This window comes from Desulfovibrio faecalis (assembly GCF_053570625.1).
This window is the reverse complement of the sequence record NZ_JBRBQR010000001.1, coordinates 1,147,569-1,378,254: the sequence shown is the minus strand read 5'-3', so window position 1 is coordinate 1,378,254 and position 230,686 is coordinate 1,147,569. Positions and strand designations below refer to the sequence as shown.

The following is a 230,686-nucleotide window of genomic DNA, read 5'->3' as shown; positions in this document are numbered from 1 at the left end:
CTGAAACGCAAAGCCTCACCATCTGCATGGAGGAGGCGGATCACGCCGACGGCCCCTGGTCTGCCGTTCCCGGCGCTTCGGTGACGGTGCACAACCCGACGGAAGCTCCCGGCCTCGGCCTTGGCGCGCGCCCTTACCTGCGATTTTTGCCCCAGGGCGTGCGCAAGAGCTGGCTGCGTCTGACCTTCGCCGTCACGCCCGTTGACGGTAAAACAGTAAGCAAGGGACGCATCTTTGCCGCCCTCACGCGGGAGGAAGACCTGCCCTACGAATCTGCCATCATGGCTGGCTAAAACACAGCCCGTCAGTCTACAGCCTCCGGCCCCCTGCGGGGCAGGCTGGAGGCTTTTTCTCCACTTCATCACAGGAACTGCCATGACCATCAGCCAGATAAGCGTGTGGAACCGCGCGTTGGGCTTTCTGGGGACGCGCAGTGTTGCCTCGGAGCAGGAAAATACGCCAGAGGCCCTGCAATGCCGCCTGTATTGGGATTCCGCCCGGCGACAGGTGCTGCGCGATTTTCCCTGGAGTTTTGCCCAGCGCAGAACATGGATGGCCCTTGTGCCGCTGCCCGAAGGCTATGCGCCGGAATTCCGTTTTGCCTACGCCCTGCCCGATGACTGCCTCAAGGTGCACGAGGTGCGCCACGAGGGCATTACGGCCCGCCCCTTCTGCCTTGCGCAGAATGCTGCGGGCGATGGCTCGCTGCTGCTCACCGATGCAGCGCGCGCCCTTGCCCTGTACACGGAAGATGTGCGCAACAGTCGCCTTTTTGATGACCTCTTCGCGCACATGCTGGCCCGCAAGCTGGCAGCTCTCATAGCAGCCCCATTGCTTAAAGGCAGCAGCCAGAAGGCAGCCGAGCTGGAGCAACTCTACGCCGCAAGCCTGCCCCCGGCCCGCAGCGCCGCCGCGTCTGAACGCAGTGACCGCCCTGTGGAAGACCCCTGGCTTGCCGTGCGCTGAACGCGCCCAGCAATCACAGCAAAACCCGCAAGGAGCGAGGTATGACCCTGCCATACAGCCCCAGCCGCGCCGTGTATGAAGGCAATGGCGCAGCAACATCCTTTCCCTTTGCCTTCAAGGTCTGGAGCACAGACCAGCTTAACATCAGCATCACATCGCCCAAAGCGGAAACCTCCCCTGCCCAGGGCTGGACAGCCAGCATCGGCGAGAGCGGCGGCACCGTGACCTATCTGCACAATGGAGCGCCCCTGCCCGCAGGCTGGCGGCTTGCCATAGTACGCAACATGCCCTTTGCGCAGGGCATAGACCTCATATCTGCCTCACGCTTTGATCCGCAAGTCATAGAAGACGGGCTGGATCAGGCCACGGCGGAACTTCAGCAACTGAACGAAAAACTCGCACGCGCTGTCATTATGCCTGCCACCAGCGGCAAATCGCCGGAAGAAGTGGTTGCATCCATCTATGCCAGCCGTGATGCAGCAGCCCAAAATGCCACCACCGCCGAGCACTTTGCCGCTGACGCAGCGGCGAGCGCAGCCACAGCCGCTCAAACGGTGGCCGAAGCGGCAGAAGCAAGCGTGAGCGCCGCCACTGCACAGGCTGATATTGCAGCGGCAAGCGCCCAGACTGCCCAAACTGCCGCATATGCGGCGCAACAGGCCGTGCCGGACAACTTGCTCAGCCGCATGGCAGACGCGGAAGCAAAAAACACCCGGCAGGATGCGCGGCTGGATGCTGCGGAGCAAGGCATCACCGCCATCAGCACAATCCTGATCGGCAGCATTATGAGCGTGATGGCGGCAGAGGGCTACGTGCCCAACGGCACTGTTCCGGCCGATGGCTGCGAGTACACGCGTGAGCAGTTCAGGGAGTTTTACGACACGTATCTTGCTGGCGGCAAACTGCTCACCTGCACATATGCCGCCTTCGCCGCCCAGGTGGCTTTGACGGGCAACTGCGCCAAATTCGCATTGGACACCACAGCCCAAAAGTTCAAGGTGCCGCTGCTGAAAAACGGCGATTCCATCACGCATGCCGCCAGTTCCACAGAGCTGGGTAAGAGCGTCAAGGCCGGGTTGCCTAACGCAACGGGTACCTTGGGTTATATCTTTGGGCGTGATTCCGGCACAAACTATAGTGTTCATTCTGGAATTTTTGCGCAGGCAAGCGAAACTACCAGATTTGCAGGTGGGGGTGGGGAGGCCTCTGTAGTGTCCGTGGACTTGTCACGAAGTAGTGCTATCTACGGCAACTCCACCACAGTCACCGATGAACAGGTACGCCTGCGGCATTTTGTCGTTCTGGCATCCGCGCAGAACAGCGCCAGCGTGTTCGACTGGTCGAATTACATGGCAGGCCTGGCGGGCAAGGCCAACCTGGATATGGATAACCTTACGGCAGCAGGCTCCGGCAAGGTGGCGAACTACGCTAAGCTTAGCCAGCGTGCAATTTCAATTGTATTTCCCGGTTATGGTCAGTGGACAGCAGCAGCACCTGCTAGTGGTTGTATAAAACTTGTGGGAATATCCACTGCAGCTGGACAATATTTACGCGGGTCACGAGCCTCATATACGTTTGACCATATAGTGTGGGCATCTGGCGCGTCGCAGACTTGCATTATTGAGGTTCCGGTTCGTAAAAATGATCCAGTCTTTGTTGAAGGGAATATGCCAAACGGTCTGGCGGCACAGTTCACTTACGATGAGGGGGCATTTTGATGTCTACATACGTAATTAAAAATGCCGCTGGTGATATTGAGATGTGGGACGCGCAGCCATTCCCCGGCAGCACGTTGGTGGATTATGAGGTGGCGCGCGGATGGGACGGCAAGCCGTATAAGGCCGGGGAAGAACCGCCACGGCCTGCGGAAGCTATCTTTGAATCCCTGCGCGCCGCTCGTGATGTGCGGCTTGCAGCTACGGACAAGTATCTGCTGGCCGACTACCCTATCCGCGCGGACAATCTGGCGCTTGTCAAGACATACCGGGCCGCCCTGCGCGCCCTGCCCGAACAGCCGGGCGCGCCGTGGGATGGCGGCGGCGAGGCTACCCCCTGGCCGGATACTCCTGACATTTTGCAGACGGAACAGTCATGCGCATAGCCCTGCAAAACTTTACCGGCGGCGAAATATCGCCCACGCTCTCGGCCCGGTATGACCTTTCCCGATACCGCAACTGCGTTGCCTGCATGGAAAACATGCTCCCCGGCCTGCACGGTGACGTGGCCAGACGGCCCGGCACCCGCTTTCTGGCTGAGCTTGGGGCGTATTCCGTGTTGCTCCCCTTCACCTTCAGCGCGCATCCAAGCCAGAATTTTCTTCTGGTTTTTGGCGAAAAAACCCTGCGCATTGCTACAGTTGCCGGATTCTCCACGGCACCTGTCATGGCGACCCCCTATGCGGCGGAAGATCTGCTTTCGCTCTGCCACGCGCAGGTGGGTGATGTGGTCTATCTGGCCCACCAGAAATATCCGCTGCACAAAATAGTGCGGCGCGACGCACCGGGTGGAAACTATACCTGGAGCCTGGAACAGGTAAAACTGAACACATCCCTGCCCGTCCCCGCCGCACCCACGCTGGCCTTTACTGGCAGCGGCGGTTCATACACCCTGCGGTACAATGTGGCGGCGGTGGATGGCAACGGCAGGCAGTCCCTCGCCTCGCCAGCAGGTGAATGCAAAGGGGCGCGGCACCCCTCCGACTGGGTGGTGGGCAACAGCACAACCATAAGCTGGCCTGCCGTTCAAGGCGCTGCGGAATATAACGTTTACCGCGAGGAAGCGGGCTACTTCGGATTTATCGGCGTTGCCTCCGGCACCAGTTTCAGCGACCAGAACTACAAGGCCGACACCACAGACACGCCTCGCGAAGACTGGAATCCTTTTGCCGACAACAACAATCCCGGCGTGGTGGCCTTTCACCAGCAGCGCATGGTGCTTGCCGCCACCCCCGGCACGCCGCAGGCATTTTACATGTCTCGCACTGGAGATTTTGAATCCTTCCGCAAGTCGCGCCCCTTGCAGGATGATGATCCGGTGGAATACCTCATCGCCTCCGGCTCCATAGACTCTGTAACCTGGGTTGCCAGCTTCGGCGATCTTCTGGTGGGCACCTCCGGTAGCGAATACAAGGCCAGCGGCGGCGATGGATCGGCCATCACGCCCCAGAAGGTCAGCATCACCGCCCAGTCGTACTGGGGCAGCGCGGGGCTTGCACCCATCATCATCGGCAACTCGGTGCTGCATGTGCAGCGCCACGGCTCGCGAGTGCGCGATCTTTTCTATTCGCTGGAAAAAGACGGCTATTCTGGCAACGATCTTTCCATTCTTGCGCCTCACCTGTTTGAGGGGCACACCATCAAACAGTGGGCCTATCAGCAGACCCCCGGCTCAACCATCTGGTGCGTGCGCGATGACGGCCTGCTGCTGGGTTTTACCTACATGAAGGAGCACGACATCTGGGGATGGTCGCGCCATGTGACAGACGGCGAGGTTATTTCTGCCGCAACAGTGGCGGATCAGGACGGCGACGCGCTGGCCCTTGTGGTGCGCCGCACCATTGCAGGCCGGACGCGCTATTTTCTCGAGCGGCTGGCCCCGGTCTGGGCCGACAGCCAGCCCATTGCCGAAGCCTATTTTGTGGATTGCGGCCTTGGCATCCGCACAGATACGCCAGCTTCAACCGTGAAAGGCCTGGAGCATCTGGAAGGCTGCGCGCTTTCCGTACTGGCGGACGGCAGCCCTGTGGAGGGCTGCGTGGTGCGTAATGGCCGCATAGAGCTGCCCTACGCGGCCTCCGTGGTGCAGGCAGGCCTGCCGTATGTATCAGTGCTCTCCCCTCTGCCTGTTGAGGGTGACTTCAATTCCGGCACAACACTGGCGCAGGGGCGGGCCTACGGTTCCTGCTCTCTACGCCTGTATCGCAGCGTAGGCGGGCAATACGGCCCCAGCCGCAACGAACTGTACGACCTGCCTTTCATGCCGGAGCACTGGGGCGAGGCCGTGCAACCCTTCTCTGGCGACATGGCATGCGCTCCCAGCGGCGGTTGGGACAATCAGACAAGCATCTGGCTGGTGCAGCGGCGGCCCCTGCCCTTTCGCATTCTTGCGCTCACGCTGGACATAACCTTTGCCTGATGCGGCAAGAGGAGCAATCCATGCTGACCATAACAACAGAAATATTTTCGCAGGTAGCCGCAGAAGCGGAACAACTCGCCGCCGCCCACTGGGATGAGGTGGAAGCCGCCCTGCACGGCGCACAGCGTTACCGACTTGATCATGAACGCTATGCCAGCCTTGAACGGCTGGGCATGCTGCACATAAGCGCCGCACGCGGACTGCCCGATACCGATCAGGGCGCAACCTCCAATACTTCCGGCGCTCCACTGGCAGGCTATGCCGCCTTTACTCTGGTGTCTTGCCCGCACTGCCCGCAAACTCTGCTGGCGGCTCTGGACGGGCTGTATCTTGCCCCTGGCGCACGCGGCGGCCTGTTTGCCCTGCGGCTGCTGCGCCACGCGGAGTCGGCCCTTGCCGCGCGCGGCGTGAGCCTTGTGCAGTACAGTTCGCCAGCGTCCCGCCCCTGCCATGCGCTCTACCGCCGCCTTGGAGCGCAGCCCACGGAGACCATCTGGCACAAAACCCTGCCGCCAGCGCCAGCCAAGGCCGCAGGAACAATTGAGGAGGACAGCTAATGGCCATTGCAACCAGCACCGCCGCCATGATCAGCGCAGCCGTGGCCCTCGCCGGGGCAGCAGCCGGAACCGTGAGCGCCGTGCAGCAGGCAGAAACCCGCCGCCAGCAGACGGAATACCAGTCCGACCTTGCGGCCCGCAACGCCCAGCAAGCGGAACTGAGCGCACAGGCGGCAGACGAGGCCGCCCGGCAGGAACGCCGCGCAGGATACGAAGCCGCGCAGGCCAAGCGGCAGGAGGCGGCTCGCATCATCGGCGCGCAACGCGCTCAGGCCGGGGCATCAGGAGCGCAAACCGGTGTAGGCTCCACACTGGATAAAGCCCTGGACACCGCCGAAAAAGGCGAACTGGACGCTCTCTCTGCCGAGCAGCAGGGGCAAAGCAGAGCACACGCCCAAGACATGCAGGCCTGGAGCCTGCGCAACCAGTCGGCTGTGTCGGCATCCAACGCCGACTTTGCCGGCTCGCGCGCCGAAACGGACTATCTGGGGCTGAGCAGCACCCTGCTCAACGGAGCCTCCCGCGTGGGCCGCAACTTTTACACCATCGGTTCACGCGGCCCGCTGCTGCCGTAGGGCACCTATCACTGCCATGCCTATAAGCCCCTGCCGTTCCCTTTCGGGCGGCAGGGGCCTTTTGTTGCTGTTTATGGAAAGCCCCTCGTAATGCCAGACAAAAACACGGCATTTGCCTATTGACGATGCGCGGCCCGATATTACTTTTTATGGGCAGGCGTTGTGAACAGGTGTATTCTGGACGCACGTCAAGGAAACGACCCGACGGGGAGCACGCATCATGGCAGTATCGTACAAGGATTATTACAAACTTCTGGGAGTTGAGCGCGCAGCGAAAGCCGAGGAGGTCTCCAAGGCTTACAAAAAGCTGGCCCGCAAATACCACCCCGACCTCAATCCCGGCGACAAGCAGGCAGAGGAGAAGTTTAAGGAAATCAACGAAGCCTATGAAGTGCTCAAAGACCCGGAAAAGCGCAAACTGTACGACCAGCTTGGCCCCAACTGGCAACACGGCCAGCAGTTTCAGGGCGAACCGGGCTTTGAGAATGTGCATTTCACGTTCAACGGCAAAAATTTTGACGGTTCGGGCTTTTCAGACTTTTTTGAAACCCTGTTTGGCGGCGGTGGCCAGTATGGCGGCGGCGCTCAGTTCGGCGGCCCCTTCGGCGGGCAAGCTGGCGGGCGCGGGGCCAATTTTGGCCCTGATCCCTTTGGCGGATTTTCGTCCCGTCAGCGGCGTGGCCGCGATGTGGAGGCGGAGCTGGCCCTGAGCCTTGAAGAAGTGCTACGCGGCGGCCCGCGCTCCGTGTCCATCAACATGCCCGCAGGTTCAAAGACCCTTGAGGTCAATGTGCCCGCCGGCATCCGCGAGGGGGCAAAACTGCGCCTCGCCGGGCAGGGCGACCCTGCGCCGGGCGGCACGCCGGGCGACCTCTTTTTGCGGGTGCGCTATCTGCCCCACCATGTTTTCAAGGTGGACGGAGACAACCTGCAATGCGATCTGACCCTGGCCCCGTGGGAAGCAGCCCTGGGCGCGCGGGTTGAAGTGCCTACCCTTGAAGGCAGCGTAGAAATGCAGATTCCCGCAGGCTCCAGCTCCGGGCGCAAGTTCCGCCTGCGCGGCAAGGGCCTGGGCGCTGGCGACAAGCGGGGCGACCTGCTGGCAAAGATCATGATTCGGGTTCCCGCCCAGATCACGGACGAAGAACGCGATCTGTGGAACAAGCTGGCCGAGATATCAACATTCAAGGCCCGCGCGTAGGGAACAATCAGGCAGCAGCCAGCGGACACCCCCGGCGGCTGCGCAGGGTTTGCATGCATATTCCAGCGGCGCCGCCGCAGGCGGCAACCGATACGGTTACTGGTGGAGGACACAAATGAGCATGACCCCGAAAAAACCTTCACTGCCCGTGCCTTCAACGGTCATGGCCTGGCAGGAATTCATTGAAGCCACAGGCATAGCGCCGGAGCGGCTTCAGGAACTGATGGGCCTTGGCTGGATTGAAGCCCGCACCAGCGCGGCGCAGGATTTCCTTTTTCGCGATGTAGACATCTACCGTGTACGCAAGCTTGAGCGCATCTGTTGCGACTTTGAGCTGCCCGTGCTTGGCGGCACTATTATTGTGGATCTTCTGGAGCGCATAGATTCTCTGGAACGCAGGGTGCAACGCCTGCAGCATTTTGAAGACGAATAGCCGGTTTGAGAGCATGCAGCCTCCCGGCCAGAAATAACAAAATTTTGCCCGCCGCAGCGCGGGCGCGTGTGGAGGAAGCTTATGGACATCAACAAATTTACGGATAAAGCCCGCGAGGCTGTGGGTCAGGCCCAGAGCATTGCCGCAGGTATGGGCCATCAGGAGACGGATGCCGAGCATCTGGCCCTGGCCCTCGTGCAGCAGGAAAACGGCATCGTGCCGCGCATTCTGGAACAGATGGGCGTGCAGCCCAAGGCCCTCAGCGTTGCCATCGAGGGCGCGCTGCGCAAGCGGCCTTCTGTTTCCGGCGGCGGCATGGACCCCAACAAGATCATGATTACCCAACGGCTGGCAAAAATTCTGGGCGATGCGCAGAACGAAGCCAACCGCATGAAGGACGAATACGTAAGCGTTGACCATCTGTTTGCCGCGCTTACCGATGTTGCGCCCTCCTCGCCCCTTGGCGAAGTTTTCAAGGAATACAAGATCGCCCGCGCCCGGTTTGTGGCAGCCATGGAAGAGCTGCGCGGCGGCGCGCGAGTGACCAGCGCCACCCCCGAAGACACCTTTGAAGCGCTGACCAAGTACGCCCGCGATCTCGTGGAGGCAGCCCGTCAGGGCAAGATGGACCCGGTCATTGGCCGCGATTCCGAAATCCGCCGCGTTATCCGCATTCTCTCGCGCCGCACCAAAAACAACCCGGTGCTCATAGGCGAGGCGGGCGTGGGCAAAACCGCCATCGTGGAAGGTCTGGCCTTCCGCATCGTCAAGGGAGACGTGCCTGAGGGCCTCAAGGGCCGCAAGCTCTTTGCTCTTGATATGGGCGCGCTCATTGCAGGCGCAAAATACCGTGGCGAGTTCGAGGAACGCCTCAAGGCCGTGCTCAACGAGGTGGAAAAAAGCGAGGGGCAGATCATTCTGTTCATCGACGAACTGCATACCATCGTGGGCGCGGGCAAGACAGAAGGCGCAATGGACGCGGGCAATCTGCTCAAGCCCATGCTGGCGCGCGGCGAGCTGCACTGCATCGGCGCGACCACGGTGGACGAGTACCGCAAATATATTGAAAAAGACCCGGCTCTGGAACGCCGCTTCCAGCCCGTCATGGTTGAAGAACCCACGGTGGAAGACGCCATCTCCATCCTGCGCGGGTTGAAGGAACGCTTCGAGGTGCACCACGGCGTGCGCATCAGCGACTCGGCAATTGTTGAAGCGGTGGTGCTTTCGCACCGCTATATCACCGACCGCCAGTTGCCGGACAAGGCCATTGACCTCATTGACGAGGCCGCAGCCATGATCCGCACAGAGATCGACTCGTTGCCCGCTGATCTGGACGAAGTGAACCGTAAGGTCATGCAGCTCGAAATCGAGCGCGAAGCCCTGCGCCGCGAAACAGACGCCGCCTCGCGCGAGCGCCTTGAAAAGCTTGAGAACGAACTGGCTGACCTGCGCGCCCAGCAGGCCAACATGCGCAAACAGTGGGAGAGCGAAAAAGGCTCCATCGACCATGTACGCGAAATCAAGGAGCAGATCGAGCAGACCAAACTTGCCATTGAGCAGGCCGAGCGCGCCTACGACCTCAACAAGGCCGCAGAACTCAAGTACTCCAAACTGCTTGAACTGGAAAAGAAGCTGGCCTCCGCTTCCGGCGCTGGTTCGGAACACGAAGGCCCGCGTCTGCTTAAGGAAGAAGTGCGCCCCGACGATGTGGCCGAAATTGTGGGCAAGTGGACGGGCATTCCGGTAACGCGCCTGCTTGAATCCGAACGCGAAAAACTTCTGCGCCTGGGCGACCAGCTGCACGAGCGAGTGGTGGGTCAGGACGAAGCCGTTACAGCAGTGGCCGATGCCGTGCTGCGCGCCCGCGCGGGGCTTTCCGATCCGGCGCGGCCCACAGGCTCGTTCATCTTCCTTGGCCCCACGGGCGTTGGCAAGACCGAGCTTTCCAAGGCTTTGGCCGAGGCGCTCTTTGATACGGAAGACAACATGGTGCGGCTCGACATGAGCGAATACATGGAGAAGCACTCCGTGTCGCGGCTCATCGGCGCGCCTCCAGGATACGTGGGCTATGACGAAGGCGGTCAGCTTACCGAAGCCGTGCGCCGCAAGCCCTACTCCGTCATCCTGTTTGACGAGATTGAAAAGGCGCACCCCGATGTGTTCAACACCCTGCTGCAACTGCTGGACGATGGACGCCTTACGGACAGCCAGGGACGCACGGTGGACTTTCGCAACTGCATAGTCATCATGACCTCCAACATCGGCTCCATGCACCTGCTGGACGGCATCTCCGCCGACGGCTCGCTGAAAGAAGGCGCGAGGGAAAGGGTCATGGAGGATCTGCGGGCGCACTTCCGCCCCGAGTTCCTCAACCGTGTGGACGAAACTGTGGTCTTTCTGCCCCTGCGGCGCGACCAGATTGCCCGCATTGTGGATCTTCAGGTCAATCGGCTGCGCAAGCGGCTTGAAGACCGCAAGATCAGGCTTGAGCTTACGGATGCGGCCCGCAAGTTTATTGGCGATGCTGGTTATGACCCTGTGTACGGGGCGCGGCCACTCAAGCGCTACGTGCAGCAGGCTGTGGAAACCCCGCTCGCCAAGGAACTGGTGGGCGGCAAAATCCGAGACGGCCAGTGCGTCACGGTGGACGCCACGGACGACAAACTCACCTTCAAGGCCGAGTAAGCGCCCACTGGTCGCAGTATAGAGGCTAAAATCATGAGGCCCACACGAACCATTTCGTGTGGGCCTCACTTATTGAGGGGTAGGGATGTGGGACAGGTTGCGCGGGATATCTGGCGGAATATCCTGCTGAATGTCAGATCACGGCGTCAGGCGGCAAAACCGCCAGCGCGCTTCGGCTACTGAATTTCTTCGGGCTTGACCACAAGCCAGTTCTTGTCGGCGGTGACGGGCTGGCCCAGTTCCTTCTGGCGGGCAGCGGCCTTGGTCCACATGCCTTCCATCTTCTTCATGGCGCTGTCTTTGCGGTTGATCCACACGCGCGCGCCGCCCTTTTCCACGTCCACACCGTTCAGCAGCATGTAACCGTCAGAAATGGGCGTGTCGCCGCCCACGATGATGGGCTTTTTCCACTGGTCGATGTAGCCAAGGATGGTGCCCATCTTGCCTTCGTACCAGGTCATGGGATTCATGAGGTAGGTGGTGAGCAGCATGTCGAGGTTCTTTTTCTGGTCGTACTGGCCCTTTTCGATCTGGAGGCGCGAGGTGGTCAGAGCGCCGCTGGCGGGATCCTTGAGCAGCATGGTGACGCCAATGACGTTTTCAGGCTTGACGTTGTAGCCGTACTTGGGGTCGCTGGCCACCATGCGCACCAGCTCTTCACTGGCGGCGGTCATAACGTACACGTTGATGCCGTTTTCCATCAGCTTGGCGTACAGTTCCTGCATGCCGGTGAAAGGCTTGGGCGGGTTGATGCTGGCTTCTTTCACGGTATCGCCGCTGTAATACTTGGCCTTGAGGGGCTTTTTGTACTCCATCAGGCCGTCCACATGGCCCTTGAGTTCCTTAAGCGTAAAACCAGCAAAAACCTGCGCAACCCAGGGGTAGCAGATGAGGTCTTCGGTCTCGCACAGGCGGTAGTAGTAGCTGACCAGACCTTCCTTGAAGTCCTTGGTATCCTTGAAGGGAATGAGGCGCAGTTCCTGGGGCAGCTTTTCGCGTGAGAGCGCGCCCTTCATTTCCATGTAGGCCAGCAGGGATTCTTCCAGATCATAGCGGTAGCTCGTGTTGTCCATGTCAAAAACGGCAAAGTTGCCCTGATTGGCATTTTTTTCAATCACCTTGTCGAGCTGTTCTTTCACAGGAGCAGGCCAGTGCTTCAGCTCTGTAGCGGCGTTGGCCGACTGGCTGAGCGTAAATGCAAAGACAAAGCAACTGACAAACAATGCAAGGCAAATTTTTTTCATCACACGACTCCAAGCGTTAAACGTAAACAATCCCCACAAAATACATATCGGCCCACAAACCCTTTCAAATGTATTCTCAGCACCAGATAGATGCTCAAATGATTATTTCAGACCAGCGTAACCTTCCAGTGCAGGGGAAAGTCAATGGGGGTTTTCATATCTTGTTAAGCAATAAAGGAACCCCCACTCGCAAACCGCAAAACGGCAAAATGCGCCCCAACCGGGAATAACTGGAGATCAGACTTCTCAGCGTTGCCCTGCAAATACGCAGAAAGGGGATTCCCGTGCAGGAATCCCCTTTCTATTGCTGACAATTTCAGCCCTGACGGCTTGCGCCGCAGGATAGTTTTAGCTTCTGAATGCGTTGCCCAGAGCGTCCGCCGCCATAATGGCCGCAGCTACGCTCTCTTCTGTAATGGGAAAGGGCATGGCATGGATGGATTCTTCGGGCAGGCAGGCTTTGCGGGCCACCTTGCGCAGGGCTTCCGGGCTGATATCCGTAATGCCTATGTCGCTCAGGCACACGGGCAGGCCCACCGAGGTGCAAAAGCCCAGCACTTCGTCCAGTTCTTCCGTGGGAGCGTTTTCCAGCACCAGTTGCACCAGCGTACCAAAGGCAACCTTTTCGCCGTGCAGGTAGGTGTGGGTTTCTTCCAGCGCGGTCAGGCCATCGTGAACGGCATGGGCTGCCGCCAGACCGCCGCTCTCAAAGCCCAGACCAGAAAGCAGTGAGTTGGCTTCAATGATGTTTTCCAGCGCAGGCGTCGCCATCTTGGCCTGACAGGCAAGCACAGCCTTGTAGCCGTCATCCAGCAGGGTGCGGTAGCAGGTGGCGGCAAGGGCTTGCGCTGCAAGGGTGCCTCTGGCCGGGGGGCAGTCGCCCGTACGCGCGCCGCAGGGCAGGCCCGCGTTGACGGGAGCGCACGAACGCACGTTGGCCCGCGCCTCAAAATAGGTGGAAAGGGCATCGCCCATGCCCGACACCAGATAGCGCACCGGCGAGGCGGCAATGATGGAAACGTCCATCAGCACCACATCGGGATTGCGAGGAAAATAGGCGTAGTCTTCCATTTCGCCGTCTGGCGTGTAGATCACCGCAGAATGGCTTGTGGGCGCGTCCGTAGCCGCTGTGGTGGGCACCACAATGACCCCCTGCCCCGCCGCCACGCAGCGCGCCGTGTCCAACGCTTTGCCTCCGCCAAGCCCCACGGTGCAGTGGCAGGAGTGCTGACGCGCCAGCTCGCCAAGGCGGGCGATTTCAACGCGTGAGCATTCGCCCTGAAATTCCGTTTCCACAAAGGTCACACCAAATTTGGCCGCTGTGGCTTCCAACGTCTGGCGCACCCTGTTCACGCTGCTTTCCGTGGCTACAAGCAAGGCCTTTGTGCCGTATTGCCGCACAAAATACCCAAGGTTGAGCAGTTCGTTCTCGCCCTGCACATACTTGGACGGACAGATAAACGCTCTTCTCATGGCATGCTCCGCTTCCGGCAATCACGCCGGCATTGCAGGTTTGAATCCTGAAGGGGCCTACGCGTCTTCCTTCACGCCCAGCAGGGCGCGGGCATAATCCTCGCCGCTGAAGGGGCGCAGGTCTTCCATTTTTTCGCCAAGGCCCACATAGGTGATGGGCAGGTGGTGCTGCATGGCAACGGCTATGGCTACGCCGCCCTTGGCCGTGCCGTCGAGCTTGGTGATGATGAGTTCATCAATGCCCGCAGCTTCCTTGAACAGTTTGGTTTGCGAAAGGGCGTTCTGCCCGGTGGTGGCGTCAATCACCAGAATGGTACGGTGCGGCGCGCCCGCATGCTTTTTGCCCAGCACCTGACGGATCTTGCTCAGCTCTTCCATCAGGTTGACCTTTGTCTGCAAGCGACCTGCCGTATCCACATAGAGCACGTCCACGCCTTCCTGAAGCGCGCGGTCCATGGCCTCGTAAGCCACGGCGGCAGGGTCGGAACCAGCGGTGCGCGCATGGAACAGCGCGCCCACGCGCCCGGCCCAAACCTGCAACTGCTCAATGGCGGCAGCGCGGAAGGTATCTGCGGCGGCAATCATGACCTTTTTGCCCTGCATGCGGTCGCGGTGGGCCAGCTTGGCAATGGTGGTGGTTTTGCCCACGCCGTTGACGCCGATCATCAGCACAACTTCGGGCTGGTTAACGGCTGCAATGCGGCGCGGCGCGCGAAAGATTTCTTCCACTTCAGCCATGAGCAACTGGCGCACCATGGCGGATTCCGTCACCTTTTCCTTGCGGGCGCGCTCTTTCAGGCGTTCCACCAGTTCAATGGAGGGTTCGTAGCCAAGATCGGCCATGATAAACAGTTCTTCCAGTTCTTCCCAGAAGGCGTCGTCCAGTTCGCCATGCCCGGCAAAGAGAGCGTCCAGCCCCTTGGAAAACTGCTCGCGGGTACGCGAAAGGCCCTGACTGATCTTGAGAAACAGGCGATTGCGCTCGTCCTCTTCGTCTTCCATATCAAGGGCAAGAGCCAGACGGTACTGCAATTCAGATCGGAATTCCTCCACCTGCCGATAATCCATGCGGGCGAGCCATTCCTGAAAATCGCGCACAAAGTTCTGCGCTTCGGCCTCCGGGGCATCAAGGGCGCGCAGCAAGAAGAACAGACGCTGCCACAGCAGGTCACCCGCTTCATCCACGCCCTCAAGCACAATGCCAAGCCATACGGAAAGCCGTGGCTCGGCCTCGCGCAGACGCAGGGTAAGAGCCTCATCAGCGGCAGATGCCGCAAAGGGCTGGGCAGCGGATTCTGCCGCCGGTTTCGCAGCAGGTTCTGCAAGGGATTCAGGTGCGGCTGCGCCAGCTTCTGCGTCAATTTCTGCGGGCACTTCCTGCGCCGCATTGGCCGCATCTTCCGCGCCGCCGAACATCTTTTTTATGGCAGAGAAAAAACCCATATGATCTCCTTATCTTCCGCCCTCTTGCACCGAGGGCTTGCTTTCCTTGCGGGCCGTTTGCCCTTCCAGCGCACCCAGCACTTCGCGCAGTGCCAGCACGCATTCTTCCACGGCCTGAGCCGCAGAAGCGGCGTTCGAATCAGTCACGGCCCACTGCATTGCATGCGCGGCAGAGGCCAGCCGCTCCGCGCCCACGCAGGGCGCTGCTTTTTCAAGAATCCGCCCCAGGCGGCACAGGTTGTCCGCGTCTTCCAGCGAGTAGAGGCGCAGCAGCAGATCAGGGGCAGGGGCAAACGTTCTGCCGAACATGCCAGCCGTAACGCGCCATGCTTCCGGACGGCGCAGCAAAAAGGCCCGCCCAAGCTCGGGGCTCACAACAGCCCCGGCTGCGATATCTTCGCTCAGGGGCGCGCCGCTCCCGCCCTGCGCCTCATGACTGCGGGCGGCGCTGTCGCAAGAGGAGTCAGATTCAAAAATACCTGCAGGGCCGGGTTCCGGCGATGGCGCAGGGACCGAATCAGCAGCAGGATCGCCAGACGCCGCAGCGCCGCGCGGCGTGGTACGCTCCAGCAGCAATGCTCTCAGCCGGGCCAGATCGCCCCAGTGCCAGAGCAGTGCCAGCAAGACCAGGGTTGCAAACAGGGCGGAAAGGCAAAAACGCGCCACTTCCCGGCGGGCCTTCTGGGCCAGATCTTCATCAGTAATGCGGGGCGAAAGGTACACTTCCACCGACCCCACGGGGCGGCCTTCCATCTTGAGCGGATTCATGCCCTGCACGCTGTTTTCCGCTATTTCATCGTCCCAGGGAATGGGCTCCCACTGGTAGTTGCGCCGCTGCCCTTCCAGCATGCCACGCGGCGTCTGCACCTTGATGGCGTAAATGGATTCATCGGTCATGGCAGCCATGACAATGGTGCGCGCGGTCAGTTCGTCGAGCTCCCAGGCGGGCAGGGAAAGCAGGGCCGCCAGTTGCGCTGCGGTACGTCCGGCCTCGCTGCCAAGACGGTTTTCCGCCTCCTGCCTGTCCTCATTGACGTTCCAGACGCCAAGCAGCAGGAACAGCAGCAAGGCCGCCCCCCATACAGCCAGGGCAAGCCTGCGGCGCAGAACGTGAGAGATGTTGGGCATATGCTTTGCCGCGAGAGCCACGCTCCGCGCTCCTTACTGTTGGTGTGGTCTGCCATGCAGACGGTGCGCCAGTGCGCGGGCAGCCGCAAGGGCATCAGCATCGCGCAAAACAAACAGACAAACAGCCCAGGCTGTTGCGCCGCCAGTAATGGCAAGGGCAAGCCCCAGCCAGATGCCGCGCCCGTGCAACAGCTCCAGCATTTGCCACGCGGCAAGGGCCGTGGCCGCAGCAGCGGCACATTGACGCAGTACAGCACCCGCCGAAGGCAGACATGCGCTGGCGGATGCCGCGCCAGCGGAACTTCTTTTCAGCGCCCTGCCCAGAATACACAACAAAAAGCCGCACTGCAGCCACAAGCCAAGGCTTACGGCCAGTGCCGGAGCCATGACGCCAAGGCTGCCCGAAAGACTATGGACCAGTGCGGCCCCGACCGCAAGCGTAGCAACCACGGCCCATACAGCGCTGACCGCCGTGCGCCGCACCTCGCCCAGCGCGTTGCAGGCCGCCAGCAGGGAGCGGTTGACGGCAAAGGCGGGCAGGCCCGGCAAATAGGCCCACAGGGCAAGACCCGTTTCATAGGCTGCGTTGTCGCCAAAGGCTCCGTGCCGCAGCAGACCTTCCACCAAGCGCGGCCCCACGGCCCACAATCCTGTGGCGGCTGGCAGGCTCAACAGCAGGGTCAAACGCAGGGCCGTACGTAGCTGATCCGAAAAAAGCGAAAATTCTCTGGCAACGGCAAGGCGGCTCAAAGTGGGCAGACTTGCCATGCCCAGGCACACGCCCACCAGTCCAAGGGGCAGTTCAAGCAGCCGTTCGGCATAGTAGAGAGCAGCCACCTGCCCCCGGCCAAGGCTGGATGCCAGAGACATGGCGGCCAGCATGGCAAGCTGCGGTGCGGAGGCCCCAAGCAGGCCCGCAGGCAGACGGCCAATGCAGTTCCAGGCGAGAGATGCCGCGCGCCTGCGCAGTGTGGATGCATCCCTGCTCTCGCTATCCTGCGCGGTATCCGGCCCTTGGGCAGGCCCGGCATTATGCAGCGGCAACAAACGCCGCACGGCCAGCCACTGCGCCAGCCACTGTGCGACACCGCCGCAAAGCATGCCCACGGCCAGAGCCGGGGCCGCAGGCAGCAGGCCCAGAGCAGCCGCCCCTGCAAAACACAGAATAACAATATTGAACAGGGCAGGAGAAACAGCGGGCAACCAGAACACGCCAAGGCTGTGCAAAAGGGCCATGCCCAGAGCCGCCATGCCCGCTGCCAGCGTATAGGGCAGGCAGATACGCAGCAGGTATATGGCCTCCTGCCGTTCCGGCCCATAAAAACCGGGAGCCAGAATATCAGTAAGCCATGGGGTGGCCACCAGCCCAAACACTGTGAGCAGGGTCAGCACAAGGCCAAGCCTCACGGCCAGAGCGCGGGCCAGCAGGCGCATGCTGCGGCTGCGCTCCCCCTCCAATCCATTGTCGAGCGATGCGCCCCTGCGCTCCAGATGCACAAGGCTTGCCGTCAGGGTCATGGAAAGCGAGCCTTCGCCCAGCATGCGGCGCAGCACATGGGGCAGTCGCATGGCAGCCACCAGTGCATCAGCGGCAGCGCCGCCGCCCACAAGCCAGGCCATGCTCATATCGCGCAAAAGGCCAAGCACTCGTGAAACAAGGGCAAAGCCGCCCAAAAGGGCCGCCGTGCGTGCAATGCCGCCAGAATGCCCGGGGCCGTGCTCGGCAGGGCCGGAAGCGCAAGACGAGGAGGATTTACCACCGTTGCCATGCGCGCAGCCGCTTTCAGAAGCGATCATTATTCCTCGTTTCAGCCATGCAAAAAAAATCAGGGCAGCGCGCCGGTCAAAACACGTGAACAGCAAACTGCCTGCACCAAAAATTTTCCACTCCCGGCGACTTTGCCTTGCTAACAAAACAAAGCCGCCGGGAGCAAACAAGCCACAACTACGGGCGGTGCGGATCGGGTTCAGACTTCCACGCAGCCACAGCTTCGCGCACAAGGCGGTTCTGCTCTTCGGGCATGGTGTCCTTGAAAGTTTCGGCAAACACGTGGATGCGCGTGCCGCCGCGCGGCGCAAACAGGCCCTTGACCCGGCACCAGCAGGGATTGAGCAGAGTGCGCAGGTCTTCCAGCACATTGTTGGTGATGGTTTCCATAAACGACTGGTGATTGCGGAAGGCGAACATATAGAGCTTGAAGCTCTTGGATTCCACGCACAGCTCATCGGGAATGTACTCCACCGTGATGGTGCCGCAGTCGGGCTGGCCGGTCACGGGGCAGAGCGAGGTAAATTCGGGAAAGCTGATGCTGATCACATACGGGCGCTGGGGAAAGCAGTTGGGAAAGGCCTCCAGCAGGGCTACGCTGGGGCCGCCCTCCGGGGACTGAAGGCGGCCTGTGCCTAGAACCTTCAGGTCCTGGGTCTGATCCTGGCTGCGGGTACTCATGGGGATACTCCTTAAAATACACGGAAATGACGCTGCCGTGCAGCGTTGGGGGGCCGCCTGAGCGGCGGACGCGGCATGCGCAGACGAAAGGCCTCGCTGGCTGCGCATGCGCAGGCGCGTATCGGACTTGTAACCCATTGCGCTTGCGGCTACAATAATCTATTGCCCACTCCAATCCGATACCATCCATCGGCCAGTTCCCCGGAGCAACGTATGAACATCCTGCTGCACGTACACGCCTGCAAGCGGGGCCAATGTCTGCCCCTGCTGCCTGTTGCCGCCACGGATACCGATTTTTGCCGCAGTCACGGCCTCATGACGCCCGAGCCGTGGGCAATGCCCCACCTCCGGGTGGGCACATGCTTTTGCGGGGCCTGCGGCACAGCCCTGCTCAAAGTCACGGGGCGCGCATGGATGCCCCTGCCGCCAAACGTGGCAAACCCGGGCGGCAACGGAGAGGAACCGTGGCAGGCAAGCCACGCGGTGCAATGCCTGCTGTTGACTGCCCTGACGGATCTGCCCGAAGGCCCGCTGGAAGTAACCGCCAGAAAAACCGGCTACAGCCTTGCCTGGATAACCCTGTCGGACAAAGGCGCGCGGGGCCAGCGGCTGGATTTGAGCGGCCCCGCCATTGCCGAAATGGTCGGCTCCGCCATGCCGCTGAGTCACAGCCAGGGATTTTTGCTGCCGGATGAAGCCACGCAACTGCGCGCCCTGCTGACGGAGCTTGCCCTGAGCCAGGGTTTTGACCTTATATGCACCACCGGCGGCACCGGGCTTTCGGCGCGTGATATTACGCCGCAAACCACTGCCGCCCTGCTCGATATGCCCTTGCCGGGCTTTACTCAGGCCATGCTGGCCGCCAGCCTTGCCAAAACGCCCCACGCGGTTATTTCGCGCGCGGCTGCGGGCGCGCTGGGGCAAAGCATCATCATCAACCTGCCGGGCAGCCGCAAGGCCGTTGTGGAAAACCTTGCCGCCGTACTGCCCGCCCTGCCCCACGCCCTTGCCAAATTGCAGGGCGACCCCGCCGATTGCGGCGGTTAAGGAGAACACATGGGCTTTTTTCCGCATTCCGGCATGAGGCTTTCCACGCCTTTTGGCCAGTTTGGCGACATTTGCCGGATGATCAAGATTGAGCATTCCATTTTTGCGCTGCCCTACGCCTGGGCAGGAGCGGTATTGGCAGCACGCGGCTTGCCCTCTGCGCGCAGCCTGATTTTTCTGACCATCGGCATGATCGCGGCGCGCTCATTCGCCATGGCCTTCAACCGGCTGGCCGATCTGCCCTTTGACCGCGACAACCCGCGCACACAGGGCCGCCCCCTGGTCACGGGCGTTATCAGCAAGGGGCAGACATGGGCCTTCTGCGCGCTCATGGCAATTATCTTTATTGCCTCCTGCGCGGCGCTGAACACTGTCTGCCTGTGGCTTTCCGTGCCTGCGTTGCTGTTTGCGGCCATCTACAGCATGCTCAAGCGCTTTACGGCCCTGTGCCACTTCTGGCTGGGCGCGACCCTGGGTCTTGCCCCGCTTGCTGGCTGGCTCTCGGTCAATCCCGCGAGCCTTGGCCTTGCGCCTGTGCTGCTGTTCTGGGCTGTCACATTCTGGGTAGCTGCGTTTGACATCTATTATGCGTTTCAGGACATGGATTTTGACGTGGCCTTTGAGCTGCATTCCGTGCCTGCTTCTTTTGGGCCGGACACTGCCCTGACGCTGGCCGCGTTCTCGCATGCCATGACGTCCATCTTTCTGTTGCTGGCGGGTTTTGCCGCCGGGCTTTCCTGGCCATGGTACGTGGTGTGGTTCGGCATCAGCGTTATGCTGCTTGTGGAGCACAGACTCATGAAGCCGCAGGATCTGCGCCATGTGAACACGGCCTTTTTTACCATCAATGGCATCATTTCGCCGGTCGTGCTGGCTGGCGTGTTGCTGGGCATCTATATCTGACGGAGAGGCAATGCCGCGCAAAAAACAGTACCAATGGAAATCCAGCGATGAGGCGGAAGGCTTTGACTTGCCGCCCAGCCGCTCTGAAAAAAAACGCCAGAGCCTTGCCCTGCAAAACATGGGCGAAGAACTGACGCGCCTTGGCCCGCAGGAAGTCAAAAACCTTGACCTGCCCACAGACCTCAGGGAAGCGCTGCAACTATACGCGCGCATAGGCGACCACGAAGGTCGCCGCCGCCAGATGCAGTTTATTGGCCGCGTCATGCGCGAGATCGACCCCGCGCCCATCCGCGCCATGCTGGATGCCCGACGCGAGGTTTCAGCGGCAGCCACCGCAGCCCTTCATCAGGCAGAGCAGTGGCGCGACCGCCTGCTGAGCGCTGACCAAGGCGAACTTGCGGGCCTGGTGGAAACCCTGCTGACCGCAAGGGCACTGCCGGAGCAGGACACAGAAGTGCCGGAGGGCGCAGGCAAGGCCGCTCTGCCAAGTCAGGAGGAGCTCCTGACCATGACCCTTGCCGCCCGCAAGGAAGCTGCGGAGAACACCTCCCCGCAGGCCCGGCGCGCGCTTTTTCGCGCCATCCACGGCATGCTGAAAGCGTAATCCCGGTGATTTTGGCCTCCTAACATTGTGCTTTTTCATAAAAATAAAAAAATTGCGCAAGAATGCTTGACGATCACCTACGGTTAGGATAGAAGCTTTCTTCGTTGCTACGCCCTTGTAGCTCAGTCGGTAGAGTGCATCCTTGGTAAGGATGAGGTCAGCAGTTCAATCCTGCTCAAGGGCTCCAGAAATTACAGAGGCTTACGGATACTATCCGTAAGCCTCTTTTCATTGCTACGATTTTAGCCCCGCAATAGCCCCGCTTTTTTTCGGTTTGGAGTCGTGATACACGAATACGTACTATTACCCCAAAAATGAGGCGGCCATGAAAAGTCTCCGAAAAAAGTCAAAGCTCAAAAAAAGTACAAGGAAACATCCTCATCTTTTTAAGCCTTCGGCTTCAGATCAAATTGAACTGCGAAAATCTCCACAAGGAATATCAAACACAAAAAGAGGCGAACCTCTTAGCACCGAAGGGATCGCCCCATCCAGCGACCATTCCTCGCCCAGCGACGGGCAAAAACGGGAGAAATTGAAAGAACTAATTGGCCGCGCAAGCTCCCTAGGGAAAAACTCGTGCTACACTTTTGACGAAGCCATAGAAAAAATTGCAAAAAAACTTGATGACGCTGAAGAGTCTTCCATTTTTTGGTTCTTCCGGGTTTTCCGTGGGTAACCCCTGTCAGGAACTGGCCGGGTAGAGGTTTAGACCGCCACAGAAGAAGTAGATGGCTGTCTTGAAATGCTCCCGGTTCCTATAACCGCAAGCCTTCCTCTTGATGGCCATGATCTTGCTGTTGAGGCCCTCGGCCACGCCGTTGGTGATCCTGTGGCGGCAGAAGGTCAGGATGTTCTCAAGATGTCTCTGAATCAGTCCGCCCACTTTGCGCATTGGGGCAAGATCTGACCTGTTCACCCAGACCAGCCATCGCTTCACAAAACGTCTGGCCCATCCCGTGCTCAGGTACTTCCAGACGTCGTTCAGGCTTTCCTTCATGGCCCAGGCCTTGGCCACCTTGAGGTTCGCTGTCTTCAAGGCCTCCAGGGCTGGCCGGTGTTTGTCCGGCAGATTCTCCTCCCGGTATAGCCAGAGGAATTTCGTGCCCTTGAGTCGATGGTCATCCTGACTTGTGAGTTCGCGGTGCTCTTGCTTGCGTACCCGGTCCACAGCCTCGCCTACGTGTTTCATGACGTGGAACCGATCGTGAACGATTTTCCCCGCCGCGTCCGGCACATGTTTGAGCGTAGCTTTAAAATAGGGCTCCCACATGTCCATGGCCACGGCCTTGATCCGCTCCAACTGCGCCTTGGTGAACTGAAGGTAGTACCCCTCAAGGCTTTCGGCCTTACGCTCGTCGGCCACATACTCCACCGTGCTGCCGATCAGATCACAAACCACGGTCACATAGTCGTGCCCCTTGCGGAATGCCTTCTCGTCAACGCCAAGATACCGCGAGGGATTCGATTGCTTGCGCTCCCGGCCCCGGCGCACCGCCCTTTCCATGACACCCCATGCTTCGTCCCAGGTGATGCGCAGGATGCGCCGCGCTCCTGTTACGGTGGCGCACTCGGTCAGCACGTCGATGATCAATCGCTCCATCAATATGGTGAAACGTGCCTTGGACTCGGCCCAAGGCACGTTGACCTGAAGGACGCCATGCTCGGGGCAGTCCACTCGGGGAATCCGAGCATGCAGGAACGTCTTGAACTGGCACGTGTCCAGATGGCGCCAGACACGAGGCTCGGCATGGTCGCGGCAAGCCAGCTCTCGACCACAAGTAGGGCAAAACCAGCGAACACCAGGACCATGCTCCACGCGGATGTCTACCCGACCTTCCGCCGTGTCCAGTTCAACAGCCTCAACAAACCAGGGCTCGGTCAGCCCGAGAATCCGAAAATATAGGTCCGTATCCTTCATTGGTGCCCTCCGGGAAGGACATTAGCAGATCAGCTACCCACGGAAAACCCGGAAGAGCCCATTTTTTCAAAAAAACTTAAATACAGCCCAGCTCTTGCAATTTTTTTCAAATTATTCATTTGCAAATTGTTTTTTCAGGGAAAAGTTGATTGTGGAATAATTAATAGTGAAGGCGTGATATCTCCATTATGGGATATGAATATTTGCTATGAAAATTTTCATAAAAGAATAAACAACATTGCTAATACCCCTCTTGAAGCGATATCAATTTTTCATAAAAGGAATGATGAACATGAAGACATTGAAGATATATTTAAAGAATTTTTACAACATTTGAGTATCAATAAAAAAAACGATCATGGAATTCTTTTTTCCCTTACTGGCAAAGACAATCCTGTCACTCTGGGAGAACGCATGTCGGTTGTCAGTGGAGAAAATTGCGTTACCCATCCCGTTCGAATTGCCGAGCATGGTCCAGATAGGCATGCACAACTCACCGTGTTATCTGGGGAAAAAACATTATTTTACTGTAAAAATTGTAAAAATAAAATCATTGAACTTCCCCTATCAATGGATTTTTGTATATCGTTCAGTCCTCTTTTGGACACCCATGACCCCAGCATACTTAACCTCAACGAAACGTTACCTAAAAATTTTTCTACATTAATTGGAATGGCTGGTGGGATTTTTTTGCTTTTTTTGGCATCGCATGGCATAGTTGAAACCAAACTTTTTTCTATAGAGAAACGAAGGACAGTGTTCGAATGCTATGATGATTTTGTTGTCGCGAAGTATCGTGACACACTGCAATACTTTAACAGATTTTTATTGTTACAAAAAAAGTCATTTGATTTATTTTTAGATAGTTTCAACATCGATCATATTGAAAATTATTATACAAATCCTTCATGTCCGTTTATATTTAAATCTAAAACTAATCCTAAAACAAGTAAGACATCTATAGTTAATTATAAAATTGATATTTTGCAAAAAATTTTTTCCTCTGACGATATAAACAAAAACGATGATGACCGTGCCATAATTGAAGCAGAACTTCGCAGGGTACGCGAAAATCTCAGCATGATACATTTCTATAAAGAGTATTCAGAAACAATTCTTAAAAAGGACAATGATACACCTGCTAAATTTTGGGAACGCTTTAAATATAGAATAAAAATCATTATGAAGAAAAAAGAAATTCATGATTATAAAGTTGAAAAATTTTCCCATGACAAATCAAAAGATGAATAACATTCTTTATGAAAAAATATTATTTACAAAATCCATGTAACAATAATCTTGATGTGTACTTGCGATTCTACTGAATGCAACTATTGAACAAATAGTGTCTTGAATACTAATACTGTAACCATCAATGACTCTTTATATCGTCTTCCAATTGACAGATATTGCACCTTGGAAAATGCATCAGGCGACAACAACTAACAATTATCCATCGGAAATAGTCTCTGTTCTGCTGTTCTCTTTTCCAATAACATGATTACAGGAGGTAGAAATTCTCCTACCCCCTACCTATTCAGCCGCAGTACGAATTAATCATCCCAGTTATCTTTTATGGCCTGAAGTACAGCGATAACAACAGGTATCCAGTTCAGGTAATTCATTTACCCTCCCTTCATTTAGCAGCGCTGGATGCGCCGCTTTTTGTTAAGTAAGAAGAACCGAAATATTCCCGTTCGACTCCAAGGGCTGAAATCAAGGGGAACCATCATACGGCACCACCTTTAAGCAAGGCTACCTGCAGCAGGGCAAACATGGCAGGCACTATATCTGGCAGATCGTTGACCACCCGGCTTGTGTGTGGCAGCAGGTGCGTGATGTGTTCATCCCGTATGCCAAGGCCATAAATTTCAAAACCAAGTTTCTGCGCCACCCCTATGGCATTGTTTGCAGCGAACGGGTTGTCCGGCATGCCGTCAGTGATAACCAGAATCATCTTGCGTTGTTCGTTGAGAGGCAGCATGGTTTGCAAAACCCACCACAAAGCCCCAGCCAAGGGTGTCCCGCCAGAAGCCCGAATGTCGAACAGATCTGACACCGCTTGCCCATGCCGCATGATGGGGAATACAGAGTTTGTGACCGTCGTAGCGGGGAAAACCGTAACCGCCGGGTTCACGCCACGAATATGGCTCAGCGCTGTTGCCACGGCATAGCAGGCCCGATTTGCAAGATTAATCGGTGCGCCAGCCATGCTGCCGCTTACATCCAGCAGGATATGAACAGCGGTGTTAACGCCTTGATGCTCTGACTCTTTTTGGAAAACACGAACATTGCCAACCTGCAGACGGTGTAGCGAATTGGCATGCAGATTCCCTCTACGCCCGATGCTGCAACGCCTTTGCGTTTGCGCCTGCAGAAAGCCCTGTAGGCGAGTACGCAGCGCAATGCTGGCCTAAAGGGCTTGCCGCTTCTGCTCTGCTGGCAAGGGGGTTGCATGTCGGGTGCCTTCCACGGCCACGGTCAGTGCGTCACCAGCGGATTCTGCGCTGCTATTGGCAAGTTCAATCGACATGATTTCGCCGAGTTGTTGGGGGAGATCCTGCGCCTCTGCATGAAACAAGGCCTTGAGCGGTAAAGCACTCAGCAGTTGGACCGGTCCAGATTGCTGGTTGATTTGTATGGCAGAATCGTTGGCTTCCCCTGTTGCCCTTGGTGTGGCTCCCTGACCATTATTATTCGTGCCTTCGCTGGTTGCAGTTGGCTGAGGTGGTTCCCACTGCCTGACGCATATGGCAATTTGTCGAGCATATTCGACTGCTGCCGCTGTATCCGGGCAATGGATGTAAACCTTGACCAAAATGGCATCCAAAGCATCTTTCAAGCTGGGGAAGTGCTGCTCCATGATGCTTGCCGCGTGTTGGCGTGCCGGGGTCACCTCATCCACATCCCAGGCTCGCACGGTCAACAGCACATAGTCCAAAACAGCAAGGGCCGGGGAATCATCCCCGGCCCTTGGCTGTGCCTGCTCTACAAAGAATCGTCGTATCAGCCAGTTCAGGTTTCTCCGGCAGCCCGGGAAAATGCCAGACAGCTCCTTTTCAACACGCCAATCTTCAAGACAGTTGAACAAATTGAAGGTCACTGGATCAAGGTTTGCAGCTTTCAGCACGCCAAAATCTGTGTGCCGTATATGGGCAGCCTCATGGTCTGTGAACCCCTTGGCCAGAGCCAATAATTCCGGCACACAATCAATGGGCAACGATGGCAGATGGATAACTTTACCGTTGGTGCAGGCTTCCTTGCCGCCAATACGTACCTGCACACCATAGCGGTCGCCAAGGATGGACGCCAGCAGGGGCAGACAGTTGAGAACGTCTTTTGTGCGTATCATGGCATCACCACAGGCCCAGACTGGGTATGGCAGGATGCGGTAATGCGCTGTCTGCCACAGGAATTTCAGGTAGAATGGGTTCGTCGTCATCCCCTTCAATTGCACCGTTTACATGCATACCGTTGCCATCCGGTACTGGCATAGTGCACGGACCGGCCAGCAGCGCATCCAGCACAAAGGCCGGGCCGTAGCCCTCAATAACTTTCTGAGCATGTCCCACAAGAGCCGTATTGTCCTTGAGCAGGCAGACCAGCCCTTGCAACAGCAGCAGGTCTGTACCGGTGATGTTTCCCTTCTTGGGCATACGCAGCAGTGCAGCCTGCACAATGTCAGCCACCGGGGCCACATGCGGCTCTACGAAAGACAAGCCCGTGAGCTTGGCATGCAGGGTACGCAGCGGAGAGAGCGCCTTGTGGGTTACCTCCGTCTTGCCGTGATAAACCCTGCGCCATATATCGTCTGCAGACTTGGCCACCTCATCAAACAGGGTGCCGCCCAGGCCCTGCACCTCTTCCGCCAGCCCGGCTTCCAGCACCGCGGTGTTGTCTGTGTGCTGTTCAAGCGGGGCCACCTTGTACAGCTGCCAGCGAAAATCCATACGGGCGCGTACATAGTCAGGCCCCACAAGGGAGTTACGAATGATTTCGCCCCACTGATGATGTTTTTCAATCCAGGCTTGCACATTCTGGTCGTAACCAGCCAGGAAAGATTCCTTTTCCTTCTGGAAGTCGTTGCGGATGCTGCAAAGCTCCTGCACGATTTCGCCGGCCTTTTCTTCGGGGATGGCCCAGCCGGACATAAACCGTACACCTTGCCGGTCAAGGTAGTTGAAGGCGCGGGCCTTGAGTGTACCGAATATTTTGAGGTTTTCCGGGTCGGCAATGCGCTTGGAACCAAGGGATGCCAGGTCTTCAGGCGGCAGTTCTGCACCCCCTAGGTCTTCCTGGCTCATTTTGCGCCGGGCTGACCACAAGCTGACGTTGAGGTTGAGGGCCAGCAAATTGTCCAAAATGCGGATGTCAGAAACAAGTTGTGTCATAGTAGCCTCCTAGATCGAACTTTTTGTTGTATTGAGGGAGTAGCCTTCAGTGAGTTTCTTTGCTGCGCGGGCTTCAAGTTCCATCACGGTATTCTTGCCTTCACAGTTTTCGGCGGGAATAAAATGCTGCTGGCCAACGGTGTCCGGCTTGCCCCACTTCAGCGTGAGCCCAACAGGGCTGGCCTCGCCGATCCAGAATTTGCCGTCCTGCTTTTTGCCAGACTGGTTGTGGAATACCTGAAGGTGTACGCAGGGTTTGGCTACGCTAGATGTGTGATGCAGATGGCCGCGCATGAAGCGTAGGGCTTGCTCACCGTGCAGGATTTCCGCTTCAGACGTTTTTGTTTTGGGGGTCTCATCTTCCATCTGCTGCGGGAACATACGTTGAGCCAGCTCGTGCAACATGGCGCGGGTTTCACGGCTGGCTCGGAAGCCCAGCGCCCGGTCGAGGGCGTAGGTGACAGGCTGTACGCCCTGATGGGCCAGCGGCTGAAAGCGAACGGTCAGATCACCCCATCGCAGCAAACTGCGAGTGGAGAATGTAACTTCAATGGCGTTGGTCAGATTGCTGGTGGAAGCCTCGCCCATGAACAGCTTGCGGACCTCATTGGCATAGTCCACCATGGTGGCGCACAGCGATTGGGGCAGCGAAGGGAAGCGCCGGGCAAGCAGGCTTTTTTCCACATCGGTAGATGGGTAGCCAACTTCGCAGATTGTGAAGCGGTCCAGCCATGCAAGGTTCTGCCGTTGGGTGCCCTGATAAAGGCCGGTGTCATCGCCACCGCCATTGGTGTTGGCCGTGGCAACCAGACGGAACATGGGGTGTGGCGCAATCAGCTCGCCGCCGTTTTCCGCTATGCACAGGGGGGAGCCGTCCAATACGCTATTCAGGCCTGCTGCTATTTCTGGCGAGGTTAGGTCGATTTCGTTCAGCAAAATTATCGCCCCATAACGCATGGCAAGCGCAAGCGGGCCGTACTCGAAGGTCATGTTGTTATTTTTGACTGTCAGGTGACCAACCAGGTCGGCAAATTCCAGCCGCCCGTGTCCGGTAACCTCAAAGATGGGATAGTTAAGTCTAGCAGCCAGCTGCTTGATGCAGCTGGTTTTGCCGCAACCAGTGGGGCCGAAGACGTACAACGGTTCCTGTGGGTTAAGAAACCAGACCACAACATCGCGGCTGGACTCATGGAAAATATAGTCGTGGTCAATGGCCGGGGTGTAGGCCGAAGGAACGGTGTAGCCCCTGACCTGAGTGCCAGAAGGCTTGCCACTGAAAACCTGCCCGGCATCAAGGTCGGTGGATTTCAGGTTACTAAGTCCTTCGATCAAATTTGTGTTCATAATTGCTGCTCCTTAGATGCAGAAAAAGCCCGGCTCCTTTTAAGGGAACCGGGCTCTTCGAAATATGTTATCAGTCTGGCTAGGATATCTTTCTGTAATTGCAGAAGGAATTGTCCAGAATTGTCACTTTGTCCGCCAAAGCCATCGCCTTGGGCAAATTCTCAAGGCTGCGTTTGAAACGGCGAACAACATCCTGGGCTGGAACGCTATGCCCGCCACGTGATGCACGGGCTGCAACTCGATTCAGCGCAAGTACTTCTGACGCGAGGCGTATGTATACAAGCTCAACTTCATAACCCCGCTGTTTTGCCTCCTCCATCAGAGTGAAGTCAAACTTGGCCGTAAGGGTAGACTCCCGCGCAAATGAAACTCCCTCCTCCAGAAAAAGGCGAGCCATGCGAGCAGCAGCCTTGCCAGCGGCAATCGGGGACAACCCTTCCGCAGCCAGTTTATCAGGGTCAATAACCAGCAGATTTTCCCGCATGGCAATTGTCCTTGAGAAGGTACTCTTGCCTGCCCCATTTGGGCCACAGATGCACAAAAGCTTGGGCATTACTCTACCTGATGGGCTTCGGTGAGTGACGTTGTTTCAGTATGTCCGTCTGGATAGCGAAGGGTATACTGCCCGTTTTCGTCCAGGTAGTTCAGCGGAACTCCTTTTTTTAGCTCAAGCTCAAGGATTATACGCTGATTTTCTATGGCCGTTTCGACCAGTTCTTCGAGTGTGAGCGACATAATGCCTCCGTTTTCACAGATTACGGGTAAGCCTGCGGACGGTCAACGGTCTCTACCTGTGGCAAACATTTGGAAGGGGATGAAGGTCGGCTGCTAACCTGCTATAATTTTTCGTTCTACGGAAATGTTGAACGGGATGCCACAAAAGCTGCCGCGAATTTCAATGTCGTCATAATCTTCGCCAAGACGGATGAACAGGAAGTCTTCATGCGACAAGTTGTCCATGAATTCTTCAACAAATGCTATTTCATCAAATTCATCGTACCACCGTTCCCCCTCCCACAGAAAGACAACAGCCCCGGTGCTTTCATCGGTTCTGCTGGGTTCATCACCAATAAGGATTTTGATTGCTGCAAGACTGTCAGGCTTGTCCCTTTCTGCCTCTGCAAGAGCTATTTTTAGCTGATCCATTCCATTTTTTGTTAGGCACAGGGCCACGTCGGAATAATACCCCATGATTATCTCCCGAAGTTCAGTTTATGGGCGAAATACTCAATTTTTCGAAAGGTGAGCCTGTGCGCTCGCAACGGGTTAGCAATGTGTCTACGTCGATGCCGCCCATGTGCTCAGCGTTAAGAATCTCGGTCAACTCCTCCCGCAGGGCATCTTTGTCCAAAGTGGTGCGACCAGCTGCCACTGACATGCGGAATCGGTAGTTTCCCGTGTCTACCCAATCCCGTGTGCCAGCATGGCGGTGAACAAGCTTGAGCACAGTCTCCACTTCTTTGATTTCATTATCTAAGGCCGTGCGCTGCTCCTTGAGGGCCGCCAGCTTTTCAAGTGCTGGCTGCCATTGCGGCATTTGCACTCCCTGTGGGAATTTGGGGCAGCCGTCGTTATGTTCGCAGTACGAGCACAAGGGGTAAAAGCCTTGCGCGCAATCCACTTGTGCCAGAGTTATGTGCCCGGCGCGGAATGCTGTAAGCTCACCCCACAGCTGCGCCGCATGATCAAGGGCCGTATTGAGCATGGCCTGATTGAAGCCATAGGGGCCGAATGCTTTGACCTCTTTCATGGAAAGGCAGAGCAACCATGCCTCCATGCTTGCCTCGGCAGCAGTTGCGGGCAACTGAAGGCCAAATTGGACAAGGCAAAGTTGCGGGAAGGTCATTTTGTCATGCAGAAGCGTACCGTCCCCAGCACGAAGGCTGAAAACGGGCTTACTCCATGCTTTTGTTAGCAGGCCGATCTGTCCGTGCAGTTGCAGCAGATGGGAATCGTGCGGGGTGCCGGGCAGCTTGTCAGTGCTCTTCACTTCCAGAATTCGTATGGCATTGACGGGCGCACCCCAGACCAGCACAAAATCAAGATGAGCCTTGATAGGTATGCCCTGATGCTGCCAGTTGATCTCAAGCTGGGGCAAAATATGCAGGCCCAACGATGTCAGTGCCTGCCCAACCCCAGATTCAAACCAGTGCCCTCGCTGCAGCGTAAGCAGGCGCTCCAGGCTGTTTGTGGTGGGCAGCACTTTTCTAGCCAGTGCAGCCCGTGGGCATTCCCAGTGCTGGCCAATGTCGCTCATTCCCACATAGCGGGAGCGGTCGCCTAGGTGTGCAAGTGTGTCTTTGTGGGCAACGGCTTGCAGGCCTTGTCTGATTAACGCCCGTAATCCTTCTGAACGGTCCTTCTGTTCCATGGGGTAGTCTCCATAAAAGCGAAAGGGCCGCCATCAGGCAGCCCTCTCACTCGGTATTTTGATTTTTGCTATGCGGCATCAACATATTTCCACCACAATTTTCTCTGCGGGTTCCAACGGAAGCCCGAACCGGTCAGTAATTCCTTTTTGGCCTGTGTGTTGCCTGTGGCAATGATACAAGGACGCCCATCCTGAGCTGTCACCTGTTGATAAGTAATCCCTTCCAGCGGAGGAAGATTTTCAAGCGCTGCTGACGAGCGATTTGAGGTGGCTGAAGAATTATTTTTGGCATTGGTGCCGGGCAAATGCGCTTTTTTCATTTCATGACTGTTTACGGGCAATTTCGGGCGAGATGCCGATTTCCGACCAGTTCTTGCCCCTTCGCCATCGTCATCTTCAGTTACCATTCCCAACATGGCGGTTAGAGCGTAGCGGCGAGCGTATGTTATTGCCGATCCCATTCCCTGTGGGTCGGCCTTGGGCAGAGGCACCACGGCCAAGGAACTTTGCCATTGACCCGACTCAACATGTGTCAGCTTGGTAACCAGCCCGAGCGAGTTGGGCTGCTCCACAGGCACAGGATACTGACACAGCCAGATGCCGTTTTCGATGAGCGCATCACGACAGGCATCCATGACGCTGTTGAGGCTGGCGTACCAGCTTTTGGTAAAAGGATTTTCAGCGTCCTTGGCTATGGGGCGCACGGTTCGCTGTACGCTGAGCAAGGCCTTGGCCAATTCGGTGATGTTTTCTGATTGATATTGGTTCATGAAATACCTCCAGAAATGAGAAATCCCTGTCCAGCATGACGCTGGGCAGGGATTTCTTGGTTGTTTTAAAGAGTAATTTCTGTCTTCTTACTGAAATAATATATCGTTAAAAAATTATTGAGATACAAATCTTTTTAGCTCTGGGAAAAGTATTTATCCCAATATAAAAATCAACTCTCATAATGGCCTTTGCATTGAATTATCTGACAGACATCGCCAACAATGCGGTAGACGAGTCTGTGCTCAGCATCAATGCGGCGACTCCACCAACCCTGGAGGTTAGCTTTCAAAGGTTCCGGCTTGCCTATGCCGACATATCCGTTTCGCTGAATGTCTTTAATCAGCATGTGGATGCGCTTGACGGCCTGTTTGTCGTGCGTATGCCAATATAAATAATCATCCCACGCCACATCATGCCATAGGAGCTTCATGCGCGTCCTCAATCAGTTGGCGGTAAGTGCTGTTTGTACTGGCATCCATTTCTTGAGCCAGTCGCGCAAGATGCGCCTGGTTCTGCTGGCTGTAAAAAGGATCAAGACTTGGGGTAAAAGGCAAAGCCTTTTCCCGCACCATCTGCGCGAGAAATATCCGTACCGCAGTTGCCACATCCATGCCCAAATCGGCAGTAATGGCTTGGGCCTGGGACTTAAGGGCATCATCAATGCGTATTTGCAGGTTGGCCATGACAGACTCCTTGTAATGTTTTGCGTTACAATGGTAATGACACATTGGGATCGTGTCAATGGCCTGCCGGAACGCAATTGCGCACAATTGCCAGGTGAAACTGCAAAAGAGTTAAATATTTTCAAACCATGCTGTATTCACGTCAACCTCTTCAACCATGCGAACCTCAACGCCAAGACGAAGCTGTTTGAGCATATCCACAAGGTCTTCCCCATCAATTAGATCAATAGGTGAGGCACCATCACGGGTGGCTTCCTTGATTGCATCACGGGTGAACGCACCTGTGGTGATGAACAGCCCCTCGCGCCCCTTGCTTTTTTGCGGGTGGGCATCCTCTGACAAGAAAGCCTTGAGGCAGGCCTTTTGCCGCAGGCAGGCTAGTTTCCGGTAACGTGCGGAGGGCTGGCAAAAAGGTCTTGCAGCATGTTTTGCCCTGCGGCCAGTGCGTAGCTCTCAAATACTTCAACCGGCTGCGGCGGGCTGAACAGATAGCCCTGAAACATATGGCAGCCAAGGTTTTGCAAGAATTCCATCTGTTCCTTGGTTTCCACCCCTTCAGCGATGGCCTCAAGCCCAAGGCTGCTGGCCAGCGTCATGATCGTGCCTGCTATGGCGGCATCGTTGGGGTCGTCCAGCAGATCCATAACAAAGGACTTGTCTATTTTGACCTGATCGAGTGGCAGGCGTTTTAAAAAAGCCAGAGATGAGTAACCTGTGCCGAAATCATCGAGCGAAAACGTAATGCCGATTTTTTTCAGCTCGTTCATCTTGCCGATAATTTCGTCAACATTGGCTGTAAGCTGGCTTTCGGTGATTTCTATCTTGAGCTTGCCGGGGGCAATATCATATTGCTGCACAATTTCGGTTACCGACTGCACAAAATTAAGCTCGCAAAACTGGCGCGCGCTCACATTTACTGCAATGCTCAGGTGCGCCAGGTGCGGGTTTTCTGCCCACACGGCAAGCTGGGCGCAGGCCATCTGCAAAACCCAGTCGCCAATAACCACAATCATGCCATTGCCTTCTGCCATGGGTATAAAGTCGCCGGGCATCACAAGACCACGGCGCGGGTGATTCCAGCGCAACAGGGCTTCTGTTCCCACTATTTTTCCCTCGGAAGTTACCTGTGGCTGATGGTACAGTGTGAACTGTGAAAGGTTCAGCACGGCATCTTTAAGGTCATATTCTATGGCATTGCGTTCCATCATGGCTGTTTGCAGCAGAGGATCAAAGAAAACAGCAGTGTTTTTTCCGCGTTCCTTGGCCATATACATGGCGATATCGGCCTGTTTGAGCAGTTCTTCAACTGAAACAGGCTTGTTGCCAAAAAGAGTAAGGCCAATACTGCCAGAGCAGCGGTAGTGTACGGTGTCCAGTTGAAGTGGCATGCGCATGGCGCTGAGAATCTTTTTGCCAATAGTTTCTGCCTGGGCCGCCGCTGTGGTCATGTCATCCGAAAGATTGAGCAGCAGCAGAACAAATTCGTCGCCGCCAAACCGGGCAACAGTGTCGCCCTCGCGTACAACAGAGCGAAGCCGTGCTGCTATGAGCTGCAACAGCCTGTCGCCCTGGTCGTGCCCTTGCGTGTCGTTAATGGTCTTGAAGTCGTCAACATCCACAAAAAACAGGGCATGCAGGCTTGCGCTGCGCTGGCTGGCCGCAATGGCCTGTTTGACATGGTCAACCATCAGCGAGCGGTTGGCCAGCCCCGTGAGCTGGTCGTAAAATGCCAGCTTGTTGATCTCCTGTTCCTTGAGCACCAGCGAGGTCACATCCTCGGCAACCACAACATAGCCCATGTTCTGACCATGGCAGTCATGGAGCATTTCGCTTACCGGCTGGATAAAGTGCGGCTTTCCGTCTGTGCTGATGTCAATGATGCTGGTTCTTGTTGAACGGGGATCAACATTGAGCTGGTTGATGGGGCAATCACCCGTTCCGCAGGCGCTTGTGCAAAAACAGTCGTGGCAGAATTGACCAAGCAGTTGCTCGAACGGTTTTTTAAGCAGCAGTTCCGTTGCCTTGTTGGCAATAGTTATCTGCCTGTTTTTATCTATGCCAAAAATGGGGTCTGGCACAGCATTGATAAGGTTTTTATAGCCTTCAACCTTGGTCATTACAGCTTCTATGCTGTCCATGAGCCTGTTAAACATTTTTGCCAGATGGCCTATTTCATCCTTTGCGGTGTCTTTAAGTCGGTGCGCAAGTATTGCGCCGTCTTCGGCAATGCTGTTCAGTGCGCGCATCATTTCTTGCACCGGCGAAAGCACCGCAAGCCCCAGCACAAAATAGGTAGCAACAATGGGCACAATCAGCAGAAAGAGAAACGAAGCCAAAAGTGTGAGGCCCGCTGTTGTGATGATGCCCTGTTGTTCGTTGAGGTCTATGGAAAACACAAAGGTTCCGATCTGCTCGCCCTTGTAGTCGTTGACCGGAATGCCCGCAATAAGCAGGCCCTCTGCTGTGTGCCATGTGGAACCAGCGGTTACGGAATCCAGAAAATCATTGCTGATGAGCTTTTCAATCTTGCCAGCTGTGGTGCCCCGCACAAGCACATAATGGTCGTGAACCGTTGGGTATGCACCAGTATCCAGTAACTGTGTTGCAATGGAGCGTTTGTTGGGGTTCATGTAGAGGAGGGTGTTTTCGCCCTTGCCAGCGCCCAGGCTGTCCAGCAGCGGATTGAACGGAACGAGAGTTTCCACAGAGCCAAGGTGCTCGCCGTTGCTGGCCACCACCGGGGCCAGCCCGCGTATAACCAGCCCGCCACTGCCAACCTCTACTCCCCATACCGCCGTTTTGGTGGTGTTGATGTCCTTGACGCTTTGCCGAAAAAGCGAGAGATCGTCTGAAATATCAACCCATTTGCCGTCACGCATGGTTTGCTTTTCGCGCCACAGCCGCACAAAGCTGCGTGAAGAGGCAAAGTGGAAGTGCAGTTGGGGTTTTGCCCCCATTACTGCTTCATACCCCTCGATCATGGGGGCAAAGCTGGCACGCAGCATCTCACGCCCCTGCTGTGATTGCGGGCTGGCTTCGTCATCAATGTTGCCGGTAAAGGCCACACGGTAGGCTTCTTCAACTTGTGGTAACCGGCTGACCAGTGCCGCCAGTTCCATGGCGTGGAGGCCGTTGGTTTTGACCATCAGCTCTATCTGGGAGAGCTTTGAATCTACAAGAGTCTGCATGCTTGTTTCACTGAGCTGGCTTCCCTGTCGTGCCACAACCAGCATGCATAACAGCGCCACAGCCAATGTAATGATCACCAATGGCAAGCATACTTTTGTACGTATATTCATAAGTCTATCCAGTTATGGCATGATATAACGCTTAAAGCGTTTAGTGGGCATGCTTGCGCAGTGCCTGAAGCATACATCATTTTTCTTATACTAGGGGCAACCATCATCATATTCAATTGAAAATATTATCGGGTAGCAGCTGGATTGAAGGCTGAAAATCAACTTCTTGCCCGCTCCTCTTTGTGGGGCAGAAATATGGCTGAAGCGTAAATGCCAAACGGGAGGCCAGGGCTGCTTTGTTTCTGCATTGATTGGCATAATGCCGGGTAATATTTCGCGGTTTCAAGTTCAAAGTGCAACACCCAGTCCTTGGGTATTGGCGTCTTCTAAAAAAACTTCATAGGGTGTCTTAAACCCAAGGCATTTTCTAGGCCGCCAGTTCAAGCGGCACATTGCCGCTATGATCTCATCTTGCGTGACCGATGCCAAGCTTACCCCCTTGGGGAAGTATTGGCGTAGAAGGCCATTGGAGTTCTCGTTCAAGCCACGCTCCCACGAATGGTAGGGGTGCGCAAAAAATCCCTGAGCCTCGAGTGTAGCTGACACATCGGCATGGTAGCTGAACTCCTTGCCGTTATCATAGGTAATAGTCTGAACAAAGTCCTTAATGGGTGTCAAGAGTCCTTCAATGACCCGCCTTACTTCGCTGGCGCTTTTGTTGGGAGCCTTGCCAAACAGGAAAAGACGACTTTTACGCTCTGCAAGTGTCACCAAAACGGGGCCTCCTTTACTGCCTTCAACGGTATCAGCCTCCCAATCACCAAGGCGTGAGCGCTCGGCAACAATGGACGGGCGTATGTCTATGCTGATACGCCCCTTGATTTGACCTCGTCTGTCGGGTTTGCCATATCGTCGTTTGCGTTTGCGCTGGCAGCGCAAATGGCTGTGCAGCGTTCCTCCTCGTTTTTTGTCCGCCAGAATGTACTGGTAAATCCATTCATGACTGAGGGCAAAACCTTTGCGTTTGAGAACTCCAGAGATTTGCTCCGGACTGAAGTCCTGGTGCAGACACTGTTCAACATACGTCCATACCTCAAGGCCAATGCGCTTCTTCCCTTTACTGGTCTGCCTTTTCTGACTGCGCTTGTGTGCCTGCCTGTAGCGGTAGCCACGCGCCCCGGTATTTCGCGCAAGTTCGCGGCTTACAGTTGAGACGCTACGGCCTATCGCTTTGGCTATGGCCCTCAGTGACGTTCCACTTTTCACTGCCTGGCAGATGTAGTACCGTTCTTCCCTGGCAAGGTGTGCATAGCCCATACGCCCCTCAATCTTTGGTTGGATGGAGAGGCTAAAGGGCTATACCACCTTGCCTTTTCATTCAACTTTGAGGGTGTTGCACTTGCAAGTTGAATCCGCCTTTTACTTAAAAAATAATGTGTGTTGACCTAAATTTTAAAAAAAATTATTCGATATACATTCAACACAAAACACTCAATACGTCACTTTTTAAGAGGAAAAGTCATGAAACTATCTACAAAAATTTCTACAAGCATGGGACTACTGACCATACTCATAGCCGGACTAACTTCCTATTTTATCATACAATTATCAAAATTAAATGATGTATCTCGCGAAATAAGTGAGAGGCAAGTCCCGCTTATGAGACTGAGGGGAGAAATCAACAATGCAGCCTCTGAATACCGATTAACTGAAACACTGCATGTTTATTCCTCGAATGATCAGCAGATGAAGGAATATGAAAAAATTGCGAAAAATTGGGCCGATATGGCTGCAAAAGATATAAAAGAGATAAACTCACTACTTATCACTCCCGCAGGCAAGGAGGCATTCCAAAAGTATCTGACTTATCGCGCTAGCTACCGTGAAAGTTCGTCAAATACCCTCACCTTGTCACGTGAGCATAAAACCGAGCAGGCCATGGCTTTGCTACTAGGCGAATCTGCAACAGCTTATGACAACATGAGTACTGCAATGAGCGAGCTTACAAAGCTGATTGAACAGCGAGCGGATCATTTGAGTGAAAACGCTTCAACCGCCTATGAAACATCACGATTGATTGGAATCATCCTTGCGGCGGCTTCACTTTCTCTATCTATCGTTTTGACACTGTTAATGGTTCGCAACGTCTTAAATCAGCTAGGCAAAGATCCCGGCGAGTTAGACGCCATTGCCCAGCGAGTTGTTGATGGGGATTACAACATAGATGATGGCAGCAAAAAAATTGGTGTCTTCGGGGCAATCGTAAATATGGTTTCTGCTCTTAAAGGACACATCGAAAATGCGCAGCGCGAGTCCGAAAACGCAAAAGAACAATCGGCCAAGGCCCAGGCTGCGATGCTCCAAGCTGAAGCTGCAGGCCAGGAGGCGCAAAGAAAGACTCAAGCAATGTTAATTGCTGCGGACAAACTTGAGCAGGCTGGGAATGTAATTTCTTCTGCTTCAACTGAGCTTGCGGCCCAAATTGAACAATCTGACAGAGGATCTGCGGAATCGGCGCAGCGATTGTCTGAAGCCGCAACAGCCATGCAGGAAATGAATGCCACGGTACAAGAAGTTGCTCGCAATGCCAGCACTGCCTCCAATGAATCCATGGAGACACGGAACAAAGCCCAGCATGGTGCAAGCATTGTTGAGCAGTCACTTCAAAGCATTGAAGGTGTTCGGCAGATTTCGATTGAGCTCAAGGGTGACATGGAACAGCTTAACGAACATGCCCAAAACATCACCCGTATTATGGGCGTTATTTCAGACATAGCTGACCAGACCAACCTGCTGGCGCTCAATGCCGCCATCGAAGCAGCGCGTGCAGGCGAGGCCGGGCGCGGTTTTGCCGTTGTGGCTGATGAGGTCAGAAAGCTTGCAGAAAAAACCATGTCGTCCACGGCAGATGTTAGCAGCGCGATTGAAGCCATACAGGAAAGCACGCAAAAGAGTATGGCTAGCGTTGATAACGCAGTTGAACAGGTCAATAGCGCCACAGAGCTGGCTGGCTTGTCGGGCCAAGCTCTTCAGGAAATTGTCACGACTGTGGATACTACAGCGGATCAAGTTCACGCTATTGCTACGGCCAGCGAAGAGCAGTCTGCAGCCAGTGAAGAAATCAACCAATCCATTGCCCACGTTGACAATATGGTCAGACAAACCGCTGAAGCCATGTCCGAAGCTGCCAGAGCTGTCTCTGATCTCGCAGCCCAAGCACAAGGCCTTACAGATCTGATTCTTGATCTGAAAAATGCATAAGTACGCTTGAGACAAAAGGCCGCCCAGAGATGGGCGGCCTTTGACAGTGCATTGACCAGATCCAAATAATTCTAGCCCACAGCCTGCTTCACCGTATCCGCAATGAAAGCATTCAAGGACTTTCCCTGCGCAGCTGCTGCAACGCTTGCGCGATGATAAACGTCAGGCTCAAGGCGCAAGGCAAAATTTCCACGATTGGGTTTGCGAGGCTCAATGCCATGCTTTGCGCATTCCTCAAGGAAAATGCGTAGCGATTCGCTCCCCTCCCGGCGTAATCCGGCAAGGTCAGAAGCGTAAAAATCTGCGCCACCGTTCAGCCCCACAAATTCACCGCGGAACATTTCCATTTCAGGATCATAGGCAATAGCAGCTTGGTATCCGTCAAAATCCATTACATTTTTCATGGCTTCACTCCATGCTCTTCAAGCCATCTTCGCACACTTGCAACCGCCCCTTTGTCTGTAGTCGGTTCTGGATGCGGGCGATGAAAAATCTTTATTTCCCCAAAGAGGAACACGCATACTCTTGAGCCTTCTCGCTCGCTTATTTCTGCCCCAAGAGCAATGAATAACGCCTCAATATCCGCCCACCTAATACCACCAGGGACAGGCCTTGCAAAAATCTGCGTGAGGGTGGCGGCATGTTTGCGCTTCATGGTGTAATGATATTACTTAATGATATCATGTCAAGATATACCAATGCAAAGAGTACGTCCATCAAGATGAAAAAGGCCGAGGTGTCCCCCGGCCTTCATTCTTGCGCTTTCCCCGCTCTACATATCAAGCATCTTGGCCAAACAAATATTGGTGTTCAGCGCCCGCAGCGCCACAGCTCGAAACTCTTCGCCAAGCTGGTCAATTCGGTGACGTGAATCGCCCAGAGTATCCATAAGCGGATCGGAGAAAGTCCTGTTGGTATTCACCCGTTTGACCATCGCGCTGTGGATATCGCCAGACAACCGAGCCAGATCAGCAGACAAAGACATCCCTAGGCGGCACACATCGGCAATAGCTGACGCATAACGAGCTTTCAGGATGATGCACTCAAGCGTGCGCGGGCCAACTTCCCCGGCCTCATCAAGCATCTGCTTTATCTTGCTGCCCATGTGGAGCTTTTCGTAGGGCGAAAGGTGGAGACGGTCAAAGAGATGGATGGGCTTTTCGTTGGAGGCGGACAGCGCCTTAATGCCACGGCCAAGAGCCTTCTTGCCGGGCTTCGCCTCATACTTTCCCGTCTTGCGGATAGCCGGAAGGACTTCTGACGCAACCCAGTTGGTGAATGCGTCGGCTTCCGGCTTGTTGGAGCGGAAGGCAAGCTTGTAAACGGCGGGTTCGGATATAACGCGCAATCCTTGACCAGCCCCGTTTTTTTGTACCAGGTTAAATGTTAGTGGTAGATTCTTTGTGGTTCTGTTTCTGTCGCCTGTATAGCTGATAATTCTGGCGGAGGCGAGATTGGTCCCATTTCTCCTCTTTGGGGAGGGGTAAAAACTGTCAATGGCGCAGGAGGTCTACCGTTAAGGGAGCGATGCGGCCTACGGTGGTTGTAGTGCTGGCGCCAGTTTTCGATAACTACTTCGGCTTCCTGTAACGTCATAAACACCTCGCCGTCCAGCAGCTTGTCCCGAAGCTTGCCGTTAAAACTTTCGCAGTAACCATTTTCCCAAGGGCTGCCCGGTTCAATGTACTGCGTCTGCACAGACAGATTTGCCAACCATTCTTTTAAAGCTAACGCTACGAATTCTGGACCGTTGTCCGAGCGAATGTTATCAGGTCTGCCATGCGTCAGAAATAAATCTGCCAAAACGTGCATTACTTGCTCTGCACGAATTGTGCGGGCCACATGTAGTGCCAAGCATTCACGGCTATATTCATCAATGACTACCAGCACACGAAAAGATTTGCCATTGGCCGTGCGGCAATGCACAAAATCATAAGCCCAGACGTGATTTTTCCACTCAGGCCGGAGCCGAATGCAGGAACCATCATTCAGCCACAAGCGCTTTCTTGGGCGCTGCTTTGCTGGGACTTTTAAGCCTTCCTGTTTCCAAATCCGTTCTACGCGATTATAGCTGATACCCCACCCGTCTGTCCGCAAGAGGTCGGTCACCGCTCTGTAGCCGTACCGGCCATACTCCGAGGCATAGTTGATCACCGCCTGGCGCACGAGCACTGAAAACTCACAAACAGAGGACGTATACCGTTGAGTAGTCCGATGTTGCCCCAGAACAGCGCATACCTTGCGCTCACTGCTCCCGGTCTGCTCACGGACATACTCCGCACATTGACGACGGCGGGTGGGGCTCAGAAGTTTCCCTTTGCCGCCTCCGCAAGAATAATTTTTTCAAGGCTTAAATCAGCGACGGCTCGTCGCAGCCTAGCGTTTTCCTTTTCTAGTTCTTTCAATCGCTTGAGCTGCTCAGTCCCCATGCCTCCATATTCCTTGCGCCATCGATAATACGTTTGCTCGGTTACAGCAATTTTGCGGCAAGCCAGGGCAATACTTTCGCCTTGTCCCACAAGAACTTCAACCTCGCGAAGCTTGAAAATGATTTGCTCTGGAGTAAATGCTTTGCGACCCATTTGATGCCCTCCATGGCTCCACCTTATACTAACTTTTTAGGCGGACCAGTTTTTTGGGGGCAGGTCAGGTAGTCTCCATAAAAGCGAAAGGGCCGCCATTAGGCAGCCCTTTCACTCGGTGTTTCGATTTTTTCTATGCGGCATCAACATACTTCCACCACAATTTTCTCTGCGGGTTCCAGCGGAAGCCCGAACCGGTAAGCAATTCCTTTTTGGCCTGCGTATTGCCAGTAGCAATGATGCAAGGCCTTCCGTCCTGGGCTGCAACCTGCTGGTAGGTGACACCTTCAAGCGTTGGAAGGCTCTCAAGGTTCGCTGACGGACGATTTGAGGGAGTTGAAATGTTGTTTGTGGTGGATGGTTCGCGTTGTCGCGCTTTTTGCGATTCAGGGGTAATTACGGGCAGTCTGGGACGTGTGGGCGATTTTTTGCCATTTTTAGCCCCTTCGCCATCGTCATCTTCCGTGACCATGCCCAGCATGGCGGTCAGAGCGTAGCGGCGAGCATAAGTAATTGCCGATCCCATGCCCTGCGGGTCGGCTTTGGGTAGCGGCACCACCGCAAGAGAACTTTGCCACTGCCCCGACTCTGCATGTGTCAACTTGGTAACCAACCCAATGGAGTTAGGCTGCTCCACTGGTACAGGATACTGGCACAGCCAGATGCCGTTTTCGATAAGAGCATCACGGCAGGCGTCCATAACGCTGTTGAGGCTGGCGTACCAGCTTTTGGTGAAGGGATTTTCAGCGTCTTTTGCGATAGGTTGCACGGTTCGCTGCACATTAAGCAGAGATTTGGCTAGATCTGTGATGTTTTCTGATTGGTATTGGTTCATATGGGCATCCTCCTTTGATAGCAAAATGACAAAACCCCGCCCAGCTTAGTGCTGGACAGGGCATACAGGTTGATTTGAAGCATTATTCTGGTGCTCTTGAAAGAGTAATATATTCTTAAAGATAAATGAATAACAATCGTAGTCGCTTGGATGCGTTCTCGTTGATGCATCTACTTCATGCCATTTTGGGGTGCATATGTCAGGAGCACTAATTTTCAATGGCATGCTTGGCGAGAATGAGTATTTTAAATAAAGGTTCTTCGTCGTTTGATGTGGAATTCATGAAGCCACTACGACCTGAATCGGGGCCGCAATCAGGTAGACCATGGTGATGAAGTTCTCCACGTTCCGGTATCCTCGGGCCCTGGCCCTTGCCGCCTGGAACAGGCCATTGAAGCCTTCGAGCCTCGCATTGGTGTGCAAGGAATGCCAACGATGAAGGATTCGCGGCAAATGCCTCTCAAAGCTGGCCAATGCTCCGCGCACGGGTTCCAATAGCGGGCAGTCGGCCGCGTACTCGGCGGCATGCTTGAGAAAATGGGTTATGCGCCACTTGGCGGCCTGCTTCGATTCGGCCCGTCGAACCCAGCGCAGAAGTTCTTTGACACGGTAGGCCTTGGCGGTAGCGAAGCCCTGCTCGACGAGTTCCAGGAGAGCACTCTCCTGATTCTGCGTGCGTATTGTCTCGGCGCCCTTGAGTACGGCCCAACGGGTGTGGTCCGGCAGCTTTGACTGCCTGGCCTCAAGCTTTCTGACGTCATCGACGGCCTTGGTGAAGAGTTGGACGACATGAAACCAGTCGACTGTCACCGAGGCAGACTTGAACTTCTGTTCGACGGCGGAGAGGAACGCAGGCGACATGTCGCAAACTACCTCGACGATGTTTTCAGGACAGCCTTCATGGGCTTCAATGAACGCGCAGAACTGAGTCAGGCATTCCTTGCCCTTACCTGGAGTCGCGAAGATCACGGGCCTGTCGGAACGATCCAGGTCAATGAAGACGGTGATGTAATTGTGCCCACGCTTGGACGCGGTCTCATCCAGACCGATGGCCTTGATGTCTTTCAAGTTCAGCGCATTGATGGCTTTGGCCACATAGTGATGGACGATGCGCCACAGGCGGGTATCCGTGACCTCGACATGACGCGCTACGGCATTGACCGGCATCTCTCGAACGAGGCTCATGACAACCTGCTCAAAAAGCAGGGTAAACCGGCTGCCTTCCCTGGCCCATGGGGCTTCGACGCGTCGGATTCCATGTTCCGGGCAATTGATCCTCGGCAGTCGGGCTGTGAGGTAACAGTGATGCTGGAAGAAGTTGAGATGCCGCCACGTGAATTCCTTGAAGTCGTGAGCCTTGCACGCGGCTCCGCACTCGGGACACGGATACAGCGCTCCGCGGTCGGCACCGATCTCCAGGTGGAGCTTGGTTGGCGTATGGTCGGTATCAAGACGTTGGCTCATAACTTTCCAGGGCGGCGTGAGGCCGAGGCCCAAGGCAAAGATTTCTTCAGCTTGCATGGCAGTCCTCCTAAAGGAGGGCTATCCAAACTGATTGAGGTCGGTCAATTCCACATCAAACGACGAAGAACCTAAATAAATTGCAGCAGTTCCATGTATTGGGCTATTTCCTGTGTGGGGTCAGGTGGGCCCTACAAGTCCGAATGAGCTGTGGGCGATGGACTTTGTAAGCGCTGCTCTTATGGATGAACGTCGCATCCGGATTTCCGCACACCTTCTGGGTAGTTGCGGAAGATCTCCTCCGGCGACTGAAACTCGACAAGGCTGTCGAGGGCGTCTCCGGCAAGCTGACCAAGTAGGCAGCCTGGGTCGCGAGATAGCCTGGGGCGATGATCTGGATTTCTACTGCAGGAGTTCATTCATCCTCTCCTGGAAATAGCTTGGGTATTTCTCCATCACCGCCATGGATCCGTCTCGATCTGTTTTCAGTGCCTTCACGAGATCCTTCTTCTGGGTCGCTGCCAGGTTTAGGGATGCGGCGAGATCCTGAGCAATGACCCGGTCCGAAAAGCCAAGCTCGTAAAGGGCAATGGTGGTTTGGGTCGGCAGACCATATTTCAGGTGCTTTTGAAAAAGCTGCAGACGATTGATCAGGTCTCCAGTGCCATCTTGGTCCAGGGTTTCAATGAATTCGCACACAGCGCCTACAACGAGCGCTCCGTCGTAAGCGAGCGTTCCTTCGCAGACATCGACGACATGATCGATTTTGAACTCTCTCCGGCGGGTGCCCCATATCATCTTGGTTTTTCGCTTACAGATGATATTCAGGAGGTCGCTGAAGGGCTTTCCACTGATCCACCCATGCGCGATTTCTTTTAGTACCTCCGGTTTATCGAACTTGGTGAATACGCCACTGTTGATATGCCGAGTAAGCAATGGCCAGGCAAGATCAAGCGCGGTTATTTCATCAACAATCGAAAGCAGACGGTTGGCGTTGGTTTGGACCCATCCCTCGATGGCTTGAGCATCTTGAATACCGTAAAGCGTCCGGCCATAGATTTTACGGCGAGCCGGATCTGTGATGTTTGCAGAGATGTTCCCAGCGAGAAGCTGAAACAACTCGCGGAGATGCTCCTTTTTCTGATCATCAGCCAGGAAGAAAGCAAGCGTTTCTTCAGCCAGTCGAATCACATCTTCTTCTGAAAGACCATTTTCAGATTCATCCCAATGAGATAGCAGGAAGCTCTCGACGGCACAGATTAGGCTGATTCTCCAGGCGATTTGCCGCTCGACACCGTCTCGGGAGAATTTTTTGTCTCCATGTCGTGTGGCTATCCCCGCAGCCAGCTTGGCCACTTCATCAGGATCGGCGATATAGGCCTTGGCAAAATCCAGTGCCTCCATAGTGATGGTATATTTCACGTCATCGCTTCTGATGGGGTCGAAGATCGATAGAAGATTGCTGATGCATGGCTCAGAATTGCGCGGTTCCAAAAGCTCTTTCACTTGGTCCCAGCGCCATTTGTCGTTACGGGCCTTCCGCTTGTCAAAGATCCCCGGATCGGCAAACAGGATGCTGCCTTCGGTATGCATCCCGGCTCGGCCCGCTCTGCCAATGAGGTTATGGAAATCTCGAACCTTGATGCGTTCCATGCCCTGGTAGACACTGGTCACGATGAGGTATCGAATCGGAAGGTTTACGCCCTGCGCCAAAGTCGAGGTACAAACCACGAATCGCACAAGGTCATCACGCATGGCATGCTCCACCGCCAGCCGAATACCATGAGGCGTATTGCCATGATGGGAAAAAATGCCATGTGCCGCGCTCTGGGACGCCGGAGCGTCAGCGCCGAGATTCTCGATATGCAGATGTGTTAGCCTCGCAACTTCCTGGGCGTCTGAAAAAATTGACGGCAAGGGCAGCTGTGCACCTCGCTCGATAATATCGACGGCCTTTTCACAGACGCTGGCCGCTGTCGACTTCCGCCCGCAGAAAACAGCGATACTGCCATTCGGGACCAATTTCAGACCGAGGTAAAGTGCGATAGCCTGCCCGTCCGTTTTTTCAGGGAAAAAGCGATCCGTCCTTTCCCGCTTCTTCCTTCCGAGATTGAATCTTTCGATCACCCTCGGAACGAAAAACTCACCTTGTTCGGCGTCACGGCCGTCGACGTACTCGATCTTTCCCAACTGATCGAGCCAGCTCGCAAATCCGACTGATTTGAAAGTCGGAATCAGAGTTGTGCTTTCGACGACATTGGGTTCCCCGTTCAGCCATTCTCCAACAGCCTCGGCGTTGCTGATGACCGCTGAGATCAGCACCTTCTGGGTTCCTTTGGGAATCATGGAGCGTAGTGATGTCAGAAGCAGTTCGTATGTGATGCCTCGGGTGCCGCTGTCGAACTGGTGGCCTTCATCAAAAACCAGCAGGCCAACATGGGCAGCCAGTTCCGGAGCGTGCCGAAGGACGTAGAGTAGCTTCTCGGGGGTTACGACCAAGATCTGTAGGTGCCCCAGAAGTTCGGCAATCTCGAAGTCGGTCTGTAGGGCATCGGATAATTCATCCACCTTGGTGGTTTCGTTGTGGAACGCCTCGACGAGGCTGTTCTTGATCTCATGGCACAGCGCCCGGAACGGGGCGATGATGATGGCCAGTGACACTCGCTCAGCAAGGAACGCGCTTCGAAGGATCAGCTCCGTTGCCTTCGTTTTGCCAGCGCTGGTGGGCATCTGAACGATGGCAGACTCGCCTTTGAGAACATCCGCCTGGCCCAAAAGGTGTTGTGCTGGCCAAAGTTCCTTGATGAACGAATCCTTTTGCAGCGCATGGAGCCATTTGTCGCGGGGCAGCCCGGAATATGACGGTAACGCCTTCCAGGCGGAATTCTCCAACTTTTTCCTCAGAACGGCCGCGATCACATCACCAAACAGAAGCTGCCTGGGTGTGCCGAATTCATAGACGGCGTCCCGTAGCTTCGTGGCCAAATCGAGGAGATTTTCTTCGCCGTTCCCATCCGCAAAAAACTGGAGAATCCACTTTGAAATCCCGTCGATTAATCCGCCGAACGGCCCCTCAGCTCCATCAAAATAAGTTCTCAGATCGGCCTGCAGCAACCAGAGCAACAGGTCCTCCAAACCATCGCCATCCAGGTCCGGGCAGTCACCATCGATGCGCTTCGCCAATACCGATGAGCTCCCAGGCAGATCGCACAGGTAATAGGAAGCAGAGCCCAGAAGCACTAGGTATGGATCAAGTGTTTCGTTCAGCTTTGACTGGAGGTAGGAGTCGAAAAAACGGGCAGAGAAAAGCAGATTGGTTCTCAGTTCAGAGAGAGGGCCTGGATCTGGCGCTTCCCGGTTAATAGCGGCGGCAAGATCACCCAGAAGGGCAATCGAGATGGTGAAGAGCTTATTTGGATGTAGTGATAAATCTATCTCCTGATATTCTTCAGGTACATGGTACTCGATCATTTTAGCTTTTGATCGAGTAACACCCAAAAGACGATTGGATTTTTTATCAGGCCTCATCCGCAGCCCTCCTGTAGAGCTCGTGGACAAGGTCCATCATGTCGGGTCCCTTGATAACCAAGAGGACAAGGCTGTCGTCATTAGGATGAGGAAAAACTTCCTTGGATTTTGCTGACTTGGGAATTTTCCTGCAGTCTGCCGAAGCCAATTCTTCGGCGTCGAAACATTCATCTGAAATGATGGCTGCAGCGCCGTAGGTTTCCTTGTAGGGCATATCTACAGGGCTTTGAAATCTCTCGATCCTTTGGGCCTGTTCGATTTCCTTTTTTTCAAAGAGCTTTTGCTTGATGAAGTTCAGCGATTCATCGATTCGAATGTGATCCTTGGCGGAATCGTTGATGGCATCCTGCAGGCGGTTGATTTTAGAGGCGGAGAATTTTGTCTTGGATTCAAAGACAAACAACACGTCCTTGGTGGAGACTTCGCCGTTTTGTTTATGAAATCGGAATCCAATGACATCGCTGCCCTTGGGCGATTCATCTCGAACAACCTTTGATGACCACCGTACCCTGGGTACCCAGTAACCGAGAAGCGATTGCAGGTAATCGGAAACCAGAATTTCCCCAAAATCTCCTGCCCTGATTCCTGGGCCGAGTTTGGATGTTCTGCAAGGGAACTTGATATTGGTCAGATAATCCGGTCGCGGACGTTTGCCCCGAAGGAAATCGATATCTGTATCCAGACAGTAATGATTCCGGAAGTGTTTCGCCCAGGCCGAAAGCACGGCCTCGTCGTTCTCATGACAGAACTCCCAGACCTCGACATTCTTGCCGTCGGCGGTCTTCAGTCGTTCGCCGGTGTCGACCAGCCATTTAGTGTGTTCCGAAGTCCAAGGCATTCACGTCCCATCCCTGATTTAGTTGCCCTTCAATTTCAACAGCTCATCGTCCAGTCCGTAGCGAACCACGTCGATCCGGTCGCTGCGTTGTGAAACAAAGTCACCAGTCATCACGGGAAGCTGAAATGGGAAGAATGCCGGGTTGCTTAGAATCACCCCCAACGTACCCTTGGCCTCCGGGGTGGCCAGGAGTGCGGACTCGAGCATTAGGACGGTTAGATTTGGCTCGGCAATGCTCACAGGAGCGGGTTTCTCATAGCAGCCCTTGGCCTCGGAATCATTCAGGGCTCCCCAGGCGACAAAGGAGCGGATGACGAACCGGGCATAGCGGCTTACAGTTTGCCGGTCGCCATATTGTTCCTTCAGGCGATTGATGATCTGCGTCTGCGTGACCTGATCCTGCAAGGCCAGCAGACGGCCGGTCTGCCGGGCCACATTGAACCAGAAGGGATAGACCGCCGAGATCATCCCCCAGTGAACCGCCAGGGCCATGGACGGGTTTTCCCGCAGAAACGCCAGCGAGGCATCCCGGAATGGAATCAGCTCGGGGTCAGGAGAGACCCAGATCTTCATCAGGTTGTTGACGACAAAGGTCCGGGTCTGATCGCTTCGCTCGCCCTCGGAGCCGTTGCCTTTCCTATCAGCGAGGAACTCATGCAGCTCCTGGCGGATGGTTTTGGCCTCGAGCCCCGCCAGCAGCAGATTGGCTGCTTTCTGCATCCACTCGAAACGGATCGCCTGCTTGATGCCGATGGCTTCATGTCGTTTACCCATCACCGTGTTCTCCTTTCAAACTTCACAAGGGGCACGATGACTTCTTCGATGGCTACACCGCCGTGACCTACGATGGCATCTCCCGGGTTCACAAATGCGTCGTGGCCACCGGCTACCAGGGGGAAATAATCTGCAGGCAATCCAACCGGCTGCCACTCGTGGGCAAACGGGAAGGCCCCAGCCACCTGAGCGCGGAGTTCCGGCGTGGGATAGACACGAACCCGCTCGCCGCGAGTTTCGGCAATCACACCTTCAGATGGGCGGCCTTTGCCGTCGCATTGGATGTTGCCGTGATCGGCCGTCAGCCAAACCTCATAGCCGTATTCCAACAATTGTCCGACCAGCTCAGCCAGGAACCCACCCTGGCACCACTGCTTGATCTGGTTGTGCATCCCGGCCGAGCCGAGCTGCATGCCGTGCATGATCTTGTCGACCTTGTCCACGACCAGCCCCACCACCTTGGTTTTCCCGGGGTGGATTGCGGAGTCGAGGACGCCCGCAGCATCACCATCGCCAAGGCCGCGCTGGTAAGCGACATCCAGCCGGGACAGGCCATGGCCTTCCCAGAACTGCTTCCAGAGTTTCTCTTCGCTGTTGGTCGAGTTGATGGATGACGGAAAATAGAGCGGCGGCTTGCTCGAGAAGATCGACTGCCGCGATACCGAGGTCAGCGTCGGAATCCAGGCGAAGGTCGCGGATTCGCGCATGACCAGATTGGCATCCTGCTTTTGCAGAAGCTGGCGGATGGTCACCCACTGGTCCAGGGCCAAGCCATCGACTACGATCAGCGCGGCACGGCTGCTACCGGCGTCCTCGATATCCCGAGCCAGGCGGCGTGGCACATGGTGGAGCATGGCTGGATTGGTCGGCGGTAGGTTGATCAGACTGGAGTAGTGGTCCGTCAGCCAACCGGCAAAGGTCGTGTTCAGTGCATCGCCGATTTTCCTGAGCCGGGTCCGATACTCGATGTTGTTGCCGCAATGAACCAGCGAAGAGAGTTCGGCCCATTTCAATGCAAAGGCAGTCCAATCAGAGTAACGCGCTTCCGCAGTGGGCAGTTCCTTTTCGACAAGGTGAAACAGGCGGGAAATCCGCAGCTCGTCATCGTCCACACCGGAGGTGGCGATGCCGCTACGGACCCAGGACCCGGCATCCACTTCAATATCTGTGGCCTCGACTGGGGTGAGTTTCCCCTCCAGGAACAGGTTGTCGATGTAGACCTTGATGTCCTGATGGTCGAACGGCAAGCGGTCAGGGCCGGGATACTTGAGGCCGTATTCCGGCGAATCTTCCCGCACCTGATTGGCGCTACCCAGCCTGGAAAGAAATAGCGGCCAGCGTTCCTGTAAAAAGGCGAAGAAGGCGTCACCATCCGGAACGATTTCAAAAAGCGGCCAGCCTTTGAACCCATCAGGGCCTTTGAGAACTTGAATAAGCCGCTCGGTCAGCATCTGTGGGAGCCGAAGTTTGCCATAGTGCAGACGGAGCAATAACTTTAGTAGCTCGACGTCATTGTCTATAGAGTCAAGGGGAAACTTAAAAACAGAGCGGAGAATGAAATCCTTGGAAGCATTGTCGCCCATGCGATCAGGCGGCGACTTGCGCTGGGCCTCGAATAACGCGTCCAGCAGGCTCCGGTCGAGCTTCTCGATGACCGGGTAGCTCAGGTTGGGGAAGAGATCCCCCAGGTTGAACGACAGCTTCCGGCCTGCCTGGAGCAGGTCATAAGGCAGGGATTCCAGCTCCGCATTCTGCAAGCGGAGGACAACCACCAGATCGGTGTGCTCACCCCGGTCCCAGATAGAGCGGTACTTGGACTCATAGGCGTATCTGAATTCGACCGGGTCACTGAACTCGATCAGATCGAAGCCGCGCCCGCGAAGCTCCAAGGCCAGCTTTTCCTCGGTCAGCAGGCAATCCGGGTCTGCGACCAGGGTCAGCTTGCTGACGTTGGGCACAAAGTCGTTCAGGATGGCGTCTCGCCAACTACTCATTGAGCGCCTCCCTTGATGATCCGCAGCATCAGCAGCGGCCGGATTTCCGGCACGATCAGCCTTGCCGATTGCAGTTCATGCCGCCACTCGGATTCGTCCGCATCGCAACGGGACAGTCTGAATTGCCGCACCTCCGGCAGTCCAACCCGTTCGATGGCCTTGCGGCGCGAGGCAAAAGAGACGACTCCACGTTCCTCCTCGCGAGCCACAGAGGCGAGGTGCGCCTGCTGCAGGGCGTCGAATAGCTCCTGTCCGGCTTGCTCTGCTGCTTCTTGCAACCGCTCATGGGCGATGATGGATTCGTCCTGGCCGAGGGTGGCCTGCACCTGGGCTTCCGCTGTCTGCAGCGCATCCCAGATATGCCGGGCCGTGGGCAGAAACAGTTTGCCTTCCTCGCTCAGGAACACGCTGACATAGCCGCGCCGCACCATGGGGATGCGCAGGAGATGTGTCTTCTGGTGCATTCCGGCCTGAAGGCGGATCTCAAAGAGTCCCCAGAGACCGGAGATGCTGGCTGGCAGACCGCTCACGCTTACGCATGGCAATGGCTGGCCAGCCGCGATCTGCGGCAGGTTCAGGGCCAGCCCACGGACACGGCTGTTTTCAAGATTGAGCAGGGTTGCGTCGGTGAGTCGATCCGCTTCCCGGGCATTGAACACGGCCTTGCGATGTTCCTGGCCGTCCGGCCAATTCAGATCCCACCAGGAGCGCTTGCGGCTGGCCGCGCCGCCGTGAGAGTTGAGATAGCCGACCGTCATCCGTTCCACCCAGTGAGGCAGCGGATGGGAACGCAGACGCTCAGCCGCCTGCACATCCGGCTCTTCGGAAATGCCATAGATGGCGGAGGCCTCGCGCACCTGCTGAATCTCATCACGAAGCCGAGACACCGTGTGATCGACGGAGGTTTCGATACCGTCAGGATTGAGGATGGCCGAGGCGAACACATCCTCGAACAGCTCACCGGCTTGGGCGGAGTCGAGTACGTCGCCGGTCTTGTCGATGCCGAACTCGTCGAAGATTACCGAGAGCTTCTGCTCCAGCACTTCGCGAACGCGGAACTCGACCGAGTCCTCGAACACGAAGTTGATTGCCCGCACCCTCTTGGGCTGCCCGATACGATCCACGCGGCCGATTCGCTGTTCCAGCCGCATCGGGTTCCAGGGGATGTCGTAGTTTATGATGACATGGGCGAACTGCAGGTTCAGACCCTCACCACCCGCGTCGGTGGAGACCAGCACGCGGTGCGATTTGCGGAAGGCATCCTGGGCCTGCTTGCGTTCCTCCATATCCATGGAGCCGTTCAGGGTGACGACCGATATGCCCCGGGCTTCCAGAAACTCCTTCAGCATCTGCTGGGTCGGCACGAACTCAGTGAAGATCAACACCTTCAGGTCCGGCTCGTTTTCCTCGGCCTGCAGTTCGTAGATCCACTCGATCAACGCCTCGGCCTTGGCATCCGGTCCAGCCTGTTCGCAGCGAACCGCCGCATCAAGCAGGGTCTCCACATGGCTGCCTTCGCTCTGCAGAGCCGACACGTGGGATTTCAGCAGCTCATCGAGCAGCTCCTGTCCGTCCATGTCGTAGAGCTCGGCCATTTCATCGTCTGGGCTTTCCGATCCCTCCGTGCCGTTTTCCAGCTCCGCCAGGCGCAGACTGGCCTGCTGTTCACCTTCCTTGAGTGCGGCAAGTCGTCGTTCCAAGGTGGTGCGGATCGCCCGGGTGCTGGAGACCACCAGGCGCTGCATCAGGATCATCAGAAAGCCGATGTGGCGCTTCTTCTCGCGCAGGGCCTGGTTGTAGCCCTCGCGCACGTAGTCGGTCACCGCTTCGTAAAGAAGCTGTTGCAGGTGATGACGGCTCTCCCAGGCCACCGGGGCCATCTGCGTGCGCCGGGGTTTGAAGAGCGGCTTGCCGTCGGCATCGATGGCCTTGCGTTTTTCGGTACGGATGACATACGGTGCCACCCGCTCGCGGGAGACGCTGTCCATGTCCGGAAAGGCGTCGTCATCCAGCAGGTTCATCAGGCGATGGAAGGCATCGGTCTTCCCCTGGTGGGGAGTCGCCGAAAGCAGCAGCACATAGGGCGCGGCCTCCGCCAGGCCCTTGCCGAGTTTGTAGCGGGCGACCTGATCGGTGCTGCCGCCCAGGCGGTGCGCTTCGTCCACCACCACCAGATCCCAACCGGCGGTTATCAGATCCTCGAACCGGCTGCGGTTGTATTCGACAACGCGCTCGGCGGTCCAACCGCGCCGCTTGTCCATGGGCTTGACCGAATCCAGGGAGACGATGACCTGATCGAACATCGACCAGGCTGAGTTCCGGTGGCCAGCGCCTTTTCCAAATTGGGGAGCCAGACGTTGCAAGGTGCCGATGTCGTCGCCCAGCACGAGCTGGAACTGCTCATTGAAGTGGGTCTGCATTTCCGCCACCCACTGGGTAGCGATGCCCTTGGGAGAGACGACCAGGATTCGCCGAACCAGCCCGCGCAGTTTGAGCTCGCGCATGACCAAACCGGCCTCGATGGTCTTGCCGAGGCCCACTTCGTCGGCCAGCAGATAGCGAACGCGGTCACCGGAGATAGCCCGGGACAAGGCGTGGATCTGATGCGGGAGCGGGATGACGTTGGACTCCATGGGAGCCAGCAATACATGGCCCTCGGTGGCGCTGGTAGAGCCTTCGAGCACCTCGGCCACCTTGGCTGCGGCCGCCACATAGGCAATGCGCCCGGCCTCGATCTCCGGCTGCAGGTCGGCACTCAGCGGCCGCAAGGCGGAGCGGGGCACGCGCACCACCGCGTCCTGGTTCGGCAACCAGACACGGCACACCGTCTGCCCCCACAAGGTCTGTTCTTCGATGACCTTGCAGGCGCTGTTATGAACGGTGCTGTATTGCCAAAGCGACTCCATCCGCTAATTACCCTCTACCTTGATCTGTTGCCTGCTGAATCTGAATTGCAGGTGCAATTCGAGTTCGGATTTCGTTGTAAACAGCGATGTCGACGCCCTCGGCTACCTCCAGCGACACGGCCAAACCATACGCGACAGGGCTCTGGAATTTTCCAGCGTCCTCACGGCAGTTCACTTTGATTTCGATAACTTCCCCGTCGATGAACGGTACCGCCCTCTGGCCTTCGAAAACTTCGTGCTGGACTGTTCCGCGCCGCACTGCTCGCCAGCCGTCAGTCCCGCTGCAGCTTTCTTTTCTATCTTTGGCTGGCACAACTCCGCCTACCTCGAACCACAGGCTTGATGTTCTGTACTTTTGCGTTCCTGCAGAAATTGGTGAAAGCCATGCCATGGTTACGGTCAGGCGTCGCCATTCAGGCCGGGAGCCCAGAGAAGGCGGCAGCGGCAATCTGAAAACATGGGCTTCACCATCCAAAAGTTGCCCAAAGCCCAACAAGGAGGCTCTCTGCTCCGTACAATCCAGAACGCGATCTACCTGCGGAACGCCATACCCCATCCATCTGCTAACAAGTCCACTGATCTGTCGATTATTCTCTGGCGTGCGCAGAAGTTCGCCGATTTGAGTGCCAATATCTCCCCACGCGCATCCATGAACCAGCATGGCCTTCAACAGGGGTGCTTCACATGCTCGCGCATCAACATCTGTAGCCTGCTCAGCGAATATTTGCTGAAGCGAGTCGTAACAAATACCAGCAGCACGACTCATCAATGCAGCGGCATTGCTTGTTCCACAGGAATAGGCAATACCTTCGAGACTCCCAGATTGCCGGGCAGGAATAGCGGTTTTGTTTCCTGGCGGAGTATTCCGGATTGATGGTTCGACCGGCTTTATGACGTAGTTATCCCGCCGTGAAGACCGGAGATCTTCCTGGTACAGGACCCTGCCTCCCGGGAAGACGATATCCGGCTTAATCGCCCTTCGATAACCACTACCGAACGCTGAAACTGGGCTCGGCAAGAACTGCAGAAACGGGTTGAATCGGTTATTGACCACCCCAAAGTGAGATGAATCGTATTGAACTGAACCAACCGTCAGCCCATTGATACTCTCGGCTGGAGAAAGAAGCTTGCGATTCCTGGCATCAGAAAATAGTGCTTTAACAACGGCTACTTCTTGTTCTTGTGGATCTGAAGATTCAAATTCGGTCCGCGAAATCCCGAGTTGTATGGCGTCTGACTGATTCCCGGCGCTTACAACAAAAAGCACACCATAGATGAGGCTGAGCCAATCCAGTAGCCTTGCTACAGGACTCATGGACTGCAGGAACTGTCTGTAGGGATCACCAATCGATAAATTGACCACCCTTACAGAAGGGGCTACCGGACCTTCTGTACCATCACCTTCAAATAGCCTTTTCACAGATCGGTGAATCAGGTCCACTAGCAGGACGTCATCCGGAATGTGTTCACGGCGAGGTGTCCGAAAATCATTTGGAATCGGCTGCATAATCGGGCGCACATACACTGGTCGCCCTAATGGCCGCAGCCCATCATTAAGGTCGCCGTGGACGATCAGAGACGCCATTGATGTGCCATGCACGCGCTCATTGGCGTTATAGCTGTTTTCTATATCGTCTGGGTCGTCGACGATCAGTCTTCCATTCAGAAGTCGATGATTCGCCAATGGGAGCCCATCCAAGACCGCAATTACCGGCTCCCCATCCGGCAGCGAATGTTCTTCAAGATCGGAATAGACTGCCTCGTCTTCGAGAAGGCCATCGCCAGCAAGCATCTGCCCGACAGGTCGAAAGAACATGACGCTGTCACATTTCACCAGCTCCGTATTCGGATTATCGACAACGGCCTGGATGGCATTGGCGGGCAATTCGGCCAAAATGCCATGATAGGCAATACCATCATGCAGTGACTCAGCCAAAACCTGCCCGCCTAGCTGCTGAATCAGGTTTGTAACGATTGCTGAGCCTTGCCGTCTCTTCTCTTCACTGTTTCGATACCAAAGCTCGACTTCAAACCGGATAAGCCTGCCGCCGTCATGCTCCAGATCTTCTCGCCAAGCATCAATCACCCCGGTCTCCAGAAGCCTGTCTTTGACGTCCCACCGGCGAATATCTTTCAAGCGCAGAAATACATCACGAAACTTTGTGAGCCCACCGTCGAATTTCTGTTTTGGGTCGTCCTGGTCCGTATATCGACGCCACATGGAGAGCATCTCATCCAGAGCTCTCTGATTCGTCATAACCATGTATAAACGGCCACTCAGCTCCTTCTCCGGATGCTTTTCATCGAAGAAGTCCTGATCGGGGCCTATTTCGTCGATCTCAAATTCACCCATCCACTCAAAGCCATCAATGCACTTCACAGCATTGGCGAAATCTTCGACGCTCCCGATGGTTTCCATCACAAGAACCTGTTCAGGGTCTATGCCCGTCACAGCTTGCTGGATCTCGATGTTACGGGCGCGAACAGCTTCTTGTAGCTGAGTAAATTTTGGAGCCAGTCTTTCCCCTTGCCGAAAATGTGTCGGCAGATGCGGGCGGCCACCTCCGCCGCCAAGATTCGACTTGGAAGTAACCTCAGGCGTCGGAAAAAGGAGTAGTGGGCGTTCAGGCATCCTTTACCTCCGGCTCATCCTGTTGCGCTACGGTGACTGATCTGGCGGACCAGCTTTGGAGGGTTTTGGATACGATATCCTTCATGTCGGCATTCGGTTGTTCGAGCACATACTGGCGGAACACGGTCGTGCCGAACTCTTCGACTTCCGCGAAATTCGATCCTTGGAGACGTTTGGCCAAAGTGCCAGGTGCGTATCCCAGTGGGATCTTGATCCGACGTTCGAACTTTTCAAACCACTCTGTCAGGCGAGCCCGGGTTGGACCGGGTAGCGTCATGCGGACCTGGAAGCGCCGCCACACCGCACGGTCCAGCAGTTCGGCATGATTGGTTGCCCCGATGACCATGACATGGCTCGGCAGGTTGTCGATCTGCATGAGCAGCGAACTCACCACGCGCTTGATCTCACCGGTCTCGTGCAGGTCGCCGCGCTCCTTGCCGAGGGTTTCAAACTCGTCGAAAAAGAGGACGCATTTCCGAGTGGAAGCGTATTCGAACAATTTCTTAAGGCGGACAGCGGTCTCGCCCAGGTAGGTGCCGACGATGCTCTCATAGCGAACCACAAGCAGTGGGACCACCAGTGCTTCTGCAATAGCCTCGGCCAAGGATGTCTTGCCATTACCCGGAGGTCCAATTAGAAGCACGCGGTTGCGGGGCTCCAGGTTGTAAGACCTGAGCAGATCGGTCCGGTGCTGCTCCTGAATCAGGCTCTGGCAAATCTGCTGCACCTCATCCGGGAGGATCAGATCGGACAGCTTTCGCTGGGGCATGACCTCATGAAACAGGTTGCCCATGCGCTGATCCAGCATCGGGCCACCGCCATTGGTTGCGGGGCGTTCAACCGGAGCGGCATTGAGTAACTCCTCGAGTTTCTCGGCCAGCACCTTGTGCTGCTTGGTCCGCTCTTCGGCGATGATCGCCTCGACGACCTTTCTAAAGCTGGCCTTGTCGCCCCGTATGCCGGATTGGACAAGGCGAATTAGTAAATCCGCTCTTGCCATTATTCGCCTCCCATTCTTGTTACTGCCTGGTCGTACCACATCAGCAGCTTGGGATCTTCTTCCAGGACGTTGTTGGGGATCTTGTCGGCTACGGCGACGATGACGGCATAGTCGCGCTCCTGCCAGGCTTTCTTAAATCCGGCGCGGACAGCTTCCAGGCGGAAGACCTTGAGCTTTTTCTTGACCTCTTTGTATTCCTCGAACTCCTTGAGCAGCGCCTTCTCGCGCAGCTTCTCCAAATCGCCTGCCTTGTTGGGATCGGGCACGTACCAGCGGTCGCGGGCCTTGGCGACCAGAGTTGGGTCATCCTTGGGCAGGTTGCGCAGCTCTTTCCAGTTGGTGGAAAGGTAGGCGTGGATCTGCTCAGGCACTGGGCCTTTGCCGTCGAATTTGATGAAGTTTTGTTCTAGCAGCTCATCCAATTCGAGGAGCTTTTCTGTCTTCAGCCACCCGCCAATTTCTTGCATGAACTGAGGCTTGAGTTCACCTGATGTTTGAGGCTTCTTGAGCAGTTGCTGCCTCATCCATTGGATGGCGGTATTTTCGTCAGTAATAAATAACTGTAGCTGCAGAACCTCGCGTATAGTCATTCTCTTTCTATCGTATTCTGCAATTTGATCTGGTAGAAAATACATGCCATCACGCTCAGAGAAGCGCTGGTTAAGGCCCTGATAAAACTCGGCTGCAGACAAAGGAACGGCCACTCCCCTTTGGACGTGAAATGCAACCATTCGGTCAAACAACAGAAAGTTTTGCCGCTCAGAAATGATTTCAACTTTCCCATCTTTGGAAACAAAAACAGGAAGCTGGTTGAGGTGCGTTCTGATGAAATCCCAAACCACATCTTCGGTTCCTGCTCCAATCTCAAATTTCTTTTCTAATCCATCTGTTGGTTTATATGCGGATATAACAAGGTCTTGATCAATGGCCCCAGCTCTATTTACTGCATTGAAAGACCGCTGCTGTTTATTGAGCACCCGAACATCTGCGACAACAAGCCCAGAAGACTCTATTGCCTGCTGTATCGCGCTCCAAACTGCATTCTGACTATTATGAAATTCGATGGTGATCCATCTCCCAGGCTTCAGAACACGAGAGTAAGTTCTAAAGGCTCCTAGCATCATATTCGAATAAAATGCTAAATCCTTCTTGTGGACATAGTTCAGAACACAATCGCTATCGACAGAGGTCCTTGTCTTAAGCCATGCCTCTACAAACATGTTCAGCTCTGCATATTGCAATGATTCTCCAAAAGGCGGATCTGTAAATATGTAGTCAATTGAACTGGCTGGGTAATTTCTGAGATCGACAACACTTTGGGTGGATACGGTCGCAGCCCGGTGAGTTTCTACTGAAAGAGACTTCAGCTTTTTGATCTTCCTCTTGAGAACATCAAATACATTTCTCTCAAGGTGAAGAGAGGGCGTAAAAAGAGTGCCCGAGACGCCACCGCCTCCTCCGAAATAGCCTTGTTTTCTCGAAATGTAGTTATTGATCGCGGTTAAGCAGAATCTGAAAAAGGCGGTTCTTCTGTGTGAAGAGAGTGTTTTCCCCCACAAGTGTCCATAAACAAATAAGGATCGCTTTGTGTACATATGAGCAACATGCGATAGCCCAGATCCGTTTATGAGTTTGTTGGTCTGACGACCTGGGAAAAATTCATCCGAAGGAATGCTTGGCCAGTGACGTCCTTCAAACCTTAGATCAAATTCTTTTCGATCCTCGGGCGTAACCGAGAACGTCTTTCTTGCCGTTCCCTGCTTTATTGTCTGCTCGACTAGAGCAAACTTGGGTGTGCTTACCATTTTTCCAAGCACGGGGTCGAACTCAGATGTAAATGGCCTTTCCAATTTTACCGCGCCAGAAGATTTCGACGCTGCTTTTCCTACTATCGTTCCGCAATCAGGGCATGGGAACGATCCTTCCATCTTTCCATCTTTTAACGCAGCTTCCCAAAAAATGAACTCATGCGAACAGTTAGGGCAAAGGAATACATCTGACCAGACGGCACTGAGCACAGTGCCTTTTTGCTGTCCCTGATAGAGCCATTTGAGTTCTTTTTCGGCACTCTCAATAACCTTTAGTGCTTCAGTAGCAAAAGAAGAGAGGGCGGAAAGGTCTGAGTAATTACTTGAAATAAACGTCGCAGCAGGTGAAAGGTCATTTAAAAAGGCTTTTCTCTCTCCCTTGGTAGAGAACGGTACCCATACCTTCTTACCTTCGCTATCAATCTCTTCCTGCATAATCGTTCCATCGGGCTTGATTTGATAACCGAGGGACGATATTTCGCCTTTATCACCACACATCTGTGCGGCAACACCTGCCATACCAGTTCCACAGAAACCGTCGAACACAATATCTCCAGGCTTTGTGTAGTGGAGGATGTAACGCATGATGGCTTTATGTGGGACCTTTGTATGGTATGTGTGGGCGTTGTATATAGGGTCGTTTTTGCCTTCGCTCACATCGGCCGCGAACGGCTCACAATGGTATTGCCCAATAGATTCAGGCTTCTGCGCCTCCCATTCGGCGATGAAGTCGGCGATCCACGGGTTCGGGCAGGCGGTGTAGTAAGGCGGATCGCTCAGATTCAGGATGTCCTCGTCGCTGCCGATGGGAAAGCCTTCGATCTTGCGGAACTCCGCGTCTTGCAGCTTCTTGCGCAGCTCTTCCGTAAAGTGGGCGCGGCGGGCCTCGTCGTTCTCAAACGTCATGCCGAGACAAGTCACCGGGCCGGAGGGCTTCTGCGGCTCTTCAAGCAGCGAGTCGAACAAACTGGTTTCTTTCATCTTCATAATCCTTGCTGGCGTCTTGTTTCTCAGCTTGGTCACTTCGCGAGTGACCAAGCTCGGCGGAGTTGGTCACTCGCTTAGTCACTCTTATTCCATGACGATCCGCACCTTGGCCGGGTCCTTGCCCTTGGTGAGCTGATCGATGTACTCCTCAAAGCGTTTCTTCATCTCCGCCGGGGTGGCCGGACCGTCGGTGACCTGCAGGGCCTGTTGCAGCTCCTGCGCCTTGACGGTGACCTTGACCAGGCCGGAGAGCACTTCCTTCAGGGCGTGAACAAAGTTGCTGTCCAGCGGCACTGGCAGTTCCTTCGACTTGATGAAGGCTTCCAGGGGCTCGCGGTCGTCGATCTTCAGCAGATCCATGTTGGCCTGGGTGATCGGGTCCTCCAGGTTGCTGAGGATGGTGGAGGTCCAGGCCGCCACCATGGCGTCGAGCTGGGTGTCCATCTGGTCGATCATCTGCGAGCCTGCCGCCGTGCCGGTTTCGACCGAAGGCCGGAATCCACAATGCGGGCAGATGGGCGAGGCGTCGAGGTTTTGCTCGGTCAGGGCGAAGCAGCTCTTCAGCCCGGCCAGGCGGTTCTGATAATCAGTGAGCTGCTGTCGGGGCATCAGATCGATACCGGCCAGCTTGAGCAGGGTTTGCAGGCGCTGGTCGTTGAGCAGACCCGCCTTGCGTTTGTCGTCGTTCACGCCCAGCCGGGCCTTGGTGTGCAGGCCGATGTAGGCGACGGTGTAATCCTTCTTCAGCTTCTGCAGCTTGGCGCCTATTCCGGAGAGGGGGCTCTGGGACTGGCTGGCCAGCTCGGTCAGGTCGGCCTGCTTGAGGGCATCCAGCACATCCTGTCGGGTGGTCTTCATGCGATCCACCCAGTCATGCTCGGCGGGCAGCACTGCCTCGGCGGTGGAGAGCCAGGACGCCGTCGGGCTGTGGTCCATGATGAACTCGCGCAGGGCGTCCAGCTCATCGAGCGCCTTCACGGCCTTTTCATGGGCTAGCACTTCGGGTGCGCTGTAGCGGAAGTTCTTCAGCTTGCCCGGCGAGGAGTAGGCCTGGAGCGATTCAAAGAATCCCTTGGCCTCGTCCAGTCCGCTGGCCTGGCTGGCCAGGTCGGTGCCCGCGAGCAGGTCCAGGCCCCAGAAGGAGAGCCCTTCACGCAGGGTCTGCTGGGTCATGACGATGCGTTTGACGATCTTGCCCACCGCCTGCTGCAGGTTCTGCACAGGCTCGTCCTTGCCCTGGGTGACGAGCTGGGCCATGCCCGGCGTCATGCCAAGCAGTTCGAACAGCGCCTTGAGCGCAGGCAGGTTCCATTCCTTGGGCTGTTCCAGGTGCTTGAAGCGAACCAGCTCGTCCATGCCGGTCGCGGCAAGCTGCTGCAACCCGGTGGCGTCGAATTTCTTGCCCGGGATGGCGAGCACGATGTCGCCGGAGTAGACCAGCGCCGCCACCAGGACACTCACCCATTCCGGCTCCAGACGCGAACCGCCCGGGTTCATGTACTCAAGGCCGTGGTCGTCCTGGATGATCTCGCTGCGGTTGACCACCTGGCCGTGCCCCTTGGCCTTGACGGCATCGAGGATGAACTTGGTGTACTTCGATTTGTAGGGATCGATCTTCTCGCCGTCGAGCAGCTCCAGGGCGTCCAGCACGGCGGTGGCCTGCTTGGTGCGGTTCTGCCCGGCGATGGCCCGCAGGGCATCCTGCGCGGCCTGGGCGCGGTTGTTGCCGGTGATCAGCACCGAAAAGAACGGATAGTCCGGGGCCTGGTTCTCGAAGTTCGGGGCCAGGCAGACTCCGGCGATGGTGTTCACCAGGTCGCGGAAATTGATGGTCTCGTGGGGCGACAGGCCGGACAGGTCGCGGATCGATTTGCCCTTGGCCCATTCGGTCATGGACTTGGCGCGGCCCTGATAGGTGACCTCGAAGGCATCGCTCATGTGCTTCTGCAGCCACTGGACCAGCTTCTTCAGGAAGCCGTTGGCCTTCGATTCATAGGTGGCCTTGGCGTGGCCCGATGAGGTGGCGGCAAGGTCCAGGGCGGCCGCATAGCTCTTCAGCGCGGTCTGGAATTCCTCGTCGGTGCCTTTCAGGCGGAAGAAGACTTCGTCGTTGACCTTGTCGTCCTTGAAGCGCGGCGGATCGTTGGGCTGGATGAAGTAGAGGTAAAAGTCCCGCTGCGGCACGGCGGTGGAGCGCTCGTTGGGAGCGCCGAAAAAGAGGTAGCCGGTACGGGCGGCCTTGTGCTCCTGCCAAACCAGTTCGTGCTGCCAGATCTTGTAACCGGTCACGTAGGTGGCGTCCTGGCATTCCATGACCCGCTTGAGCGCCTCGTAATAGAAACGGTCGAGCTGAGCCTGACCCAGGCTTTCAGCCCGCTTGTCGATCAGGGCATCGAAGTCGTCGGTCTTCTTCAGGTCCAGATAGAACTGTCGGTTGTCGGCATTGAAGGAGATGAACTGGCCGCTGACTGTCTTGTGTATCTCGCGCAGGACCGTTTCCACATGGGTCTGGAGATCCTTGTCGGGTTCGTCGCTACCCAGCTCGGCGATCAGCGGATCGAACAGGCAGAGGCGGTCGCGCAGCTCTTCGGCTGATGCGCCCATGGGGGCATAGATGTCGCCGGTGGTGAGGCGGTGGACGGACAGCGCATGGATCAGGCGCAGCGCCATCGGCTTGTATTGCTTGCGGGTGATGGCGTTCTCGATGCGGGATTCCAGCACCTGGCTGCAATCGATAACCGCCCGGATCTCGGGAATGGCGCGGAACGAGGCGTTCTGCTTGAGCGTGTTCCAGTAGCTGTCGAAGGCGATCAGGCCGGGCTCGTCTTGCGGCACATCCTTGCCGAGGATGCCTTTCATGCCCATGGACAGGGTCTTGAGCACCTCGCGCTTTTCCACCACGGTGACGCGTTCGAAGGTGTCGATGTAATCGGGATGCACTGGGAAGAGCCGGACAAACTCGTCCATGCGCTCGTTGAGCCCGCCGTAATATTTGGCAAAGGGCATCAGGTAGTCGCGGATCTTGGCTTGTTGCTCGGTGGTCTTCTTGAGCAGACGCTCGGCCACGACGAATTTCACATCGCTGCGGGCAATGAGGATCTGCTCGAAGCGGTCCTTCACCCGGCGGATGCTGTCGGCGACAAAGGCGAAGCGCGGGCTGTCGAAAATGGCTTCCTGGACACCGGCCATGAAACGGAAGCGCAGATCCTTACAGATCTCGCCAATCTCACGGAGGAAGTTCAGGTCGAGAATCAGTTCCTGATCCTTGCGAGTACGCAGGTAGTCGAGCAACTCGTCGACCACTAGCAGCAGGCCGTGTTCGGGGAAGACCTCGCCGAACTTGGCCATCATGTCCTCGAAGGCCCGCTTGTGGCTGGTGATGGTCCCGGCTTCGGGGAACACATACTCCACACCGAGTTTTTCGAGATGCTCTTCCAGTTCGGCCACCAGGATGTCGCGCAAGGACATGGTGGTGGCCCCGATCTCGGTACGGATGACCTTGAACCGACCTGCGATCTGAGAGGCTGCATCGCGGACACCGGCGTGGTTCAGCCCTTCCAGCAGGGAGGCATCTGCGGCAAGACTGGAGACCACCGACATCAAGTGCGACTTACCGGTGCCGTAGTTACCGACGACCAGCAGGCCTTTGTTGTCGACCGGCTGGTCGAACTGCATCTGAGGAATGACAAGCTGGGTGAGCCGTTCGGCCATTTCCTCGGAAATGACATAGGTGTTTACGAGGGTGTGCGCGGCGCTGGATTTGTCCGCGTCTCGTAATTGAACGACCGACTCAATCGGATCGAACTGGATAAGGTCTCCGTATTTCATGCTTGTCCTGCCTCTCTATTGTTTTTTGCCGAATCGACCGTGGCCGTACCATCCATGCCCACAATCAGCGCATCGACCGAGTCATAGCTGCGGTACTCGGGATGGCCGGTTTCGGCGTACAAAAGCCTCCCGGAATTCACAATTCCGTTCCACGAAGCCACCACGGCCCGGTTTCTCGAAATGGACTGCAGCAGGCGCAAGGGGTCCTGCTGGAGATCCTTGTCGAAGAGGATCTCGAGATTATCCAGCACCACTGGTGATTGGGCATGGTCCGCGATCTGATCGAGAATGCCCGGCAACCGAAGCGACCGCTGCTTTGCCGTCAGCTCCAAGAGTTCGCTGGAAAGCGCCAGATTGACGTTGACGACGGATGAGCCGACAGTCTCGGCCAATTTTCGAAGAACTCTTGTCTTGCCTGAACCGGTTTTACCTACCAGTAGAATCAGGCGGTAATAGAGACCTTCAACAGCCTGGATGGACTGTATTAGTGTATTATGAATATTTTCAGTCATATATTTCTTTCTCAGTAGAGTCTATTGATTTTTTTGTCAGTACCATTATTAAGCCCCGAGTTTCGAACGCAATCGATTTTTTTGCAGACTAGAGCCTGCTCTAATCATTAGCAAGAATCTTTGGAGCAAACGAGGCATAATGGTCGTGTCTTTTGGCGGTGGCGGCACTGCGGCGCTTCTGGCTGCCAGACGCAGAATGTGGTCTTTCTGGGAATAGTTGCGGGCAATCTTGATACTGATGCTTGGGCAGACCTGCAGGGCGTGAGCCAGCTTGCAGAATCTTAAACCCCATGGCGGTGGCTCCATCGCTGCAGCACTTGCCCCAGCGGCATTTAAGCAGCCGCACGGATGCGACCATGCCGCCGGAATCAGCGCTGGGTTCTGTCGAGCAGTGAACCAACCAGAAATTTGCGTTGTCATTTCAGGAGTGCCCCATGGCGGGCCGTGGCAACTATACTGGAGTTATAATTATTCTGTTCGGGGGGATGAAGCCCGGCCAGACTAGGAATGTTGCCTCACACATTGGCATGCGCCCCTCAACCCCTTTCACACCCTTAGCAGATCAATAAGTTGGCTGGCCTCATTTGCTGTCATCTCGGCAAATTCTTTACTGAAGTGTATTGAGCAAAGCGCTTCAGCGTCTAGTCCCTGTCGCTCAGCAAGGTCATAGGCATAGCAAAGTTGCTTGTCAGAAGCAGGCTGATTGGCCCGGTGCGGGGTAAAGTCGTACATAATCACCTCAAATTTGTCATAATAGTTGAAATTTTCTCCGAATATACGCCATGGCTGAGGCACGTGTGTAGCCAATCTTTGACCCTGCCCGTACACGCTCTGCGGGACCTTTGTGCAAGGCGTCTTCATTGGATAGCGTTTTTGCTGAGATCAGCCCTCCTGTGGCCTTCGCCAGCTCTGCTCTTGAGACCACAGGCGGCAATTCTTGTTCAATAGACCTAAAGAATGCCTCGGAGCCTATGCCCTGGCGGATCAAGTTGTCTGAGCGATCAAAATTGCGTTGCCAGTATTGTTGCATGTGTTCTCCTGCCTGTTGGGCTGATAAGGGTTGGTGTAGGAATGCATATAATAAGCAGATAGTAAAATAAAAAGGGTGTTGCCACTAAAGCAACACCCTCAAATACTTTGAGTGAAACAGTTAATTCTCTTCGGATTTGCCCTTCTGATAGGCAGAGACTTCATCCAGTAGAGCTTGTATCTCCTTTTCAATGCCGTCTCTAAAACGAGCATCCGTTATCTTTTCTACATCTTTCCTGATTCTATCGCGCAGCTTTTGAATGTGCCCTCTGAATGCATGCAATTTGCGGTCTATTGTTGTAATCTTCTTTGCATGTTGAGGCGTAGGCTGCTGATCTGCATCACCAGAAGCAGAATCTGACTGCTTTTTTGTTGACTCCTTCTTTTCTATGGCCGCTAGCATCTTTTTGAATTCAGATTGCTGCTTATCACCTTTCATTTTTGAAAGTTTAAGCAGCTTATTGCGCGACCAAAGGGGACTCCTCATAGCCGCTTCTTGCATAGCAGATGGGAGGCTATTGAGCTTGAGTACCTCAGAGATAGTACTTTCTGCCTTGCCCAATTGAACTGCAACGGCTTGTTGAGCTAAACCAGATGCATTGATGATATCCTGGATGGCTCGTGCTTCTTCCATAGGCAGGATAGAGTTCCGCTGCAAATTTTCAGTCAAGGCAATGACCCTATAATCCCCTGACACAAACTGAGCTGGCAATTCTTTACAGCCAAGGTCTGATGCCACCTTGTATCTACGCTCACCAGAGACGATTATTTTTTTATCGCCATCAACCCGGTATAGAATCGGAGTAATAATTCCATGAACCCTGATAGAGTCTTTCAACTCCTCAAGTTGCTGTTCATCAAAATAGCGCCGGGGTTGATTACTATCAGGCGATATCTCTGCTATCTTGAGCATCTCGATCTTGGGGCTTACGCCTACGCAGCTAGGAATGACAGGTTGAGCAATTGTCGATACCTTGGGGGGTTCTATGGTCACAGCAACACCTCGTATTTTATAATTATTTTACACTTCGGAGCTCCGAAGTGTCCAAGACAACCAATGATGTCTGCGAGCAGACCTATGAACTAGCGTAGGGATGATTGACAAAAAAAGTCAACACAAACCAAAGCCATGATGACCTGCGAACATAACGGTTTACTCGAGAGATCTGAAGGATGTTGTCACCACACAATTTAACATCATCGTTTTCGATGAATCCTCGTGCATGAGGACACTCTTGATCCCTTGGGGTTGAATTCTTTGGTGCGGACTTTAGCCAGATAGCTCCCAGCAAAGACTACGTCATTGATCTGTTGTTCGGCTTCTGGGGAATTGCGCTCTATGAGCTTGCCTTTGGCTCCATTACTGCTTGAAAAGTTAACCAATCCCTCATAGTTTTCATTGGGAGTGTTATTTGCGTTTTGCAGTTTGTTTTTGACTGCCCTACTCACAGCTTCTTTAACGGAATAGCCGTTTTGAATTGCATTGCCATTGACAAACGCATTTACATGAAAGTGTGGTTTGTCATCTGGTGAGGTCTTTTCTGCTGTCCATACCCAATGTACATCAGGATCATTTTTCCCATCCTTTGACTTTGAGTTTAGAGTACGTGTTGCGCTTTCAATAATCCTGGTCATGTCCTTACTGTCGAGTGTATAGTCAATCTCTTGTCCATTGTTCCCGATACGACCAGTTGCTGTGTTCTGAATGTCAAGGCGTACTGAAAACACCTTTGAGTGTTTGGCTGCCATGAGTTCAACAGTGTCTATGATCTGGTCTAATGTTTTCGTATGGCAATGAAGGTTGCCATCTTGACCATTGTTGATTGTGTAGCCCCTGTATTTTCTCCCAGTCGTGGTGTCTTTTGCCATGACCATCTCCTTTAGTTTGCTTTAACTCTGTCGTAGTTATTACTTCTATGGCTAATGAACATACAAATGGCATTAATGTTGTGCTTATAATTTATTCTGCATGTTGCATTTATTATTCGCAGCAAACAGCTCTTTTATGATTATTATTAAGACACTACTAAAACCGGGATAGCCAAGTACGAACTCCACGGAGTATAAATAATCTTACTTCTGAAAGTTGCTGACCATTTAAACATAGTATATTTGCGATAAAGTTCTACTTCAAATAAAATACAAAAGATAAAGAAATAAACAGAGTCTCTCAAAAACATTTCAAATCATTTGCCACGGATTCATAGATACATGACTCTAACTATACGTTACCCATTGCCATTAAACATAATGACAGAGTTTATGGTAAATTTGAGTAACTAAGTACATGAAATGGCGCCAGGAAGCACTCCCTGACGCCTGTATGAGCCATAAAAACTGTACTTAGAGCCATTTTTTTTCCATAAACTCTTTCATTATCGCTCTTGGCTATATCTTTCAAATGAATCAAGATGAAGAACAAATTTTGGATTTTTTGAGCCATCATCATGAAAGACTATCCAATTACACGCCTCCAGAAGTTTTAAAGCATTAGTAGCAGCTACAGCGCTCAGCCCTAGGCGGCTTCTTATGTTTTCGACATCCCAGACTTGTCCGATCTTGTGCCTTTTGTCTTCCCGTCGTGATAAGATGTTATCTAAAATTTGCTTAGCAATAAGATAGGCGGGCAACCCCCTTGGATCATGCGCAAATTCAAAATGATCTATAAGATTTCTGGCAACACTAATCCCTATGCTCATTTCGTAGGCATTAATGCTTGCTTCGTGTGGAATGTCGTGGAGTAAGGCATGGAAGGCACATGCGAATCTCACAGCTAAGCCATGCATCTTTTTTAAGCTCGCAGCAACCGAACCGTGCATGTCTGGTATAATATCAAATTTAATCTCCTCTTCAAAATCTTGGATTAACTTTGACGCATCAGCTTCGACATTTATTACATACCGTTGCGGTGACGAATTTTGCGTGTAGTACATACTAAGCAATCGTATCATAACAGCATCATAAAGCTTAATTGATTTGAACATAGATGGAACACGCTCGTGATGCTCATGAAGAAAGAAAGGGCTGATCCGTGGGGTCAAACCGATGTCATTAAGATGTTTATTGCCATAAACCTCTGCTGCAACGCTATACTGCGACGCCAGCAGCATAGGAAGTGCGGGTTGCTTCAGGTGTATTTGATCCCTGCCCAAGCGAGTATAAGGTTCTTGGGTATAACCACGCAAAATAATATCTAAATTTGCGTTTGGACTGAGCACGAGATCCCGAAAGACACTAGGTTCAGGACTAACTACCCCAATACACCCCCCATTATCCCTTACACACTCTAGCAAAGCTACCGGCGTGCCAGAATCTATTACAACTTTCGGGGCTGGCCTGCACATTTCCGCCGTTTTTTTTCTGAGCTCAGCGCTTTGAAGAGCTAATTCTTTGGAAGATTCCAGCATCTTGTCGACAATATACATTGGATTTTCTCCGACAAGCTCCTTAACAGTATTTCGAGTGATTTTCCCCTCGAAACAACTTAGATGTTTATTGCTGATACGGCGGATTTCATTGGCCATCATCAATTCTCTTTCCGATGGAGCTTTACTTTTTTCAAAACATTCAAATGGTTTATATAGTATACTAAAGAAACCGCTCTTACGAGCACCTGAGTCACCAATCATCACGGACATAATGGGTGAAGGTTCAACCCAGCCTTCTCTTACAAAAACTGACACCGCTCCCCTTAATGCAATGCTTGCGCATGTAAGCAATGCAGTTACAGCTGCATCTGGCGGCACATGTAGATCAGGGTGGCTAATGTATGTCACACAAGGATAAATTTCGTTTGGAATTGATAAATTATGAGAGAGACGCTCAGGCATGCTTGATAAAGAGAATGGGCGATACTTAGCACTAAATTCATATTGGCAATCCTTGAGATAATTATTAAGTTCAAAATTGTCCTTATTGTTCTGAAATCGCTTAATTTCCTCATACAAATGATTTGCCCTGGTCATCTTCTGCAGCCACGGCAATGCCTTTCTTCCTGTGGACATATATTTCTCCTTATATATTCGAGCCCGAGTGGCAATTTCTTGCCACTCGCTGCTCAAATAAATTATTTATATTCCATAACGATGATCTTTCCATTCTGAACATCCGGCTCAACACGAAGATACTCAGAATTGGCTATGCCAAACTTGTTCATGACTTTTTTTAGTTCCTGAGGTGTATTTATAACTTCGTATTTTTGTGACACATCGCACAATTGCCCTTCCATGTGTAGAGAAAAATAGATTTTTATTAGAAAATCCTTGCGAAGGTTATATTTATGCATTACTGCGGCGAATGGCACACCAGCATTATGGTCCTCTGCTATTTTTGTTTTTAACTCTTCCATTTGTTGAGCGGTACGCCGACTTCGCTTAACTCCCACGCCATTATTGCCAATTTTTTCGCGTGCACGGGTGACCTGTGCATTGCTACTAATTTCATTGAAATCGCTTACCCCTATATCGTTTTGAGATGACATTACATCCGGCGAAGATCTTTCATTTACGAGACTGCAGATATCAAGCATAATAGTCACCTTTTTTCAGATATTGACTGATACTACTGATAAACAGTGCATATTCAGCCCATCAATATTTTAAATTAACCAACAATTCCCACGACAACTAACTAGCATTAGTTCATTTTACTAACATCTCACCCTCATTTACTTCAAAGTTTGATCCCATACCCCAAATAGACAGTCGCACTCCTGCGCCCATCTCTTAGGAGCAAAGTTAACGCACACGACTGCGAAGCCAAGCTATGAATGCGGTTCTTTCGTAGCCAGCATATTTGCCAATTCGAATTTTTCCACTTGGCCCTTGCCCCTTTGAATCCAAATTGGCCAACCCGCCAGGCGTAATCAAAGTCCCGCAATATTTGGGCACGTCATGACGCGCAAAGATCGGTGGAAGTGCGCTCTCAAGTTCCTTCCAAAAATTTTCTAATGCTTTTTCTCCCATCGAAATTACCTCCTCCTAATCGCCCAATGCGATCAAAATTTATGATGCAGAGCGCTACTTGCTCTTGCGGCTAACATATAGCCTGTTAAAAGTTTGTCTACAATCTATTGATATTATTAATTAATCTTAAAAAAATACCATTCAAAATTCAAAAATTCAGAAAACTAACAGTCTACAATTATTCAATTTTTAGAATGACCATTCTGAATTTTTTCTTAAACTTTTTGGCTCTTCCGGGTTTTCCGTGGGTAGCTGATCTGCTAATGTCCTTCCCGGAGGGCACCAATGAAGGATACGGACCTATATTTTCGGATTCTCGGGCTGACCGAGCCCTGGTTTGTTGAGGCTGTTGAACTGGACACGGCGGAAGGTCGGGTAGACATCCGCGTGGAGCATGGTCCTGGTGTTCGCTGGTTTTGCCCTACTTGTGGTCGAGAGCTGGCTTGCCGCGACCATGCCGAGCCTCGTGTCTGGCGCCATCTGGACACGTGCCAGTTCAAGACGTTCCTGCATGCTCGGATTCCCCGAGTGGACTGCCCCGAGCATGGCGTCCTTCAGGTCAACGTGCCTTGGGCCGAGTCCAAGGCACGTTTCACCATATTGATGGAGCGATTGATCATCGACGTGCTGACCGAGTGCGCCACCGTAACAGGAGCGCGGCGCATCCTGCGCATCACCTGGGACGAAGCATGGGGTGTCATGGAAAGGGCGGTGCGCCGGGGCCGGGAGCGCAAGCAATCGAATCCCTCGCGGTATCTTGGCGTTGACGAGAAGGCATTCCGCAAGGGGCACGACTATGTGACCGTGGTTTGTGATCTGATCGGCAGCACGGTGGAGTATGTGGCCGACGAGCGTAAGGCCGAAAGCCTTGAGGGGTACTACCTTCAGTTCACCAAGGCGCAGTTGGAGCGGATCAAGGCCGTGGCCATGGACATGTGGGAGCCCTATTTTAAAGCTACGCTCAAACATGTGCCGGACGCGGCGGGGAAAATCGTTCACGATCGGTTCCACGTCATGAAACACGTAGGCGAGGCTGTGGACCGGGTACGCAAGCAAGAGCACCGCGAACTCACAAGTCAGGATGACCATCGACTCAAGGGCACGAAATTCCTCTGGCTATACCGGGAGGAGAATCTGCCGGACAAACACCGGCCAGCCCTGGAGGCCTTGAAGACAGCGAACCTCAAGGTGGCCAAGGCCTGGGCCATGAAGGAAAGCCTGAACGACGTCTGGAAGTACCTGAGCACGGGATGGGCCAGACGTTTTGTGAAGCGATGGCTGGTCTGGGTGAACAGGTCAGATCTTGCCCCAATGCGCAAAGTGGGCGGACTGATTCAGAGACATCTTGAGAACATCCTGACCTTCTGCCGCCACAGGATCACCAACGGCGTGGCCGAGGGCCTCAACAGCAAGATCATGGCCATCAAGAGGAAGGCTTGCGGTTATAGGAACCGGGAGCATTTCAAGACAGCCATCTACTTCTTCTGTGGCGGTCTAAACCTCTACCCGGCCAGTTCCTGACAGGGGTTACCCACGGAAAACCCGGAAGAACCAACTTTTTTTTGTATTTTTTACGGCGAGTGTATGTTCAGGGGCGACCCCAAAAAAAAAGCCGTCGACATCCGACGGCTTTTTGGCAATTTTTTTGAAAAGGGGTCATTCTGATTGAGGTAACACGCCTTCTAAGCATAATGCTGCTCTTTGAAGCGTATCAGGAGCAAGATTGACCCTCCCCCCGAAAAGTATGCCATTGAAAAGTTAGTGTTCCTGGCATAGGAGCACAAGAATGAAACGTAGCAGATTCACCGAAGAACAGATTATTGGGATATTGCGGCAAGCCGAGGCTGGCGTTCGCGTTGTCGATCTTTGCCGTCAGCATGGCATTTCGGATGCGACCTTTTACAAATGGCGCAGCAAGTTCGGTGGGATGAACATCTCTGACGCCAAGCGTTTGCGCCAGTTGGAGGAAGAGAACGCCCGGCTGAAAAGACTTGTGGGCGAACAAGCGCTTGATATCGTCGTCCTGAAGGACGTGATCTCAAAAAACTTTTGAGGCCCGCAGCCAACAGGGAAGCCGTGCATCACATTCAGACTGCGCATGGCTACTCAGAGCGGCGGGCTTGCCGAGTGATTCAGTTTAATCGCTGTTCAGCCAGACGGCCACCATCTGAGGACCGTGATCTTCTTTTGCGGACTCGGATGCTGGAACTGGCAAATGACAGGCGGCGTTTCGGTTCTCCGCGCTTGCACGAATTATTGCGTCGGGAAGAGCTGGTGCAGAACCATAAGCGGACAGAAAGGATTTACCAGGAAGAAAACCTTTCACTGCGTACCCGCAAGCGAGTGAAGCGTCCAAGCCATGCCCGTATTGTCCAGGCTGGCCCTGCTGGCCCAGATGAACAATGGGCGATGGATTTCGTAAGCGACTCCCTTATGGGTGGGCGACGCATCCGGATTTTGACAATTGCCGATCTGTGGGATCGTTCAAGCCCCGCACTCGAAGTGGATATGTCGTTGCCTGGAGTACGAGTTGTGCGCGTCCTTGAAAGACTACGCCTTCAAGGTCGGTTGCCACAGCGAATCAAGGTTGATAATGGGCCGGAATTTAGCGGTAAGGCCCTGGATACATGGGCTTTTGAGCATGGTGTGCAGATTGAGTTCTCTCGTCCGGGGAAGCCCACAGATAATGGGCACATTGAAAGCTTTAACGGAAAATTCCGGGATGAGTGTTTAAATCAGAACGTGTTTCTGTCCCTGCACGATGCCCGCAGGACAGTTGAAGCCTGGCGGCAGGATTACAACCAGCAGCGACCGCACAGCTCATTGGGCTGGCTGACGCCGGAAGAGTTCCGTGAAAAGAATATAACCTGCAACCCAGTGGGAACCACTAACTTACAAGTGGTATGCGCAGTGGGGTAAGGTCAAGATGACTATACCTCTCGGTCATTTCCAACGTGCTATGTCCCATTAGTTTAGCAACGGTATAAAGAGGCGTACCCTTTTGCACCAACCATGAGGCAAACGTATGGCGAAGGCTGTGAAAGACTACTCTCTGGCGGGAGTCAGAAATTTCAATAGGAACTTGTGTTCCATCGGCTAGAATTCGCAATTCCCCAGAGTTGTTCAGACCTAAGTCTCTAACTGTACGTTCAAACGTATCTGAGACCCATTTACGCGCAAGCCCATCCTTACCAGGAAAGACATACTGTAGTTTACTTTCTGATTTAGGAAGTCTACCTATCAGCATTCTGCGCACTTCTTCGCCCATAAATGCGTGACGATTTTTATTATTTTTTGTGTCTCTTATATAAATGGTGCCGTTAATAAAATCGATATCAGACCACGTAAGAGCATGCACTTCCCCAGCACGTAGACCGCAAAAAAGAGAAAGCAGCGCCATATCGTGCATATCAAGAGAACGACCACGCAGTGCGCTCAGCAAAGCACATGCCTCGTCAGGCGTAAGGAAACGCATTCGTCGATTGTCTTTTTTGGGAAGCTTTACCCGTTTCGTTGGAGAATTCCCAGAAACGAGACCTCGAGATGCGGCATGATTCCAGACCTGTGAAATGATTCCAAGGATTTTGGCCATAGTGGCTGGGCTTTTACCTTGTTCTGTGGCCTTCAATATGACCTCTTCCACCATATTAGTCGTGATTTTCTGTAAAGAAATTGATCCGATAATGGGGAAAATCCACTTACCAGCCATACTTTTTTCAAAGGTAATGGTTCTAGGATGTTTTCCAACGCACGAAGGCAAGTAATCAGAATTCCAAAATTCAGCTAGCGTGATATGGTTGCGATGAGCAGCCTGTGCTTCAAGTTCTTCGGCTTGGCGGGCTTCGTTTTCCATCTGTCGCATGTCAGCCAAGGACTGTGGTCGCTTACCAGTTTTGATATTGTTTTTGATGATGGCGAGTAGCCCCGCCGCAGTGGCTGCGGATACTTTTTCAGAGGCCCAACCAACCCCTTCTTCCTTATCTTTGCCATTAAGTTTGTAGCGGATAAAAAAATAACGATCCGGCTTGATTCCATTTTTACGAGTTTTACTGTCTCTATACCTAACCCCAGGATGATTACTCTTAGTGGCCTCAGCCATATTTAAGATCCTACCTGCCTAAATTTTAGCCCCGCTATAGCCCCGCTTTTTTATTTCAAATGTCATGCGGAGTGGTGATGAGTGATGAAGAATTTACTAGCAAAACACTCGTTATAGCAAGATATTATTGATAAATTTATGATGAACGATTACACATCATGAAGTGTCTGAAATTTATAATTTTATCCTTGGTAAGGATGAGGTCAGCAGTTCAATCCTGCTCAAGGGCTCCACAAAAAATCAAAGGACTTACGGAGATCTCCGCAAGTCCTTTTTTGGCTCTTCCGGGTTTTCCGTGGGTAGCTGATCTGCTAATGTCCTTCCCGGAGGGCACCAATGAAGGATACGGACCTATATTTTCGGATTCTCGGGCTGACCGAGCCCTGGTTTGTTGAGGCTGTTGAACTGGACACGGCGGAAGGTCGGGTAGACATCCGCGTGGAGCATGGTCCTGGTGTTCGCTGGTTTTGCCCTACTTGTGGTCGAGAGCTGGCTTGCCGCGACCATGCCGAGCCTCGTGTCTGGCGCCATCTGGACACGTGCCAGTTCAAGACGTTCCTGCATGCTCGGATTCCCCGAGTGGACTGCCCCGAGCATGGCGTCCTTCAGGTCAACGTGCCTTGGGCCGAGTCCAAGGCACGTTTCACCATATTGATGGAGCGATTGATCATCGACGTGCTGACCGAGTGCGCCACCGTAACAGGAGCGCGGCGCATCCTGCGCATCACCTGGGACGAAGCATGGGGTGTCATGGAAAGGGCGGTGCGCCGGGGCCGGGAGCGCAAGCAATCGAATCCCTCGCGGTATCTTGGCGTTGACGAGAAGGCATTCCGCAAGGGGCACGACTATGTGACCGTGGTTTGTGATCTGATCGGCAGCACGGTGGAGTATGTGGCCGACGAGCGTAAGGCCGAAAGCCTTGAGGGGTACTACCTTCAGTTCACCAAGGCGCAGTTGGAGCGGATCAAGGCCGTGGCCATGGACATGTGGGAGCCCTATTTTAAAGCTACGCTCAAACATGTGCCGGACGCGGCGGGGAAAATCGTTCACGATCGGTTCCACGTCATGAAACACGTAGGCGAGGCTGTGGACCGGGTACGCAAGCAAGAGCACCGCGAACTCACAAGTCAGGATGACCATCGACTCAAGGGCACGAAATTCCTCTGGCTATACCGGGAGGAGAATCTGCCGGACAAACACCGGCCAGCCCTGGAGGCCTTGAAGACAGCGAACCTCAAGGTGGCCAAGGCCTGGGCCATGAAGGAAAGCCTGAACGACGTCTGGAAGTACCTGAGCACGGGATGGGCCAGACGTTTTGTGAAGCGATGGCTGGTCTGGGTGAACAGGTCAGATCTTGCCCCAATGCGCAAAGTGGGCGGACTGATTCAGAGACATCTTGAGAACATCCTGACCTTCTGCCGCCACAGGATCACCAACGGCGTGGCCGAGGGCCTCAACAGCAAGATCATGGCCATCAAGAGGAAGGCTTGCGGTTATAGGAACCGGGAGCATTTCAAGACAGCCATCTACTTCTTCTGTGGCGGTCTAAACCTCTACCCGGCCAGTTCCTGACAGGGGTTACCCACGGAAAACCCGGAAGAACCCCTTTTTTTGGCTTTTTTTCAGGGGCCGCCATTCCCCCTCTTTGCGGCGGTTGAGCCCTCCGCCCCGCATAAGCGGAAAATATTGTAAGATAGGAACAAGTCAGGTACTGTTTTTTGTAAAGAGACAATTAATTAAATACCGATGGTGAGCATATGAAACTAACATCTTTAGAGATTAAAAATTTTCGGTGCTTTGAAAATATAACAATTGATTTTGACAAAAAATTAACTGTTCTTGTCGGAAAAAATGGTTCTGGAAAAACATCAATACTGGATGTAATTGCAGTACTATTTTCCTATATATCAGGATCTGGATCGATGGTAGATGAGGATTATTCTTTTTCAAGGCATGACATACACAACAGTTCTATATCAGATAGTATTACGGTATTTACAAAATTATTTTCGCCACATCGCACAAGAGATATTGTTTTTAAATTTGATAAATTTATAAAAGAAAAAAACTTACTCTGCACAAAGGATATTGACAAATATATAAGAATTTCAAATGAATTCAGGGAACTTGATGATAGAGATTACAAAGCACGCAATACATTTATATATTACAATTCAAAAAGAAACATAATCAATACGCTAGATAGCGACTCCGAGCAGCGCCATCAATTTAGTGATCTTCTGGATCTTTATACACCTAATATCGACTACAACGCTTCTGTGCGCTGGTTCGATGCAAAAGACGCAGAAGAAGCACGCAGGCGCAGCAGAAATCCGCAAGAGGACCATAGAGACCCAGTACTCACTGCAGTTCGAACTGCCATTGAGAAAGCACTGCCGGGGAATAACTATGTATTTCCTCACATGGATGGCACTCCCCCTGAGTTTTTCATTACGCATAACGAGAGCGGTCGTGAGGTCAAGGTCACCCATCTGAGTGATGGCTACAAAGTCATGCTGGCCTTAGTTATGGATCTTGCTCGTCGCATGGCTGTTATCGGAGAAGGCCATCCAACTCCCCCACTTGAAGCACCCGGCATCGTCCTAATTGATGAAGTCGAGCTTCATTTACACCCAGCCTGGCAGCAAACGGTGTTGCCTTCTTTGATGGAAATTTTTCCCAACATACAATTCATTGTCAGCACCCACAGCCCGCAGATAGTCACGTCAGTAAAACCGGAAAATGTGGTAATCCTTCAAGACGGCATGGTTAAGGATGTTGAAATTTCCACCTATGGCGCGGAAACATCCCCAGTTCTTCAAGACATTTTTGGCGTATCGCTCCGCCCCCCCAATAAAGCAACCGAGGCACTGGGAGAATACTTGGGGTTGATCGATGCTGGCAACGGCACTTCAAGCGATGCTCTTGTATTAAGGGAAAAGCTGGAAAGCCTTATGCCAGGCGATCCAATACTTGCTGTGGCAGACAGAATGATACTGCGGGAAGAGCGCCGCAGAGAACGGATGGGGAAAAACCATGCATAAACTTTCCCGCCCTGCCCCGCCAGCATCGTGGCATGACTGCCTCAAAGCCCTCAGAGAAGCTGAACCAGTGAAGAAGGGACGATCAGAAAGCAAGCGTTGGGGAGTCTTCCGAAATGAGCATCGTTCTACATACGACGAAACGGTAGATGCCCTTGCGGCCTGCCAGCATGGGTTGTGTGCATACTGTGAAATAAAGGTAAGCCGCATTAACAGGCAGATTGAACATATTCAGCCTAAAAAAAATTCCACCCCCGAAAATGACTTTACCTTTACATTTTCAAATTTTGCAATGTGTTGCAATGGAGGAACTGTTTCATACTGCAAAGACGATGGGGCTTTTAGTAATGACCCCGATAAAAAAACGAACATATCGTGCGGTGCAAAAAAAGGGGATAAAGAGCCATGCTTAAATCCCTATACATTGCCCGAGTATTCTCTTTTTCGCGCACAGGCAGATACTACAAACGAGTTGCTTTCTTTTTCTGTAGATGAAGATGCGTGCGCTAAAGCGACAATACCAGCAGAATTAGCAAAAGGTACCATTACCAATCTTAACCTAAATTGCCCTAGACTTAGCAGGGCGCGCTACGGTGTTTGGGTCACGATTAATAAAGAAATAGACGAAATAAGCGAAGATCCAGATTTATCTGAAGATGAAAAAGACGAAGAATTCAAGTCGTTAATAAAAAAACATCTTTCACCAGATATACAGTTTTATACTACTGCCCTTCTCTGCATTTGCTATCAGCTTCCTGATTTGGCACCCCAAAATTGAGTTTCTGTCACGGCCAGACTATTAAATTCGGTTACAGGTCTGCTCCACGTCAAGTAGACAGGTTAAAAAAGGCCACGGCAATGGCATGCCCCCCATCAGCTAAACAAAGCAAAAAAGGCCGCCAATTGACGGCCCAAACTGCGAGTGGATAAAAATCAGAGAATTTCAGTTACGACTACTTCGACAACTGCGGCTACTGAATTTACTTCGCCATCTGCGGCGGTTGCGGCATCAAGGCCCGATACGGGCCGCGCATGCTGTACACAAAATTTGCCATGCGCGCATCGCCGCTGACCACAAGCATGAGCAATAGTTTGGACTGCGCATCCTCGCGCACAACGCCGTAGCCCTTCACCCCCTTTTGCTCAAAGGTAAATTCCCACTGACCATTGCTGCGAAGAACAGGCGTTGAGCCCTGCAAGCGTTTGGCATTGCCCGTGGCGGCCTGCTCGGCCTCGCCAGCATTGGCAGGCCCCACAATAATGAGCGCAGAACTTTTGTGATCCTTCTGCCCCATCACCACCTGCACGGCTTCCTGCACCTTGGCAGGGCCATTCACCACCACCCAGTCCGCAGGCAGATCAAGGCTGTAATATTTTGTTGTCAGGGGCGCGGCCTGCGCCTGCGCTGCAAGCAGAACCGTCAGCACAAACAGGGGCAAGCCCCGCATAACAAGCCGGATAAATTTCTGGGGCATGGCAATCTCCGTTACATTCCAAGGATGCCGGAGTGTACGGCTCTCCTTCCCGGCTGTCCACACGCCATGCTGCGAATGTCTGGGCGGCGGATATCTGCGCGATAGGGGCGCACGCCCCTCTTGCCGGGGAAGATTCATACCTGTAGTATGCGAGAGATGAGGATAGTATGCTGAAACTACGAGCACTGCGCGCCCGGCTGTACGAAAACCGTTTTGAGCTGCTCATGCTTTCGCTGTGGTGCGTGTTCATCCTGAACATCGTATTTCCGGACAACATATACCGGGGCATAGCGCAGGCAATCTATCTGCCCATACAGTTGCTCGCGGCTCTTGTGCTTTTTGAATTCAAACCGCGCATTCTGCGGCTCGCCCTGTTTTTTGGCGCGCTGCTCATTGTGGGCCGGGCCATGGATCTGTTTTTTATCAAGACCATGAAAGAGGAATTGCTGCTGCTCTATCTGTGTTTTTTCGGCAGCATCATGTTTGAGGTATTCCGGCAGATATCCCACGCGCAGATGTTTACGACCAAAATCGTTTACGCTGCGGTGTGCGGCCTGTTGCTCATTGGCTATTGCGGCTATTTTCTGTTTCTGTCCATCGAGTTCCATCAGCCGGGTTCTTTCAATGGGCTGGGCGCGGGCGACCAGGCGGCCAACGACCTGTTCTACTTCAGCTACGTGACCATCCTCACCATCGGCTACGGCGATATCACGCCAAAAACCTGGATTGCCAAAAACGCCACTGTGCTTGTGGGTTTTACCGGCTACCTCTATTCCATTGTTGTTATTGCCCTTATCGTGGGCAGGGCCCACCGCACGCCGCGCACCACCGCTGCTCCCACAAAAAAGCCAGCCCCGCTGCCTGCGCGATCTCCACAATCATCTTCCGCCAAGAAACCGCCGGAAGCCTGACCTCATCCTGATTCTGCACCAGCTTCACGCCAGAGGTTAGCAGCACACGGCCAGCCTGATTTATGCACGCTTTATGAGGGGCACTTAGACCACCTGCTCAGGCCTTGCGCTTGAACATCCACACGGCAACGCTCACAGCCACCGCGCTGATGCAGGCAATCTTGCCTAGGCTCACCGCTGCCGCAGCCACGGTAATATCTTTCAGAAACACTCCCTGAACAATGGTGGTAAAATGCCGCATGGGGTTCAGCTGGCTGGCGTATTGCAAAAATGGCGGCATGTTGATGACGGGCGTGACCGCGCCGGAAATAAGAATGCACGGCACCCCTACGGTAAAGGCCCCCAGAAAGGCCTGCTGCTGCGTGGCGGATAACGACGATACCATCAGCCCCACCCCGCCCGAAGCCATGGCAAAAACCAGCATGGCCACGTAGAGCAACACCAGCGAACCGCTAAACGGCACCCCGAAACCGAATACGGAGATGAGCAGAAAAATGGTGCCGTGCACCAGCCCCACCACACAACCCGGCACCAGCTTGGCAAGGGCGATCTCCGTAGGTGTGGCCGGGGAAACCAGCAACTGGTCAAAGGTGCCCACCTCGCGCTCCCGCGCTACGGAAAGGCCCGTCACCACCAGCCCCAGCATAAAGCCCAGCATGCCTATAAGGTTGGGTAAAAAGAACCACTGAAATTCCAGATTGGGGTTGAACCAGCAGCGAACGCGCACATCCAGCTTGGGCGCGCCGCCTGCCGCGCCAGTTGCAGCGCCGAGCGCCATTTGCCCCCGTGGCGTGGATTCCCCTATACCGCGCACAATGGTTTCAAGATAGTAGGAGGCAATCTGCGCCGCGTTGGAGCGCCTGCCATCGAGTATCACCTGCATCTGCGCTGGCGCACCCGCATCGACCCTGCGGGAAAATTCATCATCAAACACCATGACAAACAGGGCCTTTTGCCGCTCGATGGTCGGGCGAACATCCGCCTCGCCATCCAGAAATGTCACGCTGCGAAAGGTGTGCGACCCCTGTAGCCTGCGCACGATCTCGCGGCTCCAGTTGCCGCTGTCCTGATTGAGCACGGCCACGTCCACATTGCGCACTTCCATGGTGGCCGCCCAGCCAAACACCACAATCTGCATGAGCGGCGGCACGATAATAAGCATGCGCGAAACCTTGTTGCACAGCAGCACCAGCAGTTCCTTGCGCACAATGGTCGCCATGCGCCGCAGGTTCAGACGGGGCAGCGTTATTCTTGCCATCACGCGTCCAGCCTTTTGACAAGATTGCGGTACACCAGCCCCAGCAAGACCGAGGCCAGCAGCCCCATGAACAGAAGGCTGGGGCCAAACACGCCCCACACGTCCCCGGTCAGAAAGATGGTACGCAAACAGGTATTGAAGTAGCTGGCGGGCAAAAGCCGCGTCAGGGCCTGAAGCACGGGCGGCATGCTGTTGATGTCAAACACAAAACCAGAGAGCAGCAGTGCGGGCAAAAAGCCGGAGAAAAGCCCCGCCTCAGCCGCCACCAGTTGCCCGCGCAGGGTTACGGAAATCAGCAGCCCCTGACCCAGCGCGCTCAGCATGAATACGGACGACAATAACACAAGCACCCACAGGGAACCGCGAAAGGGCACGGCAAAGAGCGTCACCGCCGCCACCGCGCACAGGGCCATGCTGAACATGCCCATGCAGAAATATGGAATCAGCTTGCCCAGCAGCAGTTGCATGCGGCTCACAGGCGTGGCGAACATGGCCTCCATGGTGCCGCGCTCCCACTCGCGGGCAAAAACCAGCGAGGTCAGCAGTGTGCCGATCAGGGTCATAATTACAGTGATGGCCCCAGGCACAAGAAACTGCACGCTCTTGGCCGCAGGGTTGTACCAGAAGCGCGGCTGAATATTGATGGGCAGCGCTGCTGCAACGCCATCCGGTAAGGCGGTGCGCTGCCAGGACATAATCAGCCCCTGGCTGTAATTCTGGATATACTGGGCGGTATTGGGTTCTGACCCGTCCACAAGCACCTGTACGGCCCCGGCGCTGCCCCGCTCAAGCTGTTCGTCAAAATCCTGCTGGATCACCAGAATGCCCTGCACCACAGAATCGCGCATCATGCGCCCTGCATCGGCCATGGTGCCCACTGGCCGCGTGGCAAACCACGGGGAATGGGCAAAATCCGCCGCCAGGCTCAGCGAATGCCGCCCGCCGCTCTGATTCAGCACGCCCAGCCGCAGCACGCCCGCATCCAGCGTGATGCCGTAGCCAAAGAGCAGCAGAAAAATGAACGGCAAAACCCCGGCCACCAGATAGGACGAGGGATCGCGCACGATCTGCTGAAATTCCTTGCCCACAAGGGCAAATAACTGTCGTAACCAGATGTTGCGTAGCATAGGGCCTGATTCTTGGTTGTATCTCCCGGCAGCAGCGGTTTGCAAAAAAATCGCGCAAGGCGGCTACTGCGGATGCTCCCTGTCGTATTTTTCAATGCTGGCGATAAAGGCTTCTTCCAGCGTGGGGTCTTCCACCTCGGTGCAGGATGCCTTGAGTTCATCCGGCGTTCCCATGCTGATCATGGCTCCGCGATAGATCAGCGCGATGCGGTCGCAGTACTCGGCTTCTTCCATGAAGTGGGTCGTCACAAGCACGGCGGCCCCGGCTGTGGTCATGGCGGAAATGTGCTTCCAGAAATCCCTACGGGTGCGCGCGTCCACGCCCGAGGTCGGCTCGTCAAGAAACAGCACGGGCGGTTCGTGCAGGGTGGCGCACAGCAAGGCCAGCCTTTGCTTTTGCCCCAGCGGCAATGCCCCTGTACGACTGCGCAGATAGGGCTGCAATTCCAGCGCCTCTGCCAGTTCGGGCAAAAGGGCGTTGCGCCGCTCCCTGGAAAGACCATACAGCTCGGCAAAAATAGTGATATTTTCACGCACGGGAATATCCGGGTACAGCGAAAACTTCTGCGCCATGTAGCCCAGACGCGAGCGGGCCTCGCTGCCCGCGCTCAGCAGGTCTACCCCATCCACGGCGCAACTGCCGGATGTGGGGCGCGAAAGCCCGCAGAGCATGCGGAAGGTGGTGGACTTGCCCGCCCCATTGGGCCCGAGCAGGCCAAAAATCTCGCCGGGCCGCACATCAAAAGAAATATCGCGCGCCGCCACAAATGCGCCAAACCGTTTGGTAAGGTCGCGGGCCGAGATGGAAAAGGTCGGGCCAGAATCAGCGGGAGCAGCGGACAAAACTACGTCTGGCGAAGTGGCAGCCGCAGGAGGCGATCCTGCCGCGCCCTCATGCGCCAGAACACTGCTGCCACCGTTGCTGCCCTGAGGGCCAGAGTGACCGCCTCCGCTGTGGGCCACGTGCAGCTTGCCGTAGGGCGAAGGACTCTGGTTGATGCCGCCCACGGCGCTCATGTAGGCGTCTTCCAGCCGTGGGGACACGGCCTCGCCGCCACGGGCCAGCACCTCGCGCCGCAGATCGTCAGGGGCATTTGCCGCCAGTACAAGCCGGATGCGGCTGCCCTGGATGAGGGCGTCCTCAATGCCGGGTCGCATGGTCCAGAGGGCCAGTTCCTTTTTATGCGTACCGGCATCGGCACGCAGCAGAAAAACCCGCCCTTCGGCCCGCGCGGTGAGTTCCTCCGGCGGCCCGGCAAACAATACACGGCCACTGTCCAGCATGATCACGCCGGGGCAACGCTCGGCTTCATCCAGATAGGCGGTGGACCACACAACCGTCATACCGTCCTGACTCAAATTCTGCACCATGCGCCAGAGTTCGCGGCGCGACTGCGGGTCAACGCCCACGCCGGGCTCGTCAAGCAGCAGCAGACGAGGCGACCCCAGCAAAGCGCAAGCAATGCCCAGCTTCTGCTTCATGCCGCCAGACAGCCTGCCTGCAAGACGCTCGGTAAAAGGGGCAAGACTGGTGAATCCCAGCAGCTTTTCAAACACGCGGTCGCGTTCCGCCCCTTCAAGCCCGCGCAGGCTGGCATGCAGGCGCATGTTGGCCATCACGGAAATATCCTCGTACAGGCCAAAACGCTGCGGCATGTAGCCGATGCTGTTGGGCTGGCTGCGCATGAGTTCTGCCGGACTTTGCCCAAAGAGGTTTGCGCGCCCCTCGCTTGGCGGCATAAGGCCCGCCATGATACGCATGAGCGTGGTTTTGCCCGCCGCGTCAGGCCCCACCAGCCCGGTGATGCACCCGGCGGGGATGATCGCGTTCACGCCGTCCAGAGCGGTGACGGCCTCGCGCCCCTTGCCGAAGCGCATGACCAGCCCTTCCAGACAGACGGCCTGATCGGCGGCGCTGTCGCTCATGGCGCGGGTGTATCCTGCAAAATTATGGTCACGGGCATGCCCTGCCGCATGACGTTTTCCGGATCCTGCGCCTGCACGCGCAATCGGTAGACCAGTGCAGTGCGCACCTCGCGCGTTTCAACGGTCTTGGGGGTAAATTCCGCCGTGGGCGAAATAAAGCCCACCGTGCCGGAAAAGCTCTTGCCCGGCGCGGCGTCCACCAGAATCTTCACAGGCATGCCGGGCTTGACGCGCCCCAGATTGGGTTCGTCCACATAAGCCCGCAGCCACAGGGGGTCGGTAAGGGTGAGGGTATACACGGTCTGCCCGGCCTGCACTATGGCCCCTGCCTCGCGGGCGCGGGTGAGCACAATGCCTTTTTGCGGCGCGGCAAGCACGGCATCGCGCAGCTGGATTTCCGCATGATTGAGGGCTGCGGCGGCAGCGGCCACTGCCGCTTTTTGCGCCAGCACTTCCTCTTCCCGGTAGCCGGAGAGCAGCATGTCGAGCTGATCCTGATTGGAACGCAGCTTGGCGCTGGCCTCGCTGTACTGAGCGCGGGCGTTGTCCAGATCTTTTTGCGAAATAGCGTTGGAAACGCGCATGGCCGCAACGCGGTTCAGGTTGATCTGCGCGTTTTCCGCCAGAGCGGCAGAGCCGCTCACCGCCGCGCGGGCCTGAGCGATTTCTTCCACTCGGTAACCGCGCTCAAGTCGCAACAGGGAGGCCTGCTGCCGTTCAAGTTCTGCGGCTGCCTGATCGCGCTGCTGGGTCAGCAGATCATCGTCAATGCGGGCCAGCGCCTGGCCTGGGGCAACGGCATCGCCCTCGTCAACAAGCACACTTGCAATGCGCCCGTTAACGCGAAAGCTCAGGTCAACCTGCCGTATGTCCACATTGCCGTACAGCACAAGCTGGTCACCATCGTGCCGCAGCCACTGCCACAACAAAAAAACAGCCAGCAGCACAGCCAAAGCCGCGCCAAGGCCAAAAACCTTACGGGGGACAGCCATATTCCTCCCTGCGCGCAATCGCCGCAAGCGTTTGCCGCGCCAGACAGTTTTATGCCGGGGCCGTGCGCCCCGCTGTCTGCCAGAATAGCCAGTGGAGCGGGCCTTGTCCATGCTGCGCAGCACATATAATAGAACAGTTGATTTCGGCTGGTTTGTGGTGCAAGCAAAAAGAGCGGAACTGCAATACAGCGCTCAGGCCTTTAACTATACCGAGGGCATCATGACAATCTTTTCGCCTGTTTTCGGCATCGCCAAAGTTACGAGGGTGACGGCGGCGCTTATACTCACCTCGATCCTTTGCGCCCCCGTCATCCACGCCGCGCAACAGCCGAAGGAATTTCCCGATCCCGCTACGGTAGAAAACATTGCCGCGCAAGGTTTTGTTTATGGCCTGCCCATAGTGATGCACTACGCCGTTACCTATGAATACTCCGTTGACACAAAGTCCCCGCAGTACAAAGCGCCCTTCAACGCCCTGCGCAACGGGGCGCGGGTGTTCACCTACAAGGACACCGTGGTCATCACGCCCAACAGCGACACGCCCTACTCCTTTGCCTGCCTTGACCTCAGGGCCGAACCGGTGCTCATTACCGTGCCGAAGGATACGGACGGGCGGTATTTCAGCGTGCAGCTTGTGGACGCCAATACTTTCAACTTTGGCTACATCGGCAGCAGGACAACGGGCAACGACGGAGGCAGCTATCTTGTGGTGGGGCCGGAATGGAAAGGCACAGCGCCTGCGGGCATGCGCGTGTTCCGCTCCAATGCGCAGTTTGCCATGGCCCTGTTCCGCACCCAGCTGTTCAACCCCGCAGATATTGAAAACGTGCTGAAATTCCAGACAGGTTACGCCGTAAAACCCCTCTCGGCCTTTTTGGGGCAGACGCCGCCTCCGGCGCTTCCCATGCCGCCCTTCCCCAACATCGGGCAGGATTTTGTAAAGCCGGAATTTTTTGATTATCTGGCCTTTGCACTGCAATTTGCGCCAGCGGGGCCGGAAGAAGTCTCCATCCGCGCCCAGCTTGCCAGTATTGGCGTGGTCGCAGGCAAACCCTTTGTATTTGATGCCCTCCCCAAGGATACGCAGGCAGCCGTGCTGCGCGGTCTGCAAAAAGGCGCTGGCATGGTCGATGCCTCCGTCACAAGGCCTGGGCTTCGCGTGAACGGCTGGAAGATGAGTTCTCCCTTTGGCAACAGGGAGTTCTTTAACGGGGATTGGCTGATGCGGGCAGCCGGGGCCAAGGCGGGCATTTACGGCAATGATGCCGAAGAAGCCGTGTACCCCATGACCAAAACTCTGGCAGACGGCAGCCCGCTGGATGGCAGCAAGCACAAGTACCGCATGACCATTCCCGCAGGGCAATACCCTCCGGCCAAGGCTTTCTGGTCTGTGACCATGTACGACGGCAATACCCAGCTGCTCATAAAAAATCCCATTGACCGCTACCTGATCAATTCGCCCATGCTGCCGGACATGAAAAAAAATCCCGATGGCTCGCTTACCATCCTGATCCAGCGCGACTCCCCCGGCAAATCGCACGAAAGCAACTGGCTGCCCGCGCCGGACGGCCCGATCTTTCTTGTGATGCGCCTGTACTGGCCTGAAACCGAAGGGCTCTCCGTGCTGCCGCTGGGCAAGGGAACCTGGCAGCCCCCCAAGGTGGAATTGAACGACTAAACGCCCACGTAAAAGGATCATATGACCTTTCATTTCACAGTGCGCCCCGCAATCTGGGCGGTCTGGACTGTTGCCATCTGGCTGGCCCTGATGGCAGCAGCGCAGACCGCAAGGGCCGAAAACTACGGCTGGTTTTCACTGGAAGCGCCCCAGGGCTGGCAGGCCGAGGCTCCGTCAACTCTGGCGGGAGCCTGGGTGCTTGCGCTCACCGGGCCGGAAGAGGCTGTCCATGTGCGCATCATGGTGGGCAAAACCGCAGGGCCGCCGGATGCGGCTGACGTGGCTGGATTGCTGCGCGCCGCCGCCGGGGTGCGGGAGCCTCTGCGCAGGGCTGATGCCCAGTATGTTTTCAGAGGAAAAGACGCGGTGGGAGTGGACACGGCCTGTATCGTGGGAGCGGATCAGCAGGCGGGCGTCTACATGGCCGTGTTGTGCAGTGGTGACGTTGACCGGGCAGAAGATCTGCTGGCCGCGCTGCGCGGGGGATCAAACCCCACAATGCTGCCCCTGCGGCATGCCGCGCGCGGCAGCATTGAACCCCGGTTTTTGCCCGCTGCCCAATAAACGGCAAGGGGCAGGCCGGAGGAAAAGACAAGAAATTACTGTTGCAGCACTGGCTTGCGGCTGCGCTGTATGGGCTTGCCCAGCCCCATGCCTTCTGTGGAGCGCAGCACCTCTGCGGCCCTGGCCTCATCGCCGCGCAGCAGCACCAGCACCACATAGAGCTTGCCAGAGCGCTCCATCTTGGTACGCATTCCCCGGCCCTCCAGACGCTGACGCAAAGAGTCCACAGCGTCCGCATCCTTGAATGCTCCCACCTGAAATACATAATCATACATTCCAGAGGACTGCGGCCTTGCAATGCCGCCCTGAGCCGCCTGCTGCCCAGCCGCGCCACCTTGCGCACCACCTTGCTGTGCTGGCGCAACCCCGGCCTGAGCCACGACGGCAGGTTTGGGCTGCACTGGCGTCATGGACGGCAAGGGTTTAAGCGGGGCATCGCCCGTGGCGGCATCGTTGCGCAGTACTCTGGCAAAACGCAGTTCCTCGGCGGTCAGCACTTTTTGCTTGGGCTCGCTTGCTCCCTCATCTGCGCTGGAGGCTTGGTCGCCGCCCACGGCATGCGGGTCATCATCCGGCGTGGTTGCGGATGAAGGGGCGCTTGCCGCAGACGTGCCCGACCTGACCGCAATGGGTTGCGGATGCGCCTTCCAGTAGGCCCTGCCGCTCATAACCCCGCCAAGGTATGCCAGCACCACTGCCGCCACCACCAGAAAGCCCGCCGCCAGCAAGGATGAAGGGCGCAGGCACAGGCATTTTTTATCATTTGCCTGATCGGATGAAGGCTGACGGGTTGCAGGAGGCATGGAATCTCCGGATGTTGGGGTTTGCTGCGGTAATCGTGCGCAGGGAGGGACAGAAAGAACGTCGGCGCGGGCAACCATATCAATGCATGGCGCTGGCGTAAAGTACGCCAGTAATCTGCACGACAGATCACTGCAAACACTGACCTATATAGTCTTTTACAACCAGAGCTTCCGTAGCCGCTTGCGGGCCTGCCCTGCGCTCTGCTATCATGCCGACACAAGTTGCAAACATGGAGTACGCCATGACCAAGGATGTATGGTTTCTTCGCATATACGCGGCCATCTGTCTTGTGCTGGCCGGAGCGATCATTGCTGGCGCGGCCTCTGCCGCCCATATAGCAAAACCCGGCCCTGAACCGCAAATCCTCACCATTATCAACGCCACAGGCGAAGATATTCTGAGCATGGGCTTTCAGACTGGCCGCAGTATGCATTTTGTGCGGTTCGACATGCCCCCCGCCGGGCGGGACGACATTGAAAACCCCGGCGCGGTCGCCAACCTGCGCGTGGACACGGGCCTTGCCCTGTGGATTTTCAAGGATGTGCCGCTGGCCAAGGCGCAAAGCGTGACCCTGCGCATGGGCGAAAAACCCGTGCTGGAACTCGCTATTTCCAAGGGCGAACAGCAACGCCTGACCGGCGAAGCGCAAAGCCTGCTGCCGGGGCCGGATGCTGGCCCGGTATGCGCGCTTGACCGTTTTCGACCCGGCATGCCCATGAAGGACGTTTGCACTCTGCTGAGCGCCACGCCGCAACGTGACGACAACGATGCAGTGCTTGCCAGCCTTGGCTTTGCGGGTATGGTCTGGGCCGCGCGGCTTGAGCCCGCCCAGCGCGGGGAAAAGCCTTCAAGCAAGACTCCCCTTGTGCTTGACCACATGGAACTGCGCCGCAAGCTGGACCAGGAAACCCTGGACAAACTGCTGAACGCCCTTTACGAGCAAAAATACAGCCCGTGGCAGGCCGAATTGCCGGGGCTGGATATCAACTTTACCCAAATGCCGTCCATGGATCTGAACAAACAGAAGGACATGCTGCGGCAGGTGCTTGAGTATTTCATGTCTGCCAGCAAGGGCGAAGCCACCATCATGCTCGCCCCCACAGAAATGCTGCCCAAACTTGCGGATGCCGATGCCCCGAGCAGCGACGTGCAGCTGTTCACCATCACCCTGCGTCCGGCTTCAAAAAATCTTGTGGTGGATGTTGCCGCCTATCAGGAAAGCGAAGAATCAAGATAAATTGTCGTTAGAATATTCCGGAGCCTGTCAACCAGACGGTCTGAAAACAAAAAAGGCATCCTCAGCCAAAAGCCGGGGATGCCTTTTTGAATTTTCAATCAGGCGGGGCTGTTTAAAGCCTGCCTTCCTTCTTGGCGGCGCGCATGCTCCGCAGCCAATTGTACCAGCCTTCAAGGCCATCGCCTTTTCTGCAGGAAACTTCAAAGATATCCAGATCCTTATTGAGCTTCGTGGCAAAATTGCGGGCGCGCGCAAGGTCAAAATCCACGTAGGGCAGCAGATCAACCTTGTTGAGCACCATGGCCTTGGCAAGGTTGAACAGCAGGGGGTACTTTTCCGGCTTGTCGTCACCTTCGGCAACGCTCAGCAGGGCGACCTTGGCGTCTTCGCCGCAGTCAAATTCCACAGGGCACACCAGGTTGCCCACATTTTCGATAAAAAGGATGTCCACGCCGGTGAGGTCAAGGCTTTCCAGCGAGGTCAGGATCATGTTGCTGTCGAGGTGGCAGCCGCCGTCTGTATTGATCTGCACGGCCTGCGCGCCAGTGGCGGCAACGCGGCGAGCATCGTTATCTGTCTGTAGGTCGCCTTCCACCACCGCCATGCGGAATTCTCCGGCCAGATCGCTCAGGGTGCGTTCCAGAAGGGTGGTTTTGCCCGCGCCCGGCGAGCTGATGAGATTCAGCGACAATATTCCCTTTTCGGTAAGCAGCCGACGCACGTTATCGGCCATTTTTTCGTTGGCTTCCAATACATTGCGAACCACAGGAATTTGCATTCAATTCTCCTTGCTTGCCGTCGGTACGGCGTGGTCATGAGCCAGAAAGATATGACAAAGGCAAAGACGGCAGTGAAAGGAGCAAACCAGCCCCCTGGAAAGTCAGAGGGCAAAGGGGTTAGCTGGCTTCCAGACGGTTAAGATAGAGTTCTCTGCCCTGCTCAACCACATGCCCGAACTGCTCGCCGCAATCGGGACACGGCAGCCAGAGAGCATCCTGCCCCTCCCCGCCAAAAACTTTACCGCAGGCGGAGCAGCGCAGCCTTAGCGGAAGCTCTGTAAGCTCCAGGCGCGCGCCTTCGTGCGGGGTACCCTGCACCATGACCTCAAAACAGAATTGCAGCGACTCGGGCACAACACCAGAGAGTGAACCGTACGTGACGTTCACAACTTCCAGACGAGTGCAGCCCTGACGGGCTATTTCATCCTCAGCCATCTGCAACAGGCTTTGTGCTATGGACATTTCGTGCATGGGGTCATGCTAGCCCAAAGACCCGGCCCCGTAAAGGCCAGAAGCGAATCTTGCTATTCGACGCAAATAATGTACATTTTGCACATGCGTCGCTCAAAATTTTCTGGCGTCTTCTCATTCTCTGCCGACTGGACAGAGAGCCGCAGCAAAACGCACTACTTCGTCTGGGAGCTTCCAGACGGAGCCTTTGCGGTGCAGGAACTCAACGCCGCGTTCCAGCCTGTGGCAGAAGTGGAACGCATAAACGCAAAAATCTTTTCCCAGTCATTCAAGGCAGAGCACAATATTTTGGCAATGCCGGTGATCACGCCGGACCTCAGCCATTTTGAATCCGCCCCGCCCGCGCCAGCCCCCCTACAACCGGATGCTGCGGCAGCACAACCTGCCCGCAAGGCGGGCGCCCCCAAGGCCAAAGCAGGAAGCACGCCGCTCCAGACGCTTTCAAAGGCCAAACTGCCCGAATCTGTGGAAGTGGCCCCCGAGCAGCCCGACATGGGGCTTATTCCCTTTCCTTCCCGCACCGCCACCGGCGTTACAGCTGTTCACTATGACGAAGGCCCAGCGCCTGCCGCTGACGCTACAGCTGCCCCTGCTACTGGCGCTGCCGCTGCCGCGCCCAAGAGGGCCTACGACCTTGAAGCCGCCCGTAAGGCCAAGGTCGTGGAGTCAAAGCTGCGGGAGACTTTTCGCCAGACATTGCTGCGCCTCAAGCGCCCGCGCGAGCGCAAGGCAGCACTGCTTGCCCTTGAGCAACTGGCGCAGACCAAGGACGGCATCATACCCGCCCACAAGCATATGTTCCGTGATTTTGGCGTACGTCTGCGCCAGAATTCCCAGCCCGACCTCGCCCTGCTTTTTTCACGCAAGGCAGTGGAACTGGCCCCCGAGGACGATCACGCCCACTTCAACCTGGCGCGCATTCTCTGTTCGCTTGGCCTGTATGACGAAGCCGCCACCCACATCGGCACGGCTTTGAGCATGTCCAGCGGAGAGCCTCTCTACTTCAAGTTGTTGGAACACATCCGCGAACTCAAACGCACGCGCAGTGCTGGCAAGCCCACGCCCCAGCGCTGAGCCGCTGTTCCAACCCAAGTCATTGGCAGGAGCCTTTTGGCATGAACAAAGTAATTCTCGGTCTTCTTGTAGCAGTGTGCGTTCTGGGCATGGCGCTTATCATGCTCAATGAACGCATGCGCAAGCCTGAACCAGCAAATCCTGCAGGCATTATCGCGCCTGTCACTTCCCCGGATGCGGCTCCGCCCGCTGATGCTGGCAACCAGTCCGCCACGTCTCCTTCCCTGCATCTGCCCCCGCAGACGCAGAGCGGCATTCCTGATCTCAACGCCAGCGGCGAAGCCCCGGCCCGTGCGCCCATCCCCAGCCTGAAACCGGAGGAAAAAAGCGCCCCGGCAAGCAATATAGCCGCTGCCGAACCCCAGCCAGCCGTTGCCAAGCCCGTGGTGCAGCCCAAGCCTGCGACCCCTGTTACAGAAAAGACAGCGCCAGCCGCAGAACCCGCCAAGGAAAAAGCCGCCAAGGCCGCGCCGCAGCACAAAAACATCACCAAATTTGTGGTTCTTGCGCGTGATAAGGGTGCAACAGTGCGCCTCGTGGGTGCTGCGCCCATTGCCTACAAAAACATGCAGCTCAGCGGCCCTGAGCGTCTGGTTATTGATCTGGACGGCAAGTGGCAAGTTAAAGCGCCCGGCGTACCCAAGAACCCTGCGGTGACCAACGTGCGCATTGGCAAGGGCGATGACAAAACGCGCATTGTCATTGACCTGACGGGCAAAATTCAGCCCAAGTTCACGCTTTCAAAAGATGGCCACACTCTGGACATCCGCCTGGATCATTAGGGCATGACCGGGCGGCCTACGCCGCCCAGCTTCATCAACCATCTCCGCAGACAGAAAAACCGACTGTTGTTGTGCAACAGCCGGTTTTTATTTTCATGCCCTACAAGGCGGAACAGTTCGTATCGGGCCAACAGCAGCTGGCGGCTGGCCTCAGTTTTCCATTTCCTTGCCGCGCGCGTTGGCGGCCAGCACAGATTCCACCAGCAGGCCTGCAAGGCCTGCGCGGTCAAGCACGTTCACGCCCGCGATGGTCACCCCGCCGGGGGAGCAGACCTCGTCACGCAACTGCATGATGGGCGAGGAGCTCTGCTCGACCATTTTGGCGCATCCGCCAAAAAGGGCCGTGACCATCTCGCGCGATTCCTTGTGCTGAAAACCAAGGGTAACACCGGCCTGCACCAGCCCCTGCATCATGGCAAACACATAGGCAGGCCCGGCCCCGATAAGGGCTGTGAACGCCGTGAACTTGCTTTCCGGCAGTTCCACGCACACGCCCAACGCGCTGAACAAAGCCTGAATGTCGGCCTTGCTGGTTTCGGGCAGGTCAGGATCGTCAAAGCAGAGGGCGAACACGCCCATACCCACAAGGGCCGGGGTATTGGGCATGCAGCGCACCACTGGGCAACGCCCTTCAACTGCCTCGGCGAGGCGCTGGAGGCTCACGCCAGCAGCTACGGAAACCAGGGTTTTCCCGGCTGTCAGCTCTGGGCGCATCTGTGCAAGCACCTCTGCCGCCTGATAGGGTTTAACGCCCAGCACCAGCACATCGGCGGCCTGCGCCACGGCCTGGGGGCTTTCCATCACACGCACGCCAAGCTCTTCAAGCGGGCGCATGCGTGAAGCGGTTCTGTTGAAACCGCACAGTTCGTAGCCGCCCTTGCGGGCAAGCCCGGCCATGATGGCCCCGCCCATGTTGCCGCATCCGACACAGCCGATTTTGAGCGCCATGATATTACTCCGTGATTTCCAGGCCGCTGAAGAAGTAGCCTATTTCAAAAGCCGCGGTTTCAGCGGCGTCCGAGCCGTGAACAGCATTGGCTTCCAGGCTTTGGCCATACTTGTGACGCAGGGTGCCGGGCTCTGCCTGAGCCGGATTGGTGGCCCCCATGAGGGCGCGCCAGCGGGGCACCGCGTCTTCGCCGCGCAAAACAACGCAAACCACCGGACCGGAAGACATGTAGTCCGTCAGGCTATCAAAAAAAGGGCGCTCGCTGTGGACGGCATAAAAGCCCGCAGCCTGGGCCTTGGAAAGGCGCAAGCGCTTGAGAGCCACTATTTTGAGGCCGGAAGCTTCCATGGCAGCCAGAATTTCCCCGGTCAGATTGCGCGAAACTGCGTCAGGCTTGATAATGGCGAAAGTGGATTGCATGCTTACTCCTTTTCCATGTTGTTGTTAGCAGAATAAGAACGCGCCGCAACGGCGGCTCCGTCCTGGGCCAGTTTCCAGAGTATGCGCCGCAAGGGCACCACCGCCACGCCATCCTTGTCCTGCCAGTCGCGCAAGGCGCGCAGGGTTTCAGGATAAGGATGACCAATGGCCACAGCCATGCCTTGAGCGCGGGCGCGGGCTGCCGCCGCGTCAAGCGCAGACAGAATGGCCGCAGTGTCGCGGCGCGTATCCAGAAAAACATCACGTGCAAGGCCGACCAGCCCCGCCTCTCTGGCTGCAAGTGCCAGCTGGGGGTCTGGGCGCGTCACACTGTCGAGCACGGCGAGCCCTCGCCCGCCAAGCATGCCGCACAGCGTTCTGCACAGCGAAATATCACCAGTAAATGCCGAGCCCATATGGTTGTTGAGGCCAATGACCGAGGGTAAAATCCGCAGATTTTCCTCAAGCACCGTCTGCACCTCCTGCGCGCTCATACTGGTGAGCAGCGCTCCGGGGCCAGGATCCGGCCTGCCATGCAGGGCCCGTGGCAGGGCCTCCATGGGCTGGTGCAACAGGCAATCAAGCCGCCGGGATGCCGCAAGCACGGCGGTTTCCTGCGCATGAGGCGACTTGGGCCGGATGGCCAGAGTCACCGGAAATAACAGCGAGGAAAGAGCTTCTGCGGATTCAAGCTTCTGGCCCATGTCATCAATGACAACAGCCAGGGCCTCCGGCGGCAGAGGTTGTGCCAAATCTGAAAGCTGCCCCTCCCAACCAGGGAAGCTAACAACATAGTATACCAGATGATTGAGTAGGACTTCAAGCGTTCCTTGCGATGTCCAGCGCACCTCGGCGCGCACTCCTGCCCTTTCCAGAACGGGGTTTTGACCGCGCAGCCCCTGAAGCAGAGCCAGCCCTAGGCGCAGTGGCGCGCATGGGCCGCTGACGGTGAACTGCCGCAGATCCGCCGCGCTGGCATATGTAGCGGCATATGCCGCCTGCTCAGCGGAAGCGGTGATATTGGGAGGAATGTTTTCCCCGGCGGGAAATTGCGATGTTTCGGCAGGCAAATTTTCTTGCAAAGCGAGCTGCTGCCACTGAGCCTGAGGCAAGGCCAGCGGGAGCGCACGAGCAAACAGCGCATCTACGCTTTCCAGAGCCAGCGCCCTGTCAAAACCCTGCCCACTGGCTCGTGCGCCTGCGGATTTGTGGGCAACAGCAAAGGGCAAAACCCCGCCCGACGCAGCCTCCTGCTCCTTGGACGGAGCTTCCAGTTGCCAATATACCCAGCAGGATACAGCCAGACTGCATAAAAGCCACAGCAAACCGCCCACGGCAAGCTGTGCAGATGCAGACAGCCCTCCGGCGAACCGCAAGGGCCCGACCAGAAGGCTGTCTGATAACTTTGTGTCGCGCAAAGGCAACACCCTGTTTATTCCTGCCCGCCCGCCTTACGCGGTTACGGGGTTAATTCCTGATTTCCCGCATTTTGGGGAGGCTCTTGACCATTTGCAGGGCCATGCGCAACTGGTTGTCGCGCGCGAGCTGCTCGGCGGCATCTTCCTTGCCGTTCTTGGCCTTGGAAGATTTTTTGTCCTTGCCGTTTTCAATGTGACGGTTCAGATCCTGCTCGCGCACCATAAGGCGGGAGTTATCCTTGTCGTCCGTGCGGGGGGCTTCAAACGGCACTTCCACATCAGGCACAACGCCTTCGGCCTGAATGGAGCTGCCGTTGGGCGTGTAGTACAGGGCAACCGTAAGCTTGAGGCCGGAGCCGTCAGAAAGCGGGATGATGTTCTGCACGGATCCTTTGCCGAATGAACGCTCACCCACTGTGAGGGCGCGCTTCTGGTCGCGCAGGGCGCCAGCCACAATTTCAGAAGCGGAGGCGGAACCAGCGTTGATCAGCACCACCATAGGCGCATGAATGTCATCGCCCTGCTTTTTGGCTTCGTACACACGGTCAGTATTGTCACGCCGTCCCTTGATGGAAACGATGACGCCCTTGTCGAGGAACGTGTCAGAAACACTCACAGCCTGATCAAGCAGCCCGCCGGGGTTATTGCGCAGGTCAAGCACAATGCCCTTGATGCCGCCGGAATTCTTGGTTTCCTTTTCTGCCGCCTTAAGAGCATCGCGCAGTTCTTCGGTGGTGCGCTCAGAAAAACGCGTGAGGCGAATCCAGTAATATCCGTCCTCGAGCTTCTTGGACTTCACGCTGATTAGCGGAATGGCATCGCGCACAAGGCGGACAGTCTGCGGGGCCTTGGCGTCGCTGTGCAGGATGGCAAGCTCCACCTCCGAGCCCTTGGGGCCACGGATGCGGGAAACAACTTCCTGCAACGAGAGTTCCTGCGCGGGCTGCCCGTTGATGGACAGTATAATATCGCCAGACTTGAGCCCGGCCCGGTAGGCGGGGGTGTCCTCAATGGGGGTCACCACCGTAACCTGGCCGTTTTCCATAGAAATTTCTATACCAATACCAAAGAATTCGCCGGAGGTGGTCTCCTGCATTTCTTTGTATTCTTCGGCGTTCATAAAGGTGGAATGCGGGTCAAGGCCCTGAAGCATGCCTTTGACCGCGCCATTGATAAGGTCGCCCTGCGTCACATCACGCACGTAATAACGCTCCACCAGGTCAAGAACCTGACTGAAGCGCTTGAGCGCATCAAACTTACTGGGGGCTTCCTTGGACGTTTCCTTTTTTTCGGCGCACTGGGGAGTGCCCGGCAGGGCGACCATGCCGCCCACGGCAAGCAGAAGCACAAGAAGGCTAAGACGGACAAGAAGACGCATAACAACGATCTCCACGCGGACGTAATGAACGAACACAGCGCCACAAGCCCAAAAAGCCGCAACGCAGGGGGTGCTGCAACGCCAGCCAATGGAGGGGCCGCGCACCAGCCGGATAGTGCCCCTTTTCAAGCTAAATTGCAAATCAAAAAGGCGCGTTTTGCGCCTTGCAGGCCACCCTCAAAGGTACTGGCGCTTACAGTTCCACAAGCGCCGAAACACTGCCCCTCTCTTCATGCAATATGCGCCGGGGAAACTGCTGCCTAAACAAATCAGTTTCCTCCGGCGCATATCGAGCGCATCAAGGCATGCCAGACCTCCGGGCAGGGAGGCTATTGCCAGCCTGTTTCAAGCCCGTTCATGCGGATTTTATCCGCAATGTGCCCCCATGCGCCGCACATGTAGAGCTAGTCTTCGACCTTGAAGAAAGCAGCCGCACCGCCGCCGCACACAGGACACGCGTCGCAGGGGCCTTCGTGGGTATAGCCGCAAACCTTGCACACATAGTAATCAGTGGCGGGCAGGGCGGCGGGATTTTCCAGAGCTTTTTTGTAAAGCTTGGCGTGGATTTCTTCCACCTGGTTGGCAAAGTCAAAATACTTGGCAACTGCGCCCTGGCCTTCGGCCTGAGCCTGCTTGATCATGTCGGGGTACATGGTGGTGAATTCGTAGGTTTCACCTTCAATGGCCGACTTGAGGTTGGCCATGGTGTCGCCGATCTTGCCAGCATTCTTGAGGTGGGCATGAGCGTGAACTGTTTCAGCAGCCGCAGCAGCGCGGAACAGCTTTGCAACCTGATGCATGCCTTCCTTGTCGGCAGCGGCAGCAAAGGCAAGGTACTTGCGGTTAGCCTGGGATTCTCCGGCAAAGGCCGCCATCAAATTTTCTTGTGTGGTGCTCATGGGTATTCTCCTCGATGAAGTTGTTGTTTTTATCAGGAACAATTCCTGATTAAAGAATTCTTACTGCCTTGTAAAGCATTTTTTTACAAAAAATTATTTTTGCAGGCCCGGCCTTTAGCCCTTGATACCGTTGCGCAGAACGCTGTGACAAGCTAAAAGGAACCTATGAACGCCCAAGAAATCATATCCCATTTCGGCATGCGGCCCCACCCCGAAGGGGGGTTCTATCACCGCACATACGAAGCTCCGCAAATTCTTACGGCGGACGAAATGCCCTGTGGTTTTATAGGGCCAAGACCCGTATCTACAGCTATTCTTTTTCTGCTTGAGCAGGGGCAATATTCGCGTCTGCACCGCATCAGGCAGGATGAACTGTGGCATTTCCACCTTGGCGGCCCCTTGCGCCTGGCCTGCATTGATACCCACGGCCAACCACGCGAAGTGATCCTTGGCCCGAATATTATGGCGGGGCAACACGTGCAGTTTACCATTCCCGGCGGCTGCTGGTTTGGCGCAACGCCTGCGCCAGGCAGCGAGTTTGCCCTTGTAGGCTGCACAGTTTCACCGGGCTTTGACATGGAAGACCTGCGCCTGGGCCAGCCGGAAGAGCTGACCCTGCGCTACCCCAATGCAAAAGACTGCATCCGCGAATTCTGTCCACCTCTGAACGACGCCCAGCGCGCCGCCTGTAGAAGATGCGGTGACGACGAATGACGCGCTATGCCGTGCCTGATGTTGCCCCGCAACACCCGCACTGCACAGAAATCGTTATCCGCCGCAGTCGCTTTCTTGCCCAGTGCGCTCATACGCCGGATGCGGCAACAGCGCGGGCCTTTGTGGAACAGGTACGACGCCAGTACGCCGATGCAACGCACAACTGCTGGGCATATGCCGCTGGCGCGCCGGGAAACACGGCGCAGATCGGCTCGTCTGACGATGGAGAACCCCACGGCACGGCTGGCAGGCCCATGCTGCAAATTGTGCTGCACAGCGGCATTGGCGAATTGTGCGTGGTGGTGAGCCGCTGGTTTGGCGGCGTCAAGCTTGGCACAGGCGGCCTTGTGCGGGCCTATCAGGACAGTGTGCGCGAAAATCTGGCCGACCTGCCCGTGAGGCAGCGTGTGCCGGAAACCAGTTTGCAGCTTACCGTTGCCTACGCACACCTTGATGCCCTGCGCCGCATGCTGCCAACCTACGAAGCCCGCCTTGAAAGTGAAGACTATCAGGCTGAGGCCAGATTGCAACTGCGATTGCCCGCCGAACACGTGGAGGCCTTTCAGATCGCGCTTGCTGGCGTGAGCAATGGCGCGGCCCTGTGCAGCGAGCTTACGGACGGCGACACTGCCTGATACTTATTTTTTTGTGCGTTTACAGCCTATCGGTATATGCCGGTGGGCTTTTTTGTTTTGAATTACCCATTTTAAACCTTACCCCCATCAGCCCCCAAAAACAGTCAGGGCCGCCGGATTTCTCCAGCGGCCCTGACGGACATTCACCATACGGGGTGCGGCTTAGACGCCCTTGGCCTTAAGTTCTTCAAGGAAGCCTTCCGGCACTTCAAAGCCCAGAGCCTGCGCCTTTTTGGCGGATTCTGCGGCATCGGCGTACTGTTCCATTTCAAACTGCGCCAGCGCCAGATTGTTCCAGGCCGGGGCAAAACCGGGCTGCTGCTTGATCACCTCCTTGCAGGCTGTTTCGCAAGCCGCAAAGTCGCCCTTCATATAATAGGCGGTGGAAAGCGCATTCCGGGCCTGCACAAAATTGGGATCCCACTTGAGGGCTTTGTTCAGGGCCGTGATGGCCTTGTCGGGCTCGCCGCGCTGCAGGTGCACAAAGGCAATGTTGCCCCACGGCACAGGGAATTTGGCGCGGCAGTTGGCGGCTTCTTCGTTGTAGCGCAGGCAGCCGTCAAGGTCGCCGCGTTCAAGACAGATGCCGCCAAGCTGCACGTAGGCCTCCGCCAGATGCGGCGAATTGCGCACCGCGTTCAGCAGGGCTTCTTCAGCAGCCACAAAGTCGCGCTTGGTCAGCAGGGCCAGACCAAGATTGTAGTAATGGGTGGCGCACTGCTCGTTCTGGGCGATTTCCGCCTTCAGATCGGCAATGTATTCATCCAGGTCATCGTAGCGAGCTTTCATGCTATGTGCCCCTCTTTTTTCAAAAGATCATAGTACCATCGGCAAAAGTCAAAAATGCCCATGTACTTTTCGTCCTTATTGACCACGCCAAGGGCGCATTCGGTAGCGCCCTTGCTGTAGGCCTTGCCATACGGCCCTTTTTTGGCCGCGTCTTTCAGAAATTCGTTGACCAGCTGCTGCGTGGTGCGCTTGGACACATCTGTCCGCATATCAAGCGGTTCGTTGGGCTTCTGGAAAGGATCCCAGTTTTCATAGCCGATGCGGTCCACAAATTTGCGGCGGCGCGGATTCATGCGTTCATAAATTTCGCGCTTGAGACCTTCCTGCTCATCCGAAAGCTGCTGCGGCGTTCCATCGCGAAAGACGGTGGCGGGAATGCTGCCGTACATCTCAAACTCCTTTCACGCCCGATCAGGCCTCTTCTTTCTTGGCCGGGCCAATACCCAGATAGGCCTCATCGTAGCGGGTTAGCAGAGCCATGGACAAAGGCACATACACATCATGCAGTTCTTTAAAGCGGCTCTGCACGGTTGTGGCCACATCCCTGCTCAGGTCTTCAAGCCTGTTCTGGATCTTGTCCATATGGATGGTGGGGTATGGCTTGCCCTTTTCAAAGGCGGAAAAGCCGCACACATGCCCCTGCCCGGCAATGGCCGTAGGCACGCCGTACACGCGGCAGGTAATGGGCCGGGCGTGGTACAGCAGGCATTCGTTATTATCGTCCAGCAGGGGGCAGCGCAGCTTGATCTGGGCCGCGCGCTCCATGATGGCCTCGGGGCTTTCGCCGTCTTTTTCCGCCCGGTACAGCTCGCGCTTGATGCGCGTGGCCTGGCGGTCCAGATCAGAAGCGCGCTCAATAATGGCGGAGCGCTGCGGCCCGTAACCAAAGGCGGCCTCAAATGCCTTGTTGATGTACATGGCTTCAACAAGGGAAAGATCAAAAAGCGCGTGACAACAATCGCTACAGCCTTCCTTGCAGACTACGCACTGGGGAAAGGCCCCGCGCACCCTGCCGAAAAGGTCGTCAACTTCGGCCCGCAATGTTTCATAGCGGGTAAAAATAGAGCTCAGATCAGGGATCATGGTTATCCTGCGGTAGTGCGGAAGACATGAGGGAGAACGGGCGATTTCATACAGAAATAGCCCTGGCGGCTGCGTGAGCAGACGTCCGCCACAGAGGCGTGAGCGCGGTTTGTATGCGCTGATAAGCGCCTTCGCGGGCGTCTTGAAACTTTAAGAATGCACATTCTCAAAGTCAGGATGCTCTGGCGGCAAAGCGGCCTGTACCTTATGAAAATGCCGCCTGGCGCGTGCGCGCCGGGCGGCACAATGAAAACTCGGCAGAATCAGCAAGGGAATGCCACTTGGGCACCCCTGCAATTCCTAGTTTTCTTCAACGGTGATAGCGCTGACTTCGCAAACTTCCACACAGGATTCGCAGCCAAGGCATTCTTCGGCGTTCACGGCTTCGGACTTGCCGTCCTTGATTTCGTAAACTTCAACGGGGCACACGTCCACGCATTCGCCACAGCCCACGCACTTGTCAACGTCAACATTAACATTATAACCCATGGTGTCCTCCAAATTTGCATTGACTTGCTTGATTTTTCAAGCGGCTAAATTCCGCTTGTGCAATGGATAGCTTTAGGCACCCACCCTGTCAAGTGTCGGCTGGAAAATAGCCAACCGTGCAACAACTACAGGAATATCAAGCCCCGCCCCAGCACAGGCGGAAAAGTTTTTAAAAAAATATTTTGCCTCAACAACTGGTTACAAAACGTCTATGGGCCTTATGGCACAAGACGCGCGTAATAGCCCTTGCCGTTGCGCACAACCTGCAACAAAATCTGCCCGGACATGCGCTCTCTTCTGAAAGCCTGTAAAAAATCTTCCATGGTTCTGGTCTCGGCAGCGCCCACCGCTGTTATGTGGTCGCCCTGGCGCAAAAAAGATGCCGGGCCGTCTGCCCTGGCCTGACGCACCACCACGCCCTGCGCAGTTTGCGCTACGCTGAATCCCCATCGGCGCTCCAGCAGGGCGCGAGCCTCCGCATCGCCAAAAGCTTCGGGGGTAGCCTCGAGCTTCAATGCCCCGCCCTCCCGCAGCAAGTGCAGCCGCAAGGGGGTTCCGGCTGTCTGGTTGCGCAGAATATCCAGATAATCGCGCCTGTCGCGAACAGGTGAAGAATTTATGGTTTCAAGTATGTCTCCCGGCGCTATGCCCACCTTGGCAGCGGGAGAACCGGGAAACACCGCCGTTACCAGCACGCCGCCAGCATCCTTGAGGCCCAGCGCCATGGCAGTGCGCCCGTCCACATCCTGCAAATCAAGGCCGAGCCAGAGCGGGGCCACGCGGCCTGCACTCATGAGGTCGTGCATGACGCGGCGAGCCTTGTTGATGGGGATGGCAAAGCCAATGCCCTCGGCGCGCGCGTCCACAGCAGTATTGATGCCTATGAGCACACCCTCGATATTCAGCAGCGGGCCGCCGCTGTTGCCGGGGTTAATGGCTGCGTCAGTCTGCACAAGGTCGGTAAACGCGCCGTCCTTGTTGCGGATAGTGCGCCCAAGCGCAGAAACCACGCCCGTGGTGACGGTGTGGTTGAACCCAAAGGGATTGCCGATGGCGATAACGGTTTCTCCGGGCATGATGTCACTCGAATCGCCAAGCTTTACGGCAGGCAGCTTTGACGCGCCCTTGATCTGGAGCACGGCAATGTCAAAATCCGGGTCGGCTCCTTTGACGGCGGCTGGAAATTCCCTGCCGTCCAGCAGGTGCACCATGACTTCGTCCCCACCCGCGATAACATGCGCGTTGGTGAGCACAAGGCCCTTTTCTCCGTCAACAATGACACCAGATCCAAGACTGACGCGCTTTTGCCGAACCTTGCGCCCGCCCGGCATGTCAAAACCCGGCAAGCCGGGAAAGCCCGGGCCGAAAAATTGCTCAAGTGGCGAAAGCCGCTGTCCCTCAACAATATGTGTGCTCGTTATGTTCACAACCGCCGGGGCAACAGCCTGCACGGCGCGCACCACAGGCGTCATGCGGGGGCTGTCCGCCGCTACTGCTCCAGCCCGCGAAGGCGTGCACAACAGCAGCGCCGCCGCCAGCATCAAAAAAAACAGACGCAGGGCAAAACTTCCCTCAACTGCCGCCGCTTCTACCTGTTCGGAGCGGGAACGCCCTCGGCAAGGCAGATTTTTTTGTATATAGATGGGTCTGGTTTTCATATAAATTCCTTACCTCGACGCTAACATAAGCACGTTGACGTGATCGTAAAGTCCCCAATATGGATTTACCCCGCTCGGCGGCGAGGCGTCCCGTCTTGCGCACGCCCCTTGTTAAGGATAAACAAACGGCATGAAAACCACTCAATCCGACCTGTTGGAACTGATTTTGCCCGGCCTGCGCATTGCGCCCCTGCTTCAGAAAGACCTGGACGATGCCCAGACACATCTGGACGACCTGACCAAACCGCAAGGCAGCCTTGGCCGCCTTGAAGACCTCGCCCAAAGGCTCTATGCCATGAGTGGCGGGCAAGCGCCCATCAGCGTCAGCCCTGCCATCATGCTCACGGTTGCTGGCGACCACGGCGTTGCCGATCAGGGCGTTTCGCCTTTTCCCAAGGCCGTGACGCGCCAGATGGTGCAAAACTTTTTCAACAACGGCGCGGCAGTCAATGTTCTGTGCAAGACCTCGGGCATGGATCTACGCGTGGTGGACGCAGGCTGCGACGGCGGCCCCTATGAACCGCACTCCATCCTCATTGAGCGCCGTCTGGGCGACGGCACCGCAGACATGAGCCAGGGCCCGGCCATGTGCCGCGAAACCTGCCTCAAAGGGCTGCGCATGGGCGTGGAGCTGGCGCACCAGCTTGCGGATAACGGCTATCGCTGCCTCGGCGTGGGTGAAATGGGCATTGCCAACAGCACGGCAGGCACTGCCCTGTACTGCGCCCTGCTGCACTTTGACCCCGAGCAGATGACCGGCCCCGGCGCTGGCGCGGACCCCGACATGGTGCGCCACAAGACCGAAATCGTGCGCCGCGCGCTGGCAGTCAATGCCTCCATGCTGGAAGGTGACGATCCCATCAATATTCTGGCCGCCTTGGGCGGATTTGAAATTGTTCTCATGGCCGGGCTGATGCTTGGCGCAGCCTCGCGCCGCCTGCCCGTGCTGGTTGACGGCTTTATATGCAGCGCGGCCTATGTGGCGGCCCTGCACATCTGCCCACAGCTCGCCGACTATGCCGTGCTTTCCCACGCCTCGGCAGAGCCGGGCCACGTACGTGCGCTCTCCAAGCTGACTGGCGGCGAAACCCGCAACAATCCCCTGCTGCACCTGAGCATGCGCCTTGGCGAAGGCACCGGCGGCGCTGTGGCCTATCACCTGCTGCGTTGCGCGGCCTCCGTGTACAACGACATGGCGACCTTCAGCTCCGCAGGCGTGGCGGGCAAAACATGCTGAACCAGCTTGCGCCGGAACAGTCTTCCGCATCCGCTTTACTGCGGTTGGAGGATGTCTCACGGGTGTTTGACATCCGGCGGGGGCTGTTCGGCGAAAAGCGCTCCTTGGTTGCCGTAGACGACGTGAGCCTGAGCCTCGCCAAGGGCGCGAGCCTTGGTCTGGTGGGCGAATCCGGCTGCGGCAAATCCACCCTCGGGCGTCTGGCCTGCGGGTTGCTGGCCCCTTCTCAGGGGCAGGTGCTGCTTGATGGTCGCCCCCTGCCCCCAGCCGGAGCGGACAGTTGGGCCGCCGGGCGCATTCAGATGATCTTTCAGGATCCTTTTTCTTCCCTCAATCCCCGGCTCACGGTGGGCAGTTCGGTGGCGGAGCCGCTGGCGGCGCGCGGCGTCTCCCGCGAGGAACGCCATGCCCAGGCAGAGGCCATGCTGGCTACCGTGGGGCTTGAAGGCATGGGCCGCCGCTATCCGCACGAGTTTTCCGGCGGGCAGCGACAGCGCATTGCCGTGGCGCGGGCGCTCATCACCCGGCCAGACGTGGTTGTGTGCGACGAGCCGGTTTCCGCGCTTGACGCCTCGGTGCAGGCGCAGGCGCTCAACCTCCTGCGCGAGGTGCAGGAGCAGTTTGGGCCAGCCTATCTTTTCATTTCGCACGATCTGGCGGTGGTGGGCTTTTTGTGCCGCCGCATATTGGTCATGTATCTGGGCCAGATTGTGGAAGAAGGCCCCACCGATGCCATTTTTGACGGCGCGGCGCACCCCTATACGCAGGCGCTTATGGCGGCCATGCCTACCGGGAGCCGCCGGGGCGAACCCATTGCCGCACTGGAAGGCGAACTGCCAAGCCCTCTCTCTCCACCCGCCGGATGCCGCTTTCACCCGCGCTGCCCCAAGGCAAAGGACATTTGCCGTCAGGAAGCACCACAATGGAAAGATATGGGTAATGGGTGGCGTGTGAGGTGTTGGGAGGCGTAATTTCGCCTCTGCGGCGGGCATTAATAAGCGTTTGTGTCCTGCGGGCGCGATAGATCGCGGAATCCTCCGCAGATACACTATAAATTAAGTTGCTGCCCTGCGGGCTCTGGATTCCGCCCTCCGGCGGAATTTGGGACGCCTCCCCGGCGTGGGGCAAAGGGGGCCTGTTAGGGGCTGCGCCCCTCCTCGGCCCCCTCTGCACTCCCCCCGGAACACCCGCTAAGAAAGGCTTTCCACATACCTTAGCGTGGCGAGGGCAACGCGTCTCATGCTGCGGGAGCTTCCCTCACTCGCTACGCTCGTTCAGGTGATCTCCCTCCGCGCCGCGTAAATGCCAACGTCCGTTTTCGCTTCGATCAAACTCCGTTTCAGCCAACACCGATGGGAACATTTCCCTTTCAGGGACAGTTTTTGCTCATTCCATATAGTTATGAGCATTCTGGCATCACACGTGATACCCAGCATTTCTGCCTTTTTGCCTTTCCCCGGCCCGCCATCAGAAGCTGGTCGTAGCGTCGCCTTCCTTAAACTCGCCGAGCGGATGCGGAGGCGATGGCTGGTGTTGAGTGAATTTGCAAAATACGCATTTTTCTGGCCTGACAAGGAAAAATCCTGTTTTTGAGCGCAGCGTACTCATGTACGTGAGCATCAAAAACAGGATTTTAACGCTGTCAGGTCAAAAAAGTCGGGTTTGCGTAAATGCGCTCGACAGGCTCACCCCGCCGCCAAACTCTCCCAGCCTTACTGGCTTATTTCTACCGCACAGACTACCCTGCGCAGCCTCTACCGTTCAAAATAGGTGTACCCGCGCAAGCCGTCTTCAAATACCTGCATAATGGCAAACCGGTCGCTGGGCGAAATCCGCCCTTGCCGCACAGCCTGCTCCGCCGTGCTGCGCAGATCTTCCAGAATACGGCGAGGCTCATATTCCACATAGCTCAGAATATCCGCCACAGAGTCGCCCCTGATTTCGCGCACATACTCATAATTGCCGTCATCCCGCACCCTGATGGAAACCACGTTGGTGTCGCCCATGAGGTTGTGCAGATCGCCCAGTGTTTCCTGATACGCGCCCACCAGAAACACGCCAAGGTAATATTCCTCGCCGTCCCGCAGGGGGTGCAGATCAAGGGTGGGCTTCATGCCCTGCGGGTCAATGAAATGGTCAATCCGGCCATCAGAATCGCAGGTAATATCAGAAATAATGCCCTGCCGTGCGGGAAATTCCTTGAGCCGATGCACGGGCATAACCGGGAACAGCTGGTCAATGGCCCAGGAGTCAGGCAAGGACTGGAACACGCTGAAGTTGCCGTAATAGATATCGGCAAGGCTCACGTCGATGTCCGCAAGATCGCGGGGTATCGTCTTGAGCCGGGTTTTTTCCTGAGCAATGCGCATGATGATGGCCCAGAAAAACCGCTCGGCCAATGTGCGCTGACGCAGGTTCACCCGCCCGGTCGAGAACAGCTGACGCATCTCGTCCCGGTAGTAAATGGCGTCGTTATAGCACTCCTGCAAATTGCGCAGGGTGATGTTGGCAAGAGTTTCGCGCAGGTTCAACACAGGCTCCGGCGTGCCTTCGGGCAGGGTGTCGGGCAGCTGCACTTCTTCCACCATGCTCACATCAAGCACGTTAAAGAGCAGCACGGAATAGTAGGCCACCGTTGCGCGGCCAGATTCCGTAATGATGTGCGGATGCGGAATCTTCTGCTCATCAAGAATGCTCATGATGGCTTCAACGATGTCGGCGCTGTATTCATCGAGCGTATAGTTGCGCGACGAAACATAGTTGGTATGCGAACCGTCATAGTCCACGGCCAGACCGCCGCCAAGGTCAAGGTAGCCCATGGGGGCACCTTCCTGCACCAGGCCCACGTAAAGACGCGCGCCTTCCATGACTCCGGTACGGATGTCGCGAATATTGGAAACCTGCGAGCCGAGGTGGTAGTGCAGCAGCTTGAAGCAATCAAGCATGTCGTTGGCTTTGAGTGTATCCACCACGTCCACGATCTGCGCGGGCGAAAGGCCAAAGGTGGAGCGTTCGCCGCCGGAATCAGTCCAGTGACCGCTGGCCTTTACGGCCAGCTTGGCGCGTACGCCGATGTTGGGCCGCACGCCGAGAGCCTTGCTGCGCTCAAGCACAACTTCCAGCTCGCTTGGCATTTCGAGAACAAAGAGCACATTAAAGCCAAGGCGCAGGGCCTGAAGGCCAAGGTCTATAAATTCTTCGTCCTTGTAGCCGTTGCAAACAATGCAGGCCTCACGGTCGCGCATGAGCGACACGGCGGCAATGAGTTCCGCCTTGGAGCCGACCTCCAGGCCGTGATGGTAGGTGGAGCCGAACTGGGCTATTTTTTCCACAACCTGCTGCTGCTGGTTGACCTTGATGGGAAAAACGCCGCGATACGAACCCGTGTAATTCAGACTTTTGATAGCCTTGCGGAATGATTCGTGGATATTGGCAATGCGCGAATCCAGAATATTCTCCACGCGCAACAGCACGGGCATATCATACCCGCGCTCTTTCAGCCCGGCGATAACTTCCGGTATCGAAACCTGCGGCCCCTTGGGCCCCTGCGGACAAATCACAACTTCGCCCGCATCCGACACGTCAAAATACCCGGCACCCCAATTACGGATGCCGTACAGTTCGATGGAATCCTCCACCCGCCACTGCTGCAATGCGCGGTTTTTTGCCAATTCCTGCTCCTGGAGCGCCGCAAGGCGCATATATAATGTTGATTCAGCTCCGAAAATGGGACTGTAGGTTGCCGCCGTTCAAAAAACGACCGCATATGGTTGCACGAAAAATGCGGCGTAATTATGCCGTGACCGTGCCGAATGTCAATCATCGCCAAAAGGTCGGCAAGCGCAGATTGTTAGGTGCGTGGCTAACTATCTTCTTGACGGCGGGTACTCCTTGCTTCATTTTTTCTGTTGCGCCCAACGGCCTGATGTCGGCTATTTCATACTTATGGGGAACACCATGAAACCAGTCCTGAATCCCCGTCCTCTCCTCCTGCTTTTTCTTCTGCTCGCCCTTGGGGCATGTTCGCAAGACGACAGCAAAAAAAATGCTGTACCGTCTGCCCCTGTGCGGGTTGAAGCCGTTGCACGGGCCGATGTGCCGCGCCTGCTGCATGCTGTGGGCAACGTGCGGGCATCTGCCTCTGTGGGTGTGAAACCCCGCGTAACGGGCGAGATTCAGCAGGTTCATTTTACCGAAGGTCAGGATGTGCGCGAGGGCGACCCGCTTATCACCATTGACCCCCGCCTCTTTGAGGCTGCGCTGCGCGAAAAGAAAGGGCAACTTGCCAAATCGCAGGCGCAGCTTGCCAAAGCCCAGGACGACATGAACCGTTATGGCAAACTTGTGGGCGGCGGCTACGTAAGCCGCGATGCATATGAGAAGACCGCGACCGATGCGGCGGCCCTGCGCGCCACTGTGCAGTCTGACAAGGCAGCCGTGGAAAGCGCCGTCCTTGACCTCAGCTACTGCACGGTGGTGGCTCCCATCAGCGGGCGAGTGGGCGCACTCAATGTGGACAAGGGCAACATGGTCAAATCGGCTGACGCCACGGTTATTGTCAGCATAGACACGCTTTCGCCAATTTATGTGGGCTTTTCTGTGCCAGAGGCGCATCTGCCTGTCATCATAGAACAGATGGCGCAAACGACGGTGCCGGTTTCCGCAACGCCTGCCGGGAGCGCGTCGGAAAAGGGACTTCTCACCCTTGTGGACAATACGGTAGACACGCGCACCGGCACCATCCGGCTGCGCGCCACCTTTGAAAACAGCCAGCGCCGTCTGTGGCCGGGACAGTTTGTGCAGGTGGAGCTGCCGCTGGGCATGGCCGCCGGGGCGCTGACCGTGCCCACACGTGCCGTGCAGTCTGGCCGGGAAGAATCCTACGTGTACGTGGTGGATAAGGACAGTCGGGCCAGCTATCGCAAGGTGAGGCCGCTGTTTGAATACGCTGACCGCACGGTTGTGGACGGCGCGGTGGCCGAGGGCGACAAAATTGTGGTGGATGGTCAGGTACGGCTGGCTCCGGGCCTGATGGTCAAGATCATGGACTAAAGAATTTTGCAGATGCAAACCAGCGCCGCACACAACGGCCTGATATTTGCATAATTTCGGGCAATACCAACAGGCGGTCAATTTTTCCACATGGCCGCCGCGCGCTCAAGCGCGAGTGCAATGACGCAGTACTGCGTCAAGCCTGAGGAGAAGCCCGATGGAACTGGAATTCCGTTTTCGCAATAATGATCTGGGGCCTGTTTTTCCTACCTTTCAGGAAAGGGTCAACTCCATGCTGCCCGTGAACAGGGCAGAAAGTACCCCAGCGGCCCCGGCAGCGCCCGCTGACGATGACGTCAGCACCTCTGCCGCGCCGGTTCTGGAACAAACTGTTCCCGGCACCCCGCACATGCTCAATTCTGATGAAATGCGTCAGGCGCTTGCCCAGGTGGAGCAGGAAGCCATGCAGCACAGTCAGGATCTTGTACAGGTGCATAGCGGCCTGAACGAACAGCGCGTTGCGCGTTTGCTGGGCCTGCTGGACTAGACCGGAGCTGCCCGCGCCCTCGGCGGAGCAATTTCTAACGAGAATTGCTCAACCCTGTATTTCGCCTGATGGCAGATTGCTCAAACAAAAGCCGTTCCCGCCTTTTTCGGCAAGGAACGGCTTTTGCCGTTGGTCAAAATCCTTTTGGTCTACGCTGTACAGGTCTAAGCCTGAACAAGCCCCCGTACGTTTCCCAGCAGCAGGCAACAAAGAGCAGACATCTCGCGGTAAAACACCGTATTGGCGCATTCCGAAGCTTTTTTCAGGCAGTCTCCGGCCCAGGCCAGAATGTGCCCGTCCATAAAAGCCGCCAGCGCCGCCTCCGGGGATTGCCCCTGGCTTGAGGCAATGGCCCCGCCCATATTCTGCACAAGAAAAAGAATGAAGGCCAGTTCCAGCCCCAGATGGTCCTCGGGCTCGTGCCCGTCCCGTTCTGCGGCTATGCCCCACTCCCTGTAGCAGTCGCGCACTTCCTGCGTTTTGCGGCCAAAAAGCAGGCGGTCCTTCTCCCGCCACACGGATTCCCACGGCGCGGCAGCAGGCTGCGGCCCGGAAAACAGGGCCAGATGATCCATGTGCAGATCCAGATACAGCGCGCGGCAGGAATCCTGCGCCGCCTCTGCCGGATAGGCTGTCGCAAGGGCGGCAGCGCGGCTCTCAGGATCAAGAGCCTCGCCCCACAGCTTTTCAGCCAGTTCCGAAGTCCTGAAACAGGCCCAAGCGCCAAAGCCTTGCAAAAGCCCGCCGCCAATGACGCCGCGCAGCAGGTCTTCATCCGGCGAATTCTGGAAAATGCGACTGCAGAACTGCAAGGCCACAACATATTGCGTCAACTGTTCCTGTTCCATATGTAATGATGCGGGGGCCAGACGGCCCCCGTAGAGTTTGCCGTGCCTACATGCCCAGGCGTGAATACGAAAGATAGAACACAAGCCGCCCGAACACTTCGCCCAGAACAATCAGGAGAAATGCGGGAACCGTCAGAGCCGGGCGAAATCCTTTGCCCTGCATGCCACGGGCCGCAGCCAGTGCCAGCAGCACAACGCCCAGACCAGATGCCAGGGCGTGCAAGCCGTGCGACCATGCAATGCACGCCGGAGGCAGCAGACGGGAAACCGGATTGACGAAGGCAGATTGCTCGGGCATGGCCAGCGGCAGGCTCACGGCCATAAGCACAAGGCCCAGTACCGCCCACACAAGGCAGGGGCCCAGTGCGCGCACGGGCGCGCCTTCCTTGCGCAGGCTCAGCACCACACCATGCCAGGATCCCCCAAGCAGACACATGGAAGCAAGAAAGGCCGTAAAAACGCTCCAGTTGCTCCAGCCGGGCATTGTGGACTGATTGTAAACGCAGCTCATGACGAACAGCAGCGCAATACCGCACAGACCCGCCACAATCATGGCTTTTTTCTCGCCATCCGCCGCATGCTTTTTGCGCCCGACAAGCACCAGCCACAACAGGGCAAGACCCATAAGGCCGATCATGAGGATTTCGCGGCTGAGCCACGACTGCGTCACGTGCAGCAGGGTAAAGGGCGCATGCAGGGGCGTGCCCAGATGCACAAAACTGATGATCACGGCCACGGCAAACAGAAGCAGTGCCGCCACATTCTGCCGCCGCACGCCTTCGCGCAGTGCGCGGTCGGCTTCGTTGCCAAGTACGCACTTGCCCACCAGCACCATGCCTACGGCCATCTGCACCAGCAAGGTAAAGAATACCAGCGGAAATTCCTGAAGATACTCCATGCTACATCTCCTCCGGATTACGGATGCTGCCCATGTTGCTGCCCACTGGCTGCGCGTTGTGGGGCGGCGTAATCACAAGACAGGGGGAGGTCACGCTCTGCTCCGGCAGCGGAGCCACGTGCACGGCATCGCCGAACTGTTTTTTCAGGTCTTCATATTCGCCAAAGTGGATGGCCCGCATGGGGCAGGCTTCCACGCACAGGGGTTTGAGACCGGCTGCCTGCCTGTCCTTGCAGAAATCGCACTTGGTCATTCTGCCCGACTGCTTGTTATACTGGGGGGCGGAATAAGGGCAGTTCCACTCGCAATAGCGGCAGCCCACGCACTTGTCGGGGTCCACGCTCACAATGCCCTGCTCGTCCTTGTGCATGGCCGTGGTGGGGCAAACCTTCACGCACACGGGGTTCTGGCAGTGGTTGCAACTGACGGACGTATAGTAGGAAAACACATTCTGGTCATACGTGCCGTTGGCACGGCGCACCCACTTTCCGCCCGTGTACTCCGCCACGCGCCGCCACATGACGCCCTGGGGCAGGTCATGACCGTCTATGCAGGCCACCATGCATGTTTTGCAGCCCGTACAGGCAGTCATATCTATATAAAAAGCCGGCTGTTTCACAATAAATCTCCTCAATGCAGACAGTTCCGCGCAACAGGCTAGATTTTAACCACATCCACAAGATTGGTGTGCTGCGGATTGCCCTTGGCCAAGGGGGTCATGTGCGTTTTTGTCAGGGTGTTGATGCACCCGCCCTGATCCACACCGTTTTTGTCCGGGGTGTACCATGCGCCCTGCGGCAGGCTGAGCACACCGGGCATGATGCGCGGCGTCACCTTGACCCGCACGACCACTGCTCCGCGATCGTTGAACACCTTGACCACGTCGTCGTGCCTGATGCCGCGCTGCGCCGCATCGGCCTCGTTCATCCAGAGCTGCTGCGGGGCAACCTGTTCTAGCCATGGGATGTTGGCGTAGCTTGAATGCGCGCGCCCCTTGTAGTGATGGCCGATAAGCTGGAAGGGATGTTTTTTCATTCCCTCGTAATCGCACGGGCCTTCCCATGTCTTTTCATGCACGGGTATGGCGTAAATAGCATCGCCCTCGGGCAGTTCCCAAGTCTGGTTCAAATCCCACAGACGCTTGGAAAATATTTCTATCTTGCCCGAAGGCGTCTTGAGCGGATTGGCCGCCGGATCATCGCGAAAAGCCTTGAAGGCAACCTTTTGCGGCATGGGGAACCACTTGAACAGGCCTATCTTTGAAGCTTCATCAAAGGATTCCGGCAGTTCCGGCTTTTTGGCGCGTGCCTGGGCGTACAGGTGCTTCACCCAGTCAAGCTGGCTGCGGCCCTCGGTATATTTTGCCGCCAGATCGGGCTGGCCCAGAAGCTTGCCGATTTTTTCGCTCAGGGCCGCGCAGATATCATACTGCGAGCGGGTCTCGAACAGGGGTTCAATGGCCTTGCGGGCAATGAGCAGGGAGCTCTGATCCACCTGATAGCCCTGCTGGATGATGTCGTCCTGTTCCAGCGGCGTCACGGAAGGCAGGAGGATATCCGCAAATTTCGCCGAAGCCGTCATGCGGTTTTCCACCACCACAATGCACTCGCACTTGCTTTCATCTTCAAGAATCTTGCGGGTGCCATTGATGTCCGAATGCTGGTTGATGAGGGCATTGCCAGAGCTGTTCCACAAAAACTTGATGCCGTGATCCAGCTTTTCCTTGTTGCGCAGGCCCATCTTTTTGGCCGTCACCTGGGTGTAGTCGTCAATGGCGTTGACCCAGGTGTAGAAAGAAATGCGCGTCTTGACCGGATTAGTGCCTTCGGGCATGCGCGGAAAACCAATCTGGCTCACGCTTTCCGCACTGCCGGAACCGCCCCCGGCAATGCCCACGTTGCCGGTAAGGATGGCAAGCATGGCAATGGAACGGGACATGGTGTCGCCGTTGGCGTGGCGCTGCGGCCCCCACCCCTGAATGACGCAGCAGGGTTTGGTGGAGCCTATCTCGCGGGCAAGGCGGATGATCTTTTCCGCCGGATACCCGGTGATGGTTTCCGCCCATTGCGGCGTTTTCGCCGTTTTGTCTGGGCCTTCGCCCATGATATACGCGCGGTAGCTGTTGCCTGCGGGCACGCCCTCGGGCATGTGCTCCTCGTCAAAACCAAGGCAGTGCGTGTCCACAAACTGCTGGTCAACCAGCCCTTCGTTCATGAGCACATAGGCAATGGCCGCGATAAGCGCGCCGTCAGAACCGGGGCGGATGGGCACCCATTCGTCCCCCAGCTTGGCCATGGAATCCGAATACCGGGGATCAACCATGATGATGCGGGCATTGCCTTTTTTTCTGGCTTCAAACAGCTCATAAGAAAGGCCGCCGCCGCTCTGGCGGGTTTCAAGAATGTTGCAGCCAAACATGACAATGAGCTTTGAGTTAGCCATGTCATTGATGGTATTGCCCGCATTGATTCCGTAGAGATACGGAATGGCAGCTGAAATCTGAGCCGTGCTGTAGGTGCCGTATTCGTCCAGATGCCCGCCCAGCATATTGGCAAGCCTGAAAAATTCGTTGCGGCGCGTCATGCCGCTGGACGTTGTGCCCGAGCCGTACATGCGGTGGATGGACTCCGGCCCGTAGGTGTTCAGCACGCGCACCCATTCCTTGGCTACCGTGTCTAACGCTTCGTCCCATGAAATGCGCTCAAATTTCCCCTCGCCGCGCTTGGCGCCGGGTACGCGCCGCATGGGGTACTTAATGCGGTCCGGCGAATAGGTGTATTTGCGCATGGAGCGCCCGCGCAGGCAGGCACGGATGGCCCTGTTGTTGGGGCCGTCATCGGAATTGTCCGTTTCCACGCGCGTGACGCGGCCATCTTTGACAAAGACGCGCAGCGTACACTGCGAACCGCAGTTCACCACGCAGCCGGAGTAAAAGCACTGCTCGCCCGCGCCATACGGCGGCTGGGTGGCTGCACGGGCCAGGCCAAGGGGCAAACCACCGCCCAATGGCAAAAGGGATGCGCCGCCAAGGGCGGTACACCACTTGAGAACCTCGCGCCGGGTCACTTCCCTGTGCGCGAGCAAAGGCGGGGTGGAGTCGGAATATTTTTTCATCACAATCCTCATTCTGCGCCGCAGACGCGGCAAGGTAACCTTTCCCCTCCGGGACAGGAGGGGGAAATCAGAGTAGGGGCAAACCCAAGAGCAGGTGAAGGCAGGGCTGAATCAAAAGGACATAGGCTCTTCCGGGTTTTCCGTGGGTAGCTGATCTGCTAATGTCCTTCCCGGAGGGCACCAATGAAGGATACGGACCTATATTTTCGGATTCTCGGGCTGACCGAGCCCTGGTTTGTTGAGGCTGTTGAACTGGACACGGCGGAAGGTCGGGTAGACATCCGCGTGGAGCATGGTCCTGGTGTTCGCTGGTTTTGCCCTACTTGTGGTCGAGAGCTGGCTTGCCGCGACCATGCCGAGCCTCGTGTCTGGCGCCATCTGGACACGTGCCAGTTCAAGACGTTCCTGCATGCTCGGATTCCCCGAGTGGACTGCCCCGAGCATGGCGTCCTTCAGGTCAACGTGCCTTGGGCCGAGTCCAAGGCACGTTTCACCATATTGATGGAGCGATTGATCATCGACGTGCTGACCGAGTGCGCCACCGTAACAGGAGCGCGGCGCATCCTGCGCATCACCTGGGACGAAGCATGGGGTGTCATGGAAAGGGCGGTGCGCCGGGGCCGGGAGCGCAAGCAATCGAATCCCTCGCGGTATCTTGGCGTTGACGAGAAGGCATTCCGCAAGGGGCACGACTATGTGACCGTGGTTTGTGATCTGATCGGCAGCACGGTGGAGTATGTGGCCGACGAGCGTAAGGCCGAAAGCCTTGAGGGGTACTACCTTCAGTTCACCAAGGCGCAGTTGGAGCGGATCAAGGCCGTGGCCATGGACATGTGGGAGCCCTATTTTAAAGCTACGCTCAAACATGTGCCGGACGCGGCGGGGAAAATCGTTCACGATCGGTTCCACGTCATGAAACACGTAGGCGAGGCTGTGGACCGGGTACGCAAGCAAGAGCACCGCGAACTCACAAGTCAGGATGACCATCGACTCAAGGGCACGAAATTCCTCTGGCTATACCGGGAGGAGAATCTGCCGGACAAACACCGGCCAGCCCTGGAGGCCTTGAAGACAGCGAACCTCAAGGTGGCCAAGGCCTGGGCCATGAAGGAAAGCCTGAACGACGTCTGGAAGTACCTGAGCACGGGATGGGCCAGACGTTTTGTGAAGCGATGGCTGGTCTGGGTGAACAGGTCAGATCTTGCCCCAATGCGCAAAGTGGGCGGACTGATTCAGAGACATCTTGAGAACATCCTGACCTTCTGCCGCCACAGGATCACCAACGGCGTGGCCGAGGGCCTCAACAGCAAGATCATGGCCATCAAGAGGAAGGCTTGCGGTTATAGGAACCGGGAGCATTTCAAGACAGCCATCTACTTCTTCTGTGGCGGTCTAAACCTCTACCCGGCCAGTTCCTGACAGGGGTTACCCACGGAAAACCCGGAAGAACCAGGACATAGGCCACGTATTGGCACTCAGGAGTATCGGACAAAATCCACGAGGTGGACGATGGTTCCTGGCGGGCGCGCTCCGGCTGACGGAGCGCCTCAAAAGTGGGGATCTGCTGTTCTTTGAACGTTATTCAGGCTATTGCGCGGTTTAAAACCGCAATATTCACGCTCATTGCCACAAACGTTACTGTTACACCCCATTTTTCAGGAAGGCAATACCGCAAGAATCAGCTTCAACTTCGGCGTGTTGGATGACTTTGCGTATCACGGAAAGCTGCTGGACCAGCACGCCCAGCCATACATAAGCAGTTTATGATTGATGCTTGTGGTTGGCGCATGATTTACCCAGCACAGGATTACCGCGCAATAACATGGGAGGCATCAGACAAAAAAATGCCGGGCTGAAATCAAGCGATTCCAGCCCGGCTGCATAGACATGACTGTGGCGTTAAAATTCCAGGCACAACCCCACAGGGCAGTGATCTGAACCAAAAACGTCCGTTTCAATCCAGGCATCGCGCACAGCAGGTGCAAGTTCCTGCGATACAAAGAAATAATCAATACGCCAGCCCACGTTCTTTTCCCGCGCGCGGCTCTTGTACGACCACCAGGAATAGCTGTCTGCCTTGTCGCCATGCACATGGCGGAAGGTGTCCACATAGCCCATAGCCGTAAAGCGATCCAGAAAGGCGCGCTCTTCGGGCAAAAAGCCCGTATACTTTTCGTTCTGCTTGGGGCGCGCGAGGTCAATGGGCCTGTGCGCTATATTAAAATCCCCGCAAACCACAATGGGCTTGCTCTTGCGGCATTCTTCCGCATAGGCGAGAAAGGCGTCGAAAAAACCCATCTTGTACGGCACGCGCTTGAAGCGGCCCGTGGGCTTGCCGTTGTCGTCCAGTTCTTCCGCGCCGCCGTTGGGGAAGTAGCCATTAAAAAAGTGGAACTGCGGATACTCCAGATGCAGCAGACGGCCCTCGCCCTGAAACTCCGGCTGGGGCAGCTCCACGCTGACATTCAGCGAAGGTATCTTGCTGAATACCGCCACGCCCGAGTAGCCCTTTTTTACCGTGCTCCACGACCAGTGGGATTCCCATCCGTCAGGGTCGCGCACATCTTCGCTCAACTGATCAGGGTGGGCCTTGGTTTCCTGCAAGGCCACAACCTGCGCTTCGGTGCGCGAAAACCATTCCCATTCGGGCTTGCCCGCCACGGCGCGCAGACCATTGACATTCCATGAAACAAGCTTGAGCTGCATACGTCCTCCTGCCGCAGCATAGCCTTGGCTTGTTTTGCGGGCAAGGGGCCACTGGGCGGGATTTGTCTGCAACGCATTGCCAGAACGGGCTTTTTGCGGTATCAAGAATGTGGGCGTACATACGCCGCCAAACCCTTTTCGGGACATTTTTCAAGGAGTCGCTTATGGATATTTTGCCAATTCGTCGCGCTATTCTGAGCGTTACGGACAAAAGCGGCCTTGTGGAGTTTGCCACGTTTCTTACATCGCGGGGGGTGGAGCTTATCTCCACCGGCGGCACCCAGAAGGCCCTTGAGGCAGCCGGGCTGTCCGTTACCGCAGTAAGCACCGTCACAGGATTCCCCGAGATTCTGGGTGGCCGGGTCAAAACCCTGCACCCCAAGATTCACGCGGGCATTCTGGCCAACAAGGACGAGCCGCAGCACATGCAGACCCTGTCAGAAAAGGGCATCCGCCCCTTTGACCTTGTCTGCGTCAACCTTTACGACTTTGCGGGCGCGGTGGAACGCCACCTCTCCCTTGAGCAGGCCGTGGAGGAAATTGACATCGGCGGCCCCTGCATGCTGCGCGCTGCGGCCAAGAACTTCCACAGTATTCTGGTGCTGCCCTCGCCGCAGTGGTACACCGCCGCCATGGAAGAAATGGAAAAAGATACCACAGTGGGCCTTGAGTTCCGGCAGGTCATGGCCTCGCGCGCTTTTGAGGCCACCTCGCGCTATGATGCCCTGATCACCTCGTATCTGCGTCCCTAGGCTTCATACAAGCCCACGCACCGCACTTGCTCACGCACCCGCAGCCCTGCCCCTTTTGAGGTACAGTGGTTGCGGGTGCGGTTTAACATTATTTCGCTCAGGAGCTTCCTATCCCAAAGCCAGAAGGTAACGTGCAAGGGCTCAAACCGAGCCAGCTTGCAGCACTCACCCGCCTGTTCAACCGCCGTTTCCCGGCGGAAGAGGTCTACACCGTTGACCAGGCCCGGGAACTCTCCCTGCTTTCACGCGCCGTGGGCCGGCAACTGGGCCTGCTCATTGACCGCAAAGGCCGGGTGCAGATGGTTATTGTGGGCGAGGCTGGCAGCATCATGATTCCCGAACTGCCGCGCGGACGCAGCGGGCAGGAACGCCTGCGCGGTCTGCGCCTGCTGCACACCCACCTTTCCCCCGGCGGCATCAGTCAGGAAGACCTGATGGACATGCTCTTTCTGCGGCTGGATGCCGTGGTGGCGCTCACCGTGAACCCGGTTGGCGACCCCGTGCAATGGCAGGCAGCCCATCTTTTGCCCAATCCTTCAGGCAGCCAGCCCTACCATCTTGATGCCCCGCAGCCGTGGGATCGCACGGAATCGCAGTTTGTCGCCACCGCCGAAGCGCTGGAAGAAGAACTTGCCCGCAAGGCAGAGGACGCCCGCGAAGCCGACGACACCCCCCGCGCCATGCTGGTTTCTGTAGGCACGCAGCCGCGCATCATTCAGGAACGCAATCTGGACGAACTGGCGGAACTGGCCCGCACCGCAGGCCTGACTGTAGCCGGGCGCATGGTGCAGCGCGTGGCGCAGATCAACCCCCGCCTCATCATGGGCAAGGGCAAGGTGGCAGAGCTTGAAGTGCTGGCCCTGCAAGGCCGCGCGGGCATGATGGTTTTTGACGGCGAGCTTTCGCCCGCTCAGTTGCACAATCTGGCAGACATCACCGAGCGCAAGGTCATTGACCGTACCCAGCTTATTCTGGATATTTTTGCCCAGCATGCGGTAAGCCGCGCAGGCAAGCTCCAGGTGGAACTGGCCCAGCTGCGCTATACCCAGCCGCGCCTTGTGGGTAAGAACCGCGCCATGGACCGCCTCATGGGCGGCATTGGCGGGCGCGGCCCCGGCGAAACCAAGCTGGAGACCGACCGCCGCAAAATCCGTGAGCGCATGGCCCGCATCCGCAAAGAGCTTGACCAGTTGCGGCGGCAGCGCTCGTTCACACGCGCCCGGCGTTCGCGGCAGGGCATCCCGCTGGCGGCGCTTGTGGGCTACACCAACGCGGGCAAGTCCACCCTGCTCAACACGCTTACCCGCTCGGAAGTGCTGGCCGAGAACAAACTTTTCGCCACGCTTGACCCCACAACCCGGCGGCTGCGCTTTCCTGCGGAAAAAGAAATCATCATGGCCGACACCGTGGGCTTTATCCGCAATCTGCCAAAGGAGCTGATGGACGCCTTTCGTGCCACCCTTGAGGAGCTGGAAGCCGCCGATCTTTTGCTGCACGTTGCCGATGCCTCGCATCCTGACCTTTTGCAGCAGATAAGCGCTGTGGAAACCATCCTTGCCGAAATGGAACTGGATCGCATGCCGAGGCTGATGATTCTGAACAAGTGGGATCAGCTGGAAGCCCCGGCCCGCGCTGAGCTGGCGGATGCCTTTCCCCATGCGTTGACGATTTCCGCCAAGAACGGCGAGGGCTGCAAGGCCTTGCTGGAAGAGCTGGAGCTTTTATTGCTGCGGCATCCTGCAAGTATGGTGGCGACTGATGCGCCGACGGTATTAAATTAGGGGGAGATGCCTGCGAGGCGGCGATTGATTATTTTTGCTGCCCTGCGGGCACTAAATTCCGCCCTCCGGCGGAGTTTGGGACGCCTGTGCGGCGCGCAGCAAGGCGGGGCCGGTTATGGGGCTACGCCCCCTTCTCGGCCCCCCTTGCATCCCCCCCGAAGCACCCCCTAAGAGGGCTTTCAACTTCCTTAGCGTGACGAGGGCAACGCGGCCATCGCTGCGGGAGCTTCCCTCGCTCGCTAAGCTCGCTCAGGTGATCTCCCTCCGCGCCGCGTTAATGCCAGCGACCACTTTCGCTTTGAATGGTATTCCGCTTCAGCCAACATCCCTCAGTTCTTGGACTAACTACAAAATACTTCGATCTTTGCCCCGTGGTACTCTGCCTGCATAAAGCTTCGACAAATCCAAATAGCAAACAAAGAGACCTGCAAAATCTTCGCCTTACTTGCGGTGATGCCCGTTACCATCCAACCATGGTCAGACGGAAAATTTACTAGTCAGAAAAAAAGCCCGCCATCAGAAGCTGGTCGTGGAGTCGCCTTCCTTAAACTCGCCGGAGCGAATGCGAAGGCGATGGCTGGTGTTGGACGAATTTGCAAAATACGCGTTTTGCGGTCTGAAAAGGAAGCGCCGGAATTTTGAGCGCAGCGTACTCAAGTACGTGAGCATCAAAATCCCGGCGCTGACGCATTCAGGGTGCAAAAGTCGGGTTTGCGTAAATCAGCCCGACAGGCTCACCCACCCCATGAAAACTCTCCCAACTCTTTTGCCTTTTCTCTTTCTGCCTTTCTGCCTTTTTGCCTTTCCCGGCCCGCCATCAGAAGCTGGTCGTGGAGTCGCCTTCCTTAAACTCGCCGGAGCAACGCGAAGGCGATGGCTGGTGTTGGACGAATTTGCAAAATACGCTTTTTGCGGTCTGAAAAGGAAGCGCCGGGATTTTGAGCGCAACGTACTCAAGTACGTGAGCATCAAAATCCCGGCGCTGACGCATTCAGGGTGCAAAAGTCGGGTTTGCGTAAATCAGCCCGACAGGCTCACCCCGCCGCCAAAACCCTCTTGCTTCACCCAATGCGCTCGCAAAATCACCCTAAATCTTCGTTACGCCATCCTTGTCAGCGCGATTTCCCGGTACAGGGGCCTTCTCCGGCACTTCCTTGGGCGTGGGTGCAATCGGCGCAGGCTTTTCCGGTGCCGCCGGAGCCTTCTGAAGCGCATACTCTCTGGCAGTGCTTTCCATCACGGCCTGCCCAACCACCAGCCACTTCTCGCCCACCTTGCGCAAGGCAAGCCAACTGGTCATGCGGGCGGGCGTAGTCACCTGCGCCACCGCCGCATCGGCCCCAAGCTCGGTAACCTTGGCGGCCTTCAGGCTCTCGGGCACCCACGGGCAATCAGGGGTGTCAGCCTTGCCGCACTGGGCCACCAGTTCACCCGTGCTCACGCCGCGCATATACTGCTTTTGCAGGCGCGCCTGCATGTCCACCACGCTGCCCAAAAGGTCTTCCATACCGCCTAGCCCGAGCAAACGCCCCATGGAATCCAGAGCGTTGAGCGCCTGATCTTCACGAGTCATATTTTTAATCTGGTTGGTTGCAAAAGGCTTCATGTCAATTTGCGCCAGAAAGGCCGCGCCGTCATTTTTGTTCAGGGCATCGGCCACGTCGTTCAGCGCCTTCTGAGGGCCGGAAGTAACGCAGGCCGCAACCAGCGCGCCCAATAGCAATACCAGCGGCAACAGCAAACCACGGCGAAACAACTTCATAACTACCTCTCTTGCGCACAAAAAAGTTTGGGTTTGAATGCGCTTTGCTTATTCTACGCCGTGCAGGCGCAAATGCAAAGTGCATCCCGGCGGCCCAAGCCCGCTTGCGGGGCTTTTTTTCCTCTCGCCCTTCTGCTACACATGGGCCACACGCCGCGAACGGAACAAGCCATGAAACGCGGCGGCAGGAGGCTTAGAATGAAAGTCATCATCATGTGCGGCGGCAAGGGTACGCGTCTGCGCGAAGAAACCTCGGTCAAACCCAAGCCTATGGTCGAGATCGGCGGACGGCCCGTGCTCTGGCACATCATGTCCATCTATGCGCGCTTTGGCTTCAAGGATTTTATCCTGCCCCTTGGTTACAAGGGCGAGGTCATCAAGCAGTATTTCCACGACTACAACATCCGCAATACGGATTTTACGGTTGACCTCAAGAGCGGCAACATCACCACCTATCCCAATCCCATTGAGGACTGGCGCGTGACCCTGTGCGACACCGGGCAGGAAACGCAAAAGGGTGGCCGCCTCAAGCGCGTTGCCAAGCACATTGACACCGACCGCTTTATGGTTACTTACGGCGACGGCGTTGCTGATATCGACCTGAACAAGCTCATCGAATTCCACAAGCAGTCGGGCAGCATCGGCACCTTTACGGGTGTGCGCATGCCCTCGCGCTTTGGCACGGTGCGCACCGATGCCAACGGCAAGATCCTTTCGTGGGAAGAAAAGCCCGTTCTGGACGAATTCATCAACTGCGGATTTTTCGTCTTCAAGCGCGAATTTCTTGACTACCTCACCGAGGACGAAGCCTGCGATCTGGAAAAAGAACCCTTGCAGCGGCTGGCGGCGGAGGGGCAGCTTTCCATGTATCCGCACCCCGGTCAGTGGCAGTGCATGGACACGCTGCGCGACTCCATCAAGCTCAACGAGATGTGGGACGCGGGCAAGGCCTTCTGGGTCTAAACGGCGCTTCGCAACACATACTTACAGCTTCGGCTGCGGCCTGCCCGTAGCCGAAGCCTGCTTCACAGGCTGCACATCTCCTTTCCGCGTCAGCCAACGCGCGAAAACTCAACGAGGAACCAACATGTTTGCCAACGCATATAGAGGACGCCGGGTCTTTGTAACCGGACACACGGGATTCAAAGGTTCATGGCTTGCGGCATGGCTGACCCAGATGGGCGCAGTGGTCGGCGGTTTTTCCGACTGCGTGCCCACCACCCCCTCGCACTACGCCGCCATGGATCTTTGCGCGCACCTCGAGGCTGACGTGCGTGGCGACATCCGCGACCGCGAAAGCATGATCAAGGCCATGCGCCAGTTCCGCCCCGATGTGGTCTTCCACCTTGCGGCGCAGGCGCTGGTGCGCAAGTCGTACGACGACCCGGCCCTGACCTTTGAAGCCAACATGATGGGCACCCTCAACGTGCTTGAGGCTGTGCGCGCCTGCCCCGATGTGCAGGCCGTCATCATGATCACTTCCGATAAATGCTACCGTAACGATGAATGGGTCTGGGGTTATCGCGAAACCGACCACCTCGGCGGGCACGATCCCTACTCCGCCTCCAAGGGCTGCGCGGAGATCATCGCCCACTCCTATTTTGAAAGCTTTTTCAAGGATGGCCCCGCCTGCGCCACCGTGCGCGCCGGCAATGTGATCGGCGGCGGCGACTGGGCACAGGATCGTATTGTTCCCGACTGCGCCCGCGCATGGGCCGCCGGGCAGCCTGTGCAGATCCGCAGCCCGTGGGCCACGCGCCCCTGGCAACTCGTGCTGGAGCCTCTTTCCGGTTACCTGTGGCTTGGCGCGCGCCTGCTGCTGGGCCTCAACGAGCCTTTCAACCTGCGCGGGCAGGCCTACAACTTCGGCCCTGCGGCAGACGTCAACAATACCGTGGCCGAAGTGGTGGATGCCCTTGCCCTGCACTGGCCCGGCTTTGCCAGCGAGATGGACAAGAACGGTCAGGCGGGCATGAAGGAATGCACCCTGCTCAAGCTCTGCTGCGACAAAGCACTGGCGCATCTGGGCTGGAAGGCTACCCTCACCTTTGAGGAAACCATCCGCTACACCGCCGAATGGTACCACTGCTTCTATCAGGGCCAGAACGGCAAGCAGCCCCAGAACATGCTCGACTTCACCCTTGGGCAGATCGCGGCCTACGTCAACGCCGCCGAACAACGCAATCAGGTGTGGGTAAAGTAATGAATACAGAGGAAATGACTGCGCAGGATGTTGGCATTGCAGGCGCACTGCTGCACCCCCTGAAGGTCATTCCGACAGAAGGCGGGCCGGTGCTGCACATGCTGCGCCCCGGTTCGCCCCTGTTGCCAGACTTCAGCAAGGGCTTTGGCGAGATCTATTTTTCAGAGGTGCTGCCCGGCCACGTCAAGGCCTGGAAGCGCCACACCCGCCAGACCCAACACTTTGCCGTGCCTTCCGGTCTGCTGAAAATCGTGATGTATGACGACAGGCCAGACTCCGAAACGCGCGGCGTTTTGTGCGAACTGGCCCTTGGCAGACCGGAACACTACGGCTTGCTGCGCATCCCCGTGAACGTGTGGTACGGCTTTACAGCTATGGGTGATGCCCCGGCGCTCATCTGCAACTGCGCCGACATCCCCCACGATCCCACCGAGGGGCAGCGACTGCCCGCCGATGACCCTTCCATCCCCTACACGTGGAGTGAAGGAGGCGTATAACATGCGCTGCGGCGATCTTTTGCGCGAGGCATGGGTTCCCCGCCCTGCCCTCGCGCCAAAGCTTACTTTCCGCCAACAGGCAAGGGCGTGGTGGCAGGCCTGCCGCCCGCCTTTTTTCATTACGGCGGCCATTCCGGTTACGCTGGCTCTGGCACTGGCCTTTCGCCTGCAAGGTGACATCCGGCCTGGGCAGTGGGCAACCTACGCCCTGCTGCTGGCTGGCTGCTTTATGGGCCTGACCATTGCCAATCTGGCCAACGACCTCTTTGACCATATTCTCGGCGTGGACGGCGGCGACAACATCGGCGGCTCACGCGTTATCCAGTCCGGCCTTATCAGCCCGCGCCAACTGTCCATTGTTCTGCTCCTGCTTACCCCGGCAACGCTTGCCGTGGGCGGCCTGCTGATTCTGGGGCTGGACCCGGCCCTACGGCCCGCACTCTGGGCATTGAGCGTGTTCGCTGTGGGTTCCGCTGTTTTTTACGTGGCGCCGCCCATCCGCTACGGACACCGCGCCCTTGGCGAAGTGTTTGTGTGCCTGAACATGGGCTTTATCATGGTGAGCGCCAGCGCCACCCTGCTGCTGGGCCGTTTTGAGCCGTGCAGCCTTGCGCTGGCACTGCCAGTGGGCCTGATGGTGGCGGGGGTGCTGTACTACCAGAGCCTGCCGGAAATCGAAACCGATCTTGCGGCGGGCAAGCATACTCTTGCCAATACTCTGGGCAAGGCCGGATCGTTTTTGCTGTTCCGCCTGTGGTGGCCGCTGGTATGGGTTCTGCTGTGCAACCTGTGGGCAGCGGGGCTTGCAGGCTGGCCGGTTGTGCTGTGCCTGACGGGCCTGCCCTTTTATCTTGCCGCCTGCCGCCGCATCCGCCTTGCCGGGGATGGCGACTGGCTGCCGCTGGACGCTCACGGGCATCTGGTTCGCAAATGCTACCTCATCAGCGGTGCGGCACTCATACTGGGTGTGCTGCTGTAAAACGCTCACTGCTGCAATCAACTGAAAAAGGGCATTCCTGGTTGCCGGTTTATACCAGCAATCGGGAATGCCCTCAAAAATGCATACAGACCTGTTCAAGCCGGAAATTATCCGGCTTTTTTTACGCCTTCAGATCCCCTGCGAACAGCCTTGGCTCATTGAAAATACTTTTTTGTTTCCGCTATGACTATGGGGCTCAGCACCAACAGTGCAATAAGGTTGGGAAAGGCCATACAGGCATTGGTGATATCAGCCATATACCAGATAGGCCTGATGGACAGATACGGGGCAACAGCTACGCACAAAATATACAGTATTTTGTAGCTCATTACGTATTTTACCCCGTCCGTCAGATACACAACGCACCGTTCGCCGTAGTAGTTCCAGCCAATGATTGTCGTAAACGAAAAGAATACAAGCCCGATGGAGACTACATACATTCCCATGTCGCCAGACATGCCAGCATTGAATGCGGCGTTGGAAAGGATACCGCCGTCAAACGTTGAGCTTTCCAGCAAACCAGAGGTGATAATAACCAGCCCCGTCATGGTACAGATGACAATAGTCGTGAAGAAAACGCCAGTCATGGCAATCAGGCCTTGCCGCACGCCGGAATCAGACTTGGCTGCGGCCACCACAATGGGGGCGCTGCCAAGCCCTGCTTCGTTGGTGTACACACCTCGGGCAATGCCGGTACGCATGGCTGTCATTACAGAAACGATGACAGCGCCGGTAGCGCCGCCAGCCACGGCAGAAGGCTCAAAAGCAGACTTCACGACCAGGGCGAAAGCACCGGGAAGCGCCGCCGACTGGTTGAACAGCACATAGGCCGAGGCAGCAACATAAAAGGCCGCCATCAGCGGCACAATAAATTCAGCTACGCTGGAAATGGACTTGATGCCGCCAATGACAACAGCGGCCGTGGCAACGGTCACAACTGCGCCCACCAGCGGGATCGGCACATTAAAGGCATTACTGACGGATTCTGTGATTGCATTGACCTGCGGGAAGGTGCCACAGCCCATCAGGGCTGTGACCGCGCCAAAAAACGCAAACAGCTTGGCAAGCCATTTCCACTTAATGCCCATGCCCTGCTCAATATAGTACATGGGGCCGCCAGCCACTTCGCCCTTCTCATCTATGGAGCGGTATTTGATGGCCAGCACGCCTTCAGCGTACTTTGTGGCCATGCCAAGAACAGCCGAAACCCACATCCAGAAGAGCGCGCCCGGCCCGCCCACACGCAGGGCGGTTGCCACGCCAACAATACTGCCTGTCCCAATCGTTGCGGCCAATGCCGTGCAGAGGGAAGCAAATGCGGAAACATCGCCCACACTGCCTTCCTCTTTTTCAAAAATATAACGAATAGCTTTGGGGAGATGAATAAACTGAAGAAATCCCAACCGGAGAGTATAATAAAGCCCGGTGATCAGGAGAAGGATCATGGTTGGGGGACCCCAGACAATTTCCTGAATTTGTTGCAGCACGCCAATAAGACTTTCCATATGCACTCTAGTTTTCTTAAAATATTTAGTGAGTTGAAGAAAATTTGCTATATGACGCAACATTCCGCGCACATGCCACCGCAAGACATGCCCCAGCTATTATGAGCAGCATCTCACCATCATAGCAATGCATATCGCTGCTAGGAGAATAGGCCGGGCTGTTGTGATATGCGACTTTTTGTCATTCCGCAACTCCCGTTTTAATCTACTGCGATATCGACACTCTAACGGTCTGGCTTTACCCAGGCCAGATATTTACGCTTGACCAGCTTTAATTCCGCAACTTTTGGGTAAAATACATATAGCGTCTACAATTCTCCAGCAAGTTGCATGCGTCATCTGGCGCATGTTGCAACAAAAAATGGGAATACGGCTACCGTATCCCCACGCATAAATGTTACCAAGCCTGCACGTCAAAAGGCAGCCCAACGCGCTCCTTTCACTTGCTCAGACGTTCCGCCTTTTTCATCAGGCTGAAATTGCGCATTTCAGAAATGCCCAATCCAAGCAGCGTCAGGGCTGTTCCAAGCGCTGCCATCCAGGTAATCTGCTCATGCAGTACCAGCACAGCAGTAATTACCGTGACAACAGGAACAAGATAGATGTACACGCAGCTTTTGACTGCCCCAAGCCGCTGTATGGCAAACGTCCAGGCCACAAAACACAGGGCGGACGCCCCCAGCCCCAGGAACAGCAGATTTATGCTGTTGACCGGGTTTTCCAGTCGCTCCATCCCCAGATGGAATTCCATGAACGGCAGACAAGGCAGCATAAACAGCAGTCCGTAAAAAAAACAGCGCCTTGTGACCATCAGACTGTTATAGCCAAAGGCCATAAGCTTGCGCGTCAGAATGGAATACCCGGCCCATGAAAGCCCGGCCAGTACGGCAAGCACATCCCCAAGAGGATTGAGGCGTAGTTGCGTGCTGCCGCTAAAGCTGATGAGGCCAATGCCCAGCATGGCGGCCACAAAGCCCAAAAAGAAGTTCAGCCCCGGACGCTCGGCCCGCAGCAGCCAGAAGGCCAGCAAACCCGCAAAAAAAGGCGATATGGCAACAATCACGCCCACATTTGAGGCAAATGTGTATGTTAGAGCGATATTTTCAAGCAGAAAATACAGTGTCACGCCGCACAGCCCAGCAAGGGCGAACAGCACTTCCTGCCGCTTGTCCGTCATGCGCAGCATGCGCGGGCAGGCAAGCCACAAGGCCGCATAGCCCAACAAAAAACGGAAAAAAAGAATCTCCACCGGCGTAAACGCCCGCAGTAGAACCTTTGTGGAAATAAATGTAGTGCCCCACACGATAATGCAGAACAGCGCCGCCATGTGACCTGCGGCAGATTTATTGAGCATTGGGATCACCAGTTCAGAGCTTGTCCCGAAACAGGCAGGCAGCGCGAAACGGGGGGAGAATAGGCGGAAAGGATATCGCGCCGCAGCCAAAAGCCGCAATCCGGCGCGAGGCGGGGCCGCCCGACAGTCAGACGGCCCCGGTAAAAATCAGTTGTGGCGTCAGCTGCGGCGCTGGTCGGCCATGCCCAGCTCAATGAGCTTTTCAAGCAACTGCCCAAAGTCCAGCCCAACCGTGCGTGCCTCACGCGGCACAAGGCTGGTGGCCGTCATGCCCGGCAGGGTGTTTACCTCAAGAATGGTCAGGCTATCGTCCGGGCCAAGAATAAAATCAGCCCGGCTGTAGCCGCTCAGGCCAAGGGCCTTGTGCGCCGCAAGGGCAAGCTCCTGCACGCGGGAGGTCAGCGCTTCGCTGATGGGCGCGGGGCATATCTCGCGCGCTCCGTCCTTGGCGTACTTGCTTTCATAGTCAAAAAAGTCGCCAGCCACAGGCTCAATAAGAATGGGCGGCAGGGCATCCTCGCCCAGAATGCCGCAGGTTACTTCGCGCCCTGCGAGCACTGGTTCCATGATGACCTCGTCGCCAGCGGCAAAAATGGATGCCAGCACGGCGTCAAGCTCGGCCCGGTTGCTGGCGCGCCCCATACGCAACGATGACCCGCCCGTATTGCTTTTAACAAAGAGCGGATAGGGCAAGCGTGGCTGCCAGCCAGCCTCGGGGGCGCAAGGCAAAAATTCCCACTCTGCCGTGGGCAGGCCCGCCTGCCGAAATATCTGCTTGGCGGCGCTTTTGTTAAGCGCCAGGAAAGACCCCGCAGGGCCGGAACCCTGGTATGGACAGCCCACCCGCTCAAGCATGGCCTGCACAAGGCCGTCTTCGCCGGGTGCGCCGTGCAGGTTGATGAGGGCAAAATCGTGTGCGGCTGCTGTCTCAAGCAGGCAGTCGAAGCCCGAAAGCAGATCAAAAAACGTTACCGAATGGCCGCGTTGCGCAAGCGCCTCCTGCATGGCGCGCGCCCCGTTGAGCGAAACTTCACGCTCAGTGGACCACCCGCCCGCAATCAAAAGAATTTTCATGTAAGGCCCATCCCAGCTGCGCCTCAAGGGCGCTTTCAATATTTTTTCCCTGTCTGTAGGCAACGCCAATGCCTTCGCGCGCAGCCTCGGTACGGCCATAGCGCTCAAGCAGGTCTTCGTAGCGTTCTTCAAGCGTAACGCAGGCATCGTGCCTGATGCGCTTGTCGGCATAGATCACAAAAAAAGGCAGTGAACAGATTCCCGGCCCCTGCGGCAAGGCCCACGGCCACCACACATGCATCATCACGCCCTGTGCAATGGCATAATTGCCCGTTTCAGCCACAGTCCAGGCCGCGCCTACCTGCGCATGGCTGCCGCCGTGTTTGACGCAGTAGGTCTTGGCTATGTCGTGCAAAAGGCCACCAGCGCGAACCTCTGGAACGTGCACGGCAAAGCCCCTGTCTGCCGCCCGCTGGGCCAGCGCGGCTGCCACGTGCGCCACAAGCAAGGAATGCCGCCGAATGTTCGGCAGCATGCCGTATTTGTCCCATAGGGCCAGACATGCTGCTTCACTGGGTACGGGCCGCTGAGCGCCCGCGCTGCAAAGCGATGGCAAGGGAGGCAGGTCGGCCAGAGGCCGGTTGCTTTCTTTCAGAGAAGACTGCGCGCCGGAATTGGTGTTCATCCTCAAAGTATGCCACCGCAATAAAGGGATGGCAAGATTCCCCTGCTTGGCATTCAGTCAGCGGCAGATGCCGCCCGGATTCCGCCATGACTTTCCCGAACAGAGCGACTGCCGATCATTAATGCCTGTGTGGGCAGACTTTGCTCGCAAAAAATCCCACTGCCCAAAGGGCAGCGGGATGGTGGTGGTACATGGATAAGTTAAAACCGTCAGTTTGCGGGCTTAACCGGTTTTGGAGCCTTGCTCACAGGTTTGGCAGCCTTGGCCGGAGCGGCCTTGCCAGCTTTTGCCGATGCAGGCTTGCCCGCAGTGGCCGGGGCTGCCTTGGCCGAGGCCTCGGGCGAAGGCGCGCCGTTGATCATGTCTGACAAGGCCATGATGGTGTTGGCGTAGATGGCGGCATGGTTGTAGGCCATGAGCAGCTGATGCTGCCGAGTGCGCGGCAGGCCGGGCTTCCAGCCATGTTTGGCGAGATAATTGGAAAGACTTGCCACAGCATCGGGGATGGTGAACAGGTCAACCTTGCCATCGCCGTCGCCGTCCGCGCCATACGTGGCAATATTGGAAGGCATGAACTGGCAAAGGCCCACAGCCCCGTAAATGGAGCTTGGCAGGTGGTGCGGATCAATATTGTCGCGCAACATGTGCTCCACCAGGGCCTTTACTTCCTTGTAGGCCCAATCTGCCCGTTTGGGCATGATTTCGGCAAACCAGTCGAGATGCTCCTGATAGCCGGGCATGCGCGGCAGCCAGTCAGGAATATCAGAGGGCTGACGCGTTACCGACATGCTTGCAAGCGTGTAAAAGGCATTTTCCGGCACGTCAGCCAGCACCTTGCCAAGGCGGGTTTCCACAAACAGCAGGGATACCGCTATGGATGAAGGTACGCCAAAACGGGCCTCGGCCTGATCAAACGCCCGCTTGTTCTGCGCCACAAACTGGCGGCACAACTGCACGTTGGCATCGGTCAGCACGCCCTTGTAATACGGGGCCACAGGCGCGGTGGAAGGCGGCTTGGGGAAAAATTTACGGTTATACAGCTCGCGCATTTTCCTGCCCATGGGCGACTGCGTGGGCGTGGCGCTGAGCGTAGCCAGCAGGGCGTTCACCCGTGGACCAGAAAGCCCGTCAGCCGCAAGCCGATCAGCCAAGGGCCGCCATGCCGGAGCAATGGCAGCGGAGCCTGCCGCTGGTTGCGGCTGGCTTTGCTGGTATGACGGGGTATATGTTGGCGCAGGCGTGGGCGCATATGTTGGAGATGGCGCGGCATAGCCAGGAGCCTGACTTTGCGGCTCGCCATAGCTTGGAGCCGCCGTAGTGCCCGCACCGCTGCTCCCCCCCGCATACCCGCCGGAATAACCGCCGGAATAATTGGGGGTCGCATAGCCCTGCCCCGTGTTTGGCGAAGCGGCAGGAGGTGCCCCAGCCGTGCTGTAGGAAGGCTGGCTTGCAGCAGGAGAGGACGGCAAATCATACGATGTAATACCGTCCCCACCGCGTGAGGCCGCTGTCTGTGCGCCACTACAGGCGCACAGCAGCAGACAGCCCGCAAGACCACAGACCGACCAGGCTCTTCGGCAAAACGAATGAACGGCAAAAGCCGGTTGCAGCATCATTTTTCTACACTTCCTGCAACACCCACGCCACGCGGCCAAGCATGCGCTTGGCAAGCAGGCCCGCAGCCAACTGGGTTTCGGGGAAGCTTGCAGCCTCGGAGCGCAGCACATAGCCATCCTGGGTGCTGTTCAAAAACACCCGGCGCAACACTACGCCCTCGTTGGGGGCAAAAATGGCATAGATGCGGCCAGACACCACATCTGTATCCATTGTATCCACACCCACATGCGCCCCTTCAGAGATAAGGGGGGCCATGTTGGCGCCGCGCACCCGCAGCACCTGGAGGCCGTCACGTGTGAGTGAAAGCGGCAGCGATATCTTGCCCGCCAGGGCCAATGCAGGACGGGGGGCATCATCATTGTAGACGCACTTGGCGTCGTACACGGAATGGATGCCACCACGGGCCATGGCATCGCCATAGTGGGCAGCTGTTTCGGCAAGTGAGGCCGGTGCGTCTTCAGGCACGTAGCCCTGCTCGGTGCGCAAGTACATGGGGCCTACACCCTGCTTGAGCCAGTCAGGGTTCAGCCCAAACTTCTCGAAAAGCTTCATGAACCAGTCACCAGGCACGGAATTGCGCCGTTTCGCATCGGAAATACTGGACTGACGGATGTCCAGAACCTCGGCCAGCTCAACCTGTGTACGGCTGTTGGTGGCCAACTTGATGCGTTCATATATCTCTGCAAAACCGGGCATAACTCTTTGACTCCTGGCGTGGAAAACCACGCATCAATGTTGCTGATTGAGCAGTGGCGTTTCGTTGGAAAGCACCAGCTTGCTGTTCTCTTTTAGTGATTTACGCATGGCGTCAAGCCAGCGTTGGTACGCATAGAACTGAGGGGCCTTGTTATAGGCCTGGGCGTAAACTGCCGCAGCCTTGGCATCTCCCATTCCTCGTTCAACCTGCGCGGCGCGCGCCGCCTCTGCCAGAATAACCGCGCGCTGGCGGTCGGCATCGGAACGAATACGCGTCGACTCCTCTTCACCTTCCGAACGGTACTGCTTTGCCTGCCGTTCACGTTCGGCCCGCATGCGTCCAAAAATCGCACGCTGGTTTTCAGGTGGCAGGTCTGTACGCTTGATGCGTACATCCAGCACCTCGACTCCGTAGCCATGCATGAGGTCGGAAACCTTGTTGGTCACTTCCTTCATGATGGCCGCCCTGTGGGAGGACACGACCTCTGTAAGGGTATACGCACCCACGAGTGCCCGCAGTTGTGAATAGACAACGTCGTCCAGCCGCGCCTGCGCTCCGGGAATGGAACGCATTGTGCGATAAAACTGCAGGGGATCAATAATCTTCCAGCGCGCATAGTTATCAAGAACAATGGCCTTTTTATCTACGGTAAAGGCCTCTCGGGAACGCGCTTCATAGTCCAGAACACGGGCATCGAAATAGACCACGTTCTGGATGAAAGGAATTTTAAAATGCAGACCAGGCCCGTACACGCGCGAAAGCGGTTCGCCCAGCTGCAAAACCAGAGCCTTCTGGGTCTGGTGAACAGTAAAGAATCCCTGGGTAACAACGATAAGCAGTACCAGAGCAACAAGAATCAGCACCAGAGGATTTTTACTCATTATTTCTTCTCCAGCGTCTTGGGCGAAGCAGGAGCGCCGAGACCAGGCAAGGTGAGATAGGGCAGCGCGCGGCCAGCAGCCGGATTGTCCATAAGCACCTTTTCGTTCGCGTTGGAAAGGATGTCTTCTACAGCTTCATAATAAAGGCGCTGTTCCGTAACCTTGGGGGCCTTGTCGTGCTCGATGCGCAGGGCGTCAAAACGGGAGGCGTCGCCCTCGGCGTTGCGCATGCGCGTTGCACTGTAGGCAGCGGCCTCGTTGCCCATGGCGGCAGCCTGACCCCGGGCCTTGGGCAGCAGTTCGTTGCGGTAGGCCTCGGCCTCGTTGATAATGCGGCTCTTGTCTTCACGGGCGCTTGCCACATCCTTGAAGGCATCAATGACCTCGTGCGGGGGGTGCACATCCTGCAACTGCACGGCCAGCACCTGTATACCCGCGCCGTAGCGGTCAAGCACGGTTTGCAGCAGCTGGGTGGCTTCGCTCTGAATTTTCAGCTTGCCATCTGTAATGGCAGAGTCGATCTGGCTGTTGCCGATGACCTCGCGCATGGCCGCCTCTGCGGCATTGCGCACCAGCGCTGCGGGCGCGGTTACGTTAAAAAGGTAGTCCACGGGGTCGCTGATCTTGTACTGCACGCTGAACTGCACGTTGACGATGTTTTCATCGCCCGTGAGCATGGAGGCTTCCTCCGGAATAGTGCGCAACTGCCCCTGCTGGAACGTGGCCGCCTGCCCAACGGAGCGGAAGCCCACCTCGCTGCGCAAAACCTGCGTTACCTGCGGTTTGTATACGGATTCAATAGGAACAGGCCACGCGTAGTGCGGGCCGGGTCCTTCGGTACGGTCATACTTGCCAAAACGCAGAACAACGCCCTGTTCATCGGGATTAACAATATAAATACCCGAAAGGAGCCACAGAACCACAATGGCAAAACCCACAAGGCCAGCCGCCCTTCCGTTGGGAAAGCGCATGCGGGCTATTTTGGAAAAAGGATTTTCGCCACCGGGGCCACGGCCGTTATTAAAAGGAGTGCGCCTGGCACGAGGGGTTTCTTCTTCCTGCCCCATATCGTCAGAATCCATATCCTGAGGAGGTCGGGGCGGAGGGTTAGAACCCTGCTTCTGTCTTTTTTCCTGAAGTTTGTCCCAGTCCCAATTCATAACGCAAACATGTCCTTTAAAGAATGCGTGATGTTATTGCCGAGCAAAAAGTATCGGTCAGTAACTCACTAATATTATGGAGAAATAAGGAAGTTAAACATATCACTACAGTGATGAGAACAATAAGGCTTTCCATCCATTCTAATCGGGCAGCTTGTACAATGTAGGCACATTCTGAAACAAAGTCAATATAACATGGCAATTTACTATGTTTTACAAGCAATACGGTAAAAATTACAGCTAATTGTAATTTAAAACAAAGGGAAGAACCGTTCCCGATTAGCGATCTTCAGATACGACGGGGTGCAACAAGCAAGAAACACACTTCTGCATCTCCTTTTTAGACTACGCGCGACACGTCAGCCCTTCAGCAGAAATACTGCTGAAAGGACAAGATCAAAAAAGGCGATTAACTATACACAAAAAATGGGCCGCCCGCTACTGGTGCGAGGCAATCCAACTTTTCAAAATAAAAACAGCCTAATAGGCCAGGGAAACAGCCGCAGATTTATCCGCGCTCACGCTGGGACTACGCAGGGCGGCTCCCGCCAGCGGCACAACCCGCACAGAATTGACCACATCCGCCCGCACATCAAAGCCTGGAGTATAGGCAAACTGGCCGCTTTCTCCCATGCTTTCGCCGCGCCAAAGGGTAACGGCAAAGAACAGTGCGCAACCAAAGAGCGCCGCGCTCAATGCCATATAGGGAAATGACCTTACACGATTGTGACCGTTCATGACGACTCCCTGCGGCAGCTTTTGCCGCCGCCAAGTTTTCGTCAGAACGATGCAAAAAATACGCCGAAAGCCTTACTGACGCAGGCGGGTACACTCCTCCACAATGCGCGTCAGTTCCGCATCGTCCGGCAGTTCCTTGAGGCCAGCCCGCGCATGCCCGATGGCGCGTACATATTCGCCCGCATCCATCATGGCCCGGGCCATCATGCCAAAGATGGCCTTTTCGTCCTTGTAGTGTTTGAGGGCCTCGGCAAAACATGCATCAGCCTCTGACGGCTTACCCTCTGCCAGAAACTTTTTGCCGTCGCTGAAGCCGTGGTCAAGATTCAGCTTGCGCTGCAAGGCAGCCTGATATTCCTCTTCCTTTTCCTGCCCCTTCAGGGAACGGTAAAGCTGCGAAAGAAGCTGGAGCAGATCTCTTTCCCCTCCAGGAGTATAGGCAAAGGCTGGCGCGCCAGCGGCTTTCAGCTCCGGATCAACAGCCAGATCCGCTACTGCGGCCCGAAAATCGCCCCGCAGATCAAGCGGGGCGCTCTGGCCACCCAGTTCCTTGAGGGCCGAAATGGTTAGAAAGAGCGCCCGTTCCGTATCGCGGCGCGCGCAACAGGCCTTGGCGCGGCCCAGGTCTTCTCTGACTTTACGTGCGTTCATCACAGCCCCTTATCAATTTTTGTTGCCTGCGCGTGTTTTTCAAGCACCTGCCGCATGGCGTCCGCCGTAGGCGCATCCAGCTTGTAAGACATGACATAATCCCGAAAACGGGCGTTCAGCCCTGCGGCTACCTGCGCAAGATCGCGCTGAAAATCCTTGTATTCCTTACGCTCTGTCAGCCGCACCCGGCCCTGCCCGTCCACATCGTCTACAGCATAGCGTTGTAGTGGCGCAAGAGAACGCAGGCCGGAAAGGTAGAGAATTTTATTCATGAACAGCTTGCCCATGCACAGGTTATCCCTGACGACCAGCTCGCGGTGCAGTCTGCGTTTGTCTATGCCGCGCGCGGCATAGGTTTCGCGCGCGTCATCATCTTCCCTGATATTTTCAAAATACTCGGGGCCGAGGTAGTAGTACTGCGGCAGACCCGCCGCCTGCATGCGCAGGCCGTAATCACCGTCTTCGCCGCCGTAGAGGCCATATTCCTCATTCCAGAAACCCAGCTTTTCAGAAACAGCCTGCGGCACAAGCACGGCCTGACCGGGCAGGTTGCCCACGCACAACCCAAGCTCGCCGTGCGGGGTTTGCACGCTGCCGGGAGTTTTTCGCAGCATTTCACGGTTGAACGCGCCGCCAAGATTGGAGAGCGGCTGTCCATGGCTCCACAGGGCCAGCAGATCGCGCAGCCAGTGCTTGCGAACAATGGCTGTGTCGTTATCCAGCTTCATGTACAGCGGTGCGGACACAAGCTGCCAGCCCACATTGGCTGCGCAGGCCACGCCCATATTGCGCGGCAACAAAAAAAGATGGTCGATCAGGCCCTCTGCCCGCAAGGCCAGCAGTTTTTTTACAAGCTCCGGCTCGCTGCCGTTGTCAACCACCGTTATGTGAAACGGCACCTCGCGCGAGGTGGCTGCCAGGGCGCGGATGGCGCGTTCCGTGGCCGCAGGCCTGTTAAAAACCGGGATGGTCACGTTGCAGAGCGGCCCCTGCGGGCTCGCCCCTGTGCTGGGCTCGTGCATGTATTGCTCCGCTGGCGCTGCTGCGCCCCGCAATCAGATGTGACAAACAGCAAGTACTGCGTGATGGTAGATAACAGGCCCCTGTGCGTCAAGACGAGCAATTGACGCTCCGGCCCTGCATTGGTAGGCTTGCCGCCGCAAACCCGCCGCCTATTCTGCGGCAGGCATAAAGGAGAACCATGGCGCGCGTACTTTACGGCATTCACGGCACAGGCCACGGGCACGCCATGCGCGGCCTGACCATAGCCCGCCGCCTTTCACGGCACGAATTTCTTTTTGTGGCGGAAGACGACGCCCCAAAAATTCTTGAGCCGGAATTTCCCGTGCGCCGACTGCCCAATCTGGGCACGGTGTTCAAGGACTACAAGGTGGACATGGCCGCCACCATCAGCCGGGCGCTGCCCCTGCTGTGGCACAGGCAGCGTTATATTGATCAGGTGTCGCGCCTCATTGATGAATTCCGGCCCGATGTCTGCATGACCGATCTGGAATACTTCGTGCCGCGCGCCGCCGAAAAGGCCGGGCTGCCATGTCTGACCCTCGACCATCAGCACATCATCACCTGCTGCCAGCACAACCTGCCGCCCAATATGTGGTGGGATACCTTTGTGCAGGGCCTCACCCCGCGCTATCTCTTCCGCCCCACGGCGGAAAACCTCATTATATCCTTCTACTCGCCGCCAGTGCTGCCGCAGTACAAGGCGCGCGTAGCCCCGCCCATCCTGCGCGACAGCGTGCTTGCGCTCAACCCGCGCGATGACGGCCATGTGCTCGTGTACCAGAGCAATTCCACCCACCGCAAACTGGTGGACTTTCTACGCGCCGCCACGCGCAAGACCTGCTATGTCTTCGGCTATGACCGCACCGAAGGGCAGGAGGACAACGTTATCTTCATGCGCAAGAGCGAAGAGGGCTTTCTGCGGCTGCTGGAAGGCTGCTCCTACGTTATCCAGGGCGGCGGGCATACCCTCATGGGCGAGGCCCTGCACCTGGGCAAGCCCATACTCACCCTGCCCCTCAAGGCCATGGTGGAACAACGCTTCAACGCGCTCTATATTGAACGCCTGAACTACGGCATGCAGGCCGACATGCACACGCTGGAACCGGAGCTGCTGCAACGCTTTGAAGCCAACCTGCCTGCCTACAAGGCGGCCATCGCCGCAGGAAACTTCTGCGGCAATGAAGCGGTTTTCGGCCTTGTGGACCACTTTATCCGCAACGGCTCCCTGCCTGTGCACGGCAATCCCGCAGTGCAGGAATAAAAACAGCAAGCCGTTTTTTCAACGCAACTCCAGAGCCAGACCCCGGTATATCGGCGGTCTGGCTTTTTTCTGCCCTTCCGCCCCTGTTTCTCGCTGTTTTTCCATCCACCTGTACTTGCAGCATAATATTCCTGGCGCACTGTTGTAACTGCGCCGTCACACCTGAAGCAATGGCGTAATTGGCCGTTGCGCTTGTCATTTATTTTGAAAAAGTCTAGATTTCAGCAATATTTTCCTACAAATCCACAAACGAGGCTTTTACATGGACGGCATCCGCTATATTCACGCCGCCGATCTGCATCTGGACACGCCGTTTCAGGGGCTTTCCCGCACGGCGGCACAGGGTGGGCATCTGGCGCGTCTGCTGCAAGAGGCCACCTTCAAGGCCATGGACCGCCTCTTTCGGCTTTGCGAATCAGACAAGCCGGATTTTCTCATACTGGCTGGCGATGTGTATAATGAGGAAAACCACAGCGTTAAAGCCCAGCTCAAGCTGTGCGACGGCTGCCGCCGCCTGCGTGATGCCGGAGTGCGCGTTTTTCTGGCGCACGGCAACCACGATCCCCTTTCCTCAAGGCTGGCGGCTGTGCAGTGGCCTGACAACGTCACTGTTTTCGGGCCGGATGCCGAGAGCCACACGGTTGAAAAAGACGGCAAGGTCGTGGCCGTGGTGCACGGCATCAGCCACGCCAAGATCAAGGAAGGCCGCAACCTTGCCCGCCTGTTCCGGCGCGACCAGAATCACGACTGCTTTCAGCTTGGCGTTCTGCACTGCACGGTCGAAGGCCAAAGCAAGGCCGACCGCTACGCTCCCTGCTCGCTGGACGATCTCAAAAATACCGGCCTTGACGCCTGGGCGCTGGGCCATGTGCACGAGCGGGCCACACTTTGCACCGCTCCTTTTATCGCATACAGCGGCAACGCTCAGGGCCTGCACGTCAATGAGCCGGGGCCGCGCGGCTGCCTGCGGGTGACGGCAAACCCTCAACCGGGCGGCGGCTACGCGTGCAAAGAAGATTTTGTGCGTCTGGGCCCCGTGCAGTGGGCCAGAGTACAGGTTGAACTTGACGATGTGGTCCACCTCAACGAGGTGGAAAACAGAATGACCCGGGCGCTGGAGCAGGCCGCCGAAGCCACAGACCCCGGCTGCGAAGCCCTGATGGCCCGTGTGGTTTTGCACGGGCGCACCCCGCTTGACGCCGCCCTGCGCGATGCTCCCAATCAGGAAGACCTTGCTGAACGGCTGGCGCACCTGCAAACAGGCACCCCCAGCGTGTGGATCAAGGACATGGTGGCCGAAACAAGCCCCGCCATCGACCGTGCCCAGTACCTGCAACGGGAAGACCTGCTTGGCGAAACCCTGCGGCTGGCCGAGCGCATGGCGCAAAGCAGCGATGCCCTGCACGATGTGGCAACCCCGGCGCTGAAACAGGTCTATGATCACGGGCAGCTCCGCCATATTCTCACCCAACCCGACGATGCGCGTATGCGAGCCCTTCTGGAAGAGGCCGAACGCCTGTGCACGGATCTTCTGGAGGCACGCTGATGTATATCCAGTCCTTCCACATGGACGGCTTCGGTATCTTTTCTGACGTGAGTGTTGAAAACCTCTCGCCGGGGCTTTCCATTTTTCTGGGTGAAAACGAAGCGGGCAAGTCCACCTGCCTGGAATTTCTGCGCACCATGCTCATCGGCTATCCCGACCCGCGCAACAAGGAATACAAGCGTATTCCCGGCCCCCTGCGCGGCGGGCAGCCCGGCGGCAGCATGGAACTGCGCTCGGACGAACGCGGCATTCTGCGCCTTACCCGGCGGCCCGGCAGCAACGGCGGGGTGCTTACCCTCACCGACCCTGAGGGCAAACCGCTGGAACCGGACATGCTGCGCCAGATGCTCTCCGGCGTGAGCCGCGATGTGTACCGCAACGTGTTCGGCTTCAGCCTCACAGAGCTTGAAGACCTCAACAGCCTCACTGACGAAGGCGTGCGTAACGCCCTGTACGGCGCAAGCTTCGGGCCGGGGCTGCGTTCGCCCGGCGAGGCCCTCAAACTGCTGGACAAACAGGCCGATGAAATTTTCAAGAGCGGCGGCAGCAAACCCGCCCTCAACGCTGCCCTGCGCCAGCTTGCCGAACTGCGGCAACGAAAGATTGAACTGGAGCAGGAATGCGCCGGGTACGACAGCATGGCAATGGACCTTGCCGCAAAACGCGATGATCTGGCAAACCTGCGCCACCGTAAACTCCAGCTCGAAGAAGAACGCCGCATCCTTGAACGCCGCCTTGGCGTGTGGTTGCAGTGGAACGAATGGCGCATGGCGGGCGCACGCCTTGAACGGCTTGACCCCATAAGCGCTACCTTTCCCGAAAACGGCAGGGAACGCCTTGCCCGCGCGCAGGAGGCCCGCGAGGGCTGCGAGCGGCAATGGGCCGCGCAGATGGAAAAGCTCACCCGGCTGCGCCAGCGGCGGGACGAACTTGAAATCAACTATCCCCTGCTGGAGGCCCTGCCCGCCCTGCGCCGCATGGCCGAGCGCAAAAGCGGCTTCCGGCAGGCCTTGAGCGCCCTGCCCGCGCAGGAGGAAGCCCTGCTGCGCGCGCAGGAAGACCTCAGCCGCGAACTCTCGCGCCTTGGGCCGGATTGGTCGTGCGACCGCATCCGGGCCACAGACCGTTCCCTCTTTGCCCGCGAGGACATTGAACGCCAAGGGCGGGAAATGCGCGCCGCAGCCTCGGCCCATCAGGCCGCCGTGGACAGCCTCACCCAGAGCAACCGCGAAGTGGAAAGCGCAGAACGCGAGGTGGCCTCCAACACTGCCGCCCTTGATTTGCTGCCCGCGCCGCCCGCAGCGCTGGATGACGATGCCCGCGACAATTTGCGTCAGGCCCTCGCCCGGCAGGAAGAAGCCCGCCGCCAGCGGCCTCTGCGCCAACGCGCGGTGAACGAGGCAAAAACAACATTTTCCAGAGCTTTCAACCCGCTGCGGCTGGTGGTCAACGGCGCAAGTGACGGCGCACAGGCAGAAGCCCTGCTTGATTCGCTCCTTTCGCGACAGGAAGAAGCCCTCGCTCTGGCCGCTGACGTGCAGGACAAAATGCGTCAGGCGGACGATGCAGCGCAGGAAGTGCGCCAGGCGGAAGAGCAGGTTGCTGCCGTCAAGGGCCGCGTGGAAGCCCTGCGCGAAGAACAGCGCCACATAAACGGCCCCACCCGCGAGGATCTTGACGGGCAAACCCTTGCCCTGCGCAAGCTGCGCGCCCTTTCCGCCACCTTGGGCACGGAGCGTGAGCGGCTGGAAGAACTCAGCGCCCGCATCGGCAATGAACCGCCCGTCACACGAGTAAAAAACCTGCCCCTGCTGGTTCTGGGCCTTGCTTTCTTTCTTGGCGGCGCGGGCATGTTGCTGGCTTACTGGCGCATGGGCATTACAAGCATTGCCCTCACGGCCGACATTGAGCTGCCTGTAAGCCTGTGGTCTGGCTATCTGCTGCTGCTCTGCGGCGTTGGCTTTATGGCTGGCGGCGTACCACACACTGGCGCAGAGGCAAAACGCCGCCAGATGGAGCATCTGCAACTTCAGGGCAGACGCGATTCGTGCGCGGCCCATGTAGCGGAGCTGGACGAGCAGGCCAGCCAGCTTTGCGCGGCGGCTGGCGTGCAAAGCATGGATCTGGTGACGCTTGAAGCAAGGGAGGTGCTGCTTGAGCACGAACGTGAGCAGTGCTTTGAAGAAGAGCGCGCCCGCAAGGACATGGACGAGCTGAAGCACGCCATGGACCTTGCCCGCACGGAAGTGAGCAAACGGCAGGCTGTGCGCTCCGAGGTAGAAGGCATTGTGCAGCAGACCCGCCGCCGCTGGCACGAATTCATGCTGGCCCTGCACGTGGCCAATGTGCCCTCGCCCGAGGGTGCGGCTGCTTTTTTTGCCAGGGCGGAATCAGCACGGCTCGCCTTTGGCGGCGTTGCTGCCGCCGATGCGGAGCTGCAAACCCTGGATGACGACCTGCGCCAGACAGAAGCCCGCATGCGCCTTGTGCCTGCTGTGGCTGAACGCCTGCCCGCCAATGCGGATTCAGATTCACTGGCGGAGGCTGTGCGGCAAGTGCTTGAATCCTGCCGCGAGGCCGACGCCGCCCGCGAACTGCGCATCAAGGCCGAGGCCGCGCTGCAAAATTCGCAGAGCGAACTCAACCGCGCCCGCACCCGTCAGGCGGAAGCCAGCGCGGAACAGCGTCAGGCGCAGGAGCGGCTCAACGAAGCGCGCTCGCAATGGACGGCCTGCCTGCATGATCTTGGCCTCGGCACCGACCTTGACCCGGAAACCGTGCGGGAAGCCCTGAAATACATGGAAAACTGCCTCGCTGCCGAGGCTTCGGTACAACGAGCCCAATCGCAGCTCAATCAGGGCCGCGCAGAACTGGCTGCCCTGCGTGACCCGCTGCAAGCCCTGCTCGCAGAGCTTGGCCTGCCACCACAGCAGGATGCGGACAACCGCCCAGACTGGCTGCTCAGCCTTGATGCGGCGCTGGAGGCGGCGGAAGCCATGTCGCAGGCGCAGAGCCGCCGCCGCAACCTTGATAATGAAGTGACGGAAATGGAGGATGAGGCCCGCGCTGCGGAGGCCGCCCTCGAAAGCGCCCGGAGCGCGGAACGCTCCCTGCTTGCCATGGCGGGCGCGCATGATGCGGAAGAGTTTTTGCGTCAGGCCGCACTGCACGAAGAACTGCGCGCACTCACCCTGCGCCGTCAGGATCTGGAAGACGCCCTGCGGCTGGCTGCGGACAAAACACCCCTGAAGGATTTTCTCGATTCCTTCGAGCATGAGGATCAGGAAAGTCAGGAGCGCCGCAGCGCAACCATCAGCGAAGAACTGACAGGCATTCAGGAGCAGGAAGAAAATCTGGTCAAGCGCGTGGCGGAACTGCGCAGCAAGGTGGACGCACTTTCGCGCACTGATGAGCTTTCGCAGCTTTTGCAGCAGGAGGCGGCCCTTGTGGAAGACATGGAGCGCATGGCCTTTGCCTGGAGCCGCGTGGCCCTTGCCCGCAGCATCCTTGAAACAGCCAAGCGCACCTTTGAGCTGGAGCGCCAGCCAGAGGTCATCCGCCTTGCTTCAAGCATCTTCACCCGCATCACTGGCCAGCGCTGGCGGGGCATCAACGCCTCGCTGGAAGACGCCAGCCTCGCCATCCTGCCCGCGCAGGGCGAACCCATAGCGCCGGAAAATCTGAGCCGTGGCGCGCGCGAGCAGGCCTATCTGGCCCTGCGGCTGGCCTACATCAAAAATCATGCCCTGCATGCGGCCCCCCTGCCTGTGATCATGGACGAAGTGCTGGTCAACTTTGACCCGCAAAGGGCCGAGCGCACCGCGCGCGCCTTTGTGGAGCTGACCGGCGGCAGCCAGGGCAAGGCCCATCAGTTGCTTTACTTTACCTGCCAGCCGCACATGGCGGAACTGCTGCGCAAGGCAGAACCCCAGGCCGCGCTGTTCCATGTGCAAGACGGCAGCATCAAGGCCGCATAAGCGCTAACAAATCCTCCTTCTGCACAGCGGGCGGGTGTTCCTTGTGAGCATCCGCCCCTCTTTATTGGCAAAACCATCTGTACTCTCCACACCGCCCTCATTTGCAACCCTAAAATCAATTAGCAATCTTTCTTTTCCAATCGGCATGTTAGCATAAAATACAATTTTTTGTACATTTTTTGATAATAAAATCAATATGATATATTTTGAATTTGAAAAGTAATTTCATTTTTATTGACACATTACCCTGCCTGTGACAGTGTACCGCCATGCACATTCAGCAAAGCGGAGATAAAAATATGGATCAGCAGCCGGTGTTTACCGATCATACGGGTTTAAGCCACCGTTTCAGCCACGACAACCTCCACATATCCGTTTCTTCCCGCTTCGATCCTCCTCAGGCCACTGCACTTATTGAGCTTCTTCAGTGCAATCAGGCAAACTGCAAACGCATTTTCATTGACGTACGGCACGTAGCCAACCCTCACCCTTCCGCCGTTGACGCCCTCAAGACCTCGCTTCTGCTGGGCGGCCTCAGCACAGAACGTATCGTATTCAAGGGAAAGAGCGGCTTTGACATGGCCGTTAGCGGCAATCGCGTTCTCATCGAGCAAAAGAAAAAGCACGTCTGCAAGGGCAACTGCGCCAACTGCAAGTGCGGCCACCACAAGAACCACCACGCGGAAAACTGATCGCCACCTCGCTTGCGGCAGATGGGGGCGTATTAGGCCAAGGAGATCACCCGGAGGCTTTACGCCAAGCGCCAGCCCGTCAGGGATGACTTCTGAAAAAATAACGCGCGCGTTGCAAGAGCCTGTTGCGTCTGCGGCCGTTGCGCAAACCCTTTACGAGGAGAAAGGAATGAGTTCACGAGAAAGGAATGGTCTGAACCGCTTTAAAAAGGTGTGCATGGTCACACTGCTTGCAGCAGGCATGCTGATGGGCGTGGCGGGGGGGGCCAAGGCCATTGACTTCAAGGCCAAGGGCGAATGGCTGGTTGGTTTTGGCGTGGGCGAAGGCGTTCTCACCAAGAACACCAGAGACAAAGACGGAGCCAAGTCCAAAACCAACACTGATGACCAGTTTGGCGCTTCCCAGCGCATCCGCCTCCAGTTGGACGCCGTGGCCTCCGAGGCATTGTCCGGCACGGTGTACTTTGAAATCGGCGACCAGCAGTGGGGCAAATCGGACGATGGCGCGGCTCTCGGTGCGGATGGTCGCGTTGTGGAAGTTAAAAACGCCTACATCGACTGGTTGATTCCGCAGACTGACGCCCGCGTGCGCATGGGCATCCAGACCACCACCCTGCCCAATGTGGCTGGTGGTTCTGCAATCATGGACTGCGATGCCGCAGCCCTGACCGCCAACTACAAGTTCAACGATAATGTGGGCCTCACCTTTATGTGGGCGCGCCCGGTCAACGACAACTTCAGCAACAGCTATATTGATGTGGACAACAACAAGTCCAGTACGGAAAAGACCAACTACCTCGACAACCTTGATCTGTTCATGCTCTCCATGCCCCTGAGCTTTGACGGTGTTGAAGTCACCCCTTGGGCCATGTACGGCATGCGCGGCAAAAACTCCCTGCGCGGCCTGGAAGATCCCAACAACGGGTCTCCGTGGGAAACCAGCGATGGCAAGTTGGGTCTCACCATTCCCGGCACCACCTCCGGCTTCAACTACGCCAACGACAACATAACGCCGCTCACCAACTCCTCCACCAGCAAGCAATACGGCTCTCTGTTCTGGGCGGGTCTGCCGGTGGCCATCACCATGTTCGATCCCCTGAACATCGAATTTGACATCAACTACGGCTACTCCGAAGCCATGGGCCGCTACGATGTGCTCAAGCGCGGCGTGGACAGCGTGCGTGCAAGCACCGAGCGTCAGGGCTGGCTGGCAAAAGCCCTTATTGAATACAAGCTGGACTGGGGCGTTCCCGGCATCTTTGGCTGGTACGCAAGCGGCGACGACGGCAACGTGAAAAACGGCTCCGAGCGCATGCCTTCCATTGCTGGCGCGGGCAACTTCACCTCCTTTGTCGGCGACGGCAACCTTTCGTGGAGCCCGGTTGCCAATGGTTGCGACTGGAGCATGAGCTATGCCGGCACCTGGGGCATCGGCGCGCAGCTGAAAGACATGAGCTTTATTGAAAACGTCTCCCACACCTTCCGTCTGGCCTACTGGGGCGGCACCAACGCCACCTCCATGGTCAAGTACATGAAGGATGCCTCCTCCTGGCAGGCTGGCTACGGCGGCGACGGCCCCTATCTGACCACCAATGACGGCCTGCTGGAATTCAACCTCGTCAACACGTGGCAGGCCTACGAAAACCTGAGTGTGAATCTGGAACTCGGCTACGTTGCCAACATGATCGACAAGGACACATGGAAAAAGGCCGGTTACAACAACGGCGCGGGCAACGGCAGCTTTGACAAACAGGACGCCTGGAAAGCCCAGGTTGTCTTCCAGTACAGCTTCTAAGCCTCTCTGCCTTTTGTAAGCGCCGTTCCCTTCCCGGCGCGCAGGCTTCGCCGCTTCCCTTCACCGGGAAGCGGCGTTTCCTTTGCAGCAGCACTATGCCGCGCAGGCCAAATTTGCCACGCGGGGACTCTTGCGCGGCGCTCAGCTACTTATGGGCTTCATCCCAGGCGGCCAGCCCGCCCTCCACATACTGCACGTCAAAACCTTTCTGCCCCAAAGCAGCCTGGACAGACTTGCTTACAGAGCCGCCCCGCACGCAATAGATGGCTACTGGCTTGTCCTTGGGCAACTGCGCCGCCCACAGGTCAACCTGCTCCGGGTCGTGCCATACGGCGCCGGGGACTGTGCGAGGGTCAGCCTCATAGTCAGCCCGCCTGCGCACATCGCAAACCGTTGCGGTATTGGCGGCCAGTATAGCCTGAAGTTCTTGCGGCGTGATGGTTGCGTTCATACCTTCCCCCAGACGTGTTTGACGTTAAGGATAAAAATCCTGTGCGGGCAGGACGGCATCGCTTGACTGCACATCCGGCAATGAAGAACCGCCCCGCATGCGTAAGGTATCAGAGCATCTGCCAGACCAGCCCGGCAAGCCCGCTCAACCCCACCAGCGCATGCATGGAGAGCTTAAAACGCACCAAGGCCACCAGCGACAACAGCGCAACGGTCACGGCAAACACATCAAATCCCGTAACCGGGAAAAATGTATTCCAGGCAAAGAACACGCCGATCTTGAGCACCACGCCCACCACCGCGCCGGATATGCCCGTAAGCGCGGCATTGAGTTTTTTGTTGGCCGTAATTGCTTCAATGTAGGGCGCGCCAGCAAATATGAACATGAAGCTCGGCAAAAATGTGGTGAAGGTGGTGAGCAGGCCGCCCAGAATGGCCGCTGTCATGGGCGTCAGGCCGCCGGGCTGGTTCCAGGCGGTGATGAAGCCCACAAACTGCGTCACCATGATCAGCGGGCCGGGGGTCGTTTCCGCAAGGCCGAGGCCCAGCAGCATTTCCTTTTCCGTCAGCCAACCCAGATTGACCGCGTGCTCTACTATATAGGCAAGAACGGCATATGCGCCGCCAAAGGTCACAAAGGGGGCTTTGCTGAAAAAAATGGATATCTGGGAAAGTATGTCGTCCATGCCCCGCCATGCGAAAACGGGCAGAATCACAGCCATCCAGATAGCGGCGAATATCCCCACAACCTTGAAGAGATGGGACAAAGGCGGCAGATTGGTGAAAGATTCCGGCGCGTCAGTCAGGCATTCATTTCTTCCCGGCTTTTTCTGGCAAAAAATGTCTGGACGAAATTTGCCAAGAATGACACCCGCCACACCAGCCAACAAAACAATCGCAGGAAAGGACACGCCAAGGAACTGTCCCAGTACAAACGAGCCGCCAGCAAATGCATACAGTGCGGGGTGCTTAAGTGATTTTTTTGAAAGCCGGATAAGCGCTTCAATCACAATGGCCACAACGGCGGCGGCGATTCCGTGAAAAATCCCGGCCACAAGGGGAACCTGCCCCTTGGCGGCTGCCAGCCATGAAAGAAAGAGCATCAGAATAACCGAGGGGAACAAAAAGCACAGCCCGGCAATGGTTCCGCCCCAGTAGCCGTTGAGCCGCCAACCTATGTACACAGCCAGTTGATGCGCTTCCGGCCCCGGTAAGAGCATGCAGAAATTGAGCGCCCGCAGAAAAACCTTTTCGCTGATCCAGGCCCTGCCATCCACCAGATTTTTATGCATCATGGCGATCTGCCCGGCAGGCCCGCCAAAATTGATGAAGCCGAGCTTGAACCAGTAAAGGAATGCTTCCCGCAAAGTAACTTGAGGAGTTGCGTTGCTTTCATTCATGGAATTTTCCTTGCTCGCAAGATAGTTACATTTTTATAGGTCCTGCCAGTTCAGCATAAACGAACATATAAAGACTTCAAAATACCATACTATTTGCACTCTTGCAGATCAATCGTGCGATGGCACATTGTGTAAAAAGACAGGGATCGACAGAAAGATAAAAACCGCCAGCAGGGGAAAACTGACCTGATACCCTCCCCAGCCAATGAGCAGGCCTGCACAGATGGGGCCGGACGCGTGCCCGACATCAAAGATTGTTCCAAACGCTCCCATGGCCGAGCCAAAACGGCGGTCGCGGCACATGTCTGCCACCAGAGCTGCGGAAGAAGAAGTAACGAGCGCCTCGCCCATGCCAAATACAAGACAAGTCGCCAGCAAAGGCAAAAATGCATGCAAAAAGGGAATCGCGCCAAGCGCGCCGCCGCACAGAATCAAACCAGCCACTATCAAGCCGCGCCTGCCGCGCGAGTCTGACATTTTCCCCAGCAGGGGCTTGCTGAGCATGGTTACAAATATCTGCACTCCCCACAACAGGCCAGCCTGAAATTCCGACAAGCCAACTACCGTAACAGCATAGATGGGTAAAAAGGCTTCCAGCGCGCCCATGCCCATATTTTGCACGCCCTCTACGGCAGAGGCCGTAACCAGCCGTCTGTCAGAGAGCACCTCGGCAATCCCCTGACGAAAGCGCTGCAAGCCTGATCCTGATGCATGCTCCGTTTCAGGCGGCGCATCTCCCCCAAGAGTTTTAAGGCCCAGCAGCAAAGCCGCCATACCCGAAACAGCACTGAGGGCAAAAACCATGCGAAACTGCCACAACACCGGCCCGCCACTGGTGTTCACATCAAGCACTAACCCGCCAATGGGCGCGCCCAGCAAGGTGCCGATTATGCCCACAGATGAAAACCACGAGAGCAGCTCGCCCCGGCGTGGACCAGCAACCTCGGCCACCACGGCCATAGCCACAGGCCCATAAATTGCGGTTGCCAATCCATGCAGAAAGCGAACAACAATCAGCGCCCGGTACGAATCGATAAAAAAATAGGCAAAGGGCATCAGGCCGAATACCACAAGCCCCGCCAGCATGGTGCGCCTTCTGCCCACCACGTCAGAAAGCGCGCCAGCGGGCAACTTGAACAGAATACCTGTAACTGTGGAAATGCCGACAGCCAGCCCCACAGCCTCCGGCCCTGCCCCCAAAAAGAGAGCGAAGAGCGGCAGCACCGGGTTTCTGGCCAGGGCATAAGAGAAGCGGGCAAGAAAACCTACAGTGCACAGGTTGCTGAAATCTCGCATACATGCCTCGATTGAGTGGCGTCATGAACACCACCCGAAATATCGCCTAGTGTTTTGGCGCAGAACGGTCGAAGAAAATGGATTTGCCGTAAAATCCCACGGGGATACCCATGACGACTTCGGCATCGATAAGCCCCAGATGCTTTGCCGCCGCGCCCACGCGCTGCTGGATGCGGTTGTCCAGATTAAGCAGGCTGGCAGTTTTGGCGGCAGCCACAAGGGCCGCGCCCACATCCATCATGCGCAGGGCACAGAAGGGGCCAGAGTAACCCATCTCCTTTTCGTCAAGCTGCCGTTTTTTCACAAAGTCCGCGCAGGTGGGGTAGCCGCAAGCACCGCAGTCATACCCACCGCACGCGCAACTTTTCAGACCCACCAGCATCAGGGCCTGACATTTTTCTATATTGGCGGCATCGCGCAGCCAAAAGGACTCGTTGGTGCTTTTGGGGGCGTAGGCCTTCATGGTCTGGGCGATTTTTTGCAGATCTTCGTCCATATGAATAACGCCAATTTCCAAAAAATCCTTGCCCCCAGCCTTGGGGGCAGTGCGGGCAGAGGCAGCCATAAGCTGAGCAACATGGATTGCTGTGTCTTTCATCTCACGCTCCTGTGGGTGCGGTTGAGGTGTATGAGGCAAGCAGGGTGTCAAAAAAAGCAAGAGCCTGCCCTGTGCGAACATGGTCATCATTATTGGCTGCAACCAGCCCGTCGAGCATCCGTTTGATGCCAGGGGTTTCAACCGGGGCAGCATCCAGTTCTTCAAGGTCAATTGCCTTTATGACCTCGCGCATCCTTTGTGGAACCTGTGCAGTCAAACCAAAGGCATCAACAAGCACCTCAAAGGTGATAAGCCCGCCCACGTGCGTAAAATCGGCATGGGCCATATCAAATGAAACAACGTCTGGCCCAGCGGGCACTGCCTCTGATTCTTGCAAAAACACAATGCGCGGGGTCGGATCAATAAATCGCTTTATCAGCCAGAATGACGCAAGGCGATCCACATAGGGATTGGCGCGTGTCACCCATGTTTTTTGCTGGTAGCGATGGGCATCAACGGCAGGAAGCACAAGCCGGGGGGCATCAAGGCTGCTGTGTGCTTCCTCCAGCATTTTTTGCAAACTCGCCCCTTTGCCACTGGGGAAAAAATCGATGGACTGTATGGCCTCAAGTCTTTTTTCAAGTTTTCGGAGCATGGCTGGCGCGTCAGGTGAACCCACAGCTGAGACAACGTTCCGGATTTCCTCACCTATCGCTAGATAATCGGCATCGCGCGCCTGAGTGAAGGCCGCTGCAATCTGTGCGTCTGAAAAATGCAGCAGTTTGCCGTGCACGATAACCAGAAACTCCCCTCCCTGCTCGTCAGTTTCTTTGCTCATCCATGTAAGCTGCTCCTGATGATGATCAGTTGCGGGAAGTACATAGATGGAGTTTTTTATCTGAACTGCGCCCAATAGGTTGATTTTTCGCCATATTTTTACACGAAAGCCTTGCAGCTTTGCCGGAACGGAAAATGAAAAGAAGAGCCATTTTTTGTTATTCATATAACTTTTTTAGTTATAATCATAACATTGTCAACTACAAACTTCACATGGCCTGCTGTGGCAGAGCAAACCAGCCATAACCAGCGGTGCTTAGAGCAAGGACGACAAAAAGGCCGCCCAAGTGGACGGCCTTTTACTGGTCTGGATTTATGGGGTTGCGCCTAGCCCTGGCGTTTCATCTCGCCAATCAGATGCTGAAGCGTTTGCGACTGCTGCGCCAGATCGGCTACTGCACTGGAAGCCTGCTCCATGGCCTGAGCGGTTTCAGAAGAAATTGTAGCCACCTGTTCCACAGAGCGGTTGATTTCTTCACTGGCGGCAGACTGCTGCTCGCTGGCGGTGGCAATGGATTGCACCTGATCGTTCACAAGCTGCACACACTCAAGGATATTTTTCAACGATTCGCCCGACTGCACAGAGAGCTTTGTGGCTGCTTCAATGGATTCGCCAGCGTGCTCAACATTTTGAATGTTTTTCTTTGTGCCTTCCTGAATTTCCTTGATGGCCCGGCCCACTTCCTGCGTCGCGGTCATGGTTTTTTCCGCCAGTTTGCGCACTTCGTCCGCCACCACGGCAAAACCACGCCCGGCATCGCCCGCCCGCGCAGCCTCAATGGCGGCGTTAAGCGCAAGCAGGTTGGTCTGATCGGCAATGTCGGCAATAACGCCCATTACCTGCCCAATGCTCTCGGCCTGTTTGCCAAGGGCATCCATATCCTGCTTGAGGGCCTGCGACTGCGTGTGCACGGTGTTTATGCCCTTTACTGCCTCATTGACTATCTGCGAGCCTTCAATGGCCTGTTTTCTGGCATTGTTGGAAACGTCCGCAGCCTGCTGCGCGTTTCTGGCAACTTCCAGCACGGTAGCATTCATTTCTTCCATGGCGGTTGCGGTTTCGCGCACACGCGCAGACTGTTCATCCGCGCCACGGCTCGACTGCTCAACCTGGGCGGAGAGTTCCTCGGAAGCGGAGGTTACGATTTCTACCACGCCTTCAAGCTGGTGGGCAGCCTGAAGCATGCCCTCGGCCTTGGCGCGCTCGGCCTGGCGGCGGGCCTCTTCCGCTTCAGCCGTGGCTTTTTGGGCGCGCTCGGATTCTTCCTTGGCCTGCTGGCTCTTTTGATCCGCCTCCGCAATTTTGCCCTTGAGGGTGACCACCATCTGCTTCATGGCGCCAAAAACGCCAATCTCAGGCCGCGCAGGATTAAACTTCGCCTCCAGATCCCCGCCTGCAATCTTCAGGGCAAGTTCAGAAAGCGATGCAGGTTCGTCGCCAAGCTGGCGCAGCATGTTGCGCGAAAGCAAATACCCCACGCCAAGTCCCACCAGAACAGACAGCAGCACACCCACAATGGTTATCATCCGTGCGTGTTCGTAGTCCTGCTTGCTCCGGGTGCTCACTTCCTGAGCAAACTCTATCTTTTTTTCACCAATATCTTGCAAAAGATCAGCCAGCCTTCGCGCCAGCGCACGCCCGGTGGTGGACGAAAGTTCCTGCGCCTTTGCGTTCATGGCCGGGTCTGTTGAACTGGCCAGTTCAACTATTTTGCGATGCTCTGCAAGCCATTCACTGAGCAGACCATTCAGCTCGGCAAGCAACTTGCGCGCTGTTTCGGTCATAAAATAACGCGGCAGTTCATTGTGATATTTATCCAACACCGCATATTTTTTTTGCAGATTATTCAACGCTGTGCGGTTACCCTCTTCCGTCGTGCTGATAATAAGATTTTGGCTCTTCCGGGTTTTCCGTGGGTAGCTGATCTGCTAATGTCCTTCCCGGAGGGCACCAATGAAGGATACGGACCTATATTTTCGGATTCTCGGGCTGACCGAGCCCTGGTTTGTTGAGGCTGTTGAACTGGACACGGCGGAAGGTCGGGTAGACATCCGCGTGGAGCATGGTCCTGGTGTTCGCTGGTTTTGCCCTACTTGTGGTCGAGAGCTGGCTTGCCGCGACCATGCCGAGCCTCGTGTCTGGCGCCATCTGGACACGTGCCAGTTCAAGACGTTCCTGCATGCTCGGATTCCCCGAGTGGACTGCCCCGAGCATGGCGTCCTTCAGGTCAACGTGCCTTGGGCCGAGTCCAAGGCACGTTTCACCATATTGATGGAGCGATTGATCATCGACGTGCTGACCGAGTGCGCCACCGTAACAGGAGCGCGGCGCATCCTGCGCATCACCTGGGACGAAGCATGGGGTGTCATGGAAAGGGCGGTGCGCCGGGGCCGGGAGCGCAAGCAATCGAATCCCTCGCGGTATCTTGGCGTTGACGAGAAGGCATTCCGCAAGGGGCACGACTATGTGACCGTGGTTTGTGATCTGATCGGCAGCACGGTGGAGTATGTGGCCGACGAGCGTAAGGCCGAAAGCCTTGAGGGGTACTACCTTCAGTTCACCAAGGCGCAGTTGGAGCGGATCAAGGCCGTGGCCATGGACATGTGGGAGCCCTATTTTAAAGCTACGCTCAAACATGTGCCGGACGCGGCGGGGAAAATCGTTCACGATCGGTTCCACGTCATGAAACACGTAGGCGAGGCTGTGGACCGGGTACGCAAGCAAGAGCACCGCGAACTCACAAGTCAGGATGACCATCGACTCAAGGGCACGAAATTCCTCTGGCTATACCGGGAGGAGAATCTGCCGGACAAACACCGGCCAGCCCTGGAGGCCTTGAAGACAGCGAACCTCAAGGTGGCCAAGGCCTGGGCCATGAAGGAAAGCCTGAACGACGTCTGGAAGTACCTGAGCACGGGATGGGCCAGACGTTTTGTGAAGCGATGGCTGGTCTGGGTGAACAGGTCAGATCTTGCCCCAATGCGCAAAGTGGGCGGACTGATTCAGAGACATCTTGAGAACATCCTGACCTTCTGCCGCCACAGGATCACCAACGGCGTGGCCGAGGGCCTCAACAGCAAGATCATGGCCATCAAGAGGAAGGCTTGCGGTTATAGGAACCGGGAGCATTTCAAGACAGCCATCTACTTCTTCTGTGGCGGTCTAAACCTCTACCCGGCCAGTTCCTGACAGGGGTTACCCACGGAAAACCCGGAAGAACCAAGATTTTTTTCTTCACGGATGATCCGCAAAACTTCAATACTGGTCATCCTGAGCAGATTCAGGCCCTTCATGTGCATGGAACTCAACTCTTCAACGTCAGCCGCCAGATTGCTCAGGCGGCTGACGCCAAACATGCCAATAATGACCGTGAACAGGCACAGGAGCAGACTCAGGCCTGCCATCTTCTGCATTGTCGTGATTTTCTGCATAGTTGTATCCTACCCATGCTGAGCTGAAGAGGTTAACCATAGTGAATGCGCATAGACTATATTCCATAAAACGTACAACATGGAAATTCAATTAGGGTATTTTTTGAAGCTCCTAAATTTACTTATTGCATATCTAGATAGTAATATATTTTTATTTTACTATAAAAATAACAGTATAAATTAAAATTAAATATAATTTTTTCCTAAAAAATAAAATTTTCTTACATTTTAATACCAATAAATAAAAAAATAAATTTAATAACACTCAAAAAATACAATATATAAAAAGTTTTTTTTGCACGATGCATATCTATTAAATACAATTTACCAATATGTTCAAATTATCACAAACAGATATCTATATATTATAGCTCTGCATCCCTGCTGAATAATTACGTATTTTTGCACAGTTCGCATATACAACCAATGTTCGCCCCCTAGCAACCAGCCGCAAACAATAGCCGACTGCCTCGCGAGAAGCAGTCGGCTATTTACAGCGCGTTTAATTGCGGATTACGTGGCGTCAGCCTCAGTATCGCGCACCACTTCAAAAATGGGCGGCAATACGCGGATAGCCTCAATAAGCTGGTAGAGCTGTGTGGCGTCGCGCACCTCTACGGTAATACGCAGCTTGGCACGTCCATCCACCTGATTGTCCATATTCAGACCAATAATATTGACGCCGTTGCGCGCCATGACCTCGGCAACCTTGGCCAGAACGCCCTGCTCGTTCTTGGCGATAATGAATATGCCTGCTGCGTAGGGCTTTTCTTCCATGCCGTCCCAATGCACGGAAATAAGACGCTCTGGCTCCATATTGGCAACATTGGGGCAGTCGGCACGGTGAACGCTGATGCCAAGGCCACGGCTGATGTAGCCGATAATGGGATCGCCCGGCACCGGGTTGCAGCACTTGGCAAAGCGCATGAGCACGCCGTCCACGCCGGAAATGCCCACGCCCTCGCCCTTGCGGGAGGCGGCTTCCTTGCTTTCCTTTACGGTGGGAGTGGCGGGTTCCGCAGCAGTGGCGGCCTCGGGGTGCAGCACCGCATACAGTTTGTTGAGCACCTTGCGCGGCGTGGTGTGGGCATAGCCCACGGCGGCAACCAGATCATCCACGCTTTCAAAATTCATTTCCTGAGCCACAATGGCCAGGTGGCCGTCCTTGGTGGCCTTGCCCACGTTCAGGCTGACCTTGCGGCCTTCTTTTTCCAGCAGTTCGCGACCAAGGGTCACGGCGTGGGTGCGTTCTTCCGTGCGCAGATAGTGCTGAATACGGCTGCGCGCCTTGGCGGTTTTGACAATCTTGAGCCAGTCGCGGTTGGGATTGCGCGCCGGGTCGGTGAGAATTTCCACCACGTCGCCGTTTTTCAGCTCCGTGCCAAGGGGCATGAGGCGGCCATTGATTTTTGCGCCGCTGCAATGCTGCCCCACCTTGGTGTGGATCACAAAGGCAAAGTCCAGGGGCGTAGCGCCCTCGGGCAGTTCCTTGACATCGCCCGCCGGGGTGTAGATGTAGACCTCGTCCTTGAACAGATCCATTTTCAGCGAATGCATGAACTCGCGGGAATCTGTTTCTTCACTCTGGCGCTCAAAAATTTCGCGCAGCCAGGCGAACTGCTCAAGGTCTTTACTGTTGACGCGGCCTTTTTCCTTGTACAGCCAGTGGGCGGCAACGCCGTGTTCGGCCTGCCTGTGCATTTCCTCGGTGCGTATCTGGATTTCAATACGCTCGCCTTCCGGCCCGATGACCGTGGTGTGCAGGCTCTGGTAGCCGTTGGTCTTGGGCATGGAAATATAGTCTTTAAAGCGTCCGTGCACAGGCCGCCACTGGGAATGCACAAGCCCCAGCGTGGCGTAACAGTCCTTGATATCCTGCACCAGCACGCGAAAGGCCATGATGTCGTGCATTTCGTCCAGAGTCATGGACTGGGCCTGCATCTTTTTATAGATGCTGTGCTTGTGCTTGATGCGCCCGTAAACCTGCCCGCTGATGCCGTTTGATTCCAGCAGATCCTGAATCAGGCCCACAACCTTGCCGATAATCTGCTTTTCCACAACCTGATGGTTGTCCAGCCAGTGATCAATCTGGTTGTAAATGTCGGGCCGCATGTATTTGAAACTCAGGTCTTCCAGGTCGCGCTTCATCACGTACAAACCCAGGCGATTGGCCAGGGGCGCGTAGATATCCATGGTTTCCTGGGCAATGCGCTTCTGTTTGTGACTTTTCTGAAAGTCCAGCGTGCGCATATTGTGCAGGCGGTCGGCCAGCTTGACCATGAGAACCCGCATGTCGTGGCTCATGGCCAGGATCATCTTGCGGATATTCTCCGCCTGGGCTTCTTCCTTGTTCTCAAAGGTGATCTGGCTGATCTTGGTAACACCGTCGACGATATCGGCCACTTCTTCGCCAAAATTTTCGTCCAGCTCTTCGATGGTGGCCTTGGTGTCTTCAACAGTGTCGTGCAGCAGGCCGGCGGCAATGGTGGGTTCGTCAAAACCCATGCCCGCCAGAATGCTGGCAACCGCCAGAGGGTGGGAAAGGTACGGCTCGCCTGAAAGGCGGGTTTGCCCCGCATGAGCGGTGGCGGCAAACACATACGCCTTCTGGATCAGCTCCAGATCCGCGTTCGGGTTGCCAGCCGAAACCTTATCGAGAATTTCCTGAATACGAATCATGCGTAACGTCCACCCACAGCGTAAAAAAATATCTTCAACCAGTTCTGGAACTATGTTCCGACTAAAGCGGCCTTGTCAACGCCGAGGGCAGCTGAATTGCAGGCCAAAGCCCACAAACAGAGCGGCCCCGGCTGGACAACCAGCCAGGGCCTGTTCAAATCCGCGTGGTCTGAGTATGCGCCTGCAAGCCAGCAGGCAAGGGCAAAAAAGCTGCCCTGTGCCCGATGCGAGCGCTTAGGGCTGCATCTGTGTATGCTGCAAAGCTTTGGGAATCCACCACTTTTCAAAATTATACATTATGCCCGCCAGCGCGGGTTCTATGCCCTGAAACCGCCGCTGCACCACAGGCAGGGCATAGGGCACAAACAAAAAGCAGTAGGGCTGCTCCGCATCAAATATTTCCTGAATGCGATAATACAGTTCTGCGCGCTTTTTCTGATCGGGCGTGGATTGCGCTTCTTCAAGCAGCTTGTCCACCTCGGGATTGCGGTAATGGGTAAAATTCAGCCCGCCCTCAAAGGTCTGGGATGAATGCCATACAGAAAACAGGTCAGGATCCTGAGGGATTGTCCAGCCCAGCAGCACGGCGTCAAACCGCCCCTTGTTGACAAATTCGCGGATAAAGGCCGCCCACTCCACGGTACGGATGTGTACGTCAATACCCACCTCGCGCAGTTGCGACTGCATGACGGTAGCCGCAAGAATGCGCTGCTCGTTGCCCTGATTGGTCAGGATGGTAAAGGCCAGCGGCTGGCCATCGCGGTCGAGCAGGCCATCGCCGTTATGGTCGGCAAAGCCCGCCTCGGCCAGCAGGGCGCGCGCTGCGGCAATGTTTCTGGGCATGGGCTTAAGGCCGGGATGATAGGGCCACGAGCCGGGTTTGAACGGCCCAAAAGCCGGAACCCCCTGCCCCAGCAAGACTCCCTTGATGATGCCCTCGCGGTCGATTGCCATGGAAATGGCTCGCCGCACCCGCACATCCTTGAAAAACGGATGCTCCAGATTAAAGCCGAGGAAAATATACACCGAGGCGATGTAGCGGAATTTATGGAATCTGCTCTGCCATTCCGGGCCGGAGGTCTGTCGCAGATATTGCAGGGGCGAAAGATCCATCACGTCCAGCCTGCCCGCCCGGGTTTCCATAAACATGGTAGCGTTGTCGGGAATGATCCTGTACACCACTTCGTCAATGCGCGGCTTGCCCGCAAAATAGGTGGGCGATGCCTCCAGCACAATGCGGCTTCCCGGCTCCCATGACTTGAGTCGATACGGCCCGGCCCCCATGGGCTTGCGCGCAAAAGGCGTGGAGCGGATGTTCTGCCCTTCCAGAATATGTTTGGGCAAAATGGGGTTCATCCAGGTGGATACCGCCCGCGCAAAAAACTGGTCATAGCGCGCTTCAAACGTATAGCGGTCAATGACCCGCAGCTCCTTGATGCGCAAAAAATCCTCGGCATAAGGGCTGCCGGTGGCAGGGTCTGCCGCCAGCTTGCAGGTAAAGGCCACATCTTCGGCGGTCAGCTCCTGCCCGTCTTCCCACAATATGCCCTTGCGCAGGGTAAAACGCATGCGCTTGCCGCCATCTTCCATGCTCCAAGATTCCGCTGCCCATGGCTCGGGCTGCAAATCCTTGTTATAACGTAGCGGGGCCGTGTAGATGAGGTCTGCCACCTCATGCGAGGCGGAGTCTGATGTGAGGTAGGGAATAAGATTTGAAGCCTCGCCAATGGTGCCAAAAAATATGCTGCCGCCCGAAGCCGGGGGGCCAGCCGGGCTGACTGACGCACCCGAGGGGGCAAGGCCGGTTTCTTCCGGCAGATCACCCGCAGAATTGGCGCAAAAAGCCGATGATGCACAAATGCACAGCAAAGCACATGAAATTGTGACCCAACAGATCCACTTTTTCCCATAAAATCGGGTGGCCCGTTGGGCCATTATTGATTCCAACATATTGATTGCGCGCTCAAAATTTATTTTTTTCATAAAAGTCACACTTCATATTGCTTTCGCCCCCCAACCTGTGCTATTTATCGCAAACGTCATAACATCGCTCCGTTTCTGGAATTTTCCAGAAATTTCAACGGAGTATTTTTGGGGACCCCATGAGTCGATCTGAACAGAGCGTCGTTCGCGAAATGTGCCAGACTTTCCTGCATGATAGTGTGCCGGAATACATCCGCGACGCCGCCTACTATATCCTGTCCGAAGGTGAGGTGCAAAAAATAAATATCCAGGAGGGCGAAACCTGGGACGTCCAAGGCGTCATCCAGGGCGAAGACCTGCAGGTCTTCACGCCGAGCCTGAGCCTCACCATTACGGACCGCAGCACCCGCCACCAGTGCAACTGCTCTGATGCATTCTCAGGCATCTGCCGCCATGTGGCAGCACTTGCTTTGCGCCTTGTGGAAGAACTGCGCAAGGAACAGGGCGACCCGGAAGAAACCCCGCCTCCCAGCACCGACTGGAAGCAGAGCTTCCGCAACTTTTTTTCTACCGACATGGAGCCGGAACCAGGCCGCCACTATCTCATATTCCGCTTTGAACCGGAACAGGGACGTTTGCTGGTTTCCTTTTTCCGTGGGCGGCAGAACAAATCCGGTCTCTCCAGCGTGCACAACGAGGTAACTCTGGATCAAATCATCCAGAACCCCGACTGGTGCGAATTTTCGCCCCAGTTGCCGCATGTGGCCCGCCAGATCGGCCAGCACCTCGACTATTACGGGCACCGGGTTGAAATCCCGCAGGGGCTGACCTCGTGGTTTTTCTGGTCTGTACGCAAAGAATATTATCTGCTGTGGAAAGACACGGATAAACCCTGCCGCATCGAGAGCACGCCTTTTGCGCTCAAGCTCAAGCCCATTTTGGACGATTCGGGCTTTCGCTTTGAAGTGCTGCTCAAGCGCGAGGGCCGCCCCCCGCTGCCCATCCGCGCGGGGCGCAGCAATCCCAGCGACCGCAACCCGACCGAAAGCACCGCGCCGGAAGACGCGCCCATCACCTTTCACGGGCAAATGCCCCTGTGGGTCTGCTACCAGCACAATTTCTATCCGGTGCAGACGGGCCTCTATCCTTCGCTGGTGCGCAACCTTATTTACGAACGCCCGGTCGTGCCGCATGAAGAAATTTCCGAATTTCTTGACCGCGTGTGGACGCGCCTGCCAGCCTCGGAACTCTACGAACCGCAGCAGTTCCTCAAGCTCATGGAGCCGGTATTCCAGCCTGCCACCTATAATCCCAAGCTTTTCCTCGACGAAGAAGGCAGCCTGCTGACGCTGGAAATCGATAACGTCTATGAAACGCGCCACGGCGAATTTACGCTCAACGGGCCCAACCCCGACTTCCAGACCGGCAGCTACACCTATGAAGGGCAAACCTATCTGGTGCGCCGCCATCAGGACGAAGAAGCCCAGTTGATGAATGAACTGAGCGGTATGGACTTTCAGGCCCGCTCAAGCAAACTGTGGTTCCTTGAGCCGGAAGAATCCATTGCCTTTTTGCTCGACTCGTACCCCAAGCTGATTGAAAACTACCGCGTCTACGGCGAAAAGGCCCTCTCGCGCTACAAGGTGCGCACGGCTTCTTCCAACATCACGGCGCAGGTGGTCAGCAACGAAAAGGAAAAATGGTTCTCGCTGGACATCAACGTGGAATACGAAGGCCAGAGCCTGCCCCTGGAAAAAATCTGGAAGGCCTGGACCCGAGGCAAGCGCTATGTGCAGTTGAAAGACGGCTCCTATACCAGCCTGCCCGAAGCGTGGCTTGAAAAGCTCTCCCACAAGCTCACGGCCCTGGGGCTCGACCCTTCAAAGCCCCCGCAGCAGAAATTCAAGCAGTTTGAAGCCCCTGTGCTCGACAGCCTGCTGGAAGACCTGCCCGGTGCAGCCACGGACTCCTTCTGGAACAACCTGCGCGAAAAAATCCGCTCGTTCCGCGAGGTGCGGCCCATCACGCCGCCCAAGGCGCTCAACGCCAACCTGCGCAGCTATCAGGTGCAGGGGCTTTCGTACCTCAACTTCCTTTCGGAATACGGGTTTGGCGGTATTCTTGCCGACGAAATGGGCCTTGGTAAAACCGTGCAGACCCTGGCCTTTATCCAGCACATGATTGACGTGCACCATGACGGGCCAAACCTTATTGTGGTGCCCACCTCGGTGCTGCCCAACTGGGAGCGCGAAGCGGAAAAATTCGTTCCCGGCCTCAAACGGCTGACCATCTATGGCACCCGTCGCGAGGGCATGTTCAAGCATATTTCCAGCTCGGATCTCATCATCACCACCTACGCGCTGCTCCGGCGCGATCTGGAGGAGATGGAAAAATACGAGTTCAACACCGTTATTCTTGACGAAGCCCAGAACATCAAGAACCCCAACACCATCACAGCCCGCGCCGTGCGCCGTATCAACGCCCGCATGCGCCTGTGCCTCTCGGGCACGCCCATCGAAAACAACCTTTTCGAGCTGTGGTCGCTGTTCGAGTTCCTCATGCCGGGCTTTCTGGGTTCGCAGCACGCCTTCCAGCGGGGCATCGTCAAGCCCATCAAGGACGGCGACGCTGAAACGCTGGACTATCTGCGCACCCGAGTACGCCCCTTCATTCTGCGCCGTACCAAGGCCGAAGTGGCCAAGGATCTGCCGCCCAAGGTGGAAAGCGTCACCTGTTGCGCGCTGGAAGAAGCGCAGGCCGAATTGTACGCAGCCTTGGCCCGCAAGCTGCGCGCCCAAGTGCTGGCCGACGTGGACCAAAAAGGCCTTGCAAAGAGCCAGATGTCCATTCTCGATGCATTGCTCAAGCTGCGCCAGATCTGCTGCCACCCGCGCCTGCTCAAGCTCGACATGCCCGGCTTCTCCAACAACCTGCCTTCGGGCAAGTTCGACGCCTTCAAGGACATGGTCATGGAAATTGTGGAAGGCGGCCACAAGGTGCTCGTCTTCTCGCAGTTTGTGCAGATGCTCCAGATCATCAAGCAGTGGCTGGAATTTTCGCAGATTCCCTTCTGCTACCTCGACGGCGCGAGCAAAGACCGTTTCGATCAGGTAGACAAGTTCAACAACACGCCTGAGATTCCGATCTTCCTGATCTCGCTCAAGGCTGGCGGCACGGGCCTCAACCTGACCTCCGCCGACTACGTTATCCACTACGACCCGTGGTGGAACCCCGCAGTGGAAAGTCAGGCCACAGACCGTACCCACCGTATCGGTCAGACCCGTCAGGTCTTCTCCTACAAGCTCATCTGCCAGAACACGGTGGAAGAGAAGATTCTCAAATTGCAGGAAGCCAAGCGCGGCGTGGCGGAAGCCATCATTCCCGGTCAGGACACCTGGAAGTCGCTCACGCGTGAAGATCTGGAAATGCTCTTTGACGTGTAGCTTCAAGCTTTGCCCAAATGACACAACAGCAAGGCCCTCTGGCGACAGGGGGCCTTGCTTGCGTTTGGGGCACTGGGCTTCGGGCATGAAAAAACCGCCCACGGGGGCGGTTCAATAATCTATGAAGCAGGCTCTGCCGGACAGGCGCGACCCGCCAGAAGACTGCATGCAACTATCTGAAACAAAAAATATAGAGTGCTGGTTCCCCGCAGCACATCCCGCTGCAACCCGCCTCTGCAAAGCTAGGAAAGCACGGCCTTGGCTTCGGCCACGCGGGCTTCTTCTTCCCGCCCAAGTTTGCGCAGGGCTCGGGCAAGAGTTTCCCATGCTTCGGGCTTGTCGTGCAGGCCGGCGCTTTTGCGGGCCAGCAGTTCCGCCATGGCCGGGTCTTCATTGCTGTCCAGATAGATATTCGCCAGCAGCAGCATGGAGGCCGCATCCTGCGGATTGCGCACCAGCGCCTCGTGCAGCAGTTCGCGGGCCTCGCCGCCCTTGCGCTGGCGCACAGCCACACGCGCAAGGTGCCTGCGGGCAAGGCTGGGCGCGCCGGGGCGCGCATCCTCGAGGGCGGCGGCTATTTCGTAAAAACGCCGGGCCTCTGCCCTTCTGCCGCCCTGTTCGCACAGTTGCCCAAGACGGATGTGAGCAAACTGGTGCTCTGGCGAAACCTTGACGCACTGCCGATAATATCTGGCGGCGGCGCGCTTTTCTCCAAGCCCCTGGCAGACCGTGCCCAGATTGTAGTAAATCTGTTCGGCAAGGGCCTTATCCGGCCCGTGCCGCAGGGCTTCCATAAAATGCCGCAGAGCTTCATGCTGCCGCCCAAGGGCCGCCATGCACACGCCAAGGGAATTCCAGGCCATGGCATTGGCCTCGTCAGCCAGCAACGCAAGCTTGTATTCTTCCACTGCGCCAAAAACATCGCCGAGACTGTAACGCCTGTCTGCGCTGATATTGAGCGCAAGCGAATTGCACACCCCCACCTTGGGGTCTGGCAGCAGCAGGGCGTACTCCAGAGCTTTCAGGGCGCAGTCGGGCATTTCTCCTCTGCGGAACTGAAGGAAGGGATAGCCCGCAAGGCCCACAGAAGCCGAAATGTCACGGCTGTTCAGTTTGCCGCACACGCCCTCGTACAGTGACACAAGGGCTTGTGCTTCCACATCCGGATGGAAAAATATCAGGCTGTTGCTGCCGTAGCGTCCAGCCATCGGCTGCGGCAGGGTCTGCGCTTTGCCAAGGGCATCGCGCCACAGGCTGAGGGCGGTTTCAATAATACCCTGCCGATTTGCAGCATCGTGCATGCCGTCCAGCGGAACGGCATCCGAGTGTGCGGCATCGCCCACATCAGAATTGCCCGGTTCCAGACGCAGCAGGCAAAGCGTAAAGCGGTTGCGCCGCTCCGCCTCCACGGCAAAACGGTTCAAAAAATCACCGTGACCGCACAAACCGCCAGCACATTCTGCTGGCGGTGGTACGGCAGACGCGGAAGCACCACATGCAGCAGCGGCATGTTTGCCATCTTCGGCGGATTCTGCCCTCTGGTTCAGCTCCTGTGCCGCCACCGCCGCATCCGGAATGGCAGGGCGCGCGCCGGAAAAGTCCTGTTCGTCCAGATCCGGGCTCAGAACGGGCGTTTCACCCAGCAAGGTGAGCCTGTCCCCCACCTCGGGGCGGCAGGTAACGTCAATCAGATGCAGGGCCTCGGCAACGGAATCCGTATCCCGTGTATGCAGCACCACCAGTTCGCCCTTGTAATGGGGCGAACCGCTTTCCGCCTGTCCCCACAGGGCAAAGCGCATGCCCTCGCGAGCCTTGGCCTGACGCCCAAGGCTCAGCCGCACACGGCCCAGCGGCAGTGATTCCAGCACCATACCGCCTTCTTGCAGTATGCGCGCAAAGGGCATGATGCGACTTTCCACAGCCTGCGCGCCGTCGGCCTCCTGCCCGGCCACATCAGCGGCAAGGCGGGCGCGGTCCATGCACAGGCGGGCCTGATCGTGCATTTCAAGGTGCATTTCTGTACCACGCATATCTTGCGGGTACAGAGCATGCCCGGCGCACAGACGCGGGCGTACGGGCTTTTTCAGCAGCGGATAGGGCATGCGTACCGCTTCCATGCGGGTCAGGGCTGCGCGGGCCAGCTTGTGACAGGCTCCTCTCCCGCTGGCGGGAAAGAGCAAGGCAATCTCCCAGCGGCCCACGCGCGCTGCCAGAACATCCGATGGCAGGGCCTCGCGGCAGGCGTCTGCCAGAGCCTTGAGATATTTTTCTGCAAAAGCATGCCCGCCGCGCCGCACCACAGAATCCCCGTTGGCAAGGCGCAGCAGCACAATCCCCATGCACAGCCAGTGCAGAGGTGCTGGGCCGCTTTCTTCCGCGCCCGGCTCTTCCAGATAGGCCCGCAAACGCTCTGCGGCATTTTCCATATGCGCAAACAGGGCCTCTTCTGTGGCAAGCCCGGTAACGGAATCCGTGCGCATGGCCTTGGCTCTGGCAAGATTTTCCAGGCACAGGGCCGTTATGGCAGGCAGAAATGGCAAAAGTGGCCGGGCCTCGCGCGCCTTGACGCCGTGCAGCATGGCAACGCCAAGCAGATGGTCGTCGCGCCGCAAGGGCAACAACAACCTCCGCTCCCGCGACAGCAGCTGCGGATCTTCGGGCGCGCGGCTGGTGGGAAAATACAGGGCGTGCCCTGAAAAGGACAGGAATGAAGACAATTGTTCACACAACAGGCCTTCCATTTCCATGAGGTCTTCACGCGCGAGTTCGAGCTGCGGGCAGTTTTTTTGCATCTCTAAATTGTAGTGTGGCAAAGGCCGCTTGTCTAGAAAATTTCAAGACTGGGGGTCCCGTCTGCCTGCGCAGCAACGAAAGCCCTTGCCATTCCAGTTCCATATCCGAAGCTGCCCGCCGAGCCCAAGCCATGCCTGCAACTTGATTTTGCCCCATTGTGCGGCTAATTTTAAAGGAATTGAACGACGTGGCGGGCAAAATTTTTCCGCTACCGCCTTGTTATCGTGCCAGGCGCTTGCCTGTGAACACCATCCAAGATAGTGTATCCAAAGTCGGTAATTTAGCGCGCAGCAAAATATTGCGCGCCTGATATCGACAAGCCAAAGGAACTTTTATGCCAGTTGCCACGTTTCCCCTCGGCCCTTTGCAGACCAACAGCTACCTTATCCACAGCGGCACTCAGGCAGTTGCGGTGGACGTGGGCGGCGATCCGGAACCCATGCTGGAGTATCTTGCTACGCACGGTCTGAAACTGGCTGCCATCTGCATCACCCATCGGCACTTTGACCACGTTTACGGTGTGGCGGATTTGCAGAAGGCCACGGGAGCGCCTGTTTACATCAGCGCCGATGATGACTGTCTGGAGGGGACGGAATCCGCACAGGGCGGCCTGTGGGGCTTTCCCACTGTGACGCCTTATGAGTCTCAGCCCATAGCTCTAGGCAAGACCTCATTCGGCAGTATGGAATGCGAAGTGTTTGCCACCCCTGGGCACACCCCGGGCGGCGTTTCGCTGTTTTTCCCTACTGAACAGCTTGTTTTTACGGGCGACGCGCTCTTTTACCGCTCCATTGGCCGCACGGACTTTCCAGGCGGCGACCACAACGGCCTGCTCCGCTCGGTGACGGAAGTGCTTTTTAAACTGCCGGAAGACACCGTTGTGTACCCTGGGCACGGGCCCTCCACCACCATTGGCGATGAAAAAAAGAGCAACCCTTTTTGCGGTGAATTTCAGCTATGAACAACGTGCTTGTGCTCCAGTGCAGTCCTCATGTGGGAGGCGTTTCTGATTCGGTGGCGACCCTTTTTACAAAGGGTATGGCCGAAGCCGGAATTGAAACGCGCACTGTAGCCTTGCGCGATTACTCATTTTCGCCCTGTACAGGCTGCGGCGGCTGCTCCAGGCCGCCGCACAAATGCGTACTGGCCAACCGCCCCCTGCCCGGCCAGAATGATGCCTGCGCCCAGATGGATCAGGCCGAGGAAGTTTTCCAGATGATCAACGAAGCACATCTGGTCATGATTTCTTCTCCCATTTATTTCTATTTTCTTCCCGCGCACTTCAAGGCGCTTATCGACAGAACCCAGCGGTTCTGGATGCTGCAGGGCGGCGAAGACCGCGTTCCCCTGCCGCTTTCCCGCGCAAAGCCCGTGCTTGTGGCCATGACCGCAGGGCGGCGGCGCGGCAATCTGCTGTTTTCAGGTTCTCTGCTTTCCCTCAAATACTTTCTGTCCCCCCTTGGGGCCGCCGTTCGGGAAACCCGACTGCTTCGCGGACTTGAATCAATCAAGGATCTGCACGAACGCCCCGCAGTAATGGCCGCCCTGCATGCCTGGGGGCACGACTGGGGCCACAGGCTCGCCACAGAAAATGCCAGCTACGAGCTGACCCCGCCCCTGCCCGATGCTGCGGACAAACCATAGACCGCGCCTTTTGTACCCCTTTCCTCACCCCATGGCGCATAACCATCAGCCGCACGCACCTGCACGTCGCGGCTGGCTGGGTTCTGTCCTGGACCGCATGCAAAACGCACTGGGGCTGAACCAAGACCGCTGTTTGCACTGTCTGCGTCCCTTTTCCCCTGCGTTTGCGGCCCATCCCAGTGCCGCGCCAGCGCCGGAATCCCTCCTTTGCCCTCAATGCAGCGACCTGCTCGCCCCTTACGCCGGGCCCAGATGCCCGCGTTGCGGAATTCCTCCTTCTGATCCGCAGGCTGGCAACAGCATCTGCGGCGCATGCCTTCAAAATCCCCCGCCGTGGAGCGGCGCGGCTTTCTACGGCATCTATCAGGGGGCCCTGCGGCACACCCTGCTGCGACTCAAATTTGACGGGCATCTGTACCTTGCCCCCCTGCTGGGAAATTTTCTGCTTGAATCCGTGAACTGCCTGCCCCGGCCGGATGTCATTGTGGCAGTACCACAACATCCCGCCCATCTGCGCCGCCGGGGGTACAATCAGGCCCACGAACTGGCGCGGGCACTGCAGGGCCTGTCAGGCCTGCCTGTGTCGTCAAGGCTGCTTTCCCGCCCTGTGCCCGGTCAGGAGCAGGCGCACCTGGGGGCAAAAGACCGGCGCAGCAATGTGTGCCACAGCTTTGCCGCCTCCTCCGAAGTCAAGGGGCTGCATGTGTGGATTGTGGATGACGTTATGACCACTGGCAGCACCATGAACGCAGCGGCCAGGGCCCTGCTCGCAGGTGGAGCCGCGCGGGTGGATGCAGTCTTTGCGGCCAGAACGCCGCTCAACACTGCCTCCGAAATTTCGGAGATGCCAAGCTATTCGGGATAAGTGTGTACACAGCACATGACAAGCCCATGCTCTTGGGCTATACACAGGTCACATACACTAGCGCCCGCCCTCTACGTGCGGAAACAGAGCCGATCCCTCTGCATTTCGCAGGCTTGGGCGCACAGGAGATTTCATGCCCAGCGCACACCGTTCCTGTCATCTGGGGTTATTTGAATATAAAAGTGCAGTTGTCGCCGCGTGTTGGGCTATTTTGTCCTTCCTTTTTTTTGCGCCATCCGCGCAGGCCCAGGTGACGCTGCTGGTGCCCAGCCAGCCCAGTATTGAAGCACCTGCCCCCCGACCAAAGCAGGACGCCCCCGCCAAGCGCGAGGATAAAAAAGACGAAAAACGCCAGCAGGACGCCAAAACGGCATCCGGCAAGGCAGAACAACCCGCTGATGCCGCCGGCAAGCAGCCGGAACAGGCCCCCGCTACGCCCACTGCCGAAGGCAAGTCGGCTTCCGAAGCCAAACCAGCGCCCAATGGCGAGGCCGCCCCGGCAGACTCCCCGGCCAAGCAGGAGCAGGCCGCTGCCCCTGCACAAGCGCCCGCTGAGCCGCAGATAGATGAAGAAGTAGACGTGCTTATCACCATGATGCGCCCCTTCCAGTACGAAGGGTTGGTCATGGACATGCCGCAAATGTTTGCGGTGCTGCGTTACGACAGCACCACACCTGTAAAAGACGGTGTGGCGCTGCCCGAACGGCGCGATCTGCTGGGCGACATGGAAGAAATCCGCTACCTGAACCAGAAAGCATGGGGGGCCAACGTCGCCCTGGCCAAACCAGGACTCTACCAGTTCATCATTGAGGGTCGTCCCTGGTGGGATGCTGCGCACGGACGCTTCTTACAGCATTACGTCAAAACAACACTGCCTGTGTATGGCGTTGAGCGCGGCTGGAACCTGCCCGTGGGCCAGCGTTTTGAAATCGTACCGCTTTCCCGGCCTTTTGGCCTTACTGCGCCTGCCATGTTTTCCGGCGTGGTGCTCATGGACGGCAAACCCCTTGCCGCCGCTTCTGTACGCATGGCGCGCATAAATACCGAAAAACGCCCCGTGCCGACTTCATGGCATGAGGATATCGCTGCCCGCACCAACAACAAGGGGGAATTCTCCTTTGTATTAAACCAGCCCGGTTGGTGGTGCTGTATGGCAAGCATTCCCGGCGATCCCCTCAAGGGGCCTGACGGACAGCCCAAGCCTCTGCAACTGGGGACGCTGTTCTGGTTGTATGTGGACAGTCTTTCCAGCGAGACGCGGAAGCGTTAGCTTGCTGAAAATTGAGAGTCCCCGGTTACGGTGAAGCGTGACCGGGGACTTTTGCGTTTATGCCTGCGCGGCGCGCGGCAAGGCGGGACTGCATGGAGATAATTCTTTTTACTGCCCTGCGGGCACTGGATTCCGCCCTCCGGCTGAGTTTGGGACGCCTGCGCGGCGCGCGATTTCGCCTCCCCGGCGTGGGGCAAAGGGGGCCTGTTAGGGGCTGCGCCCCTCCTTGGCCCCCTCTGCACTCCCCCCGGAACACCCCCTAAAGTTTTCAAATACCTTTGCGTGGCGAGGGCGACGCGTCTTTGCTGCGGGAGCTTCCCTCACTCTCTGCGCTCGCTCAGGTGATCTCCCTCCGCGCCGCGTAAATGCCAGAGTACGCTTCCGCTTCGATCAATAATATGTTTCAGTTAACTACCATTGATATTATTGCTGGCTCAGGGGATGCCTTTATACCCTTTCAGCTTCTTCGAAACATTTGACATCACGGACTTGAAGAAAACCAAATCGCAACACCAATATGGCCAACAGGTTCACTTCACAAACGGCGTTGCCAATTACCATTCAGCATGACCAGACGGATAAATTACGAGTCAAAAAAATCTGCTCACCATCAAAAGCTGGTCGTGAAGTCGCCTTCCTTATACTCGCCGGAGCAAAGCGCAGGCGATGGCTGGTGTTGAGTGAATTTGCAAAATACGCTTTTTGCGGACTGAAAAGGAAGCGCCGGGATTTTGAGCGCAGCGTACTCAAGTACGTGAGCATCAAAATCCCGGCGCTGACGCATTCAGGGTGCAAAAGTCGGGTTTGCGTAAATGCGCTCGACAGGCTCACCCCGCCGCCCAACTCGTCACCGTTGCGGCGCTACTTTCCGTCCCCAAGCTTTGACAGCAACGTCTTGCGATTAATCCCCAAACGCCGCGCAGCCTCGCTCTTGTTGCCGCCAACCTGCGCCAAGGTATCCATAACCGCCATGCGCTCAATCTCCTCAAGCGTCATATTGGCAAAATCCAGCCGCGACGCCGCCGAAACCTCCGCCTCCTGCCCGCCAATGGTGGGCGGCAGCTCGCGCTCACTGATATACTCGCCCACCAGCAGCACCACAGCCCGCTCCACGGCATTTTCCAGCTCGCGCACATTGCCGGGCCAGTTGTGCTTCAGCAGGCGATCCATGGCCCCAGGCGTAAATCCCTTGACGGTCTTGCCATTGCGCTCGGCAAAAAGTTTCATAAAATGCATGGCAAGCAGAGGAATATCCTCACCGCGCTCGCGCAAAGGCGGCAACTGCAAGGCCACCACGTTAAGCCGGTAATACAGATCCTGACGAAAACGCCCTTCTTCCACCTCGCGCGCCAGGTCCTTGTTGGTGGCCGCCAGAATGCGCACATCCACGCGCACGGTCTGATCGCCGCCCACGCGCTGCAACTCGCGTTCCTGAATGACGCGCAGCAGCTTTACCTGCATGGAAAGCGGAATTTCGCCAATCTCGTCCAGAAAGATCGTGCCTTTGTCCGCTGCCAGAAACCGCCCCTCGCGGCGTTTTTCCGCCCCGGTGAACGCGCCTTTTTCGTGGCCGAAAAGCTCCGATTCAAGCAAGGTTTCCGTCAGGGCCGCGCAGTTCACGGCCACATAAGGGCCAGAGCGGCGATTGCTGTTGGCGTGGATAAGCTTGGCCACAACTTCCTTGCCGGTGCCGGATTCGCCAGTCACAAGCACTGTAGCCTCCGAGGGCGCAATGGCCGAAACAAGATCCAGCACCTGCCGCATGGCCTGGCTCTGCCCTATGACGTTGCGGGCGTCCAGACCTGCCGCCAGTTCGTGGCGCAGAGTCCGCACCTCATGCCGAAGGCTGGCATGATCCAGCGCACGCTCAAGGGCAAGCTTGAGAGCGTCAAAGGCCAGGGGTTTGGTGAGATAGTCGTAAGCCCCGGCCTTAAGCGCTTCCACGGCGCTGGAGACGTCCGAGTAGGCCGTCATGATCAAAATGGGAATGGCGGGATTGTATGCCTTGACGGCTCGCGTGGCTTCTATGCCGCTCATGCCCCCCATGCGCACGTCCATGAGAATGAGGTCAAAAGGGCGCTCACGGCACAATTCCAGGGCTTCCTCGCCGCTGGAGGCCCCGGTGGGCGCGTAGCCCCACTCTTCAAGCAGGGCGCGCAGCATTTCGCGGTGATTGTGGTCGTCATCCACCACCAGCAGTTGCATGGCGGGATTTGCAGTCATAACACTATCCTTGAACTGATCGGTGTGCGGTTTCGTCTGTGCCACTGGCAGAACGCAACGGTGCGGAATGGCCTAACCCTTGCCGTTTACAGGCAGTGTGAGCGTAAATTCCGCCCCATGCCCCGGCGCGTTGCCAACGCTGACGCGCCCGCCGTGCCCCTCCGCAATCTGATAGACAATGGCAAGCCCGAGGCCGGTTCCCGACGATTTTGTGGTAAAATAGGGCGTAAAAATGGAAGCCTGAATCTCTGCCGGAATGCCCGGCCCCGTGTCGGCCACAGTGATGCTGAACATGCCCTCGGGCAGCGCGCGCGTATTCACGCGCAGGGTACCGCCGTGATCCATGGCCTGAACTGCGTTGAGAAAAAGATTCAGCAGGGCCTGGGTGAGTCGCTCCGTGCTGATGCGCACCAGCGGAAAACCCTGCTCCATTTCAAAGGCCACGGTAATGTTCTTGGCCTTAAGGTCAGCCTCGGCAAGCCGCAGCGCCCGCCCGATAACTTCGCCAAGATCAGCCTGTACTGTTTCAAACGAACCTGGACGCGCAAATTCAAGCAATTCGGAAACCACGCGGTCCAGTCGCTCCACTTCGTCAATCATGCGTTGGGCGGCTTCTTCCTCGCGCCCGCCCAGGGGCATACGCTTGGCGATATACAGGGCCACGCCCTTGATGGTGCTCAGGGGATTGCGAATTTCATGCGCCACACCAGCAGCCAGATGCCCAAGGGCCGCCAGCCGGTCATTGCGCTGGGCGTCAGCCTGAAGGCGTTTCATTTCGGTAATGTCGCGCAACACAAATACGTTGCCCAAAAAAGCGCCGTCCTCGTTGCGCATGGCCGCGCCGCCAAGGCTGATGGTCAACGGCTTGATTCCCGGCACGGCGAGCGTTGTTTCCTGCTCCAAAATGCGCGCCCCTCCAGCCAACCTGGTCGCCAGGGCTTCCCACTCCAGACCGGGCAAACTGCGCAGCCGCCGTGCCCGTGCATATCTGCCGGGCTTGTCTGCACCACCCTGAGAAGCCTCCGTGCCAGAAGGAAATATTTCTGCGCGCTGCTTGCCGAACATGGACAGAGCCGTGTCGTTGATCATGGCAATACGCCCGTTCGGATCACTGATCACAAGCCCGAGGGGGAGGTTTGCCACAACTTCTGCGGCCATGACTTGCTGATCGCGCACAATACGCCGCCAGCGACGGTTGTTGTGCATCCAGAACAGGGACACAAAACCAGCCAACCCCAATGCGGCCGCAAGCGCGGCAGAGAGCAGGTTGTTGCGCGCGTCCTGCGCCAGAGCATCCTCAAAGGGGCGCGCGTCAAAGCCCACCAGAGCCACGCCCACCACCTGCCGGGGGGCCTCAGGACCGGGACGACCACCAAACCCTCCTCGTGCGGGAGGGGGAGGAGGCGGATTGTCAAACACATCATTGGGGTCAGGCCCGTCAATATCAGGGGAACGCCCCAGCATGCGGCCCATCATGCCCATGCCGTGGGAGCCGTGCCCGCCGCCCATATGCTGTTGCCCACCCATGTGCTGTTGCCCATGTGAACGACTCAGGGGCGCAAATACTCGAAAAACCTCAAAAACTTCTTTTCCATCCACATTGCGCACCCGCCACATGGGCCGGTCTGAAACATCTGCAAGGGGGGGGATATCCTGAGGCTGCACCATCATGGGAGTGGGAGAAAATTCCGGAGCGGCGTCATCCGGCACGCCGGGAATCGGCGAGCTGTCGCCGCTCTGGGCAAGTATGGCCCCGCTCACATCGGTAACAGCCATATAGAGAATGCCGGGTTGGCGGGCCGTTTCGCTGAGCAGCGGGCGCAGGCCAAGCACTGTGCCGGGACTGAGGCGCAGGCCCGTACGGGTTCCGGCTTCAAGCGCCCAGATGAGCGCCTCGGCCCTGTCCGTAAGGTTGTGCACCATAAAGGCCCGCTCGCGCTGGTTGCTGCGCACGGAAAGCCCCACCAGTGTCAGGCCGAGAATAAGGGCCGCCCCAAGCAGCATCCAGGGTGAAAGGCCCATGCGCGACAAGCGCTGGGAGAGAGATGGGCGAAAACGGATCATGAGTGTTTCCTCAACGGCGCAGTATCATAAGTATGTATTTTTTACTCACCCCGCAAGCCCCCCGGTAAAAATTGGATAGCTGGCCAGCCAACTGAGTAAAAAATGGACAACATCAATCCAGACAGAGAACGCTGGGGACTTATCAATTCAATTTAATACAATAAATTTATATAGTTACAATGTTCCACTCATCTTGGCACGGCCTTTGCCTATACAGCATCAAACGGCGCTGAAATGCGCAGCACCAATCAGAAGACAAATAACAAACTGACGGCGCAACGTCACATTGAGGATACGGATATGTATGGCTGCGATATAGGAAGCGTAATGGGATGGGGAAATGGCATGACGCACCTCATATTCATGATACTGATTATTTCCCTTGCGGTCGCTTTTATCAGCAGAATATTCCCGTCGCAGAGAAGAAACATGGATTATACAGATTCCATGGCGATTCTTAAAAGGCGGTTGGCCTCTGGAGAAATCACTCTTGAGGAATACGAAAAACTGAAAAAAAGCATCTGAACGGCCTTGCCCTCTGCAGGCCGAACTAAAGGAGCATATTCATGAACTCTATCAAACTTACTCTGATTTTTGCTTCTCTGGCCCTGGTGCTGGCCTTTGCGGTAAACGCCTCTGCCACCAGCACGGAGGGTACCCAGGTCAGTTCCTCCTGGTGCGGCAACGGTCAATCCGGCTCGCACGGCCCCCACGGCCACGGGCATGGCTACGGGCGATAAGCTTTCCGTCAGCCTGCGCAAATAATCACCTAACCAACACGCAACTACCATCAAAACAAAAGGAAATACTACAATGAAGACCTCCAAGATCGTTACCAGCGGCGCGGCCCTTACCCTTGCCATCTTCCTCGGCCTTTCGGGCGTTGCCTCCGCCCGGAACGGCGACGGACAGGGCCCCGCAGGCATGGGCCCCGGCACAGGCATGGGCATGGGCCCCGGCATGGGTTACGGCATGGGCCCTGGCATGGGATTGTCCAGCGAGCAGATGGAAACCATGCAGCAGATTCACCAGAGCTTTGTTGAAAAAACACAGCCCACCATGCAACAGCATTTTTCCAAGATGGCTGAACTGAACAACCTTGCCGCCGCTGGCGCCAAGCCCGACGACGCCCGCGTCAAAGCCGCCCAGAAGGATCTGCGCGAAATCGACGCTAAGCTTTACAGCGCCAAGGCCGAAATGCTCAAGCAGATGTCTGACAAGGGCATTCCCTTCATGGCTGGCCACGGCATGGGCCGGGGCATGGGACACCGCATGGGCGGGCACGGCATGGGGCATGGCATGGGGCATGGCATGATGGGTAACGGCATGATGAACCCCGGCAACTGCCCCGGCATGGCTGGCATGGGCGCGACTGGCGCCACAGACAACGCCGTGCAGTCCGGCGCTACCGGCAACAAGTAACCTCGCAGCAGCACAACGCGCAGCCCGTTTAAGGGCAACGCGCCTCCATAAAGCAAGCCTCCGGAACCGCATGATTCCGGAGGCTTGAGCATTTACACAGCACCATATGCCACACTGACCGCCATGCGCAAAAAAACCGCCCGCTCCTGGGAGCAGACGGCTGATCACAAACAAAAACCGCCGTGAAACCCTGATTTCACGGCGGTTTTTCTGTCCGGACAACTATGCGGTATAGTCGCCCCTGTTGAACTTGATTTTTTCTGTCGTTGTCATCACGTCAAGCTCGTTAACCAGAGAATCAAGCCCAGCATTTTGGCCGCGTACAGAGGCCGTGCTGTTCTTGAGGGCGGAAACCTGCCCGTCTATCCCCTGCAACAGGGAATAGGCTTCGCGCAAGGAACCATTCTGGCCCGAAGAGCCCAGGGCGTTAACGTACGAATCCCACATGTCCAGTGTGCCGGAAGCCTGCGAAAAGGCGCTCTGGATAACGTCTTCGTCCACATCTACCGATTCTGATTGGGTGGAGCCAAGCAGCATCTGACTGATCATGGATGCCTGCGAAGCCTGCCCCGCCGCCGCTGTGGGAAACGCAGAAGATGCAACGGCATTTTCAAGGCCCATCTGTTCGCTCAATGCCGCCTCAAAGCCACCCTGCGTTGTCTGCGCTCGGGTTGTGCCCGGGGTCTGGCTCTGCTGGCGTAACAGCGCCTCAAGTTGATCGTTGGTAACTTTCATGTCGCCTCCAGGGTTGGCGTACTGCCGTTGCAGAAAAAATGCAAAAATCCTGCCACAAAGGCTCACTTCCATAACAGGCTGATTTTTCACAGGCTGACAGAAGCTACGGGGAAAAAATTTCCCTGCCCCTTGGCGGCGTTAGGCGAAATGTCTTGTCTATTGTGCCGAAAAAAACTACCATTTATTACAGATGAAGGCAAAGGATAAAGGCTGCGATCCCAAACCAACCCCCTCTTGGTCGGCCATATTCAGCCAGCCCGTTAATCAATCTGCCTACCTGGGGGAACAGGAGTTTGCCATGAAGAATATCAAGAAGATTCTTTGCGCGGTAGACCTTTCCGAACACAGCAAGGAAGTTGCCGAATACGCGGTGCTTCTTGCCAAGGGGCTCAATGCGAGCGTGCTCGTTGTATACACCGCCCCCTCGCTGAGCCAGTATGTGGGCTTTCATGTACCGCCCAACACCATTGAAAATTTTGTCGGCGAAATCGTGACCGGCGCTGAAAAGTCCATGGAATCGTTTGTGGCCGAAAATTTCGTGGGTGTTGAAGCCAAGGGGCAGGTGCTCATCGGCTATGCCGCCGAAGAAATCCTCAACCGCGCCCGTGAAGAAAAGGCCGACCTTATCGTTATGGGCACCCATGGCCGCAAGGGCATTGACCGCATTCTTTTCGGCTCTGTGGCGGAAAAGGTGGTCAAGAACGCAGACATGCCCGTACTGACCGTGCGCCCCACGGAAGCAGGCGAATAACAGGCATATCTGGCCCTTCCTGCATGCACGCAGTAGCGCCAGCACGAGAGCCATAAAGAAAGACACGCTTTCCATTTTTTTCAGCCAGCAAGCTGTCGCATTGCGATGGTTTGCTGGCTGAAACGTACTGACAAACGCCGCAAAACGCCTTGCGCCCCATGCGCAGCCATGAATCTTCGCCCCTGCGGGCGATACCGGTGGAGTAACCATGTCCGAGATCAGTGTGCGCCAGGAAATTATGGCCCTCAAGGCCTATGTTCCCGGCCTTTCCATTGCCGAAATCCAGGATAAGTACAACCTGCCCCAGGTTATCAAGATGGCCAGCAACGAAAACCCGCTGGGCATGCCCCCTCTGGCCCGAGAGGCTGTGGAACGCCACGCGGCCGGGGCCTTTCGGTATCCGCAGGGCGGCAATCCGCGACTGGCAAAGGCGCTGGGCCAGCGCCACGGCGTTGACGAACACCGCGTGGTTGTTGGCAACGGTTCGGACGAAATCATTGACCTGCTTATCCGCATTCTGGCGATCCCCGGCGCGCACAACATTGTGTGTTTCAACCCCTGTTTCAGCATTTACCCCATTCAGGGGCGTATTTGCGGCGTAGAGATCCGACGGCAACCCCTTGAGGAAGATTTTTCCTTCAACTTTGCCGCCCTGCTTGAACTGGTGGACGCCAACACGCGCATTGTTTTTGTGACCACGCCCGACAATCCCTCGGGCTTTTGCCCCCCACGCGCTGCCGTGGAGGCACTTGCGCGCGATCTGGCGCAGAAGGCCCCCGACTGTCTGCTGGTGGTGGACGAAGCTTACGTGGACTTTGCCGAAGATGAAAAAGGCGCATCCATGCTGGCAAGCGGCATCATGCCCCATAACACGGCCTTCATGCGTACGTTTTCCAAAAGCTTCGGGCTTGCGGGCATGCGCGTGGGCTACGGTATTTTGCCTGACCATCTGGCGGACTTTGTCTGGCGCGCGCGCCTGCCCTTCTCTGTCAACATTCTGGCAGAAGAAGCGGCTCTGGCGGCTCTGGCTGATGACACCTTTTACAACGCCACCCAGGATGCCGTGCGCAGAGGCCGCAAGGAGCTGTTTACGGGCCTAACCGCTCTGGGTTGCAAGGTGTGGCCGAGCGAAGCGAACTTTTTGATGTTCGGCATGCCCGAGGGCGCGCCCAATGCTGCCGAATGCTTTGAGACCCTGCTCGCGCGCGGCATCATCATCCGCCCGCTCAAGAGCTACGGTTTGCCGGATCTGCTGCGTGTCAGCATTGGCAACCAGCAGGAAAACCTCGCCTTCCTTTCCGCCATGGCAGATATTATTGCCCATAAAGGGGAAAAGGCATGAGTGCGCGGCTTCCTGTGGTGACGCTTGACGGCCCGGCAGGTGTTGGCAAAACCACGCTGGCCCGGCGTGTGGCCGAAGGGCTTGGCCTTTCCTACCTTGATACCGGGGCCATGTTCCGCTGCATGGCGCTCAAGCTGGGTGCCGGGGCGGAAACATTGCCGGAAGAAGAACTGCGCACCCGCTGCGCGGAGTGGACGTTCACCCTTTCGGGTCTTGGGCAGCAGTCCACCCTGTTTTGCAACGGTGTTGCCGTTCGGGGCGAGGTACGCACCGAGGCCGTGGGCATGCTGGCGGCCCGCATAGCCACCGTGCCCGTGGTGCGCGAAATTCTGCGCGCCACCCAGCGCGCCATTGGCGAACAGTACCCGCTAGTGGCCGAAGGGCGCGACATGGGAACAGTGGTTTTTCCCGATGCGCGCTTCAAGTTTTTTCTGGATGCAGCGCCCGAGGTACGCGCCATGCGCCGCCTGCACGACCTTGAATCCAGCGGGCAAAAGGCGGATCTCGCCACCCTGACCGAACAGATCCGCCAGCGCGACGCCCTAGACCGCAACCGCGCCGTGGCCCCCCTGCGCCCCGCGCAGGATTCGCTGATTGTGGACACGTCCCATCTTGATATTGAGGGGGTGCTCGGCGTCATCCTGCACCACATCAACGTACATGGCGGTACTCAGAGCCTTCGCTCCGCCTGACGCCCACAGTAATCCGCACACCAATTCGCACCCTTAAAGGCCGAACCGTTTATGGTTCGGCCTTCTTTTGTTTCCCCTTGGCTGCCCGCAAGACACAGCGGCAAGAATTGCCCAACCAGGAAAATCCTGCCTGCGCAGCGCCCCCGAGCGCCAAGGCTTTGGCGCTTTAAGGGCTGCAAAGCCGCCACCCTGGCGCATATTTTGCTCAAAAGGCAAATCACCACACTGTATTTATTGCACTCTTTTACCATTGGCACGTTCAGTGCATATAAAAAAGCAAGTCAGTGGCGCATAAAGCGCCCGACCACAAACCAGCCTCAGTTGGGGAGGATACCATGAGCAATCAACTGGATTACGAAATCAATAAGGAATTGGGCGAGTGCTACCTTTTCATGGGTGACTTTGACAAGGCCGAGGAATACTACCGCAAGGCCGCAGGCAGCAACTCCCAGAGCGCGGCCCCCTTCCTGGGACTGGCCACCGTGGCCGTGCAGCGCTCTGACCTGGACAAGGCTCTGGTTCTGTACCAGAAGGCAGCTTCTGTGGAAGAAACCGACAAGGCCCTGTGCGGCATTGGCCTTGTGTACATGGAAAAGGGCGACCACCAGCAGGCCTTTGACTACTTTGCAGCAGCCCTGAAGAAATCCAGGGAAAACATTGTGGCCCTCAACTGCCTGGTGCGCGAATCTTATCAGCTTGGCTGCGTTGAAAACGCGCTGCCCTACCTGGAAGACACCTTGCGCTCCGGCGTGGAAGCCGAGGCCGTTCGCGTCACTCTGGCTGGCTGCATGATCTACCTTGGCCGCGCCGAAGAAGCCCGGCAACACCTTGAAGCGGTGTTGGGCGCCAACCCCACCAACATCAATGCCAAGGAACTTTTCGACACCATGGCTGCCTAGCCAGCCTGTACATACTCCCCTCCCCACATGATTTTCCGGCCCCTGGCGGGTGTCGGGGGCCGGAAAATCATTCCCTGAGGGAAGCCACGCGCCGCTGCCGCTATTGATCCGTTCTCCGGATCGGGCACGGCGGCACGGAGCGCCGGAAAAACCCCTGATGTACGTCAGGGGTTTTTGTGTTTGGGCGGCTCATTCCGCCCGCAAGTGGCTATATGGGCAGCGGGCGTTGCCGCTGTTCAGAGCTTGGCTCGTATTTCGTCGTAGCTTTCCCGCAGCTTCATAACCTGCGGATCACCGAGAACCTGTGCCCCGTCGCGCGCCACAGCGCACATGAACAGCAGGGCCTCCTCCGCATCAGACATGCTGTTGCAAACAATATCGTAGTATTCCGTCTTGTTGGCGGGATCGATCTTTCTGGCGCTCTCAGCCGCCTGTCGAAAAGTCTTGATGAACACCTCGCAGCGTTCATGCCGAAACACTCTGCGGCCAAAAACCTGCAACAGGGGAGTTTCCGCATGCACGCCCGCAAGCACGCCTTCCACCTCACGCACAAGAGCAGCCCCGGCATCGGCGCTACGGGCGTTTAAGACGGTTACATCGTTCAAACATTCACGCACCACCATCCGCACGTCCGCTATGCTGAAACGGTGCTCGCGCGATTTTTTAAATTCGTCCATAAGCAGCAGAAACATGCGCTCCCGGTGATAGAGCTGTGCAGCCTTTTTCTGCTTTTGCAGCTCCTTGCGCTGCTCGCGCATTTCATCGTTCTGCATTTTTATGGAAACAATGATGCCCGCAAACGCAAGCCCTGAAAACAGTGTGTTAAGCACCCCAAAGGAATCACCAAAGGTGCCGGACTTACTGAAATCTTCCACTGACAAGTATAGACACAGGGCTGATGCGGCCCAGATAACTATCACAAGCAAGGCCGCTTTCCAGAACAGTGCCCACGTCACCCTGTCGGGAGAAGCCTCCACTGTTGCGTGGGTGTGCGGCCCACCAGAAGCGGATGACATACCCGTATTCAAGAAGCTTCCGTTTTCGGCATCCTTAGCGCGCGGAGAGCGTGCCGTCATACAGTGTTCCTCCATTACTTGCGCGGCGCAAAATCTGCCGCTCAAGCACCATAGCCTTTCAGCGTTGCCCCGGCAAACAAGGCGCGCGGCAATGCCCCGGAGGCCCTTTGCAGGCTGTTGACGCGCCATGTTGCAGCAGATATGAGATTTGGCGCCCTGTTCAACTTCTTCCGGCCTGCCAGGCTTTTGTTCTTGCGACCGTCCAATGGATTTCCCATGCAGATACCAATTCCCGTCAGCACCGTGGGCCTGCTGTTTTGTTCCAATCTGTTCATGACGTTTGCCTGGTATGGGCACCTGCGCTACAGAAGCACCGCCCTGCCGCTGGTTATCATTACAAGCTGGGCCATCGCCTTTTTTGAATATGTTTTGCAAGTGCCCGCCAACAGGATAGGCTACGGCTATTTTTCGGCGGCTGAACTGAAAACCATTCAGGAAGTCATCTCCCTGACTGTTTTCATGGGCTTTTCCGCTTTCTGGCTGCACGAGCCCTTGCGCTGGAACCACCTTGTGGGTTTTGCGCTCATTGTACTGGCAGCGTGGATTATCTTTAAGGAGTGGTAGGCAACGTGTTGGATTTCAGTCTGGTTACATACGCCGTTGGCATAGCCGCAGCATTCGGCGGTGGATTTATTGACTCTATCGCTGGCGGCGGCGGGCTTATCACCATGCCCGCCTTGCTGCTTTCCGGCGTACCGCCGCATCAGTCCCTGGGCGTCAACAAGGTCAGCGCCTGTCTTGGCACCACGGTTGCGCTTGGCAACTTTGCCCGCAGCAACTTGGTATTGTGGCGTGTAGCCCTGGCGGGCATTATTTTCTCACTGGTTGGTTCGTGGGCCGGGTCACGCCTTGCCCTGCTGCTGGACGCCGCAGTTCTTGGCAAGGTGCTGGTGGCCTTGTTGCCCATAGGCATGTGCGCAACCCTGCTGCCCAAGAAAGAACACAAACAGAAGCCCCTGCCGCACTCCGGCCCCCGCTTCTGGATTCCCGTAGCCTTTGTATGCCTTCTTATTGGCGGCTATGACGGATTTTTCGGCCCCGGCACCGGGAGCTTTCTTATCCTCGCTTTTCACTGGATTCTGCGCATGGGTCTGATGGAAGCCTCCGCCACCTCCAAGGTGCTCAACCTTGCCTCAAACTTTGCCGGAGCCGTTGTTTTCATCGTCAACGGCGTGGTGGTGTGGAGCCTGGCCCTGCCAATGGCCGCAGCCTGCTGCCTCGGCAACTGGATGGGAAGCCGCTTGGCCATTCGCGTGGGGCCTGCGGCTGTACGCCGCTTTTTGACCATTTCGCTCAGCCTCCTGCTGCTGACCCTGGTGTGGCAGTATTTTCTGGCTCCGAGCATGCACTGATAAACCAACGGCCCTACAGTTCAACGTAAACAGCCCCGGAATGCGATATTCCGGGGCTGCTTGCCATTGAGAGAAGTGCAGAACTAGCCGCGCTTCATCTCGCTGATAAGTTCACTCATGCGCTCGGCCTGCCGGGCAAGCTCGCTCACGGCCCGGGAAGCTTCGCCCATGGCCTGCGCCGTCTGGCTGGACATTTCGTTGACGCTGACAATGGACTGGTTGATCTCGTCGCTGGTGGCGGACTGCTGCTCGCTGGCCGTGGCAATGGCGCTCACCTGATCTGCCGATTCCTCGACCTTGGTTACAATTCCCTGCAAGGCTTCGCCGGACTGCTTTGCAAGCTCGGCGGCCTTTTCCACCTCTGCCAGAGCCTTGTCCATGGCGGCAACGCTCTGCCCTGCGCTGCCCTGAATGGCAGAAATGGCATTGCCCACGTCATTGGTGGAGGCCATGGTTTTTTCTGCCAGCTTGCGCACTTCATCAGCCACCACGGCAAAACCGCGCCCGGCTTCGCCCGCGCGTGCGGCCTCAATGGCGGCATTGAGCGCCAGCAGGTTGGTCTGGTCGGCGATGTCCGAAATCACGTTCATGATCTGGGTAATTGCCTGGGCATGCTGGTTCAGCGTGGTCATGTCGCCCTTGAGCGCCAGCGAAACCTTGTGCACCTGACCGATGCTCTGCAAGGCGTTTTCCACAATATTCGCCCCGCTTTCAGCATTGGCACGCGTTTCCGCAGACACAGCCGAGGCTGCGGACGCATTGCGAGCCACTTCCTGCACGGTGGCGTTCATTTCATTCATGGCAGTGGCGGCCTCGGCCAGACGCTGGGCAGATTCCACGGCGCTCCTGTCCGACTGCTCGATCTGTGCAGAAAGCTCTGTGGAAGCGGCAGAAATAACGCTCACCACTTCTTCCAGTTGCCCTGCTGCCGTCAGCATGCCCTCGCGCTTGGCGCTCTCGGCCTGACGTGCAGCTTCTTCGGCTCTGGCTGTGGCTTTTTCCGCCTCTTCCGTAGCGTGCTGCGCAGCCTGGGTTTTGTGTTCACTTTCGCCCAAAAGGTGTCTGATACTTTGCACCATGCGCCGCATGCCCGCCGCAAGTGTGCTGAATTCGTCTCCACGCTTTTCAGCGGCATCAAAAAGGGCACGTTCCTTGTCGTTGGTTTCAAGGCGACCACCGGCAACGGCTTCGGCCACGCCTGAAATACCGCCCACCATACGCACAATGCCCCGGGCCGAGAAAAAGATCATGGTTCCGACTATCAGCGCGCAGGCCAGAGTCAGCAGGCTTGCGTTGGTCAGCAGGTCGCTGATGGGCTTGAAGATTTCGCCACGGTCAAATTCCACGCACAAAATCCAGCCTTCGTGCAGCAGCGGCTTGTAGTACAGCCCTTTTTCACCCTTGCCATTGTCAAAGAGGGTGCGCCCTTCCTTTTGCTGCAACAGGGCCGCCACATGGGGCACCTTGCTGTCATTGCGCCCGAGAACAGCCCCATCCGGATTCAGAACCATACGCCCCTGAAGGTCGTAGGCATAGACCATGCCCTTCTGGCCGATCTTGATTTTATCAGTGGTATTTTTTCCCAGAATTTTATTGTCGATTGCCGCTGCCAGCACGGCCATGTTTTTGCCGTCCAGCTTGAGCGGCTTGGCAAGCACCGTGTACACCTCGCCAGTGGTGGCATCTACCATGCCGACAACACTGGGCTGGCCATTCTTGCTCTTTACAAAGTATTCCCTGTCAGAAAAATTGGCGCCGACGAACTTGTTCTTCCCCTGCTGCTTATCAACGCGGTACCCAAGCACGGTGCCGTCCATGGCAATGATTGCGGCGGAAGAAACCATGTCGTTATTGGCCACAAAAGAATCAAGAGCCTGGTCTGCCCGCGTAAACAGGGACCCCTCAAAGGCATCCGATTTGTTGCGGGAGTAGGCTTCCACCTGATCCTTGATGCGCTGGTTCTCGGTCATGGTTTGCAGGCCCTGTTCTATCCCGGAAAACACAGCGTCAAGCCCGATGCTCTGGCACTCAAGTAATGCGCTCATATCTGTGGCAATCTGCTCTCGCAGGATTTCTTCTGACATCTTGTAGCAAACCCCTGCCACAAGCATCAGCCCCACTATTGCCGGAGTGAGGATGGAAATTCCCATTTTCGCAAGTAATCCGAGTTTCATCACTACCCCTTTTGCATTGTGTCTATGCACTGAATGACCGAAAGGCTAATTACCATGTGAAAAATCAAACTACCCCTGAAATCCCGTATGACAGGTCTATTCTTGTGTGCTTATCGGACAAAACGCGACTTCCAATATATCAATTATACTTATTTTCACAAGAAATCACTACGAACGTAATAGGAATTTTTACGGTGTCGTTTCGCGCTGATAGCTACCAATCTCATTATGAGGAAGAAGTCATAAATATCTGACTTTAGATATTCACAACTATTTGTGATAAGCTCAATATGACGGAGCAACACTAGGCTGCGGTGAGTTCCTACTGCGTGAAAAATGGGATCGGCGTTCTCAGCGCCTTGAAGCCGCCGGATCAGAGAGATCAGGCAAAGCCCCGCCCGCTATGGCCCACAGATACAGGCTTGCCGCCGAACCAAAAGGGCTGTAGCGGCGACGATAGATTTCAAAGCGGTCGCGGCGGACTTCCCGGTGTCGGTGCAGCATGCGCAGGCCCCGCAGGATGGCAAGGTCGCCAAAACTGAGCACATCAGGCCGCTGGAGTGAAAACAGCATAAGCATTTCGGCTGTCCACACGCCAACCCCGTCCAGCGCGCACAGGGTGGCGCAGAGGCTGGCATCTTCCATGAGCCTCAGGGCCTCCACATCCAGTTCTCCCAGCAGCACCTTGCGCGCGGCTGCCTTCATATAGCCAACCTTGCGGAAGGATAGCCCCACTCCCTGCAACGTGGTCGTCTCTGCGCCGTCAATGGTTTCAGGCGTCACCTCGCCAAGGGCACGCACAAGCCGCGCCCACACGGTCTGCTGCGCCTTGGTGGCAATCTGCTGCCCGACTATGGAATGCATGAGCGCGTCAAACAGGTCGGGCCGCACCTCCCGCTGTATGGGGCCGATGCGTTCCATTGCAGCGGCCAGACGTTTGTCTTTGCGCGAAAGGAAGTCGATTTCTTTTTGGCCGTAGATAAAATATTGAGGCATTATTACGTCCTGGGCAAGGTTTCTGCATCTGAACATACAGCAAGTCATCGTATTGGCGCAAATAAAAAAGTTCACTGGATGATTATATTGCGCCGATCGACCATAAAAAAACGGCGCGGAATCTCAAAGATTCCACGCCGTAAAGGAACTATGCCCGCTTTTAAAACAGCTAACGCTTAACCAGCCTAATTTTTGAGGCTGTGAATCGGCGCAGGAATGCGCCCACCAAGGCCAATAAAATCTGTGGCGTCACCCTTGGGCACGGGTATAATGGCAGCCTTGCCGAGCAGACCGCCAAAAGACACTTCTTCGCCAACTCCCTTGCCGGGCACGGGAATAAGGCGCACTGCCGTGGTCTTGGTGTTGATAACGCCAATGGCCATTTCATCGGCAATGATGCCGGAAATGGTCGAAGCGGCCGTATCACCGGGGATGGCGATCATGTCCAGCCCCACAGAGCACACGCTGGTCATGGCTTCCAGCTTTTCAAGGCTGAGCAGACCGGAGGTGGCCGCAGCCTCGATGCTGGAATCTTCCGACACAGGGATAAACGCGCCGGACAGACCGCCCACGGACGAAGAAGCGAACGCGCCGCCCTTTTTCACCGCATCATTGAGCATGGCCAGCACGGCAGTGGTGCCGGGCGCGCCGATGCTCGAAAGGCCCATGCTCTGAAAAATTTCGCCTACAGAGTCGCCCACCGCAGGCGTAGGAGCCAAGGAAAGGTCGGCCACGCCAAAGGGCAGGCCCAGACGGGTGGCAACTTCGGTACCGATCATTTCGCCCACGCGTGTCACCTTGTAGGCCGTGCGCTTGATGACTTCGGCCATATCCAGCAGGGTAAGGCGGCCGCCCTTGCCGTTGTGTCCGGCTTCGCGGGCGCGATCCAGGGCTTTTTTGACCACGCCGGGGCCGGAAACGCCCACGTTGATGACAACGTCAGGCTCGCCCACGCCAAGGTAAGCGCCAGCCATGAAAGGAACATCCTGCGGAATATTGGCAAAAACCACCAGCTTGGCGCAGCCGATGCCGCCGCGCTCGGCGGTGGCTTCGGCCACCTTGAGGATCTGCTGACCCATAAGGGCCACAGCATCCATATTAATGCCGCTGCGCGACGAAGCCACGTTGATGGATGAGCAGATGCGGTCGGTTTCGGCCAGGGCCTGGGGCAGCGCTTCAATCAGGGCGCGGTCGCCCTTGGCAAAGCCCTTTTCCACCAGAGCAGAGAAACCGCCCAGAAAATCAACGCCGGCTTCCTTGGCGGCCTCGTCAAGTGCCTTGCACACGCGCACCATGCCATCAGGGCCAAAGGGCGCGCCCACCACAGCAATGGGGCTCACGCTGATGCGTTTGTTCACCACGGGGATGCCGTATTTGTCGCCCACTTCGTTGCACACGCTCACGAGCTGGGAGGCGTAGCGGCGCAACTTGGCCTTAACGTTGGCGGTAAAAAGATCAAGGTCATGGCTGACGCAGTCAAACAGGCTCACGCCAAGGGTGACTGTGCGCACGTCAAGATGCTCGTTGCGGAGCATGTTCAGGGTGCTTATAACTTCGCGTTCTGAAAGCATGGAGGTCTTCCTGTATGTTCGGGCTGTCGGCCTGCCCTATGGCGGCCCCGCCCGGAAGGCGGTTTTGCCCTGACGCGCAAAACCGGGCGTTCAGGGGAATGTGCATCGCCTCTGAAACCGGATCACGCCATGTTTCAGACGCAGACCGGAGGGCGCATGCGCCTCGGCGATGTGAGGTCTAAAAAGAATTTACCCGATGCACAGCCTCAAAAATATCCCTGTGCTGGGCGCTGACGCGCAGATCTCGCTTCTGCCCTTCGCAGTCAAGCTCACGGCGCAGGCGGCCCATGTCAACACTGTCAGGCACCATGACTTCAAAAACAAAAAGCGCATGGTTGTTGCCGCCCTCGCCCAGAATGGCCTTGAGACTTTCAATGTTCACACCATGTTGGGCAAACACGCGGCTCATGGCGGCGATAAGACCGGGCTTGTCCGGCCCGTCGGCAGTGACCACAAAGGGTTCGCAGTGCAGGTCTGTGCCCCACTGCCCCTTGATTGCGGGCCGCACGAGGACGGAGAGATCAACCTTGGCGGATTCCAGCCCGGCGCTCAGCTTGGAGCGCAGGGTTTCCGCGTTTTTTTCCGGCGCAGCAACAACAAAGATAGCCGCAAATTCGCCGGAGAGAATGGTCTGGGTCACTTCTTCGATGTTGCAGCCGCTGTCTTCGAGAATGCGGCTGACAGAGGCCACCACACCGGGGCAGTCGCGCCCCAGAAAGGAGGCTGTAAATTTTTGCATGACGCTTTCCTTGAAAAAGCCGCCAGCTTGATCCTGACGGCGGTTGTATCGTGTAAAAGGTCTTTATATACGTAAACAGGTCAAAACTTCAAGGGGGCACAAAGCCCCGACTGGCGCGGATATAAGCCGCCGCTTGCATTGATGTTTCCTGTTGCGCCAGGGTCGCATCAACACCAGGAGCATTCAACAAATCATGATTTTACAGCAAGTTGTAGACACATTCCTCACAATCTTGACGCCCAAGCGTGAATGGCATACCGTAACGCTCCTTTCAGGTATGGGCCATTTAGGAGTCGTTACGTGGATACTCGGGAAAAGAAAAACAGCAAGCCGGCTATCAAGCTGGGTACCAAGTCGCAGCATGCGGGCTATTTTATGCCCATGCTGGAAAGTTTCGCCGCGCGCGAAGGCCTCAACGAAGTTGTCAAAAACAGAGTTGTCAAATCGTGCGACCTTTTGGATGCGGGCGTACCGCTTTTCCCCAACGACTTCCGCAAGGAACACGACGTTGCCTGGGTGCTGGACAAATTCGGCGCTCTTGAAGGCGACTCCCTGGACAGCCAGGAAGACGTGTTTGCCATTGCGGGCCGCATAGTTTCCCTGCGCTCGTTCGGCAAGGTGGCCTTCTTTCATATTATGGATCAGAGTGGCCGCATCCAGTGTTACGCCTCGCGCGAACACATGGATGAAGCAAACTACACTGTGGTCAAAAAGCTCGACGTGGGCGACATCGTGGGCGTTTCCGGCCACCTGTTCCGCACCAAGACGGGCGAACTCACCATTGCCTGCCGCAAGATCAAGCTCATCACGCGCTCCATGCGCCCCCTGCCGGAAAAATATCACGGCCTCACAGACATGGAAACGCGCTACCGCCAGCGCTACGTTGACCTTATCGTCACGCCGCGCGCGAGAGAAATTTTCTTCAAACGCAGCCTGATTGTGCGCGAATTCCGCCGCTTTATGGAAGACCATGGCTTTATGGAAGTGGAAACTCCCATGATGCAGCCGCTGGCTGGCGGCGCTGCGGCCAAGCCTTTCAAAACACACCACAATGCCCTTGATCTGCCCCTGTTTTTGCGCATTGCGCCCGAACTCTATCTCAAGCGGCTGCTGGTGGGCGGATTTGAAAAAGTCTTTGAACTGAACCGCAACTTCCGCAACGAAGGCATCGACACACGCCATAATCCGGAATTCACCATGTGCGAATTCTACTGGGCCTATGCCACGTTTGAAGACCTCATGGACTTTACGGAACAGCTTTTTGCCCATCTTGCCATGACTGCCTGCGGTACCACCGTGGTGCCCTATCAGGGCGAAATGATCGACCTCACGCCCGGCAAGTGGACGCGCCTCAGCTTCTACGATTCGCTCACTCAGGTGGGCGGCCATTCGCCGGAATTCTACAATGATTACGGCAAGGTCAAGGCCTACATCCGTTCGCGCGGCGAAAAGGCCGCCGACAGTGAAAGCCTGCAAAAGCTGCATGCCAAACTTTTTGATCTTGATGTGGAAGGCAAGCTTATTCAGCCCCACTTCATCTATCATTACCCCACGGAAATTTCGCCGCTTTCGCGCCGCAATGACGAGCATCCGGAACTGACGGACCGCTTCGAGCTGTTCATCACCGGACGCGAGCTTTCCAACGCCTTTTCGGAACTCAATGACCCTGTGGATCAACGCCTGCGCTTTGAAGATCAAGTGCGCGAACGCGAAGCAGGCGATGACGAAGCCCACAGCATGGATCAGGACTACCTGCGCGCCCTTGAATACGGCATGCCTCCGGCTGCGGGCCAGGGCGTGGGCATTGACCGCCTCGTGATGCTGCTCACCGACTGTGCCTCAATCCGCGAAGTTATTCTCTTCCCCTTGCTGCGCCCGGAAGTATAGAACGATAGGGCACTACCTTGTTTGACTGTCTGTAAAGAGTATTGACGCTCGCTTCACGAAGCGCCGCCTTATTGGCGGCGCTTTTTGTTGTTCAGCAGTTTTAACAAGATACAAACTCAGTCCGTTATAAAAAATTACCTGTCAAAAAACATTTTTGAATCAAAGGTATATACTATTGTCGCCACTGGTCGATAGTTATACTCATAAAAGTGTAAACCAAGTCCATTGGGCATGTTTTCGCGCATGGCGCATACATTTATCGCATTGGTTTGGGCGAGGAGGTTCTTATGAAAATGGGGCTGCTGAGCAAGATGCTCCTGTCCATTCTTACTCCGGCAATTGCAGGGCTGTTGCTGGTCGCAGGCGTGAGCTATAAAATTTCTGAAAGCAACTTGCGCGACCAGATTATCAACGATGCAAGAGCGCTGTTGCGCTGCCAAAGCATTGGCCTGCACGCCATGCTGAAGGTGATGGAAGAGTCGCTCTCCATGGTTGCCGCTGATAATCGTGTTATTTTATATCTTGATGCCGTCAACGATAAAATGCCTGAGGTCATGACGCGCACGCTGTTCAACGATGCGGATGCCGCACTCAATACCTTTGTGACGCTCAATTCCAACTTTGAATTTTGCGGTGTTGCCGGAAGGGAAGGAATAGCCATTGCCCACCATCTGGCGGGCGAAAAACACCCCAGCAAATCCGTGGGTGTAAGCTTTACTGACCGCTCTTACTACAAGCGCGCCATGCAAGGCCAAAAAACCATTACCGGCGTGATCAGCAAAACCACAGGCAAGGTTGCAACGATCATAGGTCTGCCCATCATGCGCGATGGCAAGCCCGAAGGCCTTGTATGGGCAGGCATCGACAACGAAAATCTCGCCCAGACAACTACAAACCAGATAGATTTCGGCACCAAGGGCGGCATCTATGCCTATGACACCAAGGGCATGATGATGCTGAACCGTGACCCCAAGGCCTTTGGGCGGGATGACAGCAAAAAACCTTATGTTGCGGAGATGCTGAAAAACCCAGAGGGGTTGGTGAGATTTACGGGTGAAGATGGGAGCAACAAGTCTGTCTTTTACCGGGCCATGCCGGAAGTGGGCTGGATTCTTTGCCTGGAAGTGGACAGAGATGAAGTGTACACGCCCACGCGGATAATGCTGGGCAACTCCATGATGTTGACTTTTGCAAGCGCCCTTGTGGTCGGGCTGATAATCTTCTTTGCTGCGCGCGCCATCGCGCGACTGCTCAGGGGCATTTCCGGCATTGCGGAATCCGTTGCAGAAGGCCGCCTTGAAACAACCCCCGCAGAAAAAGCCATGCTCTTTGCCGCAGAAAAACGCCGTGATGAATTCAGCACGCTGGCATCAGGCATGAAGCACATGGTTGGCAATATCCAAACGCTGCTGCAGGAAAGCGAGCAAAAAGCCAGAGACGCCCAGCAGGCAACGGAAGAAGCCAGGCTTGCTACCACCCGTGCTGAAGAAGCGGCCCAAAGGGCAGAGAATGCCAAACGCGAAGGCATGCTCACCGCAGCGGGTCAACTGGAAGAAGTGGTCGCCATCATCTCCACGGCCTCAAGCCAGCTTTCCGGGCAGATTGAGCAGTCGGACCAGATAGCCGCGCAGTCGGCCCAGCGCCTCAGCGAGGCCGCAACGGCCATGAACCAGATGAACGTGACCGTGCAGGAAGTGGCCCGCAACGCCTCCTCGGCCTCGGCAGTGTCTGCCGAAACGCGCACCAATGCGGAAAGCGGCGCACATATTGTGGAAAGCGCCTTGCAGAGCATCGGTCAGGTGCAAAAAGTTTCGCTGGCGCTCAAGGACGACATGACCAAGCTGAACCAGCATGCCCAGGCCATTACCCAGATCATGAACGTGATCTCGGATATTGCCGACCAGACCAACCTGTTGGCGCTCAATGCCGCCATTGAGGCCGCACGCGCTGGCGACGCCGGGCGCGGGTTTGCGGTGGTGGCCGATGAAGTGCGCAAACTGGCGGAAAAAACCATGGCCTCCACCAACGACGTGGGCAATGCTATATCTGCCATCCAGCAGAGCGCTTCGCAGAGTGTGGCCGCCATGGACAAGGCCCTGGCGGAAGTAAATACGGCCACCGAATTTGCCAACCAGTCGGGCGCCGCCCTGCGGGATATTGTGAGCAATGTGGAAGCCACTGCCGATCAGGTAAGCGCAATTGCCACCGCAAGCGAGGAGCAATCCGCTGCCAGCGAAGAAATCAACCAGTCCATCGTGCAGGTCAACGCCATGTCCGGCCAGACTTCGCAGGCAATGGGCCAGGCCACAAAGGCCGTGGCCGACCTTGCCCAGCAGGCGCGCAGACTGAGCGAACTTATTGAGGCTATGAAACGGGGCTAAAAACCGGAACAATAAAACTTGTGGATGATTAGTCTTGCCCTTGAGGACAAGATAAAAAGAGGCCCCCGGTCTGGTTTGCCAGCCGGGGGCTTTTGCCAGGTAGTTGCTCTGCGAATGGGGATATTTTCAAAAACAACACCAGACTGAAAAGAACTGGCAACAGGCAGAATGGTACAACGGGACCGTCTGTGTTCCAGCTGTAACGCCGCATACGCGCCAGTCTGGCACATTCTCCCCACCGAGGGCTGCACCGGGTACCTGCCCTTGACAAGTGCCCTGCTGCGGGACGTTTGCTCCAGGTACAGACAGTTGCGCGCTGCCTGCCAGCGGCAATCCCTGACACTATTGGCTTGCCTTGCGGCAACGCAATGTCCCAGGTCTAAAATAACTCTTGAATATCCGGGCAAGGTGGGACAATATGCCGCAAATGTCATTTGAACTATTCGTTGCCCTGCGCTACCTCTTTTCGAGGCGAAAGCAGACATTCATCTACATCATATCGATCATGTCCATTCTGGGCGTGGCTATCGGCGTTGGTGCGCTGGTGGTGGTGCTTGGCGTGTACAACGGCCTCACCACCGACATGCGCGACAAAATCCTCGGGGCCAATGCCCACGCCATTGTCATGTCCTACATCCCCTCGGCCTTTGAGAACCGCACCGACCTTCTGGATCGGGTGCGCTCCGTCAAGGGTGTGACCGGGGCAACCCCCTTTATTTACACGGAAGTCATGCTTTCCGCTGGCGGCGGCGTCAAGGGCGTGGTCTTGCGGGGCATTGATCCGAAGTCGGCCCCTGCGGTGCTTTCCATGCTGCGCCAGATGCGCGTGGGTTCTGCTGCCGATCTTGAGCGCGAAGGCGCACCAGGGCTTATTATCGGCGAGGAGCTGGCCAAGCGCCTTGGGCTTGGCATGGGCAGCCGCGTGAATCTGCTTTCGCCCTCAGGGCAAAAAACCACCTCGGGCTACGCCCCGCGTGTGCGCCCCTTTGAAGTGGTGGGCATTTTCAAGACAGGCATGTTTGAATACGATTCCTCGCTGGGTTTTGTTACGCTCAACGCGGCACGCGATGTGCTGGGCCTGCCGGAAAATTATCTTTCGGGCGTGGAACTGACCGTGGCCGATGTTTACAAGGCGGACAAAACCGCTGCCGAAGTTTCAACCGAGCTTGGCTCGCCCTTCTACGTGCGCTCGTGGATGGAAATGAACGCCAACCTTTTTGCAGCGCTCAAGCTGGAAAAAATCGGCATGTTCATTCTGCTGGCCATGGTGGTGCTCATCGGCTCTTTCTCTATTGTGACAACACTGGTCATGCTGGTTATGGAAAAAACCCGCGACATCGCCATCATGATGTCCATGGGCGCCACAAGCAGCATGATACGGCGTATTTTCATGTTTCAGGGTACAATCATCGGGGTTATCGGCACTTTGCTTGGCTATGCGTTTGGGCTTTCGCTCGGCTGGCTGCTCAAGCGCTATCAGTTCATCAAACTGCCTGAAAACGTCTATACCCTCGATCATCTGCCCATTATCATAACCCTCTCCGATGTGCTCATCATTGGCGCAAGCGCAATGCTGCTGTGTTTTCTGGCCACCCTTTACCCGGCACGGCAGGCATCGCGCCTGCAACCGGCAGAAGCCCTGCGCTACGAATAGCCATGTCAGCACTCTATACTTTTTCAAATGTGGGCAAAAAATTTGCCACACCCGGTGAAGAGACCGAGATTATCAAGGATATTAACCTGGTTGTGGAAGAAGGCGAGATGCTCGCCATCGTTGGACAGTCCGGTTCCGGAAAGAGTACCCTCTTGCATCTTATGGGTGCACTTGATACTCCAAGTACGGGCGAGATATGTTTTGAAGGGCGCAACATGGCGCTCATGAGCGCTGACCAGAAGGCTGCCTTTCGCAACAAGACTCTGGGCTTCGTTTTTCAATTTCATCATCTGCTGCCGGAATTCTCAGCCCTCGAAAATGTGGCAATGCCGGCAATTATCGGCGGTGCTAAACAAAGTGCCGTTATGAGCCGTGCGCGTGAAATGCTTGATCGCGTGGGGCTATCGGCGCGTATGGAAAGCAAGATCGCCACTCTCTCGGGCGGCGAACGCCAGCGGGTGGCCATTGCACGCGCGGTTTTTATGCGACCGCGCGTTCTGTTGGCTGACGAGCCCACCGGCAATCTGGATGAAGTTACGGGAGCGCAGGTGGGCGCTCTCATGAACGAACTCAACCGTGAATTGGGCATGACCCTCGTTGTTGTAACGCACAACCGAGAGCTGGCCGCAGGCATGGGCAGAACCCTGGAACTGAAAGCGGGGACATTGTATGAAAAGATTTTTGAATAACGTACTGTGCAAAGCCCTGTGCCTTGCCGTGCTGGCCTGCGCCACCCTGGCGCTTCCAGGTGGAGCCGTAGCGGCAGAAGGGGCACTTGTGCTTGTTCTGCCCTTTCAGGTGAACGCAGGGCCGGAAATGCCCAACGCCTCGCAGGATGTGCCTCAGGCGATTGCCGATCAGCTCAAGCAGAACGGCATGCGCACTGTTCCCATGGAAACCGCCCGCGTTTTGCAGCGCAACAGCGGTGAATCCATTGACCTTGCCACCGCGCGCGAACTTGGCCGCAAGGCCGGAGCACGCATGGTTATTTACGGCAAGTTTAACCAGCTTGGTCAGGGTTTTTCCATGGACACGCGCATTGTGCCTGTCTATGAGGGCGAAGCCGTCCCCGCCGGATTTGAGCGCAACTCGCTGACCTCGCTGAACGAGTGCGCCGCGGTGCTGGCCAAACGCGCGGCAGAAATTGCCAATCCCGCCACCGCCGCCGAGGCAGCGCCCAAAAAGAGCGATGCGCCGGCCACCCTTGTTCCCATGAATGCCCCTACCTCTGCCCACGGCGGTATTGCCGATGTGCAGGTACGCGGCATGAAGGTGCTTGACCCCGATACCGTGCTCATGCGCCTCACCATCCGCAAGGGCGACAGCCCCGATGCCACGGCCATCAACGAAGAAGTGAAGCGCATATGGGATATGGGCTACTTCAGCGATGTGCAGGCCACACTTGAAGGCAACGTGCTTGTGTTCACCGTGGTTGAAAAGCCACGCATCGACAACATTGTTGTTGACGGTTCGGACAAGGTCAGCAAGGACGATGTGCTGGCAGCCATGGGCACCAAGAGCGGCAGTGTTCTGAACGAACAGGTCCTTTCGGACGACCTCCAGAAAATCAGCGAACTGTACCACAAGGAAGGTTTTTACCTTGCCAAGGTCACCTACCGTCTTGAAGACCGTCAGGGTGGCCGAGGCGCAGTGCTGGTAATCAGCGTTACCGAAGGCAACAAGCTTTATATCAGGGACGTCAAGATTGAAGGCCTTAACAAGCTCAATCGCGGCGATCTTGACAAATACATGGCCCTCAAGACGCGCGGCATGTTCTCGTGGCTGACGGGTACCGGCGTGCTCAAGGACGAATACCTGGAGCGCGACACCAACGCCATTGCCGCCTTTGGCCTTAACGAAGGCTACGTGGACATTCAGGTGGCTGCGCCCACCGTTGAATACCGTGATGATGGCATCTACATCACATTCAACGTGCACGAAGGCCCCCGCTATACCGTGCGCGACGTGGTCTTTGCGGGCGATGTTATCGACAGCGAAGACAAGATGCTTGAAGTCGTGCAGATGGACGACTGGAAAAAGTCTGACAAGTACTTCTCCCTCACGGTCATGCAGGAAGACTCCAAACGCCTGACCGACTACTACTCCGATTACGGCTATGCTTTCGCCGAAGTGGACACCAAGGTCGTCAAGGCCGATGACGGCAGCGATCAGGTGGACGTGGGCTATGTGATCAACAAAAAGCAGAAGGTCTTCATCCGCCGTCTGTCTGTCGAGGGCAATACCAAAACCCGCGACAACGTCATTCTGCGCGAAATGCGCCTGGGTGACGGCGACATGTACGAAGGCGCCAAACTGCGTCGCTCCAACGAGCGCCTGAACCGTCTGCACTTCTTCTCTGCCGTGGATATGGAACTGATCCCCACGGAAAACGAAGACGAAGTTGACCTCAAGGTCAAAGTCAAGGAAAGTAATACCGGCGCCATCATGGGCGGCGTGGGCTACTCCAGCTACTACAGCGTGGGTGTTACCGCCTCCATCATGGAACGCAACCTCTTTGGTCGCGGATACTGGTTGCAGTTGCAGGGCTTCTTCTCCTGGCGCCGTACGTCGGGCGTGCTGTCCTTCACCAACCCGCGCCTGTATGATACCGATCTCTCCGTCGGCAACGACCTGTACTACACGCACGATTACTGGGATAACTTTACCAAGGACACCATCGGCGACACCATTCGCCTGTCGTATCCCATTGGTGAATACACCAGCATAGGCGGCGGTTATCGTCTGGAACGCTACGTCCTTTACGATGTGGACGACAACGCCTCTCCGTACATTCGCGACTACAAGGGCACCAACTGGACAAGCGCCATTTCTGGCCGCATCCTGCGCGACACTACGGACTCCAAGGAACGTCCCACCAAGGGTACCATTGCGCGCCTGTGGGCTGAATACGGCGGCGGCGGCCTCGGCGGCACAGACAACTTTATCAAGACTGTGGCCGACTGGCAGGGCTTCTGGTCCTTCAACCCGCAGAACACCATCCACGTCCGTGGCCGGTTGGGCGGCGTGTACCAGAACACCAATTCCAACGTCCCGGTGTTTGAACGCTTCTGGGTTGGCGGCATGGATACCATTCGCGGTTACTCCTTCTCCGACCTCTCGCCCCGCGACTACAAGTACAACGGCGATCAGATCGGCGGTGACCGCATGGGTGTTGCCAACGTTGAATACATCTGGACCTTCCAGAAAGAACTTGGCCTCGCTCTGGTTCCCTTCTTTGATGCTGGTTACAACATTGACAGCAAGACCATGGGCAATGACCTCAACAAATACATTGTCTGCTCCACGGGCCTTGAACTGCGCTGGCGTTCGCCCATGGGCGATCTGCGTATCGCCTACGGTATCCCGCTGGTTCAGGACTACGACAAGGAACGCGAATCCGGTCGCATAGAATTCAGCATGGGCCAGTTCTTCTAGCCCTCACTTCTGCCGCTTGCGGCAAAGATTCGGCGCGCCGGAGGCACAGTTTTCTGTGTATCCGGCGCGCTGCTTTTTTCATGCACATACCAAGGCTTATCAGCCAGCAAAGAGGGAGTTTTGCCATCTTTGCGCTGCTGGCATACAATATGCTAATAATAACGCAGGCAAAACTTTAAGAGTCAAATTACCGACACCATCATGGCAAAAGGAAAAACCGTGGCCGGAAAAAAAGCCCAGCCCAAGGCTTCCGAACCAACTGGCAACAACCAGATGCGCAGACTTGTTCCGCCTCTGGCCTTTCTGGTTGCTCTGTGCCTGATGGTCGTCTGCTTTTACGACTCCGGCTATACTTCCTTGCCGCCAACGGGCAAGCGCTACGATCTTGCCAAGGCTAATATTGAAACCCTGCGGCAGGATGAAAAACGTTCGGGCCAGCGTGAACCGTGGGAAAATCTGGCTGCGGAGTTTCGCGCCATCTATGATGCCGACCCGGGCTGGCCCAACCGCCCTGCGGCTCTGTTTCGCGCTGCGGAAAGCCTGGAAGAGCTGGCGCGACGCTCGTTTGCCAAGGCTGATGCCCGCAAGGCCATTGAGTGTTATGAAGCTGTCGCCCAGCGCCATGCTGACAGTAGGCTTGCCGATGACGCCCTGTTTCGCGCGGCCAAGTTGCGCGCCGCATGGCTTAAGGACGACAAGGGTGCACTGGCTCTGCTTGAGCGCATCAAAGCCCAGTACCCCAAGGGCGATATGATTCAGGAGGCTCAGGCCCTGGAAAAAACGCTTCAGGCTGCTGCCAATGGGCGCACCGCTCCTGAGGCGCGTCAGGTTTCCAGCACCGATGGCAAGGAACCCAAGGACGAGGCAGCTCCCGCAAAGGGGTCTTCTGCCCCCACCCCCAGTACAGCCGCATCTTCCACAGCTGGCACCACCGATACGACGGCAGGTCAGCCTGCCAAGGCTTCGGCTTTGCTACCCCTGCCGCAAGCGGAACTTTTGCCCCGTTACCGGGAAGCCAAAGCGAAAATGGATGCCCTGCGCGCCGACAAAGTCCGATCATGCTGGCGTCAGCCCTGGGAAGAACTGACCGCCGAATTTTTGCGCATCTATACCAGCCGTAAAGACTGGGCCATTTCTCCCGGTGCGCTGTTCCGCGCTGCTGCAAGTCAGGAAGCCCTTTCCGACTGTTCACACATTGCAGATGAATACCGTCAGGCGCGGGACCTCTACCTCAAGCTTGCCCAGGAATTTCCCAAGAGCGCCCTGGCTGACGACTCGCTGCTCCGCGCCGCGTCCATTGAGGCAGACCGCCTGAACCAGACCTCAGAGGCTCTGGAACTACTCGACGCTATTATGGCCCTCTATTCCGGCGGTGATATGGTGGCAGAAGCGCAAACCCTGCGCAACCGCCTCACAGGCGCGCCTGGCGCCACAGCCAGCAAGGCTGGCAATGCGCCGCAGGTTGCCCGCCCGGTGGTTCAGTCCCTTTCCTGGAATTCGCTGAGCAAAAACAGCGTGGAGATTGTTCTTGAGCTGAGTGCCCCGGCCCGCTACACGGCAAAGCTGAACACTGGCAGCGCCAAAGGCAAGAACAAGGCTGAGCAGGCATCTTTACATGTGGCTCTGGAAAATGCCTCTGTGGAAAAGGATATTCGCAAGGGCGTGAATATCCGGGGCAGCCTCTTCAAGGGCATGAGCGTGAGCGACAGCAAGGGTGGCGAAACCGTGCTGCAATTCAATTTTCAGGATGCGCGCCGCTTTGATGCCCGTACAGAAACCAATCCTTGCCGCATTATCCTGCGGGTGGCTGGCGGCAGTACGCAGTTACCCCCTGTCAGCAACGCAAAAGCCGGATTTGCCGATGCGCAACCCGCAGCGGAAAATCCGGCAACGCTGGCTGAAGCCAGCGGCACCCCGCCCGCAACACCACCTTCGCCGCGTCTGGTGCGCGATATGGCCCGCCAGCTCGGCCTGACGGTGCGCACGGTATTCATTGATGCCGGACACGGCGGGCGCGACCCAGGCACCAATCACAACGGAGTGCTGGAGCGCATCGTATCCCTTGACGTGGCCCTGACCCTGGGACGGCTGCTTGAGGCCAATGGCCTGGAGGTTGTCTACAGCCGCACTGCCGACAAGCATATCTCGCTGCGAGAACGCACCACCATGGCCAACGCCGCCGGGGCTGATCTCTTTGTTTCCATCCACGTTAATGCCAATGATGATCCTTCCGTGCAGGGCTTTGAAACGTATTACCTCGATATTGCCAGTAATCCTGAGGCAGCGCGCCTTGCCACCCTTGAAAATGCTGACGGCGACCACCGACTCGGAGATATGCAGAAAATGCTCGCCGATGTCATGCTCAATGCAAGGGTGGACGAATCACGTCATCTGGCGCAAGATATTCAGCGGCTTTCACAGTTCCGTTTGAAGCGCCGCCAGTATGACACAAAGGATAATGGCATCAAATCTGCGCCATTTATTGTTCTGCTTGGCGCACAAATGCCCGCAGTACTTGTGGAAATTGGTTACTGCACCAACAGGGAAGAAGCGGCAAGGCTTCTTACGCCCAAATACCGCATGACCCTGGCCGAGGGGCTTGCCGAGGGCATTCTTGCGTACAAGGACAAGCTTCTTAAGCGCAGGACTGTCCAGAATTCCTTGACGCAAGAAGGCGCTGGTGCTATGTGAGGCAAGTAATTTCAACTACGTGTCCCCGGCCTGCATCATAGCAAATGACTGTTCCTTTGGGCGCGTCTGATAATTATAGCTGTTTTTCCAAGTGTATTGAACAGTTGCAAGCAGCAGTGGCATCTTCTCTTACGGCGCGCGGGTCATCCCAGTTCCGCAAGGACGACATAACAAATCAGCATTGGGGAAGGAGAACTTTCATGCGCAAGGTTTTGATGACGGCTGTTGCGGTTGGCTTGTTGCTTGCCGGGCAAGTCTATGCTGCAGACGGCGGCGCCGTACCCGCAGCCAAGATCGGTGTTGTTGACATGCAGACCGTGGCGACGCAGAGCGTCCCTGCCCAGGCCGCCAAAACAACAATGGAAAGCAAGTTCGGCACTGAACGTAACGAACTTGAAAAACAGGGCGAAGCGCTGAAGAAAAAGGCCGATGCTCTGAAAAACCCCAAGGCCAGCGAAGAAAAGAAGCTGGACTTCATCCGCTCCAAGCAGGATCTGGATCAGAAGACCCGCAACTTCCTGCGCAAGGTTGAACAGGAAGAAGTGAAGCTTCGCCAGGATATGGTTACCCTGGTTTTCAGCGCCACCTATGAAGTAGCCCGCGCCAAGGGCTTTAACTTTGTGGTGGACGTCACCGCCGGTGGCGTGCTGTACGCCGACCAGTCCATGGATTTGACCCAGGACGTGCTGGCCGAAGTGAACAAGATCTACAAAGAAAAAGCCAACGACAAGAGCGGTAAAAAATAAAGCCCTCAGCCGTTAATTCTCAGGCCTCTCAACCCGGATGGGGCGAGAGGCCTTTTTTCATGCCGCCAACAGGCGGGGAAGAACAACTCATCAGGAGGCCCCCATGCAGGAAACCGCCCCCCAGAATACGGGCATGGACATACAGCGCATTTTGCGCCTGCTGCCGCACCGCTACCCCTTTTTGCTGGTGGACAGGGTTGTGGAATGCGTAGCAGGCTCACACATCCGGGCCTATAAAAATGTTACGTTCAACGAGCCTTTCTTTCAGGGGCATTTTCCCGGTGCCCCCATCATGCCCGGCGTGCTCATTCTGGAAGCTCTGGCCCAGACTGGCGGCCTGCTGGCCGTTTCCGGCATGGACAGCCTTGACGACAAGCTCTTTCTCTTCACCGGCCTTGACGGCGTGAAGTTCCGTCGGCAGGTGGTTCCCGGCGACAGGCTTGATCTTGAATGCAGCAACCTGCGCATGAAGCTCAAGCTCTGCAAGATGGAAGCCCGCGCCTTTGTGGACGGCAAACTTGCGGCAGAAGCGCAGATTACCGCCGCCATCGGCGACAGGCCCAAGAGCTAGTTCCACAAAAGTTGACCGCAATATTTAAGGGGAAGGGATTATTAATCCCTTCCCCTTAAATATTTCTGCCCTCCGGCGCAAGGCATCTGCCTACAAGCAGACACGCAACGGAGATTTTTTTACTGCTAATTGCCCTAAAAGAGCGAAAGACTGTGCAAGGCATCCACCACATCTTCCACTGGCAGCGAATCAAGACAGGTGGTGTGGGGCCGTGGATATTCAAAACCCAGATTGAGGTAGGCGTATGGCCCCTTGTGCGGCAAAAGTGCGCGCACATGACGCCCCACCGGCCCCCAGCGCAAGGGATTGGTCGGCCCGTGCAGCCCCACTGTGGGCGCTCCTGCAAGTGCTGCCAGATGCATGGTGCCCGTGTTTACGGAGACTACAGCCGTAGCTCGGCTGAACAGCCAGGCTAGGCCTGCGAGTGATGTTCTGCCCGCAAGCGAAATAGCAGGGCACTGAGGATGCGCCCGCAAAAAAGCGTCATTACGCGGGGCATCGGCTGGCGCACCGGTCAGGTAGACCTCAAACCCCTTGCTGCTCAGCAGCCTGACCAGAGCATCCCAACTGTCGGCGGGCCACTCCTTGAGCCATGCATTGGAGCCTGAGGGCCACATGTGCAGATAAACCCTCTGCGGCAAGGCATCGCCAACTTCCCCTGTGGGTTCCAGCCTGCCGCAAAGTTCCTCAGGCAGATCATCCGGAGGCGACTGCGGCAAAAGCAGGCGCGGCGCACCTTGAAGATCCGGGTACAGAGCGCGTCCCAGCTCCATAAAATTTTCCACCTCATGCCTGTCATTGCGGTGGGGCACCTTGGCGTCATAGCCAAAGGCGCGGTGCTGCCCTTCCGTATCAAAGCCCACTGTGGTTCGAGCGTTGGAAAGATTGCTCAATATGGCCCCAAGCCGCGCCCACTGGGTGCTGTCAATGAGCACATCCAGGCGCTGCGCTCTCAGCCATGCAGCCATTGCGGAAACATCTGCCACCGCAAAAGACGCGTACTGGTCAATACCAGGGATCAGGCTGACGGTGGCGGCATTGGCGCGGGACACAAGCAGGGCTACATGCACGTTGGGCAATCTCTCGCGCAGAGCTGTGATCAGCGCTGAAAGCAGCAACAGATCGCCAATGGCCCCCAGACAGATAAAACCCACCCGCTGCGGCGCGGCATCGGGCACAGATTTTTTGCCCAGGCGCGCAACTGCGCTGCATGCCGCCAGGGGTATGCCCGCATAACGATCAAGCAAACGGTTAAGCCTGTTGCCGCGTTCTCCCATCAGTATGCTCCGTACCCAGTTATGACCACAGGAATCGTTTTGGCCAGTATCCACAAATCCATCCAGACAGACCAGTTGTTGATATAGTAGTGGTCAAAGGCCACGCGCTCGGCATAGGTGGTATTATTACGGCCAGATATCTGCCACAGCCCGGTAATACCAGGGCGCACCATGCAGTATTCTTCATACACCGGGCCGTACTTCTGAATTTCGTTCTGCACAATGGGGCGCGGCCCCACAAGGCTCATATCGCCAATGACCACGTTGAGCAGCTGCGGCAGTTCATCCAGGCTGACCTTGCGCAAAATGCGGCCCACGCGGGTTATGCGCGGATCATGCTTGAGCTTGTGGTCTTTCTCCCACTCCGCCCGCAATTCAGGATCGTGCTCAAGCACTTCTCTGAGCACCATATCGGCCTTGTCCACCATGGTGCGAAACTTGAAAATCCTGATCTCGCGCCCCCCGTTGCCAATACGCCGCTGGCGATAAAACACGGGGCCCTTGCTGTCTATGCGGATAGCTAATGCCAGCAGCAAGCCAAAGGGCAGTAACACCACGCCGCCAAGGGCGCAGAGCAGCACATCCATAAACCTTTTGACCCGCAGGCGGCGCTTGTCGCGCAGGTTTTGCCGTACCTGCAAGCCCACGGCAGTGCCAAGGTCGCGCGGCGTCAGCCAGTGCGCGCGGAAGCCATCGTTGAACGAAGGCACAACAAGAATGCGCTCAAAATAACGGCTGGCTTCGGTAATATAGTCAAGGCTCTGCCCCTGATCCGCCTTTTGCAGAATCATGGCCATCGCCTTTGGCTTTGCCTGCGCCGTTTCCGCAAAGAGTTTGCGCGCGGCGTCCTCGTTAGTAGGCAAAGAATATATGGCTACCGGGCGCAGCCCGCGCTCGGGGCGGCGCTTGAGGTACCGCCAGAAGTCACGCCCGGCGTTGCCGCTGTCAAAAATTATCAACGGTCTGCCCCACCAGGGGCGGCGCATAAACAGGCGGCGGCAATAGCTGCGCATGAGCGGCAGGGTAAAGACAGTAGCCAGCCAACTGCCCGCAATGACAATCCGGGAATAGGTATCGCCTGCTTTTGAAAGAAAAAGCACGGCCAGAATGATGCCGTACATGAGGCTTGTGAGCTGAAACAAGGCCTTAAGCTCGCGGTGCGGAGGAAGGCTTATGCTTTGATAAAGGCCAAGCCCGGCGGCCATCACCGGTCCCATGAGCAACAAGGGCAATGCCCCGCGATACTGTGAAAAATCCACGTCGCCAAAAGCGGCGCGCACAAGAAACACCACCAGGGCCGTGCCCAGGATGGTAAAAAGATCAGCAAGACAAAGCAGGGTTTTTTGCGGGGAAAGCCCGCAAGCCAGAAGCGCCCTGACCCAGAGGGGATATTGTTTCATGAGGAGCAGCGCTGTGCCAATGGACCGGCACCACGTTTACGCGCGGCAAGCCGCGCTGTTGCTGAGAACACAGATACTCAAACAGTGTAATGTTATTCTCTTTCTTCACAAAGCACAATAATCCCCCATGCGATACTGGCAGACCCCGGCGGCCCTGTGACGCGGGCTATCGCCCTTGCGCCTTACACATATTCACGAAATGCTCTCGCTTTCGGGTCGGCAAAGCCGACACCGGCTCGTACATTTCGGGCCGCCCCTGCCCCGGCGGCCCTGTGACGCGGGCTATCGCCCTTGCGTCTTACACATATTCACGAAATGCTCTCGCTTTCGGGTCGGCAAAGCCGACACCGGCTCGTACATTTCGGGCCGCCCCTGCCCCGGCGGCCCTGTGACGCGGGCTATCGCCCTTGCGTCACAGTCCTCCTTCTGTTACAGAAAGACCTTGTTTTGCAGTGGCCGCGCGGCGTTGGTAAAAAATTCCAACCGCGCAGGTATGCGCGCCAGCCGCCCCGGGCGGCAGTGTCGGCGCATGTCCGTTCTGTCCTTTCCGAGGGGGAAATTGAACATGAAGAAGCTTCTCGTCTGCGCCCTGCTGGCCGCCATACTGGCCGCCGTGCCCGCATTTGCCAAAAAGGCCTATGTGAACGGCATCGACCCCGACTATCCGCCCTTTGCCTACATGGATGAAAAAACTGGCAAGCCCGCTGGTTTTGACGTGGATTCCATGAACTGGATAGCCAAAACCATGGGATTTGAAGTTGTTCACAAGCCCATGGCATGGGACGGCATCATCCCCGCCCTGCTCGCCAAGCAGATCGACATGGTTGACTCCGGCATGAGCATCACCGCAGAGCGCGCCAAGGTTGTGCAGTTCTCCAACCCCTACTGGACGGTTTCGCGCGTGTTTGTTGTGCCCGCCGATTCCAAGCTGACCCCTGCCGATATTCTGAGCAAAAAAATCCAGCTCGGCGTGCAGCGCGGCACCTCTGAAGCCAACGACATCAAAAAAGAGCAGGAAGAAAAGAAATATCCTTTTGAACTGCGCTTTTACGAGTCTTCACCCCTTGCGGTTGAAGACCTCCTCAATGGTCGCATCCAGGCTGCCCTGATGGACGAACTCCCCGCCAACAACGCCATTGAAAATGGCCGCGCCGTCAAAAAGGCCGGCACCCACGGCGAACCCGACAATTTCGGCGTTGCCATGCGCAAAGACGACAAGGAACTGCAGAAGCTGGTGAACGAAGGCTATAAAAAGCTTATGGCCGACCCCTACTGGAAAGAACTGCAGCAGAAATACCTGAGCAAATAACGGACGCGCAAGCGCCCACACGTCAAGCGCGAACCGCCTGCAACCAGACGGTTCGCGCTTGTGCGGAAAAGGCACCCTCCATACATGAATTCATTGCTTGTGGTATACAACGCCCTGCCCTCCATTCTGTCCGGCAGTCTGGTTACGGTGGGCAACGTCACCCTGTCGCTGACAATGGGTCTGCTGCTTGGCGTGCCCATGGCCGTGGCCCAGGTTTATGGCGGCCCCTGGCTGCGACGGCTGGTGGCGTTGTATGTTTGGTTTTTCAGAGGTGTGCCCATCTTGGTGCTGCTGTTCCTCTGCTACGGCCTGTTCATCAGCATCGGTATTTCCATTGATCCATTTTTCATCTGCTGCATCGTTCTTGGCAGCACCAGCACGGCCTACCAGTCGCAGATTTTCAGGGGCGCTATCGAAAGCCTGCCCCACGGGCAGCTCAATGCCGCGCGCGCCCTTGGCATGCGCGAAAGCACGGGCATCTGCTCCATTATTTTACCTCAGGCCATGCGGCTCTCCATCCCTGGCTGGGCCAACGAATTTTCTATTCTCCTCAAGGATTCGGCCATCTGCTTTGTGCTCGGTACGCAAGACATCATGGCCCGCACCTCGTTTGTGGCGGCCAGAACGCACGAGCATCTGGCCCTCTACGCCACAGCGGGAGTGCTGTATTTTGTGCTGACGCTGGTGGTGCTGAAACTGTTGCGTCTTCTGGAACAAAAAATCCATGTGCCCGGCTATTCCTCAGGAATCGGCATGGAAGGCATGGGTATGGGATAAGCATGAGCGTGGATCAACAAGCGGTATTGCAGGTCAAAGGCATTTCCAAGATGTTGGGCGGCAAGCCCATTCTGGATAATTGCAGTCTTACGGTTAACCGGGGCGAACTCAAGGTGCTCATCGGGCCTTCCGGCGCGGGCAAGAGCACATTTCTTCAAAGCATCAACTGCCTTATTCCCCCGGATTCCGGCGAGATTTATCTTGAAGGCCAGTTGCTCAACCGCACGGACAAGGCAGCACTCTGCGCCTTTCGCGCCCAGGTTGGCATGATCTTTCAGGATTTCAACCTGTTTGATCACCTCACCGCCGAAGAAAACGTAGCCATAGCCCTCCGCAAGGTGCGCGGCATGTCTGCTGCCGATGCGCGCGCCCGTGCTCAGGAAGAACTTGCCCGTGTGGGCCTTGCCCGCCGCGCAAGCCTGTACCCGGCGCAGCTCTCTGGCGGCCAGAAGCAGCGCGTGGCCATGGCCCGCGCCCTCGCCATGGATCCCAAGGTTATTCTGCTTGATGAGCCGACCTCGGCCCTTGACCCCGAACTTGTGGGCGAAGTGCTTGCCGTTATTCGCGACCTTGCCAGCGGCGGCATGACCATGGTCATGGCAACACATCAGATGGATTTTGCCCGTGCCCTTGCCACCGAGATTATTTTCATGGAACACGGCAAACTCATTGAACAGGGATCGCCCGCAGTGCTGCTGGCCGAAGGGTCAAACACGCGTACCCGCGATTTTTGCCAGCGCCTGCTGGAGATGGGGGCCTAAGTGCTGGACACGGCCTTTTTCAGCAACGAACTGCTGCCAGCCCTGAACCGAGGGCTGCTGGTTTCGATTGCGCTCATTATTCCAGCCGGGAGCCTTGGCTTTGTGGGCGGCGTGCTCCTGGGCTGCGCCCGCGCTTTTGGGCCGCGCTGGCTGCGCCGCCTCGGCAATGGCTACACCTCGCTGATACGCGGTGTGCCACTGGCCGTGCAGCTGATGATGATCTATTACGCTCTGCCCAAACTTGGCATATTCTTTTCGCCCTTTGGCGCTGCCCTGACCAGTTTCACACTCTGCACAGCCGCCTATCAGTCGGAATACGTGCGGGGAGCGCTGCTTTCCATCAGGCAGGGGCAGGTGCGCGCCGCGCAAGCGCTTGGTTTCAGCCAGTGGCAGACAGTCTCGTGGATCATCATTCCTCAGGCAGCCAGACGCGCTCTGCCCGGCTGCGGCAATGAGATCATCTATCTTATCAAGTACAGTTCGCTGGCCTATCTGGTTACGTGCCTTGAGCTCATGGGCGAAGGCAAGGTTGTTGCCTCTGACACGTTTCGCTTCACTGAGGTCTTTATCGCTGTGGGCGCTTACTATCTGGCAATGGTCACGCTGGCAACGTTTCTGCTGCGCTGGCTTGAAGACAGATACCGTATCCCCGGCTTTGGCGCGCGCTGACGCCGCTTTGACTTTTTTCCATGTCACGAGAAAGGCCCGCTTTACGCGGGCCTTTTAACATTTTCTTGTATCTTTGGGCACATCAGGTGCACCCTGCGCTGGGCATCAATCCTGCCCAAGCTCCTTTTTGAGCCAGGACTTCACTTCGGGCGTGGGTTCGCTTATGCCGCGCCATGAGCCGTGAACCTTGCGATAATCTTCCATCAGCACCGCTGGCAGAGGAACGGTAATCAAATCGTCCGCTCTTTCAGAATTGCGCTTCACAAGCCGGATAACAGGCGGCTCCTGCCAGCTGTCCACCACAAAGTAATGGGATACGTCTTCCTTTGAGCGAACCGGGGGATATTCTGAATGCCAATCGTTATTTCCCCATTCCAGATACATGGTGACGGCGTGTTCAGGGCTGAGGTTCCAGTCTATATTGTAAAGAGAAAAATCCTTCAGGGATGTCATGGATTCCTCCTTGTGTGCTTGATTTATTAATAACAATTATCGATAAATTACGCAAGAGGCTGGGCCAAGTTTAGCTACTTCTTCCCCGATTGCTCCGCGTCCTTCTTTTTTTGGGCGCGGTCCGCCTCAAGCCTGCGCTGCTGACGAATACGCTCAAGCCGGGTTTGCTGCGCCTGTTCACGCTGCTGGCGCGCCTCTTCAAGCAGACGTTCACGCTTGCGGTCAAATACAATTGTCGTACGCAGGGCCGCAGTTCCCAGAGAAACCATAGTCACAATGAGAATCAGAATTTTCTGGATCGACCACGGCTCGGAGCCGAGAATATCCCGCAGCCAGCCCAAGTGCAGCGTTTCGCCCCAAAAATAGACCACCGGCACCGCAACAAAACAGAGCAGCAATCCCAAGGCCTCCAGCCACATGAACGTTTTGAGCAGGGTAAGCCCAAAAAGAGTACCATCGCGCACCATTCGTAAAAATTGCAGGCGCTTGCGCAGACTACGCAGTAGTTCTGCCAGATGGGGCGTTTCGCCCTGAGCGCGCTTGAAGGCCTCGGCCTCCTTGAAGTTGCACGAAAATGCCCGGTTGATGATGCCCGCGCTCTCGTTAAATTCCTGACTGAACTCCCGCAACGCCGCAGGAAAGGGGAACCAGGAGGCTTCATCCCGAATTTCCTGCAAGATATCAAGATAGTACTTGTATCGATTGCGGAGATCTTCAACTTCGCGGGCTATGCAGTCTTCCATTTCCCTTTCGAGGTTGGGCCGCTCAGCCACGACCTTGAGGTAGGCAAGATAGTTGTTGATATTGGCGAGGGTTTCCAGTTCACGCACCTTTTCGCCAAGTTGCAACTGTACAGGATGTTCCGGCGCAAACCAGGCATTGATGCGGGCGCTGATCTCATTGACACGAACCCGGTCTGCATCTGCGCATTTTTTGGCATCTGTCCACAGGTCATACAGGGCGGAGAGGATCAGCAGTCGGCCACGCTCAAGTGCCGGATCGATGAGAACCCTGTTGAAGTACGAGGGTTCCTCACGGATGAGCGTTATAAGCTGATCCAGAATAGGCTCGCAAAAACCCATTTTTACCTGACAGACAATTTCGCGGTACTTGACCTCGCGCCACTGGGGCATGACGCGCCAAATTTGTGAATACTGTTCTATGGCCTGAGAAAACTGCCCTTGTTCTTCTGCCAGACGTGCAAGAAAAAATTCTGTCCAGGCCTGCAAGGCGGGCGACGGCGTTAGCACCGCCGCATTGCGGAACGCCGTTTCCGCCCGGGGGTAGTCGTTACGCTCAATATGCGCAAAAGCCTGCACCATGTGCAGACGCGGATCGCGCTGATGCCGCGAGATTGCCTGGCTTATCTTCTTTTCCATCTCCGACATTTCAGACGGAGTCGTGGTTATGAGCTTGTCCAACAGGTCCCATGCGGGGCTGTCATCCTTGGTGGGGACGGCCTCGTTGGGCTCTGGCTCACGCATGCGGTAAAGCCAGTGCCGCGGCACGTTGCGCAACTGACAGGCAGAATTGATCTCAAGCACGGCGCGCAGCACCACAGCGGCATCGTCTTCGCCGCCAAGCACTGCCCCGTAGCCGCCTGCTCCTTTTTCCGTCAGCGTCATTTCTATGCTGCGGAACCCTTCATTGATGGCTTCAAGATCCAGTTGCCCGATTTTTTCCCACACTTCCTGACTGTTGGAAGCTGGCCCAAAACGCGTGGGACATTCTGACGAATCGTGGCTGTGAATACCACAATAAACGCAGCCCGTTCCAGAAGGGCTGGGCGACGTGAGGCGGCTTGGCATCAGCAGCGCAATAGACCTGCCGCTGAGGCTGTTTTCGTCCAGCATCACGTTGCACCAGCTGTCCATAGCCATCTGCTCGCCGGTAAATCGCAGATCGCGAACAGTGAAACCCTCGCCCAGCAGATAGGCATTGCGATAGCTCAGGTAGGGGAAATCCGGCATGAGATTATCCCACTGCAAGCCTATTTTTTTGGGCAGATCAGCATTGAAATTCAGATTGTTGCGGTCGGCAACCACGCTTACACAAGGCCAATAGCCCGCTGCTTCGTTTTTTTCCTTGTCAAAGCTGTGCAGATAGTCGCGCATGAAGGTACGCAACATTTGCAGGTTGTCTATGGCAATCATCATGAACGTATTGTCCACGATGGATTTGATCTTGTGCTTTTGCAGCAGGGCTTCTAGCCGCTTGAACATGGACGTCCAGCCGACCTGATAGGCCTTGTCCAGCGGGCTGCCCAAGGGGTGCAGCACGGCAAACCAAGACTGAGTGGAGGCGTAGGGCATACGCACGTCAACCGTCATGGAAGCCCAGTCAACACCAGCCATGCCCTGCCGCCCGGAACGGCGCTCAAACGTTATGCCGGGCAGGCCTTTTTTACCCTCGCGGCTCTTGGGATGGATCCAGATTTCAAGGGCATCTGTCACAACGATCTGCTGGGCCTGCAAGGCGCCGTCCAGCAGCAGATTGACCTCGCGCTTGCGCCCGAACTGCAACCGCCCTGGGAACAGTTCAATGGCAACAGGCAATTCATTAAAATTGCCCCACACCATCAGTCGGGCCAAAGCCAGAAAAACGTCGTCAGTAAAGAAGAACCAGATTGACTGCTCTGCTTCTTCACCTACCAGCATGCCGCCATAATTCAGCAGCGTCTGGCCTACGGCGGGGGCGAGTCTGTCGTGCCAGCTCACCCACACCACATGGCCCATGGTGCTCATGCGCACATCAATATTGCCCGGCAGGCGTGAGAGTAACTGCGATAAATGCGCCATGAATAAAATCCTTTATACAAAGGCTGCCATGTTGTAGCCTTAAATGAACGGCGTTGATCTAGCCAATAAAACCAAGGCGGTTTTTATGGACATTAACAAAACTCTTCAGGAACTCAAAGCCCGCCCCGGCTTCGCCGACCACGTGGGTATGATGCTGGTGCACAACGGCGTTGTGCGCGCATGGTCGCGCGGGGATCATGCCCCGGTTACCGCAGTACGCGTTTCACACGACACTGCTAAAATGGACGCCATCTGCCGCGAGATGGAAAAACAGCCGGGAATTTTTGCCATCGTTGCCCAAGCCGAGGAAGGCCTCCTCAAACCGGGCGATGATCTGCTCTTTCTTGTGGTGGCGGGCGACATACGCGAGCACGTTAAAGCCACCTTTGCAGAACTGCTTGACCGTATCAAGGCCGAGGCCGTCATCAAGCAGGAAATTCATGATGCCTGACGCTTTTGCTTCTGTTTGCCTTATCGGCTGACTTGTAAAAAAGGCATGCCCACGGCATGCCTTTTTTCATTGCCGATTCACAGCGTACACAATCCGTATGACTGACAAACAAAAACCCCGGTTGCCTTGGCAACCGGGGTTTTTCACTAATCTCTCAGGCAAAGCAACAGAGCGCGTTGCAACAAAGGCTACACAACGCCGTGCTCGCCGGGGCGCTCGTACTTGGCACCTTCCTGAGCGCGCTGAGTATAAAACTCGGAGTCGCCCAGCGCCAAGAGAATGGCCGAGGACACGTAAATGGACGAAGCAGTACCCACAAAAACGCCGATGAGCATGGTCAGGGCAAAATCATGGATAACACCGCCGCCAAGCACAAAGAGCGAGAGTGTTGCCAGCAGCGTAGTGCCGCTTGTCAGAATAGTACGGGAAAGGGTCTGGTTGACGCTGCGATTGATAAGCGCAGACATTGTCAACTGTGGCGCTGCTCGCAGATTTTCGCGCAGGCGGTCATAGACGATGATGGTATCGTTGAGCGAATAGCCCACCAGAGTCAGCAAGGCCGCCATAACATTGAGGTCAATTTCAACCCCCATAACAGACAATAGCCCAAGCGTGATGCTGACGTCGTGCAGCAGCCCCACGATTGCCCCAAGCGCAAAGTTGAGCTTGAGGAAAAAGCAGACGACCAGCGTAATCGCAAGTGAAAGCAAGACAAGCCAGCCCATGCCAAGCCCGGTGAGTCCGGCGAGGTACATTCCGCCCCACAGAGCGCCCGCCATTATGGCCCCCGCCATCCAGCGCTGCTCAAAACGGCCCGAAATGTAGACTGCGATCAGCAATACTGAATAATACAGAGCTGCAAGAGCCTTGTTGGTCAAATCAGCGCCGACCTTCGGGCCGACAACTTCAAGTCTTTGTATTTCAGCCTTGTTGTCAGGAAAAGCGCTTGCCAGCGTATCTATCAGGGCCGTGCGCAACTGGCTGGCGTTGGCATTTTCTGACTGGGAAAAACGCAACAGATAATCCCTGTCGCCATCGCCAAACCTCTGGGTGCTGATGCCGGGCAAGGCGGGTACATCCAGACTCTTCTTGAGCGCCTCATCCTTGACAGGATGTTCAAATTGAATCTGGGCGATCACGCCGCCAGCAAAATCGATACCCATTTTAAGGCCCTGCCCCATGAACATGGAAGCTAGGCCGACCAAAATCAGGAGCACTGAAATGCCATACGCCCAATAGCGCTTGCCGATGAAATCCAGATTGGTGTCGTGCTTGATAAATGCGAAACCCATAATTGCCTCCCGGCGCGCTATATGCTGATGCCCTTGGGGCCGCAGTGCCGCGCCCACTCCTCAAAAATGGCCCGCGATACAAAGATGGCCGTAAACATGGAGGCGATGATGCCCAGAGAGAGCGTCACCGCAAAACCCCTGATGGGGCCGGTGCCGAACTGGTACAGAATCACGGTAGCGATGATTGTTGTCAGGTTCGAGTCGGTAATGGAAATAGCAGCGCGGTCAAAGCCCGCGCGTACTGCGGCAAGAGGCGTGAGGCCCAGCCGTATTTCCTCGCGTATGCGCTCGTAAATGAGCACGTTGGCGTCAACCGCCATACCGATGGTCAACACAATACCGGCAATGCCCGGCAGGGTCAGAGTGGCGCCAAAAGCAGCCATACCCGCCATGACAATAAGCATGGTGAAGCAGAGCATAACGTCGGCAATAAGGCCGCTCATGCCGTAATAGACCGCCATGAACACAACAACGCATACTGCGCCGACCATCGCCGCACGAACACCGCTGTCAATGGATTCCTGACCCAGCGAGGGGCCAACAGTGCGTTCTTCAAGCACAGACACCGGGGCGGGCAGCGAACCTGCACGCAGCACAATGGCAAGATCCTGGGCTTCGGCAGTGGAGAAGCTGCCAGAAATACTGGCTCTGCCCCCACCGATGCGCTCGCGGATGGACGGCGCGGAATACACCTTGCCATCGAGCACAATGGCCATGCGGCGGCCCACATTTTCTCCGGTGACGCGTTCAAAGATGCGCGCACCCCGGGCATTGAAATTCAGGGTAACATACGCCTGGTTCACGTTGTCAAAAGCGGGCCGGGCGTCCGACACATCTTCGCCCGTGAGCATGGCGTCTTTTTCAACAGCGATGAGGGTTTCCTTCTGCTGCTGACCGGGGTTCTTTTCCAGCATGGGCAGCGCGATCACGCCAGGGGGCAGCACGGCCTTACCGGGGTCAACGTCCTCGCGCACCAGATGGAACTCAAGGTGCGCAGTCTGCCCGATAACCTGCACGGCGCGGCGCGGGTCAGAAATACCCGGCAACTGCACCTGGATACGATTGTCGGACTGTTTGCGGATATCGGGTTCGGCCACGCCGAACTGGTCAATGCGGTTGCGGATGGTGCGCAGAGCCTGATCAAGCGAAAGGTCTTCAATGCGCTTGACTTCCGCTGCGGTGAAGTGGGCCACATAGCGCAACTGCCCGGCTTCGCCCGCCTGCGGTTCGCCTACGTTCAACTGCGGGAACTGTCGGGCCAGCAGCTCGCGAAACTTCGGTTCGTTTTCTGCGCGCGGCAGCACGAATTCAAGAGCGGTGCCGCCCACCACGCGGGGGCGCAACACAACAATCTTTTCATCTTCGGCCACGCGGCGCAAATCCTGCCCGGTCAGGGCCAGCGAATTGCTCACGGCCTTGGCAACGTCAACGCCAAGCGTCAGATGGATGCCGCCCTTGAGGTCAAGGCCGAGATTGATTTTGCTCGACGGCAGAACGCGCTCAAGAGCTGTTCCCAGATAGGGAACGCTGGGGAGCGCGTAAACAAGGGACAACACAAAAACCATGATGGCTATGGACAAGCGCCAGAGCAGACCCATCGTTCACCTTCCACACAACAGATTAAGCTTTGCCGCAACCGCGCGGCTATCCCTTGAGGGACAGCCGCAGGGCTACCGACAAAGCCGGAAACTCCGAAGACCCGAAAATCCGGGCACGTCAAGAGGCAAAAGCCCTTGAGCCGATCCGGCAACAGCCAGTCCAGCTCATGGGCCATGCACTTTGCCCGCCTGGCAGAGGCAGACACAAGCCGCCAAAGCGACCTGCTACTTTTCTTCCTTGGTGTCCTTGCCGCCCTTGACAGGCACAACGCCGCCGATGGCGCCGCGAGAAACGCGCACCTTGGCTTCGCCGCTTTCAAGAAGCACCTGTTCATCGTCGATCTCAAGAATACGACCAAGCAGGCCGCTGGAGGTCATAACGTGGTCGCCGCGCTTCAGTTCGGACAGCATCTGCTTGTGGGCCTTGGCCCGCTTCTGCTGGGGACGGATAAGCAGGAACCAGAAAATGACAAACATGACGATGAGGGGCAGAAACTGCATCAGCATTTCCTGTCCGCTGGCGGGAGCGGCCCCGGCCTGAGGCGTGCCCATGGCATAAGCTAAGGATTCAAACAAAACGCACCTCCATAGGGTGTGGGTATAGCATTAAAAAAGTACCGCCCGGCATCGGCAAGGGCAAAAGGTTGCCCGCGCCCGATTTTCGCGCAATGCCAGCCAATTTCTATATACGCTGCGGCGCAATCTTGCAAGCCTTTCCCGCCGCCACTTCGCTGGCAAAGGCAGCGACAATGGCGGCCACGCGGCCACGGCTTTCCACGTGCGTTGTTGGCAAATGCCCGCCGTGAGGGCTTGTTACCCGCAAAAGATGCAGCCTCGCATCAGTCGCGCCGCACTGCTCAACTAGAAAACTGGAATTGAAGGGCGGGCATACTCCATCACTATATAGCTGCACGGCGCACAACGGCACAGATATCCCGCCAAGAGCCGCCCTCGCCTTTTTTTGCGCCAGCGCCAATTGCTGCAAGTGGCGGTACGAGCACAGGGTTTCGTGTCCCTGCCAGGGGGCAACGGCCCGGCTCGCCGCAGATCGTGGCGGCAACTGCCGCACTGGCTGCAAACGGCACCACAGGGGCAGCAGCGGCATGCGCCAGTCAGCAAGAAAAAAGGGATGCATACGCCACAAGAAAAGCGGCGTTGCCAGCAGGGCCAGGCCCGCCAGGGCCGGAAGTCGCCCCTCGGCGGCCTCTGCGGCAATGTTCAGCGCCAGCAGCCCGCCCAGCGAGTAGCCAGCCAGCAGCACTGGCCCGCCCGCGCACTGCTCAAGGTAGGCTGCGCGGGCGCAGTCAAGCCACTGCGAGTATGAACTTGCCAGATATTCTTCTTCCGAGGCGGCATGTCCCGGCAGCACGGGGCACAGGGCAACATGGCCCGCAGCTTCAAGGGCATCGGCCACAGGCCGTACCTCAAAAGGGCTCCCCGCCAGACCGTGCAAGACCAGACAACGCATGCTGTTCACGCCATTTCACCCGGTACGGCAAGAACTCTTGCCAAGCGCGAGCCAGGGCGCTACACCTGAAATCTCGCGTCGTTAATAGAAATATCACGCCAACCTGTCTGCGGAGAAACGCATGCGCCACTGCGACACATTGCTCCATGCCGCCTGCATCGTCACTCAGGACGAGCAGCGCCGCGTTATAGAAAAGGCCTCTCTGGCCATCGACAAGGGTCTGGTTGCCGCAGTCGGCCCCACCGCCGAAATTATCCAGAACTGGCAGTCCGGCAACACCCTGCACCTCGAAAACATGCTCGTTCTGCCGGGCCTCGTCAACGCCCACACCCATGCAGCCATGACCTTCCTGCGCGGCCTTGCCGACGACATGCCGCTCATGGACTGGCTGAACCAGCGAATTTTCCCAGTTGAGCAAAAGCTGACGCCGGAAATGGTGCGCCTCGGCAGCCTGCTTGGCTATGCGGAAATGCTGCGCACCGGCACCACCGCCTGCGTGGACATGTACCTTTTTGAAGAGTCGGTCTTTGAGGCCGCCGACACGGCAGGCCTGCGCTGCCTGGGCGGCGAAGCAGTTTTTGCCTTTCCTTCTGCGGCTTTTCCAGGGCCGGAGGCTGCGCTTGACGCCACCCGCGCCCTGGCGGAAAAATATCGTAATCACGACCGCCTGCGCGTGGCCGTGAACCCGCATAGCGTCTACACCACCACGCCGGAAATCCTGACCGCATGCCGCGACCTTGCGCAGGAGCTTGCCCTGCCCCTGCACATTCATCTGGCGGAAACCCCGTCAGAAACGCAGATATGCCTGTCTGCCCAAGGCAAAAGACCTACGGAATACTGCCGTGGCCTTGGCCTGCTCGATGTGCCCTGCACCCTTGCCCATGTGGTGGATGTGACCTCGGCGGAGCTTGACCTGCTGGCCCGGCAAAAGGCCGTGGTGGCCCACAATCCCTCGTCCAACATGAAGCTGGCCTCGGGCGCCGCTCCGGTGGCTGCCATGCTGGCGCGCGGCATGCACGTGGGCCTTGGCACGGATGGCGCTGCCAGCAATAACAGGCTGAACATGTTTTCAGAGATGGGCCGCGCCGCCCTGCTGCACAAGCTCACAGGGCTTGACCCCACACTGCTGCCTGCGGCACAGGTACTGGATATGGCGACCCTTGGCGGCGCTGCCGCCATGCACGATGAACGCCTTGGCTCGCTGGCCCCCGGCAAGGCAGCCGACTGCGTGGCCCTGGACCTCAGCGAACCGAACCTGCAACCCATGTATAATGAAGTGTCGCACCTTGTGTACGCGGCCACGGGTATGGAAACCCGCATGACCATGGTGGGCGGCGAGGTACTGTATCAGGACGGGCGCTTTACCCGCTTCGACTACCCCGCCCTGTGCGAAGAGATGCGCAGCGTGCGCCGCTTTGTGCTCGAGGCGTCTGGCGCGTAACTGTTTATTATTTGTCTATGTCAAAGGGCCGCCCCGTATCACGGAGCGGCCCTTTTCATTACAAGGCTCTATGGGGCTGTTACATGCCCAGGGCTTTTTTACCAGCCTCAAGCACTGTGACAATCTTGTCCACATCATACACGCTGCCGCCCCAGGTGCCGCCGCTCACGGCCTGCAAGGCCGCCCACAGGCGGGTGTCGTCAGGCAGAGCGGGCGCGGGCTTGAGGCCGGGGTGCGTTTCGCGTCCGGCAAGCACTTTGGCCCCTTCTTCCGGCGTGAGGGGATGCTGCGGGTCAGTACCGATAAAGTTGACGCGGCCTTCCAGCTTGTTGCAATCCACCACCATTTCCACAATATCGCCGTCGCGCAGTTTTGAAACAGGGCCGCCCACCAGTGCTTCCGGCCCGATATGGCCCACGCACGCGCCAGTGGAAACGCCGGAGAAGCGCGCGTCCGTCAGCAGGCACACATACTTGCCATACGACAGATGCTTGAGCGCCGAGGTGAGCTGATAGGTTTCTTCCATACCGGTGCCGCATGGGCCGCCGCCGATAACCACGAGCATATCGCCCTTTTCGATTTTTCCGGCCTTGATGGCCTTGATGGCGTCAGGCTCGGCTGTGAATACCTTGATGGCCGCCGTGTGACGGTAAACGCCGTCAGCATCGATGACCGTGGGGTCAATGGCTGTGGACTTGATGACCGAACCCTCGGGCGCAATGTTGCCCACAGGAAAGGTAATGGTGGAGGTCAGGCCGCGCTCCTTGGCGCGGGCGGGCGACATGATCACATCGTCCGGCTCCACGTTGTCCAGCTCCTTGAGCATGCGGCGGAAGTGGGCCCGGCGTTCGCTCTTTTCCCACCATTCAAGGTTTTCGCCCACGGTGTGACCGGTAACGGTGAGGGCGTCCAAGTGCAACAGGCCGAGGTCGCGCAGGTGCAGCATGACTTCCGGTACGCCGCCAGCCATGAAGGCGCGGACGGTTGGATGATACACCGGGCCGTTGGGCAGCACGCTGACCAGACGGGGGGCCAAGCTGTTCACACGCGCCCAGTCTTCCACCGTGGGACGGTGGCAACCGCCCGCATGGGCAATGGCTGGCAGGTGCAGCAGCAGGTTGGTGGAACCGCCAAAGGCCGCATGCACCATCATGGCGTTTTCAATGGCCTTGTCGGTGATGATATCCTTGATTGTGATGCCTTTTTTCAGCAGGCCCATCACGGCCTTGGCCGACTGACGGCCCACTTCTACCCACACGGGTTCGCCAGAGGGGGCAAGGGCCGTGTGCGGCAGGGCCAGACCAAGGCCTTCGGCCACAACCTGCGAAGTGCCGGCAGTGCCGAGGAACTGGCAGCCGCCGCCAGCGGAACCGCAGGCGCGGCAGCCAAGGCGGGCTGCGTCCTCAAGGCTCAGCTCGTTGTTGGAATAACGCGCGCCGATGGTCTGCACCTTGCCGAGGTCTTCGCCGTCGGTGGGGGGCAGGGTCGAACCGCCGGGCACGAGTACGCAGGGCAGGTCGTGCATGGAGGCCAGGGCCATCATGGTCGCGGGCAGGCCCTTGTCGCAGCTGGCAACGCCGATAACAGCGCCAACTGTGGGCAGGGAACGGATCTGCCTGCGGAAGACCATGGCCGCATCGTTGCGGAAGGGCAGGGAATCATACATGCCAGTGGTGCCCTGGGTGCGTCCGTCGCAGGGGTCGGTCACATACGAGGCAAAAGGCACGCCCTTCTGCTGTTTGATCTCCTTGCTGGCGGCGGAAATCTGCAAGCCCAGTTCCCAGTGGCCCACGTGCAGGCCCAGGGCGTCGGGGGTGCCGTCGTCGTTGCGCTTGCCGCCAAGGGTGCTGATGATCAACACGTTGGGGCCAAGAATATCTTCGGGCTTCCAGCCCATGCCAGCATCCAGGGTCATGCCGAAAATATCGCCGCAGGGCAGTTCGCGCAGCATGTCGCCAGTGAGCGGCAGCGAACCCTTGGGGCCGGAAGCGTGGGTCTTTACATCATATACATCGTTCTGCGGATTGGCGTAAATATCTGCAATGGACATAGCATACTCTCTTTGTTGAGAAGTTGCCGGTTTCAGCGGGCGGCCTGAGGGAGGCCGCCCTTTGCATCATTACAAGGCCCTGAAACCGTGACGGCGTCTGCGTAACCAACGCCGATTGCTCCATCTGGGCATTTCACGCTTGAAATGCCTTAAAAACCGCGCATGAATTCCCGCACGGCAAACATCTGGGCAGAAGTTGCCTCCTGATAGGGGGACGCAACCGTGGCAGAGGCAAAAATGCCCGCATCCACAAGCAGGCCCTTCATGGCCGCCATAAAGGGTGAGGAGAATCCGTACACCCCCACAATGCGGTTGAACAACTGCTGATACTTCATGGTGCCGTCAAAATCGCGGGCCTTCATGGCATCGCGCCATGCCACGCACAGGTCGGGGCGCACGTTGGAAACAGCCGCAATGCAGCCATCGCCGCCGGCCAGAACGTTTGACGCAAAGTTATGATCAAAGCCGCTCAATACTTCAAAGGATGGGATGTTGCCCTTGACGGTCTGGATAAGCTCCACCGTGTGGGCCATGTCAGGAATGGTGTCCTTGATGCCCACAATGTTGGGATATCGGCGGGCGAGTTCAAGCACCACGCTGGGCGAAATGCTGTACCCGGTGCGGTCAGGGTAGTTGTAGATGTACACCTTGCCGCGCACCTGCTCCGCCACCGCGCCGAAGTAGCTCATCACATCCGCATCGGTGAGGGCAAAGTACCACGGCCCCACCACCATCACGCCGTCCGCGCCCTGCTCAAAGGCAAAGTTGGACATGGCGACGCATTCTTCAACCCGCATGTCGCCAGTGCCGATCAGCACCTGCATACGGCGGTCGATATGCTTGATGGCCGCAGAAATCAGGCTCTTGCGTTCTTCAACAGAAAGATGCGGAAACTCACCGGAACTGCCAAATATGGCCGCACCGTCAATACCGGCATTAATAAGAAAGTCGTAATGTTTGAGGCACGACTGCACATCGATTTCTGTTTTGCTTTTCAGCGCGGTAAGTGTGGGCGTTATATATTTCATCATACTCTCCATATAGCTCTGTTAGATAACAAACGATGCCAGGTAGCAGAATATCGCCGTGATGATCGACACGATGCAGCCGGACAACGTGAAGGACAGGTACATGTCTTTGACCGACATGTTCAGGAATTCGCGGAAGAACCAGAAGCCGGAGTCCGTAACGTGCGACCAGCCAATGGCGCCAGCGCCAATGGAAATGCACATGAGCGCAGGGTCAACAGGATGCACGGCCAGCACAGGGCTGATAAAGCCCGCAGCCGTCATCATGGCGACGGTGGCGCTGCCAAGGGCAAAGCGCATGATTGAAGCAATCAGCCAGGCCATGATGACCGGGTGCATGTTGAGCGTGACCAGCACGTCCTTGAGCACGTTGCCCATGCCGGAATCCATGATGACCTTGTTAAAGCTGCCCGCAGCGCCAATGACCAGCAGAATGGAAACCATGGGCAGGAGGGATTTGTCGCAAAAGCCGCCCAGCTCAATGGAGCTGAAGCCCCGCTTCACGCCAAGGAAGATCAGGGAAGCCACGGCGGAAATGAACAGGGCGATCACAGGGTGGCCCAAAAATTCCACCAGGGGCATGTAGGGCGCATCCTTGCTGGAGGAAAATTCCACCACGGTCTTGCCGATCATGAGGATCAGCGGCAGCAGTGTCAGCAGCAGGGTTCCGCCAAAGTTGGGCAGGTCGCGGCCATCCTTGCTGATAACCGTGGTAACGGCCCCTTCAGGCAGCGGCACAATGATGTTTTTGCTGATGTACTTGGCAAAGATGGGGCCGCCGATGATGGCGCCGGGCACCACCAGAACGAGGCCGTAAAGGATCACCTTGCCCACATCGGCGTTCAGTTCCTTGGCAATGGCCATGGCTGCGGGATGCGGCGGCACAACGCAGTGCACAACCAGCAGGCCAGTGTAGAGCGAAAGCGCCACCAGCAGGATGGAAAGCTTGGATTCCTTGGAAATGGAGAAGGCCAGAGGCATCAACAGCACCATGCCCACCTGGGCAAACACCGGGATACCGCAAATATAGCCGATAATGAGCATGGCCCAGTAGGCCTTGGTCTGACCAAAAACGCCAATAAGCGATTTGGCGAGCCGCTGCGCGCCGCCCGAGACTTCGAGCATCTTGCCCATGAACGCGCCCAGCGCCAGGATGGGAGCCAGAAAGCCCAAGGTATTGCCCATACCCTTTTCAATGGACGAGCCAATGGCCCCCAGGGGCATGCCGCTGGCAATCCCCAAAAAGGCGCAGGCAGCCATCAACGCCAAAAATGCATGAACCCTGTAACGCACGCACAGCAACACGATGCCGACGATCGTCACACCAAGAATAATCAGAGCACCTGTTGTTCCCATTTGGTCACCCTCTTTTCAGGATTGCAGCCTCATTGTTTGTATATACGAACTCAATACGTAAATACAAACTATACGGACAGACAATCTGCGTCAAGCATCCCCTTGACCCTTTCTTGAAAAAATTATTTTTCCGTGCAAAACAATGGGCATGCAAGACCAACAAAAAACGACTGTCCACATGCCGACCCAGCGGGTCATTTCACTTCTTGAAGCCCTGGCTGATACAGAACACGGCCTCACGCTTACCCAGCTTGCCCAGTGCATCGGCAGCAGCAAGGGCACGATCTCGCCTATTCTTGAAACCCTGCAACAGCATGATTTTGTTCGCAGAGATAAGCTTTCTGGTAGGTATGAACTAGGACGGGGCCTGTACCTGTTTTCAGAGGGTTTTCGCACGCAGGATCCACTCATGGCACAGGCGCAGTCCTGCATGCGGCAGGTGGTGGACGCCTGCGCCGAAATCTGCCAGCTGGGCATTCTCTCCCATACCGAGGTGCTCTACATAGCCAAGGTGGATTCGCGCGAGCCTATCCAGATCATATCGCGCGTGGGGTCGCGCATGCCAGCCCGCAAAACGGCTCTGGGCAAGGCGCTGCTCAGCCAGTGCAAAAGGGAGGAAGTGGTCGCCCTTTTTGCCGGGGAGCTCTGCACCGAGCCTTTTGACATGGACGCCTTTCTGGAAGAGCTGCAAAGGGTACGTCAGGGGGCCATCGCAAGAGATATTGGCGAAATCAACCCGCAGCTGCATTGCTACGCTGTGCCTGTTACTTTTGCCGGACGCGTGGACTGCGCCATGAGCGTCTCCCTGCCAGCCTTTCGCGACACGCCGGAGAAACACCAGCAGGTTGAGAACGAACTGCGCAAGGCGGTGGCAAAGCTTGAGCAGTTCATGGACGAAACGCACGAATGCTTCTGCCCCTAGGGTTGTGACAGACTGGCATTAAAATATTTTGCGGGGGTGAGGGCTTTTTGCATAAGCGCATCCAACCTGCCCCTCTCGTAGTACTTCAAAATTGCAGGGATCACCGGCCAGAAACAGGCCCGCGCACACCTGCTGCCATAAAAAAAGCCCCTCTGCCGGACATTCCAGCGGAGGGGCTCAACTTTTTCAGCAAAGTCAGCCTACTGCGTCATAAAGGCGTGCATGGTCACAAGCGTGTCCATGTGCGCGGCAGAAAAATGGCTCATGGCGCGGTCGGTATCCGCCCCGGCCTTGACGGCCATTTCAAGCTCAAGCGCAGCGGCGGCCAGCGCCTTGGCCCCCAGGTTGGCGGCTGCGCCCTTGGTGCTGTGCACAAGGTTACGGGCTTCTTCCTTGTTGCCGCTCTTCAGGGCCTGAGCCACCTTTGACGGGGTGTCGCGCTCTGTCTCGATAAACTTGGCAAGCAGCTTGACATACATGTCACGCTTGTTGAGCACCCTGGCAATGGCTTCCTTCCAATCCAAAACTTCCTCGGTCATGTTGTCCTTCTTGGCGCAGGTTAAGAAAAAGCGGCAAGCCGCTTGCAGTAATAACGCGGTCGGCATCCCCAAACCCGGATAAGCCGCAAATACCCCCTGGCGGCGCACCCGGCAGGCTGGCGATACATGCCGTAACGGCGTCAGTCTGCTGGGCGAATACTGCCAGCAACAAATTACCCTGACAAGGACTTTATGCGCCAAACACAAACACAGGTAATCGAGAATAATTTCAAGGCATTTACAGCTGCCTTCAGAGGCATTAAAGCTGTTCGCGACCCTTGCCGGGCGCTGCTGGCTCGTGGATGGCTAGTAGGTCAGGTTTTCTGGCAGTACACAAAAATCCGCAGGCCCGCCCTTTTCCAGCCGCCCAGCCCCACAGCCCAGAAGATTCAGAGCGGCAGCGCCGTTAACCGTCAGCATGCGCACCAGAGCTTCCGGCGGCACGTCCATTGTTTCGCGTAGCCACACCGCCTCTTTGCGCACATCCAGATCGCGGTTGGAGGTCAGCCCGTCCGTGCCAAGGCACAACAGCGCGCCGCTTTCCATAAGTTCGCGCACAGGCGGCACCCCTACGCCAAGATTGCGGTTCGAGCGCGGGCACAGGCACAGGGCCGCGCCGCTGGCTGCCAGCACTTCCACTTCCTGCGCATCAAGCTGTACGCCGTGCACGGCCAGAGTACCGGGGCCGAGCAGGCCCAGCTTCACCGCATAGGCCAGCGGGCGCAAACCCGGCGCAGACCAGTCTGGCGGCAGCACTCCCCCGGCGTACAGATCGCGCAAAGGCCCGCTGCCCGATGTGAGCAACTGGGTTTCTTCGGGCGATTCCGCAAGGTGGAAGGAAAACACGCGCCCCATGCGGGAGCAGTCCTGCCGCGCGGCGCTGAGGATTTCCGGCCCGGTGGAATACAGGGCATGCCCGCCGGGAGCGCAACGGGCCATGAGAAATGGATCATCAGCCAGAGCCTGACGGCAACGCGGCGGCCAGGGGCGTTCACCATCGGCAAAGGGCGCGCCAAAGCCAAACCATTCGCAAAAATGGCTTGCGGTCAGCCCCGCCTCATTGCAGGCCGCATCGGCCAGAACCGTGCCGCCGGGCAGGGATCCAGTGATGTTGCCCACATACAGCGTGCCGTACAGGGCCAGCGCGGCGCAGGCGCTTTCCACGGCATCCGCCTGCGGGGCAGCGCCCAGCAGGGGAATAAGGCTTTGCAGCCAGGCGGTGAAGCCACGCCCCCAGCGGGTTTTCTCCGCCAGATGCGAAAGTTCCAGATGCGTGTGCGCGTTGACGCAGGCAGGCGCAAGACAAACAGCGCCCACGTCGCGCACCAGCGTACCTGCGGGCAGTTTTGCCTGCGACCACGGCAAAACATCCTCCACCAGCCCGCTACGCACCAGCAGCACGCCGTTATCGATCTTTTTCAGCGGGGCAAAAAGGCGGGCGGCCCGTGCCGGGCCTTCGCCACCAAGGGTCAGAATGCTCTTGGCCCTGATGGCCAGCAAGGCCCCCGACGGCTCGTCAGATTCAGGAAATTCCGTGGCTTCAGGGTTCATGGGGCCTCCGCCGTCAACGGCTTCTGCGGGCAAACTGCCCGCCCGACACATAGAACGTGTTTTCCACAATGAACAGAGCGCGCGGATCAATGCTGAACACCAGATTCTCCAGCCGCTTGAGCGCCACATTGTTGGTGACGGTGAGCAGAATTTCGCGGTCGGAGCCGGAATAGGCCCCCTTGCCGCGTACAAGCGTAGCGCCAAAGCGCTCTGTCACCAAAATGGCCTCGCTGATTTCTTCACCGTGGTCAGAAATGATCATCACAAGCTTGCGCCGGTTGAACAGGCCCAGCACATATTCCAGCGTACTGGCCGAAATGAACATCATCAGCATGGAAGCAACAATGAGGTCCAGCGCCATGTGCGAGGCCGCCGTAAGAAACAGCAGGGAATTGAACAGAAAATTGAATTGCCCGATGGGTACGCTCCAACGTTCCTTGAGCAGCACGGCAACCACATCCGTACCGCCGCTGCTGCCAAGCGTGCGCAGCATGATGCCGCAAGCTGCGCCGTGCAGCACCCCGCCCACCACGGTGGCGTACACTTCGTTGGTAATGGGAATTTCAAAGGTGATGAAAAAACTGAACAACGTGGTGCAAAGGGTTCCGTAGGCCGTGTAGAGCAAAAAACGTTTGCCCACGCCAAACCAGCCCAATGCGTACACAGGAACGCACAGCAGGGCATACCAGACCAACGGCGTGAGCGTGCCTGTCCAGTAATTGACCAGCAGGCCCACGCCCATGACTCCCCCGGAAAGGAAGCCATGGGGCGCGGCCACGCTCTGAATGCATATGGCCATAAGAACCGCCCCCAGCGTAAGCCAGAGCAGGTTCCAGATCACCGATTCGGCCAGAGCCTTGTTGTACGACTGAAGCTTCATGGGTCTACGTTACACCAGGCCCCAGATCATCTTCAAGGCCACCAGGATCAAAAAACAGGCAAAACCTTTCTTAAGCTTGTCGGCAGGCAAGGCATGCGAAAGCTTTGCTCCAAGCGGAGCGGTCATAAAGCTGGCTGTGGCAATGCCCAGCAGCGCCCACAGGTTCACAAAGCCAAGCGACATGGCGGGCAGATCAGGCCTGCCCCAGCCGCCCACAATAAAGCCCAGCGTACCCGCCACGGCAATGGGAAAGCCAATGGCGGCAGAGGTGCCCACGGCATGGTGCAGCGGCACGTTGCAAAAGGTCATGAACGGCACGGAAAGCGTACCGCCGCCGATACCCACAAAGCTCGACACAAGGCCGATGACTCCGCCCACGCCAGCGGTTCCCATCTTGCCGGGCAGATCGCGACTGGCCGGGGGCCGGTAGTTGGAGAGCATCTGCGCCGACACAAAGAGGATAAAGCAGATAAAAAATATCTTCAGGAACATGGTGGGCATATGGGTGGCAACAAGACCACCGAAGAACGTACCCACAAGAATGCCGGGGGTAATGGCCTTGAAGATATCCCAGTGCACGGCGCCACGGGCATTATGCGCCCGCGCGCTGGAGATGGAGGTGATCATGATGCTGGCAAGCGATGTGCCGAGCGCCATCTGCTGCACATACTGGGCGGGAACACCCACTGTGGGGAAAATGGCAACCATCAGGGGCACCAGAACAATGCCGCCGCCAACACCCAGAAGCCCGGCCAGAACACCGGCCACAGCCCCGCACAAGACGTAGGCCACAAGAGACACAAGCATGTGGTTCTCCTCGCTGAAGATACTTACAGCCGCGCCGCAAAACGTCTGCATCAGTGCGCGGTACGCTTACAACTAGACAATGCCCCTGCAAGCGTCAACCGACTTTTTGCTTTACAAAGCGCCCAAGCGCGCCTACATTTGCTACTTATGAAGACCAACGCCCGTTTGCGCAATTTCCTATGGCAGGGCAAGCACAGCGCCCCCGGCCTCCCTGATTTTTTTCGCATTTGCAGGCGTTTTTCGTATTCCCCCGTTGTATAGCAACGGGGATTTTTTTTGACCTTTTTACAACGCAACGTCATGAATACCGACAATCGCTACCACTGGCCCCACAAAGACCTGCTGGACGTCACCCAACTGAGCGCGGAAGACACCATGCACCTGCTGGACCTGGCCGCCAGCTTTCAGGAAATCAACAGCCGTCCGGTCAAAAAGGTGCCTACCCTCAAGGGCAAGACTGTTGTGCTGTTTTTCGTGGAAAACAGCACCCGCACCAAAACGTCCTTTGATGTTGCGGGCAAACGCCTTTCCGCCGACACCTATTCCCTGGCAAAATCAGGCTCAAGCCTGAACAAGGGCGAAAGCCTCAAGGATACGGGCCTCACCCTTCAGGCCATGGGGCCGGATGTCATTGTCATCCGCCACCCCAGCAGCGGCGCGGCGCGCTTTCTTGCGGAGCTGCTGCCCTGCGGCATCGTCAACGGCGGCGATGGCTGGCATGCCCACCCCACCCAAGCCCTGCTCGACTGCTACAGCCTGCGGCAGGCGTGGCAAAACCGCTTTGCCGGGCGCACCCTGCTGATTCTGGGCGATATCGCCCACAGCCGCGTGGCCCGCTCAAACATGCACCTGCTCACCATGCTGGGCGTCAAGGTGCGTCTGTGCGCCCCGCGCACCCTGCTGCCCGCCGGGGTGGAGCACTGGCCCGTGGAAATCTATACGGAGCTGGACAAAGCTGTGCGCGATGTGGACGCCGTCATGTGTCTGCGCCTGCAACTTGAACGCCAGCAGGCGGGCCTGTTGCCCGACCTTGCGGAATATTCCCGCCGTTTCTGCCTTGGCTCCAGCCAGCTGGCCCTTGCCGCGCCCGAGGCCAAGGTTTTGCATCCCGGCCCCATGAACCGTGGGCTTGAAATTTCCAATGACATAGCAGACGCCCCCGCGAGCCTGGTGCTGAATCAGGTGGCCGCAGGCGTCGCCACGCGTATGGCCGTGCTCTATCTGCTGGCCACGCGCAACGATGGAGTACGCGCATGAGCCTCTTGATAAAGAACGCACGCCACCTTGAAGCCCCGGTAGACCTGCTGGTGCGGCACGGCAAGATTGTCACCATGACCCCGGCAGGCCACCACGCCTACGACAGCCGTGAAGTTTTTGACGCCAGGGGCCTTGTGCTCATGCCCAGTTGCATCGATGCCCACGTGCATCTGCGTGAACCGGGCTTTGAATACAAGGAAGACATCGCCTCCGGCCTCGAGGCCGCCGCGCGGGGCGGCTTTGGCGCGGTGATGTGCATGGCCAACACCAAGCCCGTCAACGACACGGCCAGCATTACGCGCGCCATGCTCGACAGCGCCCGCAAAAGCCACCCCAACGGCCCGCGCCTCCACCCCATTGCCGCCGCCACCGTGGGCCTCAAGGGCGAGGAAATGGCCCCCCTCGCGGAACTCAAGGAAGCGGGCTGCGTGGCTGTTTCCAACGATGGCCGCCCGCTGGAAAACGCGGAGCTTGTGCGGCGCATCATGGAATACGGCGCAGACCTTGATCTGGTGCTCATAGACCACTGCGAAGACCCGCATCTGGCTAAGGGCTGGCGCATGCACGAAGGCGTGACCAGCGGCCTGCTGGGCGTCAAGGGGCAGCCCGCCGCTGGCGAGGCCAATCAGGCCATGCGCGACATCATGCTGGCCGAATACCTTGGCGTGCCCGTGCATATCGCCCATGTTTCCGCAGCGCTGACCGTTGACTGCATCGCCTGGGGCAAGGCGCGCGGCGTCAAGGTGACTGCCGAAACCTGCCCCCACTATCTGCTGCTGGATGAAACCGCCCTTGAGGGCTACAATACCCAGGCCAAGGTCAGCCCGCCACTGCGCACCGCCGCAGACCGCGAGGCCTTGCGCCGCGCCGTGAAAAACGGCACCATCGACATACTCGCCACAGACCACGCCCCCCACGCCGCCCACGAAAAAGAAGGCACACTGGATGATGCCATGTGCGGCTTTACCGGGCTTGATCTGGCTGTCAGCCTCACCTGGGGGCTGGTGGCCGAAGGCGTGCTGACAGAGGCCGATGTGCACCGGCTGTGGAGCCGCCGCCCGGCAGAAATTTTCAACCTGCCCTGCAACGGCTTTACCCCCGGCGATCCAGCAGATTTCTTCCTGCTTGACCCGGACGAAACATGGGTTCCCAGGCCGGAAAACCTCTATTCCAAGAGCTGCAACACGCCATTTCTGGGTCAGCCCCTGCGCGGCAGGGTCAAACATCACTGGCTTGACGGCATGCAGCTGTTCTGATGCCCTGCGGGGGCTCATAACAGGGGGTTTTATGTACCGTATTCTGCACGATCAGGAGCTGTTCCGCAGCCAGTGCCTCATCAATGGGCACTGGCGCGATGCGGCCGACAAAAGCGTTATTGAAGTCGTTAATCCCGCCAACGGCAAGCAGTTGGGCACCGTGCCAAACTGCGGCGAGGCCGAAACCCGCGAGGCCATTGAGGCCGCGCAGGCGGCATTTGCTGTCTGGAGCGCACGGACGCCTCTGGAACGCGGCGCCCTGCTCCACGCCTGGGAACGCGCCATTGCCGAGAACATTGAAGATCTGGCCCGCCTGCTTACCCTTGAAGAAGGCAAGCCCCTGGCCGAGGCCAGAGCAGAGATCCTTCAGGGCGCGTCATACTTTCCCTGGTTCGCGGAAGAAGCCCGCCGCTTCAGCGGCGAGGTCACGCCCGTATACCGCCACGGGGTGCAGGCCATCACCCGTCATGCCCCTGTAGGCGTGGCTGCGGCCATCACGCCGTGGAACTTCCCCATGTCCATGATCCCGCGCAAGGTGGCCCCTGCGCTGGCGGCGGGCTGCACCATGGTGGTCAAACCCGCCAGCGCCACGCCGTATAGCGCGCTGGCAATGGCGGAACTGGCCGTGCGGGTGGGCATCCCCGCCGGGGTTTTCAACGTTGTTACGGGCAGTGCGCGGCGCATCGGCAACGAGATTACCTCCAACCCGCTGGTGCGCAAGCTCAGCTTTACCGGCTCAACGGCGGTGGGGCTGCAACTGGCAACCCAGTGCGGGCCCACGCTCAAGCGCATTTCCATGGAGCTAGGCGGCAACGCTCCCTTTATTGTGTTTGACGATGCGGACATGGACAAGGCCGTGACCATGGCCATGGCCTGCAAATTCCGCAATGCCGGGCAAACCTGCATATGCGCCAACCGTTTTCTGGTGCAGAGCGGCGTGGTGGAAACCTTCGCCACCAATCTGCTCGATCACATTAGCGACATGCGCGTGGGCGACGGACTCAAACCGGAAACCGACATGGGCCCGCTCATCAATGCCGATGCCGTGGCCCACACTGATGCTCTGGTCAAGGACGCTGTGGAAAAAGGCGCGCAAGTGCTGTTCGGCGGCAAGCCCCACAGCCTTGGCGGCAATTTTTACGAGCCAACCCTGCTGGTGGGTCTGACCTCGGAGATGCGTATTTTCCGCGAAGAGATATTCGGCCCGGTGGCTGCCGTCATGACTTTTGACGATGAGGAAGAAGCCATTTCCCTTGCCAACGATACGGAATTCGGCCTGGCCTCATATGTCTGCACGCGCGACATGCCGCGCATCTGGCGGCTGTTCAACAAATTGCAGTACGGCATGGCTGGCTTCAACGATGCGGGCCTTGCCGCCGCCGAAACGCCCTTTGGCGGCGTGAAATTCAGCGGCATTGGCCGGGAAGGCAGCCGCGAGGGCCTTCAGGAATACATGGAAACCCACTATGCCCTGCTGGGCGGGCTGAACTGACGCGCCAGCGAGGAGTACTCATGCCCGAACGTGAACCTGTCGCAGCCGGGCGTTTCTATCCCGCTTCGCCCGGTGAGCTGCAAAAGGAAATCAAGTCATACCTCACGGCTGGAAAAGCCTTGTCTGCAAATGCGCCCATTGACGCCAAGCGCAAGGCCTCTGCAAGCCTGCGCGGCCTTATGCTTCCCCATGCTGGCTACGTTTACTGCGGCAAGGTGGTTGGGGCCGCGCTCATGAGCCCCTGGAACAAAACCACAGCCGGAGCCAGCCTGCCGGAGCGGCTCGTGATGCTCTGCCCCAACCACACGGGCAGGGGCGCGCCCCTTGGCGTGTGGCCGGATGGCGCGTGGCGTACCCCGCTGGGCAATGTTGACGTGGATGCGGAGCTGGCCGCCAGCCTGTGCGCCAAGGGCGGTTTTGCGCCCGACCTGCACTCGCACCTTGACGAGCATTCCATAGAAGTCCTGCTGCCTTTTCTGCAATGCATGCCGCCGCAGGGTACGCCCGGCGCGACCCGCCGCATCACCCCTGTGTGCGTGGGCACCATGCAACACAAAATCTTGCAGGAAGCGGGGCTGGCGCTGGCGGAGGTCATCCGCCAGTACGAAAGCAAGGCCGAGCGGATCGGCGTCATCGTCAGCTCCGACATGAACCATTACGAAAATCAGGAAACCACCATGCGCAAGGACGCTTTCGCCCTTTCGCAGGCGCTGGCCTGCGACCCGGAAGGCCTGCTCACCATGGTGCAGCGTGAAAAAATCACCATGTGCGGGGCGGCCCCCATGGCCCTTGCCCTGTTTGCCGCCCGCGCCCTGGGCGAACCATGGGCGGAACTGTGCCTGTACGACACTTCAGCCACGGCATCGGGCGATACGCGCAAGGTGGTGGGCTACGCCGCCCTACGCTTTGGCCTTGCATGAGGCCTCAACATGACGCCCCGGCACAAATAATTCCTGCCCACCGGGCTGTCTGCTGCGCGGCAGCGGGGAACAAAACCCTGCGGCCGCGCAGAGTTGCGTGATCTGGCTTGCGCATTTTTTTACCATATCCGACATATGCCGCATATCCGCCAAAGGCGCGCCAGCGCTTAAACAGCGCCGTTGCACCTCGCCACGCTCCAATAAAGACAGGCATCTGAATACGCCGCATCTCTGGACAGGGGGTGGCAAGTTTGCCACTATGCGGCATCACAAAACCAAGGGGATTACCATGGAAGTGTGCATCGCGTATCTGCGTGGCAAACCGATCATGCTGGAGCTGCGGGACGGCATCGCCTATCTCGACAACGAGCCCCAGCCCATCAAATATCTCGATGAAGCAAAACTTCAGGAATTCAGCGATTCCATCCGGGCCATTCCGTATTCCGCTGATCCTGGCTATGAAGCGCTGGTCAATTCCAAGCGCGCGGCCTTTATTGTCACCCTGATTGGCAGCGCCGTGGGCGAGGAATGCGTTTCCAGGCTGACCCATATTCTGGATCACGTGCATTACGATGTGCTGGAGTATCTGGGCGAAACCGGAGAAGAAGATGCTTGAAATCCGTGACCTGCATGTTTCGGTCAAGGGTACGCCCGTACTCAAGGGCATTGATCTGCACATCCGCCCTGGCGAAACATTCATTCTTTTTGGCCCCAACGGCTCCGGCAAAACCACCCTGCTCATGACTCTCATGGGCTTTGCGGGGTATGAGGTCACGCAGGGGCAAATCATCTACAAAGGCACAGACATCACCCACGCGCCCATGTACGAGCGTGCGCGCCTCGGCATCGGCATGTCGTTTCAGCGGCCCCCCACCATTCATGGCCTGCCCACGGGCAAGCTGG

At 56.8% G+C, this 230,686-nt stretch carries 194 protein-coding genes, 1 tRNA gene and 1 pseudogene (2 of these 196 only partly in view); 81 read left to right on the top strand and 115 right to left on the bottom strand.

Features of this window, described 5'->3' with window-relative positions; all coding sequences use genetic code 11:
- The 10 genes from ACUZ79_RS06075 to clpB all read left to right on the top strand — a co-directional run.
- Window positions 1–293 carry the 3' portion of a hypothetical protein gene (locus ACUZ79_RS06075; RefSeq protein WP_449251008.1) on the top strand. The gene continues 151 nt to the left of window position 1, outside the view, so 293 of the gene's 444 nt are visible here — the last part of the coding sequence; the start codon falls outside the window, past its left edge; its stop codon occupies window positions 291–293.
- An 82-nt stretch (window positions 294–375) separates the two neighbouring features.
- Complete coding sequence (locus ACUZ79_RS06070; protein WP_240824040.1) at window positions 376–966, top strand: hypothetical protein; 591 nt, start codon at window positions 376–378, stop codon at window positions 964–966.
- Window positions 967–1,007: 41 nt separating this feature from the next.
- Window positions 1,008–2,684: a hypothetical protein gene (locus ACUZ79_RS06065; protein WP_449251007.1), complete on the top strand. Its 1,677-nt coding sequence runs from the start codon at window positions 1,008–1,010 to the stop codon at window positions 2,682–2,684.
- The gene (locus ACUZ79_RS06060; protein WP_449251006.1) at window positions 2,684–3,067 is read left to right on the top strand and encodes a phage tail assembly chaperone; all 384 of its coding nucleotides are present in this window, start codon (window positions 2,684–2,686) and stop codon (window positions 3,065–3,067) included. The genes ACUZ79_RS06065 and ACUZ79_RS06060 overlap by 1 nt, the downstream gene beginning before the upstream one ends.
- Window positions 3,058–5,100 carry a hypothetical protein gene (locus ACUZ79_RS06055; protein ID WP_449251005.1) on the top strand — a complete coding sequence of 681 codons (2,043 nt, stop codon included), beginning with the start codon at window positions 3,058–3,060 and terminating at the stop codon, window positions 5,098–5,100. Before ACUZ79_RS06060 ends, ACUZ79_RS06055 begins: the two co-directional genes overlap by 10 nt.
- A 20-nt stretch (window positions 5,101–5,120) precedes the next feature.
- Window positions 5,121–5,657 carry a GNAT family N-acetyltransferase gene (locus tag ACUZ79_RS06050; protein ID WP_449251004.1) on the top strand — a complete coding sequence of 179 codons (537 nt, stop codon included), beginning with the start codon at window positions 5,121–5,123 and terminating at the stop codon, window positions 5,655–5,657.
- On the top strand, window positions 5,657–6,232 hold the full coding sequence (locus ACUZ79_RS06045) for a hypothetical protein (protein WP_449251003.1): 576 nt from the start codon (window positions 5,657–5,659) through the stop codon (window positions 6,230–6,232). The genes ACUZ79_RS06050 and ACUZ79_RS06045 overlap by 1 nt, the downstream gene beginning before the upstream one ends.
- A 220-nt stretch (window positions 6,233–6,452) precedes the next feature.
- Entirely contained in the window at window positions 6,453–7,433 is a 981-nt protein-coding gene (locus ACUZ79_RS06040) for a DnaJ C-terminal domain-containing protein (RefSeq protein ID WP_449251002.1), read from the top strand.
- 115 nt (window positions 7,434–7,548) lie between these two features.
- Window positions 7,549–7,866: a chaperone modulator CbpM gene (locus ACUZ79_RS06035; protein WP_449251001.1), complete on the top strand. Its 318-nt coding sequence runs from the start codon at window positions 7,549–7,551 to the stop codon at window positions 7,864–7,866.
- Window positions 7,867–7,947: 81 nt separating this feature from the next.
- The gene (gene clpB, locus ACUZ79_RS06030; protein ID WP_240824029.1) at window positions 7,948–10,551 is read left to right on the top strand and encodes an ATP-dependent chaperone ClpB; all 2,604 of its coding nucleotides are present in this window, start codon (window positions 7,948–7,950) and stop codon (window positions 10,549–10,551) included.
- A 176-nt stretch (window positions 10,552–10,727) separates the two neighbouring features.
- On the opposite strand, the gene ACUZ79_RS06025 is transcribed toward clpB, so the two are convergent.
- The 6 genes from ACUZ79_RS06025 to queF all read right to left on the bottom strand — a co-directional run bounded on the left by ACUZ79_RS06025 (window position 10,728) and on the right by queF (window position 18,288).
- A complete protein-coding gene (locus ACUZ79_RS06025) occupies window positions 10,728–11,795 on the bottom strand; it encodes a hypothetical protein (RefSeq protein ID WP_240824028.1) in 1,068 nt (355 codons plus the stop codon).
- Window positions 11,796–12,143: 348 nt separating this feature from the next.
- Window positions 12,144–13,268 carry a glycerol dehydrogenase gene (locus tag ACUZ79_RS06020; protein WP_215647171.1) on the bottom strand — a complete coding sequence of 375 codons (1,125 nt, stop codon included), beginning with the start codon at window positions 13,266–13,268 and terminating at the stop codon, window positions 12,144–12,146.
- Between the two features lie 57 nt (window positions 13,269–13,325).
- Entirely contained in the window at window positions 13,326–14,711 is a 1,386-nt protein-coding gene (gene ftsY / locus ACUZ79_RS06015) for a signal recognition particle-docking protein FtsY (RefSeq protein WP_449251000.1), read from the bottom strand.
- Window positions 14,712–14,720: 9 nt separating this feature from the next.
- The gene (locus ACUZ79_RS06010) at window positions 14,721–15,839 is read right to left on the bottom strand and encodes a hypothetical protein (RefSeq protein WP_449250998.1); all 1,119 of its coding nucleotides are present in this window, start codon (window positions 15,837–15,839) and stop codon (window positions 14,721–14,723) included.
- A gap of 33 nt (window positions 15,840–15,872) precedes the next feature.
- Window positions 15,873–17,636, bottom strand: coding sequence for a murein biosynthesis integral membrane protein MurJ (murJ, locus tag ACUZ79_RS06005; RefSeq protein WP_449250997.1), 1,764 nt, complete (start codon window positions 17,634–17,636; stop codon window positions 15,873–15,875).
- A gap of 148 nt (window positions 17,637–17,784) precedes the next feature.
- A complete protein-coding gene (gene queF / locus ACUZ79_RS06000; RefSeq protein ID WP_192113672.1) occupies window positions 17,785–18,288 on the bottom strand; it encodes a preQ(1) synthase in 504 nt (167 codons plus the stop codon).
- A 213-nt stretch (window positions 18,289–18,501) separates the two neighbouring features.
- Between queF and ACUZ79_RS05995 the strand changes: the two genes are divergently transcribed.
- The 5 genes from ACUZ79_RS05995 to ACUZ79_RS05975 all read left to right on the top strand — a co-directional run bounded on the left by ACUZ79_RS05995 (window position 18,502) and on the right by ACUZ79_RS05975 (window position 21,518).
- Complete coding sequence (locus ACUZ79_RS05995) at window positions 18,502–19,335, top strand: MogA/MoaB family molybdenum cofactor biosynthesis protein (RefSeq protein ID WP_449250996.1); 834 nt, start codon at window positions 18,502–18,504, stop codon at window positions 19,333–19,335.
- 9 nt (window positions 19,336–19,344) lie between these two features.
- Window positions 19,345–20,238 (top strand): UbiA-like polyprenyltransferase, encoded by an 894-nt coding sequence (locus ACUZ79_RS05990; protein ID WP_449250995.1) that lies wholly within the window; start codon window positions 19,345–19,347, stop codon window positions 20,236–20,238.
- 10 nt (window positions 20,239–20,248) lie between these two features.
- A complete protein-coding gene (yjgA, locus tag ACUZ79_RS05985; protein WP_449250994.1) occupies window positions 20,249–20,842 on the top strand; it encodes a ribosome biogenesis factor YjgA in 594 nt (197 codons plus the stop codon).
- A gap of 111 nt (window positions 20,843–20,953) precedes the next feature.
- A tRNA-Thr gene (locus tag ACUZ79_RS05980) sits at window positions 20,954–21,029 on the top strand.
- Between the two features lie 138 nt (window positions 21,030–21,167).
- A complete protein-coding gene (locus tag ACUZ79_RS05975) occupies window positions 21,168–21,518 on the top strand; it encodes a hypothetical protein (RefSeq protein WP_449250993.1) in 351 nt (116 codons plus the stop codon).
- A 6-nt stretch (window positions 21,519–21,524) separates the two neighbouring features.
- On the opposite strand, the gene ACUZ79_RS05970 is transcribed toward ACUZ79_RS05975, so the two are convergent.
- Entirely contained in the window at window positions 21,525–22,760 is a 1,236-nt protein-coding gene (locus tag ACUZ79_RS05970; protein ID WP_096152604.1) for an ISL3 family transposase, read from the bottom strand.
- A 195-nt stretch (window positions 22,761–22,955) separates the two neighbouring features.
- On the opposite strand from ACUZ79_RS05970, the gene ACUZ79_RS05965 reads away from it, so the two are divergent.
- Window positions 22,956–24,011: a hypothetical protein gene (locus ACUZ79_RS05965; RefSeq protein WP_449250992.1), complete on the top strand. Its 1,056-nt coding sequence runs from the start codon at window positions 22,956–22,958 to the stop codon at window positions 24,009–24,011.
- A 478-nt stretch (window positions 24,012–24,489) separates the two neighbouring features.
- Here ACUZ79_RS05965 and ACUZ79_RS05960 read toward each other — a convergent pair whose 3' ends face one another.
- From ACUZ79_RS05960 to ACUZ79_RS05895, 14 genes and pseudogenes are all read right to left on the bottom strand, one after another.
- Complete coding sequence (locus ACUZ79_RS05960) at window positions 24,490–25,065, bottom strand: cobaltochelatase CobT-related protein (RefSeq protein ID WP_449252168.1); 576 nt, start codon at window positions 25,063–25,065, stop codon at window positions 24,490–24,492.
- 108 nt (window positions 25,066–25,173) lie between these two features.
- Entirely contained in the window at window positions 25,174–26,112 is a 939-nt protein-coding gene (locus tag ACUZ79_RS05955) for a hypothetical protein (protein ID WP_449250991.1), read from the bottom strand.
- A gap of 4 nt (window positions 26,113–26,116) precedes the next feature.
- Window positions 26,117–27,151, bottom strand: coding sequence for a DUF3150 domain-containing protein (locus ACUZ79_RS05950; protein WP_449250990.1), 1,035 nt, complete (start codon window positions 27,149–27,151; stop codon window positions 26,117–26,119).
- A gap of 369 nt (window positions 27,152–27,520) precedes the next feature.
- A pseudogene (locus ACUZ79_RS05945) lies at window positions 27,521–28,495 on the bottom strand (AAA family ATPase); the annotation flags it as partial.
- A 79-nt stretch (window positions 28,496–28,574) separates the two neighbouring features.
- Window positions 28,575–29,048 (bottom strand): zeta toxin family protein, encoded by a 474-nt coding sequence (locus ACUZ79_RS05940; RefSeq protein ID WP_449250989.1) that lies wholly within the window; start codon window positions 29,046–29,048, stop codon window positions 28,575–28,577.
- Window positions 29,048–29,230, bottom strand: a complete 183-nt coding sequence (locus ACUZ79_RS05935; RefSeq protein WP_449250988.1) for a hypothetical protein — start codon at window positions 29,228–29,230, stop codon at window positions 29,048–29,050. The genes ACUZ79_RS05940 and ACUZ79_RS05935 overlap by 1 nt, the downstream gene beginning before the upstream one ends.
- Window positions 29,231–29,323: 93 nt before the next feature.
- On the bottom strand, window positions 29,324–29,686 hold the full coding sequence (locus tag ACUZ79_RS05930; RefSeq protein ID WP_449250987.1) for a hypothetical protein: 363 nt from the start codon (window positions 29,684–29,686) through the stop codon (window positions 29,324–29,326).
- A 16-nt stretch (window positions 29,687–29,702) separates the two neighbouring features.
- Entirely contained in the window at window positions 29,703–30,866 is a 1,164-nt protein-coding gene (locus ACUZ79_RS05925) for a hypothetical protein (RefSeq protein WP_449250986.1), read from the bottom strand.
- A 68-nt stretch (window positions 30,867–30,934) separates the two neighbouring features.
- Entirely contained in the window at window positions 30,935–31,636 is a 702-nt protein-coding gene (locus ACUZ79_RS05920) for an ERF family protein (protein WP_192113926.1), read from the bottom strand.
- A gap of 170 nt (window positions 31,637–31,806) precedes the next feature.
- The gene (locus tag ACUZ79_RS05915) at window positions 31,807–32,067 is read right to left on the bottom strand and encodes a Txe/YoeB family addiction module toxin (RefSeq protein WP_072311508.1); all 261 of its coding nucleotides are present in this window, start codon (window positions 32,065–32,067) and stop codon (window positions 31,807–31,809) included.
- Window positions 32,048–32,320, bottom strand: a complete 273-nt coding sequence (locus ACUZ79_RS05910; RefSeq protein WP_192113925.1) for a type II toxin-antitoxin system RelB/DinJ family antitoxin — start codon at window positions 32,318–32,320, stop codon at window positions 32,048–32,050. The genes ACUZ79_RS05915 and ACUZ79_RS05910 overlap by 20 nt, the downstream gene beginning before the upstream one ends.
- 111 nt (window positions 32,321–32,431) lie before the next feature.
- Window positions 32,432–32,662: a restriction endonuclease gene (locus ACUZ79_RS05905; RefSeq protein WP_225530105.1), complete on the bottom strand. Its 231-nt coding sequence runs from the start codon at window positions 32,660–32,662 to the stop codon at window positions 32,432–32,434.
- Window positions 32,663–32,697: 35 nt separating this feature from the next.
- Window positions 32,698–35,508, bottom strand: a complete 2,811-nt coding sequence (locus ACUZ79_RS05900; RefSeq protein WP_449250985.1) for an EAL domain-containing protein — start codon at window positions 35,506–35,508, stop codon at window positions 32,698–32,700.
- 399 nt (window positions 35,509–35,907) lie between these two features.
- Window positions 35,908–36,876 (bottom strand): IS30 family transposase, encoded by a 969-nt coding sequence (locus tag ACUZ79_RS05895; protein ID WP_096152589.1) that lies wholly within the window; start codon window positions 36,874–36,876, stop codon window positions 35,908–35,910.
- Window positions 36,877–37,080: 204 nt separating this feature from the next.
- On the opposite strand from ACUZ79_RS05895, the gene ACUZ79_RS05890 reads away from it, so the two are divergent.
- The gene (locus ACUZ79_RS05890) at window positions 37,081–38,820 is read left to right on the top strand and encodes a HAMP domain-containing methyl-accepting chemotaxis protein (protein ID WP_449250984.1); all 1,740 of its coding nucleotides are present in this window, start codon (window positions 37,081–37,083) and stop codon (window positions 38,818–38,820) included.
- Window positions 38,821–38,891: 71 nt separating this feature from the next.
- Here the strand turns inward: ACUZ79_RS05890 and ACUZ79_RS05885 are convergent, their stop codons facing one another.
- From ACUZ79_RS05885 to ACUZ79_RS05775, 23 genes are all read right to left on the bottom strand, one after another.
- On the bottom strand, window positions 38,892–39,224 hold the full coding sequence (locus ACUZ79_RS05885; RefSeq protein ID WP_449250983.1) for a type II toxin-antitoxin system HicB family antitoxin: 333 nt from the start codon (window positions 39,222–39,224) through the stop codon (window positions 38,892–38,894).
- The gene (locus tag ACUZ79_RS05880; protein ID WP_240825630.1) at window positions 39,221–39,475 is read right to left on the bottom strand and encodes a type II toxin-antitoxin system HicA family toxin; all 255 of its coding nucleotides are present in this window, start codon (window positions 39,473–39,475) and stop codon (window positions 39,221–39,223) included. The genes ACUZ79_RS05885 and ACUZ79_RS05880 overlap by 4 nt, the downstream gene beginning before the upstream one ends.
- A gap of 117 nt (window positions 39,476–39,592) precedes the next feature.
- Entirely contained in the window at window positions 39,593–40,198 is a 606-nt protein-coding gene (locus ACUZ79_RS05875) for a BRO-N domain-containing protein (RefSeq protein WP_449252167.1), read from the bottom strand.
- Between the two features lie 8 nt (window positions 40,199–40,206).
- Window positions 40,207–41,402 (bottom strand): IS3 family transposase gene (locus ACUZ79_RS05870; RefSeq protein WP_428993646.1). Its coding sequence is split into 2 segments (ribosomal slippage): window positions 40,207–41,132 and window positions 41,132–41,402, totalling 1,197 coding nucleotides; the frame shifts between segments, so codons are not numbered across the junction.
- A gap of 133 nt (window positions 41,403–41,535) precedes the next feature.
- On the bottom strand, window positions 41,536–42,237 hold the full coding sequence (locus tag ACUZ79_RS05865) for an ERF family protein (RefSeq protein ID WP_449250982.1): 702 nt from the start codon (window positions 42,235–42,237) through the stop codon (window positions 41,536–41,538).
- Between the two features lie 279 nt (window positions 42,238–42,516).
- Entirely contained in the window at window positions 42,517–43,758 is a 1,242-nt protein-coding gene (locus ACUZ79_RS05860) for an ISL3 family transposase (protein WP_449250523.1), read from the bottom strand.
- A gap of 342 nt (window positions 43,759–44,100) precedes the next feature.
- Entirely contained in the window at window positions 44,101–47,226 is a 3,126-nt protein-coding gene (locus ACUZ79_RS05855) for a DEAD/DEAH box helicase (RefSeq protein WP_449250981.1), read from the bottom strand.
- Window positions 47,216–48,064 (bottom strand): Hachiman antiphage defense system protein HamA, encoded by an 849-nt coding sequence (locus ACUZ79_RS05850; protein ID WP_449250980.1) that lies wholly within the window; start codon window positions 48,062–48,064, stop codon window positions 47,216–47,218. The genes ACUZ79_RS05855 and ACUZ79_RS05850 overlap by 11 nt, the downstream gene beginning before the upstream one ends.
- 18 nt (window positions 48,065–48,082) lie before the next feature.
- A complete protein-coding gene (locus tag ACUZ79_RS05845) occupies window positions 48,083–48,838 on the bottom strand; it encodes a hypothetical protein (RefSeq protein WP_449250979.1) in 756 nt (251 codons plus the stop codon).
- Complete coding sequence (gene pglZ, locus ACUZ79_RS05840) at window positions 48,838–50,832, bottom strand: BREX-3 system phosphatase PglZ (protein WP_449250978.1); 1,995 nt, start codon at window positions 50,830–50,832, stop codon at window positions 48,838–48,840. Before pglZ ends, ACUZ79_RS05845 begins: the two co-directional genes overlap by 1 nt.
- A complete protein-coding gene (locus ACUZ79_RS05835; RefSeq protein ID WP_449250977.1) occupies window positions 50,829–53,738 on the bottom strand; it encodes a DEAD/DEAH box helicase in 2,910 nt (969 codons plus the stop codon). Before ACUZ79_RS05835 ends, pglZ begins: the two co-directional genes overlap by 4 nt.
- A 7-nt stretch (window positions 53,739–53,745) precedes the next feature.
- Complete coding sequence (locus ACUZ79_RS05830; RefSeq protein WP_449250976.1) at window positions 53,746–56,370, bottom strand: S8 family peptidase; 2,625 nt, start codon at window positions 56,368–56,370, stop codon at window positions 53,746–53,748.
- Window positions 56,363–57,370: an AAA family ATPase gene (locus ACUZ79_RS05825; RefSeq protein ID WP_449250975.1), complete on the bottom strand. Its 1,008-nt coding sequence runs from the start codon at window positions 57,368–57,370 to the stop codon at window positions 56,363–56,365. The genes ACUZ79_RS05830 and ACUZ79_RS05825 overlap by 8 nt, the downstream gene beginning before the upstream one ends.
- Window positions 57,370–60,165, bottom strand: a complete 2,796-nt coding sequence (locus ACUZ79_RS05820; protein WP_449250974.1) for a DNA methyltransferase — start codon at window positions 60,163–60,165, stop codon at window positions 57,370–57,372. Before ACUZ79_RS05820 ends, ACUZ79_RS05825 begins: the two co-directional genes overlap by 1 nt.
- 84 nt (window positions 60,166–60,249) lie before the next feature.
- The gene (locus tag ACUZ79_RS05815) at window positions 60,250–63,993 is read right to left on the bottom strand and encodes a DUF6079 family protein (RefSeq protein WP_449250973.1); all 3,744 of its coding nucleotides are present in this window, start codon (window positions 63,991–63,993) and stop codon (window positions 60,250–60,252) included.
- Entirely contained in the window at window positions 63,990–64,505 is a 516-nt protein-coding gene (brxF, locus tag ACUZ79_RS05810; protein ID WP_449250972.1) for a BREX-3 system P-loop-containing protein BrxF, read from the bottom strand. Before brxF ends, ACUZ79_RS05815 begins: the two co-directional genes overlap by 4 nt.
- 546 nt (window positions 64,506–65,051) lie before the next feature.
- Window positions 65,052–65,237, bottom strand: a complete 186-nt coding sequence (locus tag ACUZ79_RS05805) for a hypothetical protein (protein ID WP_449250971.1) — start codon at window positions 65,235–65,237, stop codon at window positions 65,052–65,054.
- 16 nt (window positions 65,238–65,253) lie between these two features.
- Window positions 65,254–65,535: a hypothetical protein gene (locus ACUZ79_RS05800; RefSeq protein WP_449250970.1), complete on the bottom strand. Its 282-nt coding sequence runs from the start codon at window positions 65,533–65,535 to the stop codon at window positions 65,254–65,256.
- A 120-nt stretch (window positions 65,536–65,655) separates the two neighbouring features.
- The gene (locus tag ACUZ79_RS05795) at window positions 65,656–66,528 is read right to left on the bottom strand and encodes a ParB/RepB/Spo0J family partition protein (RefSeq protein ID WP_449250969.1); all 873 of its coding nucleotides are present in this window, start codon (window positions 66,526–66,528) and stop codon (window positions 65,656–65,658) included.
- 203 nt (window positions 66,529–66,731) lie between these two features.
- On the bottom strand, window positions 66,732–67,403 hold the full coding sequence (locus ACUZ79_RS05790) for a YagK/YfjJ domain-containing protein (RefSeq protein ID WP_449250968.1): 672 nt from the start codon (window positions 67,401–67,403) through the stop codon (window positions 66,732–66,734).
- Window positions 67,404–67,909: 506 nt separating this feature from the next.
- Complete coding sequence (locus ACUZ79_RS05785; RefSeq protein ID WP_449250967.1) at window positions 67,910–69,538, bottom strand: DUF3987 domain-containing protein; 1,629 nt, start codon at window positions 69,536–69,538, stop codon at window positions 67,910–67,912.
- Window positions 69,539–69,600: 62 nt separating this feature from the next.
- A complete protein-coding gene (locus ACUZ79_RS05780; RefSeq protein WP_192113917.1) occupies window positions 69,601–70,062 on the bottom strand; it encodes a hypothetical protein in 462 nt (153 codons plus the stop codon).
- A 208-nt stretch (window positions 70,063–70,270) separates the two neighbouring features.
- Window positions 70,271–70,498: a hypothetical protein gene (locus ACUZ79_RS05775; RefSeq protein ID WP_192113916.1), complete on the bottom strand. Its 228-nt coding sequence runs from the start codon at window positions 70,496–70,498 to the stop codon at window positions 70,271–70,273.
- A gap of 285 nt (window positions 70,499–70,783) precedes the next feature.
- On the opposite strand from ACUZ79_RS05775, the gene ACUZ79_RS05770 reads away from it, so the two are divergent.
- Both ACUZ79_RS05770 and ACUZ79_RS05765 read left to right on the top strand, forming a co-directional pair.
- Window positions 70,784–72,019: an ISL3 family transposase gene (locus tag ACUZ79_RS05770; protein ID WP_096152604.1), complete on the top strand. Its 1,236-nt coding sequence runs from the start codon at window positions 70,784–70,786 to the stop codon at window positions 72,017–72,019.
- 265 nt (window positions 72,020–72,284) lie between these two features.
- Window positions 72,285–73,417, top strand: a protein-coding gene (locus tag ACUZ79_RS05765; RefSeq protein WP_449250966.1) for an IS3 family transposase whose coding sequence is annotated in 2 segments (ribosomal slippage) — window positions 72,285–72,537 and window positions 72,537–73,417 — 1,134 coding nt in all. Because the reading frame shifts where the segments join, the coding sequence is not laid out codon by codon here.
- Here ACUZ79_RS05765 and ACUZ79_RS05760 read toward each other — a convergent pair.
- Window positions 73,386–74,597 carry a tyrosine-type recombinase/integrase gene (locus ACUZ79_RS05760; protein ID WP_449250965.1) on the bottom strand — a complete coding sequence of 404 codons (1,212 nt, stop codon included), beginning with the start codon at window positions 74,595–74,597 and terminating at the stop codon, window positions 73,386–73,388. The two genes, ACUZ79_RS05765 and ACUZ79_RS05760, sit on opposite strands and share 32 nt — an antisense overlap.
- 336 nt (window positions 74,598–74,933) lie before the next feature.
- On the opposite strand from ACUZ79_RS05760, the gene ACUZ79_RS05755 reads away from it, so the two are divergent.
- From ACUZ79_RS05755 to ACUZ79_RS05745, 3 genes are all read left to right on the top strand, one after another.
- Window positions 74,934–76,169, top strand: coding sequence for an ISL3 family transposase (locus tag ACUZ79_RS05755; RefSeq protein ID WP_096152604.1), 1,236 nt, complete (start codon window positions 74,934–74,936; stop codon window positions 76,167–76,169).
- A 185-nt stretch (window positions 76,170–76,354) separates the two neighbouring features.
- Window positions 76,355–77,641 carry an AAA family ATPase gene (locus ACUZ79_RS05750; RefSeq protein ID WP_449250964.1) on the top strand — a complete coding sequence of 429 codons (1,287 nt, stop codon included), beginning with the start codon at window positions 76,355–76,357 and terminating at the stop codon, window positions 77,639–77,641.
- On the top strand, window positions 77,634–78,416 hold the full coding sequence (locus ACUZ79_RS05745; RefSeq protein ID WP_449250963.1) for a retron system putative HNH endonuclease: 783 nt from the start codon (window positions 77,634–77,636) through the stop codon (window positions 78,414–78,416). Before ACUZ79_RS05750 ends, ACUZ79_RS05745 begins: the two co-directional genes overlap by 8 nt.
- Window positions 78,417–78,618: 202 nt before the next feature.
- Here the strand turns inward: ACUZ79_RS05745 and ACUZ79_RS05740 are convergent, their stop codons facing one another.
- Window positions 78,619–79,113, bottom strand: a complete 495-nt coding sequence (locus ACUZ79_RS05740; protein WP_449250962.1) for a hypothetical protein — start codon at window positions 79,111–79,113, stop codon at window positions 78,619–78,621.
- 167 nt (window positions 79,114–79,280) lie between these two features.
- Between ACUZ79_RS05740 and ACUZ79_RS05735 the strand changes: the two genes are divergently transcribed.
- Window positions 79,281–80,024, top strand: a complete 744-nt coding sequence (locus tag ACUZ79_RS05735) for a potassium channel family protein (RefSeq protein ID WP_449250961.1) — start codon at window positions 79,281–79,283, stop codon at window positions 80,022–80,024.
- A gap of 97 nt (window positions 80,025–80,121) precedes the next feature.
- Here ACUZ79_RS05735 and ACUZ79_RS05730 read toward each other — a convergent pair whose 3' ends face one another.
- From ACUZ79_RS05730 to ACUZ79_RS05715, 4 genes are all read right to left on the bottom strand, one after another.
- A complete protein-coding gene (locus tag ACUZ79_RS05730; protein ID WP_449250960.1) occupies window positions 80,122–81,282 on the bottom strand; it encodes an ABC transporter permease in 1,161 nt (386 codons plus the stop codon).
- Complete coding sequence (locus tag ACUZ79_RS05725; RefSeq protein WP_240824013.1) at window positions 81,282–82,409, bottom strand: ABC transporter permease; 1,128 nt, start codon at window positions 82,407–82,409, stop codon at window positions 81,282–81,284. The genes ACUZ79_RS05730 and ACUZ79_RS05725 overlap by 1 nt, the downstream gene beginning before the upstream one ends.
- Before the next feature lie 63 nt (window positions 82,410–82,472).
- Window positions 82,473–84,335: an ATP-binding cassette domain-containing protein gene (locus tag ACUZ79_RS05720; RefSeq protein ID WP_449250959.1), complete on the bottom strand. Its 1,863-nt coding sequence runs from the start codon at window positions 84,333–84,335 to the stop codon at window positions 82,473–82,475.
- Window positions 84,332–85,327 carry an efflux RND transporter periplasmic adaptor subunit gene (locus tag ACUZ79_RS05715; protein ID WP_449250958.1) on the bottom strand — a complete coding sequence of 332 codons (996 nt, stop codon included), beginning with the start codon at window positions 85,325–85,327 and terminating at the stop codon, window positions 84,332–84,334. The genes ACUZ79_RS05720 and ACUZ79_RS05715 overlap by 4 nt, the downstream gene beginning before the upstream one ends.
- Window positions 85,328–85,436: 109 nt before the next feature.
- On the opposite strand from ACUZ79_RS05715, the gene ACUZ79_RS05710 reads away from it, so the two are divergent.
- Complete coding sequence (locus ACUZ79_RS05710) at window positions 85,437–87,005, top strand: DUF1254 domain-containing protein (RefSeq protein ID WP_449250957.1); 1,569 nt, start codon at window positions 85,437–85,439, stop codon at window positions 87,003–87,005.
- 21 nt (window positions 87,006–87,026) lie between these two features.
- Window positions 87,027–87,569 (top strand): hypothetical protein, encoded by a 543-nt coding sequence (locus ACUZ79_RS05705; protein WP_449250956.1) that lies wholly within the window; start codon window positions 87,027–87,029, stop codon window positions 87,567–87,569.
- Between the two features lie 35 nt (window positions 87,570–87,604).
- Here ACUZ79_RS05705 and ACUZ79_RS05700 read toward each other — a convergent pair whose 3' ends face one another.
- Complete coding sequence (locus ACUZ79_RS05700) at window positions 87,605–88,372, bottom strand: SPOR domain-containing protein (RefSeq protein ID WP_449250955.1); 768 nt, start codon at window positions 88,370–88,372, stop codon at window positions 87,605–87,607.
- Between the two features lie 242 nt (window positions 88,373–88,614).
- Between ACUZ79_RS05700 and ACUZ79_RS05695 the strand changes: the two genes are divergently transcribed.
- The gene (locus ACUZ79_RS05695) at window positions 88,615–89,610 is read left to right on the top strand and encodes a peptidoglycan glycosyltransferase (protein WP_449250954.1); all 996 of its coding nucleotides are present in this window, start codon (window positions 88,615–88,617) and stop codon (window positions 89,608–89,610) included.
- Window positions 89,611–89,722: 112 nt separating this feature from the next.
- On the opposite strand, the gene hypB is transcribed toward ACUZ79_RS05695, so the two are convergent.
- Window positions 89,723–90,388 (bottom strand): hydrogenase nickel incorporation protein HypB, encoded by a 666-nt coding sequence (hypB, locus tag ACUZ79_RS05690; protein ID WP_192113905.1) that lies wholly within the window; start codon window positions 90,386–90,388, stop codon window positions 89,723–89,725.
- Window positions 90,389–90,506: 118 nt separating this feature from the next.
- Window positions 90,507–90,860 (bottom strand): hydrogenase maturation nickel metallochaperone HypA/HybF, encoded by a 354-nt coding sequence (locus ACUZ79_RS05685; RefSeq protein ID WP_022658078.1) that lies wholly within the window; start codon window positions 90,858–90,860, stop codon window positions 90,507–90,509.
- 84 nt (window positions 90,861–90,944) lie between these two features.
- On the opposite strand from ACUZ79_RS05685, the gene ACUZ79_RS05680 reads away from it, so the two are divergent.
- Together ACUZ79_RS05680 and ACUZ79_RS05675 are read left to right on the top strand one after the other, a co-directional pair.
- Window positions 90,945–91,934: a tetratricopeptide repeat protein gene (locus tag ACUZ79_RS05680; RefSeq protein WP_449250953.1), complete on the top strand. Its 990-nt coding sequence runs from the start codon at window positions 90,945–90,947 to the stop codon at window positions 91,932–91,934.
- A gap of 41 nt (window positions 91,935–91,975) precedes the next feature.
- Window positions 91,976–92,716 (top strand): AMIN domain-containing protein, encoded by a 741-nt coding sequence (locus ACUZ79_RS05675; protein WP_240823998.1) that lies wholly within the window; start codon window positions 91,976–91,978, stop codon window positions 92,714–92,716.
- 150 nt (window positions 92,717–92,866) lie between these two features.
- Here ACUZ79_RS05675 and proC read toward each other — a convergent pair whose 3' ends face one another.
- The 5 genes from proC to ACUZ79_RS05650 all read right to left on the bottom strand — a co-directional run bounded on the left by proC (window position 92,867) and on the right by ACUZ79_RS05650 (window position 97,780).
- Complete coding sequence (proC, locus tag ACUZ79_RS05670) at window positions 92,867–93,664, bottom strand: pyrroline-5-carboxylate reductase (RefSeq protein WP_449250952.1); 798 nt, start codon at window positions 93,662–93,664, stop codon at window positions 92,867–92,869.
- A gap of 4 nt (window positions 93,665–93,668) precedes the next feature.
- Window positions 93,669–94,085 carry a nucleoside-diphosphate kinase gene (gene ndk, locus ACUZ79_RS05665; protein WP_192112524.1) on the bottom strand — a complete coding sequence of 139 codons (417 nt, stop codon included), beginning with the start codon at window positions 94,083–94,085 and terminating at the stop codon, window positions 93,669–93,671.
- Between the two features lie 2 nt (window positions 94,086–94,087).
- The gene (locus tag ACUZ79_RS05660) at window positions 94,088–95,503 is read right to left on the bottom strand and encodes a divergent polysaccharide deacetylase family protein (protein WP_449250951.1); all 1,416 of its coding nucleotides are present in this window, start codon (window positions 95,501–95,503) and stop codon (window positions 94,088–94,090) included.
- Between the two features lie 49 nt (window positions 95,504–95,552).
- On the bottom strand, window positions 95,553–96,881 hold the full coding sequence (locus ACUZ79_RS05655) for a S41 family peptidase (protein WP_298996321.1): 1,329 nt from the start codon (window positions 96,879–96,881) through the stop codon (window positions 95,553–95,555).
- A gap of 404 nt (window positions 96,882–97,285) precedes the next feature.
- Window positions 97,286–97,780, bottom strand: coding sequence for a rubrerythrin family protein (locus ACUZ79_RS05650; protein WP_449250950.1), 495 nt, complete (start codon window positions 97,778–97,780; stop codon window positions 97,286–97,288).
- Window positions 97,781–97,945: 165 nt separating this feature from the next.
- On the opposite strand from ACUZ79_RS05650, the gene ACUZ79_RS05645 reads away from it, so the two are divergent.
- Both ACUZ79_RS05645 and ACUZ79_RS05640 read left to right on the top strand, forming a co-directional pair.
- A complete protein-coding gene (locus ACUZ79_RS05645; RefSeq protein ID WP_227118648.1) occupies window positions 97,946–98,494 on the top strand; it encodes a cupin domain-containing protein in 549 nt (182 codons plus the stop codon).
- Window positions 98,491–99,129 (top strand): YigZ family protein, encoded by a 639-nt coding sequence (locus ACUZ79_RS05640; RefSeq protein WP_240823993.1) that lies wholly within the window; start codon window positions 98,491–98,493, stop codon window positions 99,127–99,129. Before ACUZ79_RS05645 ends, ACUZ79_RS05640 begins: the two co-directional genes overlap by 4 nt.
- 162 nt (window positions 99,130–99,291) lie before the next feature.
- Here ACUZ79_RS05640 and ACUZ79_RS05635 read toward each other — a convergent pair whose 3' ends face one another.
- The 5 genes from ACUZ79_RS05635 to ACUZ79_RS05615 form a co-directional block, all read right to left on the bottom strand.
- Window positions 99,292–99,918 carry a tetratricopeptide repeat protein gene (locus ACUZ79_RS05635; RefSeq protein ID WP_192112518.1) on the bottom strand — a complete coding sequence of 209 codons (627 nt, stop codon included), beginning with the start codon at window positions 99,916–99,918 and terminating at the stop codon, window positions 99,292–99,294.
- A complete protein-coding gene (locus ACUZ79_RS05630) occupies window positions 99,915–100,307 on the bottom strand; it encodes a hypothetical protein (protein WP_192112517.1) in 393 nt (130 codons plus the stop codon). The genes ACUZ79_RS05635 and ACUZ79_RS05630 overlap by 4 nt, the downstream gene beginning before the upstream one ends.
- 22 nt (window positions 100,308–100,329) lie before the next feature.
- A complete protein-coding gene (locus ACUZ79_RS05625) occupies window positions 100,330–101,001 on the bottom strand; it encodes a YkgJ family cysteine cluster protein (protein ID WP_240823992.1) in 672 nt (223 codons plus the stop codon).
- Window positions 101,002–101,301: 300 nt separating this feature from the next.
- Entirely contained in the window at window positions 101,302–101,490 is a 189-nt protein-coding gene (locus ACUZ79_RS05620) for a ferredoxin (protein WP_022658065.1), read from the bottom strand.
- 218 nt (window positions 101,491–101,708) lie between these two features.
- Window positions 101,709–103,148 carry a trypsin-like peptidase domain-containing protein gene (locus ACUZ79_RS05615; protein ID WP_449250949.1) on the bottom strand — a complete coding sequence of 480 codons (1,440 nt, stop codon included), beginning with the start codon at window positions 103,146–103,148 and terminating at the stop codon, window positions 101,709–101,711.
- 130 nt (window positions 103,149–103,278) lie between these two features.
- Between ACUZ79_RS05615 and cobT the strand changes: the two genes are divergently transcribed.
- Together cobT and ACUZ79_RS05605 are read left to right on the top strand one after the other, a co-directional pair.
- Window positions 103,279–104,385 (top strand): nicotinate-nucleotide--dimethylbenzimidazole phosphoribosyltransferase, encoded by a 1,107-nt coding sequence (gene cobT, locus ACUZ79_RS05610; RefSeq protein ID WP_449250948.1) that lies wholly within the window; start codon window positions 103,279–103,281, stop codon window positions 104,383–104,385.
- The gene (locus ACUZ79_RS05605; protein ID WP_449250947.1) at window positions 104,379–105,356 is read left to right on the top strand and encodes an ABC transporter ATP-binding protein; all 978 of its coding nucleotides are present in this window, start codon (window positions 104,379–104,381) and stop codon (window positions 105,354–105,356) included. The genes cobT and ACUZ79_RS05605 overlap by 7 nt, the downstream gene beginning before the upstream one ends.
- 783 nt (window positions 105,357–106,139) lie before the next feature.
- Here the strand turns inward: ACUZ79_RS05605 and speA are convergent.
- A complete protein-coding gene (gene speA / locus ACUZ79_RS05600; RefSeq protein WP_215647192.1) occupies window positions 106,140–108,056 on the bottom strand; it encodes a biosynthetic arginine decarboxylase in 1,917 nt (638 codons plus the stop codon).
- Window positions 108,057–108,342: 286 nt separating this feature from the next.
- Here speA and ACUZ79_RS05595 point away from each other — a divergent pair, with 286 nt between their 5' ends.
- Window positions 108,343–109,437, top strand: coding sequence for an efflux RND transporter periplasmic adaptor subunit (locus ACUZ79_RS05595; protein ID WP_449250946.1), 1,095 nt, complete (start codon window positions 108,343–108,345; stop codon window positions 109,435–109,437).
- A 157-nt stretch (window positions 109,438–109,594) separates the two neighbouring features.
- Complete coding sequence (locus ACUZ79_RS05590) at window positions 109,595–109,924, top strand: hypothetical protein (protein ID WP_022658059.1); 330 nt, start codon at window positions 109,595–109,597, stop codon at window positions 109,922–109,924.
- Window positions 109,925–110,088: 164 nt separating this feature from the next.
- Here the strand turns inward: ACUZ79_RS05590 and ACUZ79_RS05585 are convergent, their stop codons facing one another.
- The 4 genes from ACUZ79_RS05585 to ACUZ79_RS05570 are packed head-to-tail and all read right to left on the bottom strand — an operon-like array spanning window position 110,089 to window position 114,784.
- Window positions 110,089–110,772: a TorD/DmsD family molecular chaperone gene (locus ACUZ79_RS05585; protein ID WP_449250945.1), complete on the bottom strand. Its 684-nt coding sequence runs from the start codon at window positions 110,770–110,772 to the stop codon at window positions 110,089–110,091.
- Window positions 110,773–110,818: 46 nt separating this feature from the next.
- The gene (locus ACUZ79_RS05580; RefSeq protein ID WP_449250944.1) at window positions 110,819–111,670 is read right to left on the bottom strand and encodes a dimethyl sulfoxide reductase anchor subunit family protein; all 852 of its coding nucleotides are present in this window, start codon (window positions 111,668–111,670) and stop codon (window positions 110,819–110,821) included.
- 1 nt (window position 111,671) lies between these two features.
- Complete coding sequence (locus ACUZ79_RS05575; RefSeq protein ID WP_449250943.1) at window positions 111,672–112,289, bottom strand: DMSO/selenate family reductase complex B subunit; 618 nt, start codon at window positions 112,287–112,289, stop codon at window positions 111,672–111,674.
- Between the two features lie 38 nt (window positions 112,290–112,327).
- Complete coding sequence (locus ACUZ79_RS05570; protein ID WP_449250942.1) at window positions 112,328–114,784, bottom strand: DMSO/selenate family reductase complex A subunit; 2,457 nt, start codon at window positions 114,782–114,784, stop codon at window positions 112,328–112,330.
- Between the two features lie 183 nt (window positions 114,785–114,967).
- On the opposite strand from ACUZ79_RS05570, the gene ACUZ79_RS05565 reads away from it, so the two are divergent.
- Window positions 114,968–116,203 carry an ISL3 family transposase gene (locus tag ACUZ79_RS05565; RefSeq protein ID WP_096152604.1) on the top strand — a complete coding sequence of 412 codons (1,236 nt, stop codon included), beginning with the start codon at window positions 114,968–114,970 and terminating at the stop codon, window positions 116,201–116,203.
- A gap of 480 nt (window positions 116,204–116,683) precedes the next feature.
- Here the strand turns inward: ACUZ79_RS05565 and ACUZ79_RS05560 are convergent, their stop codons facing one another.
- Entirely contained in the window at window positions 116,684–117,490 is an 807-nt protein-coding gene (locus ACUZ79_RS05560; protein WP_297895406.1) for an exodeoxyribonuclease III, read from the bottom strand.
- Between the two features lie 164 nt (window positions 117,491–117,654).
- Here ACUZ79_RS05560 and ACUZ79_RS05555 point away from each other — a divergent pair, with 164 nt between their 5' ends.
- On the top strand, window positions 117,655–118,242 hold the full coding sequence (locus tag ACUZ79_RS05555; RefSeq protein WP_192112508.1) for an IMP cyclohydrolase: 588 nt from the start codon (window positions 117,655–117,657) through the stop codon (window positions 118,240–118,242).
- 131 nt (window positions 118,243–118,373) lie between these two features.
- On the top strand, window positions 118,374–120,023 hold the full coding sequence (gene hflX / locus ACUZ79_RS05550; RefSeq protein ID WP_449250941.1) for a GTPase HflX: 1,650 nt from the start codon (window positions 118,374–118,376) through the stop codon (window positions 120,021–120,023).
- A 1,087-nt stretch (window positions 120,024–121,110) separates the two neighbouring features.
- Here the strand turns inward: hflX and ACUZ79_RS05545 are convergent.
- Window positions 121,111–121,785 (bottom strand): hypothetical protein, encoded by a 675-nt coding sequence (locus tag ACUZ79_RS05545; RefSeq protein ID WP_449250940.1) that lies wholly within the window; start codon window positions 121,783–121,785, stop codon window positions 121,111–121,113.
- A 198-nt stretch (window positions 121,786–121,983) separates the two neighbouring features.
- Here ACUZ79_RS05545 and rfbF point away from each other — a divergent pair, with 198 nt between their 5' ends.
- The 4 genes from rfbF to ACUZ79_RS05525 all read left to right on the top strand — a co-directional run bounded on the left by rfbF (window position 121,984) and on the right by ACUZ79_RS05525 (window position 125,464).
- Window positions 121,984–122,748: a glucose-1-phosphate cytidylyltransferase gene (rfbF, locus tag ACUZ79_RS05540; protein WP_240823975.1), complete on the top strand. Its 765-nt coding sequence runs from the start codon at window positions 121,984–121,986 to the stop codon at window positions 122,746–122,748.
- Between the two features lie 124 nt (window positions 122,749–122,872).
- Window positions 122,873–123,988 (top strand): CDP-glucose 4,6-dehydratase, encoded by a 1,116-nt coding sequence (gene rfbG / locus ACUZ79_RS05535; RefSeq protein ID WP_449250939.1) that lies wholly within the window; start codon window positions 122,873–122,875, stop codon window positions 123,986–123,988.
- Window positions 123,988–124,485 carry a dTDP-4-dehydrorhamnose 3,5-epimerase family protein gene (locus ACUZ79_RS05530; RefSeq protein ID WP_227118589.1) on the top strand — a complete coding sequence of 166 codons (498 nt, stop codon included), beginning with the start codon at window positions 123,988–123,990 and terminating at the stop codon, window positions 124,483–124,485. The genes rfbG and ACUZ79_RS05530 overlap by 1 nt, the downstream gene beginning before the upstream one ends.
- Before the next feature lies 1 nt (window position 124,486).
- A complete protein-coding gene (locus tag ACUZ79_RS05525; RefSeq protein ID WP_240823973.1) occupies window positions 124,487–125,464 on the top strand; it encodes a prenyltransferase in 978 nt (325 codons plus the stop codon).
- A gap of 155 nt (window positions 125,465–125,619) precedes the next feature.
- Here the strand turns inward: ACUZ79_RS05525 and ACUZ79_RS05520 are convergent, their stop codons facing one another.
- The 11 genes from ACUZ79_RS05520 to ACUZ79_RS05470 form a co-directional block, all read right to left on the bottom strand.
- Window positions 125,620–126,969, bottom strand: coding sequence for an alanine/glycine:cation symporter family protein (locus ACUZ79_RS05520; RefSeq protein WP_276612825.1), 1,350 nt, complete (start codon window positions 126,967–126,969; stop codon window positions 125,620–125,622).
- A 439-nt stretch (window positions 126,970–127,408) separates the two neighbouring features.
- Window positions 127,409–128,323, bottom strand: a complete 915-nt coding sequence (locus ACUZ79_RS05515; protein WP_449250938.1) for a DMT family transporter — start codon at window positions 128,321–128,323, stop codon at window positions 127,409–127,411.
- A gap of 159 nt (window positions 128,324–128,482) precedes the next feature.
- Window positions 128,483–129,397 (bottom strand): D-alanine--D-alanine ligase family protein, encoded by a 915-nt coding sequence (locus ACUZ79_RS05510; RefSeq protein WP_449250937.1) that lies wholly within the window; start codon window positions 129,395–129,397, stop codon window positions 128,483–128,485.
- Window positions 129,360–130,022, bottom strand: coding sequence for an HDIG domain-containing metalloprotein (locus ACUZ79_RS05505; RefSeq protein WP_240823970.1), 663 nt, complete (start codon window positions 130,020–130,022; stop codon window positions 129,360–129,362). Before ACUZ79_RS05505 ends, ACUZ79_RS05510 begins: the two co-directional genes overlap by 38 nt.
- A 209-nt stretch (window positions 130,023–130,231) precedes the next feature.
- A complete protein-coding gene (locus ACUZ79_RS05500) occupies window positions 130,232–131,638 on the bottom strand; it encodes a lytic murein transglycosylase (protein WP_240823969.1) in 1,407 nt (468 codons plus the stop codon).
- A gap of 4 nt (window positions 131,639–131,642) precedes the next feature.
- A complete protein-coding gene (locus tag ACUZ79_RS05495; protein ID WP_192112498.1) occupies window positions 131,643–132,335 on the bottom strand; it encodes a LexA family transcriptional regulator in 693 nt (230 codons plus the stop codon).
- A 33-nt stretch (window positions 132,336–132,368) separates the two neighbouring features.
- A complete protein-coding gene (gene hflC / locus ACUZ79_RS05490; RefSeq protein WP_240823968.1) occupies window positions 132,369–133,217 on the bottom strand; it encodes a protease modulator HflC in 849 nt (282 codons plus the stop codon).
- The gene (hflK, locus tag ACUZ79_RS05485; protein ID WP_240823967.1) at window positions 133,217–134,377 is read right to left on the bottom strand and encodes an FtsH protease activity modulator HflK; all 1,161 of its coding nucleotides are present in this window, start codon (window positions 134,375–134,377) and stop codon (window positions 133,217–133,219) included. The genes hflC and hflK overlap by 1 nt, the downstream gene beginning before the upstream one ends.
- Before the next feature lie 480 nt (window positions 134,378–134,857).
- Window positions 134,858–135,115: a hypothetical protein gene (locus ACUZ79_RS05480; protein ID WP_240823966.1), complete on the bottom strand. Its 258-nt coding sequence runs from the start codon at window positions 135,113–135,115 to the stop codon at window positions 134,858–134,860.
- A gap of 72 nt (window positions 135,116–135,187) precedes the next feature.
- Window positions 135,188–135,766 (bottom strand): tetratricopeptide repeat protein, encoded by a 579-nt coding sequence (locus ACUZ79_RS05475; protein ID WP_240823965.1) that lies wholly within the window; start codon window positions 135,764–135,766, stop codon window positions 135,188–135,190.
- Complete coding sequence (locus ACUZ79_RS05470; RefSeq protein ID WP_449250936.1) at window positions 135,766–136,788, bottom strand: glycosyltransferase; 1,023 nt, start codon at window positions 136,786–136,788, stop codon at window positions 135,766–135,768. Before ACUZ79_RS05470 ends, ACUZ79_RS05475 begins: the two co-directional genes overlap by 1 nt.
- A 179-nt stretch (window positions 136,789–136,967) precedes the next feature.
- Here ACUZ79_RS05470 and ACUZ79_RS05465 point away from each other — a divergent pair, with 179 nt between their 5' ends.
- The 3 genes from ACUZ79_RS05465 (at window position 136,968) to ACUZ79_RS05455 (ending at window position 143,573) form a co-directional block, all read left to right on the top strand.
- Window positions 136,968–138,050, top strand: coding sequence for a glycosyltransferase family protein (locus tag ACUZ79_RS05465; RefSeq protein WP_240823963.1), 1,083 nt, complete (start codon window positions 136,968–136,970; stop codon window positions 138,048–138,050).
- A gap of 262 nt (window positions 138,051–138,312) precedes the next feature.
- Window positions 138,313–139,596 (top strand): metallophosphoesterase family protein, encoded by a 1,284-nt coding sequence (locus tag ACUZ79_RS05460; RefSeq protein WP_449250935.1) that lies wholly within the window; start codon window positions 138,313–138,315, stop codon window positions 139,594–139,596.
- Window positions 139,596–143,573: an AAA family ATPase gene (locus ACUZ79_RS05455; protein ID WP_449250934.1), complete on the top strand. Its 3,978-nt coding sequence runs from the start codon at window positions 139,596–139,598 to the stop codon at window positions 143,571–143,573. The genes ACUZ79_RS05460 and ACUZ79_RS05455 overlap by 1 nt, the downstream gene beginning before the upstream one ends.
- A 335-nt stretch (window positions 143,574–143,908) precedes the next feature.
- Here the strand turns inward: ACUZ79_RS05455 and ACUZ79_RS05450 are convergent, their stop codons facing one another.
- Complete coding sequence (locus ACUZ79_RS05450) at window positions 143,909–144,253, bottom strand: hypothetical protein (RefSeq protein WP_449250933.1); 345 nt, start codon at window positions 144,251–144,253, stop codon at window positions 143,909–143,911.
- A 181-nt stretch (window positions 144,254–144,434) separates the two neighbouring features.
- Between ACUZ79_RS05450 and ACUZ79_RS05445 the strand changes: the two genes are divergently transcribed.
- Window positions 144,435–146,060, top strand: a complete 1,626-nt coding sequence (locus ACUZ79_RS05445) for an outer membrane homotrimeric porin (RefSeq protein WP_449250932.1) — start codon at window positions 144,435–144,437, stop codon at window positions 146,058–146,060.
- Window positions 146,061–146,205: 145 nt separating this feature from the next.
- Here the strand turns inward: ACUZ79_RS05445 and ACUZ79_RS05440 are convergent, their stop codons facing one another.
- The 6 genes from ACUZ79_RS05440 to ACUZ79_RS05415 form a co-directional block, all read right to left on the bottom strand.
- Window positions 146,206–146,511 carry a thiosulfate sulfurtransferase GlpE gene (locus tag ACUZ79_RS05440; RefSeq protein ID WP_240823958.1) on the bottom strand — a complete coding sequence of 102 codons (306 nt, stop codon included), beginning with the start codon at window positions 146,509–146,511 and terminating at the stop codon, window positions 146,206–146,208.
- A gap of 109 nt (window positions 146,512–146,620) precedes the next feature.
- A complete protein-coding gene (gene chrA, locus ACUZ79_RS05435; protein ID WP_449250931.1) occupies window positions 146,621–147,910 on the bottom strand; it encodes a chromate efflux transporter in 1,290 nt (429 codons plus the stop codon).
- A gap of 108 nt (window positions 147,911–148,018) precedes the next feature.
- Window positions 148,019–149,206 (bottom strand): MFS transporter, encoded by a 1,188-nt coding sequence (locus ACUZ79_RS05430; RefSeq protein WP_449250930.1) that lies wholly within the window; start codon window positions 149,204–149,206, stop codon window positions 148,019–148,021.
- Window positions 149,207–149,252: 46 nt separating this feature from the next.
- Window positions 149,253–149,804 (bottom strand): DUF2148 domain-containing protein, encoded by a 552-nt coding sequence (locus ACUZ79_RS05425; protein WP_240823955.1) that lies wholly within the window; start codon window positions 149,802–149,804, stop codon window positions 149,253–149,255.
- A 1-nt stretch (window position 149,805) separates the two neighbouring features.
- Window positions 149,806–150,747, bottom strand: coding sequence for a chromate resistance protein ChrB domain-containing protein (locus ACUZ79_RS05420; protein WP_449250929.1), 942 nt, complete (start codon window positions 150,745–150,747; stop codon window positions 149,806–149,808).
- Between the two features lie 161 nt (window positions 150,748–150,908).
- On the bottom strand, window positions 150,909–152,507 hold the full coding sequence (locus tag ACUZ79_RS05415) for a methyl-accepting chemotaxis protein (RefSeq protein ID WP_449252166.1): 1,599 nt from the start codon (window positions 152,505–152,507) through the stop codon (window positions 150,909–150,911).
- A gap of 28 nt (window positions 152,508–152,535) precedes the next feature.
- Between ACUZ79_RS05415 and ACUZ79_RS05410 the strand changes: the two genes are divergently transcribed.
- Window positions 152,536–153,771, top strand: coding sequence for an ISL3 family transposase (locus tag ACUZ79_RS05410; protein ID WP_096152604.1), 1,236 nt, complete (start codon window positions 152,536–152,538; stop codon window positions 153,769–153,771).
- Here the strand turns inward: ACUZ79_RS05410 and ACUZ79_RS05405 are convergent.
- From ACUZ79_RS05405 to ACUZ79_RS05395, 3 genes are all read right to left on the bottom strand, one after another.
- Window positions 153,753–154,013, bottom strand: a complete 261-nt coding sequence (locus ACUZ79_RS05405) for a hypothetical protein (protein ID WP_449250928.1) — start codon at window positions 154,011–154,013, stop codon at window positions 153,753–153,755. The genes ACUZ79_RS05410 and ACUZ79_RS05405 overlap by 19 nt on opposite strands.
- Window positions 154,014–154,526: 513 nt before the next feature.
- Window positions 154,527–156,692 carry a RelA/SpoT family protein gene (locus ACUZ79_RS05400; protein WP_240823952.1) on the bottom strand — a complete coding sequence of 722 codons (2,166 nt, stop codon included), beginning with the start codon at window positions 156,690–156,692 and terminating at the stop codon, window positions 154,527–154,529.
- A gap of 234 nt (window positions 156,693–156,926) precedes the next feature.
- Window positions 156,927–158,627 (bottom strand): peptide-binding protein, encoded by a 1,701-nt coding sequence (locus tag ACUZ79_RS05395; RefSeq protein ID WP_449252165.1) that lies wholly within the window; start codon window positions 158,625–158,627, stop codon window positions 156,927–156,929.
- A gap of 167 nt (window positions 158,628–158,794) precedes the next feature.
- Here ACUZ79_RS05395 and ACUZ79_RS05390 point away from each other — a divergent pair, with 167 nt between their 5' ends.
- Window positions 158,795–162,058 carry an SNF2-related protein gene (locus ACUZ79_RS05390; RefSeq protein WP_449250927.1) on the top strand — a complete coding sequence of 1,088 codons (3,264 nt, stop codon included), beginning with the start codon at window positions 158,795–158,797 and terminating at the stop codon, window positions 162,056–162,058.
- 242 nt (window positions 162,059–162,300) lie between these two features.
- Here ACUZ79_RS05390 and ACUZ79_RS05385 read toward each other — a convergent pair whose 3' ends face one another.
- On the bottom strand, window positions 162,301–164,850 hold the full coding sequence (locus ACUZ79_RS05385) for a tetratricopeptide repeat protein (protein ID WP_449250926.1): 2,550 nt from the start codon (window positions 164,848–164,850) through the stop codon (window positions 162,301–162,303).
- A gap of 335 nt (window positions 164,851–165,185) precedes the next feature.
- On the opposite strand from ACUZ79_RS05385, the gene ACUZ79_RS05380 reads away from it, so the two are divergent.
- The 4 genes from ACUZ79_RS05380 (at window position 165,186) to ACUZ79_RS05365 (ending at window position 168,630) form a co-directional block, all read left to right on the top strand.
- Window positions 165,186–165,812 carry an MBL fold metallo-hydrolase gene (locus tag ACUZ79_RS05380; RefSeq protein ID WP_449250925.1) on the top strand — a complete coding sequence of 209 codons (627 nt, stop codon included), beginning with the start codon at window positions 165,186–165,188 and terminating at the stop codon, window positions 165,810–165,812.
- A complete protein-coding gene (locus ACUZ79_RS05375; protein ID WP_240823948.1) occupies window positions 165,809–166,495 on the top strand; it encodes a flavodoxin family protein in 687 nt (228 codons plus the stop codon). Before ACUZ79_RS05380 ends, ACUZ79_RS05375 begins: the two co-directional genes overlap by 4 nt.
- Window positions 166,496–166,592: 97 nt before the next feature.
- On the top strand, window positions 166,593–167,360 hold the full coding sequence (locus ACUZ79_RS05370; protein ID WP_449250924.1) for a ComF family protein: 768 nt from the start codon (window positions 166,593–166,595) through the stop codon (window positions 167,358–167,360).
- A gap of 250 nt (window positions 167,361–167,610) precedes the next feature.
- Entirely contained in the window at window positions 167,611–168,630 is a 1,020-nt protein-coding gene (locus ACUZ79_RS05365) for a DUF4198 domain-containing protein (protein ID WP_449250923.1), read from the top strand.
- An 861-nt stretch (window positions 168,631–169,491) separates the two neighbouring features.
- Here ACUZ79_RS05365 and ACUZ79_RS05360 read toward each other — a convergent pair.
- On the bottom strand, window positions 169,492–170,853 hold the full coding sequence (locus tag ACUZ79_RS05360; protein WP_449250922.1) for a sigma-54-dependent transcriptional regulator: 1,362 nt from the start codon (window positions 170,851–170,853) through the stop codon (window positions 169,492–169,494).
- Between the two features lie 72 nt (window positions 170,854–170,925).
- Window positions 170,926–172,917 carry a two-component system sensor histidine kinase NtrB gene (locus ACUZ79_RS05355; RefSeq protein WP_449250921.1) on the bottom strand — a complete coding sequence of 664 codons (1,992 nt, stop codon included), beginning with the start codon at window positions 172,915–172,917 and terminating at the stop codon, window positions 170,926–170,928.
- A 234-nt stretch (window positions 172,918–173,151) separates the two neighbouring features.
- Between ACUZ79_RS05355 and ACUZ79_RS05350 the strand changes: the two genes are divergently transcribed.
- The 3 genes from ACUZ79_RS05350 to ACUZ79_RS05340 all read left to right on the top strand — a co-directional run bounded on the left by ACUZ79_RS05350 (window position 173,152) and on the right by ACUZ79_RS05340 (window position 174,339).
- Window positions 173,152–173,442 (top strand): SHOCT domain-containing protein, encoded by a 291-nt coding sequence (locus ACUZ79_RS05350; RefSeq protein ID WP_240823943.1) that lies wholly within the window; start codon window positions 173,152–173,154, stop codon window positions 173,440–173,442.
- A gap of 41 nt (window positions 173,443–173,483) precedes the next feature.
- Window positions 173,484–173,657, top strand: a complete 174-nt coding sequence (locus ACUZ79_RS05345; RefSeq protein ID WP_449250920.1) for a hypothetical protein — start codon at window positions 173,484–173,486, stop codon at window positions 173,655–173,657.
- Window positions 173,658–173,730: 73 nt separating this feature from the next.
- Window positions 173,731–174,339, top strand: a complete 609-nt coding sequence (locus ACUZ79_RS05340; RefSeq protein ID WP_449250919.1) for a periplasmic heavy metal sensor — start codon at window positions 173,731–173,733, stop codon at window positions 174,337–174,339.
- A 222-nt stretch (window positions 174,340–174,561) separates the two neighbouring features.
- On the opposite strand, the gene ACUZ79_RS05335 is transcribed toward ACUZ79_RS05340, so the two are convergent.
- Complete coding sequence (locus ACUZ79_RS05335) at window positions 174,562–175,074, bottom strand: hypothetical protein (RefSeq protein WP_240823940.1); 513 nt, start codon at window positions 175,072–175,074, stop codon at window positions 174,562–174,564.
- A gap of 298 nt (window positions 175,075–175,372) precedes the next feature.
- Between ACUZ79_RS05335 and ACUZ79_RS05330 the strand changes: the two genes are divergently transcribed.
- From ACUZ79_RS05330 to ACUZ79_RS05315, 4 genes are all read left to right on the top strand, one after another.
- Window positions 175,373–175,825, top strand: a complete 453-nt coding sequence (locus ACUZ79_RS05330) for a universal stress protein (protein ID WP_240823939.1) — start codon at window positions 175,373–175,375, stop codon at window positions 175,823–175,825.
- A 208-nt stretch (window positions 175,826–176,033) separates the two neighbouring features.
- A complete protein-coding gene (gene hisC / locus ACUZ79_RS05325) occupies window positions 176,034–177,167 on the top strand; it encodes a histidinol-phosphate transaminase (protein ID WP_449250918.1) in 1,134 nt (377 codons plus the stop codon).
- Window positions 177,164–177,859 carry a (d)CMP kinase gene (cmk, locus tag ACUZ79_RS05320; RefSeq protein ID WP_291445707.1) on the top strand — a complete coding sequence of 232 codons (696 nt, stop codon included), beginning with the start codon at window positions 177,164–177,166 and terminating at the stop codon, window positions 177,857–177,859. The genes hisC and cmk overlap by 4 nt, the downstream gene beginning before the upstream one ends.
- 335 nt (window positions 177,860–178,194) lie before the next feature.
- Window positions 178,195–178,758, top strand: coding sequence for a tetratricopeptide repeat protein (locus tag ACUZ79_RS05315; protein WP_240823936.1), 564 nt, complete (start codon window positions 178,195–178,197; stop codon window positions 178,756–178,758).
- 236 nt (window positions 178,759–178,994) lie between these two features.
- On the opposite strand, the gene ACUZ79_RS05310 is transcribed toward ACUZ79_RS05315, so the two are convergent.
- Window positions 178,995–179,834: a hypothetical protein gene (locus ACUZ79_RS05310; RefSeq protein WP_449250917.1), complete on the bottom strand. Its 840-nt coding sequence runs from the start codon at window positions 179,832–179,834 to the stop codon at window positions 178,995–178,997.
- Window positions 179,835–180,050: 216 nt separating this feature from the next.
- On the opposite strand from ACUZ79_RS05310, the gene ACUZ79_RS05305 reads away from it, so the two are divergent.
- Both ACUZ79_RS05305 and ACUZ79_RS05300 read left to right on the top strand, forming a co-directional pair.
- Window positions 180,051–180,398, top strand: coding sequence for a DMT family protein (locus ACUZ79_RS05305; protein ID WP_022658003.1), 348 nt, complete (start codon window positions 180,051–180,053; stop codon window positions 180,396–180,398).
- 5 nt (window positions 180,399–180,403) lie between these two features.
- Window positions 180,404–181,186: a sulfite exporter TauE/SafE family protein gene (locus ACUZ79_RS05300; protein WP_240823934.1), complete on the top strand. Its 783-nt coding sequence runs from the start codon at window positions 180,404–180,406 to the stop codon at window positions 181,184–181,186.
- 83 nt (window positions 181,187–181,269) lie between these two features.
- Here ACUZ79_RS05300 and ACUZ79_RS05295 read toward each other — a convergent pair whose 3' ends face one another.
- The 4 genes from ACUZ79_RS05295 to ACUZ79_RS05280 all read right to left on the bottom strand — a co-directional run bounded on the left by ACUZ79_RS05295 (window position 181,270) and on the right by ACUZ79_RS05280 (window position 186,666).
- The gene (locus ACUZ79_RS05295) at window positions 181,270–183,360 is read right to left on the bottom strand and encodes a methyl-accepting chemotaxis protein (protein ID WP_449250916.1); all 2,091 of its coding nucleotides are present in this window, start codon (window positions 183,358–183,360) and stop codon (window positions 181,270–181,272) included.
- Window positions 183,361–183,711: 351 nt separating this feature from the next.
- Window positions 183,712–184,356: a DNA-3-methyladenine glycosylase family protein gene (locus tag ACUZ79_RS05290; protein ID WP_449250915.1), complete on the bottom strand. Its 645-nt coding sequence runs from the start codon at window positions 184,354–184,356 to the stop codon at window positions 183,712–183,714.
- Window positions 184,357–184,541: 185 nt separating this feature from the next.
- Window positions 184,542–185,927, bottom strand: coding sequence for a PFL family protein (locus tag ACUZ79_RS05285; protein ID WP_192112466.1), 1,386 nt, complete (start codon window positions 185,925–185,927; stop codon window positions 184,542–184,544).
- 178 nt (window positions 185,928–186,105) lie between these two features.
- Complete coding sequence (locus tag ACUZ79_RS05280) at window positions 186,106–186,666, bottom strand: glycine cleavage system protein R (protein ID WP_240823931.1); 561 nt, start codon at window positions 186,664–186,666, stop codon at window positions 186,106–186,108.
- Between the two features lie 381 nt (window positions 186,667–187,047).
- On the opposite strand from ACUZ79_RS05280, the gene lysS reads away from it, so the two are divergent.
- From lysS to fabZ, 8 genes are all read left to right on the top strand, one after another.
- Window positions 187,048–188,553: a lysine--tRNA ligase gene (gene lysS / locus ACUZ79_RS05275; protein ID WP_240824206.1), complete on the top strand. Its 1,506-nt coding sequence runs from the start codon at window positions 187,048–187,050 to the stop codon at window positions 188,551–188,553.
- Window positions 188,554–188,840: 287 nt separating this feature from the next.
- Window positions 188,841–190,934, top strand: coding sequence for a methyl-accepting chemotaxis protein (locus ACUZ79_RS05270; protein ID WP_449250914.1), 2,094 nt, complete (start codon window positions 188,841–188,843; stop codon window positions 190,932–190,934).
- Window positions 190,935–191,361: 427 nt separating this feature from the next.
- Window positions 191,362–192,588 carry a lipoprotein-releasing ABC transporter permease subunit gene (locus ACUZ79_RS05265; RefSeq protein WP_240823929.1) on the top strand — a complete coding sequence of 409 codons (1,227 nt, stop codon included), beginning with the start codon at window positions 191,362–191,364 and terminating at the stop codon, window positions 192,586–192,588.
- A 2-nt stretch (window positions 192,589–192,590) separates the two neighbouring features.
- Window positions 192,591–193,277, top strand: coding sequence for an ABC transporter ATP-binding protein (locus ACUZ79_RS05260; protein ID WP_022657995.1), 687 nt, complete (start codon window positions 192,591–192,593; stop codon window positions 193,275–193,277).
- A complete protein-coding gene (gene bamA, locus ACUZ79_RS05255; protein WP_449250913.1) occupies window positions 193,258–196,023 on the top strand; it encodes an outer membrane protein assembly factor BamA in 2,766 nt (921 codons plus the stop codon). The genes ACUZ79_RS05260 and bamA overlap by 20 nt, the downstream gene beginning before the upstream one ends.
- 219 nt (window positions 196,024–196,242) lie before the next feature.
- The gene (locus ACUZ79_RS05250; RefSeq protein ID WP_449250912.1) at window positions 196,243–198,714 is read left to right on the top strand and encodes an N-acetylmuramoyl-L-alanine amidase; all 2,472 of its coding nucleotides are present in this window, start codon (window positions 196,243–196,245) and stop codon (window positions 198,712–198,714) included.
- Between the two features lie 200 nt (window positions 198,715–198,914).
- Window positions 198,915–199,460: an OmpH family outer membrane protein gene (locus ACUZ79_RS05245; RefSeq protein ID WP_192112461.1), complete on the top strand. Its 546-nt coding sequence runs from the start codon at window positions 198,915–198,917 to the stop codon at window positions 199,458–199,460.
- A 103-nt stretch (window positions 199,461–199,563) separates the two neighbouring features.
- Window positions 199,564–200,031 (top strand): 3-hydroxyacyl-ACP dehydratase FabZ, encoded by a 468-nt coding sequence (gene fabZ, locus ACUZ79_RS05240; protein WP_240823926.1) that lies wholly within the window; start codon window positions 199,564–199,566, stop codon window positions 200,029–200,031.
- A gap of 134 nt (window positions 200,032–200,165) precedes the next feature.
- Here fabZ and ACUZ79_RS05235 read toward each other — a convergent pair whose 3' ends face one another.
- A complete protein-coding gene (locus ACUZ79_RS05235) occupies window positions 200,166–201,308 on the bottom strand; it encodes a glycosyltransferase family 9 protein (RefSeq protein WP_449250911.1) in 1,143 nt (380 codons plus the stop codon).
- Window positions 201,308–202,708, bottom strand: a complete 1,401-nt coding sequence (wbaP, locus tag ACUZ79_RS05230; protein ID WP_449250910.1) for an undecaprenyl-phosphate galactose phosphotransferase WbaP — start codon at window positions 202,706–202,708, stop codon at window positions 201,308–201,310. Before wbaP ends, ACUZ79_RS05235 begins: the two co-directional genes overlap by 1 nt.
- Window positions 202,709–203,273: 565 nt before the next feature.
- Between wbaP and ACUZ79_RS05225 the strand changes: the two genes are divergently transcribed.
- From ACUZ79_RS05225 to ACUZ79_RS05210, 4 genes are all read left to right on the top strand, one after another.
- Window positions 203,274–204,017 (top strand): ABC transporter substrate-binding protein, encoded by a 744-nt coding sequence (locus ACUZ79_RS05225; RefSeq protein ID WP_240823923.1) that lies wholly within the window; start codon window positions 203,274–203,276, stop codon window positions 204,015–204,017.
- 84 nt (window positions 204,018–204,101) lie between these two features.
- Complete coding sequence (locus ACUZ79_RS05220; RefSeq protein WP_192112457.1) at window positions 204,102–204,794, top strand: amino acid ABC transporter permease; 693 nt, start codon at window positions 204,102–204,104, stop codon at window positions 204,792–204,794.
- Between the two features lie 2 nt (window positions 204,795–204,796).
- Window positions 204,797–205,555: an amino acid ABC transporter ATP-binding protein gene (locus ACUZ79_RS05215; RefSeq protein WP_022657985.1), complete on the top strand. Its 759-nt coding sequence runs from the start codon at window positions 204,797–204,799 to the stop codon at window positions 205,553–205,555.
- Window positions 205,556–206,224: an amino acid ABC transporter permease gene (locus tag ACUZ79_RS05210; RefSeq protein ID WP_240823922.1), complete on the top strand. Its 669-nt coding sequence runs from the start codon at window positions 205,556–205,558 to the stop codon at window positions 206,222–206,224.
- A 105-nt stretch (window positions 206,225–206,329) separates the two neighbouring features.
- Here the strand turns inward: ACUZ79_RS05210 and ACUZ79_RS05205 are convergent, their stop codons facing one another.
- The gene (locus tag ACUZ79_RS05205; protein ID WP_449250909.1) at window positions 206,330–206,677 is read right to left on the bottom strand and encodes a DVU0772 family protein; all 348 of its coding nucleotides are present in this window, start codon (window positions 206,675–206,677) and stop codon (window positions 206,330–206,332) included.
- 74 nt (window positions 206,678–206,751) lie between these two features.
- Window positions 206,752–209,475, bottom strand: a complete 2,724-nt coding sequence (locus ACUZ79_RS05200; protein WP_240823920.1) for a tetratricopeptide repeat protein — start codon at window positions 209,473–209,475, stop codon at window positions 206,752–206,754.
- An 85-nt stretch (window positions 209,476–209,560) separates the two neighbouring features.
- On the opposite strand from ACUZ79_RS05200, the gene ACUZ79_RS05195 reads away from it, so the two are divergent.
- Window positions 209,561–209,926 carry a molybdenum cofactor biosynthesis protein MoaE gene (locus ACUZ79_RS05195; protein ID WP_227118567.1) on the top strand — a complete coding sequence of 122 codons (366 nt, stop codon included), beginning with the start codon at window positions 209,561–209,563 and terminating at the stop codon, window positions 209,924–209,926.
- A gap of 188 nt (window positions 209,927–210,114) precedes the next feature.
- On the opposite strand, the gene secF is transcribed toward ACUZ79_RS05195, so the two are convergent.
- The 4 genes from secF to ACUZ79_RS05175 all read right to left on the bottom strand — a co-directional run bounded on the left by secF (window position 210,115) and on the right by ACUZ79_RS05175 (window position 214,284).
- The gene (gene secF / locus ACUZ79_RS05190) at window positions 210,115–211,218 is read right to left on the bottom strand and encodes a protein translocase subunit SecF (RefSeq protein WP_192112453.1); all 1,104 of its coding nucleotides are present in this window, start codon (window positions 211,216–211,218) and stop codon (window positions 210,115–210,117) included.
- 17 nt (window positions 211,219–211,235) lie between these two features.
- Complete coding sequence (gene secD, locus ACUZ79_RS05185; protein ID WP_449250908.1) at window positions 211,236–212,816, bottom strand: protein translocase subunit SecD; 1,581 nt, start codon at window positions 212,814–212,816, stop codon at window positions 211,236–211,238.
- A 225-nt stretch (window positions 212,817–213,041) separates the two neighbouring features.
- Window positions 213,042–213,392 carry a preprotein translocase subunit YajC gene (gene yajC, locus ACUZ79_RS05180; RefSeq protein WP_449250907.1) on the bottom strand — a complete coding sequence of 117 codons (351 nt, stop codon included), beginning with the start codon at window positions 213,390–213,392 and terminating at the stop codon, window positions 213,042–213,044.
- 106 nt (window positions 213,393–213,498) lie between these two features.
- Window positions 213,499–214,284 carry an alpha/beta hydrolase gene (locus ACUZ79_RS05175; protein ID WP_240823916.1) on the bottom strand — a complete coding sequence of 262 codons (786 nt, stop codon included), beginning with the start codon at window positions 214,282–214,284 and terminating at the stop codon, window positions 213,499–213,501.
- A gap of 121 nt (window positions 214,285–214,405) precedes the next feature.
- On the opposite strand from ACUZ79_RS05175, the gene ACUZ79_RS05170 reads away from it, so the two are divergent.
- The gene (locus ACUZ79_RS05170; RefSeq protein ID WP_449250906.1) at window positions 214,406–215,725 is read left to right on the top strand and encodes an amidohydrolase family protein; all 1,320 of its coding nucleotides are present in this window, start codon (window positions 214,406–214,408) and stop codon (window positions 215,723–215,725) included.
- Window positions 215,726–215,804: 79 nt separating this feature from the next.
- Here the strand turns inward: ACUZ79_RS05170 and ACUZ79_RS05165 are convergent, their stop codons facing one another.
- The 3 genes from ACUZ79_RS05165 to ACUZ79_RS05155 all read right to left on the bottom strand — a co-directional run bounded on the left by ACUZ79_RS05165 (window position 215,805) and on the right by ACUZ79_RS05155 (window position 220,159).
- Complete coding sequence (locus ACUZ79_RS05165) at window positions 215,805–217,775, bottom strand: YjhG/YagF family D-xylonate dehydratase (protein WP_449250905.1); 1,971 nt, start codon at window positions 217,773–217,775, stop codon at window positions 215,805–215,807.
- A gap of 149 nt (window positions 217,776–217,924) precedes the next feature.
- Window positions 217,925–218,803, bottom strand: coding sequence for a dihydrodipicolinate synthase family protein (locus ACUZ79_RS05160; RefSeq protein ID WP_240823913.1), 879 nt, complete (start codon window positions 218,801–218,803; stop codon window positions 217,925–217,927).
- Window positions 218,804–218,824: 21 nt separating this feature from the next.
- Window positions 218,825–220,159: a GntT/GntP/DsdX family permease gene (locus ACUZ79_RS05155; protein ID WP_449250904.1), complete on the bottom strand. Its 1,335-nt coding sequence runs from the start codon at window positions 220,157–220,159 to the stop codon at window positions 218,825–218,827.
- Window positions 220,160–220,337: 178 nt separating this feature from the next.
- On the opposite strand from ACUZ79_RS05155, the gene ACUZ79_RS05150 reads away from it, so the two are divergent.
- Complete coding sequence (locus ACUZ79_RS05150; RefSeq protein WP_449250903.1) at window positions 220,338–221,081, top strand: IclR family transcriptional regulator; 744 nt, start codon at window positions 220,338–220,340, stop codon at window positions 221,079–221,081.
- A gap of 200 nt (window positions 221,082–221,281) precedes the next feature.
- On the opposite strand, the gene ACUZ79_RS05145 is transcribed toward ACUZ79_RS05150, so the two are convergent.
- The 4 genes from ACUZ79_RS05145 to ACUZ79_RS05130 all read right to left on the bottom strand — a co-directional run bounded on the left by ACUZ79_RS05145 (window position 221,282) and on the right by ACUZ79_RS05130 (window position 224,858).
- On the bottom strand, window positions 221,282–221,620 hold the full coding sequence (locus ACUZ79_RS05145; protein WP_240823910.1) for an Hpt domain-containing protein: 339 nt from the start codon (window positions 221,618–221,620) through the stop codon (window positions 221,282–221,284).
- Window positions 221,621–221,926: 306 nt separating this feature from the next.
- On the bottom strand, window positions 221,927–223,171 hold the full coding sequence (locus ACUZ79_RS05140; protein WP_240823909.1) for an amidohydrolase family protein: 1,245 nt from the start codon (window positions 223,169–223,171) through the stop codon (window positions 221,927–221,929).
- Window positions 223,172–223,184: 13 nt separating this feature from the next.
- Complete coding sequence (locus tag ACUZ79_RS05135; protein WP_449250902.1) at window positions 223,185–224,051, bottom strand: YitT family protein; 867 nt, start codon at window positions 224,049–224,051, stop codon at window positions 223,185–223,187.
- A 9-nt stretch (window positions 224,052–224,060) separates the two neighbouring features.
- The gene (locus ACUZ79_RS05130) at window positions 224,061–224,858 is read right to left on the bottom strand and encodes a sulfite exporter TauE/SafE family protein (RefSeq protein WP_240823907.1); all 798 of its coding nucleotides are present in this window, start codon (window positions 224,856–224,858) and stop codon (window positions 224,061–224,063) included.
- Window positions 224,859–225,158: 300 nt separating this feature from the next.
- Here ACUZ79_RS05130 and ACUZ79_RS05125 point away from each other — a divergent pair, with 300 nt between their 5' ends.
- The 6 genes from ACUZ79_RS05125 to ACUZ79_RS05100 form a co-directional block, all read left to right on the top strand.
- Window positions 225,159–226,115, top strand: a complete 957-nt coding sequence (locus tag ACUZ79_RS05125; protein ID WP_240823906.1) for an aspartate carbamoyltransferase catalytic subunit — start codon at window positions 225,159–225,161, stop codon at window positions 226,113–226,115.
- Window positions 226,112–227,371, top strand: a complete 1,260-nt coding sequence (locus tag ACUZ79_RS05120; protein ID WP_449250901.1) for a dihydroorotase — start codon at window positions 226,112–226,114, stop codon at window positions 227,369–227,371. The genes ACUZ79_RS05125 and ACUZ79_RS05120 overlap by 4 nt, the downstream gene beginning before the upstream one ends.
- Before the next feature lie 31 nt (window positions 227,372–227,402).
- Window positions 227,403–228,863: an NAD-dependent succinate-semialdehyde dehydrogenase gene (locus ACUZ79_RS05115; protein ID WP_449250900.1), complete on the top strand. Its 1,461-nt coding sequence runs from the start codon at window positions 227,403–227,405 to the stop codon at window positions 228,861–228,863.
- A gap of 20 nt (window positions 228,864–228,883) precedes the next feature.
- Window positions 228,884–229,783: an AmmeMemoRadiSam system protein B gene (gene amrB, locus ACUZ79_RS05110; RefSeq protein WP_449250899.1), complete on the top strand. Its 900-nt coding sequence runs from the start codon at window positions 228,884–228,886 to the stop codon at window positions 229,781–229,783.
- Window positions 229,784–230,072: 289 nt separating this feature from the next.
- Window positions 230,073–230,399, top strand: a complete 327-nt coding sequence (locus tag ACUZ79_RS05105) for a hypothetical protein (RefSeq protein WP_240823902.1) — start codon at window positions 230,073–230,075, stop codon at window positions 230,397–230,399.
- Window positions 230,392–230,686, top strand: partial view of an ABC transporter ATP-binding protein gene (locus ACUZ79_RS05100; RefSeq protein WP_449250898.1) — the 5' portion only. 500 nt of this gene lie beyond the right edge of the window; only the first 295 of its 795 coding nucleotides appear in the window; the start codon lies at window positions 230,392–230,394; its stop codon lies beyond the right edge, outside the window. Before ACUZ79_RS05105 ends, ACUZ79_RS05100 begins: the two co-directional genes overlap by 8 nt.

Excerpts from the sequence above, each read along its gene's own strand:
- ACUZ79_RS05335 (WP_240823940.1), bottom strand. The coding sequence starts at position 175,074 with ATGAAAGTTACCAACGATCAACTTGAGGCGCTGTTACGCCAGCAGAGC.
- ACUZ79_RS05620 (WP_022658065.1), bottom strand. The coding sequence starts at position 101,490 with ATGGGTTATAATGTTAATGTTGACGTTGACAAGTGCGTGGGCTGTGGC.
- ACUZ79_RS05695 (WP_449250954.1), top strand. The coding sequence starts at position 88,615 with ATGACCAAGGATGTATGGTTTCTTCGCATATACGCGGCCATCTGTCTT.
- ACUZ79_RS05860 (WP_449250523.1), bottom strand. The coding sequence starts at position 43,758 with ATGCAAGCTGAAGAAATCTTTGCCTTGGGCCTCGGCCTCACGCCGCCC.
- rfbG (WP_449250939.1), top strand. The coding sequence starts at position 122,873 with ATGTTTGCCAACGCATATAGAGGACGCCGGGTCTTTGTAACCGGACAC.
- ACUZ79_RS05640 (WP_240823993.1), top strand. The coding sequence starts at position 98,491 with ATGACGCGCTATGCCGTGCCTGATGTTGCCCCGCAACACCCGCACTGC.
- ACUZ79_RS05895 (WP_096152589.1), bottom strand. The coding sequence starts at position 36,876 with ATGGGCTATGCACACCTTGCCAGGGAAGAACGGTACTACATCTGCCAG.
- proC (WP_449250952.1), bottom strand. The coding sequence starts at position 93,664 with ATGGCGCTCAAAATCGGCTGTGTCGGATGCGGCAACATGGGCGGGGCC.
- yjgA (WP_449250994.1), top strand. The coding sequence starts at position 20,249 with ATGCCGCGCAAAAAACAGTACCAATGGAAATCCAGCGATGAGGCGGAA.
- ACUZ79_RS06020 (WP_215647171.1), bottom strand. The coding sequence starts at position 13,268 with ATGAGAAGAGCGTTTATCTGTCCGTCCAAGTATGTGCAGGGCGAGAAC.
- ACUZ79_RS05440 (WP_240823958.1), bottom strand. The coding sequence starts at position 146,511 with ATGAACGCAACCATCACGCCGCAAGAACTTCAGGCTATACTGGCCGCC.
- ACUZ79_RS05615 (WP_449250949.1), bottom strand. The coding sequence starts at position 103,148 with ATGAAAACCAGACCCATCTATATACAAAAAAATCTGCCTTGCCGAGGG.
- ACUZ79_RS05555 (WP_192112508.1), top strand. The coding sequence starts at position 117,655 with ATGGATATTTTGCCAATTCGTCGCGCTATTCTGAGCGTTACGGACAAA.
- ACUZ79_RS05205 (WP_449250909.1), bottom strand. The coding sequence starts at position 206,677 with ATGACATCCCTGAAGGATTTTTCTCTTTACAATATAGACTGGAACCTC.
- ACUZ79_RS05560 (WP_297895406.1), bottom strand. The coding sequence starts at position 117,490 with ATGCAGCTCAAGCTTGTTTCATGGAATGTCAATGGTCTGCGCGCCGTG.
- ACUZ79_RS05755 (WP_096152604.1), top strand. The coding sequence starts at position 74,934 with ATGAAGGATACGGACCTATATTTTCGGATTCTCGGGCTGACCGAGCCC.
- ACUZ79_RS05175 (WP_240823916.1), bottom strand. The coding sequence starts at position 214,284 with ATGCGTTGTCTGGTCTTGCACGGTCTGGCGGGGAGCCCTTTTGAGGTA.
- ACUZ79_RS05585 (WP_449250945.1), bottom strand. The coding sequence starts at position 110,772 with ATGGAACAGGAACAGTTGACGCAATATGTTGTGGCCTTGCAGTTCTGC.
- ACUZ79_RS06040 (WP_449251002.1), top strand. The coding sequence starts at position 6,453 with ATGGCAGTATCGTACAAGGATTATTACAAACTTCTGGGAGTTGAGCGC.
- ACUZ79_RS05295 (WP_449250916.1), bottom strand. The coding sequence starts at position 183,360 with ATGAAACTCGGATTACTTGCGAAAATGGGAATTTCCATCCTCACTCCG.
- ACUZ79_RS05715 (WP_449250958.1), bottom strand. The coding sequence starts at position 85,327 with ATGGCTGTCCCCCGTAAGGTTTTTGGCCTTGGCGCGGCTTTGGCTGTG.
- ACUZ79_RS05370 (WP_449250924.1), top strand. The coding sequence starts at position 166,593 with ATGCAAAACGCACTGGGGCTGAACCAAGACCGCTGTTTGCACTGTCTG.
- ACUZ79_RS05650 (WP_449250950.1), bottom strand. The coding sequence starts at position 97,780 with ATGAGCACCACACAAGAAAATTTGATGGCGGCCTTTGCCGGAGAATCC.
- ACUZ79_RS06070 (WP_240824040.1), top strand. The coding sequence starts at position 376 with ATGACCATCAGCCAGATAAGCGTGTGGAACCGCGCGTTGGGCTTTCTG.
- ACUZ79_RS05120 (WP_449250901.1), top strand. The coding sequence starts at position 226,112 with ATGAGCCTCTTGATAAAGAACGCACGCCACCTTGAAGCCCCGGTAGAC.
- ACUZ79_RS05705 (WP_449250956.1), top strand. The coding sequence starts at position 87,027 with ATGACCTTTCATTTCACAGTGCGCCCCGCAATCTGGGCGGTCTGGACT.
- hisC (WP_449250918.1), top strand. The coding sequence starts at position 176,034 with ATGTCCGAGATCAGTGTGCGCCAGGAAATTATGGCCCTCAAGGCCTAT.
- ACUZ79_RS05850 (WP_449250980.1), bottom strand. The coding sequence starts at position 48,064 with ATGCCTTGGACTTCGGAACACACTAAATGGCTGGTCGACACCGGCGAA.
- ACUZ79_RS05775 (WP_192113916.1), bottom strand. The coding sequence starts at position 70,498 with ATGGGAGAAAAAGCATTAGAAAATTTTTGGAAGGAACTTGAGAGCGCA.
- ACUZ79_RS05405 (WP_449250928.1), bottom strand. The coding sequence starts at position 154,013 with ATGCAGAAAATCACGACAATGCAGAAGATGGCAGGCCTGAGTCTGCTC.
- amrB (WP_449250899.1), top strand. The coding sequence starts at position 228,884 with ATGCCCGAACGTGAACCTGTCGCAGCCGGGCGTTTCTATCCCGCTTCG.
- ACUZ79_RS05165 (WP_449250905.1), bottom strand. The coding sequence starts at position 217,775 with ATGTCCATTGCAGATATTTACGCCAATCCGCAGAACGATGTATATGAT.
- ACUZ79_RS05105 (WP_240823902.1), top strand. The coding sequence starts at position 230,073 with ATGGAAGTGTGCATCGCGTATCTGCGTGGCAAACCGATCATGCTGGAG.
- ACUZ79_RS05280 (WP_240823931.1), bottom strand. The coding sequence starts at position 186,666 with ATGCAAAAATTTACAGCCTCCTTTCTGGGGCGCGACTGCCCCGGTGTG.
- ftsY (WP_449251000.1), bottom strand. The coding sequence starts at position 14,711 with ATGGGTTTTTTCTCTGCCATAAAAAAGATGTTCGGCGGCGCGGAAGAT.
- ACUZ79_RS05605 (WP_449250947.1), top strand. The coding sequence starts at position 104,379 with ATGCTGAACCAGCTTGCGCCGGAACAGTCTTCCGCATCCGCTTTACTG.
- ACUZ79_RS05195 (WP_227118567.1), top strand. The coding sequence starts at position 209,561 with ATGGACATTAACAAAACTCTTCAGGAACTCAAAGCCCGCCCCGGCTTC.
- ACUZ79_RS05785 (WP_449250967.1), bottom strand. The coding sequence starts at position 69,538 with ATGTCCACAGGAAGAAAGGCATTGCCGTGGCTGCAGAAGATGACCAGG.
- ACUZ79_RS05225 (WP_240823923.1), top strand. The coding sequence starts at position 203,274 with ATGAAGAAGCTTCTCGTCTGCGCCCTGCTGGCCGCCATACTGGCCGCC.
- ACUZ79_RS05125 (WP_240823906.1), top strand. The coding sequence starts at position 225,159 with ATGAATACCGACAATCGCTACCACTGGCCCCACAAAGACCTGCTGGAC.
- ACUZ79_RS05975 (WP_449250993.1), top strand. The coding sequence starts at position 21,168 with ATGAAAAGTCTCCGAAAAAAGTCAAAGCTCAAAAAAAGTACAAGGAAA.
- ACUZ79_RS05630 (WP_192112517.1), bottom strand. The coding sequence starts at position 100,307 with ATGTACGGCAGCATTCCCGCCACCGTCTTTCGCGATGGAACGCCGCAG.
- ACUZ79_RS05935 (WP_449250988.1), bottom strand. The coding sequence starts at position 29,230 with ATGTCGCTCACACTCGAAGAACTGGTCGAAACGGCCATAGAAAATCAG.
- queF (WP_192113672.1), bottom strand. The coding sequence starts at position 18,288 with ATGAGTACCCGCAGCCAGGATCAGACCCAGGACCTGAAGGTTCTAGGC.
- ACUZ79_RS06050 (WP_449251004.1), top strand. The coding sequence starts at position 5,121 with ATGCTGACCATAACAACAGAAATATTTTCGCAGGTAGCCGCAGAAGCG.
- ACUZ79_RS06060 (WP_449251006.1), top strand. The coding sequence starts at position 2,684 with ATGTCTACATACGTAATTAAAAATGCCGCTGGTGATATTGAGATGTGG.
- ACUZ79_RS05735 (WP_449250961.1), top strand. The coding sequence starts at position 79,281 with ATGCTGAAACTACGAGCACTGCGCGCCCGGCTGTACGAAAACCGTTTT.
- ACUZ79_RS05745 (WP_449250963.1), top strand. The coding sequence starts at position 77,634 with ATGCATAAACTTTCCCGCCCTGCCCCGCCAGCATCGTGGCATGACTGC.
- ACUZ79_RS05855 (WP_449250981.1), bottom strand. The coding sequence starts at position 47,226 with ATGAGGCCTGATAAAAAATCCAATCGTCTTTTGGGTGTTACTCGATCA.
- ACUZ79_RS05135 (WP_449250902.1), bottom strand. The coding sequence starts at position 224,051 with ATGAAGCTTCAGTCGTACAACAAGGCTCTGGCCGAATCGGTGATCTGG.
- hypB (WP_192113905.1), bottom strand. The coding sequence starts at position 90,388 with ATGCAAATTCCTGTGGTTCGCAATGTATTGGAAGCCAACGAAAAAATG.
- ACUZ79_RS05445 (WP_449250932.1), top strand. The coding sequence starts at position 144,435 with ATGAGTTCACGAGAAAGGAATGGTCTGAACCGCTTTAAAAAGGTGTGC.
- ACUZ79_RS05890 (WP_449250984.1), top strand. The coding sequence starts at position 37,081 with ATGAAACTATCTACAAAAATTTCTACAAGCATGGGACTACTGACCATA.
- ACUZ79_RS05455 (WP_449250934.1), top strand. The coding sequence starts at position 139,596 with ATGTATATCCAGTCCTTCCACATGGACGGCTTCGGTATCTTTTCTGAC.
- ACUZ79_RS05790 (WP_449250968.1), bottom strand. The coding sequence starts at position 67,403 with ATGGCAAAAGACACCACGACTGGGAGAAAATACAGGGGCTACACAATC.
- ACUZ79_RS05655 (WP_298996321.1), bottom strand. The coding sequence starts at position 96,881 with ATGCGTCTTCTTGTCCGTCTTAGCCTTCTTGTGCTTCTGCTTGCCGTG.
- ACUZ79_RS05900 (WP_449250985.1), bottom strand. The coding sequence starts at position 35,508 with ATGCAGACTCTTGTAGATTCAAAGCTCTCCCAGATAGAGCTGATGGTC.
- ACUZ79_RS05215 (WP_022657985.1), top strand. The coding sequence starts at position 204,797 with ATGAGCGTGGATCAACAAGCGGTATTGCAGGTCAAAGGCATTTCCAAG.
- rfbF (WP_240823975.1), top strand. The coding sequence starts at position 121,984 with ATGAAAGTCATCATCATGTGCGGCGGCAAGGGTACGCGTCTGCGCGAA.
- ACUZ79_RS05910 (WP_192113925.1), bottom strand. The coding sequence starts at position 32,320 with ATGGCCAACCTGCAAATACGCATTGATGATGCCCTTAAGTCCCAGGCC.
- ACUZ79_RS05395 (WP_449252165.1), bottom strand. The coding sequence starts at position 158,627 with ATGGCCCAACGGGCCACCCGATTTTATGGGAAAAAGTGGATCTGTTGG.
- ACUZ79_RS05520 (WP_276612825.1), bottom strand. The coding sequence starts at position 126,969 with ATGGAAAGTCTTATTGGCGTGCTGCAACAAATTCAGGAAATTGTCTGG.
- ACUZ79_RS05160 (WP_240823913.1), bottom strand. The coding sequence starts at position 218,803 with ATGAAATATATAACGCCCACACTTACCGCGCTGAAAAGCAAAACAGAA.
- ACUZ79_RS05115 (WP_449250900.1), top strand. The coding sequence starts at position 227,403 with ATGTACCGTATTCTGCACGATCAGGAGCTGTTCCGCAGCCAGTGCCTC.
- ACUZ79_RS05590 (WP_022658059.1), top strand. The coding sequence starts at position 109,595 with ATGGAACTGGAATTCCGTTTTCGCAATAATGATCTGGGGCCTGTTTTT.
- ACUZ79_RS05170 (WP_449250906.1), top strand. The coding sequence starts at position 214,406 with ATGCGCCACTGCGACACATTGCTCCATGCCGCCTGCATCGTCACTCAG.
- ACUZ79_RS05970 (WP_096152604.1), bottom strand. The coding sequence starts at position 22,760 with ATGAAGGATACGGACCTATATTTTCGGATTCTCGGGCTGACCGAGCCC.
- ACUZ79_RS05950 (WP_449250990.1), bottom strand. The coding sequence starts at position 27,151 with ATGACACAACTTGTTTCTGACATCCGCATTTTGGACAATTTGCTGGCC.
- ACUZ79_RS05580 (WP_449250944.1), bottom strand. The coding sequence starts at position 111,670 with ATGGAGTATCTTCAGGAATTTCCGCTGGTATTCTTTACCTTGCTGGTG.
- ACUZ79_RS05385 (WP_449250926.1), bottom strand. The coding sequence starts at position 164,850 with ATGCAAAAAAACTGCCCGCAGCTCGAACTCGCGCGTGAAGACCTCATG.
- ACUZ79_RS05965 (WP_449250992.1), top strand. The coding sequence starts at position 22,956 with ATGAATATTTGCTATGAAAATTTTCATAAAAGAATAAACAACATTGCT.
- ACUZ79_RS06065 (WP_449251007.1), top strand. The coding sequence starts at position 1,008 with ATGACCCTGCCATACAGCCCCAGCCGCGCCGTGTATGAAGGCAATGGC.
- ACUZ79_RS05355 (WP_449250921.1), bottom strand. The coding sequence starts at position 172,917 with ATGATCCGTTTTCGCCCATCTCTCTCCCAGCGCTTGTCGCGCATGGGC.
- ACUZ79_RS05565 (WP_096152604.1), top strand. The coding sequence starts at position 114,968 with ATGAAGGATACGGACCTATATTTTCGGATTCTCGGGCTGACCGAGCCC.
- ACUZ79_RS05340 (WP_449250919.1), top strand. The coding sequence starts at position 173,731 with ATGAAGACCTCCAAGATCGTTACCAGCGGCGCGGCCCTTACCCTTGCC.
- ACUZ79_RS05330 (WP_240823939.1), top strand. The coding sequence starts at position 175,373 with ATGAAGAATATCAAGAAGATTCTTTGCGCGGTAGACCTTTCCGAACAC.
- ACUZ79_RS05845 (WP_449250979.1), bottom strand. The coding sequence starts at position 48,838 with ATGGGTAAACGACATGAAGCCATCGGCATCAAGCAGGCGATCCGTTTC.
- ACUZ79_RS05400 (WP_240823952.1), bottom strand. The coding sequence starts at position 156,692 with ATGATTCGTATTCAGGAAATTCTCGATAAGGTTTCGGCTGGCAACCCG.
- chrA (WP_449250931.1), bottom strand. The coding sequence starts at position 147,910 with ATGAATGAAAGCAACGCAACTCCTCAAGTTACTTTGCGGGAAGCATTC.
- ACUZ79_RS05145 (WP_240823910.1), bottom strand. The coding sequence starts at position 221,620 with ATGACCGAGGAAGTTTTGGATTGGAAGGAAGCCATTGCCAGGGTGCTC.
- ACUZ79_RS06025 (WP_240824028.1), bottom strand. The coding sequence starts at position 11,795 with ATGAAAAAAATTTGCCTTGCATTGTTTGTCAGTTGCTTTGTCTTTGCA.
- ACUZ79_RS05635 (WP_192112518.1), bottom strand. The coding sequence starts at position 99,918 with ATGAAAGCTCGCTACGATGACCTGGATGAATACATTGCCGATCTGAAG.
- ACUZ79_RS05265 (WP_240823929.1), top strand. The coding sequence starts at position 191,362 with ATGTCATTTGAACTATTCGTTGCCCTGCGCTACCTCTTTTCGAGGCGA.
- ACUZ79_RS05955 (WP_449250991.1), bottom strand. The coding sequence starts at position 26,112 with ATGATACGCACAAAAGACGTTCTCAACTGTCTGCCCCTGCTGGCGTCC.
- ACUZ79_RS05685 (WP_022658078.1), bottom strand. The coding sequence starts at position 90,860 with ATGCACGAAATGTCCATAGCACAAAGCCTGTTGCAGATGGCTGAGGAT.
- ACUZ79_RS05645 (WP_227118648.1), top strand. The coding sequence starts at position 97,946 with ATGAACGCCCAAGAAATCATATCCCATTTCGGCATGCGGCCCCACCCC.
- ACUZ79_RS05420 (WP_449250929.1), bottom strand. The coding sequence starts at position 150,747 with ATGAATAACAAAAAATGGCTCTTCTTTTCATTTTCCGTTCCGGCAAAG.
- ACUZ79_RS06045 (WP_449251003.1), top strand. The coding sequence starts at position 5,657 with ATGGCCATTGCAACCAGCACCGCCGCCATGATCAGCGCAGCCGTGGCC.
- ACUZ79_RS05430 (WP_449250930.1), bottom strand. The coding sequence starts at position 149,206 with ATGCGAGATTTCAGCAACCTGTGCACTGTAGGTTTTCTTGCCCGCTTC.
- ACUZ79_RS05360 (WP_449250922.1), bottom strand. The coding sequence starts at position 170,853 with ATGACTGCAAATCCCGCCATGCAACTGCTGGTGGTGGATGACGACCAC.
- ACUZ79_RS05470 (WP_449250936.1), bottom strand. The coding sequence starts at position 136,788 with ATGCACGAGCCCAGCACAGGGGCGAGCCCGCAGGGGCCGCTCTGCAAC.
- ACUZ79_RS05290 (WP_449250915.1), bottom strand. The coding sequence starts at position 184,356 with ATGCCTCAATATTTTATCTACGGCCAAAAAGAAATCGACTTCCTTTCG.
- clpB (WP_240824029.1), top strand. The coding sequence starts at position 7,948 with ATGGACATCAACAAATTTACGGATAAAGCCCGCGAGGCTGTGGGTCAG.
- ACUZ79_RS05425 (WP_240823955.1), bottom strand. The coding sequence starts at position 149,804 with ATGAAAGACACAGCAATCCATGTTGCTCAGCTTATGGCTGCCTCTGCC.
- ACUZ79_RS05880 (WP_240825630.1), bottom strand. The coding sequence starts at position 39,475 with ATGAAGCGCAAACATGCCGCCACCCTCACGCAGATTTTTGCAAGGCCT.
- ACUZ79_RS05140 (WP_240823909.1), bottom strand. The coding sequence starts at position 223,171 with ATGAACCCTGAAGCCACGGAATTTCCTGAATCTGACGAGCCGTCGGGG.
- ACUZ79_RS05760 (WP_449250965.1), bottom strand. The coding sequence starts at position 74,597 with ATGGCTGAGGCCACTAAGAGTAATCATCCTGGGGTTAGGTATAGAGAC.
- secD (WP_449250908.1), bottom strand. The coding sequence starts at position 212,816 with ATGGGTCTGCTCTGGCGCTTGTCCATAGCCATCATGGTTTTTGTGTTG.
- ACUZ79_RS05375 (WP_240823948.1), top strand. The coding sequence starts at position 165,809 with ATGAACAACGTGCTTGTGCTCCAGTGCAGTCCTCATGTGGGAGGCGTT.
- pglZ (WP_449250978.1), bottom strand. The coding sequence starts at position 50,832 with ATGAGTAGTTGGCGAGACGCCATCCTGAACGACTTTGTGCCCAACGTC.
- ACUZ79_RS05525 (WP_240823973.1), top strand. The coding sequence starts at position 124,487 with ATGCGCTGCGGCGATCTTTTGCGCGAGGCATGGGTTCCCCGCCCTGCC.
- ACUZ79_RS06010 (WP_449250998.1), bottom strand. The coding sequence starts at position 15,839 with ATGCCCAACATCTCTCACGTTCTGCGCCGCAGGCTTGCCCTGGCTGTA.
- ACUZ79_RS05780 (WP_192113917.1), bottom strand. The coding sequence starts at position 70,062 with ATGCTTGATATCTGCAGTCTCGTAAATGAAAGATCTTCGCCGGATGTA.
- ACUZ79_RS05740 (WP_449250962.1), bottom strand. The coding sequence starts at position 79,113 with ATGCCCCAGAAATTTATCCGGCTTGTTATGCGGGGCTTGCCCCTGTTT.
- ACUZ79_RS05995 (WP_449250996.1), top strand. The coding sequence starts at position 18,502 with ATGAACATCCTGCTGCACGTACACGCCTGCAAGCGGGGCCAATGTCTG.
- cobT (WP_449250948.1), top strand. The coding sequence starts at position 103,279 with ATGAAAACCACTCAATCCGACCTGTTGGAACTGATTTTGCCCGGCCTG.
- ACUZ79_RS05825 (WP_449250975.1), bottom strand. The coding sequence starts at position 57,370 with ATGGCAAGAGCGGATTTACTAATTCGCCTTGTCCAATCCGGCATACGG.
- ACUZ79_RS05915 (WP_072311508.1), bottom strand. The coding sequence starts at position 32,067 with ATGAAGCTCCTATGGCATGATGTGGCGTGGGATGATTATTTATATTGG.
- lysS (WP_240824206.1), top strand. The coding sequence starts at position 187,048 with ATGCTGGAAAGTTTCGCCGCGCGCGAAGGCCTCAACGAAGTTGTCAAA.
- ACUZ79_RS05680 (WP_449250953.1), top strand. The coding sequence starts at position 90,945 with ATGCGTCGCTCAAAATTTTCTGGCGTCTTCTCATTCTCTGCCGACTGG.
- ACUZ79_RS05750 (WP_449250964.1), top strand. The coding sequence starts at position 76,355 with ATGAAACTAACATCTTTAGAGATTAAAAATTTTCGGTGCTTTGAAAAT.
- ACUZ79_RS05245 (WP_192112461.1), top strand. The coding sequence starts at position 198,915 with ATGCGCAAGGTTTTGATGACGGCTGTTGCGGTTGGCTTGTTGCTTGCC.
- ACUZ79_RS05390 (WP_449250927.1), top strand. The coding sequence starts at position 158,795 with ATGAGTCGATCTGAACAGAGCGTCGTTCGCGAAATGTGCCAGACTTTC.
- ACUZ79_RS05350 (WP_240823943.1), top strand. The coding sequence starts at position 173,152 with ATGCGCAGCACCAATCAGAAGACAAATAACAAACTGACGGCGCAACGT.
- ACUZ79_RS05495 (WP_192112498.1), bottom strand. The coding sequence starts at position 132,335 with ATGCCCGGTTTTGCAGAGATATATGAACGCATCAAGTTGGCCACCAAC.
- ACUZ79_RS05920 (WP_192113926.1), bottom strand. The coding sequence starts at position 31,636 with ATGAACCAATATCAATCAGAAAACATCACCGAATTGGCCAAGGCCTTG.
- ACUZ79_RS05315 (WP_240823936.1), top strand. The coding sequence starts at position 178,195 with ATGAGCAATCAACTGGATTACGAAATCAATAAGGAATTGGGCGAGTGC.
- ACUZ79_RS05460 (WP_449250935.1), top strand. The coding sequence starts at position 138,313 with ATGGACGGCATCCGCTATATTCACGCCGCCGATCTGCATCTGGACACG.
- ACUZ79_RS05150 (WP_449250903.1), top strand. The coding sequence starts at position 220,338 with ATGCCGACCCAGCGGGTCATTTCACTTCTTGAAGCCCTGGCTGATACA.
- ACUZ79_RS05625 (WP_240823992.1), bottom strand. The coding sequence starts at position 101,001 with ATGATCCCTGATCTGAGCTCTATTTTTACCCGCTATGAAACATTGCGG.
- ACUZ79_RS05270 (WP_449250914.1), top strand. The coding sequence starts at position 188,841 with ATGAAAATGGGGCTGCTGAGCAAGATGCTCCTGTCCATTCTTACTCCG.
- hflC (WP_240823968.1), bottom strand. The coding sequence starts at position 133,217 with ATGAGTAAAAATCCTCTGGTGCTGATTCTTGTTGCTCTGGTACTGCTT.
- ACUZ79_RS05885 (WP_449250983.1), bottom strand. The coding sequence starts at position 39,224 with ATGAAAAATGTAATGGATTTTGACGGATACCAAGCTGCTATTGCCTAT.
- ACUZ79_RS05500 (WP_240823969.1), bottom strand. The coding sequence starts at position 131,638 with ATGATGCTGCAACCGGCTTTTGCCGTTCATTCGTTTTGCCGAAGAGCC.
- ACUZ79_RS05805 (WP_449250971.1), bottom strand. The coding sequence starts at position 65,237 with ATGTACGACTTTACCCCGCACCGGGCCAATCAGCCTGCTTCTGACAAG.
- ACUZ79_RS05475 (WP_240823965.1), bottom strand. The coding sequence starts at position 135,766 with ATGAACGCACGTAAAGTCAGAGAAGACCTGGGCCGCGCCAAGGCCTGT.
- ACUZ79_RS05310 (WP_449250917.1), bottom strand. The coding sequence starts at position 179,834 with ATGACGGCACGCTCTCCGCGCGCTAAGGATGCCGAAAACGGAAGCTTC.
- ACUZ79_RS05130 (WP_240823907.1), bottom strand. The coding sequence starts at position 224,858 with ATGCTTGTGTCTCTTGTGGCCTACGTCTTGTGCGGGGCTGTGGCCGGT.
- murJ (WP_449250997.1), bottom strand. The coding sequence starts at position 17,636 with ATGATCGCTTCTGAAAGCGGCTGCGCGCATGGCAACGGTGGTAAATCC.
- ACUZ79_RS05345 (WP_449250920.1), top strand. The coding sequence starts at position 173,484 with ATGAACTCTATCAAACTTACTCTGATTTTTGCTTCTCTGGCCCTGGTG.
- ACUZ79_RS05505 (WP_240823970.1), bottom strand. The coding sequence starts at position 130,022 with ATGAACACCAATTCCGGCGCGCAGTCTTCTCTGAAAGAAAGCAACCGG.
- brxF (WP_449250972.1), bottom strand. The coding sequence starts at position 64,505 with ATGACTGAAAATATTCATAATACACTAATACAGTCCATCCAGGCTGTT.
- ACUZ79_RS05530 (WP_227118589.1), top strand. The coding sequence starts at position 123,988 with ATGAATACAGAGGAAATGACTGCGCAGGATGTTGGCATTGCAGGCGCA.
- cmk (WP_291445707.1), top strand. The coding sequence starts at position 177,164 with ATGAGTGCGCGGCTTCCTGTGGTGACGCTTGACGGCCCGGCAGGTGTT.
- ACUZ79_RS05830 (WP_449250976.1), bottom strand. The coding sequence starts at position 56,370 with ATGCCTGAACGCCCACTACTCCTTTTTCCGACGCCTGAGGTTACTTCC.
- ACUZ79_RS05940 (WP_449250989.1), bottom strand. The coding sequence starts at position 29,048 with ATGCCCAAGCTTTTGTGCATCTGTGGCCCAAATGGGGCAGGCAAGAGT.
- bamA (WP_449250913.1), top strand. The coding sequence starts at position 193,258 with ATGAAAAGATTTTTGAATAACGTACTGTGCAAAGCCCTGTGCCTTGCC.
- ACUZ79_RS05410 (WP_096152604.1), top strand. The coding sequence starts at position 152,536 with ATGAAGGATACGGACCTATATTTTCGGATTCTCGGGCTGACCGAGCCC.
- ACUZ79_RS05570 (WP_449250942.1), bottom strand. The coding sequence starts at position 114,784 with ATGAAAAAATATTCCGACTCCACCCCGCCTTTGCTCGCGCACAGGGAA.
- ACUZ79_RS05720 (WP_449250959.1), bottom strand. The coding sequence starts at position 84,335 with ATGAGCGACAGCGCCGCCGATCAGGCCGTCTGTCTGGAAGGGCTGGTC.
- ACUZ79_RS05675 (WP_240823998.1), top strand. The coding sequence starts at position 91,976 with ATGAACAAAGTAATTCTCGGTCTTCTTGTAGCAGTGTGCGTTCTGGGC.
- ACUZ79_RS05480 (WP_240823966.1), bottom strand. The coding sequence starts at position 135,115 with ATGAACGGTCACAATCGTGTAAGGTCATTTCCCTATATGGCATTGAGC.
- ACUZ79_RS05200 (WP_240823920.1), bottom strand. The coding sequence starts at position 209,475 with ATGGCGCATTTATCGCAGTTACTCTCACGCCTGCCGGGCAATATTGAT.
- ACUZ79_RS05820 (WP_449250974.1), bottom strand. The coding sequence starts at position 60,165 with ATGAAGATGAAAGAAACCAGTTTGTTCGACTCGCTGCTTGAAGAGCCG.
- ACUZ79_RS05220 (WP_192112457.1), top strand. The coding sequence starts at position 204,102 with ATGAATTCATTGCTTGTGGTATACAACGCCCTGCCCTCCATTCTGTCC.
- ACUZ79_RS05510 (WP_449250937.1), bottom strand. The coding sequence starts at position 129,397 with ATGAAAATTCTTTTGATTGCGGGCGGGTGGTCCACTGAGCGTGAAGTT.
- fabZ (WP_240823926.1), top strand. The coding sequence starts at position 199,564 with ATGCAGGAAACCGCCCCCCAGAATACGGGCATGGACATACAGCGCATT.
- ACUZ79_RS05930 (WP_449250987.1), bottom strand. The coding sequence starts at position 29,686 with ATGGGGTATTATTCCGACGTGGCCCTGTGCCTAACAAAAAATGGAATG.
- ACUZ79_RS05725 (WP_240824013.1), bottom strand. The coding sequence starts at position 82,409 with ATGCTACGCAACATCTGGTTACGACAGTTATTTGCCCTTGTGGGCAAG.
- ACUZ79_RS05925 (WP_449250986.1), bottom strand. The coding sequence starts at position 30,866 with ATGGAACAGAAGGACCGTTCAGAAGGATTACGGGCGTTAATCAGACAA.
- ACUZ79_RS05730 (WP_449250960.1), bottom strand. The coding sequence starts at position 81,282 with ATGGCAAGAATAACGCTGCCCCGTCTGAACCTGCGGCGCATGGCGACC.
- wbaP (WP_449250910.1), bottom strand. The coding sequence starts at position 202,708 with ATGAAACAATATCCCCTCTGGGTCAGGGCGCTTCTGGCTTGCGGGCTT.
- ACUZ79_RS06035 (WP_449251001.1), top strand. The coding sequence starts at position 7,549 with ATGAGCATGACCCCGAAAAAACCTTCACTGCCCGTGCCTTCAACGGTC.
- ACUZ79_RS05305 (WP_022658003.1), top strand. The coding sequence starts at position 180,051 with ATGCAGATACCAATTCCCGTCAGCACCGTGGGCCTGCTGTTTTGTTCC.
- secF (WP_192112453.1), bottom strand. The coding sequence starts at position 211,218 with ATGGGTTTCGCATTTATCAAGCACGACACCAATCTGGATTTCATCGGC.
- ACUZ79_RS05285 (WP_192112466.1), bottom strand. The coding sequence starts at position 185,927 with ATGCTTTCAGAACGCGAAGTTATAAGCACCCTGAACATGCTCCGCAAC.
- ACUZ79_RS06055 (WP_449251005.1), top strand. The coding sequence starts at position 3,058 with ATGCGCATAGCCCTGCAAAACTTTACCGGCGGCGAAATATCGCCCACG.
- ACUZ79_RS05515 (WP_449250938.1), bottom strand. The coding sequence starts at position 128,323 with ATGCTCAATAAATCTGCCGCAGGTCACATGGCGGCGCTGTTCTGCATT.
- ACUZ79_RS05815 (WP_449250973.1), bottom strand. The coding sequence starts at position 63,993 with ATGAAATACGGAGACCTTATCCAGTTCGATCCGATTGAGTCGGTCGTT.
- ndk (WP_192112524.1), bottom strand. The coding sequence starts at position 94,085 with ATGCAATCCACTTTCGCCATTATCAAGCCTGACGCAGTTTCGCGCAAT.
- hflK (WP_240823967.1), bottom strand. The coding sequence starts at position 134,377 with ATGAATTGGGACTGGGACAAACTTCAGGAAAAAAGACAGAAGCAGGGT.
- ACUZ79_RS05595 (WP_449250946.1), top strand. The coding sequence starts at position 108,343 with ATGAAACCAGTCCTGAATCCCCGTCCTCTCCTCCTGCTTTTTCTTCTG.
- ACUZ79_RS05835 (WP_449250977.1), bottom strand. The coding sequence starts at position 53,738 with ATGGAGTCGCTTTGGCAATACAGCACCGTTCATAACAGCGCCTGCAAG.
- ACUZ79_RS05235 (WP_449250911.1), bottom strand. The coding sequence starts at position 201,308 with ATGGGAGAACGCGGCAACAGGCTTAACCGTTTGCTTGATCGTTATGCG.
- ACUZ79_RS05710 (WP_449250957.1), top strand. The coding sequence starts at position 85,437 with ATGCTGCGCAGCACATATAATAGAACAGTTGATTTCGGCTGGTTTGTG.
- ACUZ79_RS05865 (WP_449250982.1), bottom strand. The coding sequence starts at position 42,237 with ATGAACCAATACCAATCAGAAAACATCACAGATCTAGCCAAATCTCTG.
- ACUZ79_RS05465 (WP_240823963.1), top strand. The coding sequence starts at position 136,968 with ATGGCGCGCGTACTTTACGGCATTCACGGCACAGGCCACGGGCACGCC.
- ACUZ79_RS05260 (WP_022657995.1), top strand. The coding sequence starts at position 192,591 with ATGTCAGCACTCTATACTTTTTCAAATGTGGGCAAAAAATTTGCCACA.
- ACUZ79_RS05770 (WP_096152604.1), top strand. The coding sequence starts at position 70,784 with ATGAAGGATACGGACCTATATTTTCGGATTCTCGGGCTGACCGAGCCC.
- ACUZ79_RS05155 (WP_449250904.1), bottom strand. The coding sequence starts at position 220,159 with ATGGGAACAACAGGTGCTCTGATTATTCTTGGTGTGACGATCGTCGGC.
- ACUZ79_RS05800 (WP_449250970.1), bottom strand. The coding sequence starts at position 65,535 with ATGCAACAATACTGGCAACGCAATTTTGATCGCTCAGACAACTTGATC.
- ACUZ79_RS05700 (WP_449250955.1), bottom strand. The coding sequence starts at position 88,372 with ATGCCTCCTGCAACCCGTCAGCCTTCATCCGATCAGGCAAATGATAAA.
- ACUZ79_RS05990 (WP_449250995.1), top strand. The coding sequence starts at position 19,345 with ATGGGCTTTTTTCCGCATTCCGGCATGAGGCTTTCCACGCCTTTTGGC.
- ACUZ79_RS05380 (WP_449250925.1), top strand. The coding sequence starts at position 165,186 with ATGCCAGTTGCCACGTTTCCCCTCGGCCCTTTGCAGACCAACAGCTAC.
- ACUZ79_RS05545 (WP_449250940.1), bottom strand. The coding sequence starts at position 121,785 with ATGAAGTTGTTTCGCCGTGGTTTGCTGTTGCCGCTGGTATTGCTATTG.